Annotated in this window: 207 protein-coding genes, 2 pseudogenes, 2 riboswitches and 6 other annotated features (1 of these 217 cut by a window edge); of the genes and pseudogenes, 143 read left to right on the top strand and 66 right to left on the bottom strand. The window is 43.6% G+C overall.

What is annotated here, in order from left to right; genetic code table 11:
* Positions 1–1038, top strand: partial view of a GTP cyclohydrolase II gene (gene ribA / locus CES79_RS04220; RefSeq protein WP_089136406.1) — the 3' portion only. It extends 171 nt beyond the left edge of the window; the window shows 1038 of its 1209 coding nt (coding positions 172–1209); its start codon lies beyond the left edge, outside the window; it ends in the stop codon at positions 1036–1038.
* The gene (gene ribH, locus CES79_RS04215) at positions 1039–1500 is read left to right on the top strand and encodes a 6,7-dimethyl-8-ribityllumazine synthase (protein WP_054655262.1); all 462 of its coding nucleotides are present in this window, start codon (positions 1039–1041) and stop codon (positions 1498–1500) included.
* A gap of 125 nt (positions 1501–1625) precedes the next feature.
* Here the strand turns inward: ribH and CES79_RS04210 are convergent, their stop codons facing one another.
* The gene (locus CES79_RS04210; RefSeq protein ID WP_089136405.1) at positions 1626–2315 is read right to left on the bottom strand and encodes a GTP pyrophosphokinase; all 690 of its coding nucleotides are present in this window, start codon (positions 2313–2315) and stop codon (positions 1626–1628) included.
* 158 nt (positions 2316–2473) lie between these two features.
* On the opposite strand from CES79_RS04210, the gene CES79_RS04205 reads away from it, so the two are divergent.
* The 8 genes from CES79_RS04205 (at position 2474) to CES79_RS04175 (ending at position 10456) form a co-directional block, all read left to right on the top strand.
* Entirely contained in the window at positions 2474–3358 is an 885-nt protein-coding gene (locus CES79_RS04205) for a LysR family transcriptional regulator (protein ID WP_089136404.1), read from the top strand.
* 122 nt (positions 3359–3480) lie between these two features.
* Complete coding sequence (locus tag CES79_RS04200) at positions 3481–4224, top strand: SDR family oxidoreductase (protein WP_054655264.1); 744 nt, start codon at positions 3481–3483, stop codon at positions 4222–4224.
* 12 nt (positions 4225–4236) lie between these two features.
* Positions 4237–4644 carry a cupin domain-containing protein gene (locus tag CES79_RS04195; protein ID WP_054655267.1) on the top strand — a complete coding sequence of 136 codons (408 nt, stop codon included), beginning with the start codon at positions 4237–4239 and terminating at the stop codon, positions 4642–4644.
* Between the two features lie 12 nt (positions 4645–4656).
* The gene (locus CES79_RS04190) at positions 4657–4983 is read left to right on the top strand and encodes a carboxymuconolactone decarboxylase family protein (RefSeq protein WP_054655269.1); all 327 of its coding nucleotides are present in this window, start codon (positions 4657–4659) and stop codon (positions 4981–4983) included.
* 89 nt (positions 4984–5072) lie between these two features.
* Positions 5073–5240, top strand: coding sequence for a hypothetical protein (locus CES79_RS12815; protein WP_159459457.1), 168 nt, complete (start codon positions 5073–5075; stop codon positions 5238–5240).
* A 166-nt stretch (positions 5241–5406) separates the two neighbouring features.
* Entirely contained in the window at positions 5407–8166 is a 2760-nt protein-coding gene (locus CES79_RS04185; protein ID WP_054655271.1) for a cation-translocating P-type ATPase, read from the top strand.
* Between the two features lie 130 nt (positions 8167–8296).
* Positions 8297–9499, top strand: coding sequence for a class I SAM-dependent methyltransferase (locus CES79_RS04180; RefSeq protein WP_089136403.1), 1203 nt, complete (start codon positions 8297–8299; stop codon positions 9497–9499).
* 141 nt (positions 9500–9640) lie between these two features.
* Positions 9641–10456, top strand: a complete 816-nt coding sequence (locus tag CES79_RS04175) for a hypothetical protein (protein WP_089136402.1) — start codon at positions 9641–9643, stop codon at positions 10454–10456.
* Between the two features lie 46 nt (positions 10457–10502).
* On the opposite strand, the gene rpsN is transcribed toward CES79_RS04175, so the two are convergent.
* Complete coding sequence (gene rpsN, locus CES79_RS04170) at positions 10503–10772, bottom strand: 30S ribosomal protein S14 (RefSeq protein WP_089136401.1); 270 nt, start codon at positions 10770–10772, stop codon at positions 10503–10505.
* 319 nt (positions 10773–11091) lie between these two features.
* On the opposite strand from rpsN, the gene cytX reads away from it, so the two are divergent.
* Positions 11092–12276, top strand: a complete 1185-nt coding sequence (gene cytX / locus CES79_RS04165; protein ID WP_089136400.1) for a putative hydroxymethylpyrimidine transporter CytX — start codon at positions 11092–11094, stop codon at positions 12274–12276.
* 77 nt (positions 12277–12353) lie between these two features.
* Here the strand turns inward: cytX and CES79_RS04160 are convergent, their stop codons facing one another.
* Positions 12354–13298, bottom strand: coding sequence for an FAD:protein FMN transferase (locus tag CES79_RS04160; RefSeq protein WP_089136399.1), 945 nt, complete (start codon positions 13296–13298; stop codon positions 12354–12356).
* Positions 13299–13801: 503 nt separating this feature from the next.
* On the opposite strand from CES79_RS04160, the gene CES79_RS04155 reads away from it, so the two are divergent.
* The gene (locus tag CES79_RS04155; RefSeq protein WP_089136398.1) at positions 13802–14236 is read left to right on the top strand and encodes a GNAT family N-acetyltransferase; all 435 of its coding nucleotides are present in this window, start codon (positions 13802–13804) and stop codon (positions 14234–14236) included.
* A gap of 238 nt (positions 14237–14474) precedes the next feature.
* Positions 14475–15074 carry a hypothetical protein gene (locus tag CES79_RS04150; protein WP_054655279.1) on the top strand — a complete coding sequence of 200 codons (600 nt, stop codon included), beginning with the start codon at positions 14475–14477 and terminating at the stop codon, positions 15072–15074.
* Positions 15075–15138: 64 nt separating this feature from the next.
* Here the strand turns inward: CES79_RS04150 and CES79_RS04145 are convergent, their stop codons facing one another.
* On the bottom strand, positions 15139–15954 hold the full coding sequence (locus CES79_RS04145; RefSeq protein WP_089136397.1) for a hypothetical protein: 816 nt from the start codon (positions 15952–15954) through the stop codon (positions 15139–15141).
* A gap of 364 nt (positions 15955–16318) precedes the next feature.
* On the opposite strand from CES79_RS04145, the gene CES79_RS04140 reads away from it, so the two are divergent.
* The 8 genes from CES79_RS04140 to CES79_RS04105 all read left to right on the top strand — a co-directional run bounded on the left by CES79_RS04140 (position 16319) and on the right by CES79_RS04105 (position 26336).
* Positions 16319–17704: a class II fumarate hydratase gene (locus tag CES79_RS04140; protein WP_054655285.1), complete on the top strand. Its 1386-nt coding sequence runs from the start codon at positions 16319–16321 to the stop codon at positions 17702–17704.
* 38 nt (positions 17705–17742) lie between these two features.
* Positions 17743–19140 (top strand): flavocytochrome c, encoded by a 1398-nt coding sequence (locus CES79_RS04135; RefSeq protein WP_089136396.1) that lies wholly within the window; start codon positions 17743–17745, stop codon positions 19138–19140.
* A 167-nt stretch (positions 19141–19307) separates the two neighbouring features.
* Positions 19308–20564, top strand: a complete 1257-nt coding sequence (locus CES79_RS04130) for a lactate racemase domain-containing protein (RefSeq protein ID WP_089136395.1) — start codon at positions 19308–19310, stop codon at positions 20562–20564.
* Between the two features lie 16 nt (positions 20565–20580).
* Positions 20581–21324, top strand: coding sequence for a nickel pincer cofactor biosynthesis protein LarB (gene larB, locus CES79_RS04125; protein ID WP_089136394.1), 744 nt, complete (start codon positions 20581–20583; stop codon positions 21322–21324).
* 18 nt (positions 21325–21342) lie between these two features.
* Complete coding sequence (larC, locus tag CES79_RS04120; protein ID WP_054655287.1) at positions 21343–22578, top strand: nickel pincer cofactor biosynthesis protein LarC; 1236 nt, start codon at positions 21343–21345, stop codon at positions 22576–22578.
* Between the two features lie 17 nt (positions 22579–22595).
* Entirely contained in the window at positions 22596–23429 is an 834-nt protein-coding gene (larE, locus tag CES79_RS04115) for an ATP-dependent sacrificial sulfur transferase LarE (RefSeq protein WP_054655289.1), read from the top strand.
* Positions 23430–23906: 477 nt separating this feature from the next.
* Complete coding sequence (locus CES79_RS04110) at positions 23907–25325, top strand: anion permease (protein ID WP_089136393.1); 1419 nt, start codon at positions 23907–23909, stop codon at positions 25323–25325.
* Positions 25326–25433: 108 nt separating this feature from the next.
* The gene (locus tag CES79_RS04105; protein ID WP_089136392.1) at positions 25434–26336 is read left to right on the top strand and encodes a LysR family transcriptional regulator; all 903 of its coding nucleotides are present in this window, start codon (positions 25434–25436) and stop codon (positions 26334–26336) included.
* 62 nt (positions 26337–26398) lie between these two features.
* Here CES79_RS04105 and CES79_RS04100 read toward each other — a convergent pair whose 3' ends face one another.
* Both CES79_RS04100 and CES79_RS04095 read right to left on the bottom strand, forming a co-directional pair.
* Positions 26399–26782 carry a type II toxin-antitoxin system death-on-curing family toxin gene (locus CES79_RS04100; RefSeq protein ID WP_054655291.1) on the bottom strand — a complete coding sequence of 128 codons (384 nt, stop codon included), beginning with the start codon at positions 26780–26782 and terminating at the stop codon, positions 26399–26401.
* Positions 26782–27003, bottom strand: a complete 222-nt coding sequence (locus CES79_RS04095) for an AbrB/MazE/SpoVT family DNA-binding domain-containing protein (RefSeq protein WP_054655294.1) — start codon at positions 27001–27003, stop codon at positions 26782–26784. Before CES79_RS04095 ends, CES79_RS04100 begins: the two co-directional genes overlap by 1 nt.
* Positions 27004–27518: 515 nt before the next feature.
* Here CES79_RS04095 and CES79_RS04090 point away from each other — a divergent pair.
* From CES79_RS04090 to brnQ, 5 genes are all read left to right on the top strand, one after another.
* Positions 27519–28685: a 2-isopropylmalate synthase gene (locus CES79_RS04090; protein ID WP_054655296.1), complete on the top strand. Its 1167-nt coding sequence runs from the start codon at positions 27519–27521 to the stop codon at positions 28683–28685.
* Entirely contained in the window at positions 28682–29752 is a 1071-nt protein-coding gene (gene leuB / locus CES79_RS04085; protein ID WP_054655298.1) for a 3-isopropylmalate dehydrogenase, read from the top strand. Before CES79_RS04090 ends, leuB begins: the two co-directional genes overlap by 4 nt.
* Complete coding sequence (leuC, locus tag CES79_RS04080; protein ID WP_089136391.1) at positions 29733–31109, top strand: 3-isopropylmalate dehydratase large subunit; 1377 nt, start codon at positions 29733–29735, stop codon at positions 31107–31109. Before leuB ends, leuC begins: the two co-directional genes overlap by 20 nt.
* Positions 31109–31690 carry a 3-isopropylmalate dehydratase small subunit gene (leuD, locus tag CES79_RS04075; RefSeq protein WP_054655300.1) on the top strand — a complete coding sequence of 194 codons (582 nt, stop codon included), beginning with the start codon at positions 31109–31111 and terminating at the stop codon, positions 31688–31690. Before leuC ends, leuD begins: the two co-directional genes overlap by 1 nt.
* A 94-nt stretch (positions 31691–31784) precedes the next feature.
* Positions 31785–32023 (top strand) — a binding site (T-box leader).
* Positions 32024–32183: 160 nt separating this feature from the next.
* Complete coding sequence (gene brnQ / locus CES79_RS04070) at positions 32184–33593, top strand: branched-chain amino acid transport system II carrier protein (protein WP_089136390.1); 1410 nt, start codon at positions 32184–32186, stop codon at positions 33591–33593.
* A 388-nt stretch (positions 33594–33981) separates the two neighbouring features.
* Here the strand turns inward: brnQ and CES79_RS04065 are convergent, their stop codons facing one another.
* Entirely contained in the window at positions 33982–35001 is a 1020-nt protein-coding gene (locus CES79_RS04065; RefSeq protein ID WP_408005806.1) for an SDR family NAD(P)-dependent oxidoreductase, read from the bottom strand.
* Between the two features lie 80 nt (positions 35002–35081).
* Here CES79_RS04065 and CES79_RS04060 point away from each other — a divergent pair, with 80 nt between their 5' ends.
* Positions 35082–35678 (top strand): MerR family transcriptional regulator, encoded by a 597-nt coding sequence (locus CES79_RS04060; RefSeq protein ID WP_159459456.1) that lies wholly within the window; start codon positions 35082–35084, stop codon positions 35676–35678.
* Positions 35679–35792: 114 nt separating this feature from the next.
* Complete coding sequence (locus CES79_RS04055; RefSeq protein ID WP_054655304.1) at positions 35793–36092, top strand: hypothetical protein; 300 nt, start codon at positions 35793–35795, stop codon at positions 36090–36092.
* 97 nt (positions 36093–36189) lie between these two features.
* On the opposite strand, the gene CES79_RS04050 is transcribed toward CES79_RS04055, so the two are convergent.
* From CES79_RS04050 to CES79_RS04030, 5 genes are all read right to left on the bottom strand, one after another.
* Complete coding sequence (locus tag CES79_RS04050) at positions 36190–37578, bottom strand: amino acid permease (RefSeq protein WP_054655306.1); 1389 nt, start codon at positions 37576–37578, stop codon at positions 36190–36192.
* A 419-nt stretch (positions 37579–37997) separates the two neighbouring features.
* A complete protein-coding gene (locus tag CES79_RS04045) occupies positions 37998–39179 on the bottom strand; it encodes an MFS transporter (protein WP_054655308.1) in 1182 nt (393 codons plus the stop codon).
* A gap of 611 nt (positions 39180–39790) precedes the next feature.
* Positions 39791–40342, bottom strand: a complete 552-nt coding sequence (locus CES79_RS04040; RefSeq protein WP_054655310.1) for a ferritin-like domain-containing protein — start codon at positions 40340–40342, stop codon at positions 39791–39793.
* 11 nt (positions 40343–40353) lie between these two features.
* The gene (locus CES79_RS04035) at positions 40354–40599 is read right to left on the bottom strand and encodes a heavy-metal-associated domain-containing protein (protein ID WP_089136387.1); all 246 of its coding nucleotides are present in this window, start codon (positions 40597–40599) and stop codon (positions 40354–40356) included.
* A gap of 85 nt (positions 40600–40684) precedes the next feature.
* A complete protein-coding gene (locus CES79_RS04030; RefSeq protein ID WP_089136386.1) occupies positions 40685–42595 on the bottom strand; it encodes a heavy metal translocating P-type ATPase in 1911 nt (636 codons plus the stop codon).
* A gap of 160 nt (positions 42596–42755) precedes the next feature.
* Between CES79_RS04030 and CES79_RS04025 the strand changes: the two genes are divergently transcribed.
* Entirely contained in the window at positions 42756–43937 is a 1182-nt protein-coding gene (locus CES79_RS04025; protein WP_089136385.1) for a hypothetical protein, read from the top strand.
* Between the two features lie 61 nt (positions 43938–43998).
* On the opposite strand, the gene CES79_RS04020 is transcribed toward CES79_RS04025, so the two are convergent.
* Positions 43999–44889, bottom strand: coding sequence for a LysR family transcriptional regulator (locus tag CES79_RS04020; protein WP_054655316.1), 891 nt, complete (start codon positions 44887–44889; stop codon positions 43999–44001).
* A 173-nt stretch (positions 44890–45062) separates the two neighbouring features.
* Between CES79_RS04020 and vprA the strand changes: the two genes are divergently transcribed.
* Positions 45063–46526 carry a vinyl phenol reductase gene (gene vprA, locus CES79_RS04015; protein WP_054655318.1) on the top strand — a complete coding sequence of 488 codons (1464 nt, stop codon included), beginning with the start codon at positions 45063–45065 and terminating at the stop codon, positions 46524–46526.
* A gap of 147 nt (positions 46527–46673) precedes the next feature.
* Positions 46674–47591: a DMT family transporter gene (locus CES79_RS04010; RefSeq protein WP_225362300.1), complete on the top strand. Its 918-nt coding sequence runs from the start codon at positions 46674–46676 to the stop codon at positions 47589–47591.
* 63 nt (positions 47592–47654) lie between these two features.
* Here the strand turns inward: CES79_RS04010 and tnpA are convergent, their stop codons facing one another.
* Complete coding sequence (tnpA, locus tag CES79_RS04005; RefSeq protein ID WP_089136384.1) at positions 47655–48077, bottom strand: IS200/IS605 family transposase; 423 nt, start codon at positions 48075–48077, stop codon at positions 47655–47657.
* A 92-nt stretch (positions 48078–48169) separates the two neighbouring features.
* Here tnpA and CES79_RS04000 point away from each other — a divergent pair, with 92 nt between their 5' ends.
* Both CES79_RS04000 and CES79_RS03995 read left to right on the top strand, forming a co-directional pair.
* Positions 48170–49321 (top strand): RNA-guided endonuclease TnpB family protein, encoded by a 1152-nt coding sequence (locus CES79_RS04000; protein WP_089136383.1) that lies wholly within the window; start codon positions 48170–48172, stop codon positions 49319–49321.
* A 192-nt stretch (positions 49322–49513) separates the two neighbouring features.
* Entirely contained in the window at positions 49514–50038 is a 525-nt protein-coding gene (locus tag CES79_RS03995; protein WP_089136382.1) for a DMT family transporter, read from the top strand.
* Between the two features lie 36 nt (positions 50039–50074).
* Here CES79_RS03995 and CES79_RS03990 read toward each other — a convergent pair whose 3' ends face one another.
* A complete protein-coding gene (locus tag CES79_RS03990; RefSeq protein ID WP_054655324.1) occupies positions 50075–51442 on the bottom strand; it encodes a uracil-xanthine permease family protein in 1368 nt (455 codons plus the stop codon).
* A 919-nt stretch (positions 51443–52361) separates the two neighbouring features.
* Positions 52362–53201 carry an aldo/keto reductase gene (locus CES79_RS03985; protein ID WP_089136381.1) on the bottom strand — a complete coding sequence of 280 codons (840 nt, stop codon included), beginning with the start codon at positions 53199–53201 and terminating at the stop codon, positions 52362–52364.
* A gap of 200 nt (positions 53202–53401) precedes the next feature.
* Between CES79_RS03985 and CES79_RS03980 the strand changes: the two genes are divergently transcribed.
* The 4 genes from CES79_RS03980 to CES79_RS03965 are packed head-to-tail and all read left to right on the top strand — an operon-like array spanning position 53402 to position 56600.
* Entirely contained in the window at positions 53402–54328 is a 927-nt protein-coding gene (locus tag CES79_RS03980) for an ABC transporter ATP-binding protein (RefSeq protein ID WP_408005807.1), read from the top strand.
* On the top strand, positions 54315–55445 hold the full coding sequence (locus CES79_RS03975) for an ABC transporter permease (protein ID WP_089136380.1): 1131 nt from the start codon (positions 54315–54317) through the stop codon (positions 55443–55445). Before CES79_RS03980 ends, CES79_RS03975 begins: the two co-directional genes overlap by 14 nt.
* Positions 55357–55935: an efflux permease Rv1217c-related protein gene (locus CES79_RS03970; RefSeq protein ID WP_143456343.1), complete on the top strand. Its 579-nt coding sequence runs from the start codon at positions 55357–55359 to the stop codon at positions 55933–55935. The genes CES79_RS03975 and CES79_RS03970 overlap by 89 nt, the downstream gene beginning before the upstream one ends.
* Positions 55936–55952: 17 nt before the next feature.
* On the top strand, positions 55953–56600 hold the full coding sequence (locus CES79_RS03965; protein ID WP_089136378.1) for a TetR/AcrR family transcriptional regulator: 648 nt from the start codon (positions 55953–55955) through the stop codon (positions 56598–56600).
* A gap of 51 nt (positions 56601–56651) precedes the next feature.
* Here CES79_RS03965 and CES79_RS03960 read toward each other — a convergent pair whose 3' ends face one another.
* Positions 56652–57317 carry a YczE/YyaS/YitT family protein gene (locus CES79_RS03960; protein ID WP_501193770.1) on the bottom strand — a complete coding sequence of 222 codons (666 nt, stop codon included), beginning with the start codon at positions 57315–57317 and terminating at the stop codon, positions 56652–56654.
* 492 nt (positions 57318–57809) lie between these two features.
* Positions 57810–58078, top strand: a binding site (T-box leader).
* 185 nt (positions 58079–58263) lie between these two features.
* Here CES79_RS03960 and CES79_RS03955 point away from each other — a divergent pair.
* From CES79_RS03955 to CES79_RS03930, 6 genes are all read left to right on the top strand, one after another.
* The gene (locus tag CES79_RS03955) at positions 58264–59343 is read left to right on the top strand and encodes a methionine ABC transporter ATP-binding protein (RefSeq protein ID WP_089136377.1); all 1080 of its coding nucleotides are present in this window, start codon (positions 58264–58266) and stop codon (positions 59341–59343) included.
* A complete protein-coding gene (locus tag CES79_RS03950; protein WP_054655339.1) occupies positions 59340–60011 on the top strand; it encodes a methionine ABC transporter permease in 672 nt (223 codons plus the stop codon). The genes CES79_RS03955 and CES79_RS03950 overlap by 4 nt, the downstream gene beginning before the upstream one ends.
* Before the next feature lie 14 nt (positions 60012–60025).
* Positions 60026–60886, top strand: coding sequence for a MetQ/NlpA family ABC transporter substrate-binding protein (locus tag CES79_RS03945; RefSeq protein ID WP_054655341.1), 861 nt, complete (start codon positions 60026–60028; stop codon positions 60884–60886).
* Positions 60887–60920: 34 nt separating this feature from the next.
* The gene (locus CES79_RS03940; protein ID WP_089136376.1) at positions 60921–61394 is read left to right on the top strand and encodes an S-ribosylhomocysteine lyase; all 474 of its coding nucleotides are present in this window, start codon (positions 60921–60923) and stop codon (positions 61392–61394) included.
* A gap of 20 nt (positions 61395–61414) precedes the next feature.
* Positions 61415–62185, top strand: a complete 771-nt coding sequence (locus CES79_RS03935) for an acetoin reductase (RefSeq protein ID WP_089136375.1) — start codon at positions 61415–61417, stop codon at positions 62183–62185.
* 272 nt (positions 62186–62457) lie between these two features.
* Positions 62458–62907: a hypothetical protein gene (locus CES79_RS03930; protein ID WP_054655343.1), complete on the top strand. Its 450-nt coding sequence runs from the start codon at positions 62458–62460 to the stop codon at positions 62905–62907.
* A 116-nt stretch (positions 62908–63023) separates the two neighbouring features.
* Here CES79_RS03930 and recA read toward each other — a convergent pair whose 3' ends face one another.
* The gene (recA, locus tag CES79_RS03925; protein ID WP_089136374.1) at positions 63024–64115 is read right to left on the bottom strand and encodes a recombinase RecA; all 1092 of its coding nucleotides are present in this window, start codon (positions 64113–64115) and stop codon (positions 63024–63026) included.
* 136 nt (positions 64116–64251) lie between these two features.
* The gene (locus CES79_RS03920; protein WP_089136373.1) at positions 64252–64656 is read right to left on the bottom strand and encodes a hypothetical protein; all 405 of its coding nucleotides are present in this window, start codon (positions 64654–64656) and stop codon (positions 64252–64254) included.
* 581 nt (positions 64657–65237) lie between these two features.
* Between CES79_RS03920 and CES79_RS03915 the strand changes: the two genes are divergently transcribed.
* From CES79_RS03915 to nhaC, 7 genes are all read left to right on the top strand, one after another.
* A complete protein-coding gene (locus tag CES79_RS03915; RefSeq protein WP_191983065.1) occupies positions 65238–65363 on the top strand; it encodes a TFIIB-type zinc ribbon-containing protein in 126 nt (41 codons plus the stop codon).
* 72 nt (positions 65364–65435) lie between these two features.
* Positions 65436–65684 carry a hypothetical protein gene (locus CES79_RS03910; protein WP_054655348.1) on the top strand — a complete coding sequence of 83 codons (249 nt, stop codon included), beginning with the start codon at positions 65436–65438 and terminating at the stop codon, positions 65682–65684.
* 18 nt (positions 65685–65702) lie between these two features.
* Positions 65703–65978: a helix-turn-helix domain-containing protein gene (locus tag CES79_RS03905; protein ID WP_054655350.1), complete on the top strand. Its 276-nt coding sequence runs from the start codon at positions 65703–65705 to the stop codon at positions 65976–65978.
* Positions 65979–66084: 106 nt separating this feature from the next.
* Entirely contained in the window at positions 66085–67344 is a 1260-nt protein-coding gene (gene tyrS / locus CES79_RS03900; RefSeq protein ID WP_054655351.1) for a tyrosine--tRNA ligase, read from the top strand.
* Between the two features lie 209 nt (positions 67345–67553).
* The gene (gene tdc / locus CES79_RS03895) at positions 67554–69437 is read left to right on the top strand and encodes a tyrosine decarboxylase (RefSeq protein ID WP_191983066.1); all 1884 of its coding nucleotides are present in this window, start codon (positions 67554–67556) and stop codon (positions 69435–69437) included.
* A gap of 29 nt (positions 69438–69466) precedes the next feature.
* On the top strand, positions 69467–70894 hold the full coding sequence (tyrP, locus tag CES79_RS03890) for a tyrosine-tyramine antiporter (protein ID WP_089136370.1): 1428 nt from the start codon (positions 69467–69469) through the stop codon (positions 70892–70894).
* 269 nt (positions 70895–71163) lie between these two features.
* Complete coding sequence (gene nhaC / locus CES79_RS03885) at positions 71164–72588, top strand: Na+/H+ antiporter NhaC (RefSeq protein WP_089136369.1); 1425 nt, start codon at positions 71164–71166, stop codon at positions 72586–72588.
* A 140-nt stretch (positions 72589–72728) separates the two neighbouring features.
* On the opposite strand, the gene CES79_RS03880 is transcribed toward nhaC, so the two are convergent.
* Complete coding sequence (locus CES79_RS03880) at positions 72729–72962, bottom strand: hypothetical protein (RefSeq protein WP_054655353.1); 234 nt, start codon at positions 72960–72962, stop codon at positions 72729–72731.
* 354 nt (positions 72963–73316) lie between these two features.
* Entirely contained in the window at positions 73317–73847 is a 531-nt protein-coding gene (locus CES79_RS03875; RefSeq protein ID WP_089136368.1) for a hypothetical protein, read from the bottom strand.
* 170 nt (positions 73848–74017) lie between these two features.
* Here CES79_RS03875 and CES79_RS03870 point away from each other — a divergent pair, with 170 nt between their 5' ends.
* The 3 genes from CES79_RS03870 (at position 74018) to CES79_RS03860 (ending at position 78905) form a co-directional block, all read left to right on the top strand.
* Positions 74018–75466, top strand: a complete 1449-nt coding sequence (locus CES79_RS03870; protein WP_089136367.1) for a coiled-coil domain-containing protein — start codon at positions 74018–74020, stop codon at positions 75464–75466.
* A 180-nt stretch (positions 75467–75646) separates the two neighbouring features.
* Positions 75647–76072: a (deoxy)nucleoside triphosphate pyrophosphohydrolase gene (locus CES79_RS03865; protein ID WP_054655364.1), complete on the top strand. Its 426-nt coding sequence runs from the start codon at positions 75647–75649 to the stop codon at positions 76070–76072.
* Positions 76059–78905: a DEAD/DEAH box helicase gene (locus CES79_RS03860; RefSeq protein ID WP_089136366.1), complete on the top strand. Its 2847-nt coding sequence runs from the start codon at positions 76059–76061 to the stop codon at positions 78903–78905. Before CES79_RS03865 ends, CES79_RS03860 begins: the two co-directional genes overlap by 14 nt.
* Before the next feature lie 239 nt (positions 78906–79144).
* Here CES79_RS03860 and CES79_RS03855 read toward each other — a convergent pair whose 3' ends face one another.
* A complete protein-coding gene (locus CES79_RS03855; RefSeq protein ID WP_089136365.1) occupies positions 79145–79396 on the bottom strand; it encodes a hypothetical protein in 252 nt (83 codons plus the stop codon).
* 335 nt (positions 79397–79731) lie between these two features.
* Here CES79_RS03855 and CES79_RS03850 point away from each other — a divergent pair, with 335 nt between their 5' ends.
* Positions 79732–81564: a DUF262 domain-containing protein gene (locus CES79_RS03850; RefSeq protein WP_089136364.1), complete on the top strand. Its 1833-nt coding sequence runs from the start codon at positions 79732–79734 to the stop codon at positions 81562–81564.
* Between the two features lie 301 nt (positions 81565–81865).
* Positions 81866–82858 carry a restriction endonuclease gene (locus CES79_RS03845; RefSeq protein WP_054655376.1) on the top strand — a complete coding sequence of 331 codons (993 nt, stop codon included), beginning with the start codon at positions 81866–81868 and terminating at the stop codon, positions 82856–82858.
* A 265-nt stretch (positions 82859–83123) separates the two neighbouring features.
* Here the strand turns inward: CES79_RS03845 and CES79_RS03840 are convergent, their stop codons facing one another.
* From CES79_RS03840 to CES79_RS03825, 4 genes are read right to left on the bottom strand one after another with little or no spacing between them, the layout of a single operon-like run.
* Positions 83124–83783, bottom strand: a complete 660-nt coding sequence (locus tag CES79_RS03840; RefSeq protein WP_054655378.1) for a methionine ABC transporter permease — start codon at positions 83781–83783, stop codon at positions 83124–83126.
* Between the two features lies 1 nt (position 83784).
* Complete coding sequence (locus CES79_RS03835; protein ID WP_089136363.1) at positions 83785–84822, bottom strand: methionine ABC transporter ATP-binding protein; 1038 nt, start codon at positions 84820–84822, stop codon at positions 83785–83787.
* Complete coding sequence (locus tag CES79_RS03830; protein WP_054655379.1) at positions 84816–85637, bottom strand: MetQ/NlpA family ABC transporter substrate-binding protein; 822 nt, start codon at positions 85635–85637, stop codon at positions 84816–84818. The genes CES79_RS03835 and CES79_RS03830 overlap by 7 nt, the downstream gene beginning before the upstream one ends.
* A 12-nt stretch (positions 85638–85649) precedes the next feature.
* Positions 85650–86606, bottom strand: a complete 957-nt coding sequence (locus CES79_RS03825; RefSeq protein WP_089136362.1) for a ketopantoate reductase family protein — start codon at positions 86604–86606, stop codon at positions 85650–85652.
* Between the two features lie 88 nt (positions 86607–86694).
* Positions 86695–86918 (bottom strand) — a binding site (T-box leader).
* Between the two features lie 719 nt (positions 86919–87637).
* Between CES79_RS03825 and CES79_RS03820 the strand changes: the two genes are divergently transcribed.
* The 5 genes from CES79_RS03820 to CES79_RS03800 all read left to right on the top strand — a co-directional run bounded on the left by CES79_RS03820 (position 87638) and on the right by CES79_RS03800 (position 92878).
* Entirely contained in the window at positions 87638–88552 is a 915-nt protein-coding gene (locus tag CES79_RS03820; RefSeq protein WP_089136361.1) for a PLP-dependent cysteine synthase family protein, read from the top strand.
* Between the two features lie 21 nt (positions 88553–88573).
* Positions 88574–89722 carry a trans-sulfuration enzyme family protein gene (locus tag CES79_RS03815; protein WP_089136360.1) on the top strand — a complete coding sequence of 383 codons (1149 nt, stop codon included), beginning with the start codon at positions 88574–88576 and terminating at the stop codon, positions 89720–89722.
* A gap of 4 nt (positions 89723–89726) precedes the next feature.
* Positions 89727–90287: a serine O-acetyltransferase EpsC gene (gene epsC, locus CES79_RS03810; RefSeq protein ID WP_089136359.1), complete on the top strand. Its 561-nt coding sequence runs from the start codon at positions 89727–89729 to the stop codon at positions 90285–90287.
* A gap of 191 nt (positions 90288–90478) precedes the next feature.
* Complete coding sequence (locus tag CES79_RS03805; protein ID WP_089136358.1) at positions 90479–91471, top strand: D-2-hydroxyacid dehydrogenase; 993 nt, start codon at positions 90479–90481, stop codon at positions 91469–91471.
* 513 nt (positions 91472–91984) lie between these two features.
* Entirely contained in the window at positions 91985–92878 is an 894-nt protein-coding gene (locus tag CES79_RS03800; RefSeq protein ID WP_225362298.1) for a DMT family transporter, read from the top strand.
* Positions 92879–93285: 407 nt separating this feature from the next.
* Here CES79_RS03800 and CES79_RS03795 read toward each other — a convergent pair whose 3' ends face one another.
* A complete protein-coding gene (locus tag CES79_RS03795; RefSeq protein ID WP_089136357.1) occupies positions 93286–94443 on the bottom strand; it encodes an ArgE/DapE family deacylase in 1158 nt (385 codons plus the stop codon).
* A gap of 252 nt (positions 94444–94695) precedes the next feature.
* Positions 94696–95253 (bottom strand): PAS domain-containing protein, encoded by a 558-nt coding sequence (locus CES79_RS03790; RefSeq protein WP_054656300.1) that lies wholly within the window; start codon positions 95251–95253, stop codon positions 94696–94698.
* 155 nt (positions 95254–95408) lie between these two features.
* Between CES79_RS03790 and CES79_RS03785 the strand changes: the two genes are divergently transcribed.
* Genes CES79_RS03785 through CES79_RS03775 form a run of 3 tightly spaced genes read left to right on the top strand, consistent with a single transcriptional unit; the run spans position 95409 to position 97402 of the window.
* Positions 95409–96710, top strand: coding sequence for a Y-family DNA polymerase (locus CES79_RS03785; RefSeq protein WP_089136356.1), 1302 nt, complete (start codon positions 95409–95411; stop codon positions 96708–96710).
* Entirely contained in the window at positions 96703–97023 is a 321-nt protein-coding gene (locus CES79_RS03780) for a hypothetical protein (protein ID WP_054656299.1), read from the top strand. The genes CES79_RS03785 and CES79_RS03780 overlap by 8 nt, the downstream gene beginning before the upstream one ends.
* Positions 97016–97402 carry a hypothetical protein gene (locus CES79_RS03775; protein WP_089136355.1) on the top strand — a complete coding sequence of 129 codons (387 nt, stop codon included), beginning with the start codon at positions 97016–97018 and terminating at the stop codon, positions 97400–97402. The genes CES79_RS03780 and CES79_RS03775 overlap by 8 nt, the downstream gene beginning before the upstream one ends.
* A gap of 197 nt (positions 97403–97599) precedes the next feature.
* Here the strand turns inward: CES79_RS03775 and CES79_RS03770 are convergent, their stop codons facing one another.
* Genes CES79_RS03770 through CES79_RS03755 form a run of 4 tightly spaced genes read right to left on the bottom strand, consistent with a single transcriptional unit; the run spans position 97600 to position 100742 of the window.
* A complete protein-coding gene (locus tag CES79_RS03770) occupies positions 97600–98736 on the bottom strand; it encodes an amidohydrolase (protein ID WP_089136354.1) in 1137 nt (378 codons plus the stop codon).
* A gap of 3 nt (positions 98737–98739) precedes the next feature.
* Complete coding sequence (locus CES79_RS03765) at positions 98740–99501, bottom strand: amino acid ABC transporter ATP-binding protein (protein ID WP_089136353.1); 762 nt, start codon at positions 99499–99501, stop codon at positions 98740–98742.
* Positions 99434–100177 (bottom strand): amino acid ABC transporter permease, encoded by a 744-nt coding sequence (locus CES79_RS03760; RefSeq protein WP_054656298.1) that lies wholly within the window; start codon positions 100175–100177, stop codon positions 99434–99436. Before CES79_RS03760 ends, CES79_RS03765 begins: the two co-directional genes overlap by 68 nt.
* Before the next feature lie 4 nt (positions 100178–100181).
* Entirely contained in the window at positions 100182–100742 is a 561-nt protein-coding gene (locus CES79_RS03755) for a GNAT family N-acetyltransferase (protein WP_089136352.1), read from the bottom strand.
* A gap of 601 nt (positions 100743–101343) precedes the next feature.
* Positions 101344–101575, top strand: a binding site (T-box leader).
* A gap of 230 nt (positions 101576–101805) precedes the next feature.
* Here CES79_RS03755 and CES79_RS03750 point away from each other — a divergent pair.
* The 5 genes from CES79_RS03750 to CES79_RS03730 all read left to right on the top strand — a co-directional run bounded on the left by CES79_RS03750 (position 101806) and on the right by CES79_RS03730 (position 106458).
* Positions 101806–102891, top strand: coding sequence for a glutathione S-transferase C-terminal domain-containing protein (locus CES79_RS03750; RefSeq protein WP_089136351.1), 1086 nt, complete (start codon positions 101806–101808; stop codon positions 102889–102891).
* Between the two features lie 105 nt (positions 102892–102996).
* A complete protein-coding gene (locus CES79_RS03745; protein ID WP_054656297.1) occupies positions 102997–103908 on the top strand; it encodes a DUF1684 domain-containing protein in 912 nt (303 codons plus the stop codon).
* A gap of 68 nt (positions 103909–103976) precedes the next feature.
* Positions 103977–104528 carry a GNAT family N-acetyltransferase gene (locus CES79_RS03740; RefSeq protein ID WP_089136350.1) on the top strand — a complete coding sequence of 184 codons (552 nt, stop codon included), beginning with the start codon at positions 103977–103979 and terminating at the stop codon, positions 104526–104528.
* Positions 104529–104557: 29 nt separating this feature from the next.
* Complete coding sequence (locus CES79_RS03735) at positions 104558–105352, top strand: transporter substrate-binding domain-containing protein (protein WP_089136349.1); 795 nt, start codon at positions 104558–104560, stop codon at positions 105350–105352.
* A gap of 131 nt (positions 105353–105483) precedes the next feature.
* Positions 105484–106458, top strand: coding sequence for a DUF1684 domain-containing protein (locus CES79_RS03730; RefSeq protein ID WP_089136348.1), 975 nt, complete (start codon positions 105484–105486; stop codon positions 106456–106458).
* 346 nt (positions 106459–106804) lie between these two features.
* Here CES79_RS03730 and CES79_RS03725 read toward each other — a convergent pair whose 3' ends face one another.
* The gene (locus tag CES79_RS03725; protein WP_089136347.1) at positions 106805–107749 is read right to left on the bottom strand and encodes an aldo/keto reductase; all 945 of its coding nucleotides are present in this window, start codon (positions 107747–107749) and stop codon (positions 106805–106807) included.
* A gap of 291 nt (positions 107750–108040) precedes the next feature.
* On the opposite strand from CES79_RS03725, the gene CES79_RS03720 reads away from it, so the two are divergent.
* Complete coding sequence (locus tag CES79_RS03720) at positions 108041–110167, top strand: AAA family ATPase (protein WP_089136346.1); 2127 nt, start codon at positions 108041–108043, stop codon at positions 110165–110167.
* A gap of 91 nt (positions 110168–110258) precedes the next feature.
* Here the strand turns inward: CES79_RS03720 and CES79_RS03715 are convergent, their stop codons facing one another.
* Entirely contained in the window at positions 110259–111404 is a 1146-nt protein-coding gene (locus CES79_RS03715) for an MFS transporter (RefSeq protein WP_159459455.1), read from the bottom strand.
* 233 nt (positions 111405–111637) lie between these two features.
* Between CES79_RS03715 and CES79_RS03710 the strand changes: the two genes are divergently transcribed.
* Positions 111638–113251, top strand: a complete 1614-nt coding sequence (locus CES79_RS03710) for an FAD-dependent oxidoreductase (protein WP_054656292.1) — start codon at positions 111638–111640, stop codon at positions 113249–113251.
* 49 nt (positions 113252–113300) lie between these two features.
* Here the strand turns inward: CES79_RS03710 and CES79_RS03705 are convergent, their stop codons facing one another.
* On the bottom strand, positions 113301–114413 hold the full coding sequence (locus tag CES79_RS03705; RefSeq protein WP_089136344.1) for a YdcF family protein: 1113 nt from the start codon (positions 114411–114413) through the stop codon (positions 113301–113303).
* A 207-nt stretch (positions 114414–114620) separates the two neighbouring features.
* Here CES79_RS03705 and CES79_RS03700 point away from each other — a divergent pair, with 207 nt between their 5' ends.
* From CES79_RS03700 to htpX, 4 genes are all read left to right on the top strand, one after another.
* Entirely contained in the window at positions 114621–116021 is a 1401-nt protein-coding gene (locus CES79_RS03700) for a DHA2 family efflux MFS transporter permease subunit (protein WP_054656291.1), read from the top strand.
* A 153-nt stretch (positions 116022–116174) separates the two neighbouring features.
* On the top strand, positions 116175–117212 hold the full coding sequence (locus CES79_RS03695; RefSeq protein WP_089136426.1) for a zinc-binding alcohol dehydrogenase family protein: 1038 nt from the start codon (positions 116175–116177) through the stop codon (positions 117210–117212).
* A gap of 120 nt (positions 117213–117332) precedes the next feature.
* Entirely contained in the window at positions 117333–117896 is a 564-nt protein-coding gene (locus tag CES79_RS03690) for a LemA family protein (protein ID WP_054656290.1), read from the top strand.
* Between the two features lie 16 nt (positions 117897–117912).
* On the top strand, positions 117913–118818 hold the full coding sequence (gene htpX, locus CES79_RS03685) for a zinc metalloprotease HtpX (RefSeq protein ID WP_089136342.1): 906 nt from the start codon (positions 117913–117915) through the stop codon (positions 118816–118818).
* Between the two features lie 247 nt (positions 118819–119065).
* Here htpX and CES79_RS03680 read toward each other — a convergent pair whose 3' ends face one another.
* Positions 119066–119557 (bottom strand): winged helix DNA-binding protein, encoded by a 492-nt coding sequence (locus CES79_RS03680; protein ID WP_089136341.1) that lies wholly within the window; start codon positions 119555–119557, stop codon positions 119066–119068.
* Positions 119558–119681: 124 nt separating this feature from the next.
* On the opposite strand from CES79_RS03680, the gene CES79_RS03675 reads away from it, so the two are divergent.
* The 6 genes from CES79_RS03675 (at position 119682) to CES79_RS03650 (ending at position 129263) form a co-directional block, all read left to right on the top strand.
* Positions 119682–120629 (top strand): quinone oxidoreductase family protein, encoded by a 948-nt coding sequence (locus CES79_RS03675; protein ID WP_054656288.1) that lies wholly within the window; start codon positions 119682–119684, stop codon positions 120627–120629.
* Between the two features lie 37 nt (positions 120630–120666).
* On the top strand, positions 120667–121047 hold the full coding sequence (locus tag CES79_RS03670) for a hypothetical protein (RefSeq protein ID WP_054656287.1): 381 nt from the start codon (positions 120667–120669) through the stop codon (positions 121045–121047).
* Positions 121048–121163: 116 nt separating this feature from the next.
* Positions 121164–122087, top strand: a complete 924-nt coding sequence (locus tag CES79_RS03665; protein WP_054656286.1) for an L-lactate dehydrogenase — start codon at positions 121164–121166, stop codon at positions 122085–122087.
* A gap of 133 nt (positions 122088–122220) precedes the next feature.
* A complete protein-coding gene (locus CES79_RS03660) occupies positions 122221–123411 on the top strand; it encodes an MFS transporter (protein ID WP_054656285.1) in 1191 nt (396 codons plus the stop codon).
* Positions 123412–123422: 11 nt separating this feature from the next.
* Entirely contained in the window at positions 123423–124274 is an 852-nt protein-coding gene (locus tag CES79_RS03655; protein ID WP_089136340.1) for a methyltransferase domain-containing protein, read from the top strand.
* A 345-nt stretch (positions 124275–124619) separates the two neighbouring features.
* Positions 124620–129263, top strand: coding sequence for an MBG domain-containing protein (locus CES79_RS03650; RefSeq protein ID WP_159459454.1), 4644 nt, complete (start codon positions 124620–124622; stop codon positions 129261–129263).
* A gap of 118 nt (positions 129264–129381) precedes the next feature.
* Here CES79_RS03650 and CES79_RS03645 read toward each other — a convergent pair whose 3' ends face one another.
* Genes CES79_RS03645 through CES79_RS03635 form a run of 3 tightly spaced genes read right to left on the bottom strand, consistent with a single transcriptional unit; the run spans position 129382 to position 133978 of the window.
* Positions 129382–130341 (bottom strand): hypothetical protein, encoded by a 960-nt coding sequence (locus CES79_RS03645; protein ID WP_089136338.1) that lies wholly within the window; start codon positions 130339–130341, stop codon positions 129382–129384.
* Positions 130342–130352: 11 nt separating this feature from the next.
* The gene (locus CES79_RS03640; protein WP_054656280.1) at positions 130353–132245 is read right to left on the bottom strand and encodes an ABC transporter ATP-binding protein; all 1893 of its coding nucleotides are present in this window, start codon (positions 132243–132245) and stop codon (positions 130353–130355) included.
* On the bottom strand, positions 132245–133978 hold the full coding sequence (locus CES79_RS03635; RefSeq protein WP_089136337.1) for an ABC transporter ATP-binding protein: 1734 nt from the start codon (positions 133976–133978) through the stop codon (positions 132245–132247). The genes CES79_RS03640 and CES79_RS03635 overlap by 1 nt, the downstream gene beginning before the upstream one ends.
* A 178-nt stretch (positions 133979–134156) precedes the next feature.
* On the opposite strand from CES79_RS03635, the gene CES79_RS12810 reads away from it, so the two are divergent.
* Complete coding sequence (locus tag CES79_RS12810; protein WP_159459453.1) at positions 134157–134294, top strand: hypothetical protein; 138 nt, start codon at positions 134157–134159, stop codon at positions 134292–134294.
* A 128-nt stretch (positions 134295–134422) separates the two neighbouring features.
* On the opposite strand, the gene CES79_RS03630 is transcribed toward CES79_RS12810, so the two are convergent.
* Positions 134423–134977 (bottom strand): TIGR01440 family protein, encoded by a 555-nt coding sequence (locus CES79_RS03630; RefSeq protein WP_054656279.1) that lies wholly within the window; start codon positions 134975–134977, stop codon positions 134423–134425.
* A 220-nt stretch (positions 134978–135197) separates the two neighbouring features.
* Here CES79_RS03630 and CES79_RS03625 point away from each other — a divergent pair, with 220 nt between their 5' ends.
* Positions 135198–136391 (top strand): zinc-ribbon domain-containing protein, encoded by a 1194-nt coding sequence (locus CES79_RS03625; RefSeq protein WP_054656278.1) that lies wholly within the window; start codon positions 135198–135200, stop codon positions 136389–136391.
* 77 nt (positions 136392–136468) lie between these two features.
* Here the strand turns inward: CES79_RS03625 and CES79_RS03620 are convergent, their stop codons facing one another.
* Positions 136469–138523, bottom strand: a complete 2055-nt coding sequence (locus CES79_RS03620; RefSeq protein ID WP_159459452.1) for a BglG family transcription antiterminator — start codon at positions 138521–138523, stop codon at positions 136469–136471.
* A gap of 152 nt (positions 138524–138675) precedes the next feature.
* Here CES79_RS03620 and CES79_RS03615 point away from each other — a divergent pair, with 152 nt between their 5' ends.
* The 5 genes from CES79_RS03615 (at position 138676) to ptsP (ending at position 144685) form a co-directional block, all read left to right on the top strand.
* Entirely contained in the window at positions 138676–139116 is a 441-nt protein-coding gene (locus CES79_RS03615; RefSeq protein WP_054656273.1) for a PTS sugar transporter subunit IIA, read from the top strand.
* Between the two features lie 64 nt (positions 139117–139180).
* Positions 139181–139486, top strand: coding sequence for a PTS sugar transporter subunit IIB (locus CES79_RS03610; RefSeq protein ID WP_089136335.1), 306 nt, complete (start codon positions 139181–139183; stop codon positions 139484–139486).
* Positions 139487–139513: 27 nt separating this feature from the next.
* The gene (gene ulaA / locus CES79_RS03605) at positions 139514–140893 is read left to right on the top strand and encodes a PTS ascorbate transporter subunit IIC (RefSeq protein WP_089136334.1); all 1380 of its coding nucleotides are present in this window, start codon (positions 139514–139516) and stop codon (positions 140891–140893) included.
* A 28-nt stretch (positions 140894–140921) separates the two neighbouring features.
* Entirely contained in the window at positions 140922–142931 is a 2010-nt protein-coding gene (gene tkt, locus CES79_RS03600) for a transketolase (RefSeq protein WP_089136333.1), read from the top strand.
* A gap of 32 nt (positions 142932–142963) precedes the next feature.
* Positions 142964–144685, top strand: a complete 1722-nt coding sequence (gene ptsP, locus CES79_RS03595; protein ID WP_089136332.1) for a phosphoenolpyruvate--protein phosphotransferase — start codon at positions 142964–142966, stop codon at positions 144683–144685.
* Between the two features lie 93 nt (positions 144686–144778).
* Here the strand turns inward: ptsP and CES79_RS03590 are convergent, their stop codons facing one another.
* The 7 genes and pseudogenes from CES79_RS03590 to tkt (CES79_RS03565) all read right to left on the bottom strand — a co-directional run bounded on the left by CES79_RS03590 (position 144779) and on the right by tkt (CES79_RS03565) (position 153738).
* Positions 144779–145684: a metal ABC transporter solute-binding protein, Zn/Mn family gene (locus CES79_RS03590; protein ID WP_089136331.1), complete on the bottom strand. Its 906-nt coding sequence runs from the start codon at positions 145682–145684 to the stop codon at positions 144779–144781.
* A gap of 221 nt (positions 145685–145905) precedes the next feature.
* A complete protein-coding gene (locus tag CES79_RS03585) occupies positions 145906–147045 on the bottom strand; it encodes a HoxN/HupN/NixA family nickel/cobalt transporter (protein WP_408005805.1) in 1140 nt (379 codons plus the stop codon).
* Between the two features lie 421 nt (positions 147046–147466).
* Positions 147467–147640: pseudogene (locus CES79_RS12690) on the bottom strand (glycerate kinase); the annotation flags it as partial.
* 470 nt (positions 147641–148110) lie between these two features.
* Positions 148111–149256 carry a glycerate kinase family protein gene (locus CES79_RS03580; RefSeq protein WP_089136330.1) on the bottom strand — a complete coding sequence of 382 codons (1146 nt, stop codon included), beginning with the start codon at positions 149254–149256 and terminating at the stop codon, positions 148111–148113.
* A gap of 12 nt (positions 149257–149268) precedes the next feature.
* Entirely contained in the window at positions 149269–150579 is a 1311-nt protein-coding gene (locus CES79_RS03575) for a GntP family permease (protein WP_089136329.1), read from the bottom strand.
* 393 nt (positions 150580–150972) lie between these two features.
* Entirely contained in the window at positions 150973–151707 is a 735-nt protein-coding gene (locus CES79_RS03570; protein ID WP_089136328.1) for a transaldolase, read from the bottom strand.
* Positions 151708–151725: 18 nt separating this feature from the next.
* Complete coding sequence (gene tkt / locus CES79_RS03565; RefSeq protein ID WP_225362297.1) at positions 151726–153738, bottom strand: transketolase; 2013 nt, start codon at positions 153736–153738, stop codon at positions 151726–151728.
* Between the two features lie 494 nt (positions 153739–154232).
* A riboswitch (TPP riboswitch) is annotated at positions 154233–154329 on the top strand.
* Between the two features lie 78 nt (positions 154330–154407).
* Between tkt (CES79_RS03565) and tenA the strand changes: the two genes are divergently transcribed.
* Both tenA and CES79_RS03555 read left to right on the top strand, forming a co-directional pair.
* On the top strand, positions 154408–155079 hold the full coding sequence (tenA, locus tag CES79_RS03560) for a thiaminase II (protein WP_089136327.1): 672 nt from the start codon (positions 154408–154410) through the stop codon (positions 155077–155079).
* Positions 155080–155235: 156 nt separating this feature from the next.
* Positions 155236–156057, top strand: a complete 822-nt coding sequence (locus CES79_RS03555; RefSeq protein ID WP_054655758.1) for an HAD-IIB family hydrolase — start codon at positions 155236–155238, stop codon at positions 156055–156057.
* A gap of 50 nt (positions 156058–156107) precedes the next feature.
* On the opposite strand, the gene CES79_RS03550 is transcribed toward CES79_RS03555, so the two are convergent.
* The 3 genes from CES79_RS03550 to CES79_RS03540 all read right to left on the bottom strand — a co-directional run bounded on the left by CES79_RS03550 (position 156108) and on the right by CES79_RS03540 (position 158101).
* Positions 156108–156524 carry an OsmC family protein gene (locus tag CES79_RS03550; protein WP_054655756.1) on the bottom strand — a complete coding sequence of 139 codons (417 nt, stop codon included), beginning with the start codon at positions 156522–156524 and terminating at the stop codon, positions 156108–156110.
* Positions 156525–156661: 137 nt separating this feature from the next.
* Positions 156662–157291 (bottom strand): LysM peptidoglycan-binding domain-containing protein, encoded by a 630-nt coding sequence (locus CES79_RS03545; protein ID WP_159459451.1) that lies wholly within the window; start codon positions 157289–157291, stop codon positions 156662–156664.
* Positions 157292–157717: 426 nt separating this feature from the next.
* A complete protein-coding gene (locus tag CES79_RS03540) occupies positions 157718–158101 on the bottom strand; it encodes a hypothetical protein (RefSeq protein ID WP_089136325.1) in 384 nt (127 codons plus the stop codon).
* A gap of 125 nt (positions 158102–158226) precedes the next feature.
* Here CES79_RS03540 and CES79_RS03535 point away from each other — a divergent pair, with 125 nt between their 5' ends.
* From CES79_RS03535 to CES79_RS03505, 7 genes are all read left to right on the top strand, one after another.
* Positions 158227–158910, top strand: coding sequence for a VIT1/CCC1 transporter family protein (locus CES79_RS03535; RefSeq protein ID WP_054655748.1), 684 nt, complete (start codon positions 158227–158229; stop codon positions 158908–158910).
* Between the two features lie 12 nt (positions 158911–158922).
* A complete protein-coding gene (locus CES79_RS03530) occupies positions 158923–159630 on the top strand; it encodes a VIT1/CCC1 transporter family protein (RefSeq protein WP_054655746.1) in 708 nt (235 codons plus the stop codon).
* 247 nt (positions 159631–159877) lie between these two features.
* Positions 159878–161365, top strand: a complete 1488-nt coding sequence (wsfD, locus tag CES79_RS03525; protein WP_133286324.1) for a glycan biosynthesis hexose transferase WsfD — start codon at positions 159878–159880, stop codon at positions 161363–161365.
* Positions 161355–162959, top strand: coding sequence for a hypothetical protein (locus CES79_RS03520; RefSeq protein WP_089136323.1), 1605 nt, complete (start codon positions 161355–161357; stop codon positions 162957–162959). Before wsfD ends, CES79_RS03520 begins: the two co-directional genes overlap by 11 nt.
* Positions 162959–164209, top strand: a complete 1251-nt coding sequence (locus CES79_RS03515) for a glycosyltransferase family 2 protein (protein ID WP_089136424.1) — start codon at positions 162959–162961, stop codon at positions 164207–164209. The genes CES79_RS03520 and CES79_RS03515 overlap by 1 nt, the downstream gene beginning before the upstream one ends.
* Before the next feature lie 16 nt (positions 164210–164225).
* On the top strand, positions 164226–166250 hold the full coding sequence (locus tag CES79_RS03510) for a cellulose biosynthesis cyclic di-GMP-binding regulatory protein BcsB (protein WP_089136322.1): 2025 nt from the start codon (positions 164226–164228) through the stop codon (positions 166248–166250).
* The gene (locus CES79_RS03505) at positions 166240–167097 is read left to right on the top strand and encodes a GGDEF domain-containing protein (RefSeq protein ID WP_089136321.1); all 858 of its coding nucleotides are present in this window, start codon (positions 166240–166242) and stop codon (positions 167095–167097) included. Before CES79_RS03510 ends, CES79_RS03505 begins: the two co-directional genes overlap by 11 nt.
* A 250-nt stretch (positions 167098–167347) precedes the next feature.
* On the opposite strand, the gene CES79_RS03500 is transcribed toward CES79_RS03505, so the two are convergent.
* Positions 167348–168748 carry an FAD-dependent oxidoreductase gene (locus tag CES79_RS03500; protein WP_089136320.1) on the bottom strand — a complete coding sequence of 467 codons (1401 nt, stop codon included), beginning with the start codon at positions 168746–168748 and terminating at the stop codon, positions 167348–167350.
* 120 nt (positions 168749–168868) lie between these two features.
* Between CES79_RS03500 and CES79_RS03495 the strand changes: the two genes are divergently transcribed.
* Complete coding sequence (locus tag CES79_RS03495; RefSeq protein ID WP_089136319.1) at positions 168869–169534, top strand: EAL domain-containing protein; 666 nt, start codon at positions 168869–168871, stop codon at positions 169532–169534.
* A 61-nt stretch (positions 169535–169595) separates the two neighbouring features.
* Here CES79_RS03495 and CES79_RS03490 read toward each other — a convergent pair whose 3' ends face one another.
* Positions 169596–170954 (bottom strand): amino acid permease, encoded by a 1359-nt coding sequence (locus CES79_RS03490; protein ID WP_054655730.1) that lies wholly within the window; start codon positions 170952–170954, stop codon positions 169596–169598.
* A 330-nt stretch (positions 170955–171284) separates the two neighbouring features.
* Between CES79_RS03490 and CES79_RS03485 the strand changes: the two genes are divergently transcribed.
* From CES79_RS03485 to CES79_RS03470, 3 genes are all read left to right on the top strand, one after another.
* Positions 171285–172229 carry a magnesium transporter CorA family protein gene (locus CES79_RS03485; RefSeq protein ID WP_054655728.1) on the top strand — a complete coding sequence of 315 codons (945 nt, stop codon included), beginning with the start codon at positions 171285–171287 and terminating at the stop codon, positions 172227–172229.
* Positions 172230–172291: 62 nt separating this feature from the next.
* Positions 172292–172527 (top strand) — a binding site (T-box leader).
* 65 nt (positions 172528–172592) lie between these two features.
* Entirely contained in the window at positions 172593–173594 is a 1002-nt protein-coding gene (locus CES79_RS03480) for a ketopantoate reductase family protein (RefSeq protein ID WP_054655726.1), read from the top strand.
* A gap of 449 nt (positions 173595–174043) precedes the next feature.
* Positions 174044–175051: a ketopantoate reductase family protein gene (locus CES79_RS03470; RefSeq protein WP_089136318.1), complete on the top strand. Its 1008-nt coding sequence runs from the start codon at positions 174044–174046 to the stop codon at positions 175049–175051.
* Here the strand turns inward: CES79_RS03470 and CES79_RS03465 are convergent.
* Positions 175039–175881, bottom strand: coding sequence for a prephenate dehydratase (locus CES79_RS03465; protein WP_089136317.1), 843 nt, complete (start codon positions 175879–175881; stop codon positions 175039–175041). The genes CES79_RS03470 and CES79_RS03465 overlap by 13 nt on opposite strands.
* Positions 175882–176014: 133 nt before the next feature.
* Here CES79_RS03465 and CES79_RS03460 point away from each other — a divergent pair, with 133 nt between their 5' ends.
* Positions 176015–176389 carry an iron-sulfur cluster biosynthesis family protein gene (locus tag CES79_RS03460; protein WP_054655722.1) on the top strand — a complete coding sequence of 125 codons (375 nt, stop codon included), beginning with the start codon at positions 176015–176017 and terminating at the stop codon, positions 176387–176389.
* A gap of 128 nt (positions 176390–176517) precedes the next feature.
* Positions 176518–177651, top strand: a complete 1134-nt coding sequence (locus CES79_RS03455) for a hypothetical protein (RefSeq protein WP_089136316.1) — start codon at positions 176518–176520, stop codon at positions 177649–177651.
* A gap of 65 nt (positions 177652–177716) precedes the next feature.
* Here the strand turns inward: CES79_RS03455 and CES79_RS03450 are convergent, their stop codons facing one another.
* Both CES79_RS03450 and CES79_RS03445 read right to left on the bottom strand, forming a co-directional pair.
* The gene (locus CES79_RS03450; protein WP_054655718.1) at positions 177717–178460 is read right to left on the bottom strand and encodes an amino acid ABC transporter ATP-binding protein; all 744 of its coding nucleotides are present in this window, start codon (positions 178458–178460) and stop codon (positions 177717–177719) included.
* Positions 178457–179845 (bottom strand): amino acid ABC transporter substrate-binding protein/permease, encoded by a 1389-nt coding sequence (locus CES79_RS03445; RefSeq protein WP_225362307.1) that lies wholly within the window; start codon positions 179843–179845, stop codon positions 178457–178459. The genes CES79_RS03450 and CES79_RS03445 overlap by 4 nt, the downstream gene beginning before the upstream one ends.
* 583 nt (positions 179846–180428) lie before the next feature.
* Between CES79_RS03445 and CES79_RS03440 the strand changes: the two genes are divergently transcribed.
* The gene (locus CES79_RS03440; protein WP_089136314.1) at positions 180429–181601 is read left to right on the top strand and encodes a pyridoxal phosphate-dependent aminotransferase; all 1173 of its coding nucleotides are present in this window, start codon (positions 180429–180431) and stop codon (positions 181599–181601) included.
* A gap of 394 nt (positions 181602–181995) precedes the next feature.
* Here CES79_RS03440 and CES79_RS03435 read toward each other — a convergent pair whose 3' ends face one another.
* Positions 181996–182811 carry a 2-keto-4-pentenoate hydratase gene (locus CES79_RS03435; RefSeq protein WP_054655716.1) on the bottom strand — a complete coding sequence of 272 codons (816 nt, stop codon included), beginning with the start codon at positions 182809–182811 and terminating at the stop codon, positions 181996–181998.
* Positions 182812–183182: 371 nt separating this feature from the next.
* Positions 183183–183427, bottom strand: a binding site (T-box leader).
* Between the two features lie 246 nt (positions 183428–183673).
* Here CES79_RS03435 and CES79_RS03430 point away from each other — a divergent pair.
* The 4 genes from CES79_RS03430 to CES79_RS03415 all read left to right on the top strand — a co-directional run bounded on the left by CES79_RS03430 (position 183674) and on the right by CES79_RS03415 (position 188473).
* On the top strand, positions 183674–185173 hold the full coding sequence (locus CES79_RS03430; protein ID WP_204772901.1) for a C39 family peptidase: 1500 nt from the start codon (positions 183674–183676) through the stop codon (positions 185171–185173).
* Positions 185148–186140, top strand: a complete 993-nt coding sequence (locus CES79_RS03425; RefSeq protein WP_054655712.1) for an N-acetylmuramoyl-L-alanine amidase — start codon at positions 185148–185150, stop codon at positions 186138–186140. Before CES79_RS03430 ends, CES79_RS03425 begins: the two co-directional genes overlap by 26 nt.
* 307 nt (positions 186141–186447) lie before the next feature.
* Positions 186448–187866, top strand: coding sequence for an arginine-ornithine antiporter (arcD, locus tag CES79_RS03420; protein ID WP_089136313.1), 1419 nt, complete (start codon positions 186448–186450; stop codon positions 187864–187866).
* A 145-nt stretch (positions 187867–188011) separates the two neighbouring features.
* Entirely contained in the window at positions 188012–188473 is a 462-nt protein-coding gene (locus tag CES79_RS03415; RefSeq protein ID WP_054655710.1) for a universal stress protein, read from the top strand.
* Positions 188474–188660: 187 nt separating this feature from the next.
* On the opposite strand, the gene CES79_RS03410 is transcribed toward CES79_RS03415, so the two are convergent.
* Positions 188661–189509 carry a helix-turn-helix domain-containing protein gene (locus tag CES79_RS03410; RefSeq protein ID WP_170173439.1) on the bottom strand — a complete coding sequence of 283 codons (849 nt, stop codon included), beginning with the start codon at positions 189507–189509 and terminating at the stop codon, positions 188661–188663.
* Between the two features lie 156 nt (positions 189510–189665).
* Between CES79_RS03410 and CES79_RS03405 the strand changes: the two genes are divergently transcribed.
* The 5 genes from CES79_RS03405 (at position 189666) to CES79_RS03385 (ending at position 192929) form a co-directional block, all read left to right on the top strand.
* A complete protein-coding gene (locus CES79_RS03405; protein WP_225362296.1) occupies positions 189666–190334 on the top strand; it encodes an ArsR/SmtB family transcription factor in 669 nt (222 codons plus the stop codon).
* Positions 190335–190483: 149 nt separating this feature from the next.
* Positions 190484–190798, top strand: a complete 315-nt coding sequence (trxA, locus tag CES79_RS03400) for a thioredoxin (protein WP_089136311.1) — start codon at positions 190484–190486, stop codon at positions 190796–190798.
* A 15-nt stretch (positions 190799–190813) separates the two neighbouring features.
* A complete protein-coding gene (locus tag CES79_RS03395) occupies positions 190814–191863 on the top strand; it encodes a dihydrolipoyl dehydrogenase family protein (protein WP_054655708.1) in 1050 nt (349 codons plus the stop codon).
* A gap of 34 nt (positions 191864–191897) precedes the next feature.
* Entirely contained in the window at positions 191898–192140 is a 243-nt protein-coding gene (locus tag CES79_RS03390) for a hypothetical protein (protein WP_133286323.1), read from the top strand.
* Between the two features lie 12 nt (positions 192141–192152).
* Complete coding sequence (locus tag CES79_RS03385; RefSeq protein WP_054655704.1) at positions 192153–192929, top strand: SDR family NAD(P)-dependent oxidoreductase; 777 nt, start codon at positions 192153–192155, stop codon at positions 192927–192929.
* A 102-nt stretch (positions 192930–193031) separates the two neighbouring features.
* On the opposite strand, the gene CES79_RS03380 is transcribed toward CES79_RS03385, so the two are convergent.
* Positions 193032–193877, bottom strand: a complete 846-nt coding sequence (locus CES79_RS03380; RefSeq protein WP_054655702.1) for an SDR family NAD(P)-dependent oxidoreductase — start codon at positions 193875–193877, stop codon at positions 193032–193034.
* Between the two features lie 264 nt (positions 193878–194141).
* On the opposite strand from CES79_RS03380, the gene argC reads away from it, so the two are divergent.
* Genes argC through argD form a run of 4 tightly spaced genes read left to right on the top strand, consistent with a single transcriptional unit; the run spans position 194142 to position 198338 of the window.
* Positions 194142–195179 (top strand): N-acetyl-gamma-glutamyl-phosphate reductase, encoded by a 1038-nt coding sequence (gene argC, locus CES79_RS03375; protein WP_054655700.1) that lies wholly within the window; start codon positions 194142–194144, stop codon positions 195177–195179.
* Between the two features lie 24 nt (positions 195180–195203).
* The gene (argJ, locus tag CES79_RS03370; protein ID WP_054655698.1) at positions 195204–196418 is read left to right on the top strand and encodes a bifunctional glutamate N-acetyltransferase/amino-acid acetyltransferase ArgJ; all 1215 of its coding nucleotides are present in this window, start codon (positions 195204–195206) and stop codon (positions 196416–196418) included.
* A gap of 31 nt (positions 196419–196449) precedes the next feature.
* Positions 196450–197196: an acetylglutamate kinase gene (argB, locus tag CES79_RS03365; RefSeq protein WP_089136310.1), complete on the top strand. Its 747-nt coding sequence runs from the start codon at positions 196450–196452 to the stop codon at positions 197194–197196.
* Positions 197196–198338, top strand: coding sequence for an acetylornithine transaminase (gene argD / locus CES79_RS03360; RefSeq protein ID WP_089136309.1), 1143 nt, complete (start codon positions 197196–197198; stop codon positions 198336–198338). Before argB ends, argD begins: the two co-directional genes overlap by 1 nt.
* 69 nt (positions 198339–198407) lie before the next feature.
* Here argD and CES79_RS03355 read toward each other — a convergent pair whose 3' ends face one another.
* From CES79_RS03355 to CES79_RS03345, 3 genes are all read right to left on the bottom strand, one after another.
* Positions 198408–198839, bottom strand: a complete 432-nt coding sequence (locus tag CES79_RS03355) for a pyridoxamine 5'-phosphate oxidase family protein (protein ID WP_054655696.1) — start codon at positions 198837–198839, stop codon at positions 198408–198410.
* Between the two features lie 151 nt (positions 198840–198990).
* Positions 198991–199416, bottom strand: a complete 426-nt coding sequence (locus tag CES79_RS03350; RefSeq protein ID WP_054655694.1) for a pyridoxamine 5'-phosphate oxidase family protein — start codon at positions 199414–199416, stop codon at positions 198991–198993.
* 84 nt (positions 199417–199500) lie between these two features.
* Complete coding sequence (locus tag CES79_RS03345) at positions 199501–199980, bottom strand: hypothetical protein (protein WP_089136308.1); 480 nt, start codon at positions 199978–199980, stop codon at positions 199501–199503.
* Positions 199981–200193: 213 nt separating this feature from the next.
* Here CES79_RS03345 and CES79_RS03340 point away from each other — a divergent pair, with 213 nt between their 5' ends.
* The 3 genes from CES79_RS03340 to CES79_RS03330 are packed head-to-tail and all read left to right on the top strand — an operon-like array spanning position 200194 to position 202065.
* On the top strand, positions 200194–200514 hold the full coding sequence (locus CES79_RS03340) for a PadR family transcriptional regulator (protein ID WP_054655688.1): 321 nt from the start codon (positions 200194–200196) through the stop codon (positions 200512–200514).
* Positions 200507–201142, top strand: a complete 636-nt coding sequence (locus CES79_RS03335) for a DUF1700 domain-containing protein (protein ID WP_054655686.1) — start codon at positions 200507–200509, stop codon at positions 201140–201142. Before CES79_RS03340 ends, CES79_RS03335 begins: the two co-directional genes overlap by 8 nt.
* Positions 201139–202065 (top strand): DUF4097 family beta strand repeat-containing protein, encoded by a 927-nt coding sequence (locus CES79_RS03330; protein ID WP_089136307.1) that lies wholly within the window; start codon positions 201139–201141, stop codon positions 202063–202065. The genes CES79_RS03335 and CES79_RS03330 overlap by 4 nt, the downstream gene beginning before the upstream one ends.
* A 169-nt stretch (positions 202066–202234) precedes the next feature.
* Here CES79_RS03330 and CES79_RS03325 read toward each other — a convergent pair whose 3' ends face one another.
* Positions 202235–202672, bottom strand: a complete 438-nt coding sequence (locus tag CES79_RS03325) for a MerR family transcriptional regulator (protein ID WP_054655682.1) — start codon at positions 202670–202672, stop codon at positions 202235–202237.
* A 226-nt stretch (positions 202673–202898) separates the two neighbouring features.
* Between CES79_RS03325 and CES79_RS03320 the strand changes: the two genes are divergently transcribed.
* From CES79_RS03320 to CES79_RS03275, 10 genes are all read left to right on the top strand, one after another.
* Positions 202899–204383, top strand: coding sequence for an MDR family MFS transporter (locus CES79_RS03320; RefSeq protein ID WP_089136306.1), 1485 nt, complete (start codon positions 202899–202901; stop codon positions 204381–204383).
* On the top strand, positions 204380–205102 hold the full coding sequence (locus CES79_RS03315; RefSeq protein WP_089136305.1) for a DUF4811 domain-containing protein: 723 nt from the start codon (positions 204380–204382) through the stop codon (positions 205100–205102). The genes CES79_RS03320 and CES79_RS03315 overlap by 4 nt, the downstream gene beginning before the upstream one ends.
* 372 nt (positions 205103–205474) lie before the next feature.
* Positions 205475–206218 (top strand): 5-oxoprolinase subunit PxpB, encoded by a 744-nt coding sequence (gene pxpB, locus CES79_RS03310; protein ID WP_054655680.1) that lies wholly within the window; start codon positions 205475–205477, stop codon positions 206216–206218.
* The gene (locus CES79_RS03305) at positions 206208–207209 is read left to right on the top strand and encodes a 5-oxoprolinase subunit C family protein (RefSeq protein ID WP_054655678.1); all 1002 of its coding nucleotides are present in this window, start codon (positions 206208–206210) and stop codon (positions 207207–207209) included. Before pxpB ends, CES79_RS03305 begins: the two co-directional genes overlap by 11 nt.
* A gap of 22 nt (positions 207210–207231) precedes the next feature.
* Complete coding sequence (locus CES79_RS03300; RefSeq protein ID WP_159459450.1) at positions 207232–207651, top strand: acetyl-CoA carboxylase biotin carboxyl carrier protein; 420 nt, start codon at positions 207232–207234, stop codon at positions 207649–207651.
* A gap of 11 nt (positions 207652–207662) precedes the next feature.
* On the top strand, positions 207663–208979 hold the full coding sequence (locus tag CES79_RS03295; RefSeq protein ID WP_054655674.1) for an acetyl-CoA carboxylase biotin carboxylase subunit: 1317 nt from the start codon (positions 207663–207665) through the stop codon (positions 208977–208979).
* Between the two features lie 22 nt (positions 208980–209001).
* The gene (locus tag CES79_RS03290) at positions 209002–209760 is read left to right on the top strand and encodes a LamB/YcsF family protein (protein WP_089136304.1); all 759 of its coding nucleotides are present in this window, start codon (positions 209002–209004) and stop codon (positions 209758–209760) included.
* Positions 209761–209795: 35 nt separating this feature from the next.
* Positions 209796–211022 carry an NRAMP family divalent metal transporter gene (locus CES79_RS03285; RefSeq protein ID WP_225362294.1) on the top strand — a complete coding sequence of 409 codons (1227 nt, stop codon included), beginning with the start codon at positions 209796–209798 and terminating at the stop codon, positions 211020–211022.
* Positions 211023–211184: 162 nt separating this feature from the next.
* Positions 211185–211276: riboswitch (TPP riboswitch) on the top strand.
* An 85-nt stretch (positions 211277–211361) separates the two neighbouring features.
* Positions 211362–212744: an allantoinase AllB gene (allB, locus tag CES79_RS03280; protein WP_089136303.1), complete on the top strand. Its 1383-nt coding sequence runs from the start codon at positions 211362–211364 to the stop codon at positions 212742–212744.
* Entirely contained in the window at positions 212741–214090 is a 1350-nt protein-coding gene (locus tag CES79_RS03275; RefSeq protein WP_054655672.1) for an NCS1 family transporter, read from the top strand. The genes allB and CES79_RS03275 overlap by 4 nt, the downstream gene beginning before the upstream one ends.
* Positions 214091–214148: 58 nt before the next feature.
* Here CES79_RS03275 and CES79_RS03270 read toward each other — a convergent pair whose 3' ends face one another.
* Positions 214149–214832: a TVP38/TMEM64 family protein gene (locus tag CES79_RS03270; protein WP_089136302.1), complete on the bottom strand. Its 684-nt coding sequence runs from the start codon at positions 214830–214832 to the stop codon at positions 214149–214151.
* A 74-nt stretch (positions 214833–214906) separates the two neighbouring features.
* On the bottom strand, positions 214907–215395 hold the full coding sequence (locus tag CES79_RS03265; protein WP_054655668.1) for a pyridoxamine 5'-phosphate oxidase family protein: 489 nt from the start codon (positions 215393–215395) through the stop codon (positions 214907–214909).
* A 787-nt stretch (positions 215396–216182) separates the two neighbouring features.
* On the opposite strand from CES79_RS03265, the gene metE reads away from it, so the two are divergent.
* Both metE and metF read left to right on the top strand, forming a co-directional pair.
* Positions 216183–218453: a 5-methyltetrahydropteroyltriglutamate--homocysteine S-methyltransferase gene (gene metE / locus CES79_RS03260; protein ID WP_089136301.1), complete on the top strand. Its 2271-nt coding sequence runs from the start codon at positions 216183–216185 to the stop codon at positions 218451–218453.
* Complete coding sequence (gene metF, locus CES79_RS03255) at positions 218440–219306, top strand: methylenetetrahydrofolate reductase [NAD(P)H] (protein ID WP_054655666.1); 867 nt, start codon at positions 218440–218442, stop codon at positions 219304–219306. Before metE ends, metF begins: the two co-directional genes overlap by 14 nt.
* A gap of 186 nt (positions 219307–219492) precedes the next feature.
* On the opposite strand, the pseudogene CES79_RS13195 reads toward metF, so the two are convergent.
* Positions 219493–219570: pseudogene (locus CES79_RS13195) on the bottom strand (IS3 family transposase); the annotation flags it as partial.
* Positions 219571–219920: 350 nt separating this feature from the next.
* Here CES79_RS13195 and CES79_RS03250 point away from each other — a divergent pair.
* The 12 genes from CES79_RS03250 (at position 219921) to CES79_RS03195 (ending at position 230280) form a co-directional block, all read left to right on the top strand.
* Entirely contained in the window at positions 219921–220940 is a 1020-nt protein-coding gene (locus tag CES79_RS03250; protein ID WP_089136300.1) for an SHOCT domain-containing protein, read from the top strand.
* A gap of 58 nt (positions 220941–220998) precedes the next feature.
* Positions 220999–221400 (top strand): hypothetical protein, encoded by a 402-nt coding sequence (locus CES79_RS03245; protein ID WP_054655662.1) that lies wholly within the window; start codon positions 220999–221001, stop codon positions 221398–221400.
* 84 nt (positions 221401–221484) lie between these two features.
* Complete coding sequence (locus CES79_RS03240) at positions 221485–221883, top strand: hypothetical protein (protein ID WP_089136299.1); 399 nt, start codon at positions 221485–221487, stop codon at positions 221881–221883.
* Between the two features lie 325 nt (positions 221884–222208).
* Positions 222209–223162: an LCP family glycopolymer transferase gene (locus CES79_RS03235; protein ID WP_089136298.1), complete on the top strand. Its 954-nt coding sequence runs from the start codon at positions 222209–222211 to the stop codon at positions 223160–223162.
* Positions 223163–223349: 187 nt separating this feature from the next.
* Positions 223350–224222, top strand: a complete 873-nt coding sequence (locus CES79_RS03230) for a YveK family protein (RefSeq protein ID WP_089136297.1) — start codon at positions 223350–223352, stop codon at positions 224220–224222.
* A gap of 11 nt (positions 224223–224233) precedes the next feature.
* Entirely contained in the window at positions 224234–224998 is a 765-nt protein-coding gene (locus tag CES79_RS03225) for a CpsD/CapB family tyrosine-protein kinase (RefSeq protein ID WP_089136296.1), read from the top strand.
* Between the two features lie 13 nt (positions 224999–225011).
* Positions 225012–225782, top strand: a complete 771-nt coding sequence (locus CES79_RS03220) for a tyrosine-protein phosphatase (RefSeq protein ID WP_054655656.1) — start codon at positions 225012–225014, stop codon at positions 225780–225782.
* Between the two features lie 21 nt (positions 225783–225803).
* Positions 225804–226496 carry a sugar transferase gene (locus CES79_RS03215; protein WP_089136295.1) on the top strand — a complete coding sequence of 231 codons (693 nt, stop codon included), beginning with the start codon at positions 225804–225806 and terminating at the stop codon, positions 226494–226496.
* Positions 226496–227275 carry a DUF4422 domain-containing protein gene (locus CES79_RS03210; RefSeq protein ID WP_089136294.1) on the top strand — a complete coding sequence of 260 codons (780 nt, stop codon included), beginning with the start codon at positions 226496–226498 and terminating at the stop codon, positions 227273–227275. The genes CES79_RS03215 and CES79_RS03210 overlap by 1 nt, the downstream gene beginning before the upstream one ends.
* 52 nt (positions 227276–227327) lie before the next feature.
* Entirely contained in the window at positions 227328–228209 is an 882-nt protein-coding gene (locus CES79_RS03205; protein ID WP_089136293.1) for a glycosyltransferase family 2 protein, read from the top strand.
* Between the two features lie 8 nt (positions 228210–228217).
* The gene (locus CES79_RS03200) at positions 228218–229330 is read left to right on the top strand and encodes a glycosyltransferase (protein ID WP_225362303.1); all 1113 of its coding nucleotides are present in this window, start codon (positions 228218–228220) and stop codon (positions 229328–229330) included.
* A gap of 56 nt (positions 229331–229386) precedes the next feature.
* A complete protein-coding gene (locus CES79_RS03195; RefSeq protein ID WP_089136291.1) occupies positions 229387–230280 on the top strand; it encodes a glycosyltransferase family 2 protein in 894 nt (297 codons plus the stop codon).
* Positions 230281–230686 lie beyond the last annotated feature (406 nt).

The raw sequence follows: 230686 nt of genomic DNA, 5'->3' as shown, positions 1-230686 counted from the left end.
GGACTTCTCTGCGTGCCAATGAGTGCAGAAATTGCACACCGATTGGATTTGAAACCGATGGTAACGGATGCAACGGATGCGTTTGGGACGGCCTTTACGATCAGTACTGATGCACGGACGACCAGTACTGGAATTTCAGCTTATGATCGGGCAACCACCATTCAGGCCTTGGCTCAGACGGATAGTCAGTTTGCTGATTTTTATCATCCAGGTCATATTTTTCCTTTAATTGCGCGGGATAACGGTGTGTTAGAACGCGATGGGCATACGGAAGCGGCCGTTGATTTGGCAAAGTTGGCGGGTAGCCAACCGATTGCCTACATTTGTGAAATCCTAAAAAAAGACGGTACGATGGCTCGCCGTAAGGACCTTAAAGCCTATGCCGAAGGAACCCAGATACCCATGATCACCATTCCGGAATTACAGCGGTATCGACAACTTAAAACCATTGAAACGATTGCTAACGTTCAGTTACCTACAAAGTACGGCAATTTTAAACTGAAGGCCTTTAAGACAGGTGCGGACAGTGAGCCGACCTTACTCATTACAAAAGGGAATATCAGCAGTGATGAGCCGTTATTACTGCGGCTTCATTCGGAATGTTTAACGGGTGATGTGTTTGGCTCGAAACGCTGTGATTGCGGTGCTCAATTGGCTGAAGCACTGAAACGAATTGAGCAAGCTGGTCGTGGGGCGGTACTGTATCTACGCCAAGAAGGCCGTGGTATTGGCCTTGCTAATAAGTTGAAGGCCTATGAACTGCAGGAACAAGGCCTTGATACAGTTGAGGCTAATTTACGCTTAGGTCTGCCTGCTGATGACCGCAATTATGGTCTGGCAGCGGCTATTTTACGGCAAGAAGGTGTCAAAACGGTTAACTTGATGACGAATAATCCGGATAAAATTCAGCAATTAGAACAGCATGGCATCCATGTTAATCAGCGAATCTCACTTGAAACGGGGTTAACGCCGGAGAATAAGGCGTATTTGACGACTAAAAAGAATAAATTTCATCACCTATTAAAGGAGGTTCAATAAATGAATATTTTAAATCATTCGAGAATTAACCATGAGTTTAAAATCGGTATCGTGGTGGCGCAATTCAACGCACTGGTAACGGAAAAGTTGCAACAAGGGGCAGTTTCACAGTTAGAAAAGTATGGTGTGAGCGATGCCGATATCACAGTAGCGACCGTTCCTGGTGCTTTAGAGTTACCACGGATAACTAAAAAGTTGGCGAACAGCGGTCAAGTAGACGGCATCATCGCGCTTGGTGCCGTGATTCGCGGTGAAACGTCGCATTACGATTACGTTTGTGCGGAGACTGCTAACGGGGTGGCACAGGTATCCTTGAACGGACCGGTACCGGTCATGTTCGGCGTTTTAACCACTGATAATATCGAACAGGCAATTAGCCGTGCTGGTGGCAAAGGTGATAATAAAGGTGCCGATTGCGCGGATGGCTTGGTTGAAATGCTTAATTTGGAGCAACAGCTTTAACTTAAAAAGGCGCTTAATATATAGTAGAAATTTACGATAATAGTAAAGCGGACGGACATTAATCGTGTCCGTCCGCTTTATGCATTAAAATGTTTCACGTGAAACATAGATGCTAGAAATTAGCCTTATTTGTGCTGCAAATTATTAAAAATTTCCTGCATATTAGTTTCGATTTGATTCAGTTCCGTGGAGTAGTCTTTTAATTGATCGCCGTATTTTTCAACTTTTTTCTTATCGACATTGGTTTTATAGCGTAATTTGTGTTCCAAACTGGCCCACATGTCCATGCCAACTGTTCGTAGTTGAATCTCAACGGGGGTTGAAACTGGTCCGTCAGCTCGAAAAACGGGTACGGAGACCACGAGGTGAAGGCTCCGATAGCCACTGGGCTTAGGGTGTGAGATATAGTCTTTACGTTTGATCAGCGTCACGTCAGACTGTTTAGTCAACGCTTTTTCTACCGTGTTAATATCTTCAAGATAGTTCGTAATGACCCGAATACCCGCAATATCAAAAATATTATTTTTGATATTGTCAAACGTAAAGTCATACCCCTTTTTAGTTAATTTACGAAGCAAACTTTGAGGGGATTTCATTCGGGTTTCCATATGATGAATTGGATTATGGTTATCGAGCATTTCAAATTCACTGTCAAGATTTTCAAGTTTAGTACTAAACTCTTTGGCGCCAGCCTGGCATTGCAGATAATAAACAAAAAATTGTCGAAATTCACTGGCGTTGTAATCTCCCAGCATGTGACTCATTTCTTCAGAGACCTGATCGATGTTAGGTAAATTGTTACGTTGCAAAATCATATTAATACTCCTTTGGATGTTGATGCTGTTATTCTAGCACTTAACGCTGATACGAGTGAAGTTAAGACTAACATGTGAATATTTTTTAACTTGATAGCCGACTTTACAATCCAGAGACTAGCACTTAAACTTAAACAAATGTATTTGGGGGTGAGATTTTGGAACTGAGATTACTGCGTTATTTTTACACGATTGCAGAGGAGGGCAATATCTCCAAAGCAGCCGCAATCTTACATATTACCCAACCCACTTTGAGCCGGCAGCTAAAACTCCTCGAAGACGAATTGGGGACAGCGTTATTTATTCGTGAACATCATCATTTAACACTTACGGACGCGGGGCTATTCCTGCAAAGTCGGGCGGCCGAGATTCTGGAACTCTCGCAGCAAACTACCTTGGCATTCGAAACCCGTAAACAGCAGTTATTTAGCGGCAACATTAACATTGGCTGCGTTGAAGCGGATAATTCCGATACTTTATCCATGATACTAGAAGAATTCGTTCACGATTATCCGCAGGTGACCTTTGATATCTTTAGCGGTACCAGTGATATCATCAAAGAACGGCTGGATAAGGGGTTACTGGATGTGGCGATTCTCTTGCAGCCAGTGGATACGGAAAAGTATCAAACGCTGACTTTACCACGACGTGAACGTTGGGGGCTATTAGTCTCTTCAAGTTCCTCGTTGGCACGGCAAGCCTCAATCTCACCAACTGACCTGGTGCGGACACCTTTAATCCTATCCGGCCGACATGAGGTGCAGGACATGCTCAGCCACTGGGCACAGGCGCCAATTTCAAGATTACGAGTCAAAGGGCACTTCAATCTCTCCTTTAACGTGATTTCACTGGTTGCCCACGGGGTTGCACCAGCCTTAATGATCGAAGGTGCTATTAGTGGGCGTAAGCCCAAAGAAGTTAGCTTCGTTCCGTTAGCACCAACAATTGAGACTAATTGTGTGTTGGTTTGGCGACGTGAACGGATTTTAACGCCCGTTGTTGATCAGTTTATTAAGAAGTTTAAAGATAGTTTTCAAAATTAATTCTGAAACGGCTACTATGCTCATTAAGCATGGTAGCCGTTTTTTTAAGCATTAGACGAATGCTAATTTTCAACCTAAACTAAGCCTTGTTGAAGTCACAGGGTAATGTAAAGGAGAAAAACATGACAATTAAAAATAAAATCGTGCTGATTACTGGTGCATCATCTGGTATTGGTGAAGCGACTGCCAAGCTGTTAGCCAAGCACGGAGCCAAGTTAGTTTTGGGTGCCCGTCGCGCAGGTAAGTTACAGACCATTGTCGATGGCATCCAGCAAGCTGGTGGTCAGGCCATCTATCGGGTAACCGATGTGACGCAGCCAGCAGACCTAACGGCATTAGTGGCTGCTGCGCAAGAGGCCTTTGGCGAACCCGACGTGATTTTTAACAACGCGGGTATCATGCCAACGTCACCGATCAGTGCCCTGAAAACGGCTGAGTGGAATGACATGATCGACATTAATTTAAAGGGCGTGTTAAACGGAGTTGCGGCTGTTATGCCAATCTTTACCAAGCGGCGGTCAGGTCAGATCATTACGACTTCTTCAGTTGCCGGCATCAAGAGTTTTCCGGGCTCGGGTGTCTATGGGGCAACCAAGTTTGCGGTTCGTAATTTAATGGAAGTTATCCGGACGGAATCCGCTCAAGAAGGAACCAATATTCGCACCGCCACCCTGTATCCAGCAGCCATCAATACCGAATTACTGCAGACCATCACGGATCAGTCGGCGCTGACTGGCATGAAACAACTGTATGCCAAAGTGGGCATCACACCGGACGCCATTGCCCGGGTAGTGGACTTTGCGATTGATCAGCCGGCAGACGTGAATGTGAATGAATTTACGATTTACCCGACAAAACAAGCCTAGGAGGCAATTAATATGGATAGAAATGAACAGCTTAAAAATAGTATTTTTCCACTAGGAGATAAAAATGAGGCTTACGCGCAGTACTTTGTGGGTCAAAGCTACTTACAGAGTTTAGTGAATGACCCAGCTGTAAACGTGGGTGTTAGTAACGTTACCTTTGAACCCGGCTGTCGCAATAACTGGCACATTCACCACGATGGTTTTCAGATTTTACTCGTTACTGGTGGTCGCGGCTGGTATCAAGAAGCGGGAAAACCAGCTCAGAAACTAACTGCTGGCGACGTTATTGTGACCCACGATGGCGTTAAACACTGGCATGGTGCTGCTAAAGACAGCTGGTTTGCTCACGTTGCAATCACCGCGGGAACGCCCGAATGGTTGGAACCGGTGAGTGACGCTGACTATGATGCATTAGATTAGGAGGGCAATACAATGGTAGAAAAACAAACAGCTGGCCGTGATAATTTAGGTGACTTCGCACCGCAGTTTGCCGCTTTGAACGACGATGTGTTATTTGGCCAAGTCTGGTCACGCGAAGAACAGTTGCCAGCTCGGGATCGCAGTCTGATCACCTGCGCGGCATTAATGGCACAAGGGTTATTTCCACAATTAGAAGCCCACATGAAAATCGCCAAAAAGCACGGTGTGACGAAAACTGAAATGGTGGAATTAATCACTCAATTAGCTTTCTATACCGGTTGGCCCAAGGCGTGGTCAGCGTTTGGCATTGCGCGAACGGTTTTTGAACCGGCCAAGTAATTGTCCCAAAAGAGGTTTCTAGCTTGACTTCATCATAATTAAGCGTAAAATATTCCCCAACTAATGGACGCTTGAAGGGAGCTGGGCATATGAAACGAACTTGGATGATTACAGGAATGAGCAATAGTTTTGGTCAGCGATTGATTCAAAACCTCATTAAAAAGGGGAAGCAGGCTACTACTAATGCCCAGAACGAATTAAAAATTAAATCACAGGACCAAGGTCGAGTTGATTTAATGATTAACTTACGCGGTTAAGCATTTAATTTTAATAACTAATGAAGAGGTTGAACCCAATGCGGTTCAGCCTCTTTTTAGAGTGGATTAAATACAAAACTGGATAGAAGATGTATAATGTGCATAAGTGAACAATCATGCTGAGTGAGCACGCATTCATTAATTTGAAAGTAAGCTGGCGATAGTGATGAGTGATGAAAATCGAGACGCAACAAGGCCTTTAGCTGAACTCTTGAGCGATTTGAAAACGAATGAAGCAGGCCTTAGTGAAGATGTGGCAGCCAAACGATTACAAACATACGGTCAAAATACGATTCACCGGCAAAAGCAGCAATCACAGCTAGTGATTTTTTTGAAGAACTTTACCAGTCTGATGGCGATCTTACTGTGGGTCAGCGGTATTATTGCGATGCTAAGCGGTTCCGTGGAACTGGGGATCGCCATTTGGGCAGTCAATATCATTAATGGGGTTTTTAGTTATTGGCAGGAGCATCGGGCAGCTAAGGCAACGGATTCACTGATGGCCATGCTGCCAACTTACACGCGGGTTCATCGGGACGGTAAAGTTAAACAGATCGACGCATTGGACCTCGTCCCCGGCGATGTGTTTGACCTTCAAGCCGGTAATGCGGTGCCAGCGGATGCCAGATTGATGGCAGCGACTTCGCTGCAGGTCGATCAATCGGCGCTGACCGGTGAAACGGTACCAGAGTTAAAAAGCGTTGAATTTACACCCGGTGAAGGGAAATACTCTGAATCAAACATTGTTTACGCCGGCACCGCGGTGGGTGCTGGTACTGCAGAAGCGGTGGTTATTGCTACAGGCATGAACACTGAATTTGGTAAAATTGCGTCGTTAACTGAAAAGCAGAGTAACATTACCAGTCCCTTAACACTGGAACTGAATCGATTGACGAAGCAGGTCTCCATCATTGCAATGATTATTGGGGCCTTGTTCTTTATTACCGCTATTTTCTTTGTTCATTATCCAATCAATAAATCATTTATTTTCGCATTAGGCATGATCGTGGCGTTTATCCCAGAAGGCTTATTACCAACTGTGACCCTATCATTAGCGCAAGGGGTGCAGAAAATGGCGAAACGTCACGCGCTAGTCAAGGATCTAAATAGCGTGGAGACGCTTGGCGAAACCACGGTGATCTGTTCCGATAAAACGGGGACATTGACGCAAAACCAAATGACGGTCAATCATATCTGGCTGCCAACGGGGGAGTTTACCGTCTCTGGTCAGGGCTATGTTAATAATGGCCAAGTCCAGCAACATAATCAGCCGGTGGCTAAAACTGGTACGCCGGATTTAAACCGGTTGATTTCAATTGCTGCGCTGAATAACGATACGCAAGTTGAAAATGATACGAAATCAAAGAAACCCAAGATTTTAGGCACACCGACTGAAGCAGCTTTAGTGATCCTCTGTCAAAAAGCGGGTTTCAATACCAAACAGCACTTAAAGATCATGCCGCGCGTCAAGGAATTACCGTTTGATTCACGTCGTAAGATGATGACCACGATTCACCAAGAAAATCAGCAGCTTGATATCTACGTCAAGGGGGCTTTGAGTGATCTGCTGGGACAATGTACCATGATTCAAGAAAATGGGATTGCCCGGGAAATAACTGACGCGGATAAGCAAGCTATCAATGCCGCTAACAAGAAATACGCTGTACAAGGGCTACGGTCACTTTCCTTTGCCTATCGGGCAGTACCGTTTAAAAACCAAGACCAAGTTGACGGTCTAGAAATTGCTAACGCTGAAAAACAACTGACTTTTGTGGGCTTAACGGCGATGTCTGATCCGCCGCGTCCGGAAATTTATGATGCCGTGAATAAGTGCCATGAAGCGCAAATCAAGATCATTATGGTGACTGGTGACAGTCAATTGACCGCTAAATCAATCGCGGTTCAGATTGGCTTAACTTCTAACCAGGTCCGGGTGGTCACGGGGACCGAACTGGATAAGATGAGTGATGCCGATTTGAAAGTAGCCTTAAAGGGGGAAATCATTTTTGCCCGGGTGGCACCGGAACAGAAGTATCGAATCGTATCGACCTTGCAGACCATGGGTGAAGTGGTGGCTTCCACCGGTGACGGTGTGAATGATGCCCCAGCCTTGAAGAAGGCCAACATCGGGGTAGCCATGGGAATCACTGGTACGGATGTGGCGAAGGATGCCGCAAATATGATCTTAACGGATGATAACTTTGCTTCGATCGTGGCCGCCGTTGAAGAGGGTCGGGCCGTTTACAGTAACCTGCAAAAGTTCCTGCTCTACATTCTGAACTCCAACATGCCAGAAGCGGTACCGTCAGCGTTATTCCTGTTTAGTCGCGGGTTGATCCCGTTACCCTTGACCATCATGCAGATCTTAACGGTTGATCTCGGAACGGATATGCTGCCAGCACTGGGACTCGGTTCTGAAATGGCCGAACCAGGCGTGATGAAGCAACCGCCGCGGGCCCGTAATGCCCATCTATTGAATAAGCGTATTTTATGGAAAGCCTTTGCTTGGTACGGCGCAATTGCTTCCGCGGTTTCCACATTGGCGTACTTCTTTGTTAATATCCAAGCTGGCTGGCCGAACCAAGCGCTGCTCTCAAGCGGCATTGGGTACAGTCGGGCCACGACGATGACGTTGGCAGCCATTATTTTCTGTCAAATTGCGGCTGCTTTGAACTGCCGAACCAAGGATGAGTCGTTATTTAAAATCGGCTTGTTCAGCAACCCTATGATCTGGACGGGGATTATTTTTGAAATTATCCTGTTAACGGTCTTGTCGTACACACCGGTTCTGCAAGGGGTGTTTCACATGACGCCGCTGCTAGGAACTGATTGGCTGTTCTTATGCATTATTCCAATTCCAATCGTATTAATTGAAGAACTTCGTAAGTGGCTCTTGAGAGTGAGAAGACGGGCAGTAACCAATTAAGGTAACAGTGGGTCCCCGTTGACAAATCTTTTGAGGACTTGTAAGGTAGTGCATTAGTTAGTATTGTCAATTAAGTTAACATAATTTGATCATGAGTCAGTCTTAATTTTATAAGAGAGAAGGCAGTTACGTGTTAGAAAAAACCGTTTATCGACAATTATTGAGCCATGCATTTGATATTCCAATTTCAGTGACTTACTGGGATGGTAAGGAAGAAACTTATGGTGAAGGCGAACCGGTCGTTAAAGTCCGGATGAATGAAGAACTTCCGTTGAAGAGTTTTACTGACAAGCCAACCTTGACGTTAGCTGAAGACTATATGCGGGGTGCTCTTGAAATTGATGGCAGTATTGAAGAACTGGTGGCCTCTGCTTACCGGACAGACCATAGCTTTTTGACGAATAACCCATTTATCAAGCATTTTCCAAAGGTCTCACATTCTGAAAAGAATAGCGAAAAAGACGTTCAGAGTCACTACGACATTGGTAATGACTTCTATGAAATGTGGCTGGATAAGACGATGACGTATTCATGTGCCTACTTCGAACATGATGACGACACCTTGGAAGAAGCCCAGTTGAACAAGATGCACCATATCTTAAACAAGCTGAAGACGGAACCTGGCAAGCGCCTATTAGATATTGGTAGCGGCTGGGGAACGTTGTTGTTCATGGCTGCTGAAGAATACGGCTTGCAAGCTACTGGGATCACGCTTAGTCAGGAACAATACGACTATACGCAACAGCAAATCAAAGACCGTCACCTTGAAGGCAAGGTTAACGTGTTGCTGGAAGACTACCGTGAAGTGGATGATCAATTTGATTACGTCACTTCCGTTGGGATGTTCGAACACGTGGGTAAGGAAAACCTTGGCCTGTACTTCAAGAAGGTGGCCGATTTTATGAAGCCTAATGGCCGTGCCCTGATTCACGGAATCACTGGTCAACATGAAGGTGCTGGGGTCGATCCGTTTATTACTAAGTACGTCTTTCCTGGTGGCTACATTCCAAACGTGGCTGAAAATCTGAAGCACATTATGGATGCTAAATTACAATTTTCAGACATTGAACCGTTACGTCGGCACTATCAAAAGACCCTGGAAATGTGGTATCAAAACTACAAACAGGTTGAAGACAAGACCGCCGAAAAGTACGGTAAAGAATTTGCTCGCATGTGGGGCATGTACCTGCAGGCTTGTGCCGGTTCATTTGAAGGCGGCAACATTGATGTCATGCAGTACCTACTGGTTAAAGCACCCAGTGGCACTGGCTTACCAATGACCCGTGAGTACGTTTATGAAGCTGACGATAAAAAGGCAGCGCAAAACGCTTAAAGTTTAGCAGATCTCAAACATAGGTGGTAAAAGACGAGTTGCCTGAATTTTGAAGGCGACTCGTTTTTTGCTGCTGATCATTTACAAAATTGTTAGTAAGTTGCTATGATGATCTTAGACACATCTAAAAGGGGCGATAGGTTGGTATCAATTCAGGTCCTAGAAGCGTTTATTCGCGGTAAAGTCAGTGATGAAAAGTGTGAGGATACCATCGTTAATACGGCGGATTTTATTGCCATTGTCGATGGCGTTACCAGTAAGTCGCACTTTAAGTATCAGGGTAAAACCACTGGCAAATTAGCGTCCACCATGATTGCGGGTATTCTTGAACGCATGCCTAAGGAAACGAGATTGCCAGAGCTGATCAAACAAGTCAATCAGCGTTTCGCGGCATTTTATCAGCAAGTTGATTTTACGGCTGATCCTAAGAGTCAGGGGTTACAGGCGGTCGCGGTCGTTTATTCCCGGTATTACAATCAACTGTGGCAGGTCGGTGACGCCCAGATTAATCTGGATGGTCAGTTACTGACCAATCCGAAACCAAGTGACCTGGTATTATCGGATATGCGCAGTTTAATTTTACGGTTATCTCCCAATAGTAACCAGCAGGCAGATCCCGGTCGTAAAGCGATTCTGCCGTGGATCTTAAAGGCCACGCAATTTGCTAATTCAGACGACAGTGAGTGGGGCTATAGTATTTTTAATGGCCAGCCCATTCCCGAAACACTGTTGAAAGTTTATCCGTTAACGGATGGACCTCACCAGATCGTTTTGGCCAGTGATGGCTATCCGAAAGCAGCCAGAAATTTAGCGGCATCGGAAGCCGGCTTAGATGAAGTGTTAAAAAACGACCCCAGTTGCAGCCACACTTATCGGTCAACTAAGGGGCTTGTGGCGGGTAACCGATCCTTTGACGATCGCAGTCTGATTCATTTCGTGGTTACCCCAGAACAATAAAAAAATTCTCCTAGACTTAGTCTGGGAGAATTTTTTTAGTTATTGCTTACCAAGAAGCCTTGCGAACACCTGGAATTTGGCCAAGGTGTGCATATTGGCGGAAGTTCAGACGAGACATATTGAATTTCCGCATGTAACCGCGTGGACGGCCATCTAGGCTGTCCCGGTTACGCAGGCGGTTAGGGTTAGAGTCCTTTGGCAGTTGTGCCAATGCCTCGTAGTCGCCTGCAGCCTTTAATTCGCGCCGAACCGTGGCATATTTTTCGATCAGCTCACGTTGCTTGTTATATCTTGCAATCTTTGATTTTTTGGCCATGTTTTCCTCCAATGACTTAGTGATGTTGCTGTAATTAAACTCATTAAGTAATTGCGGTCAATGGTGTTAGTAGTATTTATCCGCCACAACAATATTACTAATTTACCAATAATCGTTCAAAATTGCTACTAATTCGACTTGATTTAATTAAACTGTAATAATTACGCTTTACGGTTAACGCCCGGTTACGATATGTATGTTAAAATAATGATTGTCAATTTAATGTACTACGAGTGTTATTTAGCTGAATAATAGCCTTTTAGCGTGCAAAACTAGTTGCGATTGGAAGGCTTTTTTGTTGAAAAGAGGAGAGATTTTAATGGGTAACACAAAACCCAGTGGCTTATTTTTACTCTGGATGGGTGCGGCGATTTCGATTGCCGAAATTGTGACCGGGACGCTAATTGCGCCACTGGGATGGAAAAGTGGTCTGCTGGCAATCTTTATCGGGCACGTGATCGGCTGCTTTGTCTTTTTACTGCCGGCTGGTTATTTATCAGCACAGCAGAACCGAACGGCGATTCAAGCGACTAAGACGGTTTTTGGTAAGCAGGGGGTCTGGTTATTTTCAGGCCTCAACGCCTTACAGTTACTTGGTTGGACGGCGGTGATGATCGTCAACGCCCAGTTAGCGATGAACGGATTGTCAAAGACGTTATTTAACTACCATTCAGTCTTGGTGATGTCGTTGATCGTGGCCGTGCTGATCGTGGTATGGCTGCTGATGGATCACGACTGGCTGTTTAAAGTCAACAACGTGATCGTCGTGTTGCTAGCAATTGGCATGGTGTTGATGCTGTGGACCATTGTCAAAGAGGGTCGCTTGCAAAGCAGTGCTAACCTCTCACCGTTGAGCTTTGGCAGCGCGGTGGAACTGAATGTCACCATGGCCTTGTCCTGGCTGCCACTAATTGGGGACTATACCCAGCATACTGACCATCCCTTTAGAGCTAGCATGGCCAGTGTGAGCGGCTATTTTGTTGCTAGTTTTTGCATGTTTTCACTGGGACTATTCACCGTTATTTTAACTGGGCAATCCGACTTCACGACGGTGCTGTCGCATTCCAGCATGGGTATGATTGCACTGCTAGTCATCGTGTTTTCAACGGTGACGACAACCTTTATGGATGCCTTTTCGGCGGCAACGAACGTGGCTAACTTGGTCAAAACCAAGCGGGTCAACCTGATTGCGATTGGGGTGACGATTTTAGGCCTACTGATTGCCTTGTTTGTTTCGATGTCGTATTACCAGAACTTCTTGTATGCGATTGGGGCGGTCTTTGCACCACTGTTTGCGATTTTATTCGTGAGCGTCTTTTTGATGCACCAGCGCTTGTCAGTACCGCTGAACTTTATTTGGTGGTTGATTGGCGTAGTGGGCTATTCATGGCTGCAGAAGTTAGATTTCTTCTTGGGCACCACCTTCTTCTTGCTCTTAGTATTGGGTTTAGGCGTGTACCTAACCGGATTAGTCACGAAAAAATACCCGTTGATGACGGATTAAATTTGAGAATATGAAAAGACAGCCAGATTTCCTAAGTTTTAAGGGAAACTGGCTGTCTTTGTTTTACGCAAGGTTGTTTAAATGAGGTGGTAATGATTATCTGTCAATTCAAAACGATCCTTTAAACCAGACGTCATGGCGACTTTAAAGTCACGAGTAACAAAAATCGCGTCTAATCCCGGCTGTTTTTCAATCAACGGAATCCCCTTATCGATATCCTGATAAAAGGCTTCGGTCGTCCAGATATCACCGTCGATGGAAACGTCACTCACAATGGTGACACTTTCCAAGTCATTTTGAATGGGGTAACCGGTCTTGGAATCAAACATATGATGGTAGTTATGACCATTAATGACAAGGTAGCGTTCATAGATGCCCGAAGTCACGATCGATTTGGCGGGGGTGGTGAGAATGCCTAACGCAGTGTGACGCTGTTTGAGCGGGTTTTGGACACCGATGCGCCATAAACCATTGGGGCGCGCGCTGTCACCAACCAGTAAGATATTACCACCTAGGTCAATAATGCCGCTTTCGACGCCCATGGAAATCCACAGGTCCTTGATGGCATCGGCAATGTAGCCCTTAGCGATAGCTCCCAGATCAATTTCCATACCGGGTTTGGTGAGAAAGACCGTTTGCTGATCATCATCCAAGTGAATATCGTTGGGGTCAATTAATTGGAGCCGGTTTTTAATCTCGGTATCGGCTGGTAAATTAGCGCCGTCAAAGCCAATTTTCCATAACTTAACTAATGGGCCAATAGCGGTATTAAAGCCCAGTTGCCACTTGCTGACGGCCACCGCGCGTTTAATTAGCTGATAGGTAATTTTAGAGACCTGAACGGGTTGCTGTCCCGCCGCGTGGTTAACGGACATGACTTCAGAGACGGGTCGGTTGACCGTCAAAATGTCTTCGTAGTGTTTGATCAGACGGTTACCTGCATCGAGATCAGCAGCCGTTGCCGGTTCACTTACCGAGAGGGTGATAACTGTTCCTAAGCCATAATATTGTTTTTGAATCATCTAGGGGTCACGCCTTCCATAAAGTTCTTATAGATTTAAGATAACACAAAACCGCGCTGGCTGATATATGCAGTCAACGCGGTCGGTCTTCTATCGTGAAACGTCTAGATTGTGAAACTATATGAGTCGCAAGTGGGTCGTTTATCGAGTCGTTTTGATGATCCTTATGAAGAGTCGATTACTTGATGAGTAAAAAATGAGCAAAAAACGATTGTGGTTCATAAGGGTAATCAAGCATTATGTAGTCGTTTCTTTCATCCGCATACCCTCCGTTTCATATTAAAGATAGCTATGTACGACAATTTGAAACTAAGTGTAAGTCACCTCCATTGAATGGATTGAAGTTACTATAACATTAAAAATAGATGAGTGCAACATTAATATAAGGTTAAATGGTCGAAAGGTGGCATTACTTATTCAAGTTATGAAAACTTGCCATTTAGCGCTGAGCGGCGTACCTTAAAAGTTAGGTTAAAGAGTAAAAGAGAAGAGAGGGTCAAAAAGTGAAAGTTGAAAAACTGGAGAACTTGACTGCAGCTGATCAGAAGGCGCTAATGAGCATTTGGCTCGCCGGTAACTTAGACGCGCACCCGTTTATTGCTGCTAAATACTGGCAAAATCAGGCCAAAGAAGTTGCGCAGCAGTTATCTCAGGCTACCATTTACGTGGTTCAGCAAGAGGGTCAGATCATTGGCTTTGCTGGGATGCAGATGCATTATTTGGCGGGATTGTTTGTTAAACCAGGTTATCGTAACACTGGTATCGGCAGTTTGCTGTTATTTGCCTTAAAATCAGACTATCAGCAAATTAGTCTAGCCGTTTATGAAAAAAACGAAAAAGCCGTCCGTTTTTACCGGAAACATGACTTTGCTGAAAGTGACCGGGTAGTGGATCCGGATACGAATGCAGTTGAACTTAAAATGAAGTGGCGTGTGTAAGTGATCAACGCCTGTGACAGGTGTGAGTTGATTTAGTAAAGAGCCGGTAGATTTCCTAATTAAGGGAATTTATCGGCTCTTTAAAGTGAAATCAGCTTAATCTATGACAGCTACAGACGACTAAAATTAATTCTCTTTTGCTTATCCTTAGCCTTACCCACTGGAAAAGAATTATAATAGATAGGTAAATCAACGAAATCTAAAACAATAAAATTTTGATTTTCTAGGGGGATACGACATGGGAATCATTCTGGTATTTATCTTTAGCCTCATGACTGTTATGGGCGGACTGTCATGGTGGTATGCAGCTCATTATAACGGGTTAGTAGGCACAACCAAGATACTCACGATTATCAGTGTGCTTGGGTTATTATTTAGCTTTGGCTACGTTTATGAAAAGGGCTGGGTCAGACCTAAGCAGACGCAATCGACCTCAACTAAAAATAACGTCAATTCCAATCTCTATTTTGCTCAAAAGAGTTCAGAGTCTGAGTCGATCAGGCAGCAGCATCAAAATGAACAGAATATTTTGCAGCAATTACAGAAATCGTATGGTAAAAATGTCGGTGATGTGAGCTTTGATCAGGACACCAAGACCTATACGGTAACACCCACTAATGCGAAATACATCCAATCGGTCACGACGATGTGGAAGTATCCTAAAACCAATGCTAAGTCAATTAAGACGATGTCAGCTAACTACGTGAAAATGTCGCAGTCAATCGATCAGTCATTGAAGGGCAGTTATACCCTGCAAGTGAAACGGTCTAAAAACGGTCCAGTGATCCTGTCTATTAAAAACGGGCAGGCCACCGTTATGAATGAGAGTAAGCAATAGTAAATCCATATAAAAGGCGCAATGATCAGTTGTCGTAACTGGTCATTGCGCTTTTTGAGTACAGCTATTTAGTCGTGCCAGAAATGGCAGCCGCTTTTTGCTGGTCATAAATGATGCGCGTTTGCTTCGTCACCCGGGTCATAATGAGGTAGTAATGGGCATTAATATCGGAACGGTAACCACCGTAATAGTGGCCGTTAATTTTGTAAGGCTGGATGCGGTGATTAAAATTGTAATTACTCAGTGATAGCTCACTGGCCATAATGACGTTAGCATCACCATACTGAACGGTCTTTACGGGGTAGAGTTTTAACCCAAACTGTTCACCTTGTGCCTGGCTGGTAGCGGTTAGCGGGTAGGCAACTGGTGCTGCGTAGTTGCTAGGATTATCGTGGATTGCTTGATTAATTTTCAAATACTGCTGTAACGCCTTGATTTGTGACGGTTCGCCATTGTTTTTTCGTAGCCGTTTTAAGTCAGATTTAATACCCGCAATATTATTGGCAGCTTGAGTTTGCTGAGCAGTAACGCCAGTGCGAAAAGCTTCCCGGTCCTTATTTTTCGCCCATTTGATCTGGTTAGCAGTCGACATTTTGGTCAATTGTTTTAAAGGGACCTGATGCTTACCAGTTGGCAGCATATAAGTAGTCGCTTTCCCTTTTTGAAGGACAAAGATCCCGTTAACAGCGGAGTTGGCAGTGACCTGAGCTTGCGCTTGAGAAAAATGATACCAAATACGCGGTCGGGCAGTTTGGCCTGATTTGATCAACGCCAATTTAGTGACTGGCTGGGTCTGAACCTTTTGATTGCCGCAAGCGGTTAAGAAAAGGCCAATCAATAAAGCCATACTCCCAAATAATAAGTGTTTAATACGCAGCAAAGGATTCCCTCCTCAAAATGAACCTAATTTAAAAGTCAATTCTACTATAAAACGGGACATAATAACATGAATGCGATTAAATAAGCGATAAAATAGGAAATCATTTATAAAAGCGATTACAAAAAATGTGTGTGAAAATGTAAACGAAATTAAAAAAATTCATTTTAAGCATATAAAATAGAAACTCAAGTGAAAATGGCCTATAAATACCGATATAGCAATATTATAAGCAAATATAATAGGCTTACGAATGTTTGACTATAATATGGTTTATTATTATCCTATGTATGTTAGTGAATAATATCACGATGGTGCATTTATTGTTACTTATATAGCAGTCACAAATACAACGGAGGTCACAAAAATGTCAGACTACAGAATTGAATCAGATACGATTGGTGAAGTTAAGATTCCCGCTACCGCACTTTGGGGCGCTCAAACCGAAAGAAGTCGTAACAACTTCCCAACTGGCGAAAAGATGCCACTGGAAATTATCAAGGCCTTATTACAGATCAAGAAAGCCGCAGCTATTGCCAACAAAGAATTAAAGAACATTGACGGTGCTAAAGCTGATTTGATCGTTGAAGCCATTGATACTTTATTGGCACTTGATGATGAGGACTTACGTAAGGACTTCCCATTGGTTGTCTACCAAACTGGTTCAGGGACTCAAACCAACATGAACGTCAACGAAGTCGTGGCTCACCAAGCTGGTAAGCTTAACGCTGACATTGAGATCTTACCTAACGATGATGTTAACAAGGGCCAAAGTTCTAACGATATCTTCCCAACCGCAATGAACATTACGGCTGCTAAAGCTGTTAGCCGTTTGGAAGACTCAACTCAACACTTGATCGACGAATTAAAAGTTAAGCAAGAAAAGTACTGGAAGACGGTTAAAATCGGCCGGACCCACTTGCAAGATGCTACCCCATTAACCTTTGGCCAAGAAGTTTCTGGCTGGGCCAGTGCCTTGGAACACGATTTGGATTACCTGAAGACCTTAGGCAAGACTTTGAGTGAACTCGCAATGGGCGGTACTGCCGTTGGTACTGGTTTGAACGCCGCTCCTGGTTTTGCTGGCATCATTGCTGACAAGATGGGTGAACTTTACGGTCTCCACTTTACAGCTGATACCAACAAATTCTACGGTTTAGCTCACCATTCAGGTTTAAACGTGGTTCACGGTGCAATTAAGACCTTAGCTGCTGATCTGATGAAGATTGCTAACGATGTGCGTTTCTTAGCTTCAGGTCCTCGTGCCGGTTATGGCGAATTAAACATTCCAGCAAACGAACCTGGTTCATCGATCATGCCTGGTAAGGTCAACCCAACTCAAGCCGAAGCCATCACCATGGCTGCCGTTCGGGTTATGGGTAACGATGTCGTCGTTGATATGGCATCTAGCCAAGGTAACTTCGAAATGAACGTTTACAAGCCAGTCTTAATTTCAGCCTTCCTTGAATCAGCAGAATTATTGGAAGGGACCATGCGCGGTTTTGCTGACAAGATGATCCATGGCTTGAGCGTTAACTCAGACCGGATGGAAGAATTAGTTGATCGCTCATTGATGACGGTGACTGCCTTATCACCACACATTGGCTACCACGAAAGTGCCACGATTGCACAAGAAGCCTTAGCTGAAGGCACTAATTTGAAGGAAGCCGCTTTGAAGTCTGGCTTACTGACCGAAGAACAATACGATGCTTGGGTTATCCCAATCAACATGACCAACATCGACCAAAAGTAAATTAAAATCACTGTTAGACTAAGAATAGGAGCAAAATAATGGCTGAAAAATTTCATTTTCAACCAACCCCACTCACGCGGCTGCGCAAGCACTACGACGTGATTGTGATTGGTTCAGGTGCAGCTGGTATGACGGCTGCCATTCAGGCACACGAGTTAGGTTTAAAGCCCGTTATTCTCGAAAAAATGGATAAACTCGGTGGTAACACTAACCGGGCTTCATCAGGGATGAATGCTGCGGAAACTAACGTTCAATTACAGCACCACGTGGTTGATAGTTACCAGGAATTCTACGACGAAACCTTAAAGGGTGGCGGCGGCAAAAACAATACTGAATTATTGAAGTATTTCAGTGAACACGCTGCTTTAGCCATCGACTGGTTAGCTGATCACAACATTATCTTGGATGAACTCACGATTACTGGTGGGATGAGCAAGATGCGGACCCACCGGCCTCATTCCTTGGCCGCAATTGGCGGTTTCCTGGTGACTGAACTGCTCAAGCAAGTGCAAAAAGCACGGATTCCGTTATTTGCAGGATTAAAGGTCACTGAATTAACCACTGATGACGCGGGTAAGGTAACTGGTGTGCGTGCCACAACTGGTAAGCAAAGCGGTCCGCTGACAGCGGATGCCGTTGTTTTAGCTGCCGGTGGTTTCGGTGCCAACCAGGAGATGCTGACGAAATATCGTCCTGACCTAAAGGGGATGAACACCACTAACCAACCAGGTGCTACCGGTGACGGTATCAAGCTGGCAGAGGCGTTAGGTGCTAAGCTGGTTGACATGGACCAAGTTCAAGTTCACCCAACTGTTCAACAGGATACTCCACACGCTTACCTCATTGGTGAAGCCGTTCGTGGCGAAGGTGCCATCTTAGTTAATAAGCATGGCGACCGGTTCGTCAACGAATTGGATACCCGTAAGAACGTGACGGCTGCCATTGATGGTTTAAAGGAAAATGGCGCTTATCTGATTTTTGATCAGGGGATTCGTGACCGTGCTAAAGCGGTGGAATTCTATGACTCAATCGGGTTAGTTCATACTGGTAAGTCTTTGGACGATCTAGCTGGCCAATTAGGCTTTGATGCTGCAGCTTTGAAGAAGGCTGTCGCTGACTGGAATACTGCGGTTGCTGATCAAAACGATGCAGCGTTTAACCGGACGACTGGGATGGAACGCGATATTTCGACGGCACCATTCTTCGCCATTCATATTGCACCAGCCGTTCACTATACGATGGGCGGGATTGCCATCAATCACAAGACAGAAGTGCTTAACGATGATGGTAAAGCCATCAAGGGGCTCTATGCTGCCGGTGAAATTGTTGGTGGTCTGCATGGAAACAACCGAATCGGCGGTAACTCGATCGCTGAAACGGTGATCTTCGGTCGTCAAGCCGGGGAACAAGTTTTCAACTACATTAACCAAAAATAGCCCGGACTAAGGGACTAATAAATCAACTAATAGACTTCGCGGAAATAATTCCGAGAGGTCTATTAGTTTATCCAAATATGATTTGAAATATGGTAGCGTTATTTCGCTTTAAACCAGCAAGAACAAGTGATTCACTAGAAGTATACTAAACATAGAGGGGTGATTTTTTGAAAGTCAGCGTACCATACGGGAAAGATGGAAAATTTAATATCGATGTTCAAGATTCACAGTTAACGGGTGTTTTTAATCCCAACAAGGTTGAGAAAGTTAACCAGGATTTGGCGATTGATGAAGCTTTAGCTAATCCCTTTGACTCAGAGGCATTTGAGCAATTTATGGATACTGATGAGCGCGTTGTTTTTATTGTCAATGACGGGACGCGGCCAACACCAACAGCTAAGATTTTGAGTCATATTTATCCGAAGATTAAGGACAAAAATATTTACTTTATTATTGCCACAGGGGTCCACCGGGCACCCACTGAAGAAGAGTATAACTTTATTTTTGGGAAAGCGATTTATCAAGATCTGAAAAAGAAGCACCGGATTCACTGCCATGATTGCCGAAAAGATGCCATGAAGTTCCTTGGTAAATCCTCCAACGGGACTGAAATGTACATCAATAAAATTGTGGCGGATGCTGATAAAGTGGTGCCAATCAGTTCAATTGAACCCCATTACTTTGCCGGCTATACGGGTGGTCGTAAATCGTTTCTGCCTGGGGTGGCGTCATATGACACCATTTCTCAGAACCATTATTTAGCCTTGCAGGACTCAGCTAAGGCGTTAGCATTGAAGGGAAATCCAGTCCACGAAGATATGATGGACGCGATGCACGTGTTAAAAGACATCCATATCTTTGCCATTGAAATGGTGCTGGATAGCAGCCATGAAATTTATGCCGTTACGACGGGTGATCTGTCGAAATCATTTTACGCTGGTATTGATAAAGCCAAAGAAGTCTACGGTGTGCAGATTCCGCATAAGGCGGACATTGTCATTTCGGTGGCACCGTATCCCATGGATGTTGATCTTTATCAGTCACAAAAGGCGCTTGATAACGGTAAATTAGCTTTGAATAAGGACGGTATTTTAATTTTAGTTGCGAAATGTCGGACGGGAATTGGGCCTAAGCCGTTTTATGATCTGTTAAGTTCAGAAAAGGATCCCCAAGCGGTGCTGGACAAGATTCATGCGAGTTGGAAGCTGGGGTATCATAAAGCCGCTAAAATGGCGCAAATTGATACCTGGGCACAGACTTGGGCGGTAACTGATCTCACTGACGAAGAAATGAGAAACGTGCATTTTAAGCCATTCCACGACCTTGAAAAAGCCTACGCTGCCGCTGTGGCAGAGAAGGGTGACGACGCAAGTGTCATTGTACTGCCAGCTGGATCAATGACGGTCCCCGAAGTGACGCAGTAGCTTTCAGGAGGCACTTATGGGACAGGATAAGATGATCAACATTTTAAGAGCGGTTGAACGACACGAGATCGACGTTGACGCAGCCATGAAAAAGTTGACTGAGAAGGGAAAGGGGCTGTCTTTTGCCGATCTGGATTTAGAGCGGCAGCAACGAACGGGTTATCCCGAAACGGTTTTTGGCGAAGGTAAGACGGCTGAACAGATTACAGCAATTATCGAAAAATTTCGGGAAAACGAGCAAGTGGTGTTATGTACCAGAATTTCTCCCGCAAAAGCCCAGTCTGTGTCCCAAAAGATCGCGCAGACCAAATACTATCGAACAGCACGTTGTTTAGTGGTTGGCAGTCCGATGACGCCACCGTCAGATTCGTATATCGCAATCGTGAGCGCGGGGACCTCGGATATCCCGATCACTGAAGAAGCGACTGTAACGGCCGAAACGTTTGGTAATCGTGTCGAACGGGTTTATGACGTGGGGGTTGCTGGCATCCACCGCTTGTTTGAACACTTAGACGTTATTCGCGGGGCTAAAGTCGTGATCGTTGCGGCTGGAATGGACGGCGCGTTAGCCAGTGTGGTTGGTGGACTAGTTGCCAGTCCCGTGATTGCGCTACCGACAAGTATTGGTTATGGCAGCAGTTTTAACGGCCTCAGCGCACTTTTAACGATGTTAAACAGCTGTGCTGAAGGGGTAACGGTCGTGAACATTGATAACGGCTTTGGGGCCGCTTATTCTGCCAGTTTAATTAATCATATGTAGATGAATTGAGGTTTGATAATGAAGACTTTGTATTTAGACGCGTTTTCAGGGATGAGCGGTGATATGTTCCTAGGTGCGCTGATTGATTTAGGTATTGATCTGCATGCTATTGAAACGGAATTAAAAAAACTGCACGTCAGCGGTTATACATTGACGGCAGAACGAATTGCTAAAAGTGCCATTTATGGGACTAACTTTGATGTTGTTTTAGACTCTGGTGAAAAGGACCACGGTTTTATTGAACATCGCGAGCAGGAACATCATGGTCACCACCATGGTCGGCATCTTGATGATATCGTTAAATTAATTGAAAACAGTGACTTATCCGAGACGGTCAAAAAACACGCGATTTCAATTTTTCAAGATATTGGCCGGGCAGAATCGAAGGTGCATAACGTCCCGTTAAATGAAGTTCATTTTCATGAGGTTGGAGCGTTGGATTCCATCGTCGACATTGTCGGTTCTTGCATTGCTATGGAACTACTGGGGGTTGATAACGTTAAATGTTCGACCATTACGGACGGTACCGGTTTTATTGACGTTGCTCACGGTCGGATGCCCGTTCCTGTGCCGGCAGTCGCGCAAATGCTGACTGAACGTACGATTCCAGTCAAACAGAATACTCAGGTCCACACAGAATTGTTGACGCCAACTGGTTTGGGCATTGTTAAAGAGTTTGTGAGTGAATTTAGCTCACTTGATCAAAATGACGATATTCAAAAAGTGGGCTATGGTTTTGGCAAACGTGATACGGGCCTGTTTAATGCGTTAAGGGTATTTGTCCTTGAAAAGACCGATTCACATGCCGATGTTTCAGCGACTCACGATCAGGTGATTCAAATTGAAACTAATATTGATGATCAAACCGCTGAAGGCCTTGGTTACGCTATGGATCAACTATTAGCGAATGGTGCGTTAGACGTGTTCTTTACCCCGATTCAGATGAAGAAAAACCGGCCGGGGGTCAAGTTGACGGTGCTAGTTAAAGAACAGGATCAAGATCAGCTCATCAGGCTCATTTTTAAAGCGACAACTGCCAAGGGTGTGCGGTATATTCCTTACCAGAGAACAATCATGCAGAGAAGTTTTAAAAAGGTTACCTATAGGAATATGATTGTTCGACTAAAAGTTGCTAGTTTTAACGATATCAAACGCATTACGCCGGAATACGAGGATTGTAAGGAGATTGCTGAAAAGTTTGATTTACCATTGAATACGGTGTATGACGAGGTTAAAAAGCTTTATCAAGAATAGTAAATGGAGGGAATATTATGGATACAGTAATGAGTAAAACTGACGCATTAAATGCAACTGTTAAGCAGTATCATTCCGCACTGGTGGCATTTTCTGGTGGGATCGACAGTACCGTTATGTTAAAGGCAGCCATGGACCAATTAGGCAGTCAAAATGTGAAAGCGGTTGTCGCTAATTCCGAACTGTTTAGCGATGAAGAATTTAACAAGGCAATTGAATTAGGGCACTCACTGGGTGTTGAAGTTGTTGAAACGAAAATTGCGTACCTAGCTAATGATGATGTCCGTCACAATACGCCTAACAGCTGGTACGCGGCTAAGAAGCTGTTTTACGAACGGATGAATGAACTTAAACGCCAATACAAGAGTGACGTTGTTTTTGATGGCATTATCTATGACGACCTTGCGGATTATCGACCAGGATTAAAAGCCAGGGATGAAGAAAAAGCGGTTAGTCCACTCGAAATTAATGGCTTTACTAAAGCTGATGTTCGTGATTTAGCACGCCAGTATCAGTTAACCAATTGGAATAAGGTCCCTTCATGCAGCGTTTCTTCAAGATTCCCCTACAACACAACGATCACTCAAGAAAAGATTACCATGGTCATGAAATCTGAAGCGTATCTGCGTTCGTTAGGCTTCGATACCGTCCGCGTTAGAGTTCACGATACGGTTGCGCGAATTGAAGTCCCCGCTGATAAGATGACCGCTTTATTAGCGCTGAATACAAGTGTTAACGCAACCCTGAAAGGCTACGGGTTTAAGTATGTCTCGTTAGATCTTGGTGGTTTTATCAGTGGCCATATGAATGACGAACTTAGTGATGAGCAGGTAAAGGCTTATCATGAATAGAAAGCTTTAAACTGGTTTACTAGCAGAGATTGGAACGTAGTCGGCTGAAACTTAACCGAATTATGGGCCAGTCTCTTTTTTTGTTTTAAAATTAACAGAAGTTGTTTTGAAAACGCTTGAATGAGGCTTTCAAAAAGCGTGTGTGAAAATATAAACGAAATTTACAAAAAATAATTTAAATAATTGAAAGGTAATGCAACAAAAATATGGGCGCATAAACGCCTACATATCAACCTCATAACCAAATATAATAGGCAATTGAACATTTGACAATGACATATTTAATTATTATTCTATGTATGTTAGTGAATAATATCACGAAAATATGATTGTTATTATCTGTGTAACAACCGTAAATTTAATGGAGGTTAAAACTGGTAAATTACAGAATTGGCGATGATTTGATTGCCAAAATGTTAACGACATTATTCTAATTATATAAATGGAAAATAGAGCTATTATAGGAGATCATAAAAAATGACACTCAACAAAATTAATTATAAGAAATTTATCTTGCCGATAGCTGTCGGCTTGATCATTTGGTTTTTAGCACCAATTAAGCCAGCTGGTGTTTCAATCCTTGCCTGGCACATGTTAGCCATCTTCGTTGCGACGATTCTTGGCTGTATTACACAACCCTTACCAATTGCTGGGGTAGCACTGATTGGGATTACCTTATCCGTGTTACTGGGCGTTGTAAAAATGGAAGATGCCGCCGTTGGTTTTGGTAACGACACCGTTTGGATGATCGGTATGGCTTACTTCCTGTCACGTGGCTTTATTAACACGGGTCTGGGACGTCGAATTGCTATGATTTTCGTTCGCTTGTTTGGTAAACGAACACTGGGATTATCATATGCATTGATCGGTGTTGATCTGGTTACTGCGCCAGCTACACCAAGTAACACTGCCCGTGCCGGTGGAATCGTTATGCCAATCATCGATTCTTTATCAGAATCATTTGGTTCAACACCTAAAGATGGTACGCAAAGTAAGATTGGTTCATACTTAATGTTTACTGAATTCCACGGTAACATTATTACTTCAGGAATGTTCATGACTGCCATGGCACCTAACTTGGTTGCCGTTGCGTTGGCCAAAGGGATGCACGTCCAGATTTCATGGATGGGCTGGTTCATTGCCGCTCTTGTTCCTGGTATTATTTGTTTAGTATTAGTACCATGGTTGATTTACAAGATGTACCCACCTGAAATTAAAGAAACGCCTAATGCCAAAGAATGGGCTGACAAAGAACTTGCTGAAATGGGTAAGATGTCATTACCTGAAAAGATCATGGCAACTGTGTTCGTCATTGCCCTATTCCTCTGGATGATCTCTAGCTTTATTGGTTTGGAAGCTTCTACGGTTGCTTTCTTAGCCGTTGTTTTACTGCTATTGACCGGTGTTTTAAGCGTTAAAGATATTTTGAATGAAACTGGTGCTTGGAACACGATTATCTGGTTCTCAATCCTGATCTTCATGGCTAATGAATTAAACGTTTTAGGTTTGATTCCTTGGTTATCAAAGACTTTAGGTAGCAGCTTGCATGGTATGAGTTGGGAAATTGTCTTACTGGTTTTGGTACTGTTCTACTTCTACAGCCACTACCTGTTTGCATCAGGGACTGCCCACGTTACGGCAATGTACGGTGCCTTACTGGCCGTTGCTATTTCAGCCGGTGCACCCGCAACCTTTGCCGCAATGATTCTTGGCTTTACCGGTGCGATCTTCGGTTCAACCACGCAATATGCTAACGGTCCTGCTTCAGCGCTGTTTGGTGCTGGTTACAACAAGCAAAGCGACTGGTGGCGTCTAAACTTCATCTTGGGTATTGTTTACATCATCGTTTGGGGCGGAATTGGTTCCCTTTGGATGAAAGTCCTCGGCATGTGGTAAAAAGTTTCTAATATAGAATTCAAAAAAGTTGTGTCCGGTAATTATACGGGCACAACTTTTTCGTTTGTGCTAAGCTATTGTGAGTAATTTAATCGAAGGAGTCGAAAAATGAACACAAAAGACTTAGCCTACTTTAAAGCATTAGTCGAAAAACGTAATTATACTGTCGTTGCTAAGGCGTTTAATGTTTCGCAGCCAACCATTACCCAGGCGGTTAAGCGACTTGAACGCGAATTTGAAGATGATCTAGTATACGTTGATCGTGCTCACAATCGGACCGAAATTACGCGGTCCGGGTTATTGTTATACGAAAAAGCTAGTACGATCACTGCTAATTTAAATTTAGCCCATCAAGAAATTGAAAACGCTAAATTATCGCGAATTCGCTTCGGCCTGCCACCAATTATTGGCTCACTGTACTTTCCTTCATTAGCCGGTCAACTGTTAAAAGAGGGGCTGTTACAGCGTTTAGACGTCACTGAGACTGGTTCTGGTGATTTATTAGAGGCTGTGAAGAACGGTAAAGTTGACATTGCTTTACTGGCTTCAGTTTTGCCACTGCATGATTCTTCATTAAACGTTCGGCATATTGGTAGTCGGCCCTTTGTGATTGTGGTGAGTTGTCAACACCGGCTGGCTAATCAGGGCAGCGTGTATTTTAAAGAACTGGCGGATGAAGAGTTTATTATGTTAAACCGGCGATTTGTTCACCCCAAGGCGTTTAAAGCCTTCAGCCGGTTTGCGGGTGTAAATCCACCAGTAATCTATAAAACACCGGATACGTCCTGGATCACCAGTCTGGTGAAGGAAAATCTCGGTATTAGTCTATTGGTCCGGGATGTGGTCAGTCCAGCAGACGAGGACTCCCTGGCCTGCTTAACAGTCTTGGATCCCGTAGCTGAACGGTTTAATATTTCGGTCGTCACACGGCAAGGGTACGTGTTAACGCCTGAAGAGAAACGTTTCATTGAAGTTTTGAAACAGTTAAAAGTACCGGGAAATGGTGAATAAAGGGTTAAATAAAAAGTGCAACTCAGTTTCCAAATTTTGGAAATTGAGCTGCACTTTATGGTTTATTTTTGCTTCAAATGGCTGTTAAAAATACCAAACAGATCGGTTGCTTCAAGGGTATTCTGATTGACGCGGTTAACCAAATCCACCACTTCATCGTCAGTGAAAGTTAGCCGATAATCATTTAAATCAGCTAGGGTTGCCACGGCAATCATTGCAGTCTGCAGGTTCATGCTCAAAAACGGTTTACCGGAAATAATGGCTTCCAGCAAAAAGCCGGTTTTATTGGCGACCATTTCTCGCAGGCTTTGATCGTAAAAGGTGGATTGGGGAACCGCAATAATCTTATCCAGCTGGTCGACATTGTTGATGCCAGGCTGCTGGCCGTTATTGAGAACTAGACGACTATTGATGGCAACTAATTCATCTGCCGTTAGATAACGCATTACTGTTCACCTCGTAGTTGATTAAGCGCGCCGTTAAATTGATCAATGACCGTTTCTAGACTTTGGAAAAATTGATCATCGAGCTGGATATCATTTCGAAAAGAGACGTCAATGGCATCTCCCTTTTGGACTTTCAGTTTGCGCGCAATATTTGCGGGAATGGTAATCGCTAATGAATTGCCAACTTGAATGATTTGACGTTGTGATTTAATTTCATTCATGAGGTTGATCGTCCCTTTCGTTATAACAAATTCATCATTTCATAAAAGTAGTATAGCATAATTAGTATCTTCTATCATGACAAATTTTGATGATTGTCTTAATATTCCAATAGAATATCAATAAATAAAGAATATATTCATGAGAAAAAAGAATATTAAAAAAGGGGCTGTTTGGGGATACTAGGCGTAGCTTGACATAAAATAACAATTTAATGAGTAATCTGTCAGGAATATTAGAAAACCGTTTGTCAGCTCTCATTTGCTATGCTAACCTATGAGCATACTAAAAACGACCAAAAGATAAGGAGGTACATCTGATGACTGTTCAATTCAATAACAACTCAACACTTGCAACCTCTTTATTAGCCTTATTATTATGACCTAGGATTTGACATTGTGTAACACGTCAAGTCCTATTTGCGTTATGAAATGGGGCTTGGCAAAACAACACCCCATTCAAAGCGAATGAGGTGTTGTTTTTTGTTAATAAACTTAAATCCAGGAGGATGATACATATGACTAAACAAATTCAGTTTTTTGATACCACGCTGCGTGACGGCGAACAAACCATCGGTGTTAACTTCAGTATTGATGAAAAAGTGGCCATTGCTAAACAGCTCGAAGCTTGGGGCGTTGATGTGATCGAAGCTGGTTTCCCAGTTGCTTCAGAAGGGGACTTTGAAGCTGTTCAAGCCGTTTCACGTGCCGTGAAGCACACCTGTGTAACTGGTCTTGCTCGAGCTCGAAAGGGTGATATTGATGCCTGTGTCAAAGCCACTGCAGACGCTGCCCATAAACAAGTCCACGTCTTCATTGCCACTAGTCCAATTCACCGTGATTCCAAACTCCATATGTCCAAAGAACAAGTGATCGATACCATTACCGACTGCGTTTCATACGCGCACAAGTTCTTCGATATCGTGGAATTTTCACCAGAAGATGCGACTCGAACTGAGCCTGATTTCTTGGTTGAATCGATCAACGCGGCCATTGCGGCTGGTGCAACCGTGATTAATATTCCAGACACTGTAGGGTACACCAATCCCGTTGAATTCGCCGCACTCTTTAAGAACCTGCGTGAAAACGTGACTGATTTTGATAAGTACACCTTCTCCGTTCACTGCCACGATGATCTCGGCATGGCAGTGGCCAACAGCCTAGCTTCCATTGAAAATGGTGCTACTCGGATTGAAGGCACTATTAACGGCATCGGTGAACGTGCTGGTAACGCAGCCTTGGAAGAAGTTGCTGCGGCAATGTACGTTCGTAAAGATTACTATGATGCCACCAACAACATTAATATGAAGGAAACCAAGCGCACCAGCGACATGATCAGCAAATTCGCTAAGATGCCAGTACCGCATAACAAGGCCGTGGTTGGTGCCAACGCCTTTGCCCACGAATCAGGGATTCACCAAGACGGGATGCTTAAGAACCCGCAGACTTACGAAATTTTGACCCCTGAATCCGTTGGTGCTGCTAAGACAACGTTGCCACTTGGAAAGCTTTCAGGGTCCCACGCCGTAATGAGTAAATTGCACAAAATGGGTTACGACGTTGACCGCGACGATATGAAGATTATTTTCCCCCATTTTAAGAATAAAGCGGATCATACCGACATTGTTTCTGAAGATGATCTTCGAGTGATTATGAACAAATTCAGTGAGGTGAAAGCATCATGACAGTTAATATTACAGTCCTTGCCGGTGATTATATCGGCCCAGAAATCATGGCAGCGGGGTTAAAAGTCCTCGCTGCGGTCAGTGAGGGGCAAAACTTCGATTACCAGCTCCATGAGATGCCATTTGGTGGTGCCGGAATTGACCAGACCGGCGAACCGTTACCTGCTGAAACCTTGCAGTCTGCAAAACAAAGCGATGCCGTTTTACTGGCTGCCATTGGCGGACCGAAGTGGGATGGCGCACCACAAACACCGGAACACGGGTTACTGGCCATTCGGAAAGCATTGAATTTATTCGCTAATATCCGACCAACAGAAATCAGCCCAGCGATGCAGAAATATTCACCCATTAAAAATACCGAACCAGTGGACTTTGTGATCGTCCGTGAATTAACCAGTGGTATTTACTTTGGTAAGCCTAGGGAAACTACCGCTGATTACGCGCTAGATACCATGCGCTATACCAACGAAGAAATCGAACGGATCACCCGGGTGGGCTTCGATATGGCGATGAAGCGGCGTAAGCACGTGACGTTGGTCGATAAGGCAAACGTGCTGGATACCAGTAAATTATGGCGGAAAATCGTGGCGCAAATTGCCACAGAATATCCAGAAGTGACCTACGATACCAGTTACGTTGATGCGGCCTCCATGAAGATCATTGCGTCACCAAGTCAATTTGACGTGATTCTGACTGAAAATCTATTTGGTGATATTCTCAGTGACGAAGCGGCCCAGACCACCGGTTCGCTGGGAACCATTCCATCCATGAGCCGCGGTACTGATGGGCCATCACTGTATGAACCGATTCACGGTTCCGCACCAGACATTGCTGGTAAAGGGATTGCCGACCCGATTTCCATGATCCGTTCAGTGGCCATGATGCTGACCCATTCATTTAACCGCGCCGATTTAGCCACTGAAATCACTGATGGGATCAACCAAACGGTAGCGGCCGGCGTTGTAACACCTGATCTAGGTGGTAAAGCAACTACTGATGAAATGACAAAGACAATTATTAACCATATTAAGGAAAGCAGGCATTCATATGAGTCAGACCATGTTTGATAAAATTTGGGACCAGCACGTGATTACAGGAAAAGAGGGCGACCCGCAGCTCATTTACGTGGATCTGCACTTACTTCATGAAGTGACATCGCCACAAGCTTTTGAAGGACTTCGCGAAAATCACCGTAAAGTGCGCCGGACCGATAAAACGTTCGCAACCATGGATCACAACGTGCCCACCAAAGATATCTTTAACATTAAGGATGAAATTTCACGTAAGCAGATCGATACGCTGGCTAAAAACGCCAAGGAGTTTGGCGTTCGGTTAGCAGGTATGGGTGATGAAGATCAAGGTATCATCCACGTGATTGGACCGCAACTTGGGTTAACACAGCCTGGCATGGTTATCGTTTGCGGTGATTCACATACTGCAACTCACGGGGCATTCGGTTCCATTGCGTTTGGTATCGGGACTTCAGAAGTGGAACACGTGCTGGCAACACAAACCATCTGGCAAACGAAACCCAAGACGATGGGGATTCACGTTCACGGCAAACTGCCAAAGGGTGTTTACGCTAAGGACATTATCATGGGCTTGATTGCGCGTGAAGGGGTCTCATTTGGTACTGGCTACGCGGCCGAATTCTACGGCGATACCATTGAACGGATGAGCATGGAAGAACGGATGACGTTGAGTAACATGGCAATCGAAGGCGGCGCTAAGATCGGTGCCATGCGGCCTGATCAAACCACCTTTGATTATGTTGCCGGACGTAAATACGCGCCTAAGAACATGGCTAAGGCGATTGAATATTGGAAGCAATTTTACACGGATGATGAATCCGCCTTTGACCGCGTGATTGACTTTGATGTCAGCGACCTCGCACCATTTGTGTCATGGGGAACTAATCCTGGCATGGCGGTACCAATCGACCAGCCATTTCCAGAAATTAAAAATGAAGACGATCAAAAGGCTTATGACTATGTTGGTCTTGAACCAGGCCAAACCGCACCGGAAATTCCAATTGAATTTGCCTTCTTCGGTTCTTGCACTAACGGTCGGCTGTCTGATTTGAAGATCGCTGCATCAGTACTGAAGGGGCATCACATTGCACCGCAAGTCACAGCCTTAGTCGTTCCTGGCTCACGAACAGTGAAGGAACAGGCCGAAAAATTAGGCATCGATAAGATTTTCAAGGATGCTGGCTGTGATTGGCGTGAACCCGGCTGTTCAGCTTGTTTGGGTATGAACCCAGACCAAGTACCAGCGGGGGTTCACTGTGCGTCAACTTCCAACCGCAACTTTGAAGGCCGGCAAGGAGCTGGCTCGCGGACACATTTAGCAAGCCCAGCAATGGTGGCTGCTGCAGCCATCAATGGCCACTTTGTTGATATTAGAAAGGCAGGCGTTGCATAATGGAACCCATTACAACGATTACGAGTACTTCAATTCCGATTATGAAGGATAACATTGATACCGATCAATTGATTCCCAAGCAATTTTTAAAGAACATTCTAAAAGTTGGCTATGGCCATCACCTGTTCTTTGACTGGCGCTACGATAAAGATGGCAAGCCTAATCCTGACTTTATCTTGAACAAGCCTGAACGACAGGGCGCCGAAATTTTGGTTGCTGGTGATAACTTCGGCTGTGGTTCTTCTCGTGAACACGCCGTTTGGGCACTGAAAGATTATGGCTTTAAAGTCGTTATTGCTGGTGGCTTTAGTGATATCTTCTATATGAACAGTACTAAAAATGGTTTTCTAGCCATTAAACTGCCACTTGATCAACGGAAAATCTTAGCTGCTGCGCCAGCGGATGCTAAGATCACCGTGGATCTGCCAAATCAAGAGGTGCGCTATGACGGCCACCGGTTTGCGTTTGCTATTGATCCGCTGTGGAAGCATAAGTTCATTAACGGGTTGGATGATATTGCCATTACGATGCAGTATGAGGATCAGATTGAGGCTTATGAGGCGAAGATGCCACAGTTTTAATTGTGAGTGATTGGACTCTCTTATGGCAAAAAGATTAGAATTTAATGTTGACATTCTTATTTGAAATGAGTACTATTGAACTTGTTAAACAAATTAAAACGCTATGAGAAAGTTAAGTAAGTGTTCAGCACCTGTAAGCGAGCTTCGTTTGGTGAGAGGAAGCCAGAGTTGAACAGTGAAAATCCCTTTTGAGCGACGTACCGAATTTAAGTAACGTACGTTGGGCACTCCCATTATCGAGTTAGCGTATCGTCCTTGCGACCGTACGTGAAGAGGTTATTTTAGTGATAAAATAACGATTATAAGGTGGTACAGTGCAAAAGCACCCTTAGTTCACACATGTTGTGGAGTAAGGGTGCTTTTTTAATACATAGCTTATCAAACACATAAAGGGTGGTGGTTTCCGTGGAAGATCAGATTAGTCACATTAGTCAGATTCAAACTCATATTTCTTTAATTAGCAATCATACACATAATACGGAGGTCTTCAGATATGGAACAGGTCAAAGATTTAAATCCTAAACCCTTATCAGTGAAACAATACTTAGTCGTCAGTTCAATGCTTTTCGGACTCTTCTTCGGTGCCGGGAACTTGATTTTCCCAATTCACTTAGGTCAATTAGCCGGTGCGCATTGGGGATTAGCAACAGTTGGATTCCTAGTCACCGCGGTATTACTGCCCTTACTGTCAGTCCTAGCGGTTGCCGTTACCCGTTCAAAGGGGGTTTATGACATTGGTCGTCCCCTTGGTCCAGCATTCGCGTTGGTGTTCATGATCATGATTCACGCCACCATCGGACCGTTGTTTGGAACTCCCCGGACAGCCACGATTCCCTTCTCAGTTGGGGTTCAGCCATTGATCCCTGCAAGCTGGGCACATGGTGGACTGTTAGTCTTCTCAGTGCTATTCTTTGGTGCAGCCTTCTTGGTTTCATACGAACAGTCAAACGTTATGACGAGTGTTGGTAAAGTGCTTAATCCAGTATTTCTGCTGATGCTTTTCGCAGTCTTCGTCATGGGCTTTGCTCATCCAATGGGCAACGTTAGCAAAATGGCCGTCACTACCGCCTATCAACACGCTTCATTCTTCAACGGATTCTTACAAGGTTATAACACCATGGATGCTTTAGCCGGCTTAGCCTTTGGGGTTACCGTTGTTACCGCTGTTAATCAGCTTGGTAAGACGAAACCTAGCTCAAATGCTAAAGTAACTGCTCGCGCAGGTGTCTTGGCAACTGGGATGATCGGTGTGATCTACGTTGGTTTGATTTTCTTAGGTGCTACTACGTTAGGTAAATACAAAGTTTCTGCTGATGGTGGGGTTGCTTTCAACCAACTGGTGACGCATTACTTGGGTACCTTTGGTCACGCGCTATTAGCAACGTTGCTGACAGTTACTTGTTTGACCACTGCCATCGGTTTGGTTACTGCCTTTGCTCAAGATTTCCACAAGCATTTCAGCCGTGTTAGCTACCGTCAATGGCTCGCATTTATGTGTGTGGCCTCATTCTTGACCGCTAACTTCGGGTTGGATACCATCATCGCTTGGTCAACACCAATGCTGATGTTCCTGTACCCATTCGCCATGGTCTTGATCTTGCTGTCAGTCTTCTCACCATTCTTCCATCGTGATGGCGTGGTCTACGCATTCGTCGTTGTCTGCACCGCCGTTCCCGCATTCTTTGACATGATCGACGCCTTTCCAGCCGTTGTCAGCCAAAGTGCCTTTGGTAAAGCTGTTGCAACGTTCCAGCAAGGTGCTCTGCCATTCGCAAGCATTGGCATGGACTGGGTCATCCCAGCCGTAGTCGGTTTGGTATTAGGTCTTGGTGTTCACTACTTACGGCCAGTCTTTGCTGCACATCGTAGCAGTGTTGCTTCAGAACGAGTTAATAACCATTAATTGCTATCAAAATGAATACTAGTAACAAAGCCCACAGAGTACGCGCTCTGTGGGCTTTTGCGTGCTATGATCTAGCACATTAATGGTGGCTTTCGGAGTCCAATCGTTATTTGAACAGGGTCACTTTAAGCGTGTTATAATCAAAATGTAAGCGCTTTATTAATGAGTGCTTAGCAACTTAAAAATCTCTCTGGCAGACTACATTAATCAAGAGATACACCTGCTTCGACAACAAAAGCTCTATCTAAACTTTCTTTCATACCACAACTTGTAACGTGTATTTTCAACTACAACCTTTGATTAAAGTAGTTTTGTAGGGAGATTTTGTTGTGTCTAGTCGAGTGAAATAAATGTGATAACCGTTAAAGGTCACACAACTTTAACGGTTTTAATTTTGCGGTAATTTGGTATTCGTCAGCTGTTCACTGATTGTCCAGAGGCGTTTTGCATCGTGGGGGTCGATGGTCCACGGGCGGACACCAAAGCGAGAAGCGGAGTTAGCGGATACTGCGGTTGCCACGTTACTGTCTTCTAAAAAGAGGCCACCCATATCATTTAACTGGGGACTAGTGGCTGCCCAAAGCTGAGTGGCGGCACCTTGCTGTAAGGTTTTATAGTAATCGTAATCCGCAGTTCGAAAGTCGACCTTAGCTGCTTCGATGGTATTTCTAGCATGCAGTAGCCCTAATTGGTTGATGAGGCGACTCATGAACGGATGATACTGGCCGGAAGCGCGACCGAGGCCGGACGTTGGAATTAGTCCGGGATGGACAGCGAATGCACGAATGTTATCGGTTTGACCGTATTGATCTAACCCGACAGCGAAGAGTCCATTGGCTACTTTGGATTGTGCGTAGGCGAGATGCGGATCATAGGGCGTATGTTCCCAGTTGATATCATCCCACTGAATGCTACCCATCCGTTGAGCCCGGCTAGACACGGCGATGACCCGAGCACCGTGAGCTTTCTGCAAGGCTGGGTACAGTCTTAGTGTGAGTTGAAAATGGCCTAAGTGGTTGGTTGAAAATTGGGATTCATATCTCCGTGAATCGCGACGCAGGGGCGGAAACATGATACCGGCACTGTTGATCAGAATATGCAATGGGTGACCACTAGCAAGGTAGTTATCAGCAAACTGATCAATTGAATGCGGATCCATTAAATCAAGGGTTGCGACAGTAATATTGGGTTCGTTTGCGAACAGTTCCCGCGCTGTGTCTGGGTGGCGGGCCGGAACCGTGACCTGAGCACCAGCATGTGCTAAAGCTAATGAAGTGACCAGACCAATCCCGCTATAACCACCGGTAACGATGGCGTACTTGCCCGTTAAATCAATCTTTTTCATAATTTGCTTAGCGGTTGAATGAAAGTTAAAGGGACTGTTGATGGGTTGCTGTAAGTTTTTCAATTGCATCTTTCCTCCGATTCGGTTATGATTCAAGCGAAGTATATTCCCTAAAGTACACTTTAGGGCAAGGAGAAATGATTATGGAATCCATTCAAGCAGTGGCAAAATTAACCGATTTAACGGTATCAACCCTGCGCTATTATGATCAATTGGGGCTTTTACCGAATTTAACTCGGAATCAAAACGGCTACCGCCAGTTTTCGGAGCGCGATGTAAGTGACGTTAATCTGGTGAAATGTTTCCGTGAAGTTGGGGTGCCAATCAAGCAAATTAAGAAGATCGTGGCATCAACTGATTTAAACCAGAAAACGGTTGAGCAACGTCTAAAAGTGTTGAAGGAACAGCAGGAAACCTTGCGGATGCAACGCAGACAGATTGATATTTCTTTACTGGCGTTGCAAGTTAAAACAGCGCGGTATGAAGCCATCTTAACTGACCCGAATCGAGTTGACCATGGCGAGGCTAAGCTAGTGCAGTATTTTGTGAAATACGCCAGACCAAATCAGCAACAATACGTTACTAAACGACTGACCGCGTTGTTTGAGCAATTTAAACAGCATCAGACTAAACCGGCAATTTTGAAAGATAGCTACACTGAACTAAAAGATTGTTTTCAACCCGAATGTTTGGCTGAAGTTCAAGCGGCCTTTGAATTGCTGACAGGGTTACAATATTAGAAAATGGTTTTTATAAAAATGGCTAACTATTTAAACCATGTAGCTATTGAACAAGCACCTTCACTTTGAGTTTGTGTATAATTAGAATTACTAATCCAATGGAGGGGGAAAACTATGCCACTATTAGCCATTATTGTTGATGTGATTACTGCTTTAACCTATTTTTTCCAGGCTAAACTGGGTACTGTGCCGGTCTATTCACTTGGAATCGTCGTCCAAGCTGTGGCGACGTTAGTCTTAATCATTTGGACATTTACGTATCAGCATAAAAGATACCGTAATCCATTGATTTTTGGCTTCTTTACAGCCACATTTTCCTATGGCATTATTGTGATTTCAGCTGCGGTAAATGCATTGATATTGATCTTATATGTGATGAATATTACGGGAATCAATTCTGTGATTTTTGGTTAGAAAAAACGCACTTACCTGCATTTCAGCAGGCGAGTGCGTTTTTCATTTTTAAGCGTGTAATTTTTCGAGTTCTTTTAGAATTAAAGTTATACCAATATTACTGATACCGAATACTCAGACCGTCATTGCGTTTCAGCAGCAAGTTAAACGCAACTGCCCAAATAACGGCGCCGATGGCTGGTAATAGCGATGCGTGGCTGAAAAATAGACTGACAAAGATGGCGATAAAGAAGCAGATCGTCAGTGGATTGGACCACTTGTATCCAGGCATCTTGAAGCCGTCACTCTGAAAATCTACGGAACGACGGTACTTGTAGTGAGCCACCATCGTTAGGATGCAGACCAGAATGTAAATATCACTGGAAACGGAAGCGATGAAGGTAAACGCCGTACTCAGGGCATTGAACGAACTGATAATTGGGGCGAACAGCATGCAAGCTGCGGAGAACAGCACCGCAACGATTGGAATCCCGTTGGTAGAAACTTTGGTGAACGGCTTCATATGTTTGCTGTGTGATTCCAATGCCAGTTGATACAAGTGACGACCAGTTGAGAAAATGGAGCTGTTCAAAGTTGACATTGCGGCGGCGATAACCACCACGTTGATCACCTGAGAGGCAGCTGGCATCCCAGCAAGAGTAAAGATTTGAACGAATGGACTTTGAGCCGGATTCAGTGAACGCCAAGGGGTGATCGCCATGATCACGACCAGCGAACCAATATAAAATAGCAGAATTCTGAAAATGATTTGGTTGATTGCTTTTGGCAAAACGCGTTTGGGATTCTTGGTTTCAGCGGTAGTGATCCCAACGAATTCCATGCCTTGAAAGGCGAAGAAGACCATTGGAAAGGCCATGATAAACTGATGGAACCCATTTGGAAACATCGTGAAGTGATTGGTTAAATTACCCCATGAGGCGTGCGTGCCAGCGGGGTTTTGGTGATGGATGAATACCAAATAAATACCAACGCCTATCAGCGCGATAATGGCCAAAATCTTAATCCCGGATAAGAACGTTTCGGAATGGCCGAATGAACTGACCATCGCAATGTTAACACCGGTCAAAACTACCCAGAAGCCCAGTTGAACTAGGGCGGCGGAACTATGTGGGAACCAGAACTGGACGTAGGTTGACAGCGCGATGAGTTCGGCGTTGGCGACTAAAATCAGTTCCAGCCAGTAGCTCCACTCGGCAAATTTACCCACTCCAGAGCCAACGTACTTTCTGATGAACGAGACGAAGGTGTGCTGATCCGGATCGGAGTACATCATTTCACCAATTGCCCGCATCATGAGGAAGAAGAAACCGCCGATGATTAAATAAACTAACAAGATCGATGGTCCGGTTCTATGAATCGTGCTACCGGCACCCAGGAAGAGTCCGGTCCCAATCGAGCCGCCAAACGCAATCATTTGAACAGCAATGTTGGATAGACCACGGCGAGTCCCATCTTTGTTAACCTGAATTTTCTGCTTTTTCAACATGTTTTTGGCCTCCTTAAGCCACTCATTAATCATTAAAAATCTGAGAATCTACTTTGATAACGCGTTGGTAGAGTATGCTTGCCAACAAAAAAATCGTCCCCGCACAGAATTATTCTGTACAGGGACGATTTTTGATCGTGTTACCACCCATTTATTCGTAGCGACGTTACCATCGCTACCTCAAAGGCACAAACATGCCCGGAATTTTATCGTGTTTCCCACGTATCGCAAGCTTTCACTTTTGATAATTGCTCAGAGCTCATCTTCAAGAAACGTTCTAGTCCACCCTTTCACCAGCGATGGTCGCTCTACAACTGTACTGATTTCTCTACTCTTCTCTTCATTGCATACTGTATTAAATTTATATTATAAATGATAACATAGATTTTTAATTAATTAAATAGTTTTCACATATAATTTTAATCGTGTAGCTTTTCTGGTTCTTTTAAAATTAAATGTCCAAGTAGTGCAATGACTAAGAAGGCGACAGCGACAAGACAAACACCGTTCCATTTAGCCACACTCCAAGCCCAGGTTGCCGACATGGTGCCTAATGAACCACCGAGAAAATAGCTGAACATGAAAATGGAATTGTTACGGCTATTTTCTTTACGATTCAAGGATTGCACGATTGCCTGATTAGAAACTTGGCTGAACTGCGTACCAAGATTCAGTAACACAATTCCGACCATCAACCCGATCATCCAGTGACCAGCAAGCCAAAGGGTGATAAAGGCCAAACTTGAGAGCAGCACTGATAGACTGATAGTTAGACGCGGTGAGCGATGATCGACCATGGTTCCGATATAGGGCGCAGCCAGCACACCGGCGATGCCCAATAGACCCAACAATCCAGCAACGTTACTGCCTAAATGGTATTGGTCAGCTAGGTAGAATGCCAGTGTTGACCACAGCACGTTAGAGGTTCCGAACATGCAGAAACCGTTCAGTGATGAGCCGCGCAGTCGACGCTGAGTGGTGAATAAACGCGGTAATGAGCTAATGACGTGACCGTAGCCTAACTGTTGGTGACCACGGGGATCGCGTGGCATTTGTGAGTGCACGACCAGCAGTAAAATGATGTCCATAATGGCGGCGATGAGATAGATATATTGCCAATTCATGACACTGCCGATCAAACCGCTAAAGGACTGTGAGAGTAAGATCCCGGTTAACAGCCCGCTTAATACAGTTCCAAGAACTTTGCCACGTTGCATGGATGGTGCTAGGAAAGCTGCATAGGGAATGATGATCTGCGGCGCAACTGAAGTAATACCGATCAGCATAGTTGCGATGCCGAACACAGCAGCGTTTGGTGACAGATATGCAATTAAGAGGGAAATGACTGACAGCACCATCATGAATTGAATGAGATGGTACCGGTCAAAAATATCGCCAAGGGGCACGATGAAAAGCAACCCAACAGCGTATCCCAGTTGAGTCAGCATTGCGAGAATGCCAACGAGGGCTTTAGAAATGTTGAAGTCGGTAGCAATTAACCCTTCGATAGGTTGAATAAAATTCAGGTTAGCGACGATTACACCAGTAGCAATCGCCATAATTAAAACGTTTTTACGAGAAATTGATTGTGATTCGTCCATAAATGTGTGCAAGTAAACCCATTATTGAAAGAGTGAGTTCACATTGCATGAGCCTTCTTTCAAGTAGAATAGAGTGCGAAGGTAGGCGGTTAGAGACTGGAGCCTAAGGGAGAGCTGGCGAAAATCCCGAACTTGGATTTTGGCCAGCTTTCCCTTAGGTGCAAGTCTCTGCCTACCGGAGCACGTTTCGGCTAGGTGGAATAAGAGATTCTAAGAATTAGGAATTTTAGGTTATCCATATTCCTCGAACCTCAAATATCCACCACGCCCAACACATTTCAACCAGGCAAACTAAAATTCGCCTGTAAGTCTATTTTGAGTTAGAAACACGATTCATAAGAAAAGGGCTCTCAGTACGTACGATGAGCCAATGAAAAATCTGGTACGTCATTTAACTTCCTCGCTTCTGTCTAAAATTAGTTGAAGATGGCGGAATGTTTCATGTGAAACACCATAAAGGCTTAAACTAGCCGTTTTCACTTCAACTTTCGCAAATTAATTATACGACAGTCTTTCCTGAAATGAAAAAAATCCGTTGCCATAATCAGCAGCGGATTTTTCAAACTGGGCTTGTAGATTAAATTGGTGACTCTCTTGGTCAGCCGTTTAATTTAATCGTCATCATCGTCTTCTTCAACTAAGCCTTCCCAGGCAGTTTTGCCTAGGAGTGCTTGCAGTTGTTGAATAGCGTGATTGTTTTGTTTTAATAGGGTGGTCAACGTTTGCGCTAAAGCTGGTCGATCCTCTTTTTCAGCTAACTTGATGGCTCGGGTAACAAACAGATTTTCAGTAGTGTAATCGTGAGCGGTAATGTCAACTAGTTCTGAAGTGGTTAGATACTTGTTACGGCCGTCTTCATCCAACATCTTGTAGTTACTATATTCCTCAGTGGTCGAAGGCGGTAACTCATTTTCGTCTAATAAGGCTTCGGCAACCGTGTCATAGTCTTTGCGCGCTTGGTCGATCAACTCGTCATAAAGCGGACGAACAGAAACGGCTTCAAAGCCCTTCATGAACCATTTGGCTTGGTGAAGTTTTACGTCTAAGATCCGTAAGTTAGCAACGATGTGGCCGGTCATAGCGCCCGCAGTTGGGGTGTGGTGATCGATGTCGGCTTGCTTTACTTCGGCTTGATACTTTTCTTCTACTAATTTTGTCGTCATATTCATCCCTCCTACTTGGCTGCTACTTCGTCCTTAACCTTGATTTTCTTAACTTCATAGCCTAACTTATCAACGACTTGGCCTAATTCTTCAGCGGAGACCTTACTGTCATCGAAGTCGGCTTTGGCTTTGCTGGCATTGAACAGCACTTTCACTTTCTCAACGCCTGGTTGATGGGCCAGAGCACTTTCAATCTTGGTCATGCATGATGGGCAGGTCAAACCATCTAATTGTAAAATTGCACGTTTTGTTGTCATAATAATGATCTCCTTTTTAGTTATTCTTGTTTGTCTTGATTATCTATAGTTTAGTCGCTTTTGTTTGCCTTGAAATTGACGTAAATCAAGTTAGCGAAGTTTTTTGAGTTGCAGTCTGCTGTGCCTGGGTCGGCATCTTGCCGTAACCAATCAGCCGCATGGCGTTAAAGATTACTACTAGGATACTTGCTTCGTGGACGAACATCCCACTGGCCATGTAGATGAAGCCGAGGATCAAACCAATTAGCAGGAAGATCACGACGCCAATAGCGATGGCGATATTTTCCTTAGTGTTAATAACGGTCTTCTTAGATAGTGAGTAGGCGTGAACTAGGGCTTCAAAACTGGATTGCATGAGCACTACGTCCGAGGTTTCAATAGCGACGTCAGTACCACTACCCATGGCGATTCCGATCTGTGCGGTAGCGATAGCCGGACTGTCGTTGATCCCATCACCAACGAAGGCCACGTGACGCCCTTGCTCCTTAAATTTTTTAATGTAGGTAACTTTTTCTTCGGGTAACAGTTCAGCGTGAACTTCATCAAGCCCGATTTGTTCGGCGACGTATTGCGCGGTGATCTTGTTATCACCAGTCAGCATAACTAAGTGCTTTGCACCATGATCCCGTAAGGCTTGGAGCTGAGCTTTGATACCGGGACGGATGGTGTCGGAAACACCAATCGTTAATTTTAGGGCACCATCGACGGCAACCATGACAACGGAACTACCAGTGTGTTGAACTGCAGCGAGATCTTGGTTCTGTTTCGCAGAAATCTTAATGTTGTTAGCGCTCATCATTTTTAGGTTACCAACAAGAACGTGGTGACCGTCAATGGTAGCGGTGAGGCCTTGGCCTTTGACCGTATCATTGTCGGCAACGTCCAATTGTTCAAAGGAAACTTTTTCTTTAGTCGCATAATCGGTAATCGCTTTACCCAGTGGGTGATCGGATAACCGTTCAGCCCGGGCAACGAGCGCTAAGGCCTCTTTGGAATCATTGGCGTAGTCTTTAACTGCGGAAACCGCGGTGTTACCAAGGGTCAATGTACCAGTTTTATCGAAAACAAATGTATCCACTTTGGCGAAGTCGTCCATCACGGCGCCACCCTTTAACAGGATGCCGCGTTTAGCACCGTTACCGATACCAGCCACGTTAGAAACGGGGGCCCCGATAACCAAGGCACCGGGACAGCCAAGGACTAAGACGGTGATGGCCGTTGGAAAGTCTCGGGTGAAGATGTAAACCAAAGCTGCGATGATCAAAACGGCTGGGGTGTAGTATTGAGCGAATTTATCAATGAAGGATTCGGCAGGTGATTTGGCATCCTCGGCATCTTCCACTAGTTCAATGATCTTGCCGAAAGTGGTATCTTCACCAACTTTAGTAGCTTCAACCGTTAAGGTCCCGTTGCCTAAAATCGAGCCGGAATAAACCGAATCACCAGTGGTTTTCGCCACCGCTTTCGATTCACCGGTAATGACGGCTTCGTCCAGGTAGCCTGATCCAGATACAACGGTGCCGTCAACGGGAACGGATGCGCCGGCCTTAACCATGATGCGGTCGCCTTCGTCAACATCATCAATGTCGACTTCTTCTTGGGTATCATCATCATGGAGAATGACCGCCGTTTCTGGTGCCATTTGCGTGAGTGATTTAATGGACTGACGAGTCTTGGATAAAGTCCGTTGTTCAAGGTAGCTCCCAAATAAGAAGAGGAAGGTCACGATTGCTGATTCGTTATATTCGCCAATGATGAAAGCCCCGATAACGGCGATGCTGACCAGCAGTTCAATACTGATGACCTTCACGCGCAGGGACTGGTAAGCATGAATCATAATTGGTACTGCCGCAATGATGGAGGCGAGAATGAACGCCCAGTCGTACACGACAGTTGACTGCAGCAGGTACTTACCGGCAAAACCAATCGCTATCAAAACGGCACTGATCAGCGTGATTTGATTTTGGTATTTTTGAATAAAACGTTGAAATTTCATATCGATCGCTCCTTTAATCATTTGATTAGCTATAGTGTAGGGCGAAATGGTTTAGGGATAATTGACGCAGGTCAAGTTCGATAAAAAAACGGTCAGAGCTTGCCAATTTTGTCGAATTATCTCAAAATAGGTTCAGACAATAATCTTTGGGAGAAAAAATATGAAAATTGAATTACCAGATAAGGTAGCCGAACAGCTTCGGGTGAACGGGACTGACAAAGTCAAAATCGAGCTGCGCAATCACGACGCAGTGATCACCACCGAAGCCAGTGAAATGTCATTGTTTCAGCGCATATCACTGTGGTGGTACTTAGCACCAGCAATCATTAGCGCCATTGTGTTTAACGTTTTTTTTGCGACGAAAAATCAGAATCAGATCCCATTATCGGGGAATACGTCTTTAGGAACCACGGTGATTTTAGGTGGTGTTGTGATTGGGACGTTAATGTTCGCCATTTTTTTCATTCGGGAACGACGAAACCAAACCAATACGTTTTCAGCGAATATTTATTGGCGGAATTTTCCGGTGGTCATTTTATCGTTTGCGGTGATTTTAGGATTAGCTCTCCTTGGGGTCTTTTGGCTTTTGGGGACCATCTTCGCGGGCGCGACTTTTGACCGGTTAACATCCACGATCATCTTCTTTATTTTTGAAAGTATGATCAACTATCTCATGATTTACGCTGCTTTTTCGATTTCTTCACGCACCTTGGTCCGGCTGTTTACGCTGGTGATCGTGAGTGGAGCTGTGATTGCGATGGCAACTAACGGAACCAGAAAATGGTGGCAGTATAATCTCAGTTTTTTAGGTACGCATTTGGCAAATAACAGCTGGCAATTCAACATTACGTTGATGTTTTCAGCCTTGATCATGGTCGCGTTGATTGATTACATCTTCGTGTCGTTAAACGCTATCTACCCGCATTCAATTCGGTTGCTGACTTTGCGGATACTGTTAACGGCAATGTCGATTGATCTTGGTGCGGTGGGCTTTTTCCCCAATAATGCGGCCTCACACGATATCCATGATCGATTAGCTTCATTTCTGGTGTATTTCATTATTATTTTAATCGTGGGAATTCGCTGGTTGCTGCCAAGAATCCCCAGTGCGTTTTTGCAGATGTCTTACTCCGTGGGCGCTATCCTAGTTACGGCTGAAGTGCTGTTTAAATTTGTGGGTTATTTATCGTTAACCGCGTATGAAATTATTGGCTTTACCTTGGCCTTTGGCTGGGTCGTTTTACTGTTGCAATTCTTACAGGAGTTGGTTGATAAGGGGACCCGGGTGTTTTATGTAAAGGCTCAGGCAGAGCAAAAGGTGAAAACTAAAGACTTAGATTAGATACTAAAAGCAGTCATAACGAAATTAAGTTATGGCTGCTTTTAATTTAGAATCATCATGGTTAAAACTCGTTTAAAAGTTGCTTGAGCATGGGATTTTGATTGATTTTATTATAAAGAACAACGATGTCGTAATGCTGATCGAGAGGTCCTCTAATAGGTAGATAACGAATCTGACCATCCGCACTGATATCTTGATGGCCGATCAAACCGCTGGGGTAAAAAGCAAAGGCTTGATTTAAAGCTACCAACATCGCCATCTGTTCGGTACTGGTTACCCGTTGGACCTGATTATAGTCTTTTAAAAACGGCATACTGGCCATAAAACTTTCCAATAAGAAGGTGGATGTTTCGGGACTGTAATAGAGAATCGGTAGCGTAGACAGGTCTTGAGCAGTTAAATAATGATGCGTGCTGAGTGGATTTAACGTACTAACACCCATCACCATTTCATCAGAAAAGATGGTTTGGGCGGTGAGGTTAGAATGCGGTGACACGGCTGGCTGGCCGTAGCTAATGGATAATGCCAGGTCTAAATTACCGTTGTTGACGTTTTCAGTCAGATGTTCGTTGCTGCCTTCTTGAATCGTGAGAGAAAGCTTAGGGTGCTTCTTGAGTAAGGCATAAAGCGCACGCTGTAAAAGCTTTTTCTCAAAGGCGGAGAAATAACCGACGCGTAACGCCTGATTGTTTTTAATCGATCGATGAAGTTCAGCAACGGCACCCGTATAATTATTCACAATATCTTGTGCCGATGAGATAAATCGGTGTCCCGCTGGCGTCAGGGTGAGTTTATTTTTCCCACGTTGAAATAGTGGCACGTCAAGTTCGTCTTCCAACTGCTTCATTTGCTTAGAGACGGCCCGTTGAGTAATAAAGCTTTCATCAGCAACTTGCTTGAAACTACCATACTGGGCAACTTTCAAAAACGTTTTTAGTCGATTTAAATCCATAGTCGATTCCTCACTTATACGTACTTATAGTTCGCCTGACGAACTAAATGGCTGTTTTCGTTAATTAGTTTTAACACTATGATAACGTTATCAAAGCTTCATGAGAAGCGATAAGTCGGTAGTCTTTGAATTCTCATATTCAGTAATGAGCATATAAAATGGAGGGATATTTAATGTCAGTCAGCAAGAGTGATCATTATGATGTCGTCGTTGTTGGTACGGGTGCTGCTGGAACTTCAGCTGCTTTGGAAGCTTCCCAAAAAGGCGCGAAGGTACTGTTACTGGAAAAAGGCCGCACAACAGGCGGCAGCAGTAACTATACTGAAGGTCTATTTGCGGTTGATTCTTATCTCCAAAAGGAGCAGGGGATCAAAGTTTCCGGTACGGATGTTCTGAAAGAAGAAGTTGAATATTCGAAGTTTAAAGCTGATTCAAGAATTTGGCGGAACTACGTTGATGACAGTGCGGGTACGGTTCAATGGCTGAAAGATCAGGGCGTTGAATACGAAGGTGTACAAGCAATGGGTGCCGGTGAAGCTACTTGGCATATTTACAAAGGCATGGGTTTTGCTGTTTTACACGACGCCTTATTGCCAAAAGCCGAAAAAAACGGTGTCAAAATTTTAACGCTGACTAAGGCCACCCAACTGCATACCACGGCTGACGGTGCCATTAGTGGGGTCACGATTCGCTCAGCAAAGACCAAAGAGACGCAAGAAATTTCAACCAGTGCTGTGATTTTAGCCACTGGTGGTTATTTGAACAACGCTAAGATGATGGATGAGTTAACACCCTATGATACTTCTCGGCTGATTCCGGTGAGTTCTGGCAAGGGTACTGGTGATGGCGTTCGCATGGGCTGGCAAACTGGCGCAAAACACTATGGTACCGGTATGGCCATGCTGTTTGGCGGTTACTTAAAGGATCCTGACGAACCTTCATTTAAGATGATGCCGTCTCAAATGAACGCGGCAGCTGGTCAGCAGCCATTGCTTTGGATCAATGAGAACGGCGAACGGTTCGTTGATGAATCCGTTGCTTATAATTTTTCATATGCCGGTAACGCAATGTACACGCAAAACCAAGTTTATAGTGTGCTGGATCAGGGCGTCATCGACCGGATGATCAAGGACGGTAACTTTATGGGCTTAGGCGTTTACGTGAAGCGTGGCGAAAAGATGACCAAGCTGCAGGATGAAATCGACGCTGCTCTTGCGGCTAAGAAACCCTTCATTTTCAAAGCCGATACAATTGAAGACCTTGCCAAACAAATGGGTGTTCCAGTTGAAACCTTCCGTCAGACAGTTGAGACGTACAATGGCTATTGTGACAGTGGTGACGATAAAGAGTTTGGTAAGAACAGCGACTATCTAGTTGGTGTTGAACACGGTCCTTACTACGGTTTCAAGTTAAACATCGGTGCCTTTTGTACCATGGGCGGGATGCAAGTCACGACCAACAATGAAGTGATGAATGAAAAGGGAACTGCTATCAAAGGCCTATACGCTGCTGGTAACGATGCCGCCGGTTTAACTGGTGACACTTACGGTCCTAATATGCCTGGTACTTGTGTCGGTTATGCCTACTACTCAGGACGCAATTCTGGGAAGCATGCTGCTGAATATGCTCAAGCATAGATTAAATTAAAAAATCGTTTCTCATATAATGAGAAGCGATTTTTTGTTTAGGGTCTATTTATTATACTGAACAAGGTTTACTTTACCGCCAAACTTCTCTAACATAATATTCAGAAACTTTTAATCAGAGAAAGAGAGGCCTTAAATGTGACCGATAAGCATAAAGGTCTAACTTTTGCCATTGTTGGGACAACTTTGTGGGGTATGTCTGGGGTAACGGCGCAATATTTATTTGCTCGTCAACCGATAGAGCCGGCTTGGCTGGTAGGTATTAGATTAGCTATAGCGGGAATATTGCTGGTTATCTGGGGTGCCTTTAGTAATTTTCATGAACTGATCTCAATCTGGCGGGACCGCCACGATTGGTTATTACTGATTATTTTTGCCTTGTGTGGGATGATTCCTTCTCAGTTTTCCTATTTTATGGCGATCAAACATGGTAACGCACCAACTGCCACGATTTTACAATTTTTAGGACCGATTTTTATTATTATTTACGTTGCAATCCGTCATTGGCGGATGCCGCGGCGAATCGATGTTATTTCCATGCTGATTGCGCTGTTGGGTACCTACCTGTTAGTCACTAAGGGCAGTTTTGATAGCCTTCAGTTAGCACCGGCTGCCGTCTTTTGGGGCGTCATGGCAGGGGTCAGCCAAGCACTGTACACGCTGATTCCCATTTCATTGCTGAAAAAGTATGATGCCAAAATTGTGACTGGCTGGGCGATGCTCATTGGCAGTTTAGTTTTTATGCCGCATATTTTGACGTCACCGGTGCCTAAATTAAATGTTGCTGGCTGGCTAGGTGTGTTATTCGTTGCAACCTTCGGAACAATGTTTGCTTATTTACTGTATTTAAAGAGTCTGAATTTTATCTTGCCAGCAACTACCGGTATGTTGAGTTCCTTCGAGCCGCTAACGGCAACCTTTTTATCAATCGTTGTTTTGCACACTGCGTTTGGACTACCCGAAATGTTAGGCGGTGCCATGATCTTAGCCACTGCCTTCTTACAGGCGTGGGTCGTTAACCGGCCGAAAAAGGCCAACATCAAAAAGACATCTTAAATCAAGGTTTACTTTATAAGTGGCGTCAGTTGAAAAAACTCGGTATTTTAATGCCGAGATGAATCAACGTTTTGAACGTCCACCGTTGTATTGGTCTAATTGTGAGTCAACGTATTGAATTATTGTTTCTTTTGAAGTATTACCAAAGGTACTCATAAAGAAACTAGGAGACCATAAATGTCCGCCCCAGAGTAATTTCTTGGTTTGTGGGAACTGAATAAACCACTGCTTTGCTGAGCCACCTTTAAAAGCTTTAACGATTGAAGAGGGCGCTGACTTAGGTGGAAAACTGATCACCATTTGAACTTGGTCAGGCATTACCTCCATGTGAGATAGTTCAACTGAGTTTCTTTCAGCAATTTTTTTCAAGATAGCTTTCATAGCATCAACTTGTTTTTCAGTCGTAAATATCTTTTTTCGATACTTGGTAGTCCAAACCAGTTGAAAGTTAAAATCATACACATTTGTACGTTCGTACTTAATCATACGTTTACCTAATTTCGTTGATATATAGCCACTTATATTCATTTTTAGTATACCATTATGATATACTAAAAATGGAAAAGAGGTGAAGTTATATGACTTTAAAAGGGATCAAATTACGACTATACCCTAATCAAGAGCAGCAACTCAAAATCAAACTCAACTTTGGGTATAACCGTTTTGTTTGGAATCAAATGCTAGCTATGATGGTTGAAAGATATCAAAATAACCCAGAAGCTAAATTCTTAAATGCGTTTGCCTTGAATAATTTACTACCAGCTTTGAAGACTGAATATGAATGGTTAAAAGACGCTGAAAGCACTAGCTTACAGTCAACCAATCATGACTTAGTAGAATCTTATAAGCAGTTCTTTAAGTTGCATAAAGGCTTTCCTAAGTTCAAATCTCGTAAATACCCGAAGCAGAGCTATCAGACCAAGTCGGTCAATCACAATATTAAACTAGTTGATAATCACCACATCCAGTTACCCAAATTGGGAAAGCTAAAATTTAAATCAGGTAGAAAACCAGTTGGCAAGATTAAGAATGTGACTATCCGCCTTTCAGCTACGGGTAAGTTCTATGCCATTATTCTAGTTGACACTGATATTAACCCCTTAGCTAAGACTGGTAATCCAGTCGGTATTGATCTGGGGGTTGCTGATTTAATGATTACCTCCGATGGGGTTAAATACCCAACGATTCGCTTTGATAAACGACTCAGTAAAAAGAAACATTACTGGGAGAAACGTTTAGCTCGGAGAAGATTGCAAGCCCAGAAAGAAATTGCTTGGGATAAACACAATAAAGTAATTGAACCTAGAGAACTATCAGACTTTAAGAACCATCAAAAAGCTAAAAGAATGGTCGCTAAGTATGCTGAAAAAATAGCCAATCAACGTAACAATTACTTAAATACGTTAACTAAAACTTTGGTAGCACAATATGATGTGATTAAAATAGAGGATTTGAAAACCAAAAATCTGCTTAAGAATCACAAACTCGCCAGAGCGATTGCTAATCAAAGCTGGCGGGAACTGCGTCGAATGCTTGAATACAAATGTGCTTGGTATGGAAAACAGTTAGTCACTGTTAATCCTCGAAAGACTTCCCAAATATGTTCCAGCTGTGGCTATGATGATGGTAAGCACACTTTAGATATTAGACAGTGGGCTTGTCCTAATTGTGGCGTTAGTCATGATCGGGACATCAATGCCGCAGTCAATATCTTACAAGCGACTGCGTAACTTAGCATCTAAAAGACTATCTGGCATGGAACGTGCCTTAGTAAATAGCCGTAATCTCTATCTATCATTTTCTAAATGGTAGGCAAGTCAGCGGTGTTCCTAGAAGCTTGTTACTTTAGTGACAAGTAGTTCACTATCATTTATCTGGCAATTCGTCACTGGCACTTACCCCGACGAATTGATGTGATTTCAATGCTGATTGCGCTGCTGGGGACTTATTTGTTAGTGACCAAGGGGCGATTGGATAGTCTGCAGTTGGCACCGGGAGCTGTGTTCTGGGGTGTTGGGGCAGGTGTTAGCCAGGCGTTATACACCTTGATTCCCATTCCACTGTTAAAAAAGTACGATGCCAAGATCTTGATTGGCTGGGCCATGCTCGTTGGCAGTTTATTATTTATGCCTAGTGTGGTCACAACGCCAATACCAAGGTTAAACGTTCTCGGCTGGCTGAGTGTTGGTTACATTTCTATTTTCGGGACAATGTTTGCTTATCTACTGTATCTGAAGAGTTTAAATTATCTGCTGCCGGCCACCACGGGAATGCTGAGTTCCTTTGAACCGTTAACAGCAACGTTTCTATCCATTATTCTCCTGCACACCGCGTTTGGCCTACCAGAAATGCTGGGTGGGGCAATGATTTTAGCAACTGCCTTTTTACAGGCGCTGCCAGTTCATAAGGTAAAAAGGGTTTCCAATATCAAAAAAGCAGCTCACTGAATTTGAAGTGAGCTGCTTTTTACTGTTTTTAATTGATTACCGTCCGCTTGAAACTTGTGCAGCTTCAGAATCCGCGGCCGGCACCGTTGCTTTTTTTGACATTAATAGATTTAAAATGATCGCACTAATTGCAGCAATTGTGATCGGTGAACCTAACAGGTATTGCAGCATTTGTGGTGCTTCGCTGACAACCTTGGCTGGTAATAAGACCATCGCCATGGTCAAAACGATTGGCACACCAATGATGTAGATACCAGCTTCACCAGCATCCAAGTTACGAACGACATTTAAGCCGTTTAACATGATAATGACACAGATGATGGAGTAAACACCACCGATAACGGGTGCAGGAACGGCAGCGAAGAAGGCTGACAGTTTACCGCAGAAGCCAAGAATAATGAACCAGAAACCAGCGGAAATGAAGACCCGTTTGCTGGCAACACCAGTAACGGAGATAACGCCGGCGTTAGTTGAATAACCGGTCATAGGGGTGGCACCCAGCAGAGCTGATAATAGACAGCTGATACCTTCACCAATGATCCCCATGTTCCATTGTTTCTTGGTGATCTTCTCACCGGTAACGGCACTCATAGCAAACCAAGTACCCGTCGTTTCAGTCGTTAACACCAGATAGATAACTACAAACGTTAAAATAGCAGGAAGTGAAAAATGTAGTCCGTAGTGCAGTGACGTAAACTGAGGTAGGCTGAACCATGGTGCAGCACTAACTGATGACCAATCGAAGGCACCCATTGTAGTAGCGACTACGGAGCCAACAACCAAAGCAATAATGATGGAACTTACTTTGAGTGCTTTTCTGAGTTGTGGTACCCGTGTACTTAAAATAATAGCAATTAACATGGTAATACCAGTGGCACCAGCAATAATCATATTCGTATTAACATTGCCGGAAGCCTTAAAGATATTATCGTTCAAAGCGCCTGGTAATAGTGATAAGCCCACACAAGTGATAATCGTTCCGCCGACAATGGCAGGAACTAACTTGGAAATGACTTTCTGGAAAATACCAGTTGCGCCTAATGCAATCAGTAAAAATGACCCGACAACTAACGATCCTAAAACGGTTGCCATCCCACCGTGTGCACCGCCGTTAGCTAAATAAATACCGGCAACGGCACCCACGGGAACGAAGGATGGGCCTTGAGAAACGGGCAGCTTCAAAAAGAAGCGCGTTTGGATGATTGTCCCAATACCGCAGGCAATGAAAGCAGCCTGTAAGAAGCCGCTCTTTTGAGCTACGGACATTGATAATAAACCAGCCATGATAATTGGTGCAACGTACACGTCCATGGCAAGAACGTGTTGTAATCCTAGAAAACCAGCTTGTGTAACCGGCACCTTATCTTCTGGTCCATACAATAAGCCATTCTGTTTGCGATCCATAATATTGGTTATTCTCCCTTAAAATTGACTTGAGTTCCTTGAACATCATCATCAACCGTCTGCTTAGTCGTTTGATATATTTTGTTATGTCAAGATCAGTAACACTGCCAGGTGGAATAGAGGGTGGACAGTGAAACCAGTGTAAGGCGGCTAAGTAGCCAAGTATGATTTTCCTCCTTGGCATCTAGGCAGTGGTTCCTGAGCCATACCTAGTGAATATTCCGCTAAGTTTGCGACAAGTGTAACCACCTCACTTTATATTAAATTATATGCAGGTATTGGAAATGACGAATACTAGTTATTAAACAGTAATTATTATTCGCCTCGATACCTTGTCAGTTATTATAAGCACAATTTAATAGGGTTTCAATGGAATTTCACGAACAATTTAAACTTTAATTTTTAAAATGAAAATATGCAAAAGGAAAATATTTTTGTTAGCGGTTTCGTTACTGCTAGTGAAGTTTAACCCGATTTACATTGAATTCATAAGCAGCCTTAATTTGAATAATTATTCATAGATGCTTAAGAAACAAACTAATTTTATTTTAATAGTTTAATCAAAACCTAATATGGAGGGAAACTGAGCATGAGCAGATTCTGAAACAACAAGACAACTATTAACTGTCACAGCCTTTGTGGTTGGTCGTTCATAGGGGTCTGATAGTGGCGTTGTTCGGAATGGTCACGAATTTTTAAGCCAACAAAAAAGTCCTGCGAATAGATTTCGCAGGACCCTCTCTTAAGTATCAGCTAGTTAACTGAAGTCTCCGTAGCTGATGCTTTAAGACTTATTCCGTAACTCAAAGCATCACCCCCTTTTTTGATTGTGGCTATAATACAATGATATTCGAAATTTGTCAATCAATTGCTACAAAGCGCAAAGGTGCGGTGTTTATAGCTTAAATAACGGCTATGATTAGTCAAATTCTTCGTACTCGTTCGGGTCTTGGCCATCCACCCGGCCATCCGGTTTATTCAACGCATTAATTGCCTGAATTTCATCCGGTGTCAGCTTAAAATCAAAGATATCTAAGTTCTGGCGTTGATGGATCAGACTGCTGGATTTTGGAATCGGGACGATGCCGCGTTGCGTATGCCAGCGTAGAATAATTTGACCCGTGTTTTTATCGTATTTCTTTGCTAATTTTTGAATCACTGGTTCTTGTAGTGATGCGCTGCCACGGCCTAATGGGCTCCAGGCTTCGGTAGCAATGCCACGGTCCTTATCGGCTTGTAAACCGGCTTCGTTGTTCCAGTAGGGATGAACCTCAATTTGGTTAACGGCCGGCGTCACGCCGGTTTCTTTAGTTAAGCGATCCAGATGTTCCGGTAAAAAGTTCGACACGCCAATCGTGTGGATCAGGCCCAGTTTTTGTGCTGTAATCATTGCTTTCCAGGCTTCAACGTAGTGGTCACGTTTCGGCAGTGGCCAGTGAATCAAAAACAGGTCAAAGTAGTCCAGTCCCATCCGTGCTAGCGATTCCGTGATGGCGTTTAAGGCATCGTCGTAACGGTGATACTTGCCAGGCAGCTTAGAGGTGACAAAGAATTGACTGCGTGGGATGCCGCTTTGGCGGATTGCTTTTCCCACGATACCTTCATTATCATAATTAGTTGCGCTGTCTAATGACCGGTAACCATCGTGGATGGCAGACAGGATCTGGCCGACGCCTTGGGCACCGCGAATCTGGTAGGTCCCAAGTCCCAGCATAGGTAATTGGTGGCCATCATTTAGTAAGATATTTGGAATTGTCATTATCCTTCCTCCTTATAAAGTTCACTATCTTTATTATAACGGTTAGAGTTAACTCTAGGTCAAATAAGAAGTTGCGTGAACCACTTATTTTAGCATTGACCCATTAGTCATTGACTTATGGGTCAATCGAGAATATACTCTGGGTGAAATCTTAGATCAGTTCAGCTGAGGTGTCTTAGAAGTGTGAATAAGGAGGGAAAATCATGACCCAAACAATCGTCAGTATTCACCATTTACAGAAATCTTTTGGTAAGTTTCAGGCGTTAAAGGACATTACTTTTGACGTGAATGCCGGAGAAGTATTTGGTTTTATTGGGCCCAACGGTTCCGGCAAATCAACGACGATTCGAGTGCTACTGGGAATTCTAAAAGCCAGTGGTGGACAGGCAACGATTTTTAGTCAAGATGTTTGGCAAAAGGCGGTGGCCATTCACAACCACATTGCTTACGTGCCTGGTGACGTTTATCTGTGGCCAAATCTGACTGGTGGTGAAATGATTGATTTTCTACTGAAACTTAACCACCAAAAACACAGTGCTAAAACGGATGAGCTGATTCATGAGTTTGAGTTAGACCCGAAGAAGAAATCCCGGACGTATTCTAAAGGTAATCGCCAAAAAGTAGCGCTGATTGCGGCGTTATCAACGGAAGCTGACCTCTATATTTTCGATGAACCCACCAGCGGACTGGATCCCTTAATGGAAGAACTATTTCAAAAACATGTGTTAGCTTTAAAACGCTTAGGGAAAAGTGTTCTGCTTTCCAGCCATATTTTATCGGAAGTGGAACGAATGTGTGACCGGATTGGCATTATTCGAGCCGGCGAAATCGTTGAAACTGGTACATTAGATCAGATGCGGCAATTGACCCGTAATCAAGTGATTGTCCAAACTAAACAGGCGTTGACTGGCATTGAGGCGTTAACGGGTGTTCATGGGTTTAAACCGGATGAGCACATTGCCAATAAAGCCGTCTTTGCGGTGGATACAGCGCAGATCGGCCCAGTTATGGCAGAACTGACACAACGGGAAATTGTGGCGCTGCAGACGACACCGCCAACCTTGGAAGACTTATTTATTCGCTATTACAACCATACAGAGGGGGCTGAGGGGCATGACACGAAGTAATCGGACGGCTCAAACCGGCTATCTGACGCGGATGTATCTCAGACACGACCGGTTAGCCATACTCATCTGGCTGTTAGGCATCGTCGGTATGGTGGCTGCGGGGGCCAGTAAGATCATTGGTCTTAGTGGTGATGATAAGCAGGTCGCTTCACTGGTAACCGCGCTGAACACACCGTCAATGGCGGCCTTATTTGGTCCCTTTACCGCAGTTAAGCCTTATACCACTGCAGCGATTTTTGCAGCTTCAATGATGGTCTTTACCGGATTATTGATGGCCATCATGAATATTTTCTTTGCAATTCGTAATACACGGGCGCAGGAAGATAATGGCGTGCTGGAAATGGTGCGGGCTCACAGTGTCGGCCGGCAGAGCCCGTTATTAGCTACCATCTATGAGTTACTGATGATCAATATTGTCGCGGGACTATTATCCGCTGTGACCCTTCAAGCAATCAATATGGATGGCGCGGATGTCACCGGTGACTGGCTGTTTGGTATTGGAATCGCCATTTTCGGCCTGATGTTTGGTGCTTTCACTCTGCTTCTAGCTCAGTTGGCCAGTAATTCTCGTGGCGCTACGACCATGAGTTATAGTCTGCTGGGAATCCTGTATCTCTTGCGGGCAATGACCGATGTTCAAAACGTTAAATACACTTGGTGGACGATTTTCGGTTGGATCGAAAAAATTGATCCATACGGGAAGAATCGTGTTTCACCGCTCTATGATATGCTGGGACTTGCTGTTGTTATTCTGCTGTTAACCTTTGCAATCAGTTCAGAGCGGGATCTCGGTTCTGGACTGTTACCCGATCGACCCGGTCGTGGGCACGCCAGTCCGTTATTAGCTGGTCCCACCACCTTAGTCTTTCGGTTAGAGCGAACCAGTATGATTGCGTGGTTCATTGGGTTAGCAGTTTACGGTACCAGTATGGGGACGTTGTTTAATACCATCGGTGACATGATGAACAACAGTCCCATGATTGCGAAAATCATTGGACCGGCTGCGGCTGCTTCAGCTGGCCCGGACAATGACCCTGCAATTTGCAGCTTTGATGAGCGTGATGATGGCTATCGGTGCCAGTGTGCCCGCGATAGCCACCATGCTGAGGTTAAATAGTGATGAACAAAAAGGCTGGTTAGAAGCGATTCACGCCCGTAGTGTTTCGCGGCTGCATTTATTTGGTGCCTACACAATAGTAGGAACGGTGGCCGGATTGCTGGCACTGTTCGCCGGAACGTTTGGCATGGCACTGGGTGGTCAAGGGGCGAAACACGCTTTTGACATCAGCCGGATCATGCGGTCGTTTTGGGGATTCGCACCAGCTGTCCTAGTCGTTATCGGTATCGTTGCCGTGGTGTTAGGCTTATTACCCAGATACCAACAAATTGCCTGGATCATTCCAATTTATGCAGTGCTGTCGATCTATCTTGGCGGGTTGCTGGATTTTCCAGAATGGACGAAAAAATTAACGCCCTTCGGCTGGATCAATAAAGTGCCGTTGAAGGCTATTCAATGGAACCAGGCCGGTTGGCTGGTACTACTGAGTATTGTCCTAGTTGTTGTGGGTTATAGTTTGTATCGACGGCGTGATTTAGTTGAAAATTAGAGGAGGAATAAACGAGTATGCTTGAATTGAACCCTGACATTCCAAAGGATCCGGATAAGGTTGACCGGATTATGAAAAGCGCCACCCGAATCTTTGCTAAGAACGGTTATTTACAGGCTAAGACGGCTGATATTGCCAAGGATGCTGAGGTTTCAAAGGGGATTGTTTTTCGTTATTTTGGCGATAAGGGGCACCTGTATTTAGCCACTGTGGAATACGTTTATGAGCGGTTGACCGATGTTGCCGACCTCTCAGTTTGGACGGATGCCAAGGATCTTGGCGATATGATTGAACGCGCGGTGCGGTATAAAATTCAAATGCAGCTGGATTACCCGGCAGAATTTAAGGTATCAGTTCAGTCATTTTCGGATATGAAATTGTTGCCAGCGGATGTTCAACCAGAAATGGCGGAATTTTGGAAAAAGCGCACCGCACAATCCACAGCAACGCTGGAGCAACCGGTGCTGGATCGGATGCATGTTCGTGCAGGTGTTGATAAAAAAGTCCTTGCCAAGCTGCTTAATTCGGTTGGTGAAGCGGTATTTGCGGATGCAGAAGTGTTTATGCAAAAACATCCTAATGCACAAATTGAGGATTTTGAACCAATCATTGAGCAGATTCACAGCGAGTTTGATATTATCGAACACGGTTTTCTTGATGAATAAAAAATAAGTGAGCAGTCGTTTTTGACCGCTCACTTATTTTGTGACTCATTTTTAATTAGTTTTTGCTTTGGCTCTAAAGTTATGTTTTAAGTGTGGCCAGATATACCGATCAGAGGCAGCAATGATGAACCCATTGCAGATGATGGAGAACAAGGTTGCCAGGTTGATAGAGTCGATGCGACCGGTGGGAAAATAAGCGATACCACTAACAATCAGCGGTGGTAGAAAATCCAGTAGCTGAGAAGCCGTGGCGTTACCCTTTAAATACATAAACCGTAAGATGTTAGTCGTGTCATCGTTAGGGTGCATCACAATGTTAGCTCGCTGGTAGAGTGAAATACCAACACAGAATAGGGCGATTCCCAAGCAGCTTAGAATCAATCGCCAAATAATGGGAGCTGTGTTTACACCGATCGAATTAAACCAGCGCACGAAGTACTGCACGAAAGTTCCGAAGAACATCACAAACAGCACTTCACCGAAAAAACGTTTGCCATCCCAATGGTGAATGAGAATCTGGTTGGTAATTGCGTTGATGACACCGATACAAAATAGTAGCATACCTAAGCTAATACCAGTCCAGTTATGTAAGTTAACAGCGGAAGCGGACCAGACGCCGCTTCCCATATTACCGGCAATGGATAATGCATTACCAAAGGCATTACAAATTAGACCAGCGATAAGACCAATCCACCGTTCTTTTAAAGTATTTTTCACATTCTCCGCCTCACTTCTTGATTAGTTTATCATTATTAGGTAGAGAATGTAATATATCAGTTTAAATTAAACTCTGTGTTGACTCTTTGTGAAGTATTGTTGAATTTTTCTGGTGATAATCACAAACCATAACGCTAAGGTGGTGAGTCCCGCATATTCTGTGATAGATGCGTGAACGATTGCTGATAAATGAGAAAGCTGAAGATCAAACTTAAAATGACTGCTGTGCCGATTATTCACTAGGGCAGTTTCTGTCAATGGGTCTATGGATCAACCTTCTCAACTGATTTAGCGTTGAGGTAAGTCAGTTAAAATGTTAACTAATAATGAGAAAATAATTGCAAAATGTTTCATTATGCTTATAAATACCTATTTAACGGTATTTATAAGAGCGCAATTTTAACTATAAATGAGAGATGCGGTTAAAAGATACTAATCTAATCTTGACACACTAAAAATTGCGCGTCATACTAGCACCAGTTGTTAAATACGAAGCAAGCGACAAGATGAGTAAGTTTTGCATGGCCTTTAGAGAGTTACCGTTTGGTGAAAGGTAACGGCTATGTCCAGCCGAATATGGTCTTGATAATCGCTCTACTGTTGAACCGTTGTGCTAGGCAGTAGCGGGAACTCCCGTTATAGAGTTAGGGTATGCACTGATAGCAGTAAGTACTGAATCGCCGTTAGTCAGTACCCAATGAGGAATATTTCCGCGAGGAGTATTCGAACTAAGGTGGTAGCACGATTAAGTCGTCCTTTTATTTAGAGATAAATAAAGGGGCGACTTTTTTGGTGCCAAGGTGTGGAAGCAGGCGCTTAGAGACTGAAGTGTAACGAAGCCTGGACAAAAATCCTGGGTCTGGATTTATGGCCGGGATTCGTTACGCGCAAGTCTCTGCCTGCTGAAACCCGATTAGACTATGTAAATTTGAGGGAGAGCAGCAATATGACTGAAACAACGACAAATGCAATTGAATTAAAAAACATATCGGTACACTTCAATAACGGTGACCAGCAGATCGATGCTGTGAAGAACGTTGATCTAACAATCCCACGCGGTGATATCTACGGCATCATCGGTTATTCCGGTGCGGGGAAAAGTACCTTGGTACGCGTTATCAACCTCTTGCAGAAGCCGACTGCTGGGACGGTGATCGTTAATAACCAGAAAATTCAGCAACTAAAACCGGTTGAACTACGGCAGGCCCGCAAAAAGGTTAGCATGATTTTTCAGCATTTTAACCTGATGAAGTCTCGCACGGTTCAAGGCAACGTGGAATATCCGCTGTTAGGAACCAAAATCAGTAAGGCTGAACGTCACGCCAAGGCGTTGAAGTTACTGAAATTAGTTGGGTTGAGTGAATATGCGGACACGTACCCCGGCCAGTTATCTGGTGGCCAAAAGCAACGAGTGGCCATCGCCCGAGCGTTAGCCAGTGACCCTGAGATCTTAATCTCAGATGAAGCAACCAGTGCTTTAGACCCGAAGACCACGAAATCAATTCTAGAATTACTGAAACAGTTGAATCGTGATTTGAACTTAACGATTGTTTTGATCACTCACGAAATGCAGGTGATCAAGAGTATTTGCCATAACGTGGCGGTCATGGATGCCGGTAAAATTATTGAACGCGGACCAGTTGCCAAGGTTTTCACGGAACCGCAGCAAAAATTAACCAACGATTTTGTTGAAACCTCGACTAACGTGAAGGAAGCCATTGAGCGAATTACCAGCACGATCAAGATCAGTGAATTTAAAGCCAATCAGGAATTGATGTACTTCAATTTTATTGGTAATTCAACTAAGCAAAGTGTGGTTTCTGAACTGTCACAAAAGTACAGCGTGGACGTGAATATCCTGTTTGCTAACATCGATCAAATCGATGGCGAGAACGTGGGTTATATGATTGCTATCATTACCGGTGATTTAGCTGGTTTTAATGAAGCAATTCGACAAATGAAAAATGAAGGTGTCAAAACCAGAATTTTAACGGATGGAACACTTGAAAGGGGTGATGGTCAATGAGCGCGATTATGCCAAACGTCATAGCAATGAAGGGTGAGTTTCTTCAGGCCACTTGGGAAACGATTTACATGACGCTGATGTCGGCCATTGTTTCAGCAGTTTTAGGATTGCTGGTTGGGGTACTGTTAGTGGTTACGCAGCCAGGCGGAATTTTAGAAGACAAGCTGACGTATTCAGTTGTTGATAAAATTGTTAACTTGCTACGATCCATTCCTTTCATCATCTTACTGGCGGTGATTTCACCGCTGACCAAGTTTCTGGTAGGGACTACCGTTGGGACGACTGCTTCGCTGGTACCACTGATTTTCGGGATTTTTCCGTTCTACGCTCGGCAAGTCCAAAATGCGTTGCTGGACGTGGATCACGGGGTGATTGAGGCCGCTGAGTCAATGGGTTCCAGTCCTATGGCAATCATTTTTAGAATCTATTTACGTGAAGGTCTTGCCGATATCATCCGAGTTTCCATCGTTACCATTATCAGTTTAATTGGTTTAACGACCATGGCTGGTGCCATTGGTTCCGGTGGCCTTGGGGATGTCGCAATCAATATTGGTTATGCCCGCTTCGAAAATGACATTACTTTTATGGCAATGATTATTATTTTAGTGTTAGTGTTTGCAGTTCAGTTAATTGGCGATTGGATCGTCAGAAGAGTTGAACATAATTAAAGGAGTGATACAAAATGAAAAAAAGCGCGTATTGGTTAATTGGCATTGTGCTTGTCGTTGTTTTAGCAGCGTTTGGAATTCACAGTATTTCTGGTACTCAGGCTGCTAATAAAAGTAAGTCCAGTTCGATCTTAATTGGTTCGCAGGGTTCTGACATTGATATTTGGCAGCACATTGCCAAAACCAATGATGCCAAGAAACTGGGACTGAAGATCAGGGTGAAAAACATTGCCGATGGGGTTCAGCTGAATAAGGCCACCGCGGATGGTGACGTGGATGTGAATGCCTTTCAGTCTTGGTCATACCTAGAAACCTATAACCAGCAAAATAAGTCCAATAAGTTAGCCGCGTTAGGGACGACTTACTTGGAACCGATGGGCCTCTATTCTAAAAAGTACAAGAACGTCAAAGATATTCCAGCAGGGTCAACGATTGCCATTGCCAACAACCCATCACAAGCTGCCCGGGGTTTAGTACTTCTGCAAAAGGCCGGTCTGATCAAATTGGATAAGAACTTTGGATACGTTGGCACGGTTAAGGATATCAAGTCTAACCCGAAAAACTTTAAGTTCAAACAGATCGATGATACCACCGGTCCGCGGGTGATCAACGATGTGGACGCGGTGCTGATTTCTAACACAGTGGCTTTGGAAGGTCATTTACATGTACTGACGGATTCCATTTATCATGAAAAAGTTGATCAAAGCACAAAGGACAACATTAACATTCTGGCCACTTCAGAAAAGAACAAGAACAATCCGAACTACAAGAAGTTAGTGAAACTCTATCACAAGAAGGATATCCAAAAGTACATTAAGGATAAGTACTATGGCACCAAGATCGAAGTTAATAAACCGCTTAGTTATTTGAAGTAACAGCTATTTAAAAATTAAAAGGAGATCATTTATTATGGCTAAAGTTGAAAGTTTTACATTGGATCACACAAAGGTTAAAGCACCATACGTTCGGTTGATTACGGTAGAAAAGGGACCAAAGGGTGACGCCATTTCAAACTACGATTTACGGTTAGTCCAGCCTAATACAAACGCAATCCCAACAGCTGGTCTGCATACGATTGAACATCTATTAGCAGGTTTGCTGCGTGACCGGCTTGATGGTGTTATCGACTGTTCACCATTTGGCTGCCGGACCGGGTTTCATTTGATTACTTGGGGCGAGCATTCCACTACCGAAGTTGCCAAAGCTTTGAAGAGTTCATTAGAAGAAATTGCCGACAAGATCGAATGGAAAGACGTTCAGGGGACTGATAAATACAGTTGCGGCAACTACCGCGATCATTCACTTTTTTCAGCTAAACAATGGTCACGTGATATTGTTGATGCGGGTATCAGCGACGATCCATTCGAACGGCACACGATTTAGACTAGTCAGGAGGTCATAGCATGGCAAAATTAGCAATTGTAACGGGTTCAGGACAAGGTATTGGTGAAGGCATCGCGCACCGTCTCGCAAAAGAGGGTTACGCTATCGCTGTGGCCGACATTAACGACACTACCGCAGCTAAGGTGGCTCAAGATCTACAGAGCGAAGGCTATAGTGCCAAGGCTTATCATGTGGATGTGGCGCACCGTGATGAAGTGTTTGCATTGGTCGATGCAGCGGTCAAAGATTTAGGGGAACTGGCCGTTTACGTGAACAATGCCGGGGTCGCGTTCATTGAAAGCTTTATCGACTCGGATCCAGCAGACGTTGAACGGCTGTTAGACGTGAATTTGAAGGGGACTTACTGGGGCATTCAAGCTGCTGGTAAGAAATTCAAAGAACAGGGTCACGGCGGTCGAATCGTCAACGCTGCTTCGCTGGCAGGCTATGAAGCTTCGGCTTTGCAGAGTGCCTATTCAGCTTCCAAGTTTGGTATTCGCGGTTTGACGCAGTCGGCGGCCAAGGAATTTGCCAAGGATAAAATTACCGTGAACGCTTATAATCCAGGGATCGTCCGCACCAAAATGCGCGATGCCATCGACAAAAAAACGGCGGCAATCAAACACAAGAGTGTGGCGGAGCAAAAGGCGGATTGCTTGACGGAAATCGCCATTGGCCGTGAAGCTACGCCAGCGGATGTCGCTGCGGTGGTTGCTTGGTTTGTGAGTCCAGATGCCGGTTATGTGACTGGGCAGAGTTTGCAGGTTGATGGGGGAATGAGATTTCACTAGAGTGTGAAACAAGGCGGTTAGAGACCGGTGTGTAAGGGACTTTATCATAAATCCCGGTCTTGGATTTGTGGTAAAGTCCCTTACATGGAGGTCTCTGCCTTGTTGAACACGTTTCCGCTAGATAAAATCAATGCGCACAAGAAAAAACGCTTTACATCAACGTTGTAAAAGACAGCATTGATGCAAAGCGTTTTTGTGTAAATGAGTTTAGCAGTCTGACTGCAACAGGGGTAAAATGGAGGTAATACATAGCAGGAAAGAAGTAACAAATCATGACAGAGCATTTGCAGGCGGCTAAACCGTCACAACAGATCTACCAAAGACGAGAGCCAGATGCACCAACGCACTATCAATATATGATTAGCGACATGACCAAAGTTAAGCACCCGTTGGTTGAGCCAGCACCACAGCCAGAAATGGCCCATCGTGCTAAGACTAAGAAAAAGCACTCCTGGTTTGTCACTATTGGCACCTGGCTTGTTGTACTAAAAGTTGGTGTCTGGGTATGGCCATACGTGGAGGGCTGGGTGATCGATATCGGCCTGATATTATTGATGATATTGGGATTATTCTTAATGTACGCATTTTGTGTTTGGCTCGATAATAAAACGGGTGGTAGTGGCTACTCCGGTCCGTATGATGATGACAGTTACGATGCCGGCTGGTTTGATTCGTGGGCGTTTCATAATGATGGTAATGATCATAATGATAACTTGTACTGAGTGTGAAACAAGGCGGTTAGAGAGCTGTTGAATACGTTAAGACTATAATTAAAAGAAATGAGCAAATCAAAAGGCGCTGATCCAATCAGATCAGCGCCTTTTTCATATGGAATCAACTAAACTGCTTCAGTATGATCACCAGTGGATTTATCGTCCTTGTCTGGTTCTTTATCCTTTTTCTCGTCATTCCACATATCTTTAATGTCTTTTTCAATCTTATCTTCTAGTTCGGCATGCTGTTCCAAATAATCGATTACGTTCGGCTGGCCTTGCCCTAGACGTTCGTCTTGGTAAGAATACCATGAACCGGACTTTTTAACGATATCGTTATCCACTGCGATCGTCAGTAAATCACCTGCATGAGAAAGTCCCTTACCGAAGAAGTTTTGGACTTCGACCTGTTTAAATGGCGGGGCAACCTTGTTTTTAGTGACCTTAATCTTAACGTTAGTCCCAATGATATCCTGACCGTTTTTAATGTTGTCGCGTCGTCGAATCTCCAGTCGAATCGTTGAGTAGAACTTCAGTGCCCGGCCGCCAGGTGTGACTTCAGGATTACCGAACATGACACCCACTTTTTCACGAATTTGGTTAATGAATAGTAGAGTCGTTTGCGTTTGGTTAGCTAAGCTAGTGAGGCCACGTAATGATTGCGACATTAGCCGCGCTTGTAAGCCAACGTGGTTATCGCCAATTTCACCGTCAATTTCGGCTTTTGGCAGCATGGCTGCGACTGAGTCAAAAACGATCATGTCTACCGCACCGCTTTTAACTAATTCGTCAGCGATGTTAAAGCCATCTTCGGCAGTTCCCGGTTGCGATAACAGTAGTGAATCCAAATCAACGCCAAGGTTTTTAGCATAGGCTGGATCCAAAGCATTTTCAAAATCAATGTAGGCCACAATGCCGTTTTGTTTTTGAAGGGCAGCAACGGCGGTTAAAGCCAAGGTGGTTTTCCCAGATGATTCCGGTCCATAAAGTTCCATGATACGGCCATACGGATAACCGCCGCCAATGGCGTGGTCTAATGAAAGTAAGCCGGATGAAAAGCGTTTAATTTCAAGGTTGGGTTTATCGCCCATGCGCATCAAAGCGCCCTTACCGAATTTTTTATCAATTGCTTTTAAAGTTTGATCTAACGCCTGTTTGCGTTCCTTGGAATCAGTCCGCTGTGACGGATGACCGGGTTCGAATAGTTGTAAGGCCATAAAGGCAATCCCCCTTATCTCGAACGTGTGTTCTTACACTACTGCTCTATTGTAGTCTTATTCATTGGATAAACAAAGCGAAAGGCAAAAATTACTGTCGATTGTTCCATGTGAAACAACGCCAGTAAAATCAGTGTTATAAACTAATCAAAATGTAGCCGCAAACGACGCCCAGCGCAATCACAATGTTGAGCTTATCTAATTGTTTGCCACGTTGGTAGTAACGTTTGCACTGCTCGTAAACGGATTGATCATCCTGTGAAAGCTGCTTGTCATCCTTAGCCATAAACTGCTTAAACTTGTTAACTGCCTGATTCTGCCGGTTAACTCTGCCAAAGGTTAAAATGATGCTGAGCGCAATGATCACGAGGACGCCAATAAAGAGCACGTTTGAGGTGGATGCTGAAATGATGTCTCTGCCACCGATCAGTCCATTCGCCACGGTTGCGGCCAGTGCGACCACAAAGATAGCCGTGTTAAATATTTCTGTCCGCCAGTAGGATCGCAGGTATCGCTGGTAATAGTTCAATTCTTTTTGCATAGTCATTAAGTCCTTTTTAGATAGAAGGTTACTATGACATTATAGTCGATAATGTGATTGAATGGGAATGAGAACTGACATGGAAGTTGATTACAAAACTAAAAAAATGTATGAAAGTTTCGCCTGAAATGATTGAAAATAACGTCAAAAAAGACGCTTTAAGGCGGATAATGGCGTTACAGATTCTCCTAAATCAGTTGCGCTAATTTTTATTTTGAACTTTTTAAATGAGGATAAAATGAGTCAAATTAAATTTCAAAAAAATTTATGTGAATCATATTTGACATTCAAAGTACGGCATGATACTGTAAGTTACAACATCAAAGGTCGTAAACTTTAACCTTTTCGTGAGTAGGACATTACCTCAGGGATCAGAGAAATAGTGGTTGGTGAAAACTATGCAGGGTAATGTTTCAAAATACTAAAGTGTTAGGACGCGGTTGCCCACCGATATAGGGGAGAGAGTGTGAGGTGTTTGACACCTTGAACTAGGGTGGTACCGCGTTAAAAAACGTCCCTTCATTAGAGATAATGAAGGGACGTTTTTTTGTACCTTGATGAAAATAGAAAAGGTGGTGTAAATGATGAAATCTAGTGATGTTACCATTCATTGCCCCGAATGCGGGGACATTGTTTTTGAGAAACACAACAATGGTGAAATTGTTTGTGCAGAATGCGGACACGTGATCAACAGTGCCACTAAATAACGTCAACGAGTTAATGAGCAGGTCCGCTATGGCAGTAGCAAATCTGCAATATAGCATAGGAGGTATAAAGGTATGGAAAATACAAAGATAAAACCACATCAAGGTCTCAAAGCTAAGTTAACCCGAATCGTTGTCACGCTAGTTATGCTTTCTCCTTTGTTCATTATAATGATTAATGCGAGTTGGTCAAACGTTGATGGTATTTCTGGTGCTGTAATCTTGATTTTGATGGCAAGTATTGTTATTGGACTGTGGCAGCTGTCCAAGAGTTTGATCCTCACCCTTCAAAAGGGCGCGGATACCGACTACAAAGAAAGATAATCAAATGCAGGTGATGATATGTTTGATTTAAATAACCATGACATTATGTCTTCCAGTGAAGCGGCCAGACGCTGGCACAAAGCCGATGATTACGTACGGCAGGCTTATCGGAAAACACCATGGAGGTTTCCGGAAGGCACCATTCGAAAATTTGGAAAACAGCTGATCGTGACCCGGCACGGTATGGAAGTGGTGACCGGGTTGACTGAAGAAGAAGCAGCTAATGATGAACATCAGTTTATACCAAAAACTAATCGACCTATTCAAAATAATTATGATAAAAATGCCGGCTAGAATTAAAAAATTAGCCTGAGATGAGACAGATGCCATGTTGACACCGTTTACATGGCTGGCTTATGTTTATGTCCGAAATCAAAGAATTCATTTGGAGGTAGAGGACATGAATATTATTGATGAGCTGACTTGGCGGGGTGCAATCAACCAGCAGACGGATGCTGAAGGCCTCAAAGAGCTGACTGAGAACAAGTCGATCTCGCTGTATTGCGGGGTTGATCCAACTGGTGACAGTATGCACATTGGTCACTTGATTCCGTTCATGATGATGAAACGGTTTGAACTGGCGGGCCACCACCCTTACATTCTGATTGGTGGTGCCACCGGTAGTATCGGTGATCCCAGTGGGCGGAAATCAGAACGCCAGCTGCAGACCATGGAAACTGTTCAGGCGAACGTTAAATCGTTAACGCAGCAGATGCAGAAGTTATTTGGCGGGAGTTCGAATATTTCGTTTGTGAATAACTATGACTGGCTCTCAAAAATTTCATTACTCGATTTTCTCCGTGATTACGGGAAATTAGTGAATATCAACACCATGTTGGCTAAGGACATTGTCGCTAGCCGCTTGGATGTTGGTATTTCTTTTACCGAATTTACGTACCAGATCCTCCAATCAGTCGATTTTCTCACGCTGCATCACGAACATGGGATTCAATTGCAGATCGGTGGCGCGGACCAATGGGGCAATATTACGAGCGGAATCGATCTGATCCACAAGATCGATGGTGCGGATGAACAGGTCTATGGATTAACGATTCCGTTAATGCTGAAGGCGGATGGCACTAAGTTTGGGAAAACCGCTGGCGGTGCGATTTGGCTCGATGCTAAAAAGACGTCGCCATACGAATTTTACCAGTTTTGGCTGAATCAAGACGACCGCGATGTCGTTAAATACCTCAAGTACTTCACGTTCTTAGATCAAGCTGAAATTGCGGATTTGGAACAAAGTGTGGAAAAGGAACCGGAAAAGCGCTTAGCCCAAACCAGGTTAGCGGAAGAAGTGACCCGCTTTGTTCATGGCCAAGAAGCCTTGGACACGGCACAGAAGATTACGGCCATTTTATTCTCCGGTAACGTTAAAGAACTGTCGGCTGCTGAAGTCCAGGATGCATTTGGGAAGGCTCCTAGTGTGTCGGTAACAAGTGACCCGCAAAACGTTGTGGATCTGCTGGTTGAAACGAAGGTCGAACCGTCCAAGCGTCAAGCACGGGAAGATGTGACTAACGGTGCCATTACGATCAACGGTGACCGGATTTCAGATACCGCTTTTGAAGTTGATCCCAGCACGCAATTTGACGGTCAATTTGTCATTATTCGGCGCGGTAAAAAGAATTATTTCCTGGCAAAAGTGCAACAGCAGTAAATTAGTTTTTAATTAATTTAGTAAAAGTAAAAGGCAATAACCGATACCGGTTATTGCCTTTTTTAATGCAGTTTTACAGCCTTTATTGCAAAGAAATGTGAATATCACAGAAGCTATATTGAAATTTAAATACTCTTTACAGGGTATTTTTGTAAGCGTATTCTCTAATTGCAAAACAAAAATACAACTTGGAGGCTGTTACCATGGAAATCACAGATTCGAAGATTAATGATTTAAATTTGGATGCCTTGTTTATCGGCGATAAGGCTGAAAACGGTGATTTGTACAAAGAATTGCTGAACAAACTTGTTGATGAGCACTTGGGCTGGCGGAAAAATTACATTCCTCAGGATAAGAACATGATCTCGCCTGAAGAACAGCAATCTCCCGAATTTCAAGATACGGTCAACCGCATGCGTAAGGTGCTGGATGATGTATCAAACCGAATTCGGACAGAATCGGTGCCGTGGCATTCAGCCGGTCGCTACTGGGGCCATATGAATTCCGAGACCTTGATGCCTGCACTGCTGGCCTATGATTACGCCATGCTTTGGAACGGGAACAACGTGGCTTACGAATCCTCACCGGCGACTTCGCAGATGGAAGAAGAAGTCGGCCATGATTTTGCGACCATGATGGGCTATAAGAATGGCTGGGGTCACATTGTGGCTGATGGTTCGCTGGCTAACCTGGAAGGCCTTTGGTACGCACGGAACATTAAGTCGCTGCCACTTGCCATGAAAGAAGTCACCCCAGAGCTAGTTCAGGGTAAGTCAGATTGGGAACTGCTCAATATGCCAACCGATGAAATTATGAAACTGGTTGAGCAATCCGGTGAAAAACTAGACGAGTTAAAAGCCAAATCCGCACGTAGCGGCAAGAACCTGCAAAAACTCGGTAAGTGGCTGGTACCGCAAACGAAGCATTACTCATGGATGAAGGCCGCTGACATCATCGGAATCGGGCTGGATCAAGTAGTGCCCGTTCCCATCGATGAGCATTACCGGATGGATATTGACGAGCTGGAAAAGATCATTCGCAGTTTGACCTCAGACCATACGCCAATCTTAGGGGTCGTCGGTGTCGCGGGATCAACGGAGGAAGGTGCTGTAGACCAGATCGATAAAATCGTTGAGCTGCGACACAAGCTGCAAAAAGAGGGCATCTACTTCTACCTGCACGTGGATGCTGCTTACGGCGGTTACTTCAGAACCATTTTTCTCGATGAAGATAACAATTTTGTCCCGTTCGACCAATTGAAGACCCTGCACGCTAAGAACCACGTGTTTACCGAATCAAAAGACTACATCAAAAAAGATGTCTATAACGCGTATAAGGCCTTTTCTGAAGCAGAATCGATTACGATTGATCCCCATAAGATGGGCTACGTGCCTTATGCAGCCGGTGGGATCGCCATCAAGGACGTGGCAATGCGCGACACGATTTCCTACTTTGCGACTTACGTCTTTGAAAAGGGTGCCGACATTCCAGCTTTGTTAGGGGCCTACATCCTTGAAGGCTCAAAGGCCGGTGCCACCGCTGCTGCCGTTTGGGCCGCTCACCACACGTTGCCTCTGAACGTAACGGGTTACGGTAAATTAGAGGGTGCTTCCCTTGAAGGCGCCCACCGCTACTACGACTTCTTAGATAAATTGAGCTTTAAAATCAATGACAAAACAATCGAAGTTCATCCGCTAGTCGATCCCGACTTCAACATGGTGGATTACGTACTCAAGGAAAAGGGCAACGATAGTTTAGCTGATATGAACAAGTTAAACCACCAATTCTACGAACAAGCCTCGTATGTGAAAGGGACCCTTTACAGCAAGGAATACATTGTTTCGCATACTGATTTTGCCAGTCCAGATTATGGTGACAGTCCACTGCCATTTGTTGAAAGTTTGGGAATCAGTGAAGCCGACTGGAACAGCGTTGGCAAGGTGACGGTTATCCGGGCGTCAGTCATGACCCCTTACATGAACCGTCAAGAAAACTTTGATTACTTTGTACCCAAGATCAAAGTTGCCATGAAAGAAGATCTGCAAAACATCTTCGTGGCAGAAACAACCAAACAATTATCTTCAGCAAAATAATGATATAAGGCGGATGGAAGGAAATTACCATGAATAAACAAGCAACCAAATTGGGCCTGGGTACCTTTATCGGGATGACGATGGCCCTATGCGCGACAGTGCGTTCAATACCATCTGTGGCTGCTACCGGTTGGTCTCAGATTACCTATATGATTTTCGCAGTTTTGTTCTTTGCTTTACCAGTTGCCCTGATTTCGGGGGAATTGGGGACGATGCTCCAAGCTGATGGCGGCCCGCAACTGTGGGTCAAAACAGCTTTGGGTGAAAAATGGGGTTTTGTCACGGCCTGGCTACTCTGGGTTCAGATGTTTCCAGGAATGGTGATGGTGGCCTCAACCATTGGGCCGCTGTGGGGCAATACGTTCGGCAACGTCTCACTGGGCAATAACCACTGGTTTATTTTAGCCAATATTCTCGGCTTCTACTGGCTCATCACCGTGTTGAATTTACGGTTTGATATGGCCAAAGTCGGCGGTAACGTGGGGGTCTGGTTAGGCGTTTATATTCCCATCGTAACCATGCTGGTGATGGGGATTGCCGCCCTGATTAAAGAAGGGATCGACCCCGCAAGTTATCTGGGGACCTTTTCAGTTTCAAAATTGATTCCAAACCTCGGTAACTTACAGACCCTGCAGTACTTTGCTGCGATTTCCTTCATTTACACGGGGATCGAAATGTCGTCCGTGTTTATTCCGCGGCTGAACAATGCCAAGAAGACTTACACTCGCGGGATCTTCGTTGCGCTGATTGGGTTAATCTTAATGAATATCTTGAACGGAATCTTAGTCGCAAACGCTGTGCCAAATGGTCAAATTCAACTCTCAAACATTACGCAGCCTATTCTGCTGTGGTGCCAGATTCTCGGTTGGCCAACGATTATCGCCAACATCTTCAGTTTCATGGTGGTGATTGGCGTGCTGATTCAATTATCCGCTTGGGTAACGGGGCCGTCTAAGACCATGACGCAAGTTGCCCGCGATGGCCAATTGCCTGCTAGCTTTGGCTATCACAAGGTCAACAAGTACGGGGTTTCCCGTAACGTGGTGTTAACGCAAAGCATCTGCATCTCACTTTTCGCCTTACTCTATGGTGTCATGAAGAACGTTAACAACGTTTTCCTGACATTAACGAACGCAACGACTGTGATCTACGCTTTGGTCTATGTTCTGATTGCCATCGCGTTGATCAAGTTACGGCAAACGCAACCGGATTTAGAACGACCATATCGATTAGGTAAAACTGGGAATGCAGTGGCCTATGTAGTAGCTTACGCCTTGATTTTCGGGATCATTGTTATCATTGCGGCAACCTTCTTGGCTTCAAACTTACTGCAATCGATCTTCGTTATCGCAATCACGCTCATTTTGTTCATCATTCCACTCATTATTGATCGCAACAAGAATAAAGAATGGATGATTCAAGTTCAAGCTGATTTACAATCGACGAATAACTTCTAGGTTGGCTGGAATGTCGAACGAGGCTGTGACATAACTCGGTAGATTCCAGAATTTAACACCTAAGAACGTCATTCCGATGGTTTTTATCGGGATGGCGTTCTTAGGTGTTAAATGGCCGGAATCTGAGTTATGGAGCAGGTTAAGGCTATATTCAAGTAGGAAACTGAAACAAATTTTATGCTGTGTTGGTCGGGGGAACGGATGGCATCCTTATCAATATCGACTTATGTCACAATTTCGTTTTTGTTTTGGAAAGAGGGCCGATAGAAATGGATTCTTCTAATAAGGCAGCCAGGTTTAGTTTGGGAGAAAGCTTGGTTGTGATGTTAGCCATGTTTACGATTTTAGGTGTGATGATTATTAAATTTGATATGTCGCCGCAGATTCCTATTTTATTTGTTTTTACGCTGGTCATGTTCTATGGCCACTTGAAGCATTTTTCCTGGGATGAGATTTTCAATGGGGTGTCCGAAGGCGTCACGCCAGGGATTATTCCCATTCTGATCTTTTTAATGATCGGCATTCTGGTCGCTAGCTGGTTAAAGGCTGGGACGATTGCCGGCATGATGTTGATTGGGTTGAAATTAATTTCAGTGCAGTTATTTTTACCAACCGTTTTTATTATCTGTGCCATTATTGGCATCACCGTTGGTAGTTCATTCACGACCGTTTCGACCATCGGCATTGCTTTTATGGGTATCGGCCATGTGCTGGGATTTGCCGCGCCGGTGATTGCCGGGGCTGTCGTATCGGGCGCTTTTTTAGGCAATAATATGTCACCCTTGTCAGATACGTCGAATCTAACGACCGGAATCGCCAAGGTCAATCTGTATACCCATTTGAAAAATATGAGTCTGACGGTTATCCCGGCTGCCGCTATCTCGTTAGTGGCATTTGCGATGATCGGGCTGCATTCTGCTAAAAATGCCGATTTGAGTGCGGTTAACGCTATCTCTGTTCAACTGATGGCGACCTATCATATTTCTCTACTGACCTTCTTGCCAGTATTTGTATTGCTCATTTTGGCTTGGCGCAAGGTACCAGCGATTCCAACGTTGCTGCTGGGGTCGTTAACCGCTATTATTCTGTCGCTGTTTCAAGATCGGTCATTCACTTTCGGGCAGATTGGTGATTTATTGATGAACGGTAATCACGTTGCCAGTAGCAATACGGTCATTAATCGTTTGATGAGCGGCGGTGGGATCACTAATATGCTGAGCTCTGTGGCATTGATTATCCTAGCGCTATCGCTTGGCGGGTTACTGATTAAATTTGGCATTATTGAGGTATTGATTAATAGCATGCGTAGTCTGATCAGTACGCCTGGCCGACTGATACTGGCCACTCTAACCGGCTCATTAGCGGTGAATCTATTAGTAGGGGAACAGTATCTATCAATTATTTTGCCCGGCGAGACGTTCAAAAAGTCCTATGATGAACTACAAGTCGATAAGAAATACCTCTCTAGAACCTTAGCCACGGGTGGTGCTGATATTAACGCCTTGGTGCCTTGGGGTGTCAGTGGCATCTTCTGTTCAGCCACGCTGGGTGTCAGCGCCTTTCAATACATTGGCTACGCGTTTTATCCGTACTTGAATCCGTTGATGACGATTATTTTGGGCTTTACGGTAGTGACTTGGACCACCAAACGGTTTAAGAAGCGCCACGCGAGTAACAAGGAAGAGTTTAGTTAATAGGAAGAAATTGGGTACAAAAAAGCACTTCTATTGTATGAAGTGCTTTTCTTGTACCCAATTTTGGGATGATTGAATTTAATTAATAGTAGGTTTTAGTTTCAATCTTTTATGAACTGCCCGTCACGGTGATTCAAGAATTATATTTTGGTGTAGCCTAAACCAATATAATTCCCAGCTGAACCATTTTGACTAGTAATATCTGAAACGCCAGTCATATCGTTGACGGTGGCAGTACTCTTAGAAGAAGTTGTTACTTTAGCAGGAGAAGTTTTTGAAGCTGTTGAATTTGCTGATGATGACACACCAACTCCCACGAAAAGTGCACATGTACAGATAGCTAACAGAAGACCCTTAATTGTTTTAGATGACATCGATTTGAAACCTCCAGAAATAAGTTATTGTTAAATAGTGAACAAATTAACACATTCAATTATAGCCTTAATTACGACCAAGAGAAACCCAAGAATGTACTGCTGGGGACTATTAGGGTTTGGCTATATTTGGGGGAGAATTTTACTTGGAATAAGTGGCTGAGGCATTCATATAAGCTTATAGTGTTGTATTTTAAATAGTGTCTAGATTTAATTTTAAAACAGGGTATCAAACGGATTGAGTTTCAATTCGTTTGATACCCTGTTTTCATAATGAGTGCTCTTCATGGAATATATTGAATCTTGGATGATTAGGATTATTTTAAAATTGCTATAGGTTAATACTAAAATCTACTAATAATAAAGTTCTCCTGAAAAATGATGGTTACCTAGTTTATGAGCTATTCTTTTGTGAGTGTAAAAGTGATCAGAAATCCAATTTTCTGCACCACCAGCTACACTTAGGACTCGGATTTTTCGATAATGAAATCTTTTAGTTTCAACTTTGTAGGAGTCGCCATCGCCGGCCGTTTGATTCCATCCCATAGTGTTTGTCCAAAAGGCTCCACGATAGTGATAGGTTTGCCCAACTAACCAATTTGGGTGCTTCGTTATTTTATTCGAATTTACATTTCGATGATGCAGCCTAGATGTATAGTGATACCATTTATGGTCGTAATATTGTGCGGAACGGATTTTTTTGGCTGAAAAATGAATGGTATCGTAGCGACCGTGGCCATCATAATGATACCAGGTGCGATGTAACCTCATTGGAAATGATTTTAACGTTGACTTTGCTGAAGCCTGCGTTGGTAAAACAACTAATGACAAACTAAATATAGCAATTACACTGAGTACAAAGCCGATGATTCTTTTTTTAAACATATGGAAGTACCTCCCCTTCATTAACAGAGTACTCCCAATTAGGTCATAAAACTATTTGGGATTTTTTAAGTACCAGCACAATTCCATAAAAAGCGCAATATCTCTTTAAATCCAAACATACGTTCCCTATAATGGAGTTAATAAACAAACAGTGGAAAGTAGGGGTTGCAATGAACTCTAAAAATTTTATTGCAGGGTATAATCGTGGATTTGAAAAGGCCCAAAAAGCATCGGATAACCGTAAAAGCCGGCTAGCAAAGCTGCGTGATAAATATCAAAAACAGGAACAGCGCGATACATCGCCTAAAGTACTTAAGTCTGAAACTAAGCCTCAACAAAACCATCAACAAGTAACCGCGGTCAGACAATTACGTAAGAAACTAAAAGAGTCTGATAAAAAGCTAAAGGCTACCCGACAGGATTTTCAGTCAGTCCAACAGGAAAATCATCAGCTAAAGGGGCGACTGAATCGGTTACGGTCAGAGCGTTCGGAAACTGATAAGCAAATTAAAGCACTTAATGGTGAGTTCGAAAAAACTAAAAATAATTTAAAGCAAAACTATGTGCATAAGTCAGTAATTGAGGATATACAGGTTAAACAGCAGCATCAACGACAACAAATTGATGATTTGAAGCAGGCCAATCGAAATTTTCATAAAAAGAATCATCAGTTATCTGACGTTAATGAGGAAACTGGAAAGCATTTGCATGTTATTCGAGAAGTACTTAAAAATGAGCATGCTGCAGTTGATTTACTTGCAGAGCAAAAATTAAATCAACAGTTAGAAGATGAGGTTAATCATTTAAAAGAAGTAGTTACTAAAACTGACTCAAATCTTCAATGGTACATCCGCGCTAATAATACCTTGAAGCACCAGTATAGCCGATATAAAGTCAAAGAATTAAACAAAATGAACAGCAAAGCGCTGTTAAAGAGTATCAATGAAGATGTTTTGAATCGGTATATTACAGATCATATGACGTTAAACCAAGCCATTGACGGGTTAGATCGGCGATTAGCGCCAGAGAATATGGAAGAAGCTGCTCAGCGCTTGGAACCCGTGCTGAATTTATTAAATGATTATTTTAAGCATGAGAGTGTCAAATATGCCAGTGAGTTGGTTAGGTTAGATCAATATAACGAGAAACGGGAAAAGAAAATTAACTTTGAAAAACAGCTTGCAACTAAAAAACAAGATCAAGTGGTTTACTCCACTAAGCCACGAAAAAAGAAAGCTGAAACTGATCAAGCGGTTGCTAATGTTAATCAAGAACTGGCTCGAAAAGTACTCAAAGGTGCCAAAATCATTATTATAGATTGGCAAACAACGTATCCAATTACCAAGGCGCTAACCAGATATGGTGCAGAAGTGATGACTTTTAATGACAGTAATTATCACTATAATCGTTTACAGACGATTCTTAACCGTGAGGATATTGATCTCATAGTAATTAATCCTAATGGTATGCATCATGAAGTCGATTTAATTATTAAGGATCCAAACTTTAAATATCAGAAGCGAGTGCTGAACTTACAGCGGGTTAAGAGTAGTAAGCGGAATGCTTTTGATGAAGTTGTTTGGTGGTTGAATGGAATGAGATCGAGGGGTGAAAGGTGAAGTAGCATACCTATATGTAGGCTTTCCGCTTAAATCGAAATTAATAATAAAAAATGATGTGGTGTTCTAAAGGGGATAATGACTTTAGAATTACACATCATTTTTACTATTACCATTCTGATACCGTTTTAGATGTGATAATATATCATTATTAGACACAGAGAGCGAAAGGTGTTCAACATGAAAAAGCAAATTAACGTGGTGGGAGCCGCTTTTGTTGAAAATGGTAAAATCTTAGCAACGAAACGGAATGATGATCGTGTATTAGGAACACTATGGGAGTTTCCTGGTGGAAAAATTGAGCCGCATGAAACACCGGAACAAGCTTTACAGCGGGAATTAACTGAAGAGTTCAACGATGAAATTATTGTGGGCCCTCGTGTGACTGAAACCAGTAGTCATGAGTACGATTTTGGGGTTGTTAATTTAACGGTTTATTATGCCAAGTTTTTAACTCATCATTTTGATTTGGTAGCGCATAGTAAAGTTGAATGGTTGAATCAAGACGAACTGGGGCAACTATCTTGGGCAGAAGCTGATCAGAAAGCAGTTAAGATAGTTTCAAAAGCAGATTTAACACAGGTGAAATTTAATGAATCTAACTGATATTCAATCTAAAATTGAAGATTCACTCGCTAACGGTTTTGTTGACCAAAAAATTGCTGGCTCTGAAGAGTTAATGCCACAATTTATTCATAATGGTCCTGGCGATACGATGTTGCTACATATTGAAAGGGAGTTGTCGCACTGTTCATCATTTACCTTTGCTATCGCATTTATAACGGAAGGTGCACTGACGTCACTGAAGGTAAAATTGGCTGATTTAGCAACTAAGGGTATTCGTGGTCGAATCTTAACCTCTACATATTTGAACTTTAACTCTCCAAAAGCGTTTCAAGAATTGAGAAAATTAGATAACGTGGATGTACGAATTGCTGAAAATAATAACTTTCATGCTAAGGGCTATATTTTTGATCATGATGCCCAACACTATCAGTCTGCTATTATTGGAAGCTCTAACCTAACAGAGCAGGCTCTAATGAATAACTACGAATGGAATATCAAATTTACTTCTTATGATAACGGCTCAATTACAGAAAAATTAATTCAAGAAGTTGAACTGGCTTGGAAACAAGCAACACCATTAACCTCAGATTGGATCACAATTTATTCTGAGAATTATCAACCAGTTGTCCGAGCTAAATCAAATGCAAATAAGATTATTTCAGCAAATAAAATAACGCCAAACGCTATGCAACGTGAGGCACTGAATAACCTATCGGAGATTCGAAATAGTGGTGCCAAACGAGCACTGATTATTTCAGCAACTGGTACTGGTAAAACTTATCTAGGAGCTTTTGATGTCGCTAATTTTCAGCCTAAAAAATTTCTATACATTGTACATCGAGAACAAATTCTTGATAAAACCATGGACAGTTTTCGGCAAGTGTTAAGTGATGAACCAGAAGATTCCTTTGGGAAAATTTCTGGAACGCATCGGGACATGGACGCTAAATACACTTTTGCAACCATTCAAACTTTATCTAAACGGAGTTGTCTTACACAACTTAATCCAGAGGAATTTGATTATATTTTAGTTGATGAGGCTCATCGAATTGGTGGTGAAACCTATCAACGAGTTCTTAATTATTTTCAACCTGAATTTTTATTAGGTATGACTGCCACGCCAGAACGGATGGATGATTTTAATCTATTCGAAATGTTTGATCATAATGTTGCCTATGAAATTCGTTTGCAGAAGGCACTAGATGAAAAGATGCTGTGCCCATTTCACTATATTGGAATAACGGATTATGAAAAAGATGGTGTAGTTAGCGATGATACCAGTTCGCTGAAATGGCTAGTATCCGATGAGCGAGTGGATTATATCATCAAACAAACGACATATTATGGCTATTCCGGAGATTGTTTACACGGCCTTATTTTCTGTAGTCGTAAAGATGAAGCCTACGAATTAGCTGACCTTATGAGTAAACGAGGTTATCCAAGTAAGGCACTCACTGGGGAGACACCTCAATCGAAACGAGATGAGGTTGTTGATGAATTGGAACAAGGAAAAATTAAATACATTATTACTGTTGATGTTTTCAATGAAGGTATTGATATTCCTTGTGTCAATCAAGTCGTTATGTTAAGAAATACACAGTCCAGCATAGTCTTTATTCAACAACTAGGACGTGGATTGCGGAAGGCTAACAATAAGTCATACGTGACGGTGATTGATTTTATCGGTAATTACAAAAATAACTATTTAATTCCAATTGCACTTACGGGTGACAAGTCCCGTAGCGCTGACAAAGCGCGTGATGATTTGGAAGTTAGACAAATTTCAGGTGTATCAACGGTTAACTTCTCAGAAATAGCTAAAGAAAGAATTTACCAGTCGATTAATCATACAAGCTTAGATGGTTTGACGGTTCTGCGAGACGATTATAAGAATCTGAAGCACCGATTAGGTCGTGTACCATTACTGTGTGATTTTCAAAAATCTGAAAAAGTTGATTGCACGGTATTTGCTGATAAATGTCAGAATTACTATCATTTTCTACTTAAAATGAAAGAAGACGTACATCTTACTGCAGGCCAAGAGGCTATTCTTAGTTTTGTTTCGATTGAATTAATGAATGGAAAACGCAGTGTGGAATTGCTTTTATTGAATGAGTTGATTAAACATCATGGGATATTTGCTAAACGTAATCTTAAAACTTTGATGACTAAACAACAAATCTTCTATAATACAGATGTATCTCGGTCAGTTGAACGTGTACTCTCACTTGAATTTTTCCAGAAGGCTGCGAAAAAGAAGTATGGTAATGAACCGGTTGTTTTAATTGAAGATGGTATTTATCAATTAAATACAAAGATTATTGATTGGCTGGAGAATGACGCATTGTTTAATAGTTTACTAACGGATGCAATTCATGTGGGCATAATAAGAGCTAATAAGTACAATCAAGATGAGCAATTTACTTTGTATCATCGCTATAATAGAAAAGATGTTTGTCGGCTATTATGTTGGGATAGCGATACTAGTTCAACAATTTATGGTTATCGAGTAAGAGACCATGAATGTCCAATTTTTGTGACCTATGCTAAGTCGGATCAAATTGATTCGAGTATTAATTATCAAGATCGGTTTATTAATGCTGATACTTTTCAATGGTACACACGGCATAATGTGAAGCTAGATTCAAAAGAAGTTACGAATATTAAGGATAGTCAAACGACTATTCGATTATTCATTAAAAAGAACGATGATGAAGGAAAAGGTTTTTATTACTTTGGTGAAGTACAGGTTAAAGAAACAGAGCAACAAGAGTTCCAGGTTAAAGATGATAAAGTTGAGCCAATTGTACGGATGATTTTACAGTTGGATGATAGTGCTCAATATGATAAGTATTTGTTGTTTGAAAAGTAATTTGACTAGGATGGCACAATATTTTAAGTTTGTAAAAAATGAAGTATATTTTCTAATGTTAAAGAGATCGATCCGAGATAATGAAAGGAAGTATACTCAGCGTTAATCAAGGTTCGAAATGAATGTTATTGGAGCTAACACACATTGCCTGTTGGGGTTAGAGCTATATCTATTTAATGAGTTACATGAAAATTATGCTAAGTAAAAACGAGACCACAGTAATCGTGATCTCGTTTTGTTTATCGCTTTTCAATACGACATAATGTATATCCGGTAGCTTTGGCTTTTGTTAGGGATATCTGTTTAATGTGATGATGAGCTCGCGTTAAGCCCCAACAATGTTTGTTATAGTGGTACTTTTTTCCATGACGAGGAGCAATCCACACTATAGCTGCTGCGTCAGTAGTCTTGGGAACAACCACTGAAGTAGCAAGACTAGTTGAAGTAGAGACTAGTAGGGTAATAACAATACGGGTGATAATTTTTTTCATTGTTTAGCTCCTAAATATTTTTAGTGAAAGGATTATAATAGAATAATTAATTAGGCTTTTCAAGAATGCATATTTTATCATATCATAAATTTTTAAATAATATACAATTATTTTTTCATTTAAAAAATTTCATCAGTGAGTTTGTTTGCTAAACAATGTAAGTTATTGGCAATTAAAATTAACTATATTTACATATATGTACAAAACGCTATAGATCTCATGGATAGTTGAATGTATAGTAATATTAAAGACTGGACGTTAATGAGGTATATTTTTGATAGCTAAGCGTTAGGTGAATTGGTCTTTAATTATATAAAAAGTGAGGCTTGTTTGTTATGTATCTGGATCCTGAATCAAAACCAATTTCAGAGATTTTTCCGATTGAAGGAGAAAAACAATATAAAATTCCCATATACCAACGTAATTATTCTTGGAGCACTCAAAATATTGAGGACCTTTTTGATGACATAAATTCGGAGAATGCTGGATATTACATAGGTAATTTATTAGTCACTGCTGATAAGGAAAACAAAGATTATTTTGAAGTTGTTGACGGTCAACAACGGTTAACGACAATTTCGCTCTTCTTTCTTGCAATTTACGAAACTGCAGAAAAAATGTTGCATGACGAAAATTCGTCTGAAAACAACGAGATCGCAAAAGATATTGGATCTCTTGAAATGGATATCAGTCGTAAGTTGGAGATGCCTGATCAAACACCCAGAGTAAAATTACTTTTACCAGATAAAGAAATCTATGAAAACTACTTTGGCATAATGCACGACAAGACCAAGGGTAAGTACGGAAATTATACTTTTGCAAAGCGCTATAAATTTATTGTTGAGTTATTTCAAAATGAATTTAATACTTTTGCTGATTTGAAAAAATTCTTCAATCAATTAAATGCCGTTGAGGTGTTATTTATTAAAGTTGGGGATATTTCGGATGCATTTAATGTATTTTCATCATTGAATGGTAAAGGTATGCCACTAACAATGATTGATTTATTAAAGGCTCAATATCTAAAAACGGCTACAGATTCTATTGATCCTGAAGCAGCATCAGATTCTTGGGATAAATTAATTGCTGTATTTTCTAATGAAGATTCTCAAGTTCAATCGTCTGAAGTTACTCGTTTTCTCTTGAATTGCTATGATACGTTTGAGGGAAATGGGAAATCATCAATAACTAAAGGTAAGGCATTGAGACTTTACGAAAAAGTTTTTGATGCTAAGGGCTATGAATATATTTATGAGTTAACCAGATATGCTAAAATTTATTCACATATTTCTCCCCGAATAGTGACTGATGAAGATCAGCAATTTGGCGAAGAAAATGATAATCTATTAAATAGCCTTGGCCGATTGGATGATTCTCAAGCCTACCCATTAATTTTATTTACATTGAATCTTTATTTGAACAAAGCTATTAGTTCCAAGGATGTGCACGATGTCTTACATGAATTAATCAATTTCTTTGTACGACGGAATATAATTTTAAGACCTAAAGCATCAAATTTAAGAGCTAAGATTCTAGAAATTATTAGAAATTATACTGCCAGTGAAGATGAGGGCCTTCCAAATTTGGTTGCTCGCAGCTTACAGTCGATTAGTGCTTCAGATGAAGAATTTAGACTAGCACTTAATAAACCAGTTTATGATGTTTCACCGCAGACAGTTAGATTTATCTTGATTAGTTTAGAGAGAAAGTATGGACAATACTTTAATAAACAAAATCCAGATTCCTTGGATCAAACGCGTCCTACGAAAAGTGGTAGAAAATTACCAATATGGACGTTAGATCACATACTTCCAGAAACCAATAATTTAAAGCATGGTTGGAAGCAGATGATTTCACCAGGAAATGAAGAGGAAGCCAAACATCTTCAGCAAGAAAATATGCATCGAATTGGAAACTTAACTTTAACCGGTTATAACCCAGAGATGAGTGATAGGGAGTTTATTTATAAAAGAGACTACCAGCCCGATAATTCTAAAAATTATTTGGGACTTAGGACGCCATTATTTCTAAATCAATCTATTGCTGATCCAGATAAAACCATTGAGCAAAAAGATGAATGGACAATTAAAGATATCGACAGAAGAACGTTGTATTTAACTGATAAGGTTATTGCAAGTTTTCCTATGTTTGATAATTCTAAGGACTAATTATTTAATTGGACAAATATTATAATCTAGATGATCTTTATAGTAGTTAGTAAAAAATAAGCGCACTTTTCTTGAAGCTGTGATATAAATTTAAATAGTTCTTTGTCAAACATCCTAAAGTAAGAAGCATCAAGATTGTGACAACGATCTTGATGCTTCTTTTACTATACTTGAATTGAAGTCATCAACTCTCATGGAATATAAATTCCGAATGCTAAATTGGCCCATCAACACACAGTGAATAATTAAGTTTAGGATGTGCTAAAGTATGTATAGAATAAAAAGATAGGTTGGCTAAAATATGACTTATATAGATTATCATCAACTAAAAATGTCAAAATATGGGTTACCAGCTTGGGATGGGTTAATTGCTCCAGCCATAGAAATTGGATTACAAAAAGAGGATTGGCATATTAAAGAGTTAAAAACAGCAGTTGCTGATGCGTTAAATCTTCCTGATAAGTTGAGAAACTTAACTTATGAAAAATTCCCTGATACTAGTATTATCGTTGATCGTGTAGGATGGGCACTTTCTGAAGGTGCTAATTCTGGTGTGTTTATTAGACCACGTCGAGGTATATATAGAGTTACTGAATTAGGTAAGCATCTTTTTGAACAATATGGCTATCAGTTAGATGGCAAAATAATTCATAGTCAGCCTCAATACGTTGCACATCAAAAAGAGGTCAAAGAGAGGAAAGAGGCAAAAAAAACTAACACTCTCAATAATCCAGAATTTAAAGCAGAAGAATTACATGAAAATAATGGGTCAACCTTTATTGCAAAAGAGATCGAAAAACAAATTGATAATTATAATGGCACTGTGGCTGATAACTTACTAAACAGGATTCGTGAAGCAGAACCTCAATTCTTTGAACGTTTGGTGGTGGATTTGTTAGTTAAAATGGGCTATCAGGGTGTTAATGGTAATGCGATTGTGACATCACAGAGCCATGATGGTGGAATTGATGGTGTTATTAATCAAGATCCATTGGGAACAAGTACGGTATACTTACAGGCAAAAAGGTATCAAGCAAATAATAGGGTACAGCGTCCAGGTATTGAACAGTTTTATGGAGCTTTAAATCGGCTGCATGCTGACCGTGGTGTATTTATCACTACATCCAGTTTTTCTAAGCAAGCAGTTCAAACGGCAAAGAGTTTTTCAATTGTTTTAATTGATGGATTGAAATTAACTAATTTAATGCTTCAATATCGTGTAGGTGTTGAGGCAAAATATCATTTTGATTTATTTACTGTGGATGAAGATTATTTTGATTCCGATGAAATGTAACGAATCATCTAGCTTTTGTAAAAGGTAGTTACATGTTTAATAGGCGCTCCAATATTACGTATTTTCAAGTAATGTTGAAGCGCTTTTTATAATCGTGGACTAAATAGTAATAGGTCAGTTAAATACTTGAAATTTTTAATAATTCACATATAAAAATTGAGGTTTAAAAATATTTAGTCCCCCAAATTATAAATTTACCTCACAAAAAAAGAGCCAACAGGCAAACTTGCCCATCAACTCCTCAAATCAATCTTCTAATATCTATCTACTTCGTCAATCTCCGACTAACCACATTCCCGATAGTTTGAATGATCTGCACCAGGACAATTAAAATCACGATGGAGGTATACATAATATCAGGTTGGTAGCGTTGGAAGCCGTACTGATAAGCAATGTCACCAAGGCCACCAGCACCAACTAGTCCAGCCATGGCGGTTGCACCAATTAAACCGATGGTGGCTAACGTTAAGCCGCGGATGATGCCGCTGCGTGCTTCACGCAGCAGTACGCGGGAAATAATTTTATAATTACTGATCCCCATTGATTGGTAGGCCTCGATAATGCCGGGGTCCACGTCCAGAATGGAAGATTCAATCAACCGTGCTAAGAAGGGCGCACAGTAGACTACCAATGGTAAGATCACACCCCGAATGCCAATGGTCGTGCCCACTAATAGGCGGGTGATCGGTAAGATCAGGAACAATAAGATGATGAATGGCAGTGACCGGAGGATGTTAACGATGGTTTCCAAAGTGGCGTGCAGCGTTGCATTTGGATACATCCCGTTAGCGTTGGTTTCAACCAGCAGAATGCCTAGCGGAACACCGATGATAATCGTGATAATCAGGGTAATGATCGTCATTGTCAGCGTATCAGATAATCCGTTGACAATGGTGTTTCCCCATTCAGCTATAAAATTCGACAATCTATCCAACCTCCTCTACGATGACGCCCTTATCTCTGAGATACTGAATCTCTGCATCGTACTGATCATTGTTTTCAATCGAAATCACTAACTTACCATATGGCTGTTCCTTTAAATACTCGATGGAACCAGCCATAATGTTTGGCTCAACGCCGAACTGTTTGGTGAGCTGCGCAATCACCGGAATAGAAGCCTCGTTACCGATAAACTTGATTAGCAGCACGTGATTGTGTTTCTGCGTCTCAGCCAGCAATGACGCTGGCACACCAGCAAGGTCGTTAGAACCCAAGAACTGGCGGGTGACTTCCTGCTTCGGACCGGTGAAGACGTCAATGGTTCGGCCTTGCTCAACGACATTACCGGCCTCCATGATGGCAACCTTGTCACAGATGCTTTTAACCACATCCAATTCGTGAGTAATGATGAAGATGGTTAAACCTAACTTTTGATTGATATCTTTTAGCAGGTCCAAGATGGAACTAGTGGTTTCCGGATCCAGCGCACTGGTTGCTTCATCGGACAGCAAGATAGTTGGTTCATGCGCTAAGGCCCGGGCCACGGCTACCCGCTGCGACTGCCCGCCAGAAAGCTGAGACGGGTAGCTGTTACGACGATCCCATAGACCAACGATCTTCAAATACTTTTCCGCTCGTTGTTGAATTTCGTCCTTAGGAATTTTTTCGAGCTTCAAAGGAATCGTAATGTTTTGGTAAATGGTGGCCGTTTTCAACAAGTTGTAATTTTGAAAGATCATGCCGATCTTATGCCGTAACTGTGCTAAGGGTTCCTTCTTTAATTGCGTAATATCTTGATTATCAACTTTGACAGAGCCCTCAGTCGGTGTTTCCAGGCCGTTGATCATCCGTATCAAGGTACTTTTACCAGCACCGGAATAACCAATGACGCCGAAAATCTCCCCACGATCAACTGAGATCGACACGTCATGAACCGCATGGACTTCCTTGGTAGTAGCAGTACCCTTGAAGGTTTTGCTGACGTGTTTAAATTCAATTAATGGTGCGTTTGAATTTTCTACCATTGTGCAACCACTGCCCCTTTAAATTTCTTGTTGATGTAGTTTTTGATCGTCTTAGATTGGTAGTACTTCTTAACTTGTTTGATGACTTTGTCGTTCTTGTGTCCCTTTTGAACGACGAAGTAGTTAGCGTATACGTTATGCTTTAATGGTTCGTGAGCTAACGCAGTGTTGAGGTAAATATGGTTGGCCAACGCAAAGTTACTGTTGATCGCGGCAACCGTAATATCATTTAATTGCTTAGGTAATTGTGAAGCATCGAGTTCATAGACCTTGAGGTGTTTAGGGTTAGAAACAATGTCTTTCTTAGTGGCTTTTTCGCCAGCACCCTTACGTAACTTGATCACACCATTCTTCTGGAACAGTTCCAGGGCACGGGTCTCGTTAGCGGGATCGTTAGGGACGGCAATCTTGTCGCCGTTCTTAAGGTCCTTTAAGTTCTTGATGGACTTGGAATAGAGACCCATGGGAAGGGCAATGGTCTTAAAGGCTTTGTCGAACTTATAGTTCTTGTCGTGTTCCTGTTGCGTTAAGAACTGACCAGTTTGGTAAGAGTTAGCACCGATATCGCCGGAAGACAGTGCTGAGTTTGGTGTGTTGTAATCGGTAAAGGAACGCACGGTGATCTTCAGCCCATCTTTAGCGGCTAATTTTTTCACTTGGTCTAAGATCTGTTCGTGAGGGCCGGCGGTAACACCAATGGTAATTTTCTTGGTGTTCAGTTGCTTACTTGAACTGTTACCGCAAGCGGCTAACGTCACGCTGGTGGCTAAGACTAATCCTGCAAGACCTAATAATTTTAAAATTCGATGCTTCATGTTAAATTCCCCCTATTTTTTGCTTAAAACGTTGTTGGCGTGTTCGGCTAAATGAACAACGTCGCGTAAGAAGTCATGAGTAACGGCGTTGTAACCGTGTTTTTTACCCAATTCGTAAACGTAACCGTTGATATAATCGACTTCTGTTGGCCGATTCTTGCGAATATCCTGAAACATTGATGAATAGTGGTTTGGCGTTAAATCGCGAGTTTCGTGATAAATTAACTCGGTGGCTTCTTCCTTAGTCTGAATCGGCTTGATGCCAGCTGCGTCAAAGACCGCGTAATCTTCAGCAACCAACTTATCGACCAGTGTCGGTGCAATATCAGCAGCGATAAATTGACCTTGCTTCAGCTTGAACATTGAACTTAAGGTGTTGACGACTGAGTTATAAATGATCTTAGTTAATAGCGTACCGATGAAGTTAGTAGTCAGCTCGGGGTTTGTCCCGGCAGCGGCCCATTCTTTAACGACTTGGTGCGTGAAATCATCTGGTTTTTCAGTTTGGTTGACCAGGTGAAGCGAACCAGCATGTTTTTTACCGATGAAGTCCACGTCGCCAGGTTTAGTAAGAACAGTACCGATCATGGCCGTTCCGGCGATCACGTATTTTGGATCAAAGTATTGGTTGATCTTTTCGATGTGACCCATGCCGTTCATCAGTGTGATGGCGTATTGACCCTTTTTGAAGAAGTGCGCGCAACGGGTTAACATTTCCTGCAGGCCCATTTGCTTGCACATGATGATGTAGGCATCTGGGTTACCTTTATAATCTTCAGGGTAGTCAATGTTGATGTTTTCCAGGTGACGACCTTCACCGTCACGAGAAACATAAACGCCGCCTTGCTTCTTAATGGCTTCTACTTGGGGATCCCAATCATCAACGAAATCAACTTGCTGACCCGTTTGCTTAAGTAAAATCCCAAAACGAAGACCCATAGCACCTGAACCTAATACTGTATAATGCATCTAACCCACATCCTCATCAAAATTTTTAAAAAATGAACCGCTCATGAGTGACCAAATAAAAAGTCCCTGCATTGCATAATATATGCAACACAGGGACGATTGGTTAACCGTGGTACCACCCAGATTACTAGTCAATGACTAGTCTCTTGAACACAGATAATGTTCGGGATTATATCGTATCCTCACGAATTATTGGCTTTCACCGCAAATTAAACTCCGAGCTCATCTTCTGCATCATTCAATCACCCGTTCTCACCAACCGGGGCTCTCTTGAAATTAAAGGGTGCGTACTCTTCTCATCAACGTTTCATTTTTTAATATGCTTGAATACTAACAGGTAATAAATAAATTGTCAAATGGGGTTTGAACTTCGTATTACCTGATGCATCGGAATAATATAGTAGAAAACGTTAAAAAGAAAAATTAAAAATTAAATTTTAAAATGAGAGCTATCACATTAGTTCTCATAATGCTAAATTAATTTGGGGCAGGTTTTGTCGCGGATTAACACACCTTAAACACTATTTTCGAGCATCAATGTGGTAAAAAAGGTTTGACAAGCTCAAATACACACGTTATATTTAACCCAAGTTACAAATCGAAGGAGGATCAACAATGACAACCCATTCATTTAAAGCTCAAATGCAAAATACTTGTTGTCAAACGTCGCGCGAACTGCGATGTTTGGCCTGTTAAGCATTGACTTTTAAAGGGGTATTGTTGATTTAACCTAAAAGTCTCTGTTCCAGGTGGAACGGAGTCGAAGAGCGCGCAAATTCTGAAAGAGGAATTTGGCGCTCTTTTTCTATCTAGAGCGTGGAACAAAACGGGTTGATGGTGGCGTGTAAGGGCGGGCTGGGAAAAATCCCGGGTTTGGATTTATCCCAGTTCGCCCTTACACATAACCATCAGTTTTGTGGAACGCGTTTCAGCGTGGAGGCCTAAAAAGGACTTTACGTCTTAAGAAAATCAGCAATCCCCCCAATCCAAGATCACAAGCACAATCAATCAGGGAAGGGGACCACTCAAAAATGCTAATTAAAACAATTCAGCAGCTCATCGGCAACACGCCGTTGATCCACCTGCAAATTAAAGTGCCGAAACACTCGCACATTTACGCCAAACTGGAAATGTTCAATCCGGGAGGCAGCATCAAGGATCGGCTCGGTCAGTACATGATTCAAGATGGTATCGATAAGGGTAAAATCAACGCGACGACCACCATCATTGAGCCAACCGCCGGCAACACCGGCATTGGCGTCGCACTGGCGACCCAGGAACATCATTTACCAACGATTTTAGTCGTACCAGAAAAGTTCAGTTACGAAAAACAGACCCTCATGAAGGCGCTGGGTGCCAAACTGATCAATACGCCGTCTGAAGATGGCATCAAAGGGGCAATCAAAAAAGCTCGGGAAATAGCGGCTGAAACACCTAACAGTTACGTACCTATGCAGTTTGAAAATCCGGCGAACCCGGCTGCTTATTACCACACCTTGGCACCTGAGCTGATTCAAGATCTCGATCAGCCCATCGACGCGTTCGTTGCCGGTGCCGGTTCTGGCGGGACCTTTGCCGGAATTGCGAAGTATCTAAAAGAACAGAATTCCAATACTCAGTCGATTGTCGTTGAACCAGAGGGCTCGATCCTTAATGGCGGGCCGGAACATCCGCACAAAACGGAAGGCATCGGAGTTGAGTTCATTCCACCATTTTTCAAAAATGTGCAGATCGACCAGACGCTGACGATTTCGGATGCGGATGCTTTCAAGTACGTTCGGCAAATGGCTGCCCAGCAGGGATTATTTATCGGTAGTTCCTCCGGTGCGGCACTGGCGGCTAGTTTAAAGGTGGCGGAACAACTACCCGAAAACAGCACGATCGTTACCGTTTTTCCGGACAGTTCAGAACGATACATGAGCGAAAACATTTATCAAAAACCATAAAATTAAAGAGGAGACTTTAAAATGAAATTTGAAACGAAACTATTACACGGCGGCATTAGTGAAGATCCTTATACGGGCGCAACTTCCATTCCCATCTACATGGCATCCACGTTCCATCAAACCAAGATTGGTGAATCTAAGTACGAGTATTCCCGTTCTGGTAACCCCACTCGTGAGGCCGTTGAAGCCCTGATTGCGGACCTTGAAGGCGGCACCCAAGGCTTTGCGTTTGCGTCCGGTTCAGCCGCCATTGATACGGTCTTTTCAATGTTTAGCGCAGGCGATGATTTCATTGTCGGCAATGACGTTTACGGCGGGACGTTCCGTTTAATTAACACGGTACTGAAGCGGTTTGGGATGACCTTTACAGTTGTTGATACCCGGGATCTGGCGGCTGTTGAAGCAGCAATTAAGCCGACGACTAAGGCCATTTATCTGGAAACACCGACGAATCCTTTGCTACGGGTAACGGATATCAAAGCTGTTGCTGATCTGGCTCGTGACCATGGCCTGTTAAGCATTATTGATAACACGTTCAGTTCGCCTTACGTTCAGCGGCCTCTGGAACTGGGTGTGGACATTGTGTTGCATTCAGCTTCGAAATATCTGGGTGGTCACTCCGATGTGATTGCTGGTGTAGTGGTCACGAAGGATACCAAGCTGGGTGACAAAATCGGCTATCTTCAAAATGCCATTGGTGGTATTTTGGCACCGCAGGAAAGTTGGTTACTGCAACGGGGAATGAAGACGCTGGCGATTCGGATGCAGGCGCATTTGGCCAATGCTAAGGCGGTCTTTAACTACCTGTCTGATCAACCAGCAGTGGCTAAAATCTACTATCCGGGCGATCCGAACAACCCAGATTATGAGGTTGCTAAAAAACAGATGCATCACGGCTATGGTGCCATGATTTCCTTTGAATTGCAGTCTGGACTTGACCCTAAGAAGTTCGTGGAAAATCTCAAAGTGATCACCTTGGCAGAAAGTCTGGGGGCGTTGGAATCTTTGATTGAGATTCCAGCACTCATGACTCATGGGGCTATTCCGCGTGATATTCGGCTCAAGGATGGTATCAAGGATGAGTTGATACGACTTTCTGTAGGTATTGAAGATGAAAAGGACTTACTAGCTGATTTAGACCGTGGTTTCAAGGCTGTACAAAGGAGCTAATACCATGTGGCAAACACCGCGAGCCATCCTCAAGCGTGATCCGGCAGCCCATAGTCTACTGGAAGTCATTCTGACTTATCCCGGCGTTCGGGCACTGTTTTGGCATCGGATTGCCCATTTTCTAAATGCCCGTCACCACTATGTTTTAGCAAATGTGCTGAGCCAGCACGCGGCTAAAGTTACTGGGATTACCATTGATCCAGCTGCTCAAATTGGCCAACGGTTTTTTATTGACCATGGTATCGGTGTTGTGATTGGCGCTACTGCCATTGTTGAAGACGATGTGACTATTTTGCACGGGGTCACACTGGGTGCACGGAACGGCGTGAGAAATGGCAGGCGTCACCCAATTGTTAAACGCGGGGCATTTATTGGTGCTAACGCACAGTTGCTAGGCCCAATCGTGATTGGAGAAGGGGCTAAAATCGGTGCTGGTGCAGTTGTTTTGAAAGACGTACCAGCACACTGCACGGCAGTCGGTAATCCAGCGCGATTGATTCGAAAAACGCTGACGGTCATGTCCTTGGATCCTGACGAAAAACCGGCTAAAGTAAAGCGTGCCTAATAGGTCTTATCATCGAAATCCCATAAAAATTTAATCTTAGCATTGACAGTCTTTAGATACTGTTTAATAATGATAATTAAAAGTTATATGTTATCAATGCATAAACAGGGTTAGGGGACGATTCCTTCTTGTTCCGTTTGTGGACTGGAAGAAATTTATTTGATTAAACTTTGAGTAGGGAATGGTATATTATGACAAAGATTTTAGCTTACAACGTACGGATTGATGAACAGCCATTTATTGATCAATGGTCAAAAGAACATGGTGTTCAGGTTGACAGTATTCCAGAAGAATTGCATGACGATACGGTCGATAAGGCCAAGGGTTACGATGGTGTTGATTTTAAGCAACGGACCGTTGTTACCCAGAACCCGGCGTTTTATCAGAAATTAGCCAGTTATGGCATCACGCAATTGTCAGCTCGTTCTGCTGGTATCGATACGGTGAATTTAAAGTGGGCGAAGGCCAACAATTTGCGGGTGACGAATGTGCCATCATATTCGCCAGAAGCGGTGGCAGAAATGGCGTTAACGCAAACTATGCAGCTGATTCGCCACATTCCTCAATTCAATGACCGGCTCAGTGATAGCAATTACGTTGTGCTGGGTCTGCGTTCCACTGAACTAACAGAATTAACGGTAGGGATTATTGGCGTTGGCCGAATCGGCGGTAAGCTCGCACGGATTTTTCATGCGCTGGGTGCAACGGTGATTGGTAACGATCTGCGGGCACCTCGCGAAGATTTACGTGGCATTATGACTTACGTCAGCAAGGAAGAACTCTATAAACGGGCTGATATTATTTCCGTGCACGTTTGGGGTGGCGATGATAACTTCCATTTGATCAACGACAAAGCCTTTGCTCAAATGAAGCCAACTGCTTACTTCATCAATGATTCTCGTGGTCCAGTTGTGGATACGCAGGCCTTGATCAAGGCTTTAAATCAGCAAAAAATCGCTGGCGCTGCACTCGACGTTGTGGAAGATGAAACTAAAATCTTCAATCAGAAATTCGAAGGGGCAACACCGGTCGATCACTATAATCAACTGAAAAAAATGACGAATGTGCTGCTGACACCTCACGTGGCATTTTTCACTGACCATGCGGTTAAAAACATGGTGATGCAGTCGCTGGATGATACATTGGCGATTATTACTGGCGGGAAGAGTGAGCATGAATTTTAGAGAGCATTGAGCAACTCGGGTGATTCCAGAATATAAGACCCAAAAAGGAGTTTCCTGGTTTTGGGAAACTTCTTTTTGGGTCTTATATGGCCGGAATCAGAGTTGCGAAACGCGTTTCAGCTAGATAACAGTAATGCTGTGGACTATAAAGGGGAGTTTCCTGATCTTGGGAAACTTCTTTTTTAGTCTTATATGGCCGGGATCAGAGTTGCGAAACGCGTTTCAGCTAGATAACAGTAATGTTGTGGACTATAAAGGGGGGCTTTGTTTTGGAAAACCTCTTTTTGCAGTTCTAAGGGAGGGAGTTAGTCTGCGCACTTGCTTTAGTTACTTTCTTCTGGCGAATATTAAAGCGGGATTGGTCTATTAAGTACACGAGATATTGTTCATAATTTTGGTGATAAGAAAGCCATTCATTTATCGATCACTGGATCAAAAACCATTCTAAGTTAGTTTGATGCATATATGTTTGGAACAGTATAATGAAATTAAGTCATCATTAGGAGGAATATTTTGAACACAAACGTTGCACATCAGTCACGAAGAGCCATCGGTTTCGCTATTCTATCCGCAGCTTTGTACGCATTATACCCACCAATCGCCAAGGTCTTAGTGGTATCAGCGCCACCAGCAATTCTAGCTGCTTTGTTGTATCTTGGAACAGGAATCGGTATGACAGCATTATTCCCACTGATTCACCACACAAAAGCAGGGCAACAAGAAGTTTCACTTAGTCGGGCTGATATTCCTGCTCTGGTAGTTGTTATCATTACCAATATTTTTGCTGGCGTCTTAATGAATGTTGGGATTAAATTAACATCTGCCGGAAATATCTCTTTGTTGAGTAATTTTGAAATCGTGGCGACAACTTGCTTGGCACTGGTCTTTTTTCATGAACACGTTAGTCATAGGTTAGCTTGGGCAATTGGAATTATTACAGTCGCTAGTCTTTTATTGAGCGTAAATGATGTTCGCCAGTTCAGTTTTTCTTGGGGAGCTATCTTTGCTATTCTTGCGACAATTTGCTGGGGCTTTGAAAACAACTTGACTCGGGTGTTATCGGATAAAGATCCACTCCAAATAGTGATCGTTAAAGGTTGGGGTGTGGGCCTTGGCAGCATGGTTGTATCAGTATTTTGGCAGGAGAAATGGCCGACTTTGGGGCCTACCCTGATATTATTATTACTGGGTTTCTTTGCATTTGGTGTTAGCATCTACTTTTATATCTTGGCGCAACGTTATATTGGTGCTGCAAAGACGAGTGCGTATTATGCAGTTTCCCCGTTTATTGCTGTTTTGATTTCGATAGTATTCTTACATGAAAGCTTGTCTATTCACTTTGTGATTGCTTTGCTTTTGATGGTTTGGGGAAGCTATTTAATTACGAGAGACACGCTACAATCTTAAAAACTAAGGCTTCTTAATATGAAATAATAAACGAACTGACTGATAATTGTTTTATACATCAAGGTTAATTTTAAACTGGTGAAAGTGTAAAATAACATGGATTAAACATATATTTACCTTGCTAAATCACATATCACATGATATTACGTGGGTAGTATCAATGTGATGATTGGTAAAGCGGAATTTAAAGGGCGCTCTGTTTAAATATCTTAAAGTAGAAGTATCAAAATTACGATGGTAGTTTTGATACTTCTTTTGTATACTTAAATTGAGGTCGGGGCCGGCTATCCTCGTGAGCTTTTAACTCGATTGGTTTTCGTCGACTTGATTGTAGCGTAGGACGGTATGTTCCTATGGTGTGAAAAAAATAGTGCTGACGATTTCTCATCAACACTAAATGCAGTTCACTATTTCTTTTTCAATTCTTTTAAAGCCTTCAAAGCGACTTCTTTATAAACGTCATCCATCACTAAGAACTGGCTGAGTTCAACGTATTCGTTCATCTTGTGCGCGTTCTCCCAGTCACCAGAACCCAACACGATGATTGGAAATTGGTTTTCTGCTTTCCGGTACTCTGAAGCATCAGTAGCGCCGTGAATGACCTTCAATTCAACTTCGTGATTGAGAGCCTTGCTGGATTCGGTCTGCGCCAATTGAACCAGTGGGTCTTCTTTATCGGTGACCATTGGATCAAAGGACATATCCACATTGAAGGAGAGGTCAGCACCGGGGGCAGAACTCAAACCACGGGTGATCATGTTTAACCGTTTGATGACGGCGCCGTTACCAAATTCAGGTGTGGCGCGGATGTTACCTTGCAGTTCCGCGTGACCGGGAATCGTGTTCACTTGATCGCCACTGTTGAAGATGGTGATGCTGTGAACCAGTGGGCCGACTTCCTTGCTGGGCTTTACATCGGTAAACAGGTCCGCTTCGGCATTCACAAACTTGACCAAGTTAGTCAAAGCGTTCACGCCTTGTTCTGGAATGGAACTGTGAACGGGTGTGCCTTCTGAAGTAACGGTGTAATTTAGCGACCCATTGTGGGCGTATACCACGTCTCCGCTAGTTGGTTCACCGATGATCATGCCGTCAACGTCATCGACCTCACCCTGTTCAGTCAACTGTTTAGAACCAGCAGCACCGTATTCTTCGCCAACCGTTGCTAATAGACGGATACGGCCGGGAATCTTAGTTTTGCTGTCTGCTAGGTCGATCATAGCGATGACCATGGCAGCCAAATTACCCTTCATATCAGCACTGCCACGACCGTAAAGGCGGTCACCGTGGATCTCAGCTGACAACGGGTCGTGTGCCCAGTCATCTAAATCGCCAAAACTGACAGTATCCATGTGGCCGGCAAAGGCAAAGACGGGTTTGGCGTCTGGCTTGCCAAGTTCAGCAATCAGGTTATTGCGCCCCTTAGACGTTTCAACTTGCTTGACCGTGATGCCGTGATCCGTGAGTAGCTTTTCTAAGTAATCTGCGACCTTTTTTTCATGATCGTTAGCCGAATCAATTTGCACCAAGTGCGTTAGGATGTCAATTTTATTTTGTTTATCCATGGTGACCTCCACTTTCATTTTCAGACTTATACTATAAGTATAGACTTTTTTACTTCACTTGTCCCTTTTATGGCTTTGTTGGTCATGTATGAAAGAGCTTTGAAATGCGATAGTGACGGCCTTTAAATGGATTTTCACGGATTTAGCACTGTGGGGCGTAAACTGATAATTTCTTTAAAATTTACTACACTTTTCACTAACTGATTTAGTTAATAAAAAACGCTATTCTAAGCTGAATAGCGTTTTTTATGTTTACTTTGGTTGCTGTGAGGCACTCGTAGTGGTATCGATATTTTCAGGCATCTTGGGTTTGGCGGAAGCGCCCGTTGTGGCATCGGCTGGGTGAGCGGGTTTATTCGGTTTAGACGATGCACCAGAAATAGCGTCAAACGCACCGTTTTCAGACATTGCTAAAATTTGATCAACGTTTGCGGTACATTCCAACGTGCCGAGGTAAGTACCAGCGTCATCGCGCAACGCGTAATAGGTCGTCATGATCTTATGGCCATTTTGCATACTAGGAATGTTTATCGAATCCCGTTTACCAGTTTTAAAGCTTTCGATAAGTGACTTGATGGCGGGTAGGATTTTCGCCGGATGAATTTCTGCTAGTGTTTTGCCAAGTTGATCCTTGGAACGCACGTGATTTCGGTTCGGTTGATCCGAGTACCAGCTAAACCGGTCGTTAGCATCGACTAAGTCCAGTTCAAAGGGAAGAGTCTTAAAGAGTTGCTGCAGTTCCGTCAACGTTAACGTCCCACTGGGAAAGGTGACGTGGGCGTCCTTCATAAATGGCTCATCATCTGACATGTAATCATCCTCCAATATTTAATTGATGTCCTTATTATAGTACGAATCTACTAAAGCTTCAGAAATAGAAACTAAAAGGTCAAATTAGGGCTTGCCAAATGCGAACGTGTGTTTGTATAATGTAACTAATCAAACATATGTTCGAGGTGAGCGTGATGAATTATCAAAAGGAACCGCATGGCGTCTTCTTCTTAATTGATAATAAGTCTTTCTATGCCAGTGTTGAAGCGGTGGCGCGGGGACTTAATCCTCTAAAGGTAACCTTAGTTGTGATGAGCGAAGCCGATAATACCAATGGCGGTCTAGTATTGGCAACGTCACCGGAAGCCAAGTTACGCTATCATCTGCAGGCGAACGTTTCGCGACAGCGAGAAGTGCCGCAGGACCCCCAGTTGATGGTGGTTCCGCCACGGATGAATTTATACATTAAACGTAATTTGCAGATCAATGATATTTTTCGGCGTTTCGTTGCCAATGAGGATTTGATGCCGTATTCGATTGATGAATCGATTCTGGATTTAACGCACTCTTGGCGGTTATTTGGTCAAACACCGCGAGAGGTAGCCGTTCGGATTCAAAAAACCGTCCGCCGGGAACTGGGACTATACACCACGGTTGGGATTGGTGATAATCCGCTGCAGGCCAAGTTAGCGCTGGATCTGTATGCCAAGCACACGCCAGATTTGATCGGTGAGATTCATTACGATACTGTTCCGAAAACCATTTGGCCAGTTGATCAGCTCACCGATGTTTGGAGCATCGGTAAGCGGACTGCTAAACATCTGAATCGCTTGGGGATTCATAACATGTATGAATTAGCTCACGTTGATCCTTATCAGTTAAATGCGGAACTGGGCTTAATGGGCCAGCAGTTATTTGCGCTGGCTTGGGGGATCGACCGGTCACAACTGCGTAAACGGCGAGGACCCAAGAACGCTAGTCTGGGGAACTCGCAGGTCTTGCCGCGAGATTACGTGCAGCAGGTGGAAATCGAAACCGTGATCAAAGAAGTTGGTGAACAAGTGGCTGCTAGACTACGGCATCATCACAAATTAGCGGGCTGTATTTCACTGGGAGTTGGCTTTTCTTACGCTGCTAGTGAGGCGGATGGCCGCAGTGGGTTTCATCAAGAACTGCGGATCGCACCGACTGATCAAAATGCCGTCATTAGCCAAGCGCTGCTGCGAATCTTTCACCAGCATTGGCAGGGGCAGGCAATCCGTAACCTGGCTGTTTACACCAGTCGGCTCAGTCCGGCAACTGGTTTGCAGCTAAACTTTTTTGAACCAGCTAAAAACCAGATTAAGCGGGTAAAAGCAGACCATGTCGTGGATGATATTCGGGACCAGTTTGGGTTTACCAAATTAGTCTATGCTAGCAGCCTCATGCATGGTGGCACAGCCATTAGCCGTGCTTCGCTAGTGGGTGGCCATAACGGAGGTAACGCGTATGAATAATGATTTAAAACTGATCACAACACGGCTGGACGCTGGTTTTAAACGCCAAGACCAGGTCCGCTATCAAGTCGTGATTGCCAATGATCCGTATGATCAAACCTATAATTTCTTTTTGAACTATCAGCATCGCAATCGGCGGTTAAAGTCACATCCGCTGCATTCAGTCCGCAACTATTCACTGACTTATCTTGAACGGCTCATTCAGGGGTTGCGTGCTCATACGCAGCTCAGCTTTGAATTTGTTGGCTTCACAGGTCAGCGCTGGCCGACCAGTCAGCGCCGCATTCAATCCAGGCGATTAAACGATGAGTAAATTATGGCAAATTGACGATGATGCCCTGGTTCAGCGGTTCTTTGACCACGATTATCAAGACCGCGGTGTCGTTAAATGGCAGGGCTTCTACCTGTCAGATCACACGGCAGCGCTGAAAAAACAAGCACGACAAGAAGCGGTGAAACATCCCGCTAAGACGCAGCAATCGCTGGAAGAGATGTCAGTCATTTTGAGTGACGCCTATGCTAATGGAAAGCGCGTTAGCATTCAGGTAAACGACCGTGATTTGAATGGTGAGTTTCGACCTGATTTGGTTGGTAAAGTGATTGGATACAAGGAAGATAAGATTTATTTGGCTGGACAGACCGATGTTTCTATTTTGGATATGAGGCATGTAGAGCGTGGAATCGGCATGTAGAGTGTGGAATCGCTGAGATTGATTCTTGAATGTAACAAGTGTGATAAAATTTAGTAAATTCCAGAATTTAACGCAAATAACCGCTATTTCGATATCGTTTATCGAGATGGCGGTTATTTGTGTTAGTATCTCAGGTCAATTTACATATTCCAAGAGATTCAAGCGAACTGATAGTAAACATTGGGGAACCAGTGCATTTATAGTTCAGATAAAAGACGTTTTGCAACGTAGTAGTACCAATTAACCGCTGGTGCTAAACCGTTATCATCTAACTTTAAATCAGAATGGTGCCAATCAGAATTACCATTACTTCCAACAAAGGCGAAGACGCTTGGAATTCGTTGACTAAAGTAGGCAAAATCTTCACCAGCATTAGAAGGCTGCGGCCGGACTAGCGTTAAGTGTTTTTGTGTTTCATCTTCGACAATTTTTGTTAGCTTGGCATCGTTGTTGACAACGTCTGGGCCTTCAATCCAGTCAATATTTGCTTTAACGCCAAATGATGCGGCTTGACCATTAACAATTTCAATAAACTGCTTCTTAGCCACGTCTCGAGCTTCATGATTAAAGGTTCGGACAGTCCCTTCAAACCAAGCTTTTTCCGGTAAAACATTCCAGGTGTTACCACCATCAATGTGTGTAACTGAAACCACAGCTGTTTTTTGTGGGTCTTCATCACGACTGACAATGGTTTGTAATGCGTTGACCGTACTTGTTAGAGCGATGATTGGATCTTTACCAAATTGCGGCATTGCAGCATGAGTTCCGACACCAGTAAAAGTGACAGTAAATTGATCGACCGCGGCCATTAAACCACCTGGCAATAATCCAATTTCTCCGGCCTTAAGATCAGGCTTATTATGAAAACCGAAAATGGCATCGATGCCTTTAGTACCACCTGCATCAACAACTTCTTGAGCACCCACATGGGTTTCTTCCGCTGGTTGGAAAATAAGACGAATGGTGCCATTCAATGACTTCTTTTCGTCAGCTAATAATTCAGCGGCACCCAGTAGCGATGCCATATGAAAATCATGACCACAAGCATGCATGACACCGTCGTTTTCAGAAGCGAAAGGTAACCCAGTTGTTTCTTGAATCGGCAGGGCATCAATGTCAGAGCGTAGGGCCACCACAGGATGCCCCTGACCAATTTCCGCGATGACACCAGTGTTTAGTCCTTCTGGTGTAATGATTCGGTAACCTAGTGCTTCAAGTCGTTCGGTGATGTACTGGGTCGTTTTGAATTCATGGTCCGAGATCTCTGGATGTTGATGTAAATAATGACGTGTTTCGATAACGCTTTGATTGATACTTTCGGCTGTTTTTGTCATGAGTTAAGCTTCCTTTTTGATAGTTGAATGTGACAGTGAATTTACAAATAAACTGATTCGTCCTGGACGAGTTCCTGAAAGTAAGTTCTTTGCAGGACCTTGGTCTAAAATTTCGCCATTTTCAATAAAGACTGCCTGATCTGCAATTTGACGTGCAAACTCCATTTCATGAGTCACGAGAATCATTGTGACATGTTTGCTTGCAAGATTGGCAATCGTTTGTAGGACACTTTCAACGAGTTCTGGATCCAGTGCGGATGTCGGTTCATCCAACAGGATAACCCGAGGATGAATGGCTATTGCACGGGCAATTGAGACGCGCTGTTGTTGACCACCTGATAGGGTCACGGGATATTGATCTACAACCCCACTAAGGTCAACCTGATTTAAGACGTTCAAGGCAATTTTTTCAGCTTCCTTTCTGGTAGCAATACCGTTAAAAATAAGAGGTTTGGCCACATTATCTTTAACTGTCATATTTTTAAAAAGGTTAAATTGTTGAAAGACCATTGCAGAGTTTTGGCGTAGGTCGCGAATTATTTTTGGGTGGCATTGTCCGGCATTGGCAGTGATGTCACCAACTGTTACGCTGCCTTCACTTGGTAGTTGCAGTAAATTCAAGGTTCGTAACAATGTTGTTTTACCAGAACCACTAGGACCGACCAGCGCTGTGACTGACCCCTCTTCGGCTGATAAGTTAATGTGTTTTAAGACTTGCTTCTGTCCGATGTTCACTGAAAGGTTCTTTACTTTGATTAATGACATGAGCGGTCCTCCTATATGGTGTTTGCAATGAATTTTCAAGTAAGTGTTGTAACCAAGTGTATATGGTAATGAGTAGCCAATAGATAATTCCCACTGCAAGATAAGTTTCAAAATATTTGAAGGATTGCCCCGCAATCAGTTTCCCATCGCCGAATAATTCAGTTAGACCGAGTGTAAAAGCCAATGAGGTTTCTTTGACCAAACTGACGAAAGTGTTCCCCGTGGCGGGTAAAGCATTGATTGTAGCTTGAGGTAGCACAACATTGAGGAATAATTTTGTACGACTGATATTTAGGGATTGACCAGCTTCAATCTGACCTTTATCTACAGAATTCACTGCGGCTCGAAAGATTTCAGCTAGATACGATGCTTGTTTGAATCCTAAACCAACCACAACAGCTACAAACGCTGATAAACCCCGCAAAGCTGGAAAAATCTGTGGTAACCCATAGAAGATGATGAAGAGTTGTACCAAGGTTGGCATGCCGCGAAAAAGTGAAATGTAGAAGTGGGCGAATCCCCTAAGAGGGGCGATGGTCGACAATTGCAATGAAGTCAAAAAGCCACCAATAAATATTGCGAGAATCATCGAAAGTATGGCCATAAGTAGTGTAATTGGAACGTATGCAGGCAATTTTATAAAAAGACTAAAGAAGTAATGCCAATCAAAATTCATTTTTTCACCTCCCGTTTGAAATTGTTTGCGACAAAATTTCTTTGAGATAGATATCATCGATTTGACGTGTCCGACGTTCATCAAAAATATTGATTAAATAGGCAGTTTGATGATCCTTGAATTTTCGAACGATATCGATCGTTTGGAAGCCCAACGAATGATAAAAATCTTGAAGCCAAGGATGTTCAACAGCAGTGCCAAGACTAACCGCTGGTGCGTGTAATTCATCTTTGACAAAGTTGGTGATCACTTGTGTAATGATTTGCTTAGCCAATCCTTGATGTTGACAGTCCGGATTGGTTGCAACCCAGCCTAGATGTGGCAGGGGAAAAGGGCCTGGGTTGTCAGACCATGGCAGACGTACAGAAGTTGTGGCGACAATTGTGTCATCTTCTTTTTGCAAAACAAACGTTGGTGTACTTGCAATGTGTTCTTGTACTTTTTTCTTAGTAATTGAGGCTGCGGCAAAATGAATTCCTAGATTGATATCTGCAGCATATGCATTGTGTAATAACTTGGTTAATTGAGCGGTGTCAGTGAAATCTGTGAGTTTTTTAAATTGCAATCTAAATACCTCCTATAATTTAAAAGTGAATCAATTTCTCTTTTCTTCTTTGTAAACGCAAAAAATGCTTTCGTCCCAGCCATAGATTTATATCTATAGCTGGGACGAAAGCATCGTGGTGCCACCCAGATTCGTGTAAGAATAACCTTACACCTCAACAACACAAAAACGTGTTTGGGATTATATCGTATCCTCACGGGTTTTCAGCTTTCACCGGCGACCACAACTCAGAGCTCATCTTCAACCCTTGTTCGGTTTCACCTTCTCACTAACGGTGATCACTTTGTACCTACTTGAAAGTTTACTCTTCTCTTCAACGTTTTTTATTTATGATTTATTAACTGCTAGAATAGCGGTTCAATGAGTAATTGTCAATATATTTTAATGCTATTCTAATTATTACCACTTTGAATCAATGGCCATGGTAAGTATTTGATTATCAATAACTATGGTTACTCTATCAAACTTTGATTAGTTAGGCTGTTATTTAAGCATAGGTTGAAGATATTGAATTTAATTTAATAATTTGTAAATAAGAAATTAATTAAAAACTATTGACAAACAAATGAGAAGTACTACTATGAGCATTAAATCTTAATAAAAACATCTTTTGGATAAGAAGAGTAGCTATTGTCGATTAATAAAAGAGAGTCTGTGTTGGTGAGATCAGATATCAATCAATTTAGCGAAGATGAGCTTTGATATAGAAGTACTTGGTGCAAGCCATGTATTCGGTAGGAACCGTTATTTTCCCAGATATTGATTTTAAAGTATCGTTGAGACATCTTAAGATGTGAAAGAGGGTGGTACCACGGTTAACAATCGTCCCTTACTGGTCATTAATGACGAGTAAGGTTCTCCGTGGACTATCACCTAAAACCCCTGCAGTCTATTAATGACTGCAGGGGCTTTTTGATTCATAAATATGTACGACAACCTGACAATACTCTGATTATTTTCGTCATTACTGCCTAGAGTTATGCATTAGGGTAATAACAATGTTTGAAATGAGACGGGTAGTCAAACAGTTTTATAAGTTATAAAAATTTGGGGAGGCTTTTAAATGACAAAAGAAGCAGCACTACGAGAAGAATTAAAAAAAATTGACGTTAATGAAAAGTTATCAGCATGTCCAATAGATTTTTCGCGTAGTAAGGTGGCTAATCCAAGGGCAGGACAACAGAGCAAAACGTACGTTAGTGGCACAGCCAAATCAAATTTTAATGATCGAAAAAAGTTTCAGCCATACCAAGAACCGCAATTTAATAACTTATTTACTGATGGTACTTTACCTGTTGAAGCTAATCGCTACCGACTCATTTGGTCGAGACATTGTCCATGGGCCAATCGATTGGCAATTGCAATCGACCTTCTTGGCCTAGATAATGTGATTTCAAAAGGTGTTGTTGATCCTCTACGGCCCGCGGGAGTTGTTGGAGATTGGTTCTTCACGTTAGATGATAACGATGAGGACCCAGTTCTTCACACTCATTCACTTTCAGAAAGCTATCTGAAAGCAGATCCTAATTATGATTTGAGAACAACGGTGCCTGCGTTAGTCGATATTAAAACAGGAAAGGTCGTTAACAACAACTACAACACATTGATTGATGAATTCAGTATTGCGTGGAAAAAGTATCAAAACGAAAACGCACCAGATTTATACCCTGAAGCATTGAGAGAAGATATTGATGCTTTGAATAAGATTATTTATACCGATGTGAATACAGCTGTGAATGAAGCAGGGTTAGCACGTTCACAAGCCGATTACGAAAAGTATTATAACCGGGTATTCAACCGACTTGATTGGCTAGAAGATCGTTTGTCGAAACAACGGTACTTGTTTGGATCAATCATCACGGATACAGATATCAGACTTTATGTGACTTTGGCAAGATTTGATGTCGTATTCTATCAAAAGTACTACGTGAATAAAAAGCGGTTAGTAGATTATCCTAATTTGTGGAACTACACAAAGGATCTTTATTCTTTGCCAGCATTTAAAAATAACACCGATTTTGATGCGATTAAAAAGCGATTCTATCAAGTTGACCATACCCCACAGTCTGATTTGCCACGAATCATTCCAAATGGACCAGATTTAAGTAACTGGACAGCACCAAATGATCGCGACAGATTTGAAAAATAAGATTGCGATTAAGTAGAAATATAGGGTAAATGGTCTAAATATGATTGAATCTCATTACAGTAAGTGACGGTTTGCGGATTATTTAAATTATAGGAGGTTGTCAGAATGCCAAATTTGCAGAGCTTAACAAAATTAACTGACCAAGAATACGAACAAAAATGGGAAAAATGGCATAAGAAACGCGAAGATGCGGTCAAAACACCATATGGTTGGCTGTCCCTTCGAAGTATTGATTGGCTTGAAGATGGTAAAAAAATCAAAATTGATGGTTTCCCAGGTCTTTGGGAACAAAATGGTAACGCGGTGACCTATTATCCTGAAAAAGGTAAAACAGTGACCAACCAGAAAGAAGACATCGTTGATCCAAAGGTTATCGTTGTGGAGAATGACGAAGACGTCAACGTTGAGGATTTTTATTATCATGATGTAAGAGCACAGTTGATCAAGCGTATAGGATCGACTAAAAAGTTTGCAGTTCGACAACGAGATCCTGAATCTAAGTTTAGAAAGAATTTTAATGGTTTCCCACATTTCAAGACAGATGAAGAATGGATATTACCAGCACGATATGAGCCACTTGAAAAGTGGTCTAATTTAACAACGAAAGCAGTTACCGCTGGGTTATCTCATAACGAAACACAAATTGGAAACTTATACTTTAAGTATCACGATGAAGAATATCGATTCGTTGTTTTTCAGAGTCATAATGATGATTCTGGTTGGATCAAAAAGGATCCTGAGACGGGCGAAACGCGTTATTTAAATAACCGGCAAAATACTGAAGGCATCGGTTTTATCCTCTTTAAGGATCAGAGTACCGGAAACCAAACTTATGGTGGTGGCAGAGTCTTAAAAATTGATATTTCTGACCCGAAAAACGTGACCTGTGTTGACTTTAACACTGCCTGTAATCAGCCGTGTGCATACAGCTATTTCTGCACATGCCCTTTTGCACCAGAAGAGAATATTTTACCGTTTGCAGTGACGGCAGGTGAAAAGACACCACATATTTACTAATGCTAACCCGTGTGAAATATGAATTAACGTTTAATCATCGTTATTCGCTAAACAGGAGGCATTAGAAATTGCAATTTAATAAAATTAAAAATTTGAATACAGCAGCACAGCTGACCACCATACTGCATAGAGCATACGAAGCAGATGTGAAATTAGGGATTCACTTTGCCGCAGCCGCTGTCACTGAGAAAAAAGTACGAGAACATATTGCAAGTACACCGACATTTGTTTTGCAAAAAGCGGATGGCACAATTGTCGCCACAACTTCTGTACGTCTGCCATGGTCTGATAACCCAGGTCCTTTTGCCCTGCCACATCTAGGCTGGGTTGCAACAAATCCGGACTATCAACAAAAAGGTTATGCAAAGCAGATCATCAATTGGGTGATCACCAACTATGTTAAGCCGGAGTTGCAGACTCCCGCTGTTACGATTGGAACCGCTGCAGATCATCCATGGCTGCTTTCATTTTATCAATCGCTTGGTTTTAAAACGATTGATATTATCCAGAAGCCAGATGGACTAAGAGCAGCCTATCTGATTTCAATTTTTGATAATCATCGTACAAAACTGATTAATGATACTTGTTTAAGAAGTGTTTTATCTAGTAAGAATTTATAAATTGAATTGAAAAGAGATGGAGGAAATTTATGAAGAAAATTTGGATTAGCATTGTTGGAGTCGTTGTTATCATTGGACTTATTTTTCTTGGCTTTACTCAATTGAACAAATCAACTGCAAGCGGCAGTTCAGATAAAAAAACAATTGCAATTGGAACAACGGGGGTTAGTTTCCCCAATTCATATAAAAAGGGTAGTAAATTAGTTGGCTTCGATGTTGATCTCACCAACCAAGCAGCAAAAAAATTGGGATATAAGGTTAAGTGGGTCACTGGTGAGTATGATAGTTTATTGGAAGGTTTAGACCAGGGGAAGATTGATACTGTCGCAAACGATGTTGCTATTACGCCGGAGAGAGCAAAGAAGTATTCATTTAGCACGCCATATAACGTTGAACAAACGGCAATTGCTGTGAATAAGGATTCATCTTACAAGACGATTCATGACTTAGATGGAAAGACAGTATCTACTGGAGCAGCATCAAACAATACTGACAATCTTAAGAATTATGATTCAAAAATCAAACTTAAAACATTTGATGCTCGTGATCAATTTTATGAAGCCTTGTTAGCCGGTCATGTTGATGGGGCAGTTGATACAAGGAATAATTTGGATGCCATTATTAAGTCTAAAGGTTACAACTGGCGAGTAGTTAGTGGTACGGCTGGAACAATCAAGATTGCTTTGCCATTTTCGAAGAATGCGCATGGGAAAAAATTGAACAAGAAATTTAGTAAGGAAATCACAAAGCTGAAGGATAATGGCACTATCAGCAAATTATCCAAAAAGTACTTTGGCTACGATGTAACAAAGTCCTTAAAATAATGGCGTTCACGGGTATGGCTTCACTACTTTTTCAGGGGGGGCAATGATGATTCGGACTTAACTAGCAAGAATCTTCATACGTGTATTGGCAAGATAATCTCTTTATAGGAAAATTGAATGGAGGAAAAAATATGTCAGAATATGAACAAGTACCAACATCAGTAGATCATGAATTTGGTGGGTCTCCAATTCCTAAAAGCCTATCATATCAAGAAATTCAGAGCTTAACAGAAGACGAGTATGAACAATTATGGCAGCAATGGCATAAAAAAAGGGAGAACAAATTAAGTTCGGAATATGGTTGGCTTTCATTACGGAGTATTGATTGGTTGAAGGATGGTAAAACGAAAATCATTAAAGGGTTCCCAGGTCAGTGGCGGCAAAACGGAAACACGGTGACCTATATCCCAGAAGCAGGTAAAAATGTCAGCAATCGGGGCCAAATTATTAGTGAACCAAAAGATATAATTGTTGATACAGAAGCGGATGTAAACGTTGAGGATTTTGATTATCAAGGCGTAAGGGCTCAACTGATCAAAAGAATTGGTAGCGGTGAACGAAAATTTGCGGTTAGACAAAGAGATCCCAAATCCGATACTAGACATGATTTTAAAGGCACAAAGTATTTTAAGCTCAGTAAAGATTGGATTCTGCCAGCACGATATGTTCCTTTAGACCATTGGGAAAACGTAACAACTAAGGCAGTACTGTCTGATTTATCTCACAAAGAAACAGCTATCGGTAATATTTATTTTACTTATGAATCTAAAGAATACAACTTAACCGTGTTTCAAGGGCATAATGATGATTCTGGTTGGACGCGAAAAGATCCTAAAACTAACAAAACAGTTTACTTAGATAATCGGCAAGAAACTGAGGGGACCGCAAATGTTTTATTTAAGGATTCAACGTCAGCTAAAGAAACTTATGGTGGTGGTAGATTATTGGTATTTGATATATCTCATCCAGAGAAGGTTGATTACATTGATTTCAATACTGCCAGTAATTTGCCTTGTTTCTTTACAGCATTTTGTACTTGCCCAGTATCTCCGAATGGAAACAGACTTCCCTTTGCAGTTAATGCTGGTGAAACTAGTGAACACTAATTATAAATTGAAGAATCAAAAATTATTATAGCTTAACCACGTAACTATGATTATTTGAAACTTCTAATGTAATGGCATCAGACAAAGTTTCGCTTCCTTATTAATCTGTAAAGTTCCGGAAAGTTGTGTGCAATCTTAGTTTCATTTTCAGTGAAAATAAAAAGTTCTGATATCAATCAATGAGAATCGATTGATATCAGAACTTTTTGTTTTAGTATGTGTCTGAAAGTATGGTGATGAAATACGTTTTAGTTCAGTTCTACGTTGCCTAAACGTGTTTCAGCCTCTAAATGCTCACCTACACACTCTTTAATCTGGATTCGTCCAACGACTTACCGCTCTTCATTTACTTAAAAGTTTCAAAAGCGTCATCAATTTGTTTAAATTCTTTATCGGTCAGTTCAACGGTCATTGCTTTAGCATTGGCAACAACTTGATCTGGTTTCTTGGCACCTGGAATGACCACGCTGATCAGTGGGTTTTTGATGTACCAAGCCAAAACCGTTTGCGCCACCGTGGCATCGTGAGCTTCAGCAATTGGCCGAACGGTATCAACCGCTTTTAGGATTTGGCTATACAGAGGTTCTTGGAAGATCGGCATTCCGCTACGGATATCATCCTTAGGGAAACTAACGTCATGTTGGTACTTGCCAGTTAACAGGCCGCTTGCCAATGGGAAGTAGGGCACGAAACTAATGTTGTTTTGTTTTAAGTATGGCAACGTTTCGGCACCCAAGTCTTGGTGAACCAGACTGAACTGATCTTCAACCACGTCAACGTAGCCGTCAGCGTTGGCTTCTTTGATCTGATCCAGACTGAAGTTTGAGACCCCAATGGCGCGAATCTTGCCTTGTTCACGCAAGCGCTCCAGGGCACCCACGGCTTCTGCTTTAGGAGTGTCTTTATCTGGGAAGTGCAGATAGTAAATATCAATGTAATCCGTACCCAAGCGTTTCAGACTGTTTTCAACCTGTTGCGTAATAAACTTCGGGTCGTTGCGGACAACTTCTTCACCCGTTGACATATCCTGAGCACCCTTAGTGGCAATGACCAACTTGTGGCGGTCGAAGTCTTTGATGGCTTGGCCCACTAACTCTTCAGAATGGCCCAGACCATAGACGTAAGCCGTATCCAGCAAAGTAATCCCGTTTTCGATTCCCGTTTTGACGATGTTTAAACCGTCATCGTCATTTAAATTAGGAAATAAATTATACCCACCGACAGCATTGGTCCCGAGGCCTAATGGTGTTGAGGTCACTTCTGATTTACCAATTTTAACTGTATTTGACATATTGAATCCTCCTTGTAAGCGTTTCACTACACGGGTTTATTATAACGAATGTGGGTACTAAAATAAATGAAAAATATTTTAGCACTCTACTTGCATGAGTGCTAAAAACGTGATACTATACAATTGTTGGCGGGGATAAAGGAACTATATCAGACGCGTGTTTGATATCATTTCGCTATCCGCCTCGACTGACTAGACTAACCAACTTAATAGCAATCAGCGAGGCACCGTCGACCAGACGGTGCCTTTGCGTTGCGCTTGGGTGTCAAATCACATGGAGGTGCATGAAATATGGCAAATAATTTTAACGATCCATTCTTCAATAACAATATGGATGATATGTTTAATAACCTTTTTCGACAGATGGGCAACGGTGAATCTGCCCGATATGAAGTTAACGGGCATGAATTAACGCCCGATGAATTCGCACAGTACCGTGCAACTGGCAAGTTACCGGATCGCCAACACGAAATTCCAGTCAACGATGCCGGTGACCACGCGGTTAAAAAGGGCGGTATTTTGGAAAAATTAGGGCGTAACCTGACCCAAGAAGCCCGCGATGGCTTACTTGATCCAGTTATCGGCCGGGATAAGGAAATTCAAGAGACTGCCGAGATCTTAAGTCGGCGGATCAAGAATAACCCGATCCTAGTTGGCGATGCTGGTGTCGGTAAAACGGCCGTAGTGGAAGGCTTAGCACAAGCGATTGCGGACGGTAAAGTTCCAGAAGCCGTTCAAGACAAGGAAATCTGGTCCATCGACCTGTCCTCACTGGAAGCCGGCACGCAGCTGCGGGGTTCATTTGAAGACAACATTAAAAACTTAGTTAAAGAAGTGAAGGCTGCCGGTAACGTGATCCTGTTCTTCGATGAAATTCATCAAATCTTAGGAATCGGTTCGACCGGTGGTGAAGACGGTGGCAAAGGGCTGGCTGACATCATTAAGCCATCACTTTCCCGTGGTGACATCACCGTGATCGGGGCCACGACTCAGGATGAATACCGGAACACCATTTTAAAGGATACGGCGTTAGCTCGTCGGTTCAACGATGTGACGATCAATGAACCATCACCAGAAACGACTTTGGCAATTCTTAAAGGGGTCAAAGGTCTCTACGAGAAGCATCATCACGTTACTTTACCGGAAGATGTTTTGAAAGCGGCTGTCGACTATTCCGTTCAATATATGCCGCAACGGACTTTACCGGATAAGGCCATCGATCTGATCGACATGACCGCGGCTCATTTGGCAGCTGGCAACGCTGGTACGGATGAAGCCAGTCTGAAAGAACAGTTAAAGACGGCAGAAAAGACGAAAGAAGACGCAGCCAAAGCTGAAGACTACGAAAAAGCAGCTAAAGCTAAGGAACAAGTCGATAAACTTCAAGCCCAAATCAAGAATACGGATGACAGCACCGAAAATAAGGTAGTTGCAACGCCTAACGATGTGGCCGAATCCGTTCAACGATTGACTGGGATTCCGGTTGCTAAGATGGGGACCAACGATATTCAACGTCTGAAGGGCGTGGCAAAACGGTTGAAGGCTAAAGTCATCGGTCAAGACGAAGCCGTGGACATGGTTGCCCGGGCCATTCGGCGGAACCGGGCTGGCTTTGACGAAGGCAACCGGCCAATCGGCAGCTTCCTGTTTGTCGGTCCTACCGGTGTTGGTAAGACGGAATTGGCGAAGCAGTTAGCTTTAGATATGTTTGGCAACAAGGATGCCATTATCCGGTTGGACATGAGTGAATATAGTGATCGCACCGCGGTTTCTAAATTAATTGGGACCAGTGCCGGTTACGTTGGTTACGAAGATAACGGCAACACTTTAACGGAACAGGTTCGTCGTAATCCGTACTCAATTGTTCTGCTGGATGAAATTGAAAAAGCTGATCCACAAGTCTTGACCCTGTTGCTGCAAGTCATGGATGATGGCCGGTTAACGGATGGCCAAGGGAACGTGGTCAACTTTAAGAACACCATCATCATTGCTACTTCTAACGCTGGCTTCGGTAATGAAGCCTTGACTGGTGATAAGGATAAGGACGAGAGCCTATCCGATCGTTTGGCACCTTACTTCAGACCAGAATTCTTGAACCGGTTCAATGGTATCGTGCAGTTTAGTCATTTGACTAAGGATGATCTGAGTCAAATTGTCGACCTGCTGTTGGACGATGTGAATAAGACATTGGCCAAGAAGGGGATTACTTTGACGGTATCAGATGATGCCAAGAACTGGTTGATGACGGAAGGCTATGATGAAGCCATGGGCGCACGTCCGCTTCGTCGGGTTATTGAACAGCAGATTAGAGATAAGGTTACCGACTTCTATCTGGATCACTTGGATGTTAAGCATTTACAAGCTGATTTGGTAGACGGCACGATTAAAATTAGTGAAAAAGCGGCGGTTACCGCCTAATCAGCATGGTGACTAACCTATTTACAGATTAAAGGACGTTCACCTATCAGCTACAAACTGATAGGTGAACGTCCTTTTTGTGTTGTCAGATTTACGCTTTTCGCCGCGCATAGAATAGCGTGAAGAATAAATAAGCAATGGTGAAATATAATATCACTTGAAACATGGTGGCGTAATTGCTAATATCAATCACTTTTCCCAGTAGATAAGCGCCGATCCCCATGCCGAAATCATAGCAGTTTAAAAATTGTCCGGTGGCTGATTCACGCCGCTCTTTACCAGCTGCTTTTAGGACCCACGACTGGACAGTAGGGAAGATCGCACCGTCCGCTGCCCCAAAGAAAACGCCGGCTAAAATCAGCTGCCATTGACTATGCAGTGTACAGATGAGGATAAAACTAATAATCAGGCCGATCACGCTTGGCAGCAGTACGAAAAATGGTCCCCGCTGATCAAAGAGATTTCCCACGATTGGCCGTAAAGCAACACCCACAATGGCGGCGGTAAAGAAGAACCAGGCAGTACCGTGAACGTGGCGGATTTCTGCAAATAGTGCAATGTAGGACAGCACCCCGCTTTGAATCAAACCCAGACAAAAGATCAGCAGCGATTGGGGCAAAAAATCCTTTTGAATACCAGCTAGCCGCGTTTTCTTAGTGGCGACAACCGGTTTAACCTTAGGCTTGATAAAGGCCAGCATGCCCATTGCCAGTATTAAAATGAGAATGCAGGTCAGAAAGAAAGCGTTAAAGGAGATCTTTTGAGCAATTGGTAAGGCTACTAGGGGCGCTATGGAAGCAGAAAACATACTGCTGATACCAAAATAGCCAATACCTTCACCCATGCGATTTAACGGCAGTTCATCGGCAGCAGCGGTGGCAAAGTAAGTGGTTCCCAGGCCGTGGCCGATACCATTTAATAACCGGAAGGCAATCAGTGGGGCAAAGGCGGTGAACAACGGATAGCAGACGGATGCTGCCAGATAGAGTAAGACGCCAGCTATCAGCAGGGTCTTTTTTTTAAAATAGTGTAATAACCGGTCTGAAAAGAGCCGTACCACCATTGCCGCAAACATGATTGCTCCAACGAAGAGGCCAATCTGCGAGGCACTCATTCCCAGTGATTTCCCGTAAAGTGGCAAAACGGGAACCTGCATGTTGTATACCATGAAAAGTAAGGCATCGCCAGCCATCAGCAGAATAAAGTTTTTCGACCAAATTGAGCGTTTTGAAGCCATTAAAAACATCCTTCCCAGGCAAAAAGCCAGCCAAAATTATTGCTAATCTTGTCTGGCTTCTGCCGTCCGATTTTCATCTTATCTCGTCATACGACGCTCCGAATTAGTAACTTAAAACTACCGAAAACTACTAGAGTTGTCAAGCGCAGCAGAGGGCTTATCGCTTGCGTATCAATGGCTGAACCAGTATGCTGAGTTCAATGAAAACGCTTATTTGAAATGGAGGCTGTGTTATGAAAGTCATCGTCATTGGTGGAATCGCTGGTGGGCCATCATTTGCCACCCGATTTCGGCGTTTAAATGAACAAAATGAGATCATTATCCTGGAACGTGGCGAACATATCTCAATTGCCAGTTGTGCCTTACCTTACTATCTAGGTGGTGTTATTACCGACCGTGATTCACTGATTGAACGCACCCCGGAAATTTTAAAACAGAAAAATAATATTGATGTGCGGGTGCGTCATGAAGTCACCGCGATTGATCCAGAGCGTCATGTTTTGAACGTGACCAATTTGGAGACTGACCAGCAGTACGAAGAAAGTTACGACAAGTTAGTGCTTGCAACTGGTGCCCGACCAGTTTTACCGGGGATCAAAGGAATCGAACAGGCAATTAACACGTTTACGTTGCGTAGCCTGGCGGATGGCGATCGCATCAAGCAGTTTATTCAATCCGAATCACCTAAGCGCGTGACGATTCTGGGTGCCGGTGCAGCTGGCGTGGAACTCTCCGAAAATCTTCAGCGTTTAGGGCTATCAGTGACGTTACTAGATCAGGCAGATCAGGTGATGCAGCCCTATGATCCTGAACTGACCGGCTTTCTAAAGGACGAACTGGTTAACAATGGGGTCGATGTTCAACTGGGTGAGACTATCGATTCAGTTGAAGAGCATGGCCACCAGCTGCATTTGTCGGATGGTAGCGTGCTGACCACGGATATGCTGCTAGTGGTCACCGGCGTCACACCCAATAGTGAACTGGCGGAAAATGCGGGTCTTAAATTGTCCGCGGACCGCCACATTGTCGTGGATGATCAATTAGCGACTTCAGTTCCTGATATTTATGCTATTGGTGACGTGATTGAAACGACTAGTCGAATCACTGGACTACCAATTCCCAGTCTGCTCTCCAGTGCCGCTAATCGTCAGGGGCATTTATTAGCGGATATCTTGAACGGTGAGCCGCTGCGTTACCCTGGATTTGTCGGCGTCAGTGCAGCTAAAGTCTTCAACTACACCGCCAGCATGGTGGGTTATTCAGAACAAACGTTACAGGCAGCGGGTGTCACTAATTATGCTAGTCTGTTCATCACGCCGTTTGACCATGCCTACTTCTATCCCAATGCCAAACGGTTAAATATCAAGCTCCTGTATGAACCAGACACTGGGAAAATCTTGGGTGGCCAATTCGTCGGTGAAAATGGGGTGGATAAACGCGCCGGTGAACTGTCGGCTGCCATTGCCGGCGGTCTCACAATCGATGAGCTGCCAAGCATTGAATTGCCGTATTCGCCGCCATACTCAGCACCGCGAGATCCGTTAAATATGGCGGGTTACGTGGGCATTAACCAGCGACAGCAGGCCAACCAAACGGTGCATTACAGTGATTTATCGGTGACTGACCGGAACGCTGGCATTTTCCTGGATATTCATGAAGCTGGCAAATCCGCCAGTGGGACGATTCCATCAGACTTAGCCATTCCGTTGACTGAACTGCGGGATCGGTTAAATGAAATTCCAACGGATAAAACCGTTTATATTCTGTATCGAAAGGGACTCGGCCCTTACAATGCCACTCGGATATTAATGGGTAATGGCTACCAAGTAAAAATCGTTGTTGAGTAAAACCAAAACAGACCGCAATGGAAATTTCCACTGCGGTCTGTTTTTAGTTTTAGAGATTGTCCAGGAATCCTTGAATAGCTCGAATTAAATCAGCAATCCAAGCTGAATGTAAGTTTAAGATCACTAAGAACAATGAGAACAGAAACATCAGTCCAACCATGATCAAATGTAATTTCCGTTGTCGCATGACTAACGCAATATATTCGCGCATCACGGCGTTTGGCAGGAAGAACCCCGCCGTTTTAGACCCAATTCCAGCAGCTTTTAATCCAGCCGAACGGGCAACAACAGCCGCCCGGAAAGTATGGTAGTTGTTGGTCACAAAAAGGGTTTTCGGCTTAGTAATGCGTGATGCATCAATGATTTTCTTAGAAAACAGCATGTTTTCGTAAGTGGTTTTGGACTGTGTTTCAGCAAGCGCATCGTTGACGGCGACACCATGCGCAATTGCGTACTGGCGCATGGCTTCACCCTCCGGAACGGTTTCATCGCCGCCTTGACCGCCCGAAAAGATCATTTTGGGTGCGTGACCGGTTTTTTGCAGTTGCCGTTGGTAAAATTGAATGCCTTTATCGATCCGCTGTCCCAGCAGCGGGGTGACCTGATCGCCATTCATCAATCCCGCGCCCAGCACAATGATGAAGTTCTTATTATGACGTGGCCAATAAGCCTGATATAGCGCTAATACGGTGAGGTAGTTATAAAACCAGAAGACCATGTATAAAATACAAAGAACTGGAAAAGTAATGAGCAGATCCGCCCAAAAGACGGGTAAATGCGTCTTGATCAAACTGATGATAAACGGCAGTAAAATGATTCCGATACCCAGATATAGCGTCAGTGAATTGGCCAGCGAATGGCTCTCCCGCCGCCTGACGATGGCTGCGTTCCACAGCAGCAAAATGGCTTGTAAGGCAAAGACCAGTCCAATGCAGAATAGAACGAACAGGAATAAAAGGCCCACCGGATAAATAATGGCGTTGTTGTCCGTATTGAGAATGGTAATCGCCAGTGTCAGCCAAAAGCTGTAAAAAAAGAGGTTGAACCAGATGCCATTTCGTAACCAGGTCCGATTAAAACTGTAGCTGATCCCAAAGACAGCCAAAAAGAATGCAGTGAACACCCAGCCAACCCGAACATAAACTAAATAATCGCCTTGCAATGAAAATGCCTCCCCCTTAAATGACTAACTAAATTATACTCTAAAGAGTGCCAATCCTGGTTTCAATGCTTGATGCTTTGGCTTTTTTAGCCGGAAACGCCTATACTAAATAGGTTTGATAATGATGTTCACTAAACTAACATGAGTTATCATAGTTAAGACAACCTATTTTACTAAATTATCTATTTAAGAGAGAGGATCCTTACTTTGTCAAATCAAGCCATTCCTAAAAAGACAATTCTGGCCATCATTGGTGCTGGATTACTGGCTTTTTGCGGTGTTTTGACTGAAACATCGATGAACGTCACGTTTCCAACGCTGATGAAGCAGTTTAGTCTGTCCATGAGTGTGGTGCAATGGCTTTCAACGGGCTATTTATTATTGGTTTCACTGACGATGGCGACATCAGCCTTCGTCCAGCGGCGCTTTAAGATTCGCAGTATTTTTATTTTTGCCGGAGTGGCCTTTATTGTGGGTAGCTTTGTGTGCGGCTTAGCACCCAACTTCATTGGGTTACTGATCGGTCGTTTGATTCAGGCCGTTGCTACGGGATATGCGATTCCGTTGTTGTTTGCAATTATTTTGCAGCAGATCCCGGTTGCCCGGTTAGGTGTGTTCATGGGCATCGGCGGCATGACGGTTGGCGTGGCACCGTCGCTTGGCCCAACTTATGGTGGCATGAACACCTTTCTGTTCAGCTGGCGGGAAATCTTCTGGTTTATCTTGCCAATCGTTGTGATTGCCGTTTTACTGGGAGCTTTCACGATTCCGCAGAAGATGAAGACCCGTCGCGATGCGTTCGATTTTCTGGGTCTGATACTACTAGGTATTTCCTTTTTCCTGATTGCTGAAGGGTTCACGGAAGCCGGTAATTATGGCTGGCTCAGTCTTCAGTTCTGGGGTTTCTTGATCGCTGGTATCGTGGTAATCGGATTATTTGTTTACCACTCATTTCATTCAGAACGTGACTTGCTGGACCTGTCGATCTTTAAGTCACCAACATTCGTTTTGAGCATTATGCCTTACTTCTTAATCCAGTTGATGAACATCGGGATCTCATACTTGCTGCCAAATTACAGCCAGCTGGTATTCGGTGCGAATTCACTGGTCGCTGGTTCGGCAATCCTGTTAGGCAGTCTGGTTTCTGGCATTGTGCAGCCAATGAGTGGCCGGCTGTTAGATTCACACGGTGCGGGCTATCCGATTCGTTTTGGGATCACGCTGATCGTGATTTCGATGGTCCTGTTTGCCATCTTTGGTCTGCATTTGACGATTCCGCTGATTATATTCTTCTACCTGATTTTTGGTCTCGGCTTCGGGTTTAGTTTTGGCAACGTCATGACCAATGGGATCAAGCAGGTCGATGGTAAATTGCAGCAGGACGCTAACGCAGCCTTTAACACCAGCCAGCAATATGCTGGTTCGATTGGGACCGCCATTATGGCCGCCATTTTAACCAGCAGTCAGCATAGCAATTCGCATTTATCGCAGGCGGCACTGTCAGCTCGCGGTGGTGCACATGATTTTATCCTGCTAGCAGTTTTAGCGGTGACTGCGTTCATCTTAATTTTGATTAATTTCCAGAAACAAGCTAAGGCAGCGCAGTAGATATCATTCAGTTGAATTCGATAACGAAAGGTCACTGGCAATTTGTCAGTGACCTTTTAAGTTTCTCTCAAAGTAATCCAAAGCATATTGCTTGCAGTTAAACTTTAAAAAGTTACCATAAAATTAAGTAGGGGGGTAGTAGGTATGGAAACAATGCGCGCAATTGGGTTTGATCGACACCTACCGATTACAGAAAATAGGAGTTTGCTAGACATTACCGTGCCGGTTCCCACGATGAAGCCACATGATCTGCTGGTGAAAGTGGCAGCGGTTTCCGTGAATCCCGCTGATGTTTGGGACCGGGGTGCCAGCGAAGAATTGCTGGACGAGTCCAAAATCATTGGCTGGGACGCGGTCGGTGTGGTGGTCGATCATGGCAGTGACGTCACGTTATTTAAGACTGGCGAACGGGTCTTTTACGCCGGTTCCTTCATTAGACAAGGCAGTGATGCGCAATACCAAGTGGTCGATGAACGCATCGTGGGCCACGCGCCAACCAGTTTGGCGGATGACGCAGCGGCCGCAATGCCGTTGACCAGTTTGACGGCTTATGAAGCCTTATTTGAACAGCTACAGATTCCGTTTGATTCTGATAAACCGGTGGCGGCTAATCACAATAAGACGATTTTGATCATCAATGGTGCTGGCGGTGTTGGCTCCGTTGCGACCCAACTTGCTAAGCTAGCTGGGCTCAAAGTGATTGCCACTGCTTCGCGGCCAGAAACCACTGATTGGACCAAGGCACACGGAACCGATTGCGTGGTTAACCACCGCCTTGATCTGATTACCGAAGTCCGTAAACTGGGGATCCAGTACGTGGATTACATTTTGGGTTTAAATGATATTGATGGTCATTGGGACGAGATGTGCGAGCTGATCAAACCAGGTGGCCGGATGGCATCAGTTACTGAAAATCACGAGCCCATCAATTTGAGAAAAATGAGTCGTAAACGCGGCACCTTTGCCTGGGAATGGATGTTTTCTAAGTCGTATTACCAGACCGCTGATATGGTGACGCAGCACGAGATATTGGATCGGGTAGCACAGCTGATCGATACCAATGAACTGGTTTCCACAAAGACTAAAACGTTATCGCCAATCAACGCTGAAAATTTAAAAAAGGCACACCAGATGGTTGAGCAGGGTCACATGATCGGTAAGGTCGTGCTGCAAGGCTGGCCTAATAATTGAATGGACAAATGACTCGGTGAGCAGCTGAGTCATTTTTGATATCAAGTTGTAATTAGGTGATTACCCGCTGAACTGGTAAAATGGACTTAACTTAAAGCTAGTCGAAACGGAGGAATAAATATGATTGCATGGATCATCGCAGCAGTGGTCGTTGTTATTTTGATTATCATTTATATCAGCGCCTATAACGGTTTGATCAAGGGCCGGACCTACGTCCAAGAATCATGGAGTCAAATTGACGTTCAATTAAAGCGTCGTAACGATTTGATTCCTAACTTAATTGAAACGGTTAAGGGGTACAGTCATTACGAACAAAGCACCCTTCAAAAAGTGGTGGGATTAAGAAATCAGCTGGTAAATAGTTCCGGTGACGACCATCAAAAAACGATGGCGGTTTCTGATCAATTGAGTAATTCATTGAAGAGTATTTTTGCGGTGGCAGAAGCCTATCCTGATTTAAAGGCCGATAAAGAATACACGAAGCTAATGGAAGAACTGACGAATACTGAAAATAAGATTGCCTATTCACGGCAGCTATATAACTCAAGTGTTGCCAGCTTTAACTTGAAGATTCAGTCGTTTCCAAGTAACATTGTGGCTTCCATTCACCACTTTAAGATCAGTGAATACCTACAGGTTCCCGAAGAAGAAAAACAAGCACCAAAGGTTTCTTTTGATAAGTAAGCGAGGATGACGATAGATGCTATACGAACAAATTGCGCGGAATAAACGGCGCACAGTCTATGTCCTCACCGGGTTCGTCATCTTAGTACTGGCGATTGGAGCAGCTATTGGGTATGTCTTCTTTGATAGTTACGTGGGCGGACTCATCTTAGCTCTGGTATTTGCGGGTGTGTACGCCGCCATCATGATCGGCAATTCAACCAGTATTGTGATGTCGATGAACCATGGTCACGAAATTACCAAAGAAGAGCAGGCACCGGAACTCTGGCACATTATTGAAGATATGGCGATGGTGGCGCGGGTGCCGATGCCGCGAGTCTTTATCATTGATGATCCCAGCCCCAATGCGTTTGCTACGGGCAATAATCCGCAGCACGCCGCGGTGGCAGCCACGTCTGGCATAATGGAGCGACTCAACCGTGAGGAACTGGAAGGGGTTATGGGCCATGAAATGACCCACGTGCGCAACTACGATATCCGGCTGCAGACGATTGCGCTGGCTTTGGCAGCGGCAATTACCGGTATGGTCAATCTAGCAGGTAATTTCTTCTGGTGGGGCGGTGGCAGTAATCGCCGGCGCGACAATGATAATGATAGCGGCAACGTTTTGCAGATCGTGATGCTGATCGTTTCAATCCTGCTGGTGATTTTAGGCCCCATTGCGGCAACCTTGGCGCAGATGGCGCTGTCGCGTAACCGCGAGTATTTGGCGGATGCCGGCAGTGTGGAGCTGACGCGTAATCCCCAAGGTTTGATCTCGGCGCTACAAAAAATTTCCACTGCGGAACCGATGAAAGAGGCGGATCCTAGCAGTGCGTCACTGTATATTTCGGATCCAATGAAAAAGAAAAAATCGTTGACCCACCTGTTTGATACCCATCCGCCGATGGATGAGCGGATTGATAGGTTGGAAAAGATGTAGAGTGTGACAAGTGGCGTTTTGCCCCAGAGTATAAGACGAAAAAATGATGATACTCCAGTTGAACTTTGACTGGGGTATCATCATTTTTTTGACTTATACGGCCGGGGCATGCCACTTGGAGCACGTTTCAGCTAGGTAAAATTTGAAAAGTATCCCAGTCGAACTGTGACTGGTCACCTGTTTTTTTGACTTATACGGCCGGGGCAAGCCACTTGGAGCACGTTTTGGCTAGATAGCCTAAACAGCCTCAATCCAACCGAACCTCACCTACAGCTTTCAAAACCGCCAGCACCGTTGCCAAATCAGCCTCAGAAAACTGTGCCAGCGCTGCCGCATACAGTTTGCGTTCCTTAACGTGCAGCTGATCATGCAGGTCTGCCAGTATTGCACCCGTAGCCGTAATCCTAAGATTATAGGCTTTTTTATTATCCGGTAGGGTCACTTTGGTCAGTAAATCAGCCTTGAGTAATTTAGTAATGTAGCGCGACAGCATTCCCTGTGAGAAGGTGACTTGGGTGGTCAAAGTCTTATATGGCAGTTCCGTTTTCTGATTAACGAGGCTGAGAATCTCAACTTCTGAGTGATTGAAACGGTTCTTTTTAAGGACCAGCAGTTGCTCATCAGTTAATCGCGGATCGTTGATCATTTCTGTTTCGAGGACGTGATGAAAATCTTTACGGTGATCTTCAATGCTTGAAATCGCCTGTCTTAAGGCAATTACAGTTTGTTCAGTCGTCATATTTAAGTAGCCTCCAAAAAAATATTACTAGTAATCTATTTACATTACTGGTAATTGATTGTATACTCATTTTACATTACCGGTAATTAAAATTCAAATTAAACTTAAAAAGGGGTCATTAACGATGAAAGCAGCAGTTGTAACAGATTTTAAACAGGTACCCGTATTTCAAGAAGTTGTCTTACCAGAACCAAATAATAATGAAGTGAAGGTGCGGGTATTAGCCGCCAGTGTTAACCAGCGGGTGCTGGCGCAAGCGGATGGCAGTCACTATACTAGTGATCAAAAATTACCACTAATTCCGGGTGTAGATGGTGTTGGTGAAACGGCGGCTGGTCAAAAAGTCTACTTTGTCGCTACCCATCCAGGCTTTGGGGCATTGGCAGAAGAAACCGTTGTTGATCAGCGACTTGTTTTACCGTTGAACGGTGATACTGATCCAGTCGTGGTAGCGGCTACCGTTAACCCAGCGTTGTCCTCGTACATGGCAATCAAAGGCCGACTTGGTGTCGATGCCATTCGAGGTAAGAAAGTTATGATTCTCGGGGCTACCGGCAATGCGGGTAAATTAGCGATTACGATCAGCCGTCATTTTGGTGCCCAGACGATTATCGCGGTTGGCCGGAATGAAAAGGTGTTAGCGGAGACTAAAACCATTGGTGCAGATCAAACCATTAATTTGCAGGCCACGGATTTAAAGGCCCAGTTGGCAACGGTTAGCGATGTTGATGTTGTATTAGACTATCTCTGGGGTGATGTAACTAAACGGGTCATAGTGGGAATCATCACCCAACGCGCAGACCATAGCCAGTCATTAAAGTGGGTTGAAATCGGGTCACTAGCCAGTGCCGATTTTAACCTTCCAAGTGCAGCGCTTCGCAGTACCAATTTGACGTTACTTGGTAGCGGACAGGGATCACTTTCGCGGTTGACCATGTTAAAACTCATGCCAGAACTTTTAAAATTAATAACGGCTGGTACGTTACAGGTACCGGTAACCGGGTTATCACTCAGCACGGTTCACGAAAACTGGCCGGTGCAGACCACTAACCGGATTGTTTTTATCCCATAATCCGGTAAAATGAAGCCAATAGTGGAGGGTGGTCATAATGAAGCAGCAAAGTTCAGTGCAGCTGGTGGGCTGGATCGTGTGGTGGCTTGAAAACGTCCTAATTATTGGCGGCATGATTGTCATGGGGATTACCAGATTATTTACGGTTAACTTGACCGGTACTATGATCGGCGGCGGTATGATGATGGGGCCGAGCCATTGGATGGTTGGGCTTGGCATGCTGGCTGGAATTGCAGTTTTAATTTGGAAAATCATTCTGCAAGTCGTTGCCTACTATGCCATTCAGCGGCTAAATGACGTTGAGAATCTCACTTGGCCAATCGTTTTAATCGTACTCGGATTTTTAGGTGCCAGTGCGTATCTTATCCCTGGTATCTGGGGAATTATTGTTTATTACCAACAAAATAATCACCGTTAAAACGGCTTTTAGTGACTACCTATGAGGTGGTCATTTTTATATCGCAACTTTTAATTAAAAATGGTAGTATAATAACAATACCATTAACAAATAATTAGAAAATAGAGGTGCTTAACATGACTCGAAAAATTGGTATTATCGGTATGGGAAATGTCGGTGCGGCTGCTGCGCACTATATTGTAGCCAGCGGTTTCGCTGATGACTTAGTTTTAATTGATCTACGTGAGGATAAAGTGAAAGCCGATGCCTTAGATTTTGAAGATGCAATGCCTAATTTGCCAGTACATACGAATATTGTTGTGAACGATTATTCAGCATTAGCGGATGCTGATGTGATTATCTCTGCCGTTGGGAACATTAAATTGCAGGATAACCCGAATGACGATCGCTTTGCGGAACTGCCATTTACCAGCGAGGCCGCTAAGAAGGTCGGTGCCCAGATCAAAGCATCCGGTTTCCATGGCAAGCTGGTCGTGATCACTAACCCAGTGGATGTGATCACCTCTATTTATCAAGAAGTCACTGGTCTGCCTAAAAATCATGTCATTGGAACTGGAACGTTACTGGATTCTGCCCGTATGAAGCGTGCCGTGGCTGCTGAATTAAACATTGATTCACGGTCGGTAGTCGGCTACAACTTAGGCGAACACGGTAACTCACAGTTTACGGCTTGGTCCACGGTTCGCGTGTTAGGCAAGCCAATTACTGAAATTGCCAAGGAAAAGCACCTTGACCTCGATGAATTAGACCACCAAGCAAAGGTCGGCGGCTACACCGTGTTCCACGCTAAAAAGTACACCAACTACGGGGTTTCAACCGCTGCGGTTCACCTGGCTAACACGATTTTATCTGGTGCTGAGACGGAATTACCAGTCTCCAATTACCGTGAAGAATACGGGACTTACCTCTCGTATCCAGCGATTGTTGGTCGTGATGGCGTGCAGGAACAATTACAGTTGAACTTAACTGAAAATGAACTTAAAAAGCTGCAGATCTCAGCGGATTATATCAAGACGAAATTTGCTGAAAGTACTAAATAAAGGTTAATTTAAAAACAGCGGTTGATTTGCTTAAAAATCGACCGCTGTTTTTATGGTTATATCAGTAGAGATATAGCAAGAAACCTGATATACTAAAACACTTGTGACCAAAAACGACGTGGGGGGTATTGGTATGTCAGCAAAAGTGAAACGTGCCATCTTGATTTTAATTCTGAGTGAATTCTTGGTTTGTCTGGGTATCGGGCTGGTAATTCCAGTAATGCCCTTTTTAAAGACGCAATTACACCTGTCGGCCTTTGATATGGGAGTCATGACGGCCTTATTTGCTTTTGCTCAATTCATTGCCTCGCCCATTATTGGTCGAATCTCTGATCAAGTGGGGCGGAAGCCGATTATTGCGATTGGCCTTGCACTCTACGCGGTTTCTGAAATTCTATTTGCGCTGACTAATTATCTGTCGATGTTTGATGTTTCTCGCGTGATCGGCGGTATTTCGGCTGCCATGGTCACGCCAACTGGGATGGCGCTGGCGGCTGACATTACCACTAAGCGGCAACGAGCCAAAGTCATTGGCTGGCTGTCGGCGGCCTTTAGTGGTGGACTCATATTAGGCCCCGGGATTGGTGGCCTGCTAGCTGGTATCAGTTATAAAACCCCGTTTTGGTTTGCGGGTGGCTTGGGACTGATCAGCACGATTGCTCTGCTGATCCTATTGCCTAAGGACGCGGAAGTTGAAGAACCCAATCACGACGTGGCTCAGTTGCAAAAAGACATGAGCGATATGAAGGGGAACTGGCATGATCTGATGATCAAACCAGTGATCTTATTATTCGTCTTGATTCTAGTTTCTTCATTTGGCCTGCAGGGATTCGAGAGTATTTACAGTCTGTTTGTGAACGAAGTTTTCCATTTCAGCATCGCCAACATTGCGCTGGTACTGACGTTAAATGGCTTGATCTCGCTGTTCTTTCAAGTCCTGTTATTTGACCGGCTGGTGGTTGCCTTTCAGGAAACTAAATTGATTCGCCTCTGCTTTCTCTTTGCCTTTGCTGGTACCGTTTGGATTATTTTTGCACACTCCAAGATCGAGGTCATCATCGCCACGCTGTTTGTTTTCACGGCCTTTGACCTGTTGCGGCCAGCGATTACGACGTTACTGACGAAGTTAAGCGCTAAGAACCAGGGCTTGATCAACGGGCTGAACATGTCATTGACCAGTGTTGGTAACGTGATTGGCCCCTTGATGTCCGGTGCTCTGTTAGATATGAATACCCATTACCCGTACGTGGTCGTGGCTGGCTTCCTAGCCATCTCGTATTTACTGGCGTTTGCTGTTAAAATTAAACCAAAACACATTGCGTAATGGAGGTCATCGTGAAAAAGACAGAGTTAACGAGTCAATTTGTAGCTCAGCATCAGCAGCAGTTTCAGTGTCCCGTTTGTGGTGGTGGGATTACTGCTGTGACTGATGCAACGGTTCAATGCAAAAACGGCCATAGTTTTGATATTTCCAAAAAGGGCACGTTGTTTATGATCAACGCGCCGGTAAAAACTGAATATACGGATGAAATGCTACGTTATCGACGGCAGATGCTGACGGCTGGATTTTTTGAACCGATGTTACAGGCAGTCGTTCAGCAAATCCGTCATGGTGGGTTAGTACTTGATGCCGGCTGTGGTGAAGGCACGACGACTAAGTGGTTAGCCCAGCAAAATGCTAACGACGCCTACGTTGGGCTGGATATTTCAAAACCCGCCATCAATATCGCAGGCTCTGGTGTGGTCAATGAGCCGCAGCCACTGTTCATGGTAGGGGATCTGGCCCAGCTGCCGTTCGCAGATCAACAAGTTACTACTATTGTCAATATTTTATCGCCGGCGAATTACCAAGAATTTGACCGGGTTTTACAATCCGGTGGTAAGCTGATTAAAGTTATTCCTAATCATGAGTATTTGAAAGAGTTGCGAGCACTTGTCTATCCAGAAGGACAGCATGCAACTTATGATAATACACCAGTGAAGTCACACTTTATTGAACATTACGGTCACGTGGACTTTACACCAGTCCATTATGAATTCAAATTGACCCCGGAATTGTTTAAGGCACTGTTTGAAATGACCCCGTTGACCTGGCAAGCTGCCGGGCGTAAAGACGATATTCTTGAACAAGGACTGACTAAGATCACGGCTGACTTTGAAGTTGGCGTGGTGACTAAAAAGGCTTAAACAACTAATTTAAAAAATCATAAAGCGAAGGTGAATTCTCGGTTTGAGAAATTCACCTTCGCTTTTTATAGTTTCATTATTTTATTTAATCGCTAATTAAAACAACCCCACACTTTTCACTTGTATATTAAAGGGTTGTATAACAAATATATTTTAACACTTCCATTTTAAAATTAAAGGTTATTTGTGCCTAATGTCTAGTAATTTGCGCAAAACCTGCTAGAATAAAGGTGCTTAGGAGAAAACAATATTGGACTAATAATTTGGAGATTAGAAGCCAGTATTTAATGGACGTGTCTTATGGAGAGATGCGGCAGTCAGGCAATTCAGGGGGATTTGAGTAAAATGAAAAAGCAAACTATGCAACAAAAGCGTCGTAGAGTACTGGAAGATTCATCACAGCTTAAAGAACATTTTAAAATGTATAAAGTCGGTCGAATTTGGCTATTTGCCGGTTTGATGACGATTTCTTTAGGTGCAGGGATCGCGTTAGGTGATCAACAAGATGTTCATGCAGCTGTTACGGACGCGACACCAACGAGTCAACAAGCAACTGTACCTGCTGCTCAGACTAGTTTACCAGCAACGAATACGGCTGATAGCAACGCACAAACAAGTGACGCTAATCAAGCTGGTATGAAAGCGGATACGAATGGGCAGCCGGCAACGGATACAGCTACTACTGATCCAGCTGTGGATGCCAGTACCGCAAACGCAAACGTAAACACAGAAACTAATACTAATGTAAATAAAGATACGAATACAACTAATAATGCTTCAACTAAAACAGCAAATGTAAATGCAACACCAACGAATACAGGCGTGACGCCAACTACTGATAATACAGCGGCAGCACCGAAAACAGATGCAACTCATGCAGCTGTAACTAATGATGTTCAAACGACTGATTTAGGTAACGTTGATAACGAAAGTACGATCGACCAAGCTAAGGCAGCTGCTGCCAAGGTCTACCAAGCAACTGGTAAGCCGCAAGCCGTTGTCGCAACTTCTGGTACAGAAGAACCGGCACCAGTAGAAGCAACACATGTCACCGTTCAAAATACGACTAAAACTTATGATGGTAATGCTGATACACCAGCCAACTACGCAGTTGAACTTTCAGATAATTTAACGGCGCCTCAAGGCTGGTATGTAACAGATACCATCAATCAATACTTAGTTGATCCAACTGATTTGAATCTCAGTCAGGTCAGTCAAAACGTGGGCTCATATGACATTACTTTAAGTGAAACTGGCTTACAAAAATTAAACGCAGTTGCAGCTAACCAGCAGAAGAATTTGACGGTCAGTGCAGCTGATGTGACCGCTGGGAAATTAACCATTACTAAAGCACCAGTACCAACTGGCACAGTGGCGATTTTAGCAGCAGCCAAACCATATGATAATGATGCTACAACCGATCCAACGAGCTATAACGTTCAATTAGATGCTGGAATAGTAGCACCTACTGATTGGACTAGAAATGCAGATGGCACTTACAAAGTCAATGTCGCTTCTGGTGATTTAGATGCTGCTATTACCAGTCAAACAGCCGGCGACTATCAAGTGACGCTTTCTAATGCCGGTTTGCAAAAATTAAATGCACTTAATGCCAATTACGATATTACTGCTGACAAGGTCACTTCCGGTGGCTTTCAGATACAGGATAATACTAAGTTAAATATTGGTGTTGCTGGAATCGCACCCAATGCTACATTACCAACAACGTTGACGGTGGGTGTTTCTAGAACTGAAACGGTACCCACTGATTGGACCGTTAACTATAACAATATTGCTCAAGACAGTGAAATCTACAACGTTCCAATGAGCTACTTTGATACCAGTGCTGTGGATAATACTAAGATTGGTACTTATACCGTTAACTTAACGACAACGGCACTGAATAATTTAAATACGGCCAATCCTGATAAACAATTAGCTGTTACTAATATTCAGCCTGGAAAGATATTTGTAACTAATGACACTAATTTACCAGCCCGTGATTTATCTAATTTTGGTGGTGGTCTAGCGGGTCTAAATGAAATAGACAATAAACAAGGAGACAATAATGCTAATCCAGTTTTCAGTAATGGTGCTGGGTTTGATATGTCATTAAGTTTCTTTGGTACTACCTCTGAAAAACAAAATAACTTTACTAATATTGTCATTGTACCTGCCGGCCTTACAATTGCGACTGCTACTTCGAACTCGGTAGATGGTAAGACAACGACTCTCTATACTAAAGCTGATGATCCAGTGACGGCTATCGTCAATCAAGTTCAGCCGCAATTAGAGCAAGCAGTTACTAATGGCCTAGTTTATACAGACTTTAAAGTCACTCAATTAAACAACTATAAGGGTCGCCAAGCCTTTGCAGTTCAATTCGGATCAGTAGATTATACGCATTATCAGGGTGCCTACAATATTTCGGTAATGATTGATCCTGACGTTACCAATGTCACTAATGGTCATTGGGGCAACCAGCCTGATGCTAACGATAACGCCATTTTGTATGCTACCGATACGCCAACCTTTACTCAAGGATCCTATAAATTGAATTATGGTGGTGATTATACAAACAATGATCAAGTTGCTACTACTTTAGGTTTAACCAATGCTGTTACCTTAAAGGATTCCTATGCTAATACCGCTACCAATCCTTACGCTCATTTGTGGGGCGGAAAATTTACCATTGTTCATATTCCAGTGAAGGATACGTATAATTTGACAGATGTTAATGGTAATCAAGTTGCCAACCCTGTTACTATTCAAGGTCAAGTTGGTGATGGTTACAATGCATTATCAGTTGTCCCAACGACCATAAAAGATGGCAATGGGGTAACTCAATATGTTCTAGATCCTAGCAGTCTTGTGACAGACCAGACGTTTAAAGCTACCTCTCAGAAGTTAGATGGAACTGAAAAAGTGGCTGAAGGTCAAACATACACTGTTAAGTATAAACACGTGATTGATACTGCTATAGCAGCTAACCAAGTTCAAGTTCAGAATCAAGCGCAGACTTGGAACAATACGACGCCAAGTAGCTATACTGTATCAGTACCAGCTGGTTATGCGGTACCAGAAACTTGGGCGAAGAATCCTGACGGTACGTATACGATTACAACTGCTTCTCGTGATATAGACTCCACGGCAGTAGGAACAGCGGTTGGTCAATACAACGTAACCTTATCAAAACAGGGCATCGCTAAGTTAGCAATGCTTAATCCTGATTACTTGTTTGACAACAAGATTGCTAATTTTGGTACAGTGACAATTACGCCGTTGAACATACCGGTCAACGTCGAAGACACAGCTGGTAATCAGCTTGCGCCACAACAAAATGTGCAACTCGGTGAAGCTAAAACTGAATCGGGTGTTAATGTAGCGGTTGATGGTTATCCAACAGATCAATTAGCACAGATTACCTTTAACTACGCTATGACTGGCAATAAAGGTGTTAAAAAAGCAACCTATATCATAGATAAACAGGGTAATACATTTGCAGAAATCACCACTTATACCGATGGTAGCCAACCATCAATACTGTATGTTTTAGCTGCTGGTCTAGGCGGTACTAAAGCCGGTGATGCAGTTGCAAATCTGTATAATAAAGATATTGATCAAAATAGGAACCCAACTACTTCATTAATTAAGTTTGGGCAAACCCCAGAAATTACGACTGATCAAGCTGGTACCTTTGCATCTCTTGCTTCAGTTGATGTCGTTTATTATCAAAAAGCAACTGCTGATGTGGATTATGTTGACGATGATAATGGCCAAGGTCAAATACTAAATTCACCTGTTACAATTAATGGCTTTGTTGGCGATAACGTAACATATACCGTAGCAGTACCGGATGGTTATCTACCAGTTGCGCCAACTACAGATGGCTCAAAAATGACAACCACGTTAACCGAAGATGGTAGTGACAACCTTGTGGTTCATTTGACCCACAAGCACACTGCGTCGATTGTAGTGGGTACGCGTGATATTCACTTCAAAGTTGCGTCAAATAATGGTATCGGTGGTATTGATGACAGTAATCTACCTAAAACGATCACTCAAAAAGTGATTTGGAATGTTGATAAAGATGATGTTACTGGAAAATACACAGCAACACCACAGAACGATTTCGCAGACATTCCCGTTCAACCAATAACGGTTAATACGACTGATGGTACGATTAATAGTACGACTACCTACACCCCGCAATTTGATACAGTTAAAGGGATTACGCTGACACCACTAACAGATCTTGATGCTAATGTTATTACTGCACTTGGGACGCCAGTAAATGACACATTTTATTACTACGCTGCTAGAACGCAAGTACCAACGAATGCACCGTCAGCAACAGGTGAACCCGGTGACGGTATCCAATCTAGAACTCAGGTTCCAGACGATGCCCCATCTGTAACCACTAATGACTACTACGACTACACGCAGCCAGGTGTTCCAGGCCCCGGTATCCACGTTTACACGGATAACACCCAACCAGGTGGAACTGATACCACAACGCAAACAACGGATAACGATACCACTACGCCGACAACACCAGTAACCACTCCAACCGGTGATGATAATGATACAACGACGACCACCACTGACAATAACACGACGGTACCTGGGACTAATCCAACGGGTACCACGACTGATACTGACACAACGACGACCACAACGGATAATAATCGTGTGGTTCCGACTAAGAATGGCCGGGTCGTAACCTCAGCAAATCGTGGTACTTCTGTTTCAAGTGCGTATGCCAACGCAACGACTAACCATGCTCAGCAATTGGGTGATGTTACCGGTGTTGAAACGGGTAACGTAACGGGATCAAGTCAGGCTAATGCAGCTAATGCACAGACAGCCAAATTACCACAAACCAATGAACAAAGTACGAGCGTTTGGGCAATGCTTGGTCTGGGTCTAATGAGTATCTTGAGTTTGTTTGGCCTTGCTAAGGGTAAGAAGCACGAAGAAGATAAGTAAGTTATGAATTAGAATTAGTTGTCAGTTGATTTGATAATCAACTTAACAGGATTTAAAAAATGGCATCATTCCGATATTTCCGGAATGATGCCATTTTTAGTAATTTCACTTGATTCAATTAATGGTGGGTGACGTAAATATACAGCGTTGATGTAGAATAACCAAGGTTAAAATCGATTCCCTTAGAATGAATGGTACTGGTAGTCGTTTGCTGGCTGTTCTTCTTATTCGCCTTGTTTGCAAAACCCTTTAAAACAGCTTTGGTGTTAGCACCCGTACTACCAGTTAAGACGGCTAGTTCAGTCATAAATGTTCTAGCTGCCTTCTTGGACTTCAAAGAAGATGTGGGAACCATTAGCGTTGCACCAATGAGCTGTTTGTCGTCAACGTTACCGCGGACGGTGGCCGTCGGGGTGGTTTTTAGATTATAGACACCCGTGTGCGCTTTAGCCGTGATGGTTTTACCCGCAACTTGCTTTTTCGCTTTCGCCAGCGCAGGAGCCAATGTGGCCTGTGTTTGCTTCAATTTAGCACCACTAGCCTGCAGTTGAGCGCCTTGTTTAGCAACGGTGGCTAATGTTGATTGAGCTGACATATCGCCAGCTTTTAGCTTAGCTTGAGCAGCCTTAGTTTTCGCCTTTAGCTGCACTTCCTGCTGCTTAAGCTGAGCACCCTGTTTTTGTAACTGCATGGCAGTTGCCTGATCTTTTTTGGAGAGGGCGGTTGCCGTCAACGCCTGGTTATAAGTGGTTTTGAACTTATTGTAACTCATGATGGCAGGACTTTTAGCGATTTCAGTTGAAGCGTGCTGGCCACCTGCACTGAGCTTGATTACCTGTTTATAGGGCTTAGCCGGCAAGGTGATGGCATAGCCACCGCCAGTAACTGACTGCGATTTTTGTGACCCGTTGTTGATCTGATAGTGAACGGTCTTTTGATTGCTGTGGCCCTTGACCACCGCCGTCATGCCACTTGGGTTGTAATGCTGATGCGCCACCGTTAATGATGGCTTACCGCATCCTGCAAGCACCAAGCTAAGTAGGGCGGCTGCTGATAAAATTAACTTAAATTTTTTCATCATACGTCCTCCTAACTAAATGAGATGCCTGAAGTAAATTGACTGTTATACAAATCGGCATAGAAGCCGCCCTTCTTGAGCAGGCCTTCATGGGTCCCAGTTTCGACGATTGCCCCGTGGTTCATAACGATAATGTTATCAGCATTTTGAATTGTTGATAGCCGGTGAGCGACTACGAAGCTTGTCCGACCTTTAAGCAGCCGACCCATGGCGTGCTGGATTTGAACTTCAGTCCGGGTATCAACGGAACTAGTTGCTTCATCGAGAATCAAGATCTCGGGATCAGCAACGAAAGCTCTAGCAATCGTGACTAATTGTCGCTGCCCTTGAGAAATGTTAGAGGCATCCTCGTTTAAAACGGTCTGATAGCCATCAGGTAATTTCTGAACAAATTCATCCACGTGAGCTGCCTTGGCTGCATCGAGAATTTGTTCCTTAGTGGCATTTTCTTTACCGTACTTGATGTTGTCGAAAATGGTACCCGTAAATAGCCAACTATCCTGAAGTACCATGGCGAAATGCGAACGTAATTTTTCACGATCCATGTTGCGGGTATCTTGGCCATTTAACAAGATGGCGCCACCGTTAACATCGTAAAAGCGTTCCAGCAGATTGATGATCGTTGTTTTACCAGCACCAGTTGGCCCAACGATAGCAACTTGCTGGCCTGGTTTGACAGTCAGATTATAGTCTTTCATCAGCAGCGCTTCGTCTTCATAACCAAACTTCACGTGTTCCATTTCCAGTAAATTATTCGTTTGCTTAACGGGCGTGTTGTTTGACGTGTCCTTCATGTTAGCTTCGTCTAAGACTTCGAAGACCCGTTCAGCGGACGCCATGGTGGACTGAATCGTGTTCATCAGGTTAGCCAGCTGTGAAATCGGTTGTGAGAACTGGTTGGTGTATTGCAGGAAGGCCTGTACGTTACCAAGGGTAATATTTCCGTTAGCGACTGAAATACCACCAATTACCGCAACGAAAACGTAGCCGATGTTGTTCAGAAACATCATTAATGGCATGACAATACCAGAAATAAATTGGGCTTTCCAAGCAGATTGATAATAGACTTTATTTTGTTTCTCGAAGGATTCAATCGTGTCCTTTTCCTTATTAAAACTCTTCAAAACCTGTTGACCAGCATAGTTTTCCTCGACTTGATCGTTCATCAAGCCCAGACTCTTTTGCTGCGTAGCAAAGAATTTCTGCGATTTCGGTGCGACGATACCAACGATGATTAAACTAAGCGGAATGGTGATCAGCGCGATCAGCGTTAATTTCCAGCTGATGGTCAGCATCATCCATAACGTTCCGATAAAGGTCACGGTTGACGTCACAGCCTGCGTTAAACTTTGCTGCAAGGTGTTGGCAATGTTATCCATATCGTTTACGGCACGACTCATAATGTCCCCGTTACTGTGCGTGTCGTAATAGCGAATCGGGACGACCCGCATCTTTTGTTTCATGTTTTTCCGCAGCTTGTAGACCGTCTGTTGTGAGATCCGCGTCATGATCCATTGCTGCAGAAAGCTGAAGACGGCTGAGGCGAGGTACATGAGACCAACAATGATAATAATGTGGATGATCTTAGCGTAGTTGATGGGGAGATGCGCAATGTTGAAGCCGGCTTTTTGCTGCGACTGGCCCTTCATGACACCCTTAAAAATTTCGGTCGTTGCTTGACCCAAGATTTTTGGTGTCCGAATTTGAAAGACAACACTGGTGATTGCGAAAATCAGCACCAGAATCAACCCAACGATCCGGTCAGACATATAACTCATCAACCGGCGAGTCGTTTTCCAGAAATTTTTCGGCTTTTCAACGAGGCCGTGACCATGACCAGGTCCACGACCGGGGCCACCGATATGGGTAGGGCGAGTGGTTGTTTTAGACTTAGAATCAGCCATTATTCATCAGCCCCCTTTCTGATCTGTGACTTGATAATTTCTTGATAGATCTTATTGGTCTTTCTAAGTTCATCGTGGGTTCCTTTACCGACCAATTGACCGTTATCCAGAACCAAGATCAAATCGGCATCGGCCACAGTGGCAATTCGTTGTGCCACGATGACGGTGATACTCTTTTGAATGTGGGCATCTTGCCGCAGTTCCGCACGTAGGTCAGCATCGGTCTTAAAGTCCAAAGCGGAGAAGGAGTCATCAAAGACGTAAATGGCAGCTTGTTTGACCAGCGCTCGAGCAATTGCGAGCCGTTGCCGTTGACCGCCAGAGAAGTTACCGCCGCCTTGTTCGACATACATATCAAGGCCGTCAGGATCATCTTCAACGAATTGACGCGCCCGGGCAATTTCTAGGGCGTGCCAGATTTCATCATCGGTCGCGTCGGATTTCCCGTACTTCATGTTTTCCCGTAACGTGCCAGTAAATAGGGTGGCCTTTTGTGGGACTAGAGAAACCGCATCCCGTAATTTTTCCGGAGCCAGTTGGGTAATATCGATGCCGTCAATCTTGATCTGGCCTTTTTCCAAGTCATAAAAACGGGGAATCAAGTTGATCAAGGTTGATTTACCAGAACCGGTCCCGCCAATGATGGCTACCGTTTGACCGCTCTTGGCACTGAAATCAACGTCGGTTAGAGCGGGCTTTTCAGCATTGTGATAGCGGTAAGAAACGTGGTCGAATTCCAGACTGTGAGTGGTCTCAGCAGTCAATGCCTGAGGCTTATCAGCAACCTTCATGGTCGAACGTAAGTCGAAAACCTGCTGAATTCGTTTAGCGGATGCTTGGGCCCGTGGAATAAAGATCAAAACCATAGAGAGCATCATAAAGCTCATCAGAATTTGCATGGCGTACGTCATGAAGGCAATTAAATTACCCACTTGCATGGCCTGATTACCAATTAAATGCGCCCCAAATAAGATAATGGCCACGTTAGTCCCGCTCATGATTAACGTCATAATAGGGAGTGCCAGTGCTAACAAGGTGTTAACGTTAATGGCGTTTTGGGTGTAATCCACGTTGGCGTCTTCAAAGCGATTCTGTTCAAACTGATCTTGACGAAACGCCCGAATGACCCGGACACCGGTCAGCCCTTCACGGAAGATCCGGTTAATGCGGTCGGTCTTAGTTTGCATCGCTTGAAACATCGGTACGGCAAATTTCAGCACGATTCCCATGAAGATCACTAATAGTGGCAGTGCCACTAGGAAAACCAAGGTTAAGGTGTGATTTTTGCTGTAGGCTAGGAAACTGGCCCCAATCAGCATAATGGGCGCCATGATCATCATCCGCAACATCATGATGGCGACGTTTTGAATTTGGACCACATCGTTAGTAGTTCGGGTAATTAATGATGACGTTTCAATTTGATCGTACTCGTCAGTCGACAAGTTCATGACCTTGCGATAGATATCACTACGGAGATTTTGACCCCATTTTTGTGACGTCGTCGAAGCCAGGTAAACGTTACAGATGGCGGCGAAGATACTCAATAGTGAAAACGCTATCATTTTCATACCAACTTTCCAGATATAGCTGATATTCCCCGTAGCAACCCCGTTGTTCACGATATCAGAGGTTAGACTAGGCAGGTTCAGGTTAGCGATAACTTGGATGGTCATGAATATAATCGCGCCGAGAACGGCTAGATAGGAGACACGACCCTTGGCAATTTTTATCATTGCAAATCTCCTTTCAAATATGTAAATAATCGTCTGTAACAAACAATTGTACACCTATTTGACAATAAAACACGTCTCAAAGTTGCTTTTTGCGGGATGTTACAGAAACGTCATTTTAAGTTGCATTTTAGAACGTATGTTCGTATAATGGAGACAACTAAAAGCGGGGGTGCTGATAATGACAGATGAAAATGACGTGGTGATTCACCTACCTCAATCGGTGGATATTAACGAGTTTGCGCAGATCTTGGAAGCGGCTTTTGAAGCCCATGGCATTGAGTCTTATCAGGTGAGTTATCAGGTGCACCAGAAATAGGATAGTACAGCAGAATGTCAGCAAAAAAGCATGGTTTTCAGTCGCTATTGACTGAAAACCATGCTTTTTTGACATCGATTTGTAACGCGTTTTGGCTGAATTAAAGTGGTGCTGAAGCTTATGAAAAATTACTTTTCCGGCCATTCATAAATCGCTCGCGGACCGCCAATGAGTTTTGGCCGCGATGTTAAGAACGTGGTGTGAGCAGCACCAATTTCTTTGACAGACGTTTTGACTGGAATTTGAACCCAGCGAACGTGCATGCCAATTTGGGTGTCGCCAATGTCCATGCCGCCATCGGCAACGATCCGTTCTACTTCTACCGGATCCTTGAAGGCTTTGTAGGCAGCCACCTGACCGGCACCACCAGCGTGCAGTTGCGGTACCACGGAGACGATTTCATAACCCCGGCGATCAGCAACTTCCCGTTCCAATAAGAGTGCCCGGTTGATGTGCTGGCAGCCCTGAACCGCTAAGTTAAGATGGTGTTTCTTGAGAATTGGCAGTAACGTGTTGATCACCGTTTCGCCAACCGCTTGATTGGAGTTTTGCCCCATCCATGCGCCCATTACCTCACTAGAACTAAAACCAAGGACGAACAGGCCGTTTTCAGGCAAGGTCACTTGATCAAAGTATTCATTGAGGGCAGTTGTTAATGAGGTCTTAATGTCATCTGAAGTCATGATCGTTTATTACTCCTTTCAATCCATATGTAGAATTACTTTTCTATCATACCTTCATAGGAAGTGAATTACAATTAGGAGGGCTTAGAAAGTGGCTAAAAAAGGTCAGAAAATGCAGTTTAACGCCATTTTCAGTGGCTTGTCGGCTGGGATAATGGTACATTATTACTATGAGTTAAAAATTGTATAACGATAAGCAAATGCTTAGGGGGGATTTGAAATGCCAGAAGAACTGAAGTACTGCCCGAATTGTGGTGCTGAGGTGTCAGCAACGGACGAGTTTTGCGGTAAGTGCGGGTTTGATTTAAAAGCCTTTCGTGCAGGACAAGCTAAACCAGCTAAACCAGCTTCATCCGGTGTTAAGCCAACGGTAACCGCGCACACAACGGACAGACAGCCACGGATGGCGAAGGCGAAACGCATAGCGGGGCGTAAACCACGCAAGCGCTGGCCTTGGATCATTGGCGGAATCGTGCTTTTATTAGTGATCTGTTTCGTTGGCGGATCGTGGTACTACAGCAAGTCTAATCAAGCAGCTCGATTAGCAACGGCGGTGACGTCGACGGATGATGACGATATCGCGGCTGCAGTTGTCGACGATAACGGTCAAAAGGTTGACGACGATGCCGTTAAACCGCTCCAATCACTCTACGAGGGTGATGCCAATGCCAGATCAGCCATCAAACAGGCGGTCAAAACACAGAATAGCAGTCAAGCACCCTTTCAAATGGTCAAGAGCGGGCATTACCTCTTCTTTGACCGGTATGTTCTGCAAACCAAAGCGTTTGGCTTGACGATTAAAACAAACGTGAAGGACGCTACGGTAACTAACAATGGAGATTCATTGTCGACTAAACCGATCAGTGGCGGTTATACGGTTGCTAGCCTATTTCCAGGTCGCTATAGCCTGCAGGTCGTGGGTAACGTTTCTGGCAGCAGCCAGAGTGTGACTAAAGTTTTGCCATCGATCGATATCTATAAGCAATTGGATAATACGGTCAGTCTAAAGGCTAAAGCACCTCAGACAGCCGCCGCACAGACGCCGGCACCACAAAATAATAATAGTGATCAATCCAGTGATAGCAATAATAATAGCAATGATGATAACGGTGGTTCAACGGACTATTCGTACGATAAATCACTGCGAAACGATAACACCGATGATGATATTCTAATTGGTGACTGGCGTAGTAGCGAAGGAACCTGGGAGTTTGATGATGACGGAACCTACGAAGGCGAAGATACGAATAATAATGATTTAAAGGGGCATTGGGAAGTTGTTTACCACAAGGGCAACTATTGGAATATTAAGTTTGACCACGATGACGGCCAAACGGATGTCGAACCTTACCGTTATGAAAATGGTCAGTTAGTTCAGTGTCAGTTGAAGATTCACTGGCATGTGGATGATTAGGTGACTTTATATCAGCAATAAAATTTAAACGTGAATTAAGGTGTCAAAGCGATGGCTTTGACACCTTTTTGATTGGATCAATGAGTATCCATTGTTAGCTGGGTTGCGCTTAAAAGATGAATTAATTCATCTTGACTAGTTGACTTATAGATGGCGTTTAGCCAATCGGAATCCTGAACATATTTCATCAGTAATCTTAAAAAAGCTAAATGTTGCTCTTTATCAATAGGTGCAAGACCAATAACTAATTTCACTTTTTGAGCTGGGTTACCAATTTGAATGGGATTTTTGAGAAGTGAGAAACATGCACCAAGTCTATTAACACCATCTTTGGGTGAAGCATGTGCAAGCATAATACCCTTTCCTAAAACCATATAAGAACCATGCTTTTTTATTAATTTAATAATTGTTTGAATATATTGTGCATCAACTTTTTGCTGTTGAGTGAGTGGTTGTAAAGACATCATAATGTCTTTTTCCCAAGATAATGAGTTTTGAACGTAAACAATGTCTTGTTTTACTAGATGTAGGTTCTGTGTTTCTTGTAAAATGGGATTAATCCGTTCTGTTTTACTGCCTTGTCTGGAAAGATAGTTTTTAAGAGCTTTTCGCAATGCAGGCAGATCAATAACTTTGGAGTAGGTACTGATAATATCTAATAGTGAACCAACGTTTATTTGTGAACGTATATCACTAGTAATCAAACCAACACTGACTAGCGAACTTTTTATTTTGTTCCATTCTGAATTAGAAGGAAATGCTGAAACGGACACTACAGGAATATTATCTCGCTGATGAAGCTGAATTGTACTAATAATTAATTTGGTGTTATCGATCGAACTAGTTTCGTAATCGATGACACTCAATGGACCAGTAAAATTAACAAAAGGATATAACGAGCGTAATTGAGTTAACAACAGTTGTGAGGTCCCAATTCCGCTTGAACAAACTACGAAAACTCGTCCAGAGCTAATTTTGGATTTATTAGTGTTGCGTAATGCACCACCAAAGTATAGTGCAATTAAAGCAATCTCATCATCAGAAATGTTTTTTGATAAAAATTTTTCAAATGGTCTAATTGCAAGACGAGTAAGGCTAAAAGTTTCTTGGTAGGTTTGCTTGATTTGATCTAAATTAGGATGCACATAATGAATATCAAATTTAACACGATAATAAGTTGAAAGAAGATGAACGGTTAAATTATTCAATAAAGAATTTTGTTGTGGGTCAATTGAATAGCCAGATGCTTCGTTAAAACGCTGAATCATTTTTTCTGTTACTGGTTTTAAAGATTTGATTAAAGGATTATCCCAGTTTACTACTGAAAATTGTCTAGAGTTGATAATTTTAGCTAGGTATTCAGCTTCTGCTGAATTGTTAATATTGTAATCCTGTAAAAGACTATTTGCCCATGTATAAACTAAAGAATAGTCAGTAATATTCGATTGGTTTGGCAGTTGGCATTCTAAAACTTGCACGCGTTTTATATACCAGGATATGAAATATTTGAACATTTCGGTTGCATCATCTGTAAATCGATTGCCAGTAATTTGTTCTAGTAATTTCAATTGTTTCGGAATCATTGGGTAAATTACAGGGTCAGTATGCCTTTTATAGATTGTAATGAGTTCATCTGCATGTTCATAAACCCATTGGCGTTTGTCGTGTTCCGTACCAATAACTTTTTTCCCTGAATTAGTGTTGATCAATTTTAGATGGTTTGATTTAAGTTCATTTTCCACTACAGAAAAATCTCTAATAATTGTATTCTTGGAAACAGTTAAGTAATTACTCAGGTATGAAAGTGAAGAATATGGTCTATTTATAAGTTTAAATAGAATCAGCTGCTTACGCTCAATAGGTAACAAGCCAGAAAACCGCTCTTGTTTTGGCTCTGACTGTAGGGCGGTAATAGTTTCAGTTGGTAGATAATAACCAACTTCTTTAACATTTGTAATGTTGAAATGACCATTCTCATCTAATTCTTGATTTAATTTTTTAATGAGATAGAAGACGCTTCTACGTGATAAATCTAAGCCTTCCATTAAGTTATTAACGGGAACGAATTTATCAGAAGTTGCTAATAAATTGAGTAAATCATCACCATGTTTTAACTTACTAAAACGAATCATAAGTATCCTCCAATACATAAGCTAGTTAGGTAATTAGTGACTATTACATTATTGCACTTTTGTAACTGCTATTATTGCACTTGTGAAATAATTATTCAACTTATATAATCTTATTTGAAACATGTTAGTGGTATGGAAAGGAGGCGAAAGCAGTGATTGATTTATTGAATGCGAAAACATTACAAGTTACAGATGGATCAAATCTTAATTGGGAAACAGCTATTACAAAAGCCGCACAACCCTTAGTTGACCAGAATACGATTGAATCAACATATGTTGATTCAATAATTAATGTGGTTAAAGATAAGGGACCATATATGAATATTGGGCCACAGATAGCATTAGCTCATGCGCGTCCCGATGATTCAGTTCATGAAATCGGATTATCATTATTGAAAACTAATTCTTCTGTGAACTTGGTTGATGATAAACATCCGGTAAAATTATGGTTTGTTTTAGCTGCCACTGATAGTCAAAGTCACTTGAGTGTGATTCAACAACTGATGGGTCTTTTAACAGATGATGACGCAGTTCAGGCATTGTTAGAAGCAGATTCAGTCGACCAGATTTTAGCCGTTTTACAGAAGCACTAATTATTTTTAGGTATTGTTATTATTCCAGATAGATTTATTTTTATTTATAACAGGAGGAAAAATTATGAAAATTCTTGCAGTTTGCCAAAGCGGTTTAGGTAGCAGTTTTATGGTTCAAATGAACATTCAGGCGGTTTTAAAAGCTGAAAATGTTGATACCAGTGATATTCAAGTTGATCACTCTGATGTTGGTAGTGCAACTGCTGACTCTGCAGATTATTTTTTTGTTGAATCAACGCTTGCTGATGCAGTAAGTAGCTTGCCTAAAGATCGGGTAATTTTATTAAAAACATTGATTGATAAAAAGGAAACAAAACAGCATGTTAACGATATTCTTGATAAGGAAGGCATTGAGTATACTGCTGAGTAATAGCACTTATATGGAGGAAATTTAACTATGAAAGCTATATTAAACTTATTCGTCAGTATTGCCTCACAACCAGCAATTCTGGTTGCATTGATTGCGATGCTGGGTCTTCTTCTTCAAAAGAAAAAAGCTACTGAAACTATCCAAGGGACGATTAAAACTTTTGCTGGCTTCTTGGTATTAACAGGTGGTGCTGGGATTTTAAGTACTTCATTAACGCCATTTGCTAAAATGTTCCAATTTGCTTTACACGTTCAAGGTGTTGTTCCTAGTAACGAAGCCGTTGTTGCTATGGCTTTAGTAAAGTATGGTAGTACCACTGCTTTAATTATGTTAGTGGGTATGATTGTAAACATTACATTAGCAAGAATTACAGCTTTTAAATACATTTTCTTAACTGGTCAAGCTATGTTGTACATGTCATGTATGACAGCCGTTATTTTAGTTAGCGCTCACCTTGGTACTGGTTTAACAACGATTCTTTTAGGTGGTGTCTTTGAGGGTACTTTGCTGACTGTAACCCCCGCTTTAACGCAACCGTTTATGCGTAAAATTACCGGTGGCGATGAAGTTGCCATGGGTCATACTGGGAATATCGGTTATGCAACAGCTGGTTTAATGGGTAAATGGTTCGGTAATCCTAAGAAGAGTACTGAAGATTTGGAAATACCAAAGAGTCTTGGTTTCTTACGGGATTCAACTGTATCAATTACCTTATTAATGGGTATTGTTTACATTATTTTAGCTATTGTTGCTGGTCCAGCCTTTGTTGAAAAGAACCTTAGTGCTGGGACTAACTACATTGTTTTTGCTTTAGTACAAGCAGGTACCTTCGCAGCTGGTTTCGTCGTCGTACTGCAAGGTGTTCGGATGATCTTGGCTGAAATTGTTCCAGCCTTCCAAGGTATTGCTCAAAAATTGGTTCCAAATTCGAAACCAGCTCTTGATGTACCAATCATTTTTCCATATGCACCTAACGCTGTTTTATTAGGTTTCTTCGTTAGTTTTATTGTTGGGACACTTTCCATGTTTGTTATGATTGCCCTTGGCACGACTGTAATTATTCCTGGGGTTGTTGGTCACTTCTTCTGTGGTGCCGCTGCCGGTATTTATGGGAACTCCACTGGTGGTCGTCGAGGTGCTATTATCGGTGCTACTGTTAACAGTTTGCTAATTAGCTGGTTACCATTATATATTCTGCCAGTTCTTGGTACCTTAAAGCTGTCAGCTTCTACTTTTGCTGATACTGATTACTTGATTCCAGGTACTTTATTAGGTAAATTAGGTGGCTTTGGTTCAGTAGGAATTATTACTGGGATTGTTGTATTTGTTCTTTGCGTATTAATTGCAAGTCGCATTGTGACTGTAAAGAGTCGTTCAAAACAAACAACTGATGGTTCTGAAAATTAAAAAATTTTAAGAGGAGGCTATACCACATATGGATTCATCAACAAAGTCAGGAATGTCTAATGCCGTGCAATCCTCAACTGAAACAAAAGCGGTAAATGCTATTAGATTTTTAAGTTTGGACATGATTCAAAAAGCTAATAGTGGTCATCCAGGTTTACCATTAGGTTCTGCGCCAATGGCATATGTTCTTTGGGAAAAAATTATGAACTTTGATCCCAAGGATCCGAAGTGGTTTAACCGAGATCGCTTTGTCCTTTCGGCTGGGCATGGATCAGCCATGTTATACAGCTTATTGTATTTTAACCAATTTAATCTTTCGTTAGATGACATTAAACAGTTCCGTCAATTGGGATCTTTAACACCAGGACATCCTGAATATGGTCACACTGATGGGATTGATGCAACTACTGGCCCGTTAGGCCAAGGGTTAGGTATGGCCGTAGGAATGGCCATGGCAGAACGCCATTTAGCTGCTGTTTATAATCGGCCAGGATATAACATCATCGATCATTACACCTATGCTTTAGTTGGTGATGGAGACTTAATGGAAGGATTAAGCCAAGAAGCTATTAATATTGCTGGTAATAAAAAGTTAAGCAAGTTGGTTGTATTGTATGATTCGAATAACATTTCTTTGGATGGACCATTGGACTTAAGTACTTCTGAAAATGCTGCTGGTCGATTTAAAGCTGCTGGTTGGGATTATTCACTGGTACAAGATGGCAATGATTTAGCAGAGATTGAAGCGGCCATCAAAGCTGCTAAGAAATCTGATCGTCCAAGTATTATTGAGGTTAAAACAGTTATTGGTTATGGAACACCACTTCAAGGTACTAATAAGGTTCATGGTGCTGCTATTGGTGAAGATAATGTTAAAGCAACTCGTAAATTCTATAATTGGGATTTAGCACCATTTGAATTCACTAAAGATATTTATGACCAATATCAAGGCTATTTAGATATTAAGAGTGTTCAATATCAAAAGTGGCAGGATCTTTATCGTAAATATTCACTTGAATTTACTAATGAAGTTAGCCAATTAACCGCAAAAACGTTAGATACTGCTGACATTAAAACATCGTATAAAACTGGTGATGAGATTGCTACCAGAAATGTTAGTTCGGAATTAATGCAACAAATAGCTAAGAAAAACCCTCAATTCTGGGGTGGTGCAGCTGATTTATCATCTTCAAATAAAACTTATTTAAGTGATGATGGCAATTTCACTGATGGTAATCCAATTGGTAGGAATATTTTCTTTGGTGTTCGTGAATTCGGCATGGCCACAGCTATTAATGGCATTAACCTGCATGGTGGCAGTCGGGCATTTGGTAGCACATTCTTTGTTTTCAGTGACTATTTAAAAGCTGCTATTCGTTTAGCTGCTCTTCAAAAATTACCGTCAACCTTTGTTTTTTCTCATGATTCATTAGCAGTTGGTGAAGATGGTCCTACCCATGAACCAGTTGAACAGTTAACTGGTTTGCGTGCTATTCCAAATGTGAACCTTTTCCGGCCTGCAGATGCGCATGAGACAGAAGCAGCTTGGAAATTTATTGGAAATACGACCGATAAGCCAAGTATTTTAGTTACTTCAAGACAAAAGTTACCTGTTTTAGCAGAAACTGAGGATGCTCCGATTGAAAAAGGCGGTTATATCCTTTCTGATGCTAAGAATGGAACACCAGATGGTATTTTAATTGCTTGTGGATCAGAAGTTCAATTAGCCATGAACGCGCAAAAAGAATTAGAAAAACAGAATTTTGATGTACGGGTCGTATCAATGCCAAGTATCGAAATCTTTAATCGACAACCACAGAGCTACAAAGACAAAGTGTTGCCGCCTGAAGTAGAAAATCGAATTGCCATTGAAATGGGTACTAGTTTTGTTTGGAATCAGTTCACTGGGTTAAAAGGAACTGTCATTGGTGTTAATAAATTTGGTACTAGTGGCAAAGGTCCTGAAGTCGTTGACAAATATGGCTTTAATACTGCACATGTTATTGAAGTTTTCAAACAACAATGGGATAAATTTTAATCAAGTAATTTTTAGAAATAGAGGTAACTATTTTGTCGACAAAAGTTAAAGGAATTGCGGCTAGTGATGGTATCGGCATTGCTAAAGCCTATTTACTTGTCACACCAGATTTGAGTTTTAAAAAGACAAGTATTACAGATACTGATACGGAAATTTCTCGAGTACATCAGGCTTTGAGTGTTTCAGTTGAGGATTTAAAGGCTATCCAGGATAATGCAAAAGGAAGCTTAGATGAAGATACTTTAGCTATCTTTGATGCCCACATTGCGATTTTATCAGATCCTGAAATGATCAAACAAATTGACCAAGAGATTAACGATAAGAAGGTTAATGCGGAGCAGGCCTTAACTAAAGTGACTACAGATTTTGCCAATACTTTAGCCGCTATGACTGATAATCAGTATATGCAAGAACGTGCTGCTGATGTGAAAGATGTTTCTAAGCGCGTGCTGAGCCATTTGTTGGGGAAAAAGTTGCCTGATTTAGCAGCTATCGACAGTCCAGTAATTATTGTTGCACATGAAGTAACACCTTCCGATACTTCTCAAATGAACAAAAAATTCATTAAGGGAATGATTACTGACTTAGGCGGTCGAACAAGTCACTCAGCTATCATGTCCAGAACTTTGGGAATTCCTGCTGTAGTTGGTGCTGGTGAAGCTACTCAAAAAATTAAGAATGGTGAAGTAGTGATCCTTGATGGGTTGAATGGTGAAGCTATCAGCAATCCTAATGAAACCGAAACTAAGCATTACCAGCAATTAGCCCAAAGCTTTGAGCAACAACGAGCAGAATGGGCTAAATTGGTCGATGCACCATCAATATCGGCTGATGGTAAAGAATTTGAAATTGCTTCGAATATTGGTACTCCTGCAGACATGGACGATGTTGTAAAAGTGGGTTCGGATGCTGTCGGACTTTTTAGAACTGAATTTCTATATATGGACAGTAGCAGCTTGCCAACTGAGGATGATCAATTTGAGGCGTATAAGCAGGTTACCGAAGCAATGAATGGTAAACCAGTAGTCATTAGAACTATGGATATCGGTGGTGATAAACCACTGAATTATTTGCCACTTCCAGAAGAAATGAATCCATTCTTAGGCTACCGTGCGATTCGGATTTCATTGGATCGGCAATCAATTTTTCGAACACAATTACGAGCTTTGATTCGAGCTTCTAAATTTGGTCAATTACGAATCATGTTTCCAATGATTGCGACACTGGATGAATTTAGAAAGGCCAAAGCTATCTTTACCGAAGAAAAGAAAAAGCTGCAAGTTGATGATCCAGGAATCGGTGATGATATTAAGCTGGGTATTATGATTGAAATTCCAGCAGCTGCTATTTTTGCTGAAGCGTTTGCCAAAGAAGTAGATTTCTTCAGTATTGGGACTAACGACCTTATCCAGTATTCATTTGCTGCTGATAGAGGAAACGAGTCGGTTTCTTATCTATATCAACCATATAATCCAGCTTTATTAAAACTGATTAAACATGTGATCGACGCTGCTCATCAAGAAGGTAAGATTGCCGCTATGTGTGGTGAAATGGCTGGTGATGCAGTTGCTCTACCATTATTGATGGGGATGGGTCTTGATGAATACTCGATGAGTTCTAGTTCCGTTTTACGGACTCGTAGTACCATGAAGACACTTAATACTGAAAAGTGTGCTGAGTTGGTCAATCATGTTCTAAAACATGCGTTGACTAATGAAGATACGGAAAAAATGGTTAAACAATTTCTCAAGTAGATAGTTAAGTACGATTATTTAGAATTGCTGAACAGTAGAAAGCGTGTTGATAGATTTTCTCTATCAACACGCTTTTTGTGATGTATTTTAAAGTTAACGCGTGTGATTTTGCACCCGTTGAACTTCATCAAATTGACGCATCATCCAAGCTTTGTAGCTGGTATGCGCTGGCTGTGATTCGGTTACCCGCACGATTGGTACACCGCTCCGCTTTGCTAGTGAGAGTAAATTGGTGGTCATTTTATTAATTTCTTGCGTGTTCACAACGAAAAAGGCAATTTTATGATTCCGGATATCGGCCTGCATCTGTTTGATATCTGCGGGCGAAGGGTCGGTGTCATTTTGGACAGCCTGCGCGTAATGGTTGTTGTTTTGCTGATAGCCCATTTCAGCTAAGGAATAGTCGAAAACGGGTTCAGAAACATTGACCCGCGCGTGGTGACTATGACGGCTGAGCTGCGCTATTTTTCGGTCTAAGGGGGCTAATGAACGAATATATTTCTGAGCATTACGTTTAAAGTAAGCCTTATTTTGCGGCTGACGTTTAGCAAATTGGACAGCGAGTTCATTGGCTAATTTTGGCATAGTTTGCATGTTGTACCAGATATGTTCGTTGTCACCGTTGTGCCGGTTCATAATGCCCTGAGCAACGTTAACCTTAGTCGTGCCCGTATTATCAGCAGATAGGCGGTTCATCCAGGTATCATAGCCGAGACCGTTATAAACGATCACGTCAGCATCACTGACCTGCTTGGCCGTCTTAGTCGTGGGCTCGTATTCATGGGGTTCCATACTGGGCTTATCAATGATTGAAGTGACCGTGCCCTTATCGCCCAAAACGGCTTTAGCGGTCTCACCGTAGAAATCCAGCGAGGCCACCACGTTGATTTGATGGGAGTGGTGGGTTGCGGTGGTCTTTGACGTGCAGCCCACGAGTAATATTGTGATGAGTGCGAGTGTGAGTAAAGTGCTGAGTGGACGAATATAACGCTTTAACATGTATTCAGCTACCTCCTAAGTTAAATGATAATAATTACCATTATATGCTTATTACTCGTTGATTCAAAATTAAACAAAAATAGTTCAACAGGGTACTTATTCTACTAACTAATAAGTACCCTGTTGAACTATTTAAATTTAAGCACTATTAACCCAAAATTAGTTCAGAAGATCAGCAGTGTGACATCAATTGTTCATTCTTGCCAATAATTGTTCTATTTTTAATTCATACTGTGTTGTTCACGACGTTGCTTAGCGGTCAGATTCTTGGCGTGAACCGATTCAATATTACTCTTTGACAGATTAGCCTGTTGAAAGGCGTCTTCCTGCTTTTTCTCAGCTGCGACAACTTTTTCATCCTTCGCTTTAAGGTTGAAGACGCGCCAAAAGATGAGGGCAGCAGACCAGGTGATAACGAAGAGGATCACTAAGCAAATGCCTAAGATGTTAAAGTTCAGAGCTTGTGCAAACTTGATCACGGGATTGTGCCACTTTAGGAACCCACCGATGGCTTGAATCACGTCCACGATACCCACAAAGAAAGCAGCGGTAACTGACAACCCAGTCAGAGCCAGATTATAGTAAACCTTTCGGAATGGGGATGAGAAGACCCAACTATAGGCGGTACTCATGAACAGTCCGTCACAGGAATCCATAAAGCACATGCCGGAAGTAAATAGAATCGGGAATGAAAAGACCGCGAACCACGGAATCCCCTTACTAGTGGCGACAGCGGATGTGGCTAACACGGCAATTTGGGTGGCTGTATCAAACCCCAGTCCAAATAAAATACCGACGCAGACCACTTGCCAGTTATGGTTGATAATGTTGAGTGCCCGTTTAAAGATTCGGAATATCCGGGTGTCAGTTGACGCTTTAGCGGATGAAAAATCACCCTTACTAATGGACTTAAAGGACTTCCAAATGCCCGCTAGGATGACCAGATTAATCGTACCTAGCAACAATAGCATGAATCCGGCGAACAGGGTACCCAGCACACCGCCAACGTCCTGAAACTTGGGTAGCTGGTTTTTAGACCATTCAACGAAAAAGATGGTCAGTAGCGCCATGACGATGACCACCAAAGAGTGGCCAAACGAGAAGAAGAAACCAACGCCATGCGTGTTTTTCCCGTCGTTAACCAGTTTTCGGGTCATGTTATCGATGGCCGTAATGTGATCCACGTCAAAGGCGTGCTGCAGCCCAAAGGTAAATGATAAGAAGGCCATTGCTAGTAATGATGGGTAGCGGTTAAGGTAGGTAAATACTAATCCCCAACCAACAACGAACAGAAACAAGACGTAACTGCCGAATTTGAACAGATCCGGTTTTAACGGATAATGTTGAACTTTAGACTCCAAAAGAAAGGCCTCCATGTTGATTAGTCCATGTCATATCTTACTGAAAAGAGGGCATCGACTAACGCTTATTTATAATAGCTAGACTTTAATTGGCCTAACAGGTTTTACTCATATTCAATGTAGCACTCATGATAATGACGCTTTTGCCCGTTTTATCCGCATATTGTGACAAATATCACTAATATGTTTGCAACGATTTAAGCGGTTTCACTTACTCGTGACCGTTTTTCTAATTGATTAGGTTAAAGGCAATTATCAAGCATAGCCAGTTTTGGCTATTAGTTAAATAAAGTTCACCTCCGTTCAAGAATACTACTCATTTAGCGTATCACGATGGGCCAAGGGAAGCGAATCAGTCTGAAGTAATTCTAAGTAGAAAAGGGGAGTCAAGAAAGTGTTATTTTTTAATCTAATGAATGTATTAGCCAATGGCATTGCTGATCAGCCGATCCACGTTTTCTGCCAGTTGAGATAAATTCTTAGGACCATCAGAAATGGCTTTTGTGAGTGTTGTCACACTAGGGACGATGGGAAAAATAGCGTCGATCGCGGTTTTATCGTATAGACTATCAATACCATCGCCAACGTTACCGGCTAAAACAACGACTAGCGCGGTTGGTAATCACCAACTGAATGCTACTCGCCGAAGCCACTTCGATGACGGCTGTAGGATACCGTACTCAGTTTAAACTGGTGTTGCCAGGAGAATCAATGACAGACTTTTGAATGAAGTGCTGGCAGTTACGTTAACCAGTGATTGAATGGCGCTTTCGTCACCATTATGGAGACTTCTTTAATGCAGCTACTGGGAAAAGCTTGTTTAAGTCATACTGAATGGCATTAACCATTTTTTAGCGGTCATACCATTCGTAAAAGAATTCGGGCCAGTTAAGAATTTCATTCTCTTATATTGGTATAGACTAATGGCTGGTTTAACAAAAATATTAGTGCCACATCCAGAATAATTGGCGAAGAGCATAATAACTTAAAAATCAGCCTACTAATCAATTATATTTGATTAGTAGGCTGATTTTTAAGTTAATTGATCTCTATAACATTTGATTATTAATGACGAATACTATTGATTAATCGGCCAACATTTTCAGCTAGAACCGCTAAGTTCTTGGGACCGTCGGCAATAGCTTTATCCAGAGTGGTTACACCAGGAACAATCGGGAAAATAGCATCGATAGCATTTTGGTCATATAGACTATCAACACCCTTCCCAACGTTACCTGCTAGAACGATAACGGGTGCGTGGGGTGCAACTGATTTAGTTGCCTGAGCGACACCATAAGGGGTTTTCCCAAATTTGGTTTGAAAGTCGATACCGCCTTCGCCTGTAAAGACAAAGTCAGCATTTTCGGTACGTTGTTTTAAGTGTGAATATTCCACAACAATATCAATACCCTTTTGCATTTCCGAGTTGGTGAAAGCCAACAATCCGGTACCAAGTCCGCCAGCGGCACCAGCACCTGGACGATTAGCCAGATCTTGATGCAAGTCTCGTTTGATAATGTCAGCGTAATGCTGAAGATTAGCATCTAGAATTTTAACCATTTCAGGAGTAGCACCCTTTTGTGGACCAAAAACAGCAGATGCGCCATCAGAGCCAACAAGTGGATTAGTAACGTCTGAGGCAATAATGATCTTAGTCTTGGTTACAGATGAATCGATGGTTGAAATATCGATGTGGCTTAATTTACCAAGTTCGCCGCCACCAAAGCCTAATTCATGGTCGTCCTGGTCGTATAATTTAGCGCCTAATGCTTGTGCCATACCAGCGCCACCATCGTTTGTAGCACTGCCACCAATTCCCAAGATTATTTGCTTAATGCCTTGTTTCATGGCATCAAGCATTAATTCGCCAGTTCCGTACGTTGTAGTAATCAGCGGATTATGAGTTTGGTTATTAACAAATTGAATACCACTAGCTGAAGACATCTCAATCACAGCGGTTTCTTGGTCACCTAAAATACCATATTCCGATTGTACAGGTGAATCTAAGGGACCGGTGACTTGTTTTCTAATGATACGACCATTAGTTGCATCGACCAATGATTGGACGGTACCTTCGCCACCGTCTGCCATAGGAATTTTTTCAAAAATGGCTTCAGGAAAAATTTTGTTTAGACCTGTTTGAATAGCATCGGCTGCTTGTTTAGCAGTCATGCCACCCTTGAAAGAATCGGGTGCAATCACAAATTTCATCTTGATTTCCTCCTATAGATGCATATAACCGAACATTACTGTCGCAACAATAGCAGTTGTTAATCCAACTATGGATTCGTAAACGATTGCTTTAGAACGTTCTGAGATGTTCATCCGCATAGCATTAGCAGTGACGTGGAAATAATTACCGTGTGGCAATTGATCAATCACAATAGCACCGGTGTGAACCATTGCAGCAGCTGCAATTGGTGCAACACCAAAGCCCAAAATTGATTTTCCAAATGAGCCAGTTGCCAAGATAACCCCTGTAGAAGTAGAAGCTGCGGCAGCTGCCATTAGAATTCCAGAAATTGGTGCTAATAAAGTACCTGAAAGGTGTGAAACTTTAATTAAAGCGATAACTTCCTTTGGCAAGCTCGAGTTGGTAATTAAGCCACCAATGGCGCCAGCACCAATCAGGATTAAGACAACATCGGTCATCCGAGACATTCCTGAAGCTGCATATTCACGTAACTTGGATCCTTGCTTCATAGCAATGGCACCAACAATTGCGGCAATTGGTAATACATATAGAGCATCAAGGTTTAGAGTTGTTAAAACTTTAATGTGTAACATTGAACCAATTGGATTAAGTAATAGTAAAACAATGGCAACAATCGGGGTTACAAGTGCACTACCTAAACTTGGTAGATTCTTATTTTCTGGCGTATCAGCAGCCAAATTGGCTAAGTCTTCATCTAATACTTCTGAGCCCTTATTTTTCAACAAAGTTGCTAAAAGAACGGTCATAGCTAGCCCGAATAAGGCTGGAATGAAGTCAGCAATCATGAGTTGGCTAAGATCAATACCAAAACCTTTTGCAGCGGCAATAGTGTTAGGGTTTGGCGAAATTATGTTACCAGCTTTACCGCCTCCTGAAAGCGCAACTAAGAGAGCCAGCTTAGAAATATGCATTTTTTTGCCGGCTTCCAAAGCAATTGGTGCCACGATTAAAACAGCTACGGGAATGAAGACACCCACTGCAGTAATAATCATTGTAGCCAGTGCTAATGCAAAAATTGCTAAACGATCTCCCAGCTTGGAAACGATAGCTCGAGCAATCGTTTCTGCGGAACCGGATTCCATCATAACACCAGCTAGCATACCTGCAGCTAGAACCCGTAAAATAGTTCCCATCACACTTTGTGATCCGGCAATGAGAATGTTGATGGTTTGTAGTAGATTAGCACCACCAATCAGACAACCAAAAATGGCGCCAAGTAATAATGAATAGACAGGGTTTAATTTCTTTAAAATTAGGATAATAGCTAATGCTAATCCAATTAAAGCTGCCCACCATGTTACAACAACTGTTTGTGGCATGGTAAATTCCTCCTAATGAATGAAATAAATCGAATAATATTATAAATTGAGCAAGCATAATAGTCTTTAGCTCACTGCATAATAATTATAGACATATTAGAACGGAGGCACAAGCAGAATATGGAATAAATCTAGATGAATCGCAGTGTAATGGTATTAGCTCTATTTTTATGGGAGCAAAGTGTAATTTTTCCAGAGAATAACACATGCCCTAATTATCAGCATATCAGGATTACCAATATACTGATAATTAGAAGTATGCTCATTACTAAACTAATACAAATTAATGAACATTGTGTCCAGAACAGCTATCAGTGAAATAATGACAGTGTAAATGATAACTCCAAAAAGCAGTCTGCTGATCAATCATATTTGATCAGCAGACTGCTTAAGTTAATTAACCGATTGAGCTAATATTTGTAATCCTGAAGTTGTGACATCCGCTGCGAAACCTTTTACAGTATTTAGCGTAATGTCATCACCAGATTGACCAAACTTGGAAACTAATTTAGCAAGAATAGTTGGTGGTACAGTAATGATATCAACGCCGAACTGATTTGCCTGCATGATGCTGTAGACTTCCCGGGTACTTGCCCAAAGAAGCTCAACGTCATCGCGGTCCTTCGTTAAAGCGACACTTTTCTTAACGAATGGAATCGGGTCAATGCCAGCGTCAGCAACCCGGCCAACGAAGATTGAAACGATGCTTGGCGTGCCTGGTACGATGGCGTCAACACTTTCCTTTACTTGGTCGGCAGTCGCAATTGCGGTGACGTTAACTTGAACGCCGTCAGCTGTCAGATCATGAATGAGGTCGGTAGTGGGTTCACCGGCAGTCGTCCGAATCGGGATCTTAACGTAAACGTGCGGGCCAAGCTCATGCAGCAGTTTAGCTTCTTTGAGCATGGTGTCGTAGTCGTTGCTGAAGACTTCAAAGGAAATGGCTTCGTCAGGGAAAGTGGCAACGGCTTTTTTGGCAAACGTCAGGTAGTCGGTCACGCCAGCTTTCTTTAACAGGCTAGGGTTAGTCGTAAAGCCGGTGACAAAGTCGTTTTGATTGATGGCCTTCATATCTTCTAGATCAGCGCCATCGGAGTAGATTTTAGTATTAAATGTTAAGTTCGTCATGTTATTCACCTCAATAAATTAAGCTTTTTCAGCTGCTTCGCTGAAGGTCTTTAAATACGTTGCCGTTACATTATCAGTCGTGAAACCAAATTGACTGATAATGGCATCTGGATTGCCAGACGCGCCGTAGCGGTTGTTGATGCCGATAATCTTACCCTGCAAGCCAACGTAGTGTTCCCAGCCGAAGGAAGTTCCCATTTCAATGGCAACTCTGCGGGTCACACAACTTGGCAGCACGGATTCACGGTACTCAGCCGACTGGGCGTCGAAGAGTTCAAATGAAGGCAAAGAAACAACTGAGACGTCATGACCGGCATCGCGCAATTGGTCCTGGGCTGCCATGGCCAGTTGAACTTCGGAGCCAGTCGCAATCAAGATCCCTTCAGGAATCTCGCCTTGAGCTGGTGAGAGTACGTAGCCACCGCGTTTGACCCCTTGAGCAGCCAGTTGGTCGGTTTGTGGTAAGGTCGGCAGATTTTGCCGAGTTAACACTAACAAGGTTGGCGTTTTAGTGGCAGATAAGGCGGTCTGCCAAGCAGCCACGGCCTCGTTGATATCAGCTGGGCGCATGACGTTCACGTTTGGCATCGCCCGGAAACTCATTAACTGTTCGATGGGTTCATGAGTCGGTCCATCTTCTCCAACAGCAACGGAGTCATGGGTGAAAACAAAGGTTGAGGGGATCTTTTGGATGGCGGCTAAACGAATCGCAGCCCGCATGTAATCTGAGAAGACAAAGAACGTGCTGGCATATGGCCGGATACCACCGTGCAGAACCATCCCGTTAACGGCAGCGGCTTCCGCAAATTCACGGACACCGAACCAAACGTTTTTACCGAGTGGATCATCTGGCTGGTAAGCTTCAGCGGTTTTAACGTTAGTTTTATTAGAGGAGAACAAGTCAGCACTGCCGCCCCAGAAACTGGGAACCTGTTCGGAAATCGCGGCAATAATGCGTTGACTGGTATTGCGGCCAGATTCTGATTCACCAACGTGGCTTGCAGGTAAACCTAGATCTGCTGAAATAGGTTTGAAACCTTGTAAGAACTTGGTGGCGAGTTCAGGGTATTTGGCAGCGTAGTCGTTAAACTGGGCTTGCCACTGGCGTTCACTGATAATCCCGCGCTGTTTAACGTTGGTATCAAAATTTTGATAAACGTCGTCGGGGACTTCAAAAGGTTCGTGGTTCCAACCGAGCTTTTGACGGGTAGCTGCCATGTTTTCCTTACCCAACGGCTTACCATGAACGGCATTAGTGCCGGCATTGGGGGCACCAAAACCAATAATGGTCTTAATATCGATCAGGGTTGGCCGATCGCTGTTTTGCTTAGCCGTTTCAATGGCCGCGTTAATTTCCGCAGGGTCATTGCCGTTTTCAACGTGCAGAACTTGCCAATGGTAAGCTTCGAACCGTTTCGGGGTATCATCGGTGAACGCCATTGAAGTTGGGCCGTCAAGCGACACGCTGTTGTCATCGTATAAGACGATCAGTTTGCCTAATTTGAGGTGACCAGCAAGACTGGCTGCTTCATGGGAGACACCTTCCATCAAGTCGCCATCGCCAGCAATTGCGTAGGTGTAGTGGTCCATAATATTGAAGCCGGGCTGGTTGTACTGCGCAGCTAAATGGGTTTCAGCCATTGCCATACCAACGGCCATGCCTAAGCCTTGGCCGAGTGGACCGGTAGTAGCCTCAACACCATCGGTCAAACCGTATTCAGGGTGACCAGGGGTTTTACTGTTGAGCTGACGGAACTGTTTTAAATCGTCAATGGTCAGGCCGAAACCTGACAGGTGTAATAGACTGTACAGCAAAGCGGAACCATGGCCGGCTGATAAAATAAAGCGGTCGCGGTTGACCCAGTGCTGATCAGTCGGGTTAATTGTTAAATGTTTAGTCCATAGGGTATACGCCATTGGTGCAACACCAAGGGGTAAACCAGGGTGGCCGGAATTGGCCTTTTCAATCATGTCAACACTTAAAAAACGTAATGCATTAATCGACGTTTGGTCTAGGTTAATATTTTGCAAATTAATCACGCTCCTATGCCTAAGAAATATAAGGTAACTAGCGGAATATGTCAACTAGATAACTGCAAATGGTATAGTTGAAATATTCGGCTGTTTCATTAAACTTTCATAGAATTTCAATTGATAGAAAACTCGTTATTTTAGGGTTTTCCAATTCATCAACTTAAAAATTCTAACAACTATGAAAATTTCAGGGCATGAAGCGAAAATTAGAAATAGTTTTCAATTTAAAATTAATTCAGCGAAAATCACTGAACTTATTTCTGGGAAGGACTGATTAGCTGAACATTTTATGAAAACAAGTTACATTTAGGAAGTCAGACTAAATTTTGGGAAGGTAGTCTGTTCGTTTTCATGAAAATTTCAGCCTTTCAGTAAACATTAAAGGAACATTAAGAAAAATATTTGAAAAGTTTAATTAATAGTACCACGAGCGCTGGTATAAAAAAAGGCATTTAGACCTTTTTGTGCGTTAAAGCATGCTATACTCAAGGTATATTAACTAGGGGCGCAAATTGCTGAGACGGTCATGCACCGAACCCTTTGAACCTGTGAGCTAACCCTCGCGAAGGAAAGTTAACGTGTCTTTTGCGATCAAACTGCCGACCAGGGTTTTCTCTGGCCGGCTTTTTCTGTTCAGCAGGTTGCGCACCTTGAGGAGGAACTAAATTGGCAAAATTTACGGATCAGATCCAGCAGGCAGCTGCGCCATACTGGCAAAAAAGTTTTGAACACCCCTTTATCCACGAACTGCAGTCGGGGACGTTGCCCCAAGACGTTTTTCGCTACTATTTAATTCAGGATCGTTACTATTTAAGTGAATTCGGTAAGTTACATGAATTAGTGGCCGACCAAGTCGATGATGCCCATGGCAAACAGTTCTTATTGGCCGGCGCGCAAGGTTTAAAAGACGATGAAATGGCTGTGCGTGAAGGGTTCTTTGAACAGCTGAAGATTACGCCAGACGAGATCAAGCAGACGCCGGTTGCACCCACGGCTTACAACTACGTGAACCATATGTATGCGGAACTGTATCGGGGAACGCCCCAGCAGGCCATTGCGGGGCTTTTGCCATGCTACTGGCTCTACAATCAGATCGGCCAGCAACTGGTTGCTCAGGGGTCACCAGTACCGCTGTATCAACGCTGGATCGAAACCTATGACAGCGATGACTACACCGACAGTGTGACGCAGATGATTGCGTTGACTAACCAAACGGCTAGCCAATCGGATGCGGCTATTCAAGCTAAGATGAAGACGTCCTTTGTCCGCAGCAGCGCTTACGAATTGGCTTTCTGGCAAATGGCGTTGGATAAGCAAAACTGGCATATTTCGGCCTAAAATTTTCTCGTCTTCCTTTAGTTTGACCAGCATAAAGGGAAGATGATGGCAGGTAAAAATTAAAAAATGTGCAAAAAATACCCATTTCTCATGCAAGTTCTGGTAATTTCCGTTATCATGAACGGTATGAAAAATTTCAGAAGTGGGGTAATTTAAATGATCAAGATGGTAGCAGTCGATATGGATGGCACTTTTTTAGATGATAAGCGTCAGTATGATAAGACAACGTTTTTAGCGCTTTTTAAGCAAATGAAAGCTCACCACATTCATTTCGTTGCCGCCAGCGGTTCTCAGTACCAGCGTTTACGGCATGAGTTTGCTGAGGTCGCTGATCAGATGGATTATATTTCACAAAATGGTGCGATTGTTCACAGTGGTAGCAAACTGCAGCACATTGAAGCTATCAGCGACGAACAGGTTCACGGTGTGATTCAGCTATTACGTAAAAGCTTTAAACCTGGACTGATCAGTCAAGAAGTGGTGGCTGGGTTAAACGGGACCTACGTTAATCGGGATATGGATCCGAAGTTTCTAAAAATCGTGAAGTACTATTATCGGCCAGTGATTGGCGTTGATAATTTGGCGACCATTGCGAGCACGGCGGTGAAGGATCAATTTACTAAATTGGCCGTCAGTTTCACGCCAGGGGTTAACTTCGATTCGGCTTCAGCGAAATTAGCGCAAGTACTGCCAGCCAAATTAACTAACGAAACGTCGGGTTTTAATACCGATTTGGTAGGTTCAGCTAACGCTACGAAACGTTCTGGTCTGCAGATACTGCAGGATCACTATCAAATTGCTGATGACGAGTTGATGACTTTTGGCGATAACGAAAATGATTTGAGTATGCTGACGATGACGCCGCATAGTTTTGCGATGAAAAATGCTGCTGACAAGATTCGCCAATCAGCAGCTCACGTGACGCAGTTTGATAATAATCACAATGGCGTCTTGGAAACACTAAAGATGGCACTCTAAAGGAAAAGCAGCTTGATTACTCAGTCAGTAATCAAGCTGCTTTTTGCATTTTATTGAAAAATAATATCCATTGGAATAGCACCCTTTAAGGATTCGTGGACAGTGCATTGCCGCACCACTTCATTTAAGAAGAATTTGTGATCGGCAGGTGACAGGTTAGTTTCGGCGGTGATCTTGATCGTCATGTGCGTCACCTTAGAACTTTCATCGCTGTACGTCGTGGTTTCCCCGGTAACGTCGACCTTGAACTTCTTGATGGTTAAATTCTTTTCGGAGTTTTCAATTTCACGGGCTGTGATGCTCATACAGCTGCCTACAGCGCCTAATAGGTACTGAACAGGATTAGGCCCAGCATCGGTTCCCTTAGCGACTAGGGGCTCGTCAGCCAGGTAAGAATGGCCGCCTGTTTGATTCATTACTTGAGTACCCGCTGGCCGTAAGGTTGAATGGACAATATATTTTCCCATTAGAATTACCTCCAGATGTCATTTAATATTATTGTAGCACAGGGGGCCACAAAAGAAATTGACTCAGATTCAGGCGGCAGCGCATAAAAAACGGTCACCCTTAATGATTGGGTGACCGATTAATGTTTATTTTAAAATTAGCCAATGACCCGAACTTGGATCGATTGACGACCAAATTGCATGGCTTGTGAATTGGTCATGGAAATGTCTAACTGGTTAGGGTTACTGTAAGTAAAGGTACCCGTATCGTTAACGACCCGGTTTTCAGTATGGCCGTCCTGGTACTTAATTTCCAGTTGAGTTCCCTTAGGATAACGGTCTAAGGCAGCGGCTACACCAGTACCGGTAGGAATTGAAGTTCCTTGGCCACCGGCAGCAACTTGTGGATCGTAAGCTGTGGCAACCATGGTTGTCCAGCCGCTAGTTGCGTTTTTGGTGTCGTTTTGCTTGGCCTTACTGCTGTTTGAAGCAGTTGAAGTATTTGAACTGCTTGAAGCATTTGAACTGCTTGAAGCATTTGAAGAACTTTTAGTAAGCGGCGTAATTCTGGAACTCTTATCAGCCTTTGCACCAGTGGGGATATTTAACTTTTGATTGGGTAAAATAACGGCACTAGCTGAACTGAGTGAGTTAGCATCAACAATTGCCTTGGTTGAGGTGTTGTTGTCTTTTGCGATATCCCAAAGGCTATCGCCTGATTTAACAGTATATTCTTTAGCGGAAGCAGAGATAGTAGTAAAACCGAGACCGATTAACGTACCGAACATGAGTAAACTACGTGAAAAAATTGATTTTGGTAACATAAAATGTTTGACCAACCTTTCGATATTATGCTCAAAAGCATAGGGATTAAATTAATTAAACTATAAGGTAAGTATTATTTATCCTTGCCACGAGTAATACTATAACATGCGAAATCTGGTTTTCAGTAACAGAATCACTACATTAAATTTGAAATACGTCATGTATTTGAAACATTGTCATAATCATGTCATAAACGGAAATATGAAAGCGCTATGTAACAAACCTGTTACATAAAAGTAATAAAAAAGTTAAAAAATGAGAATTAGTGTTGCTTGATTTTAAACGAAGAATTGCAATAAATGGTTAAAAATAATAAAAAACACCGAATTATCAGGATCTTAAAAATTCGGTGTTTTGACTTATATTTTGTATGAAATGTTACTAGAATGTTACAAAAGGGCCTCAGCCGCGACTTCATCAATTGATAAACCGTTATACAGAAAGGGGTTTCGTGTGAAAAGCGGATATTCTGGTGCCTGAGTTTTTTGCCAGGTCTGCAGTTGCTCAGCTGAAAGGGGTAACGGAATGGTTGAATGATCGTGGTTCAAATTGAGCACAAAAATCAGCTGCTGTGATGAGTAAGTGAGATTGGCGCTCACTAAATCTAAATAAGCCTGACCAATTTTTTTGGCCAAGCCATTCAAGCCCACTGGTTTGAGATCAGCTAATTGGGCTTTAAAAGTTGTTAATTGCGCAGCTGTTAGTGGTGCAATTAGGATCGCATCGCGGGTTGTTATGTATAACTGACGGTATTTAGTGACCTTTTCTTCCATAGATACCTCCGATTTATGTAATGGCACGCAAAAAAACTGCAAAATAATTTTACTTTTGCTTAAAGAGCGTCTAGAATAGTGATTGTAAATAATAATCATTCTAAACTGGGAAGAGGTTGAAATAAATGAGAAAGAAGCAAACTTTAGCACAGCGAATCAATATCATGCGGGCATCTGTTATGGGTGCTAACGATGGTATCCTATCAGTTGCCGGGATTGTTATCGGTGTCGCTGGTGCTACAACGAACAACTTTGCTATCTTTATTTCTGGTATTTCAGGAATGCTGGCCGGTACGGTATCCATGGCGATGGGTGAATACGTCTCCGTGAACACACAAAAGGATGCGCAGCGGCGAGCAATCATGAACCAGAAAGAAGCCCTTGCTAACAACTATGATGATGAATTTAACTTCGTCAAACAAAAGTACGTTGGTGACGGCATCGATCCGCAATTAGCTACGCAAGCGACTAGTGAAATGATGAAGCAAGACTCATTAGTTACCACGGTCCGCGAACGGTATGGTTTTGATGTTGGTGAATATACCAGTCCGTATGCGGCAGCTATTTCTTCTATGATTTCGTTTCCTATCGGCTCTATCTTACCACTATTAGCAATCACAATGTTGCCTGCCTCAATCAGAATCGTAGGAACTTTTGTGGCGGTGGTTATCGCTTTGGCGCTCACTGGATTTAGCGCGGCCACTTTGGGGAATGCTAAACGTGGCAACGGAATCTTCAGAAACGTTGTGTCCGGTATGCTGACGATGATCGTCACTTACGCCATTGGGACAATGATTGGGCATCTATAGGGGGGACTTTAAATGAGTGAAGTAGTTATTAAGCAAAAGAAGAAAAAGTCCACCCAAACGATGGAAGAAAAATTAAACACCTTACGTGCGGGTGTGCTGGGTTCTAACGATGGTATCCTAACCGTTGTTGGTGTGCTATTTAGTGTGGCGGTTGCCACGCCTAATCAGTTCACCATCTTTATTGCGGGGCTATCTGATTTACTAGCCTGTGCTTTTTCCATGGCATCTGGTGAATACGCATCAGTCAGCACCCAAAAGGATACTGAAAAATCAGTTGTTCGAACTGAAAAACGGTTGCTGAGAACGGAGTATCAAGGTGAACTGCAAGCGGTGATCAATCATTACACTGACCGTGGTGTCACCGAAGCAACCGCCACTAAGATCGCCAATGAATTAATGTCGCAAAAGCCTTTGGAGACCGTGGTGAATGTCAAGTATGATTTGAAGCTGAATCACTACATGAATCCATGGTACGCGGCCTTCTCATCACTATTTTCAGCGTCCTTAGGTGGTGTCTTTCCACTAGCAGCAATGACGCTTTCACCAGTGTCATTTCAATGGCCAGCGACGATTTTAGCCGTCTGTGTTTCCGTTGGTATTACTGGTTTTCTAGCTGCTAAGTTAGGAAATGGTTTAGTTAAAACCGCCGTTATTCGGAATGTCATCGTGGGTATCATTACCATGATCATTCACTATAGCCTAGGGTTACTTTTGAAATAATAACTGAATGCACCACTAGGATTGTTACAAATTCCTCGAACGGAAAATGTGACAGTCTTTTTTTATGGCCTCATTTAAGCGTAAATTTCAAACAGTCTTTAATTTGTGATTGAAGGAAAAGTGTTCACAACCGCGTGTTAGCAGCCATTGGCGGATCTTTAGGTCACTTTCATAAATGAGACAGTTTTTCACCTGATAATATTAGTGATTTTTTATTGTACGCGAACACCGCTTCGGTTACTATAAAATGGTCTATACTACTCAGGCGATTAAACGAAAGGGACTGGGATTGAAAAAAATAGCTGAAACGGTCAAAATCAGCCCAACGACACTGGCAGTCGTGTGTTGTGCGTTGATTGCAGGGTGGCTGATCTTACTGACACCGATTCATGGTTATTCGGATAACGGCGATTTTCAACGCTTCATGGCGACTAATGATCTCTATAGTCTGCACCAAGTCCAAGCCGGTTACGTGGTCCAGCAGTACGGTTTGATGAAGTACTATAATCCGCTTCATTTAGAACATTTGACGGTTCAGTCGGTGGTGATCCAACTGGCGGTTGGCCTGAATCGGCTATTTTATAGTCACAGTCGGTTTGATATTCGCTTTCTTGGCGCCGTTCACTATGGCCTTTACTTAGGTGGCGTAGCCGTTTTAGTGAAGGGGCTGGTGGGAGAAAAAAGTCGGTTACGAAACTACGTCATTGCAGCAGTCGCAACGTTATTTGTCGCCGATTCGTCGTTTACGCTGTACTTCAACTCGTTTTATCCACAGACAATGACGTTTATTTTACTGCTTTACCTGATTGGCTTTGGGTTATTGGTTAGTCGTTACAAAGCTGTTAATAAATGGCTGGCAGTGGGCTTTTATCTGAGTGCCATGGCGCTGTTGCTAGTACATGAGTCAACTAGTTTGCTGATTTTGGGGATCTTGTTCATGTCAGTTGGTATTTTAAGGCTGCCAAATCGTCAGTGGATTCACGGGACCGCCGCGGTTGTGACCAGTGTGCTGCTATTTACCTGCTGGTTTTCAGCTAATCATATAACACCGGAAGTGCGGGCAATGAATAAGTATCAAGCACTGACACAGGGGCGGCTGCTCGCAACTGATCAGCCGGAACAGGTCGCTAAAACCAGCAAGATCGACGAACAGTTTGCCTTAATGAAGGGGCAAAGCTATTACCCGACTGCGTATGCGGCATTAGCGCCACAGACTGATTATACCCAGCAAAATTTTAGTCAGCGCTACAACCTGCCGTGGCTGATACGTGAATATACTGAGCATCCGCATCAATTCAATTTATTACTTAACCGCGCCGCTAAAAACATGCTGGTTCTAAGACCCAGATTGACTGGAACTCAGGAAAAACAAGGAGATCATCGGCCGTTTCAGAAAACCGCGTATTTTTCGCTCTTTAGTTATGCAGCTGGGGCCTATTATCCTAAAACATACGGCTTTAACTGTTTGCTAGCAGCTGCCATCATGATCATCTATGTCAGCGGGTTATTGCGTGGCTTGGAAAAGTCTGACCAGCAGCTTAGAAGTCATTTTTGGCTGGTATTGGGACTGCTATCCATTGTGGTACTGGTACCGCCAGTGACCATTGTGCTTTATGGGACAGCTAATTTTGTCACTCATTTACTACCGGTAGCCGTTTGCCTAACGTCAGCTGGACTGATCTTACTTAGCGACGTTTTGCAGCATCGTCTATGGAGGACAAATGATGAAGTGTAAAAGTTATTTTGGCTGGTTCTTAATTACAGTGCTGCTGGTCATTGGTATTGAGCGCACTGCTATTCGAGCTGAAGCTGCTGATAATCAGCCAGTGCTGCTGGTCTACGATTCAAAAAACGTGGCTGAACACGGCGATTTAAGCTTAGATCGCTGTCAAAGACTGCTGACCAGTTTCGGATTGCGCGCCCGAACCGTTCAGCTGAGTCAATATCACCAGCACATGCTAAAAACTGGCCGGTATCAAGGGGTTATTACAATGGTGAACTGGGCACAGTCACGTAGTCAAAATCAGGCCTTTGAACAAGACCGAGCTAGGTTTAACGGGATTAAACTGCATATTGGGCCTAATTTACAGGCGGATGAACGCACAGGACTGGGCGGAACGTTCAAAACGTTAACTCACCAGCAGTTAAACCTTCACCAAGGTCGTGCAAGACAGCCGCTTTCGGCGAATAAAACGCTCTTGGTTAATGACCGACGAACGGATGGTACGCAGTCGATCGGGTGGTTAACGAGCCAGACACAGCCTGCAACTCTTTATTCGTATGGCGTGGTTGTAGGGCAAGCGGGCTTTTTACCTGAGCTAGGAAAGGATGGGTTATCAATGACCTTAGCGGGTCAGTTATTGGCCCGGCTTTTTCGGCGACCATCCTGGGTGCATCGGCCAATGCTAACGATTACGGGAATTACACCCTATACGCGACTTGATCATTTACAGCACTTGATCGATCAGCTAGCAGCACGGGGCTTCCCGTTTGCACTCAGTATTGTTAGCGTGGCGCAAAACACGAATCTCAAGGCCTTTCACCGATATACCAAGGTGTTGAGGTCAGTTGAAAAAGCCGGTGGGCTCATCTTTTGGAGCCCCGCTACTGAAATTGGCACTCAGCGGTTGAATGAGACTGAATTAAGATCGGTTTTTCAAATTGAATTGGCCAGTTTAGGCGCAGACCGGGTGATTCCGGTTGGGGTCAGTGCTGCTGGTTATTGGAATCGTTCAGTGCGTAGGCAGAGGGCGGTCTTGAATCAGGCAACGCACGTCTTGATGTTGCCTGATCAGCCGCAAAAACTTGAGCAGCCGTCCGCTGAACCTGAAGCAGCCGTCACCACTAGTCAGCAGTTTGATACGGGGATCGTGGGCATTCCGTTTAAGGCATTTGAAACGGCGACGTTCCGGGGGAAGATTAAATTTACCCAGCCAACTGCACTACTGGTAAATATGCCGGCTGGACAAAGAGAAATTAACGACTTGATGCAGCAGTTGCAAACCAGCAATTTTAAGTGGTTTGATCCCGTTCAAGACCAGCTAAAGACTACGTTAAAAACGGCTGCGACTTCATACGGTTATCGCGCGGGACAATATCTGTTTAACGGTGAACCAATAACGGACTTGGATGCCGGTATGACGGAATTTTCAGATTCGCATCAGCGAGTTGTTAAAACATCTTGGATGAATCAGATCATTCAGTGGCAATCCCAAGCGTTATTATGGTTATTTGCGGGCATTGGTCTGCTGTTAGCAGGGTTACTGATCGTTGGCCGGCACATTTACCGTGGTAAATTTATTCACTCGCATATGAATAAGGATAGGTGATTTCAATTTTAAGCAGTCTGTTATTTGTTGCGATAATCGCGATCTGGGGGATCCTGATCGTTAATTTAGTGCTAACAATTGCTGGGTATTACTACTATTTAAACTGGTGTCGAACAGCACCTCCGACCTTACCGGCAAAGGTACCGTTCGTGTCGATCCTTGTACCGGCGCATAACGAAGGCAAGGTACTGCTGAAAACGGTCCAGGCACTATTGAAGTTTGATTACCCGCAGGAACGGTATGAATTAATCGTGATCAATGATAATTCCAGCGATGATTCGGCAGCCTTATTGACCAGAATGCAGTCAGTGTATCAGAACCGTAATTTTCAGGTTATCAACACCAACGCGCAAACTGGCGGTAAGGGGAAATCAAATGCGCTGAATATTGGCTTACAACAGGCTAAGGGGGACGTAATTGCCGTCTACGATGCCGATAATACACCGGCAGCCAGCGCACTGCGTTATCTGGTAGCGACCCTCATGCAAAATGCGCAGCTGGGTGCCGTGATTGGTAAGTTTCGGACGCGGAATCGAAACGTCACGATGCTGACCCGGTTTATTAACATTGAAACACTTGCTTTTCAATGGATGGCTCAGGCTGGTCGGCGCCAGTTATTTAAACTCTGCACGATCCCCGGGACGAACTACGTGATCCATCGCCATGTTTTGGAGACTGTTGGGGGCTGGGACGTGAAAGCCTTGGCCGAGGATACTGAAATCAGCTTTCAGGTGTACCGGCTGGGCAAGCAGATCACCTTCCAGCCCCTGGCAGTCACCTGGGAGCAGGAACCGCAGACCCTAGACGTTTGGTTTCATCAGCGCACGCGCTGGGTGAAGGGAAACATCTACGTGATTTTAAAAAATTTAGGGCTGTTATTTCGGCCGGCTGCCAGAGTGATCTGGTTTGATCTGCTGTATTTTATGAGCACCTATTTTTTACTGCTGTTTGCGTTAGTTTTTTCCGACATTATATTCGTCCTCTCAGTGGCGAACATGGTCCATATCACACTTCAGGACTATAGCGGCACGGTCTGGTTATTCGCGATCTTATTGTTTATTTTGAGCACGTTTGTGACGATTACGACTGAAAAGGGTGAAATGACGATCGATAATTTGGGCATTATCGGTTTGATGTACTTTATCTATAGTCAGATGTGGCTGGCAGTGGCAATCTACGGAATGGTGGGATATATTCGTGAACAAATCTTTCATCAGCAAGCTAAGTGGTATAAAACGAAGCGTTATTAGTGGGACTCTCTTTACCATGACCTTACTTTTACTGCTGCTTACTAGTAGCCATCAGGCAACTGCCAAGCAGTACACGCAGCCGTTTCAAAATGAGACGACTTCGTTAGCTGGTAAGGCCGTTTCAGCCAATATGTATTTTGTCAAAATGGGGTATTGGCGCGTCAAAAAAGCGACCCTTAACCTGAACTTTCAGGTATCCCAATTAAATGATCGGCAGGATTCAGATATGACGGTCACTGTGAATGGCGTCACTTTCGATTCATTTCGGCCTTCAAAAACCAAGGGACTGCAGACGAAACAGATTAAGATCCCGACCCAGCTGCTTAAATCACAAAATAATCTGCAAATAGCGGGGCAATTACTGAACCAAAAGACACCGACCACGCAGACCCCTGCCAATTGGCTGACCATCGTTAACACGAGCAATGTCAACTTCGATTATGAGATTGAAAAACCGACCGATCAGATTAATGATTTTTACGGGCACATGACTGGTGCGGATACGATTACAGCCAACCAATCAGCAGTTGAAACACCGTTACGGGCTACGGATGCGGAGCTTACAGCCAGCTTGCGGGCACTGACAGGGTTGACCCGGTTTGTGACTGCCGAGGATCGTGAATTGCCGCTGAGGCCGTTGGAGAACGGTAGGCAGACCGACTTTAGGCTGCTGGTGGCTAACTTCGACCATTTACCCTCAGACTTACGCAGACAGTTACCGCAGCAACGATTAGTTGATCACGCCGTCATTCAGGTGATGAATCTCAATCGGCGGCCGGTACTGGTGGTGACATCTAAATCAAATCAGTTACTAGAAAAGGCCGCTCAATTTGTCGCCAATGAAGAATTGATGCGAGAAACGGCTCAAACTACCAAATGGATCAGCCTGCAAACCGCTACCTTTGCGTCGGTGCTGCAATTTCAAGGCCGTCAGCCGTTGCTGGAAAAGGATGATCGGGTACAGGGTGCCGGACACCACGTGAAGACCTTTTTTGTTCAGCTGCCTAACGACCACCTGAACGCAGCGGGATCAACGATCAATCTGCGACTGCGGTACGCTAAAAACTTGGATTTTAAACAGTCATTAGCCACCATCAAGGTCAATGGTCAGGCAATTGGCAGTCAGCGACTGAGCAGTGAGCGTGCCAATGATGATACTGTACGGGTCAAACTGCCAGCTGATTTGCCGCTTAACAGTACTTTTACCGTGCAGGCCGACTTTGATTTGGTTCTGCCAGGGGAGACGAATCAGGTGTTACCTGACCAAAGTGCGTGGGCGTCCGTGCTGGCGGACTCCTATGCAACTATCCGCTCAAAGCCCAATCGGGATCTGCTGTTTGATAACTATCCCAGCGTCTTTATGAAGGGACAGGCGGTTCATCATTTAGCGTTAGTTCGGCCAGACCGATTAACGGAAAATGATTTTGCCACCATGTCCAATCTATTTGGACTGATCGGTAACTATGCCAAACAAAATACCGGGGAGTTCAAGATCTACCATGGCCAACCAAGTACCGCCGAATTAGCGCAGGCTAACGTACTTGTTTTCGGTACTCCTGCCCAGACGCCATTGATCAAACAGCTGAATAACCGGTTATACTTTCAATACAACTCAGCTTTCACTGGGTTTAAGTCCAACGAAAAATTAAGTCTGGAAGAACAGTATGCTCAGCGGGTGGGAACAGCCCAGCTACTGCGGTCACCCTTCAATGCACATCACGGTTTGTTAGTGGTAACGGGAGCCCATGAGGACGCGGTGTATCGGGCTTCCACTCAGCTTAATCGGCAAGTTAAGCTCGCTCAATATCGTCAGACTGACACGATCGTTGTGGATGATAATAATCAGCATTTTAGTTACCGGTTTAAGAAGCAAAAACTGTTAAAAGATGACGCGTTTAACGTTACCTTTCACAAACAGGGCCATTTCTGGGTGTACATGGGACTATCACTGCTGGCCGTCGCCTTCTTTGGATTCGTGGTGATTTCCATCCTATGGCGTCACGGGTTACTTAAACGAAAGGGGAACTGGCATGAACATTGATGACCGTGGTCGAGCTAGTATTCAAGCGGATATTGGCTTTGTGATTTTTCTGACCCTCATGAGTTTAACGACGATTTTCGTTGATATATCGGGTAATCTACTCTGGAATGCCGTTTATCTGGGAATTACGGTGGTGGTGATGCTGATTACCTACTTCTATGGGTTTATTCCGGGTATGTTATCGAATTTACTCTTTATTTTCTGTCAAATTGTTTCAACCGCCTATATCAACCTTTATCTGCACCAGGCGATTGCGTTAAAAATGACGTTTTGGCTGATCTTACCAGGGTTATTGAGCGGGGCACTGGCAATGATGACGCAGCGCCAGCAGCAGTTACAGGTCTATAATCATCAGCTGCGTAACCGGCTTACTGAACAGGGAGCCTTTGACGCGCAAACTAATTTGCGGACGCTGGTGGCATTCACGATGGACGCCCGCGTTTATATCGAAAATCATCGGCGCTTTGACCTGCCAGTGACGATGCTGGTGTTTCGGATTCGCTACTATGCTGAATTACAGCGGATGTTGAGTCCAGAGCAAAATCAAACGCTGCTCCGGGTGATCTCGGATACTTTAACCACGGTCGCTGCAGACAATAACCTGTCCTATTTTTTAGACCAGGAGGATCCGACCTGGGGAATGATGCTGCATTCGGATGAAGGGCAGGCAGAACAGCTGATTGCCCAAATCAAAACTAATTTTCTAAATGAACTGCGCAGTCACCACCAACTCAAGCAGCTTGACACGTCATTGACGGCTGGATTAGCCAGTTGGAACGCGACCACAATGGACAGTCCTTATGACCTTATGAAACAGGGAATCCGTGAAACCGAATATGATGTTTAGATAGCAAATGAAAAAAGAAATCGTAACATAAGTCTATATTGGTAAGGATTTTAACTGGCTTCTTAACTAAAAATAGACCAAAATTGATTATTTGTTCAATACTTTAATATGGCCTAATCATGCGTCAAAACTCAGATTCCGGCCACTTAACCTAAATAACGCCTATTCCGACAAAGTTCGCCGGAATAGGCGTTATTTAGGTTAAATTCTGGAATCTACCGAGTTTTGTCGCACACTCGTTTTTAATGGCTTATTTTTGATCCGGTGTATAACCAGGTGCTGTGAAGCGTGGTTCGGTTCGGCCCGCCGCCGCTTCTTGATCAATTGCCAGTTGGGCAACTTGGTTAAGGTAGTTGAAGGGATAATCAAAGTTGGGCTGGAACAGCATATCGACAAATGCGAGATCGTCGATGGTGTTGTTATTTTGGATAGCGACTGATACGGCGTTAGCAGACTGCGTAATATCATGTTTGCTTAATAACTGAGCACCTAGGACCCGCCGTGTTTTTTTATCATAAACTAACACGATGGTGAGGCGGTCAGTAGAAGGCATGTAATCTGGCCGCCAAGTGCCATCAAAGGTGACGCTGTCAGCATCTAAGCCCCGCTTTAAAGCGTGTGTGAGCGTCAGCCCAGTGGTCGCGAGGGCGTTGCCATAAAGTTCCAGTGCTGAACTGGCTTGTGTGCCAATGTAGGGGTGCGTGTGGTTGAAGATATTATGTGCAACCAGCATTCCTTGGCGAATAGCAACACTTGCTAGTGGGGTGTATGCTGCTGACCTTGAGGGGTTGAACCGCACCATACAGCAGTCACCGGCAGCGTAAATATCCGGGTCGGAAGTTTGCAGGAACCGGTTGGTTGAAAATGAACCGTGACGTTCCAGCTTAACTTGACCGGCTAGTAGGGAAGTATTGGGCGTAAAACCGGTGCTGACAATGGCAACGTCGGCTTTAAAATCACCCTGATTGGTTTCAATCGTGACCTGGTCACTATCTTCGTCGCCGGTAAAGGCACTGACTTGAGTTTCCAAATGGATGTCAATATGGTGAGCTTGCAGCTGCTTGATCACCCAATCAGACATACCGCTATCAACATAGTTATTCAGCACTTGCGGCAATGCCTGAAAAACGGTTACCCGATGGCCCGTCTTAGCAAGGGCTGAAGCAAATTCAACGCCCGCATAACCCGCACCAACAACGGCAATGTTGTGATACTTCTGCGCGGCTTGGTGAATCGTTTGAGCCTGCTGATAGTTTTTACACAGCAAAACTTTGGTGTTATCGATGCCGTATAGGGGCGGCACCAGCACGGATGAGCCGGTTGTCATGATCAATTTATCATAGGTGTCGTCAAAAACCTCACCAGTCTCCATGTTTGCGACTTGGATCGTGTGGGTGCTGGCGTCAACTTTAAGCACGTCATGCTTATCACGCACCGTGGCTCCCATATCGCTAAGTTCCTGTGGTGACGAATAGAACATGTCTTCCAACTTTTTAACCCGGTTTTCGAGGTATAGTGAAATACCACAGGATAGAAAAGAGAAGTTATCAACACGTTCATAGATTGTCAGGTCAGTCTCCGGATGATTCTTTAAGATCTCAGTAGCGGCAATCGTCCCTGCATGTGTACAACCAATAATAATGACTTTCATGATAACAGCCCCTCATTTCATATTAATTAGTGAATAATCTTATAATTTTAGTGAATTAGTTAAAAATAGATTTATACATGATATAATCAGGTTTACAAGCACTTCGGGGGAGGAATCGGTGTGTACAGGTACTTTATCCAACCACAATTGAATAAATTCACGAATTCACTGGTTGGCTACGAAACGTTAATTCGCAAGTACGATGAAAAGCACTGGAGCCTCCCACAAAATTTTGAAGCTATTCCGGTTGATGAACAAGTCAGTTTATTGAAAAAGACGGCTCATCGAATTGGCTTAAAAGTCGGCTCAATTTCGTTTAATTTAAATCGCCGCCAATTTATTGATCCGCAGATGGCGGCCGCATTGATTGGTGTTCAACGCGAAATTTTCCCAGTTGAACTGATTATAGAGGTTACTGAGGAAGAAAGCGACAAGTTAGTTTCCGATGATCAGTTACTCGAAAGTGTTAAGCACTATACCAAACACGGGATTCAGGTCAGCGCGGATGATGTTGGCAGCGGCGGTAATACCTATGACAGTATTAAATTCCTGCTGCCATACATCGATGAAATTAAGTTTGCCATGCAGAACTTTCGCAGTGAACACCGGGAGTCTCAGATCGTTGACCAACTCAAATTCTGGAAAAAGGTTGCTGATCAGTACCACCTGAGATTAGTGGTGGAGGGGACCGAAACCGCTGAAGAAGATCAGCTGCTTGATGACCTCGATTTACCTTTCCGCCAAGGTTACTTTTATGGTAAACCTCATTTAGTTAAATTGAAATAGATGGTTAGTGCATAAAAGGACAGTTAACAGTGAGTGTTTCACTGTTAACTGTCCTTTTTGATTAGTTAACTTTAACTTTTCCGTGGAATTTGATGAAATAAATGAGCGTCATAATTGCCAGGAAGACGACCCCAACTAGGATGGAAACTCTGGTTTCAGGGTTAAAGAACATGAAGACCAGGGTGATCAACAAGAAGGCCAGTGTGACGTAATTTGAATAGGGTGCAAACGGCATCTTGAAAGGATGAGAGGTCATTAATTCTTTATGCTGTTTTCTAAATTCAATTTCACTGATTAAAATGACGAACCAGGGAATCATACCTGGCAGCACACTGGAACTGTAGACCATCACGAAGATATTGTCGGCGTCCTTAAAGAAGAATGGGGCGACAAAGTCTAGGACGACCCCCAAGAAAATTCCTAGTGAAATTGCAATCACGGAATAGAAGGGAACGCCATGCCGGTTGAGTTTCAAGAAGCGTTTTGGCAGCTGACCGTTATTCGCCAAGGTGTATGACATCCGACTGGCACTGTAAATACCGGAGTTAGAACCGGACAAGGCCGCGGTGATAACCACGAAGTTAATGATCGAAGCCGCTGCGGTGATCCCAATTTTGGCGAAGGTTTCAACGAAGGGGGACCCCACGTTGCTAAGCGCATTCCATGGATAAATACATAAAATCACAAAAATCGCACCAATATAGAAGATCAAAATTCTAAAGACGGTGGAACGAATGGCTTTCACCAAAGTTTGTTGTGGATTTTCAGCTTCACCAGCAGTGACACCGATCAATTCAATACCTTGATAGGAAGCAAGCACGATCGATAAGGCAAAGAAGAAGCCTCTAAAACCGCCAGTAAAGAAGCCGTGAGCCCAGAGGTTGGAAATTCCAATGGGGTGGAAGTGGTTACCGAGCCCAAAGATGATTAGGCCAAGTCCCACGATGATCATTAAAATGATCGTGACAACCTTGATCAGGGCAAACCAAAATTCCAGTTCACCAAACATCTTAACTGAAATCAGGTTGGCTACACAGAGAAAAGTGATGGCGACGATACCGGGAATCCAAGCGGGCAATCCTGGCCACCAGAACTTAAAGTAGCCGCCAATCGCAATCATTTCACTCATTCCCACGATGACAAATTGAAAAATATTGCTCCAAGCTGTTAAGTAGCCAGCTAATGGATGAATATATTCGGTTGCAAATTTGGAAAATGAGCCAGTATCCGGATCGACATAAAGCATTTCCCCTAACGCCCGCATAATGAGGTATAAAAATATCCCCGCGATGGCGTAAGCAATCAATACAGAAGGCCCGGTCCACTTGATGGTTGATGTGGACCCCATAAACAGCCCAACACCAATTGTTCCACCCAGCGCAATCATCTGCATCTGCCGCGCACTTAACTTTCGTTTCATAATTTCTAATCCCTTTCACATAAAATGAGGTTTCCCCTAAAATGGAGCCAATAATGATTTTGATACGTGATAGGCTACATTTGATGTCACCATGTCACAAATAATGTTGTCAATTTCTGACAACGTTTATTAGTTTTGTATGAGAATAATGTTACACGATGTTGGCTATAAGTGCAAATTAAATCCTGATGATGAATATAGTTGCGTTTAGGTTGCCCATATCTCTGATATGAGGGTGAAACGGGCATTTAACGGTATATATATTCAGTAGATTCAAATGTAACTGAAAGTTGTAAAATAGGGATAAAAGACCGGTAAAGGAGAGGTGCTATGCTCGAACAACATCAGCTGTGGCAAGGGTTAAGCTGGGTTTCAGTGGACCAGCCGGATACCCATGATTTTAATCAATTACGGGATACTTACCACATTAAGAAAAAATATATTGGTTACATGCGAGACATCCGTGAACGGGCCCGCTTTGACTACGATACTGAAACTAGCTGCAGCCTGTTGATTTTTCGTTCAGTGAATCAGGGTGAAGAGGGGCTTGATAGTACCGAAATTTTAGAAACCGTTCCCTTTTGTATCCTTATAAAGGGTCAGAATTTGATAACTGTCACTCACCCGCGAAATATGTACGTCACCAATTTGTTAAAGACGGTGATCAGTGAACTTAAGGCTGAAAAGGAATTGCCAACGGATAGTTTGATGACCATTGCCTTCAATTTGATTTTCCGATTGAATGAAAAATATCTCGATCGCATCGATGATATGAATAAGGCCCGGGAATCCTTGGAGACGTTTCAAAAGCGGCCCAGTAATAAACAGATCACGCAGCTGTCGAATCTCGATAAGCGGTTAGTTTATTTGAAGACCGCTGCTGATAATAACGTGATCGCCATTCGCCAGGTTCAGGTGATGTCAGACGCGGACGATGATCCGTTGACCTTATCGGCTTCGGAAATGCAGCATCTAAAAGACCTCGGAGTGGAAGTGGAGCAGAGTCGTGAGATGGCTAATATTGCAGCTGAAATCGCCGAACAGGTGGTCAACAGCTATAGTAATATCCTGGATAATAGTCTGAACAACACGATGCGATTGTTAACGGTCTGGTCGCTGGCACTAGCCATTCCGCCAATTGTTTCTGGCTTTTGGGGCATGAACATGCCGTTGCCCTTATCCAAGGAACCGTGGGGCTGGCTGCTTTCAATCGCAATTTCGGTTGTACCGATTGCTCTATTACTCTGGTATTTGAAACGGCATCACGATATTTAACCGAATTTGACAAATTAAATGTCAAAGTATATATTAAAATGGTATTAATAAATGATGAGAAAACAAATGCGATGATTAGGAAAGTAACTGCCGGTAAACTTTAAGTGAGCCCCGTTAAGTGAAAAGGGGTAAGCAAGCCAGCGGTGAAAATCACCTATGAGCAGTGAATACGATGATTGAGTGTTCACGGTGTGTCCGCCTTACTGGACTAGCGTATCGTCCCGGGACCGTACGCGAAAAGGCGGTTTCTGTGAGGAAACCGCAAATTAAGGTGGTACAGCGCACAAGCGCCCTTGATCAAGTGATGAACTTGGTCGAGGGCGCTTTTTTTCTTATTAAATAAATCAGTGGAGTGTGATTTGAATGGAATTTGCAATGGTTGGTGCAGGTGCAATGGGTTTACGCTATGGGGTCTTATTACAAGAGGCTGGCAATGATGTCACGTTTGTTGACACTTGGCAGCCAAATCTTGATAAGGTTCATCAACAAGGCGGCGTTTACGTTTCACGGGATGGTCAAGGCCGGCATCTGGTCCCCGTTAAGCTGGTGACACCAGAAACCTATCAAGGGGATCCAGATGTGGTGATCTTCTTTACTAAGCAAATGCAATTGGCTGGTTTCCTGAAACGCTGCGCGCACTTCTTTAACGACAAGCAGTACGCCTTTACCTGCATGAATGGCATGGGCCACGTTGAAAAACTGCAGCAGTATTTCGCCGATGACAAGATCATTGCTGGAACGGCGCTGATCGCCACCGTTTTGAATGGCCCCGGCGACGTTGATTTTATGGGTAAACGCGGTGCCGGTAAGATGAACATGGCGAACTTAACCGAAAAACCAGATGAGATGACTCACCGGTTATTTGATGAATTCAAAAAGGCGCAGATGAACCCCACGTTGACCACGAACTTCAAGGGCACTTTGATGACGAAGGTGGTCTTCAACTCCGTGATGAACACCCTTTGCACGCTGTTTGAAATGCAGATGGGTGAGTATGGCAACTTTGAAAAAGCCTATGATTTGAGCCGGCAACTAATCGATGAAGCCTACGATGTTTGTGAACGGGCGGGGATCACTTTGGTATCGACCCGCGATGAAGAGCTGCACGCGTTAGATTATAATTGTCGCGTTACGATGCCCCTGCACTACCCATCTATGTATCAGGACATGGTTCATGACCGGCCAACTGAAGTTGATTATATCAACGGCTATATCGCTAAATTAGGTGCGGAACATCACTACGACGCCAAAACCCACGTCTTCTTAACTAACCTGGTTCACTTGTCTGAATACCATCGGGCTAATCTAAAGCAGGCACGGGAAAAACAAGCGGCTCAAACGGAAACGGTTCATACGAGTCGGTAATCACATATGGTGAGCAGATTGTTTGAATTTTAAATGATACATAACCTACTTCGTCTAATTAAAATCGTTAAGCTTAGAAAAATAGGGCTTGACGAATTAGAAATCGAGGTATATATTAAAACCACATTAACGAATGATGAGAAAAATAAATGTGATGAGAAGGAGAGTAACTTCTGGCAAGCTTCAAGTGAGCCCCGTAAAGTGCGAAGGGGTGGTGCAGCCAGCGGTGAAAGTAACCTTTGAGCAATGAATGCGATGTTTGAGTGTTCATGGTGTATCCGCCTTACTGGATCAGCGTATCGTTCCCGGGAACCGTACGTGAGAGGTGACCATCTGTAAGGGTGGCACAAATTAAGGTGGTACAGCGCACAAGCGCCCTTGATCAAGTGATGAACTTGGTCAGGGGCGCTTTTTTTCTCGTCAAATAAAATAATTGGAGTGTGATTTTAATGAAATTTGCAATGATCGGTGCAGGTGCAATGGGGTTACGTTACGGAATTTTACTACAAGAGGCGGGCAACGACGTCACGTTTATTGATACTTGGCAGCCAAACATTGATAAAATTCACGCTCAAGGCGGTGCCTACGTTTCCCGTGATCACCAAGACCGCCATCTGGTTCCCATCAAACTGGAAACACCGGAAACATACCATGGCGATCCAGACATGCTGATCTTCTTCACCAAGCAGATGCAGCTGGCCGGTTTTCTGAAGCGCTGCGAGCATTTCTTTAACGACAAGCAGTACGTTTTCACCTGCATGAACGGCATGGGACACATTGAAAAATTACAGCAGTACTTTGCGAATGATAAGATCATTGCCGGAACAGCGCTGATTGCCACCGTTTTGAACGGCCCCGGCGACGTTGACTTCATGGGTAAACGCGGTGCCGGCAAGATGAACATGGCTAATTTGACTGAGAAACCGGATGAGATGACCCACCGGCTATTCGACGAACTGGAAAAAGCACAAATGCACCCGACGTTGACCACGAACTTTAAGGGGACTTTGATGACTAAAGTTATTTTCAACTCGGTTATCAATACCCTTTGCACCATGTTTGAAATCCCAATGGGTGAACTGGGTAACTTCGATAAGGCCTATGATCTTGGCCGTCAGCTGATCGATGAAGCCTACGACATTTGCGAACGGGCGGGAATCACACTAGTTTCCAGTCGGGACGAAGAAATGCACGCGCTAGACATTAATACCAGAATTGATATGCCGCTGCACTACCCATCCATGTACCAAGACATGATCCATGACCGCCCAACTGAAGTTGATTACATCAACGGCTACATTGCTAAACTTGGCCGCGAACACAACTATGAAGCTAAGACCCATATTTTCTTAACTAACCTGGTTCATTTGGCCGAATATCACCGGGCAAATGAACGGAAAGCCCGGGATGCTGCTAAAGCGGAAAAAGCGACAGCGAAGACGGCTCAAAGTGCGTAGAGTCCCAGTGAATGGATCGTATAAACGGCAGTCATTTTCTTAACGGTTTCAACCAAAACGGCTTCTTGGTCAAAGGTACCGGAAATTTCGATATAAAATGAATAGATACCGATCTTGCGCCGGGTTGGCATGGACATAATCGTCACCAGATTTAAATGCATTTTCGCAAAATAGGATAAGATCTGGTAGAGGACACCCACTTCTTCGGTGGGCGGCGTCACAAAGACCGCATACTTAAATTTCGCAGGTTGTTCGGCAGCCGGTTGTGCTGGTAATTTCAGCACGGCCGGCTGTTTTTTGAAGACGATGAAACGGGTATTGTTGTCCGTTTGATCAGCCACGTTGTCCAGCTTAAACGGAAAGTCCTGCACCGCTAATTGGGATTGCGGCATGATGGCAGCATCGCCAGTCATACCTGCCTGTAATTTTTCCACTGAAACCATGTTGCTGGAAGTGGTGATGATTTGGGCGTTAGGTAATTGTGAGAGCAGTTTTTGACACTGCCCCTCAGTTTTGAATTGCACGTAGATCCGTTTGATTTCAGCTAAACTGCTGACTTTACCAGCTAAGCCAAAGTTAACTGGGACAGTCACTTCACCAATTTCATCAATGTCTGCGACCTGCAAGCGTTGCAGAGTGGCTAACACGAACCCGTCTAGTTGGTTTTCCAGCGGTAATAGACCGATACCATCAGGCGTAACCGCTTGATAAACCTGATCAAAGGTCGCGTGGTAGTCAATTTCAACGTTCTTAATGGGATGTAACGACAGGTATTTCTTAGCTGCGGCATCCGCAAAGGTGCCAGCAGGGCCAAGCACGGAAAATTTCATTTTGGAACCTCCAAGGTCTTTTCTATGATTATAACGTAAACTAAATAGCAGTTGAATAATAATTGTGTACAACTTAATTGCAACTTATTGATATTCATGGCAAAATGAGCGTATGTAAGAAGGGGGAATTCAAATGACAACGCTGAAAATGAGTGCTGCTGTCCAAGAACGGCTTCAAAAACACATGATTAATCCAAACGACCGCTTAATTTTAGACTTTGATGATGGTGTGGGCGCCTATTCCAAGGTTGGTGTCTGCTCACTGGATGTCAGTTTTCGTTTTTTAGTCGTTGATCAACAGGATGTTGATGCGGTTTATGATGAAACCTTGAGCAGTCCCTTAGGTGATGTCCTCATTAAGGGGTATGCAGATAATTTTATTAACCAAAACCCAGAACTTAATTTGAGTAAATTGGGGTTGATCACCCTCAAGACAGATGAGGGGTTAGTCGATACCAACGTGGAAATTTTGGATCACCCGGAAATCGTCGCAACGGCAAAGCAGTAAGGACGTTTTGGCACACCACTCGGATTTTAAATCTAAGTGGTGTGCTTTTTTGGCTGATATGGCTCAGTAACTATCGACTAACCGGGGTGTATACTCATGTTATAGAAAGTATTATCTGGGAGGCTCATATGAAAAAAATTATTTTACTGATTGCTGGTTTAACTTTGGGGTTATTTGGCTTCATGACGATTGGCCAACAAGCTCAGGCCGTTAACCTCGATAGCGGCTTTAGCAACGTTCAGGAGGACCTGGCTTCTGAACGGTCTGAATACACGAAAATGACCACTTATCATATCAAAAATCCGAAAACCAATGCATATCTTTGGAACGGGACGCATACCAAGCGCCTTTATAATTTGAAGAACTACCCAACGTATACATGGTATTTAGTTGAAACGGGGGCGTATAAGGGCAATTCACACTGGGTCAAGGTGACCAACTTTCCGCAAACGAAAATTGGCTGGATCTGGACTGGTTATTTGAAGAAGGGCTACAACAGCAAGGGCTATCAGGTTCTCACCAGTCGCTACGCTCAACCTAAGTATGCTGGTAGTAAATATCACGTCACAAGCAAGACTAAAAACGTTTATCTGTACGACTGGACCCATACCAAAGTGGTCGCCAATTTGAAGCATTATACGGCTCAGACCTTAACATCGATCAACTCCATTCAAGTCATGCATAACGGCTCGAAACAATGGTATTACCATTTTAGAATTCAAAATAGTCAAAATAAGACGGTTGCTGGGTACGTGCCAGCTAATCAAGTCGCAGCGGGTAAGTCGACTGACTATGCCAATAAAATTCAGCATTATCCAAATGAATTCGATTCTACTGCGGACTACTCAAAGTACCTTAAGCAAAATGACAATCAAAAATTAGCGCGTTCGGTCATGGCGCTGTTCCCACACACACCAGTGGATTATGAGTTATCTAAGGCGGCTGCGTATAACTATAGTACAGCGTCTGGACTGAGATTCTTCTCGGACTATTTCTCAGATAATCACGTCACTGGCCTGGATTCAAAGTACACCGATCTTGTGTCATTTGACGCGGTAACGAATTACTTGAATAAGAATCCGAAGGCGTCTAACGCCCAAAAGTTAACGATGATTAAATCACTTTTGGCTAAAGCCGGGTACCCACAAGCTAAACGCGATACCCTTTCAAACGATAAGTTGGGGATCTACTTTATTAACAACGTTAAAGTGTATGGTCACCGACAAAACTGGTATGGCTTAGTGATCGCGCAACCTAAGTGATCAACTAGAACTAAAAAATAGAGTCGTTCTTCAGTCACATGACTGAGGAGCGGCTCTATTTTGGTTTAAACGTTCAATACTTTATCCAAGAAGTCTTGTAAATGCGGGTTTTGCGGGTGATTAAACATCTCATCAGGCGTGCCCTGTTCTTGAATGTTGCCATCGTCGACGAAAACGACGCGATCGGCCACTTCTTTGGCAAAACCCATTTCGTGGGTGACCACGATCATGGTCATGCCTTGCTTGGCCAGCTGTTTCATAACTGCCAGCACGTCACCGACCATTTCGGGGTCAAGAGCGGAAGTTGGTTCATCAAATAACATGACGTTGGGATTCATCGCTAACGCCCGGGCAATGGCGACTCGTTGCTGTTGCCCACCGGAAAGGGATTGAACCGTCGCATTGAACTTGGATTCCAGCCCAACCATGTTCAGCAGGTCATGAGCTTGCTTAGTGGCTTCTTCTTTGGTTTTCTTCTTCAATTCAACGGGCGCTAACATGACGTTTTCACTGACGGATAAATTACTAAAGAGGTTAAAATGTTGAAACACCATGCCGATATTTTCCCGAACCTTGTTAATGTCCGTTTTTGGATCGGCAATGTCCATATCGTCGATTACGATGGAGCCGCTGGTGGGCGCTTCCAGTCGGTTTAAGTTTCTGAGAAAAGTACTCTTGCCGGAACCAGATGGGCCGATGACCACGACCACTTCGTTATCATGGACTTCCATATTGATGCCCTTGAGAACTTTGTTATCACCAAAATTTTTAACGAGATTGCTAACTTTTACTTTAATCTTTGTGTTCATAGGCGAATTCTCCTTTCAACCCAATTAGATAGCCATGTCAACAGGGTAATGACGATGAGGTAAATAATCGCGATGATCGTCCAAACCTTGAAGCCTTCCAAGTTCCGGGCAATGATGATCTTCCCGGTTTGGGTCAGTTCAATGATGCCAATGATCGACAGGATCGAGGTATCCTTCAACGTAATAATGAATTGGTTAATAAATGACGGAATCATGATCCGGATGCCTTGAGGTAAAATGATGCGCCGCATGGATTTGCCAAACGGCAACCCAAGGCTGCGAGCAGCTTCCATCTGGCCATCATCCACGGCGTTTATGCCGCCTTTAACGAAGGCAGCGATGTAGGCACCTTCGTTAAACATCAACGTAATGGTACCAGCGACAAACGCGGGGATCTTAGAACCGGTCAAACTTGGAATCCCAGTATAAATAAAGAGGGCTAAAACTAGTAAGGGTAAACCACGGAATATGTAAATCAAAGTGGTGGATAAACCGTTAAAGAACTTATTGGGTACGACACCTAGTAAACCTACGATGACACCGAACAGGGTAGCAAAGAAGATGGCGACCACGGTGAGCCAAACAGTTTGCTCGAACCCGTTTAATAACGCACCCTTGTTTTGCTTGAGTAATCCTAAGAACGTCCGGTCAGAAGTGGTATCGGAACTACCTTTAGCACCCAAGTAGTGGCGAGTGATTCGGGCATATTCACCGTTGGACTTTAAATCTGCAAGGCCGTTATTGAACATCCGCAGCAACTTTTTGTTGTGGCCTTTTTTAACGGCGAAGCCATAAGGGCCGTTTAACGTTGGCTTGGTGTAGATCTTTAACTTAGTGCCTTGCCGAACGGCGTACTTCATAACTGGCGAATCTTCAAAGCAGGCGGCTGAGTTGCCAGTCAGGACATCTTGATACATATCATTAGATTCATCGAAAGTAACGATTCTAAACCCGTACTTCTTATGAATGCTTTGGGCATATTGCGCACCGGAAGTCCCAGTTTTAACGGCGACTCGCTTACCGCGCAATTGGCTGAGCTTGGTAATCTTGCCGTTAGGTTTCGCTGCCATGACAACACCAGACATGAAGTAAGGTTTTGAAAAATCAAAGGTGGCTTCACGTTCTTTAGTGATCGACATACCAGCGATGACCCCGTCCGCTTGACCGGACTGGACACTTTGAACGGCTGAGTTAAAACTAGTTGGTTTAATGTTGACCTTGAAGCCTTGATCCTTAGCAATGGCATGCAGTAAATCAATATCAATACCAACGTATTTATTATGGCTATTGGCAAATTCGAATGGTGGAAAAGTAGAATCAGTTGCAACTTGATAAGTAGTAGTTGCTTTTGCGGGTGTGGCACCTAAGCCAAAGGTGATAAACATGGCAATTAGAATGGTCAAACCGCTCACAACCGAGACAAAGTGACGTTTCATAGAATACCTCCTTAAATTCATGTTAAAAAAGCTAACATGTGTTTATGAGAATATAATAACAGTACTTTGCCGAAATGTATAGGCCATATTTAGAATTAAACCATTATTTTTTGAAAAATAATTCATTAAATTAGGCTTTGATATTTAAAAATAATCATTTTAATCAGCGTTAAAACGCCATTCGTTGACTACTAAACGTTTAAATATTATGCGACAGATATATAAATATTCAATAAACACGATTCAGCAAAGCCAATATAGATGTATTTTAAACAGATAAATTTTAATCTTTTTACTGATTATCTAATTTAGATTTAATTTTAATATGAATCTATTATTATTTGAGAGAAGGTTTTCTAACATATAATGCTAACGTTGAGACATCAGCTAAACAGTAGAAAAAAAGATTTTTTACCTGAATTTGCAACCATATATTAATTGTGCTTTAATTATATTTTAATAGGACCTTTTACCAGTCCGAGTTTTATTAAGCAACACACTCTACATATATTTAATGAGGGGGAATTGAGTTTTGAAGTTTGAGGAATCCAAAGTATTGCAACATTTACCCAAACAATTTTTTGCTAATTTGGTTGCTAAAGTGAACGCTAAGGCAGCAACTGGCGCTGACGTGATCAATCTGGGACAAGGTAATCCCGATCAGCCAACACCTGATTTTATTGTGAAAGCCATGCAAAAGGCAACTGCTGATCCAGCTGATCATAAGTATTCGCTGTTTCGTGGCATGCCGCGGTTAAAGCAAGCTGCTGCAGATTTTTACAAACGCGAATACGGGGTTGACCTGGACCCTGAAAAAGAAGTGGCCATTCTTGGCGGTTCTAAGATTGGACTAGTTGAATTACCATTTGCGCTGCTGAACCCTGGCGATACGATGCTACTGCCAGATCCCGGTTATCCTGACTATTTGTCTGGGGTGGCTCTGGCACAGGTTAAGCTGGAATTAATGTCTTTGTCAGCCGACAATCATTATTTACCGGATTATCAGCAATTAGATCCTAAAGTGGTTGAGCAGGCGAAATTAATGTACTTGAATTATCCGCACAACCCAACTGGTGCTGTGGCCACACCTGAGTTCTATCAAGACACGGTTAAGTTCGCTAAAGCACATCATATTGGTGTGGTGCAGGACTTTGCCTATGGTGCGATCGGCTTTGATGGTAAGCGGCCAGTGAGCTTCTTACAGACACCAGGGGCCAAAGACGTTGGGATTGAAACGTATACCTTATCTAAGTCATACAACATGGCTGGCTGGCGGATTGGTTTTGCTGTGGGTAACGCTGATATGATCGAAGCCATTAATTTGATTCAAGATCATTTGTTTGTATCGGTCTTTCCGGCGATTCAAGACGCTGCGATTGCTGCGCTGAACAGTGATCAATCCACCGTAAAAACGCTGGTTGCCCGCTATCAACAGCGGCATGATGATTTTTACGCTGCTGCCCGTAAAATTGGCTGGGAACCCTACCCATCAGGTGGGACGTTCTATGCGTGGATGCCGGTGCCAAAGGGGTATACCAGTGAAGAGTTTGCTGACTTATTGCTAGACAAGTGCGCGGTAGCGGTAGCGCCGGGAACTGGTTTTGGTAAGAGTGGAGAAGGCTTCGTGAGAATTGGGTTGTTGATCGATGAACCACGATTTACGGAAGCTTGTGAACGAATAGGAAAGTTGGGGCTATTTAAGTAGAGTGCAGAACTCGGCGCTTATGCCCCAGAATGTAAGACGAAAAAACGAGAATCCAGCGTTTCTTGCTGGGTTCTCGTTTTTTTGACTTACATGGCCGGGGCATGCCGAGTGGCGCACGTTTAGGCTAGGTAAAATAAAGACGCTAACGTAATCAATTACACTGATACTTCTTTGGCTGAATCCGTGTTTTTTTGACTTATACGGCCGGGGCATGCCGAGTGGCGCACGTTTAGGCTAGATAAAATAAGGGCACTAACGTAGCCAAATAAGCTAACGTCTTTGAATCGATAAAACAAAAAATACGATGCCCCCAGCCAACAAATCAGCCAGAGCAGCATCGTATTTAAAATCGTAATGATTAAATTGCTATATTATAGTAGTCTTTTCTCAAATTTTACCGGTCGACATGGAGCAGTACAGCACCCATACCCTTGTCAAACGTGGCTTTCCAGTCGCCCTTAGTGAGTGATTCTGGGAGTAGGAAGGTACCGCTTGAAACGCGCTGACCAGCCTTTAATGGCATGCCTTGTGCATCGAGCTTTTTAACGAGCCATTGAAGTGAATTCAGTGGGTTGCCGAGAACTTCTGTCGCTTGACCATCTTTGAGCTTCTTGCCATCATGGAAGAGTTCGCAGGTGACTTTAGCGAGGTCGTCTGGCGTCTCGAAAAGTTTGTTGGCGTCGGTTTCTTCACCGTAGACGACGTAGCCACCAACGGCTGCATCGGCCATGACCATGTATTTGGAAAGGCTTGGGAACCAGTCGCTAAACCGTGAATCGGGAACTTCGACGGCTGGGGCAACCTTGGTTTTGTTGAAGAGGTCTTCTAGTGAATCACTAGCTGAAAGGTCTTCTTTAGCGGTAAACAGCATTTCAACTTCGGCCAGGGGATCCATGACATCCGTGGCAGCAACGTTGTGCGGTGATTTGACGAAATGACTCTTCACTTGAGCACCATACAGCGGGCTGTCGGAATCGAACATGTCTTGGGTTTGCTTACTGGTCAGTGAAACCTTGTAGCCACCAACGGCTTCGTTTTTATCTTCGGTGAGCTGACGTTGAACGCGGTAAGCGGCGTCTTCGCTATCGGCGTAACCTTTGTAGTCTGATTCTTTCAATGGCTTACGAGTTGTATATGCAGTAAATAGATCCTTTGCTAACTTAGCTTCTTTTTCTGATAATTCCTGTTTGCTTAATAATTGTTCACTCATGGGCGAGACCTCCAAAATTATGTTTGTTATGTTATAAATTATGGTGCTATGTGCTGAAACAATATGTGGTAATGCTATATGCTGACACGATATGTTGTGAAACTATGTGGGTAATCCATGAATCATATGTTGGTTCAATATGTGTTGAGAAATCAAATGTTACTTATGTGTGACCCGCCCGAGTTCGGTGGGTTCAATGAGAAATTGCACTTCATTCACGCTGAAAGAAACAGTAATATGTGTAATCTTAATCTGAATGTCGCTATCATTCGAGTCCGTAATGCCAACTTCCAATTGTCCTCACCACCTTTAATGTTGTATTTGTTAAATCCAGGGAACGAAAAAGCGTCCTTAACTGCAAACTGCTTGCAATTAAGGACGCTTTCACGTGGTACCACCTTAGTTTATAATCTCATTACTGAAATTACCTCTCACGTACAGCATAAATGCGATACGCTTGGCACGATAATGGGTGCACCCAATGTGTTCTAATACGGTCTAGCCGATTCGACACACAGCTCGGAGATGATCATCGCGTCCGCTCGTCATTGCCTTGCACCAGCCGGCAACTCTCTATATCCGAAACGGAGTTGATGTTTCTCGTCAACGCCTTTCATCTGAATTTAATGATTGGTATTAATCTACACCCAGTCTTGAGGGTTGTCAATATTAAAATGTGAAAAAGATTAAAACTAATTGCTGAAACACACGTGTCTCTAATGTTTGCCGATTTCATAAAAATTTTAGTTTTAAATCTGGTCAGGCCATTAATAAACACATATTGAACAGTATGGTATACTTTGTACACAATCAGAACATCACTATTAATAGACGAACTAACAATTAAAGCGGGGATAAAACTGTGAAATTTTCAAAATTTCTTTTTGGAACAACAATTGGCTTAGCAGCTGGTTTGCTGGCCCTTTATTACAAAGGTGATAAACGGGTGCAGGCGCCGGCTAAGAAGCCCAATACTAAGGTTTTCGACGATTTTTCCGCCGTTGACTTAAGTGAATTTACGGATCATTTGGCACTGGCAGCCGCGGACAAGACTGCGCTGGTACTAGATCAAAATGATGACGAATATGTAAGCGTCGGTAGTTTAACAACGCCAGTCTTTGCACTGTCGCCATTTAAAAACCTGGTAGCTTCTTGGAACGCCTTAACCCCAGATGGGACGGCCGTTCAAGTCGAAGCCCGGATCAATCAGGATGGCCGCTGGTCTGGCTGGCACAGCTGGGGCCGCTGGTCGACTAAGCGTCTGAGCGGCAGTGTTAAGCACGACCAGGCGGATGCGCTGGCTGGCATCGACACGGATACGTTAACGGTCAAAACGGGTGTGGGCACCAAAGCCCAGTTACGGGTTCACCTATATACCGAAAATGCCCAGCAGACACCGGTTCTAAAATTGGTAGCAGCCAGTGTTAAGCCGGTTCACCAAGATCTAATGGTGGATTCGCATGCTGTCACGGTTGATAAGGTTATCGCAACACCAGCGTACTCGCAGGAAATTCGCGACCCTAAGCTGGCATCGGGCATCTGCAGCCCAACTACCGTTTCTATGGCGATCAATCGTCAAAACGCCGATATTTTACCGGAAGAATTAGCCCTGCATAATCTCGACACGACCTATGATGGGTTTGGTAACTGGTCATTTAGTACCGCAGCTGCCGGCAGTATGGGCTATCGCGCTTACGTGGCCTACACTGATCTGGATGGTCTGCGACGGCAGATCCTGGCCGGTTATCCGGTGGGCGTCAGCGTGCAGTATACGAATGATCCTAACAACGGCAAGCTGCCTTACGTTGAAAATGCCACTGGTGATACGGTTGGTCATTTGATTCTGGTGACCGGCTTTACCACGTTGAATGGTGTTGATTACGTGGCGGTTAATGATTCCTATGCGGACAGTAATGAAGATGCTAAGCGGCTGTACCGGCTGGAACAATTCAGCGAAGCCTGGCATTCTAGAGTCGCGTATATGATCGGCGGTAACTATCAGGGGTACGACCGGCTGATGCAGCCTAATCGGGAGTCAGCTGATCTAGTGGCTAATGATGATCACACCGCCTTTACTTTGCAAAAAGACGGTGAAACGGTTTCGATTACCGCTGAGATGCTGAATCAGACCGAGCCATTTGACGAAAATGCTACGACCATCGCTTGTACCCTAGATGATGGCGGTCAGTTTGATACTACGGCCCAGCAGCACTTCGACTACGCAACGGTGGATGATGAGGGCCGGATCAAATTAGATCTAGCCGCGATCAAGCAGGCCCACCCCAAGGCAACCACACTGACCGTCTACGTTGCCAGAATGGTGGCATCAACTTTAGTTGGTACCATTTCTTTGGCCAATTAAAATGGGTGACTTTAAACCGGTAATGGTCGGTAATTACACCATTGCTGACCGACCTAGTGATGTTAGCATTCGTTACATCGTGATTCACGCCACCGAACTTAGCTATGCGGATACGATTGCGCGCTTTCAAAGCCCGCATCACGTGAGTGCTCATACGGTGATTCGGGGCGCGGATGGCCAGCAAACCGGTATGGTGACACCCGATAACGTTGCCTGGCACGCTGGTAATTGGGACATGAATTGCCGTTCGCTGGGGATTGAACAGGAAGCCTATGTGGATGATGCAGCGAGTTTTACGGGACCAATGATGGCTGCGTTAGTTGACCAGATATTAACGTGGTCGGTGCAGTATCACATTTCGTTAGATCGGGCACACATACTCGGACATGATAATGTGGCGGCACCCAGTCGAGAAGCCGCCAAACAAATGCACCGCGATCCCGGCTGGCAGTTTGACTGGGCCCAATTATTTCGGCAATTAGGGGTCTCTGCTGAACCATCAGCACCGGTAAATAGCGGTCAAGCGCTTAAGATAACCAGTCGATATGTGAACCTTTTTCAGCAACCAAGTGTGACTAGTGAGGTCATTGGTCAAACGACCGATTCGCTGTCATACCGGGCTAGTTATGGGCAGGAGTTTGTTTGCGTGGCCCAACACGGTGACTGGCTCGCCATTGATTTTAACGGCCAGCAAGCTTGGCTTAACCGCAAAGACGCAGTCGGGGTGCAGCGCCCAATTCTGACAGTTGACCAAGAACCGGTTAACTTATATGGATCGACGCAACCAGACGCAGCAGCCATTGGTGAACTACAATCAGGGGAGCAGTACGTGATTTCTGATACTTTGACCGGTCTAAAAGCCAGTGATACCACGGGTCATTTAAGTGCCGTTGAGACCAATGATGTTTTTCAGCAGATCTGGTACGGGCACCGAATTGGGTATGTGAAGATCAGTAAAAGTAATTAATTAGATTACAAAGTAACAGTGTTAAGCGCGATCAATAGCTGATCGTACTTAACGCTGTTTTTCTATGGAGCGGTATGCATAATTTATACAATTGAATTTTGCCTATAGTGGGCGAGAACGGTGATAAGTAAGCAAACTTACGGTTTTTAACGATTCTTATAAATATAAACTTTAAATAAAGAAGAAATTTCATATTTTCCCCATGTTTTGTTAACTTTACTCCGGTAAACTAGGACTATATAAAAAGGAATAACTGTATATTGAATGTATATGGTATACAGCTATTCCAAGAAATGAGGGAAGTCCTATGGCATCACAAGCTCACAAAATCAACGGTGTTTCACTTACTGCCATGGTTGTTACGACAGCGATTGGCTCCGGTATTTTTGCGTTGAGCAGTGATCTGGCTGCCGCTGCATCTCCTGGGGCTGCCATTATTTCCTGGCTGATCGTTGGGTTCGGGATTTTAATGTTAGCGGCTTGTTTAAATAATTTATTGACTAAACGCTCTGATTTAGAAGGTATTTTTGCGTATGGTAAAGCCGGTTTTGGTCCCTTTGTCGGCTTCATCAGTGGCTGGGGTTACTGGATGTCAGCTTGGTTAGGCAACGTGGCGTTTGCCACTGTCTTTATGAGTACGCTAGGATACTTTTTTCCAACGTTCCAGCGTGGCAATAGTCCGCAGTCGATTCTGGTGGCCAGTCTAATTGCCTGGTCGCTAACGTTGCTCGTTAATCGGGGCATGGAATCCGCCGCGTTAATGAATACGGTGATCACGGTCTGTAAACTCATTCCGATCTTTACCTTTATCATTGTGGCGATGGTACTGTTTAACGGGCATATTTTTACCGCTCAATTCTGGGGCAACATTACTGGATCGGTGACGGTTGGCGCAATTATGCCACAAATTCGGCGTAGTCTCATGATCATGATGTGGGTCTTCGTTGGGATCGAAGGCGCCACGGTGCTTTCGTCGAGAGCAAAATCGCGTCGAATTGCTGGCCGTTCAACTCTGATCGGGGTTAGTTGCCTATTGCTGATTTACGTACTGGCTTCGATTCTGCCATACGGTTATCTTTCCCGTGCTGAATTAGTGCAGATGAAACAGCCCGCCATGGTCTATATTTTCGAAGAAATGGTGGGTCAATGGGGCGGTAGCTTTATTAGCATCGGGCTTTTGATTTCCATTTTAGGCGCTTGGCTGTCCTGGACGATGCTGCCGGCTGAAACGTTAGGCATGATGGCGGAACAAGGCCTGCTGCCAAAACGGTTTGCGAAGAAGAACAAACATGGGGTGCCAACGTTAGCGTTAATGACCACGGCCTGCATGGTGCAAGGGTTTATGATCATCTTGATCTTTGCTGAAAAGGCCTACGAATTTGCGTATAGTCTGTGTACTGCATCGATCGTGGTATGTTACATGATCGTCGCGGCATATCAAATCAAATATTCGTGGCAGAACCGTGATACTAAGGGTAACTGGCTGCAAGTTTGGATCGGGGTTGCGGCGCTGACGTTCCAGTTAGTTGGTATCACGCTGTCCGGTCTGCAGTACGTCTTTATCTGTCTAATCGTTTATGTACCGGGAATCATCCTGTATGCGCTGACTTTGAAAAATAACACGGGACAGTATTTAAATCGGGCAGAGTGGTCGGCATCACTTCTAATTCTCAGCGGGGCGGTCATCACCGTAGCATTGATGTTGATGGGACGAATTGTGTTATAAACGATACTAATCCAACACTAGGTTTTAAACTATTAAATTAAAATAAATAGTTTGGCTAACCTAAATCATCCTTGTTTTCCAAGACATGAATGTTATAGTTAATTTAGAGAAAAGTCGTAACTGGTATCTAGATTAGGAGGATTTTATGTTAACTGAAGACGATTTTGATGCAGAAGAAATGAGTTATAATCGGTTATTATTAGCCGTGGATGATGACGATGATGAGTCGTCACGAAAGGCGTTCAACTATGCCTGCACGTTAGCCCGGACGTTTGATTTACCATTGGGGATCGTGTCGGTCATGGAAACTGGCGATATGAACATTTTCCAATCATTGTCACCAGATATCATCAAGTCACGTCGCGATGATATTTACCATGACTTGAACACGTATGTTAGCAAAGCCAGAGCATTCGGTGTCAAAGAAGTGAAGCCATTGATCGGTGAAGGCAAGCCAGAACGGGTTATTTTGGAAGAAATCATCCCAGACTTCAAGCCGGATCTAGTTTTGCTGGGCTCACACAGACGCCGTGGTAATTTAAGAATTGGTCACGTTGCTAGTGAAATTATGCGTGAGTCTAAGGTGTCAGTGATTATTGTGAAGTAAAGAGTGTGAAACAAGGCGGTTAGGGACCGGAGTGTAAGGGGAACGCATAAATCCCGAACTTGGATTTGTGGTACGTTGCCCTTACGCACAGGTCCCTGCCTTGTTGAACACGTTTCGGCAATATAAACAACTCATACGAACAAAAGAAGAGCCGCAATCCATCATTTAGGATTGCGGCTCTTTACGTTTATTTCAATGGTGTATTTTCGATGCGGTCTAACAACTTTTGATTATGATTCATCCGGGCAAAGGCCTTCGCGTCATTGATCAAATCAGTGACGGCAGCGGCATTTTTTCCTTCGGCAATTGCGTTTTGCGCCCGGCGGTAACAGATACGGGCGGCGTAGTAGGTGACGTGGTTATTGGCACAGATTTCATAACCGTACTGCAGGAGTGAGTCACTGGTTTTATAGTCTTGAACGTGAGCGAAGTACTCCGCGGTATAAAAGACCATGTTCAATGCCCGCCAGATGGCTTTATTATCGGTCAATGGTAGGGTGTGTAAATTATCAAAGACTTTTTGGAAGAAAAATTCACTCTTCTGATTTTCATCGTTATGCCCATAAGCAATCCCACTGCCGGTATAAGCCAGCTGAGTAAAAATCGTGCTGTGGGTATCGTCGAGGTCGTTAAGAATCAAATTAAAGTAATACAGGGTATCAGCAATTGGCTTTTCCATTAACGCTGACAAGTAGCCCTTTACGAAGTAGTACTGCATTTGGCCATGAACTGAAAGGTTATCAAAAACGACCTGATTGAGATCATTATTGGCGCTATCATATTCGCTGGTGATCAGTTTGAATTCGGCATGGTCCAGTAGTCGGTTAGCTGCGGATTGAGCCGGTGGATTCACTGGAAAAACATCATCAAGGGTCAAATTTAAACGGGCACAAAGCTGCGTCAAAATGCGGATCGCAGGTGCCTTGCCGGAATTTTCAAATTTACTTAGCGTCGCTTGCGTACAGATACCATCACAGAGTTCTGCTTGCGATAGACCCATCGCTTTACGGGCTTTGATAAAGCGTTCAATGTTCATAAGTAATCATCCCGTATCTAGTATTTGAATATATTATACCAGATATTTTTTGTTGCAGTAATAAATCAGCGACTTAGGTTGGCTATCAAGTTAATTGACTAATAGCTTAAAAGAGAATAAACTATTCAATAAAATAATTGAATGGAGGCTAACCAATTGGATAATGAAATTGCACAGCGCTATCGCAATGATCTCTTTTCCGAGTTAGCAAAGGTGGGCAAAAGTCTTTCTAGTGACCGCCGCTTGGAAGTTTTGGATCTATTGACGCAGTCTGAAAAATCAGTTGAAACCATTGCTAAGGAATTAGGCATGAGTGTTGCTAATACGTCAAGACACCTCCAAGTTTTACGGGAGGGAAATCTAGTTAAGCGCGAAAAAATGGGGAATACCGTGGTTTATTCGTTAGCGAGCGACAGCGTTAAAAAATTAGTTTATCTCCTCGAATCAGTTGGCCAAGAACAGTTGGCGAACATGACGCAGATTCAAAACGACTATGATCAGGAAGTAAACGTTCCACAACTTTCATTGGCTAACGCGGTAGCGCTGTACGAGAATTCGAAAACTAAGGTGACTATTTTAGATGTTCGACCTCAAAGCGAGTTTGATGCGGGACACGTTGAGGATGCCATCAATATTCCAATTGAATTACTGGATACGATGGTGCAATCAAAGTTACCTGACGACACGATCATTGTTTATTGCCGGGGACGGTTGTGTGCCTACGCCAACATGGCAACTAAAACGCTAAATGAAAAGGGTTATCAAGCCTACAGCCTAAACGCAAGTTATCATGACTGGCTAGAGTATATAAAACAAACTGCATAGCGATTAAAGATAAGGGCGACGGAAATTTCCGTCGCCCTTTTTTGGTATCTGAAACAAATTAATTGCGTCTTGATATTTTTCGTGATAGTATTCAACTGTTCAATTGATTAGTTAAACAATTTAAATCAAAAAAAAGGAGCATCTAAAAGATGATTAAACACGTCACTGACGCAAATTTTAAAAAGGCAACAGATCACGGTGTTACGCTGGTTGATTTTTGGGCGACGTGGTGTTCGCCATGTCTGATGCAGGCGCCCATCTTGGAGCAATTAGACCAAGAAATGGGTGACCAAGTTAATTTCACAAAACTGGACGTGGATAAAAATCAAGTGACTGCCACTGAATTTGAAGTGATGTCTATTCCGACATTGATCATCAAAAAAGATGGCAAGGTCGTGGAACGCCTAATTGGGCTACGGCCTAAAGCGCTGCTCAAGCAAAAGTTGCAGCAATATCTCAAGTAAAGGAGGCGTCAACGCGTGAAAAATTATGACAATATTATTATCGGCAGCGGTCCGGCGGCGTATAAGTTTACGGCGCACGCTACTGGTAGCACATTAGTGATCGAAGGGTCGACCTTTGGTGGTATTTGCCCGAATTACGGCTGTGAACCGAAGATCTTTTTGGATGGTTCAGCCCGGGCAGTGTTACTTTCTCGAAAATTAATTGGTAAAGGAATTCAGCAGCCAGCTACTATCGATTGGCCAACGTTGATGGCGCGTAAGTTAGCTGTTTTTGGTCAGTATCCGCGAAACAGCGTTAAGCTCTTTCAATCTAAGGGTGCAGATGTTCTGCAAGGCACTGCGAAATTTGTTGAACCGCATGTCCTTGACGTGAACGGCACGCAATACTATGGTCGTTCGATTATCATCGCGACTGGCCAACAGCCGCATAAGCTACCAATCAAGGGTAGTGAGTACACCTTGAGCAGTAACGATGTTTTTGTGATGCAAGAGTTACCAGAACGTATCACGATGATTGGCGGCGGTTTTGTCAGCATGGAACTGGCCAGCATTTTAACCGCGGCCGGTGTTCAAGTTGATGTACTGGAAGCGGCCAAGCGACCATTGGGAGCCTTTAACCCCGCTCACGTTGAGCAAATTGTACGGGAAATGTCGGCACAAGGTGTCCAATTTCACTTCAATGAACGGGTAGCGGCGGTTAACAAGATGCCAACTGGCTTTGAGGTTGTGACTGAAAATGGTCTTAGGGTTCCAGCCAATCAGGTGGTCGATGCCAGCGGACGGGTGCCAAATGTTGAGCGACTGGACTTGCAAAAAGTGGGGATCACTTACTCGTCACATGGAATTTCAGTCAACGGTCATTTAGAAACCAATGTGCCCGGTGTTTACGCGGCGGGAGATGTGATTGATAAACGGGTACCCAAGCTGACGTCCACCGCTCAGTTTGAGGGTGAGTATCTTGGCCGGTATTTAGCAAGTCGGACCCAAGCCGAAATTATTTATCCAACTATCGCTCAAGCAGCGTTCACCTTTTCCACAAATTGCGCAGGCGGGTCTGAGCATTGAAGAAGCAGAGAAACGGCACTACCAGTTGATCAACTTGAAATTAGCTGATGCTGACTTTGCCTATTTAGGTGTGAATGATGATGGCGCGGCATTGACTCTAGCAGTTGATGGGCACAATAAAGTGGTTGGTATCTCGGAAGTGAGTCAATCAGCTGCGGATGATGTGGATCATTTTCTACCATTGATTGGATTGAATATCGATCCGCAAGTCTGGAATCAAAAGTTATTATCAGTGTTCCCGGCACTGGCTTATAAAATTCGGGATATCTTTGATTAATGGGGGCAAATAATGGATTTAGGATTAAAGGATAAAGTTGCAATTATTACGGGTGGTGGTACCGGTATCGGCCGGAAGACTGCTGAATTATTACTTAACGAAGGTGCCAAGGTAGTCATTAATGGCCGCCGTGCAGACGTTTTGAAATCCACGTTGAAAGCTATTGATCCAAGTGGCGAACACAGTGCATACGTAGCTGGGGACATTGCTGATCCCGCAACTTCCAAGCAGTTGGTTGCTAAAACAGTTGATCAGTTTGGTGGTGTTGATGTTTTGATCAATAACACTGGTAAGTTTGGTCCTAAGCCATTTATGGACTATACACCCGATGAGATTCAATCGTACTTGGATGTGATCGTTAAGGGAACCTTATACCCAGTCCAGGCGGTTGCACCAGAAATGAAGAAGCGTGGTAAGGGGGCCATCGTTAACACTGGTTCAATGTGGGCATTGGCGGCAGTTGAACCAACACCTTCGACGGCCTATTCAGCAGCCATGGCCGGCCGTCATGCCTTGACCAAGAATCTAGCAGTGGAACTCGCGTCCGACCAGATTCGAGTCAATGCGGTGGCACCAGCCGTAGTTGAAACCCCAATCTACAATACATTCTTACCTGACAAGGAAGTTCCTAAGGTATTGAACGGGTTCAACGAATTTCATCCACTAGGCCGTAACGGTCAGCCAAAGGATGTTGCCCAAGCTATTATTTATCTGGCAAGTGAAGCAGCTTCCTGGATAACCGGAGTAGTATTACCAGTAGATGGCGGTGCCACGGCGCGGTTAAGATAAAATAATTAACATACTAGTCTTCATATATTGATCTTCAAAATGCCCTCGAGTGCAGCACGCTCGAGGGCATTTTTGTGAAATCTGGTAAATGTAAAATTATGTTTATTGATCATTCCCAGTTGATTCGGTCAGCTCCTTAAACTTAGCATCCGAATCATGTAGCATCTTTTCGTGCATTTCCGCACCCTGTTCCGCGTCTTTACCGATCAACAAGTGAACTGGGGCTTCAGTCATGTTACTTAAGGTGTAAATAGCATCGGCGACTTTAGCGGGTTCGCTGACGTAACGGTTGTCTGACTCAGGATCGTCCCAGCCATCATGAACCATGGAGATCATTGCGCCAACCGTATCTTGATAGACACTGTCGACATCCGCCTCCATTGATTTGCCACCCCAATCGGTGCGCATGCCACCGGGTTCCACCGTGGTCACTTTAACGTTAAATGGCGCCACTTCTTGGGCCACCACTTCAGTTAAGCCGTTAACCGCGAACTTGGCACTTTGATAAGCTGCTAAACCAGCACTACCGGCACGGCCACCGATTGAACTAATGTTGATAATGTGACCATTTTGGCGCTTCCGCATACTTGGCAAAATGGCTTTGATCGTATAAAGCGTGCCGTAAAAGTCGGTATCCATCTGGCGTTTGAAGTCGTCTAAAGGTACGTCTTCAAGGGCTGCCATGTTAGCGAACCCGGCGTTGTTGACCAGCACGTCAATGTTACCAAAGTGATCAGTGGCAGTCTTAACCGTTTTAGCTACGGCATCTGCGTCAGTAACATCCAGTGCTAATGGAAATAACTGGTCACCATATTGTGCAACTAAATCCTTCAACGCATCGGTGTGCCGCGCCGTTGCGACCACTTGATCGCCAGCCTGTAAAGCTCGAGTTGCAATGGCGTGACCTAACCCGCGAGAACTACCTGTAATAAACCATGTTTTTGTCATATTGTTGCCTCCTAAATTAAATGGTGACTGCAGTATAGTGGGTTCGAGTCGGACGAAGTCAACACTTAGAATACATTTTTTAAAATTAATTTTAAAGCGTCTAAATATTCAAAGAAAAATGTATATTAGCATTTAAAATGCAGATAATATACATAAAAAAGCTATTTTTTGATAAATTCACTAAAAAATATTGCATTTTTTAAATTAGGCGACTATAGTAAGACGCATACGAAACAACAATTAAAATTTTGTGAGGTGAAACCAATGGACGTTGCGATAGTAGGCGTTACCGGCTACAGTGGCACCGTATTATATACGTTGCTCGCTAAGCATCCGGCAATCGACCAAATTAATTTATATGGACATAAAGATGAAGGAAAAGATGGTGAGGTCCGCTATCTCGATGAACTGATCCCTGGTTTTCACGGCGAACACATTAAAATTCAGCCATTTGATCCGCAGCAGATCATGGCGGATAACGAAGCGGTCTTCTTTGCAACTTCCGCTGGTGTCAGCAGTCAGTTAGCTGGCCCGTTTATCGATGCTGATTTTCCGGTGATCGATCTCTCCGGTGATTATCGATTGCCAGATCCAGCTGAGTATGAAAAGTGGTATCACAAGCCGGCAGCACCAGCTGATCATTTACAAAAAGCCACCTATAGTTTGGCGGATTTTTATCAGTCAGGGACCAACTACATTGCTAACCCGGGCTGTTACGCCACGGCAACGTTGCTGGGGTTAGCCCCCATGGTTCAAGGCGACTTGATCGATCCTGATACGATCGTGGTTGATGCCAAGTCCGGTACCTCCGGCGCGGGGAAGAAGCTGACAGACATCACGCACTTCACTGAAGCCAGTGATAACCTGCAGCTTTACGGGTTAAATACCCATAAGCATATTCCAGAAATCGTCGCCCAGCTTAAAAAGTGGAATCCGGCGGTCAACGCGATTCAATTCAGCACCACGTTGTTACCACTCACCACTGGTTTGATGGCCAGCATTTACGCCAAAGTTAAACCAGGTGTTGATCAAGCCAAATTGATGGCCGCTTTTAATCAAGATTATAGTCAGGCTAATTTCGTTCACGTTTTAGATGGCACCACGCCAGATCTAAAGGAAGTCGTTGGCACCAATAACTGCGACATCGGCGTTGTGTACAATCCCGTCACCCAAACCGTGATGGTGATCAGTGTGATCGATAATTTGATGAAGGGGGCTGCCGGACAAGCGGTTCAAAACTTTAATCATCTGTTTAATTTGACCGAAACAACAGGTTTACCAACTTTGCCAGCCTTTGTATAACACAGTTATAGATAAGAAAGAAGCATGCATATGATAAAAACTAATGAAGTGACATTAACGAATTTTCAGTGGCCCATGGGTTATTACAACGATGGAATCGAAATGGGTCTGGGTAAAAGCGACAAATTAGATTTTGGTTACTTGGTTTCCGAGGTACCAGCAAGTGCAGCCGGTACATATACCACTAACAAATTTCAGGCCGCACCAACCAAGCTGACCAAGAACACGATCAACCAAGATCACAAACTACAGGCGGTAGTCATGAACAGTGCTTGTGCGAATTCATGTACCGGTAAGCAGGGTGAGCAAAACGCCCTGACGGAACAGCAGCTGTTGAGCGAGAAGTTGGGCATCGATACTAACTTAGTCGGTGTTGCCTCAACTGGATTGATTGGCGCACAGCTACCAATGGATAAAGTCACCGCGGGAATTAAGCAATTAAGCCCCCACCACGACGATAACGTGACTAAAGCAGTAATGACCACTGACAAGCATCCTAAACAAGCCTGCGTGCAAATCACAATGGGCGGTAAAAAGGTTACAATTACCGGATTTGCTAAAGGTTCTGGGATGATTCACCCGAAGATGGCCACTATGTTAGGATTTGTCACCACCGATGCGGGGATCGATGGCGAGCTGTTGCAGCAGACTTTAAGTGAAAACGTGGATACGACCTTTAACCAGATTACCGTTGACGGTGATACGTCCACGAATGACATGGTGGTGGTCATGGCAAACGGTAAGGCTGGCGCACCGCAATTAACCAGCACGGATGATGCCGATTATCCCACCTTCAAAAATGGTCTGCATCTAGTTCTTGAAGAACTGGCCAAACAAATCGCAGCCGATGGGGAGGGAGCCACAAAGCTAGTTGAATGCAACGTGGCTGGCGCTTTCAACGATTTGGAAGGTCAAGAAGTTGCTAAAGCCATCGTGGGGTCGAACTTAGTCAAAGCTGCCATCTTTGGTCAGGATCCGAACTGGGGCCGGATCATTTCAACGATTGGTATGACAAAGGCTCACGTGGATGTTGACCACGTGGATATTGAAGTCAACGGGATTCAAATGGTCAAGGATAGTTTAGGATTACCATTTGACGAGAAGCAGGCAAGTGATAGTATGGGGGCAAATAAAGTTACCATTGATGTTAATTTGCACGTTGGTCCGGCCACCGGGCAAGCTTGGGGCTGCGACCTGACTTACAACTACGTCAAAATTAATGCCAGTTACCATACTTAGACTGAACTGAGACCACAAAGGGAGCGCATAAATCGTGAATCTAATCATTGTAAAAATCGGCGGCAACGCCATTTCAAAATTAAACAGCGAGTTTTTCGAGCAGCTGCGGCAATGGCGTCAAGCCGGTAAAAAAGTGCTATTGATTCACGGTGGCGGGCCTCAAATTTCGAAGCTTTCCGCTCAGCTGGCTATTCCCACGCATAAGAAGAATGGCATTCGGATAACGGATGCGCGGACCTTAGCGCTCACTAAAATGGTGTTACTGGGCAATACCCAACCGGCATTACTGATGCGGCTGGCACATGAAGGCTTAGCCGCAATTGGCTTAAACGCGTCAGACCAGCAGTTATTAACGGGAACTTATGTCGACCAGGACACTTACGGGGCCGTTGGCAGTATTACCGGTGTAAACGAGCTGGCACTGTCTAAGATCTTAAATGGTCAAATTGGGGTTCTGGCACCACTGGCGCTGACGCCCACCGGCGATTGGCTGAACGTCAATGCTGATACGGCGGCAGCGGACATCGCGCGGGTACTGAAAGCCAGCCAACTGTATTTGCTGACGGATGTCCCGGGGGTTTTAAAGGATGGCAAAGTGATCTCAGCCATGATCCCGCAAGACATTCCCCATTTAATAGAAGAAAAAGTGATTACAGATGGGATGCAGCCGAAGCTTTCGGCCGCCGCTAAAGCGGTTCACGCCGGTGTGCACGCGGTATGTATTACCGATCAATTAACCCATCCAGGAACAACTTTAAAAACGGAGGCTAATGATTAATGAGTATGACACACGTATTTCCAACTTATGACCGGTTTGATTTTGAACCGATTTCTGGTAACGGGGTCATTGTGACTGATGATCACGGCCGGGACTACTTAGATTTCACTTCTGGCATTGGGGTCTGCAACTTTGGCTATCAAAACGTCAAAATTCAAAACGCCGTGAATGTGCAATTAACCAAGATGTGGCACATTTCTAACCTGTATCAAAACCACCTGCAAGAAGCCGTTGCCGAACTATTAGTTGGTGATGAAGATAAACTCGTTTTCTTCGCTAATTCCGGTACTGAAGCAAATGAAGCCGCACTGAAATTAGCTCGTAAAGCCACGGGTAAATCCAAGATCTTGTCGTTTAACCATTCCTTTCATGGCCGGACCTATGGCTCAATGTCGATGACTGGTAACGACCATATTAAGGAAGGTTTTGCACCATTCGTCCCCGACATTAGTTTTGTGGATTACAACGATGCAGCCTCGCTGGACGCCATTACGGATGATCTGGCAGCGGTGATCCTGGAAGTGATTCAGGGTGAAGGCGGCGTGATCGTTGGTGATCAAGACTGGCTGCATGCGGTGCAGGATAAGTGCAAGGCAACCCATACCTTATTCATCATTGATGAAGTGCAGAGTGGTATTGGCCGGACCGGTTACAAATTTGCCTATCAAGGTGTTGGCCTGGATCCAGACATTGTCACGTCAGCCAAGGCACTGGCCAATGGCTTGCCAGTTGGTGCCATGATTGGTAAGGCTAACTTGGGCCCAGCCTTTGGTCCCGGTTCTCACGGGTCCACTTTCGCTGGGAACCCCTTGACGATGGCATCCGCACAAGCGGTTTTGACGCAGTTAACACCCGCTTTTCTGGAGGGTGTCCGGGACAAGTCGGCAGCCGTTTGGGATGAACTGGATCACTTTGACGATTTAAAGGTGGTTAAGTCCGTCTCTGGCCGTGGCCTGATGATCGGTATTCACCTAGTGGATGACGTTGCGGTCAACGATGTGGTGAAAGCCTTGCATCAAAAGGGGCTGTTGACACTTTCCGCGATGGGCAACACGTTGCGGCTGTTGCCACCATTGATCATGAGCAAGTCGGATCTATTGAGCGGCCTGCATACGATCTATCAAACACTGGAAGAAAATTAAATTAAAAAATAAGCCTGTTTTTCAGCTAAAATGCTGGAAAAACAGGCTTATTTTGGTTGTAGCAGTTACTTAAAACGTCATCTTGCCGCCGTCTTTACCAAAGACGTCAGCTTCTTTAAAGGTCACCGCGTAGATGTCCATGTTGTCACGGGCCTTTTGGTCGAACATCTTGAAGCTAGGGTACTTCTTATCCATGGCTTCAAAGGTTTCGTCACGGTGGCTGTTATCCACCTTGGTATCAGCGCCAATCACCCGAACCGTACTGGAATCGGCTGCTGAAAGCGGCGTCGTCGTAAATGACAGGTGTTCGTTGGCTGCCAGTTCTTTGACTTTGTTGGTATCTTTGGATGTTGCAAAGTAAACCGTATTTTCAGATTGCTTTGGGAAATACAGGAAGTTCACGGTTCGGACACTTGGAATGTGACCCTCAACGCGTTCAGTCGCAATGGCCAGGTTAGTGGCGTTTTCAAGTACACTCGTATAAGTTTCTTTGGTTGCCATATGAATAGTCCTCCTAGAAGTTTGATAAGTCTATTATAGCGCTTTCAAATAATTTCTTGTTATTAAAAGTAACCCAAATCACCGATTAATGATGTATGACAAAAAGACGCCTTCCCAGATTAAAAGGGAAGACGTATTCTTTCTACTTAAATTAATTAAATGAAACTGTCCCAGACTCCTGACCCATAACAGCAGCTTCTTTAAAGGTAACGGCATAGTTGTTCATGCCATCACGTGCCTTTTGGTCAAATGATGAAGCGTCACCGTATTTCTTAGCCATGGCGTCAAGAACTTTATCCTTACTGTCGTTGGCCAGCTTAGCTTCACCGTCAGTTACACGGACGATACCGGCTTTTGCTGGAATGGTCGTAAACGCAACGCTGCCGTTAGCAGCTAATTCCTTAACTTTATTGGCATCTTTAGATGTAGCAAAATAAATGGTATTTTCGGATTCATTAGGGAAATACAAGAAGTTGACGATTCGCACATTAGGTGTTTTACCATCCACTGATTTGGTGGCGACAGCGATATTAGTCGCGTTCTCTAAAACGTTGGTTAAAGTATCTTTAGCACTCATATAAGTTACCTCCTAAAAGTTTGACACTTCCATTATAGTGCTTTCAGTCGGCTGCAGTTTGCCAAATGACTTGTAATTAAAAGATTAATGCTGATGCAGCCGGGTTTGCCGGTTGAACACTAACGTAATCAGGATCGCAATGGCATTGAAAATTGCTAGCGACAGCAAAATTAGCATCATCTTTGTCTGAGTAATAATGGCTGCAATCCCCGCGATAAAAAGGAAGCTGATGTATAAAGCGTTAAATGTCAGGTACCAGGGCCGGTATGTAGTGAGTAAGTGAGCCCGAGCCATTGGGAAAATGCCTAAAATCCATCTCGTTTGATCGACTTCCTGGTGAATGGCACCATACTGATGTTTCTTAGCGCGACCGTTTAGCCAAAGGGTGACACACATGCCAATAAAACTGATGATACTGCAAAGACCAACGACGAAAAAATTAATAAATTCTGGTAAACGGGAACCGGCATACAACGCGATATCACTGGGCACTTCTAAAAGTGTAAAGATGGTCAGCCACATCCGGTATGGTTTAATAATGATGTCTGATACTGGTCGTTTCAATGTAATTCCTCCAAAAATGTATCGTGCTTATTCCTATGTTTAATTATACTATACTTTTTGAAGCGCCAACTAGTGGCAGTGAAGACGCGGTAACATTTAAAATAATTTGTTCACAATAGTCATTGATAATTGCGCTTGACACATCCAAATAATTTCGCTACACTGTGTTTGGAATCATATTATACGACATATAATATTATAGGAGGCGATGGTATGGCCATTCAAGTGAGTTCCGAATTGCTAGACGGCAGCGTGCTAGCAATTTTGACACAGCAGGACTATTACGGCTACGCGCTGACACAGCGGGTTCAAGAAGCCATCAAAGTATCGGAATCAACCATGTATCCGGTGCTGCGGCGGCTAAAGAAAAACGGCTGGCTGACGACTTATGATGAACCTTATCAGGGCCGTAATCGTCGTTATTATCAGATCACAGCAGACGGTAAAGCCCGTTTAGAAACCATTCAAGGCGAGTGGCACAACTTCAAATTAGGCATTGATTCAATGTTAGGGGATGAACAAGATCATGGATAAATACATCGCGGAGTTCAAAAGTTATCTTAATCAGTTAAGTGATAGTGAGTATCACGAAGTCGTCAGTTTTTATACGGAATATCTGCAGGACGGCGGGTTTGATACTTACGAAGCCAGCGTGGCGGAGTTGGGATCGCCCAAGCAGTTAGCACGTAAAGTACTGGCAGACTATTCGATCCGCCTGCTGGAATCACCCGAAAAAGAGGGGCAGGCCATGCGTGGGGCTGCGCGTTCTCGCACGCAAGTCCGCACGATTTGGCTGATCTTGCTCGCCATTTTGTCCACGCCGGTAACTATTCCGCTGGCAATCGCGGTTTTAGCAACCTTATTTGGGGTCTTTGTGGCTGCCGCAGCCGTTATTTTTGCCATTGTCGTGACCATCATTGCTTTAGCCTGTGCGGGCATTCTCGTGCTGGGCGTGGGCATTGGCATCATCGGTCAATCGTTTAGCACCGGGCTAGTCTACGTCGGCGGCGGTTTATTCGTGATTGGCGCCTTTATTGTTCTGATTCCAGTGTTTAATTGGCTGATCCGTGGTCTGATTCACATCACGTTAGCTATTAGTCGCTGGCTGTACGGCAAGTTATCCTCGAAGAATCGAGCAGAAAAGGAGCGTGAGCACAAATGAAAAAGACTTTCTTTACGGGGATCCTGATCTTGATCATTGGCGGGATCATGCTGGCCATCGGTGTCGGTAGGGGCGGCATCAAGTCCATCTACTGGGATGACGGTCTAAAAACGGATGAAAAAATGGTGACTACCCGGCAAATTAAGCGGGTTGATACCATTAAGGTCGCAGGTAGTAATTACGGCCCCGTTTCAATTCACCGCGGCAATGCTGCCAAGGTGATGGTTCACGCGAATAAATCCAATGACATCAAAACCAAAGTAACGGGCAAGCAGCTTACCGTTTCTGGAAAATCGAGCACTAGTTTTATGAACTTTGATGATCATCGTGGGACAACGGTTGAAATTACGGTTCCCAAGAACACGCAAATCAAATCGATTGATCATGGTGGCAATACCAACGTGAACGTGGCAGATCTGACGGTTCAAACCTTACGCAGTACCGGTAATGGCGATCTGAATTTAGCTAACGTTAAAGTATTAAATACGTTAAACGTCCCTGATCGCAACTATGGGGATACAACAATGAATAACGTGACTTTTGATAAAGGGCTAAACATTAATGCGGCTGGCGATGTCACAATTCGCAATAGCCGATTTGTTAAAGCTGATAGCCGAATCCGTTCAACTGATGGCGATGTGAACCTCAGCAATAACCGCTGGCGTAATCTGACCATTACCAGCTCTAACGGTGATTTAAACCTTGAAGATCAGATTGTTAAGACAACACTGACCGCGGAGACTGCTGATGGTGATCTGACGGCGCGGATCATGCCGCATGCCGGTATGGGTATTCATGCCAGCAGCCCTAATGGCGATACCTCGATTTACGGTAAGACGCAGCGCAATTATGGTCAGGCTAAAGCCACTGGACAACAGTTCCAGTTGAGGTCGTCTAATGGGGATGTGACGGTGACAAGGTAGAGTGGGACAACAGGCGTTTTGCCCCAGAGTATAAGACGAAAAAAGAGTGACTTTCAGTCGAATTTTGACTGAGAGTCACTCTTTTTTTGACTTATACGGCCGGGGCATGCCGGCTTGTTGCACGTTTTTACTCAATTGAAGTGGAGCTGAAATTTACTAGAATAAACATTTATTTGTTCTGTATCATCTTAATATCCGTATGCCCATCCTTAACGACTAGGTACAGCACCTTAGTCTTCTCAGCATCTACGTATCCTAAATTGATTGCTGGGAAGCCATCAACAGTGGTAATACCTTGAAAGCGATCAACCATGGATTGTCTTAACAGTTCCATCGTTTCACGGTGTTCAGCCGCGCGACTGACCGCTGCCGCTAAAGTGAACCCTTCCTTCATGAAATTGCTGATCATAAAGACCTTGATCAACGTATCATAGGAATATTTACGATTTTGACCCTTTTCTTTCTCACTGGAAATGTAACCTTTTTGTTCCCAGTAACGTAATTGACTCTGTGACACGCCAGTAGCGGCTGATACATCACCGATGCCTAAGTGCCAGTTAACTTTCTTAGTGAAAGTTGCGAAAGCATTGTGTTCCTCAGTATTCAAATTTTTTCCTCTTCTCGTTAAAAATATAATGTAACGGTTTTCTTTCCTATTAGAATAGGATTCGAGTTGTTATATTTAATTACACACTTAACAGATTTCATAAGGAACAGTATATACAATCAAATAATTTTGTCAAGATAGTTGACAAATACCTTCGAAGTTATTATAGTAGTTGTCAGTCGTAAAAAAAACAAGTCAATAAAAATAGAAAAGAAGGTTTTAATAAGTGGGTAACGCAGTAGACACAAAGGGGAAATCCTACAACAGATGGTTACTGATCATCGTATTACTGGTCGGTACATTCTTTACGGTCCTCAACCAAACGATTTTATCTACAGCATTTCCAACCTTAATGAACGCGTTCAACGTTTCGACCGCGACCGTTCAGTGGTTAACTACCGGATTTATGCTGGTTAACGGGATTATGATTCCAATTAGTGCTTGGTTAAGTACTCGTTTCAATACCAAGTGGTTATACATTGTCGCAATGTCCATATTCTTTGTTGGTACGCTGGTTTCATATACTGCACCAACTTCCAACTTCGGAATCCTATTAACGGGTCGGATCCTTCAAGGTATTGGTGTTGGTGTTACCATGCCACTCCTGCAAACAATCATGTTGTCAGTCTTCCCGCCAGAACGGCGTGGGACTGCCATGGGGCTTGCCGGTATCGTTATCGGTGTAGCACCTGCCATTGGCCCAACACTTTCTGGGTGGGTCATTGATAGTTTTACTTGGCGTGATTTATTCGGAATGTCTTTACCATTCTTAGCTTTAGTTATCATTGCTAGTTTCTTCTGGATGCATCCAGTTTTGGAAACGAAAAAGGAAAGTATCGATGTTCTTTCAGTTATCCTCTCAACTATTGGGTTCGGTAGTTTACTCTACGGCTTCTCATCAGTTGGTAACGATGGCTGGGGCAGTACCACGGTTATCAGTTTCTTGATCATCGGTGTAATTGTCATTGGTTTATTCGTCTGGCGTCAACTGAAGATGGACGATCCCTTCTTGGAAATGCGGGTTTACCGTTCTACACCGTTCACTATTTCCGCTATCTTGAGTTCAATCTCAATGATGGCCATGGTTGGTGTTGAAATGGTGATTCCTTTATACCTGCAAATTGTTAAAGGGATGTCAGCCTTCCATTCAGGGTTAACACTGTTATTTGGTGCCTTGATGATGGCGGTTATGAGTCCAATTACCGGTCGTGCCGTTGACCGTTATGGTGCTAAGAACCTGTCTATTATGGGGATGTTGCTCTTAACTCTGGGTTCAATTCCATTTATCTTCATTACTAAAGACACACCAACTGCTTACATCGTTGTTTTGTATGCCGTTCGGATGTTCGGTATTTCAATGGCCATGATGCCTGCTACTACTGTTGGTATGAACGCTCTGCCAGTTAACTTGATCGGTCATGGGACCGCCGTTAACAACACGCAGCGTCAAATTGCCAGTTCAATTGGGACTGCCATCTTGATCAGTATTTTGACTAACGTCACTAAAGATGATATGCCAGCTAAGCACCTATTGAAGACTGATCCATTAGCATACAAGGATTCAGCTATCAATGCTACTTTAGGCGGTTATCACGCTGCCTTCATTGTTGCTGCTATCTTCTGTGTCCTAGCTGTTATCACCGCCTTCTTCATGAAGAACCGGGGCTCTGCTAGTGATTACACTGAAAAAAACGGGGGTGAAAGCAAATGATTTTAGTCGCAATTGGCATCTTTGCCGTCTTAGCCTTCATCTTCTGCATTTACATTGAAAAGACAGGTTTAAGCGTTACGTTAACAACTTTGGCACTGCTAGGGTTAGTTGTTTCTAGTGTCTATGCTGTTAAAAACTGGCAACATCATTATGGTTTGGAACAATACACGACCACGACGACAAGAAACATTTACTCTGTGAGCCCTAACAAGCAGATGTCGATGATCCTGTACCAGCCAATCGGTTCTAAGAACAATCATCAAGTTTATATCTATAAGCAAAATGAAAATGATAAGAAGCCGGTTCATACACAAGCAAATTCTGACACCAAGAACAAGTTGTCACGGATTAGCGGTACCACTCAAATGACGACTACGGTTACCCGTTGGCGTTACAAGAACAATGCTGCGAAGTTCTGGTTTGCCTTTACCGGTGAAAACCACAAGTTCGTTAAGCGGACTAACAAGATTGAAGTTAACAAGAACTGGCTCGTCCTTTCAGTTGCTCAATCTAAGGCACTTCAAAAACAAATGAAGTCTAAGACGTATCAAGCACAATTGAAGCAACAGGGTAAGGCCTTCGTCATGAAGGGCATGAAAGCTGCCATGATGAAGAACCCAACCATGTCTCCTGCTGACCAGGCTAAATTGCAAAAGCAATTAACTGGTGAGTTCCAGGCACAAGCAATGCAAAAAATGATTAAGAGTGTTCAAAAGTAGTTAATAACTGTGAAGCTCATTAACAGCCTTCTGAATAAAACTTATTAAAAAAACTGGCAGGTAGAGATCTTTAGGATCTTACCTGCCAGTTTTTTTGAACTAAAAGGTCGGTAACAGATCGCTATTCGTAGAGCGCTGTTACTGGCCTTTTTGGAACCAAAAGCTAAAATCGCCATTAATCTTTGAAAATGAATATTAACTTGTTATATAATGTAACATAATTGCTATATCAAGGCTCAGACACTTTTTGAAAAATGAATAATATGAATATCTATGAGTATTTTGTAACAATATTTGTTTTTAATTTGATTTTAACTGTATTTTAATCTAAAATAAGCATAAATTACGTTTAGAAGATAGGGGGTAAGTGTGGTGCTTGCATATCAAATTTTACCAGCCGGCGATAAAGCGGTGAACGTGACCTTTGAACGGCAGGTCAGCGTGGCCATCAACCACCAGATTGCACAACTGCAACGACAGCTGACACAGCTCGCAGTTCAGGGAATCACCGGATTCTTGCCAGCTTTTCGAACCTTGACGGTGTTTTACGAACCCGCTCAGATCAGCCTTAAAGCGCTAAAGGCGACGATCGATAAGGCGTTGCTAGATAGTCACCAGACGGCCAGTTCAACCGTCAGACGGGTGCACATTCCCGTTTGCTATGATGCCGAGTTTGCACCTGATCTGAAAACGGTGGCGACCAAGGCACAGTTAACTGAAAAACAAGTGATCGAGCGGCACAGTCAACCAGATTACCTGATTTATATGTTAGGTTTCCTACCAGGATTTGCCTACCTTGGCGGCTTGGACCCGCAGTTGGCCACACCAAGATTAGCCACACCGCGGCTGAAGATTGCCCCTGGGTCGGTGGGCATCGCCGGTGAACAGACCGGGATGTATCCGATCGAATCCCCCGGTGGCTGGCAGATCATTGGTCGCACGCCACTGCGGTTATTCCAACCGGAAAGCGAGCAGCCATTTTACTACCAAACGGGAGACTACATTCACTTTGACGTGATCTCACGTGCTGAATACGATCACATTACCGCGCATCTAGCGGACTATCAGGTACAGACTGAAACGGTTGCCGAGACGGAGGTGCAGTATGGCGCTTAAAATACAAGCTGGCGGTCTGTTGACCACCGTGCAAGATCAGGGTCGAACTACCACACAGGATAGTGGCTTTTCGGTATCTGGTGTGATGGATTTTGATGCCGCCAACGTGGCGAATCTGTTAGTCGGCAACGAGCTGGACGCGGCGGTGTTGGAAAGCAGTTTACAGGGACCGACCCTGACCTTTACGCAGGATGGTCATTTTGCCGTGACCGGCGCCACCGCCCAGATGACGTTAAATGATCGGCCAATTGACGGTTACCGCGCTTACTTCGCGCACCGTGGTGATCAGCTCTCAATTGGCCACTACACCGCTGGCCGCTTCGGCTACCTCGCCATTACCGGTGGCATTCAAGTGCCCGTTGTGATGGGTAGCCGGTCAACTAGTCTGAAATACCAGTTGGGAGGCTACCGCGGCCGGCAGCTGCAAGCCGGCGACGTACTCACCACGGTGCGCGACACGGCGGCGCAGCACCAGTTTCAGCAAGCCGTGACTTATCCGTATTCGCAGCAAGCGGTCACCACGATCCGGGTCACACCGGGACCGCAGTATCAGGATTTTACCGCGCAGACGCGCCAGGAACTGACCCATCAAGGGTTTGCTATCAGCCAGCAGTCGGATCGGATGGGCGCCCGCCTGCAAGGTCATGCCCTGGATACCAGCAAGGTGACGGAAATGCTGTCGGAAGGTACCGTGTTAGGCGGCGTGCAAGTACCGCGAGACGGCCAGCCTATTGTACTGTTAGCTGACCGGCAGACTACCGGCGGCTACCCGGTAATCGCGGTGGTTGCCCGGGTCGATCTCCCCAAGCTGGTTCAGCTGACACCTGGGCAGCAGGTCCAGTTTCAATGGATCGATTTAGCGCAGAGTCAGACTCTTTACAGTAAAAATTACGGCAGTACAGCTGCCATTAAAGCCGCTCACCAGTTTCAGACGCAGATATCAAGCATTCGTGAACCGGCGCAGCGAATCGCAACACTATTTAACAATTAATAATATGAAAGAAGATGATCATTTGGAAACTTCAAAAATGAAAGCCATCATGCAATTAATGGCTGAAAACCAGATCAGTGCGTTGAAGTATAAAACCAAGGATGAAACCCTGGAACTCACTCGCGGTGCGGTTGCCCAGCCAGCACAGCCGGCAGTGAGTGCACAGCCAGTAGCTGCTCAACCAGAGAAGCCTGCCACCAGCGCCAAAACCATTAACGCCAAGTTCGTGGGGGTCTTCTACACGGCCGGTAATCCCGATGACGCACCGTTTGTGCAGGTCGGTGACACCGTGAAAGCGGGGCAGACCGTGGCGGTGATCGAAGCCATGAAGATGATGAATAACGTGGTGGCAACGGAAGCGGGCCGCATCACCAAGGTCTTGGCAGCTAACGAAGACCTCGTGGAATATGATCAGCCGCTCTTTGAATTTGAAAGTCTTTAGGGGGTGGCACATTGGAAAAAGTGTTAATTGCTAATCGCGGCGAAATCGCGGTACGTATCATCCGGGCCTGCCAAGAACTGGGGCTGCGGACGGTAGCGGTCTATTCAACCGCCGACAAGGATGCGCTGCACGTCAAATTAGCCGATGAAGCCGTTTGTATTGGTGCTGCCAGTCCGGCGAAGAGTTACCTCAACATGAATAATCTGCTGGGTGCGGCGCAAATTACCGGGGCGGATGCGATTCACCCCGGCTATGGCTTTCTCTCAGAAAACGCTGAATTTGCGGAACGCTGTGTGAAGGCCGGGCTGACTTATATTGGCGCACGTCCCGAAACTATTAGTTTGTTGGGTGACAAGGAAAAGGCCCGTGAAACGCTAAAAGCCGTTGGTGTGCCAGTTACCCCCGGGAGTGCCGGGAAGATCACCACGGTAGCTGAAGCCCAAGCGGATGCTGAAAAAATCGGCTACCCAGTCATGGTCAAAGCCGTGGCCGGTGGCGGTGGCAAGGGCATGCGCTTGATTCAGGCACCTAACCAGCTAGACGACCTGTTTACCTTGGCCCAAAACGAAGCCATCCAAGCCTTTGGCAGCAACGAAATGTACCTGGAGAAGTTTATCGAACGACCCCGGCACATCGAAGTGCAGGTTCTAGGGTTTAAAGACGGTACCGGTATCGCAGTCGGTGAACGGGACTGTTCGCTGCAGATCCGCCACCAAAAAGTGGTGGAAGAAGCGCCCAGCAGTATTGACCCCGCTACCCGTGACAAGATGCTGGCGGTCTCTAAACGGGCCGTTGAAGAACTGCATTATTTAGGTGCCGGTACGCTGGAATTTCTGTACGCCGGCCCCGACCAATTTTACTTCATGGAGATGAACACCCGGATCCAGGTAGAACATCCCATCACGGAACTGACGTCTGGCTGGGACCTGGTCAAAGCGCAACTGCTGATTGCTGACGGCAAGGTGCTTGATAAGCCCACAGCCGCCAACGGTTACGCCATCGAATGCCGGATCAACGCCCAAAGTGCTGGGCAAATTACCGGTCTGCACTTACCCGGCGGTAACGGAATTCGCGTGGACACCGCCCTGTATCAGGGTTACAAAGTGCCACCGAATTACGATTCCATGATTGCTAAAATTATCAGCTACGCGCCGACCCGACAACTTGCCGTGGCCAAGATGCTGGTAGCAATCAACGAAACGGTGATCGCCGGTATCAACACGAATTTAGATTTCTTAAACCACTTGCTGCAGACGCATCATTTCCAAGAAAATCAATTCGATATTGAATTTATCGAACGGGAGTTACTGCCGCAAGCTAAAGATTAGTTTTTTTAAAGGGAGGATATCCATGACACAAGTCGATTTAAATTGTGATTTAGGGGAAAGTTTTGGCCGCTACACGTTAGGTCTGGATGATCAGGTCATTCCATACATTACTTCAGCTAACATCGCCTGTGGGTTTCACGCTGGTGACCCGGAAGTCATGCAGCACACCGTTGATCTGGCCGTTGCCAGTCACGTGCAGTTGGGTGCACATCCCGGATTACCAGATCTGCAGGGGTTTGGTCGCCGGCCGATGAAGATCGCACCCGACGCGGCTAAGGCGGACGTGAAGTATCAGATCGGTGCCCTGCAGGCGTTTGCGCCAACGCACAGATTGCACCACGTCAAACCCCATGGTGCGCTATATAACATGGCTGCCAAGGACTATGACCTGGCTTATAAGATCTGTGAAGGCATCAAGGAAGTTGACCCGCAGCTGATGTTAGTCGGTTTGGCAAACAGCGAGTTGATCCGGGCTGCTAAGGCGGTGGGGATTCCCTACGAACAGGAAGTCTTTGCCGACCGCGCTTATGAAGCGGATGGCAGTCTGGTTTCCCGTTCCAAGCCGGGTGCCGTGATCGAAGACAGTCAGGTCGCCGTTGACCGGACGATTAAAATGCTGCAGACACACCAAGTCACTACCATTGATGGCCAGGTCATCAGTATTCAGCCGGATACGATCTGCGTGCACGGCGATGGCGTGAAAGCCCTAGCCTTCGTTAAACAGATTCATCAAGCACTGACAGCACAGGGAATCGATGTTGCAGCTACGCAAGTCAAATAGTCGTTACCACCGGCATTGAGAAGGGAATTGATCGGATGAAAGAGACTTCACACGCAACTCAAACACCAACACCAGAAAAAAAGCGCTCTAAGTTTAGCGTGGCCATGGGTGCGGCCTTCATGATGGCCATGGCGGCTGTCGGCCCAGGGTTCTTGACCCAGACCGCGTCGTTTACCGGCCAGATGGGGGCGAACTTCGGGTTTGCGATTTTACTCTGTATTGTGGCGGATATCGTGGTTCAGTTAAACATTTGGCGGATCATTATCGTTTCCGGAAAGCGGGCCCAGGTGCTGGCAAATGAAGTCGTGCCAGGTCTCGGCTACGTGCTGACCGCCCTGATCTTTCTTGGCGGCTTCTTCTTTAACATTGGTAATATTGGCGGTGCTGGATTAGGGCTCAACGTGCTGTTTGGCATTGATCCGAAATACGGCGCGCTGATTGCCGCGGCGGCTGCCATTACGGTGTTCGTGGTCAAAAATGCCATGACCGTGGTGGATCACACGGTGCAGGTCTTGGCGGTCATTAAAATTTTGATTTTGATCTACATTCTATCCGTGACCACCGTGCCAGTGGCGACCGCGATTCAGCATACCTTTATGCCGACGCAAATCAACTTCTACTCTATCGTGACCATCGTGGGTGGTACCGTTGGTGGTTATATTTCATTTTCCGGCGGTCACCGTTTGCTGGAAGGCGGCGTGAAGGGGAAGGAAAACATTAAGTACGTCAACGAAGGTGCCCTGACTGGTATCGGTGTCGCTTCAGTGATCCGGGTCATGCTGTTTCTCGCCGGTTTAGCCGTGGTGGTTGCCGGTCACACCCTTGATCCAACCAACCCAGCGGCTTCCATCTTCAAGATTGCGGCTGGTAACTTTGGCTACAAGTTCTTCGGCTTACTCCTGTTAGCAGCCGGGATGACTTCCACGTTAGGGTCGACCTTTACCTCGATCTCATTTTTGAACTACTCGCAGACCCTGGATTCTTGGGTCAATAAATTCCGGTCTGTACTGATCATCGGCTTTATCTTGGCTTCAACCATCGTGTTCTACTTCGTTGGTAACCCAGCCAAAGTGCTGATCGTGGTGGGTGCCATCAACGGGATGATCCTACCGATTGCCCTGGCGATTCTTCTGGTTGCTGCGGTGAAGAAGCGGATTATGGGCGACTATCATCACCCTAAGTGGTTAATTATCACGGGGTGGATCGTGGTGATCTTCATGACTTACGCCGCGGTACAGACGTTGATGACGATTAAGTTATAGGTAGTAATGGGGCCTTTTGAGGTTCCTACATATGAGGCGCTGCGTTCGATTGAGGAATGCAGCGCCTTTCATTGCCTTTCACTAAAAACTTAAAGTTGAAAACACTTGACTTGTTCCAGTAAACCCGTTTTAATGAGAACTAAGGTTTTTAAATTTAATAAACATTGTGGTCTGGGGTGCTAGTGATAGCTGAGAAATACCCAAAGAACCTGATGCAGTTCGTACTGCCGTAGGGAGCGCCATGTTAGTCGACAAAGACTACCAGTCCATTTGAAGTTAATTCAGGTGGACTTTTTTTATTGCTCGCTACCAGTCACAGTGTTGGCTTGGAGGCACAGGATGCAAGTAACAACGATGATCAAGAATGGTTTAATTGTCACGCCAATGGGTGTGGTAAACGGTGATCTAGCGATTAAGGACGGCAAAATTGCCGCGATCGGTGAACTGTCATCTGAAGCTAAAGAAGTGATTGATGCGCACGGGCAGTTAGTCTTGCCTGGCATGGTGGACGCGCACGTACACATCAACGAACCGGGGCGTAGTAACTGGGAAGATTATCACACGGGCAGTCAGGCACTGGCAGCCGGTGGGACGACCAGTATGGTAGTCATGCCGTTAAATGCCTTACCGGCTCGGACCACGGCCGCGGAGTTTAAGCGTCACCGGCAAATTGCTGAGGGCAAGTCCTACATTGACTTTGCCCTGTACGGCGGTTTAGTACCGGACAATCAAGCGGAAATCGGTCCCATGGCGGACGCTGGTGCAGCGGGCTATAAGGGCTTCATGGCAACTACTGGCAGCGATGAACCGGGGGACTTTCATAACGTGGATGACTACGACCTCTACCGGGGGATGCAGGCGATTGCTAAAACCGGTTTGCGCCTGTCACTGCACGCTGAGAACGCTGTTTTGACGGACCGGCTCGCGGCGGATGCGATTGCCCATCATCACACCGATATTCAAGCCTACATTGATTCACGGACACCAATGGTTGAAGTCGAAGCGGTGAGACGGGCGCTGTATCTGGCGAAACAGACCGGCTGTAAGCTGCACTTTGTTCACCTGTCAACGGGTGAATCCGTTCGTGAGGTGCACCGCGCACAAGTAGAAGGACAGGACGTAACTTGCGAAACCTGCGTGCATTATCTGACGCTGACCACTGAAGATTTCAAGCGGATCGGGCCGTTGGCGAAATGCTCACCAGCTTTGCGGACACCGGCAGTACAAGCGGATCTCTGGCGTGAAGTGCAGGCCGGCCACGTCAATGCCGTGACCTCCGACCATTCACCGGCACCAGTCGAGATGAAGGCTAATCCGAATAACAACATTTTTGAGGTCTGGGGCGGCATCAGCGGCGCGCAGAACAATCTGGATCTGTTTTACGATGTCGCCGTTAAATCCGGCCGGTTAAGTCTGCAGCAGTTTGTGCAACTAACCGCGGCTGGCCCGGCGAAGCTCTTTGGGCTAAAAGGGAAGGGGCAACTCACGGTTGGCGCCGATGCTGACATTGCGTTGCTAGATCCCAGCCAATCCTATACGTTGCGGGCAGAAGATCTCTACTATAAGAATCCAATCTCCGCATACGTTGGCCGCCAGATTCACTGCCGGGTTACCAGAACGTTATTGCGCGGTAAAACTATTTTCGAACTGGGACAAGACTTTGATGAGCAGCCCACCGGCCAATTTCTTAAGAATCAAAACGTCACGGGGGACGCTAAATGACACCACCGACAGTTGCTCAGCGGACTCATTCCGGGGTTGCGACTGATTTAAAACCGATCCCGGATGATCGGCGCAAGATGGGCCGATTGGCTTACATGGCCATGTGGCTAGGTGATGGGTTCAACATTGGCAACATCACCTTGGGCTCGTCCATCGTGGTCGCCGGCGTGGCCACCATGAACCTACTGCAGACGCTAGCTGCTGCCGGCATCGCCATTCTGATCATTACCGTGATCTTTACGTTAAACGACCGGTTTGGCTATCGCACGGGCGCGCCGTACGTGATTCAGCTGCGCTTATCGTTTGGCGTGAAGGGGGCCAAGTTAGCGAGCCTGTTTCGTGGTATTCCTGCCATCGTGTGGTTCGGGTTTCAATCCTGGACGGGCGCGCTGGCACTGAATCAAATTGGGCGAATGCTGTTGGGGTATCACGGCGACCACACGTTTGAATGTTTCTTAATCTTACAAATCGTTCAAGTCGTCATGGCACTGTGGGGCTTTCAGTCGATCAAATTAGTGACGGGGGTCATTGCCACGGTGGTGATGGTCGCCATGTTAGGCGTATTTATCCTACTGGTGACCCAGCATCAACCGGCGATTCAGCAAAAGCTGGTTCAACCCACTGGAACCTGGGGGCTGCCGTTCTTCGGGTTCATCGTGGCCTTCTTAGGGAACTACACCGCCATTTTTGAATCGGCAGCGGACTATTCCCGTGAATTAAAGCCGAATCTACACGACCATCAACGCGGCTTACTGTACCTGATCCCCATTGGACTCGCGTACGGCATGACGATCATTACTGGGGCCATGTTGGCGGTGGTCACGGGAATCGCCAGTCCGGTCACTGCCATGGCACAGCTGATGCCTCATGCTTGGATGACGGTGCTGATTTCCGGCTTTATCGTTTTAGGGACGATTACCACCAATACGGTTGCCAACATGATGCCGCCAACTTACATGCTGACGTCACTGTTGAAAATGCCGCAGCAGTTAGCCACGACGATTGTGGGTGTTCTAGCAGTCGTCACCTGTCCGTGGGTGTTAGTGCAGGATAGTTCAGCGCAGGGCCTGGCCTTATTCATCCACCTGTATTCGATCTTTCTCGGTCCAATGACGGCGATTATTCTGATCGAGTACTACTGGCACCGGCACCAAAAGATAAATCTTGTAGCGCTGTATGATAATAGTCAGCAACCTCAGTTCACTTGGCGGGCACCGTTAGCACTGCTGCTGGGTGCTGTTTCAGCAGCCTTCATTGTGAACCTATCATGGTTCGTGGGCTTTGTTGTGGGCGGATGTGTGTATTGGGCGTTAGGAAGAAAGCACCTCGTTAAGTCTAAAATATAGGTACACCAAAACGAGTTTCCCCAAAATTGAAGGGAAACTCGTTTTTGATTAGCTTAAATTAATGTCTTGAATCAGCTGATTCCCGATGGCGGTCGTAGTGAATAACCCGACCGAGGCCGAACAATAACAGGGCAATCACCACAATGATCAGTAGGAGCTTGACGTTACCGTGCAGGACGGCATCACCGCCAAAGGCATACAGCGTTGACGTGGGTAGACTGCCTAAAAAACACAGCAGCGCTAATTTGGGCCGGTTATGGATCAGCCGTTTAGCCGCCAAATTGATCACGGTGCTGGGAATAAAGGGAATTGCGTATCCCAGCAAAATCCCCACGGAAGGGTGGCGAATTTTCAGCAGGTCCTGATACAATTTGCCAGTAGTGTGACGCTCGGGTGCGTGCCAGATTTCCGGTAACAGGTCAGCCACCGAAAAGTTGCCAATGGTGATGGCGGTGGCATTTAACACCAGCGCGGGCCAGTGTCCGAAACAGATGCCGGCCACGATGGCAAAAATCGCTACCGGCGCGCCTGGCAGCCAGGTACAGATGATCAATAGTAGAGTGAAAGTAATCATATCAAAGGGCTCGTGGGCCTGAAAACGTTCGATCAGGTCCTGGCGGTTAGTGAATTGCGTCAGCAACGTGGTCAACTGCCGGTGAAAGTACCAGATATTAAACCCGATGAGCAGGAGGGCAAGGACTGTAATCACGCTAAAAAAGATGGTTTTCTGTTTTTTAGACATCGCTCAGGCCCCCTTTAGTACAAGATGATTGCATTCAGGATAACATATCGGGGGATAACTAGCTGGACTAGCGCTTATTCGGCGCTGTGCTGCTTACCGGTATACTGTTCCACGTCGATGCGAATGACGCCCACGTATCCCAGGTCATGCTGGCTGATCTCGCCCGGCATATTGTGGCCCGTTTCGTGTTTTAATAGTAGCCGTAAAGCGTGTTCCTTTTCGGTTAAATCAGACACTAACGTAGCCTTACCACTACCTAAAACGCTGCGGTAAAAGTAACTAAAACTGCTTAACGGGGCGCCTTCTTCTGGGGTGTAGAGGCTTGAGTCAGTGATAATACTGAACGAAACTTCGGGGTTAGCGGCAATCAGTCCCCGTTTTTTACCCTTGGGTGCGCCGTGAATGTAGAGGTGCAGCTGATCATCCACGAATTCGTAGCCGTAGTTGGTGGGTACTACGTAAGGTGCTGGAAAATCTAGGATGCCCAAATTGATAATGTGGGCTTTTTCAATAATGTCGCGTTTAGTTGCTTCATCGGTAATTTCACGGTCAGTTCTTCTCATTAATCTAATCCTCATTTCATTCGTAATTAAGTTGATTATAGTTTAGTCATCACGTTTAGTATAGGTCAATCCGGTTTAGAAACCGTTACCAGGCAAATCCAGCTTAAAAAAAGGTTAGCGGTTGACAATTTTCTCTAATGAGTTTATCATCATACTCATGATATAGAAAACCGATTAGAAGATGAGTAATACTCCTAACTTTTGAAGAGAGTCGCGGCAGGTGAGAAGCGGTAAAGGGCGAGTGTGAAGATGGTCTTCCATTAAGCAGGGTATTCGAGCGCAAGTAAGAATATCATGGGTGTGCCCATTACAGCACGCGGGTATTATAGGTACCCAGTGAGGAAATCAGTGCGAGCTGGTTTCGAATTAAGGTGGTAACACGGGAAAAAGTCCGTCCTTTACTTCGCGAAAGCGGGTAATGGGCGGCTTTTTTGTTAGGTGCGGAGCCAGGCGGTTAGAGAGCGTAGTGTAAGGGAGCTTTGGGAGAAATCCCGAATTTGGATTTGTGCCGAAGTTCCCTTACATGCAGCTCTCTGCCTGAAGTAGCCCGATTAGGCTATGTAAACGTTAAGCACTCACAACCCACCAAACCTACATATAAAATCCAGAAGAAAGGGAGCCAACTAAGATGACTAAAACAACCTACTTACATTGCAACAAAATATCCACCGCAAGCTTCCTCTTGGGCGATGGCATTGATGGTCAGGTCATGTGCCTGTCGGTCAACGATTAAACCACTAAGATGATGACATGATAAATAAATGGAGAACAAAGGGAGACATTTAATATGACAACAACTATTATCGGCTACCCACGAATCGGGAGTCACCGTGAATTAAAATTTGCCGTTCAAAAGTACTTTAAGCAACAGGTCAGCGCTCGTGAATTAGCCCAGACCGCTGCTGAATTACGCAAGCAAAACTGGGACACCATTAGCAAGGCCGGTATCGACCAGCTGGTATCAAATGATTTTTCATACTACGACACCACATTAGACACGGCTAACTTGCTGAACATCGTGCCTAAGCGTTACAAGGAATTAAACTTATCACCACTTGACGAATACTTCGCCCAGGCGCGTGGTTATCAAGGCGATAAGGGTGACGTGACCGCTTTGAGCATGAAGAAGTGGTTCAACACCAACTATCACTACCTCGTCCCTGAATTCGAAGACGACACCGATGTTAAGCTGGTCGGCACCAAGATCTTTGATGAATATCAAGAAGCTAAGAATCAGGGTTACCAGACTCGTCCCGTCATTCTTGGGCCTTACACGTTGCTACGTCTAGGGGCCTTTGAAGGCAAGAAGCAAGCCACTGACTTTACTCAGGCAGTGGTCAACGCTTACGAAGCCATCTTTGAAAAATTAGCCGCTTTGGGTGCTGATTGGATTCAGTTAGACGAACCGCAATTAGTTAAGGATCAATCCGAAGCTGATCTGGAACTCTTCACCGACCTCTACAAGCCATTACTGGCCAACAAGCACGGTCTGAAAGTCTTAGCTCAGACCTACTTCGGTGATGTTCGTGACAGTTACGATCTGTTAACTTCACTGGACTTCGATGGCCTTGGCCTTGATTTCCACGAAGGCGACGAAAGTTTGAACTTGATTCAATCCAAGGGCTTCCCTGCAGACAAAGTGTTATTTGCCGGTGTCATTAATGGGAAGAACATCTGGAAAGCCAACTACGATCAAAAGCTCGACTTGATTCACAAGCTGCCTAAGACCGACATTGTGCTGACCAGCTCCTGTTCACTGCTCCACGTGCCATACACCTTGGAAAATGAACCGCAATTAGACGAAAAATACAAGAAGTACCTGGCATTTGCGAAGGAAAAGCTCACCGAACTAACCGACCTAGATCACATCTTGGGCGGTACCGGTGACGATGCCTTGAAGGCTAACGAAGCCTTGTTCGCAAAGCCGCGTTACGAAGAAAACCAAGCCATTATCGACAAAGTTGCTTCATTAAAGGATAGCGATTTCCACCGTAAGCCTTCACGTGCAGAACGGGCTGCCATTCAAAAGAAAGAATTCAACTTACCAGAATTACCAACGACGACGATTGGTTCCTTCCCACAAACTCGCGAAGTGCGTCGTAACCGTGCTAAATACAAGCGTGGCGAGATCAGCAAGGAACAATACGACCAATTTAACCGTGACCGGATCAAGGAATGCGTTGAATTCCAAGAAAAGATCGGTATTGATGTCTTAGTTCATGGTGAATACGAACGGAACGACATGGTTGAATACTTTGGTGAAAAGCTGGACGGCTTCCTGTTTACCAGCAACGCCTGGGTCCAATCATACGGGACTCGTTGTGTGAAGCCACCGTTGATCTGGGGCGATGTCAGCCGTAACAAGCCGATCACCGTTGCTGAATCAGTCTACGCCCAATCACTGACTGACAAGCCAATGAAGGGGATGCTCACTGGTCCCGTTACCATCTTGAACTGGTCATTCCCTCGTGAAGATATCTCCAAGAAGGAATCCACGTTACAGATTGCCTTGGCAATGCAAGGTGAAGTGCTGGATCTGGAAAAGAACGGCATTAAGATCATCCAAATTGATGAAGCGGCTTTACGTGAAAAGCTGCCACTACGTAAGTCAGACTGGTACAGCAGATACCTTGACTGGGCAATTCCAGCCTTCCGTCTATTGGGCGCTAAGGTTCAACCGACTACGCAAATTCATACGCACATGTGCTACAGCGAATTCGGTGACATTATCGATGCCATTGACGACATGGATGCCGATGTGATTTCATTCGAAGCATCACGGGCAGATTTAACGTTGCTGGATACGCTTCAAAAGACGCATTTTCAGACGCACGTTGGTCCTGGTGTCTACGATATTCACTCATCACGGATCCCATCTGAAAAAGAAGTTGCCGGCACGATTCACAAGATTTTGAAGAAGGTACCATTGGAAAACGTCTGGATCAACCCAGACTGTGGTCTGAAGACACGGGGAACAACAGAAACCACAGCAAGTCTGGAAAACGTTGTTGCGGCAACGAAGCAGGTTCGTCAGGAATTAGCACATGAAGGTCGTTAATTGTTTCAACGAACGACCCGTGATCTCGTTCGAAATATTTCCACCGCGACCAAATGCGTCAGAAAAGGCTATCGAGCGTTTCTACAATAACCTCGATGTGCTCGCCGGGTTAAAGCCCGCCTATATCAGTGTGACGTACGGTGCTGGTGGTAGCGACAACAACTCCGGGACACTGGACTTGTGCTGCTACATCAAAAAGCACTACGGTATTGAAGTAGTACCGCATATTCCGGGCATCAACTTCACCAAGTCAGCGGTGAAGGCTTACCTGGAAAAACTGAAGACGAATCACATTGAAAATATCCTGGCTTTACGGGGCGATCTCCCTAAGGATGGCAACATCAAGGGTGATTTCCAGTATGCCAGTGATCTGGTCAGTGAGATCAAGCGCGATGGCGACTTTAACATTCTGGGTGCGTGTTATCCAGACACTCACCCGGAGGCTAAGGATAGCGTCGAAGACATTAAGAATCTGAAATGCAAAGTGGATGCTGGTGTCTCACAGTTAATTACCCAACTTTTCTTTGAAAATGATCACTACTATCAATTTTTGGAACGCTGCGAGCTAGCGAACATTGACGTTCCGGTGCAAGCCGGAATCATGCCAGTGGTCAATGAACGTCAGATCAAGCGGATGGCGACCATGAATGGGATCCGTCTACCGCAGAAGTTCTTAAGAATGATGGCACATTATCAGGACAACCCAGTGGCAATGCGGGATGCGGGAGCGGCCTATGCAATCGACCAGATCGTAGACTTGTTGTCAGAAGGCGTTGATGGCGTGCATCTGTATACAATGGATAATCCGGTTGTGACTGAGCGGATTTGTGGGGCGATAAAAACTTTGATTTAGGTCAAGGTGTGAAGCGAGGCGTTTAGAGAGCGTAGTGTAAGGGACTAACAACGAAAACCCCGAACTTGGGTTTTGGTTGTTAGTCCCTTACATGCAGCTCTCTGCCGAGCGGAACCCAATTCGGCTAGATAAAAGTAAAGCACTCGAACTGAAGTACGACAAAAAAGTTAGAAAAATTAATATTTTTTAAATGATGGTCTGATTACGGTATTTTGCCGGAATCAGACCATTTTTGTTTAACAAGATACGCTGGTTGTTATACCAGTTGGTGCATTATGCACAACTTGTGTCAGCCTTTCCAGACCATGTATCAATTGCCGATACAGACATCTTTCTTTTACTTCAATAATTAGTAATTTAACAATCAAAGATTCAATAGCGAAGGTATGCTTGTGTACTCTGTAGCCCACTTTTAAGGCATGATAATGAATAGCAAATGAACAGACAAGTAAACAGCAAAACGGATTCAGTATCCATTGCCAGGCCAAAACATAAAGATTAGTATGAAATTGGGTTGCTTAGCTAAATGGCTGAATAATCTTTTTAAATGTGCGCTTAGCTATTGTTGATATATGTTGTCCACTACAAATTAATTAAATAAGGTGAAATTATTTATGGCTAAAAAAGTATGTTCCATTTGTGGTAAAAGGTTAGGCTTTCTCGATTCCAATCTGCGCTTTAATGATGGTATTGCTTGCGCAGATTGCTGTAAAAAAATTGGCCTTTCAACTCTCAACATGGCATCAATAAATTGGGCAGAGAAACATTCTGTTGAAGAAGTAAAAATGATGTTACATGTAGGTCAAATTATTGACCCACATCAAGACAATCAGATTGATAAGCAGTTACAAAAAAAACACGAAAATGGAAAAAACATGGCTGATGCTGAGATCCAGGATAAATTGAAGCATAAACAAGAAGTTGTTAAACAACAAGAAATACAGCAAAAAGAGGATTTCAGACAACGAAAGCTTCAACAAAAGCAAGCTATTAAGCAACAAAGACAGGATAGAAAAGCTGCTGATGAAGCTAAATATGAAAAACTGAGGCAACAGTTCGAACTCGATGCTGCTTACCACTTTGTTAAGATCATGATTGACTTTGAATCTCAACAAATTTTGATACGCAAAGGACTTCTTACACCCTATCAACTGTATTCATTTGCCGATTTTAAGGGGTATAAACAAATCATCACACCAGGAACTGTTAAGAAACATCATGGTATCGCTCGTGGAATCGCTGGTGGATTAATTGCTGGCCCTGCTGGAGCTGTTGTAGGCGCCGTGACTGGTGGAACGCAATATGAAGTAGTACGTGAAATGTCAGTCATTATGTATTTCAAAGATAACCAGCAGAAAAAAGTAAGATTTATTTCATTCGAAACAAAAACAGATAGCTTCACTTATAGATCCGCTCAAGAATCTTGTTTAAGCTTTTGCCAAAAGTTAGATGAGATTTCAACTGCACAAAAGCAAGAACAAGAAATAGGTCAGTCTAGCGAGCAACCAACACAAGCCCAATATAATACTTCTGACATTGCCGACCAGCTAAGACAATTTAAACAACTTGCTGACGATGGTGTAATTACTCAAGAGGAATTTGAGGCAAAAAAGAAACAACTTCTTGGAATTTAAAGGTTTTAGTCCAGATACCGATGACGGTAAAAGCTGAATTTTTCATAGGAGATTGGATATGCATTTCAAGAAACTTATTATGTTAGTCATTACTGCCCTATCGCTTGGTATTGGCGTTGGTATTAGTCAAACTAATGCACAGGCTGCTACTAATTATATGCCAAGAAGCTGGCGTGGAATTTATTATTGTTCTTTTAATCACACACTTTTTGTGTTACATGCTCACTCAGTTCAGGTTGACGGTCGTACCACATTAAGGAGTAATGGGCATGGATACCACAGGATTGCTTTTCATAAAATCAAAACATTACATCATCACGGCTACTACCAATTTGAATATGCAGAATATGAATACGAGAGTAGTGGAATGTGGAGCATGAGACATAAGCATGGTCATATAGAATTGCTTCAATATGTGACTGGTGGTGGCGGGAATCCCTTGGTTTTCCATAAATACTAATTTTGCTAAAAATTTATGCCAATAAGTAAGTCCAGAAACTGATGACGGTAAAAGTTGAATTAATTTAAGGAGATCCAATTTTCAATGTATTTGAAAAAAATGATCATGTTAGGCGTCACTGCTTTATCTGTGGGTGTTGGTTTCGGTGCAACCCAGACAACAGCCAAAGCGGCTATTAACTATATGCCAAAAAGTTGGCGTGGATATTATCACACTTCTTCCGGTCGAGGCCTGAAAATAACTACCCATTCAGTGTCGTTTGATGGCAAAACTTTCTATAAAAGCAGCGCTCATGGTTGGCGTAGAATTCACTTTCAAAAAGTTGCCAATATGTATCACCATCCAGTTTATGAACTTAACAATGCAAAGGTAGTGGATTACTTATGGAGTTATGAATGGTGGCCTGCTTATCGCCACGGCCGCAAAGTACTCCTCCACAAAGCAAATATGGGTAATCATGCCGATGTTTGGTATAAAGATTAGCTGACGTGCGATTACTGTTTTATTTATACACAAATAACCAAATCTGTACCCACTGTCCATCTTCCCCCAACTCTAACCCAACAAAAATTATAAACCCACCCTATAATGACAAATAACACAAATTAACCCAACATTACCCAACGTACTGACAAATCAACCGCTAGCGGAATCATAAAAATGTACAACACTGCATTAATAAGTCACCCAAAATTTTAGTAAAAGCCTTGACGATTGTAAAAAAAAGAGCAAGAATAAACAGTATAGATTAAAAATTTATTAAGAGACTGTGGCAACTTAATTGCTTCAATCAGGGGAAGTGGACTACATGAGTCAAATAGATAAGCAAAAAATGACGAATAGGGGTCATCATAGCCGCAAAATCCGGCGCCGGGTTCGTAACTCAGTACTTGGTTTCGTAGCAGTCTTGGCTGTTGGTTTCGTTGGGTTTACAGCTTACGGTTATCACACCGTATCAACGACGACTAAAGCAATGTACAAGCCATCAGGTGCAACTAAGGAACGTAACGCCAGTGCAGTGATCAAGGATAAGAAGCCAGTTTCAATCTTAATGGTTGGGACTGATTCCAACAAGATCAACCGGACTGGTTCATTAATGCTCGTAACACTTAATCCTAAGACCAACAAGACGGTCGAGATGAGTTTACCAGATAACTTGAAAGTTAACTTACCAGGATACAAGCAGTATTCACCAGCTACAGTTAACCAAGCCTATTCTTACGGTGGCACTAAAGAAACCGTTAAGACCGTACAGAGTTATCTAAAGGTTCCTGTTGATTACTACATGGCAGTTAACATGAACGGCTTGGACAAGACAGTTAATAAAGTCGGTGGCGTGAACGTTACATCACCACAAACCTTTACCAATAACGGTAAGACCTTTAATGCAGGTCAGAACTATCATTTGAATGGTGCTAATACAGGTAAGTTCCTTTCATTGCGTGAGAGCGATACGAAGGGTTATAACCAACAACAAGCACGTCAACGAGCTGTTCTTTCAGCATTGTTGAAGAAGAGTACGTCATATAAGACTGTATTGAACAAGAGCTACTTGAATACGCTTGGGGATGAAATGCAAACTGATTTAACAGAAAAACAAATGACTCAACTTGCATTACATTACCGTCATGCTGACCAAAACGTTAAGTCTGAAACTGTTAACGCTAAGAGTCAAAAGCTTGGTGGCAAGAACTTTGAAGTTGCCCCAACAAGTGAACGCACTCGTGCAGTCAACGCAGTTCGTCAAAACCTTGGCTTTTAGTCATTGAATCATTGATCTTTGTAAGGGAGGCACTAGCGTGATCATCAATCTGCGTTAGTGCCCCTTTTTACGTCATAAAAAATAATTAATCTTTTGATACTTTGAAATCATGATACTCCGGTAAATGGCCCGTTATTGGGTTGCTTAGGATTTATGGTTTTTATGGATCAATAGTCGGAGGATCAGCATGGAGAGCACCCTAGATTTACGCCAGATGGTTGGTGTTTTACGCAAGCATATCTGGTTTATCATTATTAGTACGTTAGTTTTTGCGGTGGCAGCGTTTGGCGTTGCCACGATTGGGATGACGCCGAAGTATTCGTCAACCACACAAATTTTAGTTAATCGAAAAACCACTAATCAAGGCTTTGAAGCGCAAAACCAACAGGCCGATGTTCAAATGGTTAGTACCTATAAGGACATCATTACTAACCCAGTGATCTTGAAGCAGGCACAGCACAAGTTAGCGCACCCAGAAGAAATTATCCACCCAGCAGTGAAGGCCAAATATGGTAAGAATGCTGCGGGTAAACGGAAATTGATTCGGGCACCTAAGCCAGCTGTTATGAAGACTACGGGTCGTTCGTACAATGTGTCCGTTGGTGAATTAAAGCAGGCCGTTTCCGTCACTAGTCAGCAAAATTCACAAGTTTTTGCTTTGACGGCAGAATCGACTGATCCAGACTTGTCAGCCGCAATGGCGAACCAGGTTGCTTCAGTGTTCAAAACTAAAATCAAGTCAATGATGAGTGTCAACAACGTGACCATCGTCTCTAACGCCACGCCGAGTGATCAACCAACGTCACCGAAGACTAAATTAATCACGTTGGCAGGCGCCGTAGTGGGTATCCTAATTGGTTTAGGCTATGCCTTCATCAAGGAATTAACCGATACGACCGTCAAAGATGACGATTTTCTAACGGATGAACTTGGTTTAATTAATTTAGGCCATGTTGCAACCATTAAGAAACACGGTACCAATGACTTTAGATTGAAGAATAATCACCCAGATAATACTAATACGACGCCAACTGATCAGCATAAGCGCGTTCGCGTATAGGAGGAGAAATCATGTCGTTATTTCATAGAAAACCGAAACAATCAGATGACACCTCTATGCACGGGGTTAGGCTGATCACTGCTACGGAACCTAAGAACGTGATTGCCGAACAGTTTCGGACCGTTAGAACCAACATCGAATTTTCAGCGGTTGATAAAACGCTGAAGACGATTCTGTTCACTTCTTCTGAACAGAGTGAAGGTAAATCAACGGTTGCTACTAATACAGCAGTGACCTGGGCGCAACAAGGTAAGAAAGTCTTGCTCATCGATGCTGATATGCGGCGGCCAACGTTGCATGCAACGTTTAGTTTTCCTAACACCCAAGGGCTGTCGAGTATTCTTGCTGGCAACGCTGATCTTCAAGATACAGTTCATCCAACAGTTATTAAGAACTTAGCGGCGCTGACCAGTGGCCCCATTCCGCCTAATCCGGCTGATCTATTGAACTCCAAGCGGATGCACACGTTGTTAGAGACCGTTCAGGCACAGTATGACGTGGTGGTTTTAGATGTACCGCCGCTGTTATCCGTTACTGACAGTCAGTTACTATCAGCCAGTGTTGATGGCGTGATCCTAGTTGTGAGACAAGGAGTTGCCCAGCGAGTTGATGTACAACGTTCCGTGGAACTATTGAAAATGAGTAAAGCAACCTTATTAGGCTACGTCTTAAACGACGTGGAACCGAAACACGGTCATGGCTACGGTTATGGGTATGGTTACGGCTATGGATATGGCTACGGTTACGGGTATGAATCCAAGGCTAAGTCCAAGTAGAGAGGATGATTGAATGATCGATCTGCATTGTCATTTGTTACCGGGAATAGATGATGGCGCTGCAAATCTTGAGATTTCTCTCAGGCTTGCTAGGGAAGCGGTTGCAGATGGCGTGGATTACGCCCTGCTAACACCGCATCACATGAATGGCGTGTACGTCAATCATCGCGCGGATGTTATTAAGCAGACGAAACAGTTCCAAGACGAGCTAACGAAGCACGACATTAAGTTAACCGTGTTTCCTGGCCAAGAAGTCCGTATCAATGGCGATTTGCTGACGGCTTTAGATCAAAACGATATTTTATTTGCCGATGAGAGCAACCATTATCTAATGTTAGAGTTTCCGGATGATGATGTTCCCGCCTACACAGATAAAATGATCTATGATCTGCAGCAACGCGGCATTATCCCCGTAATCGTTCATCCAGAACGGAATACTAAGATTATGAGACAACCTGATATTTTATTCGATCTATTGCAGAAGGGCTGTCTATCACAGCTCACTGCAAGCAGCTATGTTGGTACATTCGGTAAGCAGGTGGAAGCGTTTTGCCAACAGTTACTAGCTGCTGGTCAGGGGTATGTCTTCTCGTCTGATGCCCATAATCTACCAGGCAGAAAATATCAGATGCGAGAAGCGTTTGATAAATTAAGCAAAGAATTTGGAACCGATGTTGCGGATGCATTCGAGGGAAATGCGAAAGCAATTATCAATGGGGATGTTGTTCTTACCCATTCGATGGAACCGGTTGTCAAAAAGAGAAAATGGTTTAAGTTGTTTTAAATCAAGGGGGGATTACTTTTGATGGATGCTGACGAACATAAAAGTCATATAAAATATGATTTAAAAGCAGTTAATGCTGGTCATCTAGTTGATTCAAAAAAGCAAGGTTATCTATTTACTAAAAGATGCATAGACATCTTCGTATCTTTTTGTGCGTTAATAGTATTGAGCCCTATATTTTTGTTTGTTTGGTTTATGGATTATTGTAGTAAATCGAATCGGGGACCATTACTGTATAAACAAATTCGTATTGGATACCACGGGGAAAAGTTTAAAATGTACAAATTTCGTTCAATGGTCGTAGATGCAGATAAAAAATTATATGCAGATAAAAAACTATATGCGGAATACGTAGCTAATAATTACAAGTTGAAACCAGAAGATGATCCTAGAATTACAAAAATCGGCTTTTTTTTACGAAAAACTTCGATTGATGAAATTCCTCAATTTATTAATATCTTAAAGGGTGATATGAGTATAATTGGCCCCCGACCGGTTGTTAAAGAAGAGTTAGTTCAATATAATCAGAAAAAATTATTATCAGTTAAACCTGGTGCAATGGGGTTATGGCAAGCGAGTGGTCGAAGCATGATAGGTTATCCAGAGCGAGCTAATATAGAAATGAATTATATTGATCATGCAAGCTTAAAATTTGATTTTAAAATTGTATGGGAAAATATTGTAAAAATTTTTAGCAGAAAGGGTGCTTACTAATTAATATTAAAATATTAGTTGCAGCTCATAAGCAGGCACCTATGCCGAAAAATACAAAAATTTATCTACCAGTATTAGTTGGTGCAAAGAAAAATTGGAATAAAAATATTAATTATCAACGTGATGACGAAGGAACCAATATTTCTGGAAAAAATTCGTCATACAGTGAATTAACTGCAATTTACTGGGCTTGGAAAAATTTAAAAAATGTTGATTATGTGGGACTAGTACATTATAGAAGATTCTTTTTTAATGGTTTTAAAAAAAGAAAAATTGAAAATGTTTTAGATGATCAAAAGATACAGAGCATTTTAAAACAGTCTAAGGTCATATTACCAAAGAAGAGAAAATACTATATTGAAACTAATTATTCGCACTATATTCATGCTCACCATAAAAAGCCGCTAACAGAAACTAGAAATGTTATTTCTAGTATATATCCCGAATATTTAAGTTATTTTGATCAAGTTATGTCAAAACGCAGTGCACATATGTTTAATATGTTTATTATGAAAAAAGAACTTTTTGACAAATACTGTCAATGGCTATTTAAAATTTTAGAAGATGTAGAAGATAAAATAGATATAACCAATTATTCAATTCAAGAAAAACGTGTTTTTGGATACATATCTGAACTTTTGTTAGATGTGTGGGTTCTAGCTAATAATATAAAATATAAGGAAGTTAGCTGGGGAATAACTGGGAAAAATAACAGAGTAAAAAAAATGTATTATTTTATGAAAAGAAAGTACGGGATGAGAACAAAAACACATTTTTAAGGTTCTTTTCCGTCTAAAAGCTCTGTCAAAAATATTTTAATTTGGAGATAATATGTTAAAAATTGCGACAATTGTAGTAACTTACAATAGAAAAGAAAAACTGATTCGCTGTTTACAGCATATACAGGATCAAAATTTATCTACAGATATCATTGTTATAGATAATATGAGTACAGATGGCACTCAAGAAGTATTGAAATCATTAATACAAAATCACAAAATTATTTACAAGCGTCTTGAAAAAAATATTGGTGGAGCCGGTGGATTCTCTGAGGGCATTAAATATGCTTATAATTTAGGATATGAGTATTTTTGGGTTATGGATGATGATTGTATGCCAAAACAAGATGCACTTAGTAAACTGATGGCTGTTAATAATCGAAAATTAAATTATGGATTTTTAGCAAGTAAGGTACTCTGGAAAGACGGAAATATTTGTACCATGAACATTCCAAGAAAAACGCCATTTAAGAAAGTAATCGATTTTGATTCTAAATTAGTTACTATCTCGATGGCTTCTTTTGTATCATTATTAATACCTAGAAAAATAGTTAAAGATGTTGGATTGCCAATTAAAGATTTTTTTATTTGGACCGATGATTGGGAATATACAAGAAGAATATCACAAAAATATCCATGTTATCTTGAAAATAAGAGTGTTGTTGTACATGAATCAGCATCCAACAAGGGAGCCGATATTGCTAGTGATAGCATTTCACGTCTAAAGCGCTATCAATATTTATATCGTAATGATGTGTATTTGTATAGACGTGAAGGCTATAGAGGATTTATATATGAGTTAGCTCGATTGACCGATCATTTGTTGAGGGTGCTTTTTAGAGCTAATAATAACCGTTATACTAGAATAAAAATAATTTTTAAGGGAACCTTTGATGGCATAGGATTCCATCCTAAAATTGAAAAGGTGGATTAATTTTGACAGTGCATGTGTTAGAGGTCTTTGGAGAGCCAATTTCTTTTGGTGGTCAAGAATCTTTTGTGTTTAATAATATTAAAGCAATGAATTTACAGGGGCTGAAATTTGATTTTTTAACGCCTTATTATATTGATAATGAAAACTACAGTCAATTTATAAAAAAAATCGATGGACATCTGTTTTCTTTTAATTTAGGATTTAATCCTGGCAAAAGCAGATTGAATATAATTAAACATTTTGATTCCTTTTTGACCGATCATTTTTATGACGTTATTCATATACATTCTGGTAGTATCTCTGTATTAGGAATTTGCGCTGCTATTGCAAAAAAACATCAAATTAATAGAATAATTGTGCATTCGCATATGGCAGGTGTAAACGAAAGCTTTAAGCACAGAATCCTAAAAAAATTAATAAATCCAATATTTAAGAAATGCGCAACCGATTTTTGTGCACCAACAAAAGTGGCTGGAAATTGGCAGTTTGGACAGTCTCTTACAAAAAATAGGTTACATATTATTAAAAACGGTATTGACTTATCTAAATTTTCATATAATCACTCGGTAAGAATTCAAATGCGAAAAAAACTAAATATAAGTAATGAAACTTTATTGATTGGTGATGTTGGACGCTTAACATCGGACAAAAATCAAATGTTTTTATTCGAGATTTTTTGTGAGTTAAAGAGAATTCAAAATAATAGTAAAATAATTCTTGTTGGATCTGGAAATAAATATAAAAAAGAGCTTCAATCCGTTGCCAAAAAACACCATTTTGATATAGATGTAATATATACTGGGAATGTTAATAATGTTAATGATTATATGCAGGCAATGGACGTTTTTGTGTTTCCTTCAAAATTTGAGGGGTTGGGAATTGTAACTATTGAAGCACAAAGTATGGGATTACCAGTAATTGTTTCAACTAGGGTACCTAAAGATGTAAAGCTTACAAAAAAAGTTAAATTTTTAAATCTATCAGATCCTCCATTTAAGTGGGCAAATGAAATTGTTCAATGTAATCAACATGTTAGAGACACTTCTGAAATGACGATTAGACAAGCTGGGTATGATATTAGAGAAACAGCTGAAATTTTACGGAATCTATATATTCTATAAATATTTCACCTGTAAAATCTGATTTTTCTGATTGAAGAAGTAGGGGGGATTAAGTTGTGAAGAACATAGATGTAGTGGTAGTGACCTATAATAGGTTAGGTCTGTTAAAAGAATGCGTGGATGCGTTATTAAGCCAAAAAGATAATTTATCAAATATATTTATTTTTAATAATCATAGTACTGATGGTACGGATAAGTATCTTAATGAGTTATCAAATGATTCTTTATTTATAATAAGAAATTCCAAAGAAAATTTAGGCGGTGCTAAGGGCTTTGAGACAATAACGAAACTTGCTGCTGAAATAGGAAAGGGAGATTACATTTGGTTAATGGATGACGATACAATACCTACACATAATGCAAGTGTATTTCTTCAAAAGGCTGCAGGATTATTAGACAATAATTTCGGCTTTTTGTGTAGTAATGTGAGATGGACAAGTGGTGAAGCAACCAACATTCCAAAAGCTGCGCGTGACTGGCCGGACAAATTAAATTTAAAACTTGTAAAGGTTGAAAATGCTACTTTTGTTTCAATCTTTATTCGTCGTGCTATGGTTGTAAAAGTAGGATTACCATTAGGCGAAATGGTTATATGGGGTGATGATACTGAATATACAACCCGACTTTCTCATAATGTGAGAAGTTATATGGTCATTAATAGTATTGTGATACACAAAACACCACATAATCTTTCCAATGATACAATCGCTAATATTTCTAAAGATAGAATCTGGAGATATAGATGTATGTCTAGAAACCTAATTTATATTGATAAAAAATATTATTCTACGGGAAAAGTTATAAAACAAATTCTTGTGGCCATCCGAGACGCTTTTTCTTGTTTAACAGCGAAATCAAATAAATTTCAGAGGATGAATGCGATTATTACCGGAACTTTATCAGGATTTGTATTTAATCCAAAAATTTCGTATGTTAAACGAAATAAGTAGGATATTTTTTTGCTAGCGTTTAGAGTAAACATTATTGTAAAAAAATTAGTACTTCAAGATAGATCATTACAGTTTTTAGCTGTTTGAAAGATCAATTCATTTATTATTTAAAGCCATTGTTTAAAATATGTTGAAATTTGTATGATGAATTTTCAAACTATTAAACCACCGTAATATTACTGACTATTTTAGAATAAAAGAACGTTTTTATTGTTAGACTATTAAAAATAGTTCTGCACATTAATAACACTAATACATTGAGATGATATTTAATATTGGCTGATATTATTGAGAGCGTAAAATATCTTGTGTAAATGCATAAAAGATTTCTGAATTGTATAGAAATAGGGAATGCCTTCCCTTATGATATTTAGTAACCACAGAAAACATCACAGGAGGCATTCCC

Origin of the sequence: Secundilactobacillus silagei JCM 19001 (assembly GCF_002217945.1) — a bacterium.
Classification (GTDB): domain Bacteria; phylum Bacillota; class Bacilli; order Lactobacillales; family Lactobacillaceae; genus Secundilactobacillus; species Secundilactobacillus silagei.
This window is presented reverse-complemented; position numbering and strand designations above follow the sequence as displayed.

Coding starts and splice junctions, on each gene's coding strand:
- ribH (WP_054655262.1), top strand. CDS start 1,039: ATGAATATTTTAAATCATTCGAGAATTAACCATGAGTTTAAAATCGGT.
- CES79_RS04210 (WP_089136405.1), bottom strand. CDS start 2,315: ATGATTTTGCAACGTAACAATTTACCTAACATCGATCAGGTCTCTGAA.
- CES79_RS04200 (WP_054655264.1), top strand. CDS start 3,481: ATGACAATTAAAAATAAAATCGTGCTGATTACTGGTGCATCATCTGGT.
- CES79_RS04195 (WP_054655267.1), top strand. CDS start 4,237: ATGGATAGAAATGAACAGCTTAAAAATAGTATTTTTCCACTAGGAGAT.
- CES79_RS04190 (WP_054655269.1), top strand. CDS start 4,657: ATGGTAGAAAAACAAACAGCTGGCCGTGATAATTTAGGTGACTTCGCA.
- CES79_RS12815 (WP_159459457.1), top strand. CDS start 5,073: ATGAAACGAACTTGGATGATTACAGGAATGAGCAATAGTTTTGGTCAG.
- CES79_RS04185 (WP_054655271.1), top strand. CDS start 5,407: ATGAGTGATGAAAATCGAGACGCAACAAGGCCTTTAGCTGAACTCTTG.
- rpsN (WP_089136401.1), bottom strand. CDS start 10,772: ATGGCCAAAAAATCAAAGATTGCAAGATATAACAAGCAACGTGAGCTG.
- cytX (WP_089136400.1), top strand. CDS start 11,092: ATGGGTAACACAAAACCCAGTGGCTTATTTTTACTCTGGATGGGTGCG.
- CES79_RS04160 (WP_089136399.1), bottom strand. CDS start 13,298: ATGATTCAAAAACAATATTATGGCTTAGGAACAGTTATCACCCTCTCG.
- CES79_RS04150 (WP_054655279.1), top strand. CDS start 14,475: ATGGGAATCATTCTGGTATTTATCTTTAGCCTCATGACTGTTATGGGC.
- CES79_RS04140 (WP_054655285.1), top strand. CDS start 16,319: ATGTCAGACTACAGAATTGAATCAGATACGATTGGTGAAGTTAAGATT.
- CES79_RS04135 (WP_089136396.1), top strand. CDS start 17,743: ATGGCTGAAAAATTTCATTTTCAACCAACCCCACTCACGCGGCTGCGC.
- larB (WP_089136394.1), top strand. CDS start 20,581: ATGGGACAGGATAAGATGATCAACATTTTAAGAGCGGTTGAACGACAC.
- larC (WP_054655287.1), top strand. CDS start 21,343: ATGAAGACTTTGTATTTAGACGCGTTTTCAGGGATGAGCGGTGATATG.
- larE (WP_054655289.1), top strand. CDS start 22,596: ATGGATACAGTAATGAGTAAAACTGACGCATTAAATGCAACTGTTAAG.
- CES79_RS04110 (WP_089136393.1), top strand. CDS start 23,907: ATGACACTCAACAAAATTAATTATAAGAAATTTATCTTGCCGATAGCT.
- CES79_RS04105 (WP_089136392.1), top strand. CDS start 25,434: ATGAACACAAAAGACTTAGCCTACTTTAAAGCATTAGTCGAAAAACGT.
- CES79_RS04100 (WP_054655291.1), bottom strand. CDS start 26,782: ATGCGTTATCTAACGGCAGATGAATTAGTTGCCATCAATAGTCGTCTA.
- CES79_RS04095 (WP_054655294.1), bottom strand. CDS start 27,003: ATGAATGAAATTAAATCACAACGTCAAATCATTCAAGTTGGCAATTCA.
- CES79_RS04090 (WP_054655296.1), top strand. CDS start 27,519: ATGACTAAACAAATTCAGTTTTTTGATACCACGCTGCGTGACGGCGAA.
- leuB (WP_054655298.1), top strand. CDS start 28,682: ATGACAGTTAATATTACAGTCCTTGCCGGTGATTATATCGGCCCAGAA.
- leuC (WP_089136391.1), top strand. CDS start 29,733: ATGAGTCAGACCATGTTTGATAAAATTTGGGACCAGCACGTGATTACA.
- leuD (WP_054655300.1), top strand. CDS start 31,109: ATGGAACCCATTACAACGATTACGAGTACTTCAATTCCGATTATGAAG.
- brnQ (WP_089136390.1), top strand. CDS start 32,184: ATGGAACAGGTCAAAGATTTAAATCCTAAACCCTTATCAGTGAAACAA.
- CES79_RS04060 (WP_159459456.1), top strand. CDS start 35,082: ATGGAATCCATTCAAGCAGTGGCAAAATTAACCGATTTAACGGTATCA.
- CES79_RS04055 (WP_054655304.1), top strand. CDS start 35,793: ATGCCACTATTAGCCATTATTGTTGATGTGATTACTGCTTTAACCTAT.
- CES79_RS04050 (WP_054655306.1), bottom strand. CDS start 37,578: ATGTTGAAAAAGCAGAAAATTCAGGTTAACAAAGATGGGACTCGCCGT.
- CES79_RS04045 (WP_054655308.1), bottom strand. CDS start 39,179: ATGGACGAATCACAATCAATTTCTCGTAAAAACGTTTTAATTATGGCG.
- CES79_RS04040 (WP_054655310.1), bottom strand. CDS start 40,342: ATGACGACAAAATTAGTAGAAGAAAAGTATCAAGCCGAAGTAAAGCAA.
- CES79_RS04035 (WP_089136387.1), bottom strand. CDS start 40,599: ATGACAACAAAACGTGCAATTTTACAATTAGATGGTTTGACCTGCCCA.
- CES79_RS04030 (WP_089136386.1), bottom strand. CDS start 42,595: ATGAAATTTCAACGTTTTATTCAAAAATACCAAAATCAAATCACGCTG.
- CES79_RS04025 (WP_089136385.1), top strand. CDS start 42,756: ATGAAAATTGAATTACCAGATAAGGTAGCCGAACAGCTTCGGGTGAAC.
- CES79_RS04020 (WP_054655316.1), bottom strand. CDS start 44,889: ATGGATTTAAATCGACTAAAAACGTTTTTGAAAGTTGCCCAGTATGGT.
- vprA (WP_054655318.1), top strand. CDS start 45,063: ATGTCAGTCAGCAAGAGTGATCATTATGATGTCGTCGTTGTTGGTACG.
- tnpA (WP_089136384.1), bottom strand. CDS start 48,077: ATGATTAAGTACGAACGTACAAATGTGTATGATTTTAACTTTCAACTG.
- CES79_RS04000 (WP_089136383.1), top strand. CDS start 48,170: ATGACTTTAAAAGGGATCAAATTACGACTATACCCTAATCAAGAGCAG.
- CES79_RS03995 (WP_089136382.1), top strand. CDS start 49,514: ATGCTGATTGCGCTGCTGGGGACTTATTTGTTAGTGACCAAGGGGCGA.
- CES79_RS03990 (WP_054655324.1), bottom strand. CDS start 51,442: ATGGATCGCAAACAGAATGGCTTATTGTATGGACCAGAAGATAAGGTG.
- CES79_RS03985 (WP_089136381.1), bottom strand. CDS start 53,201: ATGACAATTCCAAATATCTTACTAAATGATGGCCACCAATTACCTATG.
- CES79_RS03975 (WP_089136380.1), top strand. CDS start 54,315: ATGACACGAAGTAATCGGACGGCTCAAACCGGCTATCTGACGCGGATG.
- CES79_RS03970 (WP_143456343.1), top strand. CDS start 55,357: ATGACCCTGCAATTTGCAGCTTTGATGAGCGTGATGATGGCTATCGGT.
- CES79_RS03965 (WP_089136378.1), top strand. CDS start 55,953: ATGCTTGAATTGAACCCTGACATTCCAAAGGATCCGGATAAGGTTGAC.
- CES79_RS03955 (WP_089136377.1), top strand. CDS start 58,264: ATGACTGAAACAACGACAAATGCAATTGAATTAAAAAACATATCGGTA.
- CES79_RS03950 (WP_054655339.1), top strand. CDS start 59,340: ATGAGCGCGATTATGCCAAACGTCATAGCAATGAAGGGTGAGTTTCTT.
- CES79_RS03945 (WP_054655341.1), top strand. CDS start 60,026: ATGAAAAAAAGCGCGTATTGGTTAATTGGCATTGTGCTTGTCGTTGTT.
- CES79_RS03940 (WP_089136376.1), top strand. CDS start 60,921: ATGGCTAAAGTTGAAAGTTTTACATTGGATCACACAAAGGTTAAAGCA.
- CES79_RS03935 (WP_089136375.1), top strand. CDS start 61,415: ATGGCAAAATTAGCAATTGTAACGGGTTCAGGACAAGGTATTGGTGAA.
- CES79_RS03930 (WP_054655343.1), top strand. CDS start 62,458: ATGACAGAGCATTTGCAGGCGGCTAAACCGTCACAACAGATCTACCAA.
- recA (WP_089136374.1), bottom strand. CDS start 64,115: ATGGCCTTACAACTATTCGAACCCGGTCATCCGTCACAGCGGACTGAT.
- CES79_RS03920 (WP_089136373.1), bottom strand. CDS start 64,656: ATGCAAAAAGAATTGAACTATTACCAGCGATACCTGCGATCCTACTGG.
- CES79_RS03915 (WP_191983065.1), top strand. CDS start 65,238: ATGATGAAATCTAGTGATGTTACCATTCATTGCCCCGAATGCGGGGAC.
- CES79_RS03910 (WP_054655348.1), top strand. CDS start 65,436: ATGGAAAATACAAAGATAAAACCACATCAAGGTCTCAAAGCTAAGTTA.
- CES79_RS03905 (WP_054655350.1), top strand. CDS start 65,703: ATGTTTGATTTAAATAACCATGACATTATGTCTTCCAGTGAAGCGGCC.
- tyrS (WP_054655351.1), top strand. CDS start 66,085: ATGAATATTATTGATGAGCTGACTTGGCGGGGTGCAATCAACCAGCAG.
- tyrP (WP_089136370.1), top strand. CDS start 69,467: ATGAATAAACAAGCAACCAAATTGGGCCTGGGTACCTTTATCGGGATG.
- nhaC (WP_089136369.1), top strand. CDS start 71,164: ATGGATTCTTCTAATAAGGCAGCCAGGTTTAGTTTGGGAGAAAGCTTG.
- CES79_RS03880 (WP_054655353.1), bottom strand. CDS start 72,962: ATGTCATCTAAAACAATTAAGGGTCTTCTGTTAGCTATCTGTACATGT.
- CES79_RS03875 (WP_089136368.1), bottom strand. CDS start 73,847: ATGTTTAAAAAAAGAATCATCGGCTTTGTACTCAGTGTAATTGCTATA.
- CES79_RS03870 (WP_089136367.1), top strand. CDS start 74,018: ATGAACTCTAAAAATTTTATTGCAGGGTATAATCGTGGATTTGAAAAG.
- CES79_RS03865 (WP_054655364.1), top strand. CDS start 75,647: ATGAAAAAGCAAATTAACGTGGTGGGAGCCGCTTTTGTTGAAAATGGT.
- CES79_RS03860 (WP_089136366.1), top strand. CDS start 76,059: ATGAATCTAACTGATATTCAATCTAAAATTGAAGATTCACTCGCTAAC.
- CES79_RS03855 (WP_089136365.1), bottom strand. CDS start 79,396: ATGAAAAAAATTATCACCCGTATTGTTATTACCCTACTAGTCTCTACT.
- CES79_RS03850 (WP_089136364.1), top strand. CDS start 79,732: ATGTATCTGGATCCTGAATCAAAACCAATTTCAGAGATTTTTCCGATT.
- CES79_RS03845 (WP_054655376.1), top strand. CDS start 81,866: ATGACTTATATAGATTATCATCAACTAAAAATGTCAAAATATGGGTTA.
- CES79_RS03835 (WP_089136363.1), bottom strand. CDS start 84,822: ATGGTAGAAAATTCAAACGCACCATTAATTGAATTTAAACACGTCAGC.
- CES79_RS03830 (WP_054655379.1), bottom strand. CDS start 85,637: ATGAAGCATCGAATTTTAAAATTATTAGGTCTTGCAGGATTAGTCTTA.
- CES79_RS03825 (WP_089136362.1), bottom strand. CDS start 86,606: ATGCATTATACAGTATTAGGTTCAGGTGCTATGGGTCTTCGTTTTGGG.
- CES79_RS03820 (WP_089136361.1), top strand. CDS start 87,638: ATGCTAATTAAAACAATTCAGCAGCTCATCGGCAACACGCCGTTGATC.
- CES79_RS03815 (WP_089136360.1), top strand. CDS start 88,574: ATGAAATTTGAAACGAAACTATTACACGGCGGCATTAGTGAAGATCCT.
- epsC (WP_089136359.1), top strand. CDS start 89,727: ATGTGGCAAACACCGCGAGCCATCCTCAAGCGTGATCCGGCAGCCCAT.
- CES79_RS03805 (WP_089136358.1), top strand. CDS start 90,479: ATGACAAAGATTTTAGCTTACAACGTACGGATTGATGAACAGCCATTT.
- CES79_RS03795 (WP_089136357.1), bottom strand. CDS start 94,443: ATGGATAAACAAAATAAAATTGACATCCTAACGCACTTGGTGCAAATT.
- CES79_RS03790 (WP_054656300.1), bottom strand. CDS start 95,253: ATGTCAGATGATGAGCCATTTATGAAGGACGCCCACGTCACCTTTCCC.
- CES79_RS03785 (WP_089136356.1), top strand. CDS start 95,409: ATGAATTATCAAAAGGAACCGCATGGCGTCTTCTTCTTAATTGATAAT.
- CES79_RS03780 (WP_054656299.1), top strand. CDS start 96,703: ATGAATAATGATTTAAAACTGATCACAACACGGCTGGACGCTGGTTTT.
- CES79_RS03775 (WP_089136355.1), top strand. CDS start 97,016: ATGAGTAAATTATGGCAAATTGACGATGATGCCCTGGTTCAGCGGTTC.
- CES79_RS03770 (WP_089136354.1), bottom strand. CDS start 98,736: ATGACAAAAACAGCCGAAAGTATCAATCAAAGCGTTATCGAAACACGT.
- CES79_RS03765 (WP_089136353.1), bottom strand. CDS start 99,501: ATGTCATTAATCAAAGTAAAGAACCTTTCAGTGAACATCGGACAGAAG.
- CES79_RS03760 (WP_054656298.1), bottom strand. CDS start 100,177: ATGAATTTTGATTGGCATTACTTCTTTAGTCTTTTTATAAAATTGCCT.
- CES79_RS03750 (WP_089136351.1), top strand. CDS start 101,806: ATGACAAAAGAAGCAGCACTACGAGAAGAATTAAAAAAAATTGACGTT.
- CES79_RS03745 (WP_054656297.1), top strand. CDS start 102,997: ATGCCAAATTTGCAGAGCTTAACAAAATTAACTGACCAAGAATACGAA.
- CES79_RS03735 (WP_089136349.1), top strand. CDS start 104,558: ATGAAGAAAATTTGGATTAGCATTGTTGGAGTCGTTGTTATCATTGGA.
- CES79_RS03730 (WP_089136348.1), top strand. CDS start 105,484: ATGTCAGAATATGAACAAGTACCAACATCAGTAGATCATGAATTTGGT.
- CES79_RS03725 (WP_089136347.1), bottom strand. CDS start 107,749: ATGTCAAATACAGTTAAAATTGGTAAATCAGAAGTGACCTCAACACCA.
- CES79_RS03720 (WP_089136346.1), top strand. CDS start 108,041: ATGGCAAATAATTTTAACGATCCATTCTTCAATAACAATATGGATGAT.
- CES79_RS03715 (WP_159459455.1), bottom strand. CDS start 111,404: ATGGCTTCAAAACGCTCAATTTGGTCGAAAAACTTTATTCTGCTGATG.
- CES79_RS03710 (WP_054656292.1), top strand. CDS start 111,638: ATGAAAGTCATCGTCATTGGTGGAATCGCTGGTGGGCCATCATTTGCC.
- CES79_RS03695 (WP_089136426.1), top strand. CDS start 116,175: ATGCGCGCAATTGGGTTTGATCGACACCTACCGATTACAGAAAATAGG.
- CES79_RS03690 (WP_054656290.1), top strand. CDS start 117,333: ATGATTGCATGGATCATCGCAGCAGTGGTCGTTGTTATTTTGATTATC.
- htpX (WP_089136342.1), top strand. CDS start 117,913: ATGCTATACGAACAAATTGCGCGGAATAAACGGCGCACAGTCTATGTC.
- CES79_RS03680 (WP_089136341.1), bottom strand. CDS start 119,557: ATGACGACTGAACAAACTGTAATTGCCTTAAGACAGGCGATTTCAAGC.
- CES79_RS03675 (WP_054656288.1), top strand. CDS start 119,682: ATGAAAGCAGCAGTTGTAACAGATTTTAAACAGGTACCCGTATTTCAA.
- CES79_RS03670 (WP_054656287.1), top strand. CDS start 120,667: ATGAAGCAGCAAAGTTCAGTGCAGCTGGTGGGCTGGATCGTGTGGTGG.
- CES79_RS03665 (WP_054656286.1), top strand. CDS start 121,164: ATGACTCGAAAAATTGGTATTATCGGTATGGGAAATGTCGGTGCGGCT.
- CES79_RS03660 (WP_054656285.1), top strand. CDS start 122,221: ATGTCAGCAAAAGTGAAACGTGCCATCTTGATTTTAATTCTGAGTGAA.
- CES79_RS03650 (WP_159459454.1), top strand. CDS start 124,620: ATGAAAAAGCAAACTATGCAACAAAAGCGTCGTAGAGTACTGGAAGAT.
- CES79_RS03645 (WP_089136338.1), bottom strand. CDS start 130,341: ATGAAAAAATTTAAGTTAATTTTATCAGCAGCCGCCCTACTTAGCTTG.
- CES79_RS03640 (WP_054656280.1), bottom strand. CDS start 132,245: ATGGCTGATTCTAAGTCTAAAACAACCACTCGCCCTACCCATATCGGT.
- CES79_RS03635 (WP_089136337.1), bottom strand. CDS start 133,978: ATGATAAAAATTGCCAAGGGTCGTGTCTCCTATCTAGCCGTTCTCGGC.
- CES79_RS12810 (WP_159459453.1), top strand. CDS start 134,157: ATGACAGATGAAAATGACGTGGTGATTCACCTACCTCAATCGGTGGAT.
- CES79_RS03630 (WP_054656279.1), bottom strand. CDS start 134,977: ATGACTTCAGATGACATTAAGACCTCATTAACAACTGCCCTCAATGAA.
- CES79_RS03625 (WP_054656278.1), top strand. CDS start 135,198: ATGCCAGAAGAACTGAAGTACTGCCCGAATTGTGGTGCTGAGGTGTCA.
- CES79_RS03620 (WP_159459452.1), bottom strand. CDS start 138,523: ATGATTCGTTTTAGTAAGTTAAAACATGGTGATGATTTACTCAATTTA.
- CES79_RS03610 (WP_089136335.1), top strand. CDS start 139,181: ATGAAAATTCTTGCAGTTTGCCAAAGCGGTTTAGGTAGCAGTTTTATG.
- ulaA (WP_089136334.1), top strand. CDS start 139,514: ATGAAAGCTATATTAAACTTATTCGTCAGTATTGCCTCACAACCAGCA.
- tkt (WP_089136333.1), top strand. CDS start 140,922: ATGGATTCATCAACAAAGTCAGGAATGTCTAATGCCGTGCAATCCTCA.
- CES79_RS03590 (WP_089136331.1), bottom strand. CDS start 145,684: ATGTTAAAGCGTTATATTCGTCCACTCAGCACTTTACTCACACTCGCA.
- CES79_RS03580 (WP_089136330.1), bottom strand. CDS start 149,256: ATGAAATTTGTGATTGCACCCGATTCTTTCAAGGGTGGCATGACTGCT.
- CES79_RS03575 (WP_089136329.1), bottom strand. CDS start 150,579: ATGCCACAAACAGTTGTTGTAACATGGTGGGCAGCTTTAATTGGATTA.
- CES79_RS03570 (WP_089136328.1), bottom strand. CDS start 151,707: ATGACGAACTTAACATTTAATACTAAAATCTACTCCGATGGCGCTGAT.
- CES79_RS03555 (WP_054655758.1), top strand. CDS start 155,236: ATGATCAAGATGGTAGCAGTCGATATGGATGGCACTTTTTTAGATGAT.
- CES79_RS03550 (WP_054655756.1), bottom strand. CDS start 156,524: ATGGGAAAATATATTGTCCATTCAACCTTACGGCCAGCGGGTACTCAA.
- CES79_RS03545 (WP_159459451.1), bottom strand. CDS start 157,291: ATGTTCGGTACGTTAATCGGTCTCGGTTTTACTACTATCTCTGCTTCC.
- CES79_RS03540 (WP_089136325.1), bottom strand. CDS start 158,101: ATGGAAGAAAAGGTCACTAAATACCGTCAGTTATACATAACAACCCGC.
- CES79_RS03535 (WP_054655748.1), top strand. CDS start 158,227: ATGAGAAAGAAGCAAACTTTAGCACAGCGAATCAATATCATGCGGGCA.
- CES79_RS03530 (WP_054655746.1), top strand. CDS start 158,923: ATGAGTGAAGTAGTTATTAAGCAAAAGAAGAAAAAGTCCACCCAAACG.
- wsfD (WP_133286324.1), top strand. CDS start 159,878: ATGGTCTATACTACTCAGGCGATTAAACGAAAGGGACTGGGATTGAAA.
- CES79_RS03520 (WP_089136323.1), top strand. CDS start 161,355: ATGAAGTGTAAAAGTTATTTTGGCTGGTTCTTAATTACAGTGCTGCTG.
- CES79_RS03510 (WP_089136322.1), top strand. CDS start 164,226: ATGACCTTACTTTTACTGCTGCTTACTAGTAGCCATCAGGCAACTGCC.
- CES79_RS03505 (WP_089136321.1), top strand. CDS start 166,240: ATGAACATTGATGACCGTGGTCGAGCTAGTATTCAAGCGGATATTGGC.
- CES79_RS03500 (WP_089136320.1), bottom strand. CDS start 168,748: ATGAAAGTCATTATTATTGGTTGTACACATGCAGGGACGATTGCCGCT.
- CES79_RS03490 (WP_054655730.1), bottom strand. CDS start 170,954: ATGAAACGAAAGTTAAGTGCGCGGCAGATGCAGATGATTGCGCTGGGT.
- CES79_RS03485 (WP_054655728.1), top strand. CDS start 171,285: ATGCTCGAACAACATCAGCTGTGGCAAGGGTTAAGCTGGGTTTCAGTG.
- CES79_RS03480 (WP_054655726.1), top strand. CDS start 172,593: ATGGAATTTGCAATGGTTGGTGCAGGTGCAATGGGTTTACGCTATGGG.
- CES79_RS03470 (WP_089136318.1), top strand. CDS start 174,044: ATGAAATTTGCAATGATCGGTGCAGGTGCAATGGGGTTACGTTACGGA.
- CES79_RS03465 (WP_089136317.1), bottom strand. CDS start 175,881: ATGAAATTTTCCGTGCTTGGCCCTGCTGGCACCTTTGCGGATGCCGCA.
- CES79_RS03460 (WP_054655722.1), top strand. CDS start 176,015: ATGACAACGCTGAAAATGAGTGCTGCTGTCCAAGAACGGCTTCAAAAA.
- CES79_RS03455 (WP_089136316.1), top strand. CDS start 176,518: ATGAAAAAAATTATTTTACTGATTGCTGGTTTAACTTTGGGGTTATTT.
- CES79_RS03450 (WP_054655718.1), bottom strand. CDS start 178,460: ATGAACACAAAGATTAAAGTAAAAGTTAGCAATCTCGTTAAAAATTTT.
- CES79_RS03445 (WP_225362307.1), bottom strand. CDS start 179,845: ATGTTTATCACCTTTGGCTTAGGTGCCACACCCGCAAAAGCAACTACT.
- CES79_RS03435 (WP_054655716.1), bottom strand. CDS start 182,811: ATGAGTGAACAATTATTAAGCAAACAGGAATTATCAGAAAAAGAAGCT.
- arcD (WP_089136313.1), top strand. CDS start 186,448: ATGGCATCACAAGCTCACAAAATCAACGGTGTTTCACTTACTGCCATG.
- CES79_RS03415 (WP_054655710.1), top strand. CDS start 188,012: ATGTTAACTGAAGACGATTTTGATGCAGAAGAAATGAGTTATAATCGG.
- CES79_RS03410 (WP_170173439.1), bottom strand. CDS start 189,509: ATGAACATTGAACGCTTTATCAAAGCCCGTAAAGCGATGGGTCTATCG.
- trxA (WP_089136311.1), top strand. CDS start 190,484: ATGATTAAACACGTCACTGACGCAAATTTTAAAAAGGCAACAGATCAC.
- CES79_RS03385 (WP_054655704.1), top strand. CDS start 192,153: ATGGATTTAGGATTAAAGGATAAAGTTGCAATTATTACGGGTGGTGGT.
- CES79_RS03380 (WP_054655702.1), bottom strand. CDS start 193,877: ATGACAAAAACATGGTTTATTACAGGTAGTTCTCGCGGGTTAGGTCAC.
- argC (WP_054655700.1), top strand. CDS start 194,142: ATGGACGTTGCGATAGTAGGCGTTACCGGCTACAGTGGCACCGTATTA.
- argJ (WP_054655698.1), top strand. CDS start 195,204: ATGCATATGATAAAAACTAATGAAGTGACATTAACGAATTTTCAGTGG.
- argD (WP_089136309.1), top strand. CDS start 197,196: ATGAGTATGACACACGTATTTCCAACTTATGACCGGTTTGATTTTGAA.
- CES79_RS03355 (WP_054655696.1), bottom strand. CDS start 198,839: ATGGCAACCAAAGAAACTTATACGAGTGTACTTGAAAACGCCACTAAC.
- CES79_RS03350 (WP_054655694.1), bottom strand. CDS start 199,416: ATGAGTGCTAAAGATACTTTAACCAACGTTTTAGAGAACGCGACTAAT.
- CES79_RS03340 (WP_054655688.1), top strand. CDS start 200,194: ATGGCCATTCAAGTGAGTTCCGAATTGCTAGACGGCAGCGTGCTAGCA.
- CES79_RS03335 (WP_054655686.1), top strand. CDS start 200,507: ATGGATAAATACATCGCGGAGTTCAAAAGTTATCTTAATCAGTTAAGT.
- CES79_RS03330 (WP_089136307.1), top strand. CDS start 201,139: ATGAAAAAGACTTTCTTTACGGGGATCCTGATCTTGATCATTGGCGGG.
- CES79_RS03315 (WP_089136305.1), top strand. CDS start 204,380: ATGATTTTAGTCGCAATTGGCATCTTTGCCGTCTTAGCCTTCATCTTC.
- CES79_RS03305 (WP_054655678.1), top strand. CDS start 206,208: ATGGCGCTTAAAATACAAGCTGGCGGTCTGTTGACCACCGTGCAAGAT.
- CES79_RS03290 (WP_089136304.1), top strand. CDS start 209,002: ATGACACAAGTCGATTTAAATTGTGATTTAGGGGAAAGTTTTGGCCGC.
- CES79_RS03285 (WP_225362294.1), top strand. CDS start 209,796: ATGAAAGAGACTTCACACGCAACTCAAACACCAACACCAGAAAAAAAG.
- allB (WP_089136303.1), top strand. CDS start 211,362: ATGCAAGTAACAACGATGATCAAGAATGGTTTAATTGTCACGCCAATG.
- CES79_RS03275 (WP_054655672.1), top strand. CDS start 212,741: ATGACACCACCGACAGTTGCTCAGCGGACTCATTCCGGGGTTGCGACT.
- CES79_RS03270 (WP_089136302.1), bottom strand. CDS start 214,832: ATGTCTAAAAAACAGAAAACCATCTTTTTTAGCGTGATTACAGTCCTT.
- CES79_RS03265 (WP_054655668.1), bottom strand. CDS start 215,395: ATGAGAAGAACTGACCGTGAAATTACCGATGAAGCAACTAAACGCGAC.
- metE (WP_089136301.1), top strand. CDS start 216,183: ATGACAACAACTATTATCGGCTACCCACGAATCGGGAGTCACCGTGAA.
- metF (WP_054655666.1), top strand. CDS start 218,440: ATGAAGGTCGTTAATTGTTTCAACGAACGACCCGTGATCTCGTTCGAA.
- CES79_RS03250 (WP_089136300.1), top strand. CDS start 219,921: ATGGCTAAAAAAGTATGTTCCATTTGTGGTAAAAGGTTAGGCTTTCTC.
- CES79_RS03245 (WP_054655662.1), top strand. CDS start 220,999: ATGCATTTCAAGAAACTTATTATGTTAGTCATTACTGCCCTATCGCTT.
- CES79_RS03240 (WP_089136299.1), top strand. CDS start 221,485: ATGTATTTGAAAAAAATGATCATGTTAGGCGTCACTGCTTTATCTGTG.
- CES79_RS03235 (WP_089136298.1), top strand. CDS start 222,209: ATGAGTCAAATAGATAAGCAAAAAATGACGAATAGGGGTCATCATAGC.
- CES79_RS03230 (WP_089136297.1), top strand. CDS start 223,350: ATGGAGAGCACCCTAGATTTACGCCAGATGGTTGGTGTTTTACGCAAG.
- CES79_RS03225 (WP_089136296.1), top strand. CDS start 224,234: ATGTCGTTATTTCATAGAAAACCGAAACAATCAGATGACACCTCTATG.
- CES79_RS03220 (WP_054655656.1), top strand. CDS start 225,012: ATGATCGATCTGCATTGTCATTTGTTACCGGGAATAGATGATGGCGCT.
- CES79_RS03215 (WP_089136295.1), top strand. CDS start 225,804: ATGGATGCTGACGAACATAAAAGTCATATAAAATATGATTTAAAAGCA.
- CES79_RS03205 (WP_089136293.1), top strand. CDS start 227,328: ATGTTAAAAATTGCGACAATTGTAGTAACTTACAATAGAAAAGAAAAA.